Here is a 229,991-nt window from a genome sequence, read left to right on the forward strand (position 1 = left end):
GGGTGAAGAGGTCGGCGATGTCGGCGACCAGGCCGGACTCGACCAGTTGGACGGCGCGGGTGCCGCCGAGGCCCTCGATGTCGAGCTGGTCGCGGCCGGCCGCGTAGATGACGGATGCTACGGCCTGGCAGTTCCGGCCCCGGACGCAGCGCCAGCGCTGCTCGGAGCTGTCGATCTCGTCGCCGCAGCGCGGGCAGGCGGCGGGGAAGACGATCGGGGTCTCGGCGCCGGTGCGCTGGTCGACCAGCGGGGCCTCGACGCGCGGGATCACGTCACCGGCTCTGAAAACGTAGCAAAGATCGCCGATCATCAGGTCGCGGCGGGTGATGTCGGCCGGGTTGTGGAGGGTGGCGTAGGTGACGGTGACGCCGTCGATGACGACCGGTTCGAGGACGGCGCGCGGGGCGATGATGCCGGTGCGGCCGACGTTCCACTCCACCTCCAGCAGGCGGGTGACCTTGTGCTCGGCGGCGAGCTTGCGGGCCACCGCCCAGCGCGGGGCGCGGGAGCCGCTGCCCGCCTGGTGGCGGTCGGCGGCGGTGTCGGCCTTGACGACGACGCCGTCGATACCGAAGGGGAGGGCGCTGCGCAGGTCGGCGATCGCGTCGATCCGCTGCTGGGCGTCGTCCAGGGTCTCGCAGCGCAGCGGGGCCGCGGCGGTGTCGGCGGCCGTGTTCGCCCCCAGGGTGGCCAGCCGGGCCAGCAGGCCGCTGTGCGAGAGGTCGAGGTCCAGGCCGATGGCGTCGTAGGCGAAGAAGGTCAGCTCGATCCGGTACGGGCGGTCCTTGGCGCGCAGGGTGCCGGCCGCGCCGCTGCGCGGGTGGGCGAAGGGGGCGGCCTCGTGGGCGATCCGGATCCGGTTCGCCTCCTCGAACTGGGCGGTGGTCAGCAGCACCTCGCCGCGCAGTTCGACGTCGATCGGCTCGCTGAGCACGGCGGGCAGGCCGAGGATCGCGTCGGCGGCGTGGGTGATGTCCTCGCCGGCCAGGCCGTCGCCCCGGGTGAGCATCTGCACCAGCTTGCCGCCCCGGTAGCGGGCGGCCATCGCGAGGCCGTCGAGCTTGGGCTCCACGCACCAGCCGGCCACCGGGCGGCCGAGCCGGCGCTCCAGGCCGGCCGCCCAGTCGGTGAGCTCGGTGGCGTCGAAGACGTTGTCGAGGGAGAGCATCGGGACGGAGTGCGGCACGTCGCCCTGAACGGCGCCGCCGGCCACCTTGCCGGTCGGGGAGTCGGGCAGCACCTCACCGGGGTGGGCGTCCTCGTACGCGGTGATGGCGCGCAGCAGCGCGTCGTATTCGTCGTCGCCGAGCGGCGTGGAGCCGTCGGTGTAGTACGCGGCCGAGGCCGCGACGGCGGTGGCGACCGCGTCGGCGTAGGCGTCGGCGGAGAGCGGGGAGGAGCTGGTTTCCGTCATAAGAACATCATCCTGACCAGCACTGACAATCCGAACGACCGGTTCCGCATCGGCTGCTACGCGCCGGGGCGGCCGATGCGGCTTCCGGGTCGGGGGCCGACTCCTGACCAGTCCGGCTCGGCGCCGTCGAACTGTCACAACTCACCGTCTTCGACGTGGACTTGACGAGCAGGTGCACAGGCGGCCGACCCGCTGACAGCCGCCCCTTCCCGGTCGCCGTCACCGCCCCAGGACGCGGTCCGTGGCGAGCGAGGGGTCGACGAGGATCTTGGCGTGCTCCTCGGGGTCGGCCAGTGCCTCGAAGGCGGTCGCGACCCCTGGCAGCCCGACGCGTCCGGTGAGCAGGTGGGAGGCGTCCAGGGTGCCGTGTGCCAGTGCGTGGAGGGTGTCGCGGAACTCCAGGGGCGTGTACCCGACGGCGAACCGCAGGTCGAGCTCCTTGTTCACCGCGAGGGACGGGCGCAGGGTGTCGGGGCCCATGCAGACCCCGACGACGACCACGCGGGAGTGCAGGGGTGCGGCGGCCAGGATGCCGTCGAGCATGCCGGGTACGCCGACACATTCGAACACCACGGGCCGCTTGGGCCGGGTCGCGCCGATCCTCTGCAGGGCGCGCCAGGAGGTCCACCACGGCAGGGGGAGCCGGGCCAGGCCTTCCAGAGCGTCGATGCCCGCGTTGTACTCGTCGGGCATGGTGGTCATGAAGCCGTGCCGGGCCGCGAGTCCGTCCCAGGGCGATGCGACGGCGGGGTCGACCACGATGTCGGCTCCGCACTTCGCCGCCAGCGCCCGGCGGCCCGCCGAGTAGTCGCTCGCCACCACGGTCGCGGTTCCCCGGGCCTTGAGCACGGAGATCACCGCGAGACCCACCGGACCGCAGCCCAGGACGACCGCCACGTCCTTGCGCGTCACCTCACCGCGGTTGACCGCGTGCCAGGCCACGGCCATCGGTTCGGTGAGTGCCGCGAGGTCCGCCGGCAGGCCGTTCGGGACGGGCAGGGTCAGGGCCTCCTGGACGACGACGAGTTCGGCGAAGCCGCCCGGGGCGTGTGCGGACAGGCCGACACCATCGACCTGCCGGCCGCGCCGCACGAGGGGGACCGTGACGACCGGTGTGCCGGGCCGGATGGTGCCGGCGCACCACGGTCCCCGGTCGGCCACTTCGCCGAAGATCTCGTGTCCGAGCACGACCTGCTGGCCGGAGCGGGCGTAGCGCGGGTAGCCGCACAGATCGAGCGCGTCCGCCAGTTCGTCCGCGTGGAGTCGGCTGTGCAGGTCCGAGCCGCAGATCCCGCAGCGCTTGACCTCGACCAGCAACTGGCCCGCGCCGGGACGCGGGACGGGCAGGTCGACGACCTCCAACCGCCCCCGGGTCAGGCTCACGGCCCTCATGAGGCGTCCTTGGCGGGGCCCGTGGCGAGGTGATAGGCCCCGGGCTTCCACCGGACCGCCTGACGGCGGTACCGGAAGGTCCAGTCCGGATAGATGGTCGCGTTGCGTCCGTTGGCGTCCCGGTAGAAGCTCACGCAGCCGCCGAGCTCCCACACCGACTTCGCCAGCTTGCGGTCGAGGTCCGCGTTGTAGGCATCGTGGGTGCGCCGGTCCACCTCGATGGACGTCGAGCCGGAGACGTCGAGCGCGCGGACGGCGTTCTTCACGTGCTCCGCCTGGGCCTCGATCATGTAGACCATGGAGCTGTGGCCCAGGCCGGAGTTGGGCCCGAGGAACATGAAGAAGTTCGGGAAGCCGGGCACGGACACCCCCAGGTACGCGCGCGGAGAACCCGCCCAGGCCGCGCTCAGCAGCTCCCCGTCACGGCCGCGCACCTTCTCGGCGAAGGGGATGTCGGTGACGTGGAAGCCGGTGCCGAAAATGATGGTGTCCACCTCCCTCTCGGTCCCGTCCGCGTCGATGACGCTGTGCTCGCGGACCTCGCGCAGCGCCCGGGGAACGAGCTCTACGTTCTCCTTCTGCAGCGCCGGATACCAGGCGTTGGACGGTACGACGCGTTTGCAGCCCAGGGTGAAATCAGGCGTCAGGGACCGGCGCAGGGCCGGGTCCGCGACCTGGCTCGTCAGGTGCCGGCGTGCCAGGCGTTCGACGACGCGCATCAGCCGGGGGTGCTTGGCGAAGCCGAGCACCAGCAGCTCCTTGGCCACGTACGCCTTGGCGCGCTCGGCCCGCTGCAGGCGGGGCCGGGCCCGGAACCCCGCGCGCTCCGCCTCGGGGATCGGCCGGTTGTCGTGCGGGGTGATCCACGGGGCGCTGCGCTGGAACACGTACAGCCTGCCGACGCGGTCGGCTATCTCGGGGACGTACTGGATGGCGGAGGCGCCCGTGCCGATCGACGCCACGCGCTCCCCGGCCAGGTCGTGGGAGTGGTCCCACCGCGCCGAGTGCATGACCTTGCCGCGGAAGCGGTCGATGCCCGGGACGTCGGGGAGCCTGGGCTCGGTCAGCGGGCCCACCGCGCTCACCAGCACCCGGGCCGTCCACCGGCCCTCGCTGGTCTCCACGTGCCAGAGCTGGTCCGCCTCGTCCCACCGGGCCTCCAGGACCTCCACTCCGGTGCGCAGGTGCGGCCGCAGCCCGAACCGGTCGAGGCAGCGCCCCAGGTAGGCCTGGATCTCCGGCTGGGGGGAGTACGTCGCGGTCCAGTCCGGGTTGGGCGCGAAGGAGAACGAGTAGAGGTGGGAGGGGACGTCGCACCGGCAGCCGGGGTAGGTGTTGGAGTGCCAGACGCCCCCGGGCTCCGGCGCCCGTTCGAAGATGAGGAAATCGGAGAACCGTGAGGCGAGCAGGGCCCGCCCCAGCCCGATTCCGGAGAAGCCGCTGCCGACGATGAGGACCCGGACGTGCTGGATCACGTAGGTCGTCCCTTCTGCGTGTCTGCGTGAGGTGTTGGTGAGGTGCGGCTCAAGCGCGGGCCCAAGCGCGAGCCCGCGCTCGCGCTCGTTCCCGTGGCCGTGCCCGAGCAAATGACCGCGCGTCAGGGCGTGTTCGCCGCGGCGAGCATCGCTTCGCGGTCGCCCCGGACGGATCTCGACGCCAGGAGCATCCCGGCGGCCGCTACGCCGAAGGCGAGCGGAACGGTGAGCGTCAACGCCGTCCGCAGACCGTGGGCCGAGGCCTCGGACGCGGACTGCGCACCACCGGCCAGGGCGTCGGACAGCATGCCGACCAGTACGGGTCCGCCCGCTCCTCCGAGCAGGTAGCCGACGGCGAACAGCAGGCCCAGGGCGCCCGAGCGCTGCTCGGGCCGGATGACGTCGGAGACCACGGGGACGGCGGCGGCGAGGTAGACGACGCCGAGCAGGTAGCCCAGGCTCAGGAACGCCACGAGCTGCCACAACGCCCCCCGGCCCGCGAGGAGTCCGGCGAAGGAGAACACCGCGGCGCCGGCCAGGCTGAGGGCCGCCGCCCGGACCCGCGCCTCGGACGATCGCCGGGCGGCCCGGTCCAGGAGCCGGCCTCCGGCGAACAGGCCGATGAGGCCGGTCACCCCGACCACGACGCCGCCCACCAGGCCGGCGCCGACCAGGGAGAGGCCGTAGTAGCGCTGGAGAACGGGGGTGAGGAAGGTGCCGATCGCGTAGGCCGCGAAGTTGTACCCGGCGAACGCGAGGAGCATGCCGTACATCGAGCGCACCTTCAGCAGGGCGCGCAGGGTGCTGCCGCCGCGCCCGCCCGGCGCGGGATGCCGGGTGCCGACGGGACCATCGGCCGCCAACGGTTCGCGGGCCACCGGTACCTCGCCAACCGGTACGTTGCCCACCTGTACGTCGGCCACCTGTACGTCGCCCACCGGGTCGGCGGCGCCCCGCCCGGGCTCGCGGATCCGAAGCACCAGGAGGGCGACGACGAAGCCGGGCAACGCCGCGATGAGGAACGGCGCCCGCCAGCTGTCGAACGCGACGGCGAGCCCGCCGGCCGTGAGGAAGGCGAGCAGGGTGCCGACCGGGAATCCGAGCATGAACAGCGAGTGGGCCCGGGAGCGGCGCTCGCTCGGATAGAGGTCCGACAGCAGGGACCCGGTGGCGGGCGCGTAACTGGACTCGCCGACACCGACGCCGACCCGGGACGCGAAGAACCCCCAGAAGCTGGTGAGCAGTCCGCCCGCCGCGGTGAAGGCGCTCCACACGAACAGGCCCCAGCCCGCGACGGCCGCGCGCGGGACCCGGTCGGCCAAGCGCCCCAGCGGGACCCCGGCGAGCGCCGCGACGAGCACGAACGCCGAAGCCAGAATTCCGACTTGTGTGTCGTCGAGCCCGAACTCGTCCTTGATGGGCTCCAGTACGACCGACGGCAGGGCCCGGTCGTAGAAGTTGAGCAGGTTGCCCACGAACAGCAGACCCAGCACGTAGCCCGCCCGGGAAGGCGGTGCGGCCGGGCGGTCCGAGGACTCGGGCGGGGTGAGGGAGCGTGCCACAGGAGAGGTCCCTTCGACGGTGAAGAGCGCCCGATATGGCATCCGGAACAAGGTCGCCACGAGCTCCGCCACAGTGTCGCCGCGGTCCTGCGCGCGGGCTACGGAATCCGCACCAGCATGCGGGCGACAACTTTGTTCTCCGGAACAAGATCCGTGGATAGCCTGACACCATGGAACCCGAGACGCCCACGGCCTGGCCGGTACGCCGGCGGATGCCGGACCTCGCCGCACTCGACGGGCCGACGCGCGCGGCCGTGGCCGCCGCCGTCGCGCGCCTGAGCACGCTGCACGAGGTCTTCGCCGACCGGTTCCTGGTGTCGGTCCGCAGCCATGTCCCCGGCTACGCGGTCCTCTCGGACGAGGACATCCGGGCCTCCGCCCGACGGTTCATGGACATCCTCGTCTCGGAGCTGACCTCGCTCCGGGTTCCCGACGCCGCGCTGCGCGAGATGCTCGGGCGCTACGCCGTCGAGCGCGCCGCCCGGGGAGTTCCGCTCGACGTGCTCGCCCTCGGCTACCAGTTGGGGTCGCGGGAGATGCTCGTCCTCCTGGACGAGGTCGCGGCCGAGGTGGACCTGCCCGCCGACCTCTTGCTCGCGGTCCACGACAGCACCTGGGAGTTCTCCAACGAGGCGTCCGCCGTGTTCGCCCGGGTCCAGCACGACCTGGCCGTGGAACGGGCCCACTTCGACGCCGAACGCCGCTCGGCCTTCGCGGCCGGTGTGCTCGGCGGCAGCCTCCCGGCGGAGCGGATCAACCGGGACGCGCACCTCTACGGGCTCGTCCCGCAGGCCCCCCATCTGGCGCTCGCGGCGCGCGCGGTGTCCGCCGACGAGGCCGACGCGGTCCGCCGCGCCGTCGCCGTGGCGGTGCGCGTCCCGGCGGACCGCCTGCTGCTCGCGCAGATCGGCCCGGACCTCGGCTTCATCGTGCCGAGAGCGCCGGAATCCCTCGCCGGCCACCTGGTGGCGGTCGGTCCGCCCCTTCCCCTCGACCGGCTCGCCGCCGGCTTCGAGGAGGCGGCCCTGGCGCTGGACACCGCCCTGCGGTTCGCCATGTCGGGGGTGGTGCGCCTCGGCGACCTCGGACCGCGGCCGCTCGTGCTGTCCGGCGACCGCACCGCCGAGGGGCTCGCCGTACGCCACCTGTCGCCGCTCGACGCCGCGGGCCGGTCGAACGCCGATATCGAGGAGACCGCGCGGACGTACCTCGCCTGCGACCAGAACGTACGTGACGCCGCCCGGCTGCTGGCGGTGCACCCGAACACCGTCCGGTACCGGGTGAACCGCTTCCAGCAGCTCACCGAGCTGGACCTGCGGCGCACCGAGGACCTGGTGACCGCGTGGTGGCTGCTCAACCGGCGACGGGGCTGAGGTGGGGAAAGGCCGCCGGGAGTGACCTTCAGGGTCCGTTAAGGACGGTCTGCGCATGCTCGGTCCCCCTCCCCGACCGATCCAGGACCCCTCCTCATGATTCGCTCGTTCAACCGCCGCCCGCAGAACCCCTCCCACGCGCAGGACCCCTCCCGCCGGAAGGCGCTCCCTCACCGGCGGGCCTCCGCCGTGGCGGCCGCACTGATGCTGACCGCCCTCACCGCCTGCTCCTCACTCAACGGGGTCGTCTCACCGGCCACCGTCCGCACCGCGGCCGCCCGCGCCGCGGGCCCGCACTCCTCCGCCCCGGTGGACTGCACCGTCGCCAAGTGCGTGGCCCTCACCTTCGACGGAGGCCCGAGCGCACCGACCCCGCGCCTGCTGGACTTCCTGAAGCGGGAGAAGATCAGGGCCACGTTCTTCCTCCAGGGGAAGGGGCACACCGACACCTATCCCGACACCGTGCGCCGCATGGCCGCCGAAGGCCATGAGATCGCGAACCACACCTGGTCGCACGAGGACCTGACCGGGCTCGCGCCGGACGCGATACGTGCCGAAATCGAGCCGGTCCAGCGGGACATAGAGAAGGCGACGGGCCGCGCGCCCACCCTCATGCGCCCTCCGGGCGGCGCCACCGACGACAAGGTGTCGAAGGTGATGAAGGAGCTCGGCCTCGCCCAGGTCCTGTGGAGCGTCACCGCGAAGGACTACGCGACCACCGACACCGCGCTCATCGTCCGGCGCGTCCTCGACCGGACCGAGCGGGACGGGATCATCCTGCTCCACGAGCGGTACGCCGGCACCATTCCCGCCGTGCCCGCGATCGTCCGTGAACTCCACGACCGCGGCTACACCTTCGTGACCGTCTCCGAACTCCTCTCGCCGGCCTGCCCCGAACCCGGCAAGGTCTACCGGCCGTGACACTCCCTAACGGGGCAGCCGCAGGAGGAACGCCGCTCCCCGGTCGCCCGGGACGACGGCCAGCGTGCCCCGGTGGTGGCGGGCGAGGTCCCGGGCGATGGCGAGGCCGAGGCCGCTGCCGCCGGTGTCGCGGGTGCGTGCTTCGTCGAGACGGGTGAAGCGGTCGAAGACGCGTTCGCGGTCCGCTCCGGGGATCGGGGCCCCGTCGTTGTGGACGGTGCACTCCACCCATCCGGCCTCCGCGGCGAGGGTGACGGTGACCCGGGTCGCGGCGTGCCGGGCCGCGTTGTCGAGGAGGTTGCGCAGCAGGCGCCGCAGCCGGTCGCGGTAGCCGGGCAGGATCACGGGCTCCTCGGCGGCGTCGAGGACGAGCTCCGCGGTGGCTCCGGGCCGGGTGTGGGGCAGTTCGATGAGGAGTTCCCGGACGAGTTCGGTGAAGTCCACCGGCGCCCGGTCCTCCGGCACGGCCCCGGGTGCGCCGTCCAGCCGGGCGAGGGTCAGCAGGTCGTCGACGAGGTGCTGCAGTCTCGTCGTGGCCCGCAGGGCGTCGGCGAGGGCGGCGGGCCGCTGGGGGTGGGCGACGGCGACGTCGAGCACGGTGCGCAGGCCCGTGACCGGGCTGCGCAGTTCGTGGGCCGCGTCGGCGATGAAGCGGCGCTGGCGGCGGGCGTGGGCGTCGAGTACGTCGAGGGTGTGGTTGGTCGTGCGGGCGAGCCGGGTGATCTCGTCCTCGGCCACGGGTACGGGGACGCGGGTGCCGGAGCCCGGCTGGTCGACGGTGGCGAGGCGGGTACGGATGGCCTCGACCGGCCGCAGGGCACGGGTGGTCGCCACCCAGGCGGACAGCGCGACGAGCAGGGCCGCCAGCGGGACCGCACCGCTCAGGGCCGGGACGAGCGCGTCGGCGGCCCGGGCCGCCCCGGCCCGGACGACGGCGACGTAGACGGTGTAGCGCCCGGCCGCCGGCGCCGACGCAGTGGGGGCGCCGGCGGGGTGGACCTCGATGCTGGTGCCGGCCATGTCGACGGTCCGCCCCGCCAGCTCCGCCGCCTGCGAGAGGCAGCCGGGCACGGGCTGCCCGGTGGAGGTACGGGAAGGCTCCTGCCGGCAGGAGGGGGCCGGGTCCCCGAAGCGGACCGACCGGACGCTCGCCCATGCGGGGCGCGCCGACTCGGGCGCGGGCGGCACCTGTGCCACGACCGCCGGGAACGCCCGGGGGAGCCAGGACGGGAACGGACCGTCCGGCCCGATGATCAGTACCGGCGACGTGGCGAGGATGTCGCCGGTGGCCTCCCGGTCCCTGGCCCGGACCCCGGCGAACTCCAGGGCGATGGCGCGGGACTGCGCCAGGGCGGTGCCCCGCGCCGCCTCCATCTCCGTGGTGTACACGTCGTGGTGCAGCCACCAAGCCCCGGCGCCGGAGAGGATCAGGGCCGCCGTACCCGCGGCGAGGGCCGTACGGGCCCGCGTGGGCAGCCGCGGCCACCACGCCGACATCCGGTCCGGGTTGCTCCGGGGAGGGTTCCGGAGAGCGGGGTCACGGGGAGCGGCCTCAGGCATGCGAGTCGTCCAGCCGGTAGCCGTGTCCCCTGACGGTCACGATGCCGCGGGTGCCGTAGGGCTGGTCGATCTTGCGGCGCAGCAGGCTGACGTAGACCTCCACGATGCTCGCCGAGCCCCGGTAGGCGATGTCCCACGCCTCGCCCAGGATGCTCTCCTTCGACAGCACCCGGCCCGGCTCGCGCATCAGGCATTCCAGTACCGCGAACTCCTGTCCGGTGAGTTCGATGCGCTCGCTCCCGCGTCCGCACGTACGGGCTCGCGGGTCGAGCCACAGGTCGCCGGCCCGCAAGACGTCCGGGGCCCCGGAGCCCGCGGCCTCCCGGGCGCTGCGGCGGATCAGCGCGCGCAGGTGCGCCGTCAGGACGAGCAGGGAGAACGGCTTCGTCAGGTAGTCGTCCGCCCCGGTGTCCAGGCCGTGCGCCTCGTCGAGCTCCCCGTCCCTGGCGGTCAGCATCAGCACCGGGGTGTCGACACCCAGGGCCCTGAGCCGTCCGCACACGGCGAACCCGTTCAGCGAAGGCAGCATGACGTCCAGGACGATCGCCGCGAACTCGCCCGTGGCGCCGAGCTCCACCGCGGCGAGGCCGTCGGACACGAGGGTGACCGAGTACCCCTCGCCCCTCAGTCCCTCACTCACCGCCGCAGCGATCAGCGGATCGTCCTCCACCAGCAAAATGTCCACGATGTCAGCATGCCACCCAGGCGCCCCCGCCCCCTGCGACCAGGCCTTCAGGAACGGTTAAGCATGAACCGCGCACAGTGGGGAACGATCCTGCCTCCGCCACCGAAGGGCCCGGCGCCGCATGCGTATGTGCTTCCTGCTCCACAATGCCTACGGCATCGGAGGAACGATCCGGTCGACGTTCAACCTCGCGTCGGCGCTCGCGGAACACCACGACGTGGAGATCGTCTCGGTCCTGCGCCACCGGGACGCACCGACGATGGGCGCCCCTCCCCGGGTCAGCCTGACGCCGCTGGTCGATCTGCGCCCGGGCTCCCCGGACTACGACTCGTACGGGCCTTCGCGCGGGTCGTCGCCGACCACCCGGACTGGAAGCTGCGCATCTTCGGCAGCGGCGACGCCACCGGCAACGAGAAGGCGGGCCTGACCTCGCTGATCGGAGAACTCGGACTGAGCGGCAGCGCCCGGCTCATGGGCAATGCCGACCCGTTGGAGCCGGAGTGGGCCAAGGGGTCCATCGCCGCGTCCACCTCGGACCGGGAGTCGTTCGGCATGACCATCGTCGAGGCGATGCGCTGCGGCCTCCCCGTCGTCTCCACGGACTGCCCGGTGGGGCCGCGCGAGATCATCGCGGACGAGGTCGACGGACGCCTCGTCCGCCCCGGTGACACCGACGCCATCGCCGCCGCCCTGCTCGAACTCGTGGCCGACGAGGAGCTGCGCCGGCGCATGGGCGCCGCGGCGCTGAAGAATTCGGCCCGCTTCGACCCGGCGTACGTCGCCGAGCGGCATCTGGACCTCTACCGGGATCTGCTGCGGCGCGGCCCCGGCCGGCGCTCGCTCGGCCCCGTACGGGAAGCGGCGCACCGCGCGAGGGTCGCCGCGATCGACACGGCACACGCCCTGCGTTCCACCGCCGGGGGAGTCCTGAAGAGGTAGCGCGCGGCGGGGGCCACCGAGATGGACGCCGCGTCGTCGGGTGGGCGCGGGCTTCGACATTCCGGCGCTGCCCTGGATCCGGCGGACCGGGCATGATCCCTTGTCGAGGACCCTTCCCAACGACGAAAGTGCGCATCATGCCGACCACCATCACCGTCCGGGAAGTCCGTGAAGCGGACTTCCCGCAGTGGCGCGCCCTGTACCGCGGCTACGCCGACTTCTACCGTGTCGAGCAGACCGAGGAGGCCGCGACACGCGTGTGGGCGTGGGTGAACGACCCCGCCCACGAGGAGAGCGCCCTCGTCGCCGAGGACGCGGACGGCCGGCTCATCGGCCTGGCGCACTACCGGCCCTTCGCCCGGCCCCTGTCGGCCACCACCGGCGGGTACCTGGACGACCTGTTCGTCGACCCCGCCCACCGCGGCTCCGGCGCCGCCGACCGGCTGCTCGAGGCCTTGCGGGAGATCGCCGCCGAACGCGGCTGGAGCGTGGTCCGCTGGATCACGGCCGACGACAACCACCGCGCACGGGCCAAGTACGACCAAGTGGCCACCCGTACGATGTGGGTCACCTACGACATGGCGCCGGGAAACTGATCGAAGCCGGCGCTCCGCGACCGGTGCTCCGCGACCGGGGACCACGGTCGCGGAGCACCGGTCGCAGAGCACCCGGGCGTCAGCTTCCGGCGGAGACGTTGCCCGACAGGACCGGGATGTTGTCCAGGATGTGCGAGAGGGCCTCGTCGCCCTTGGCCTGGGTGGAGTTCTCGGTGCACTGCTGGTTCTGCGGGTTGGACAGGACGTTGACGTCCTGGACGCCCACGTTCGCGAGGACGGCGACGAGCGACTGCGCGTTGACCTTGACCGGCAGGCCGATGCAGGGCTTGTTGGCCGTGCCCTGGATCACGGAGAGCTGCGGGCTCTTCTCGCCGTGCGTCTTCTGGTTGCCGTAGGCCTGCACGGCACCGTTGCCGTTGACGGTGTTGATCCCGTTGTCGTTGCCGATGGCCATGGCCGGAGCGGCCATGGCGGCGCCGGCGCCGATGGCGGCGGCGGTGGTGACAGCGGTGACCATCATCTTCTTCAGCATGAGCTGGAAATCCTTCGCTGGAGCGGGTCGATACTCGTCGAGTGGTTCGCCCTGGCAACGCCCGAGCGGGGCACACGTGGCGGTAACTCACCCGTTTGCACGACTGATTCGCTCAGAACCGGCAGCTCGGAGCCGTGGGAGTGCCGAGGCGCCGGGCGTCCATCCAGGCGATGGCGTCGTCCAGCGGACCGTCGCCGATGGTGTGGCCCTGGTCGGGGTAGTAGGCGAACTCCAGGTTCACGCCCTTGTCGCACAGCTCGCGGGCGAGCGTCTGGTTGAGGTTGCCCAGCACGTCGTCGCCGCCCTGCGGCAGCAGCACCGGGACCGTGACGGTGACCTCGCCGGTGGCGCTCCTCTTGAGAGCGGCGTTGAGCGGCCCGAGGTCGGCGCCGGGCCGCAGGATGTCCGAGGCCGGCGGAAGCTCGGGGTCGGCCGCCATGCAGGGCTGCGTCCAGACGCGGTCCGCGGCGGCGAGACCGGCGGGGGTGAGGAGTTCGGCGGGCCGGACCGCCGGGTCGGCCGCCGCGGCCCCGTTGACGAGGAGCAGGAGGATCTCGGTGTAGGTGGTGGCCATCGCGTCCTGCTGGGCGAACAGGGCGGGCATCCACTCGAATCCGACGGCCGGCGCGTTGGCGACCACCCCCTTGAGGCCGACCTCGGGGGCGTACGCGGCGGCGTGGTGCGCGCTCCACAGCGCGGCGTGCCCGCCTTGTGATCCGCCGTAGAGGAGCGTGGCCGGGCCCGCCCCGGTGTCGATCGCGCGAGCGGCGCGGACGATGTCGAGGGTGGCGTACGCGGCCGACTCCCCGTCGAGGTACGGGTGTCTGACCCCGGTCACGCCCAGGCCGATGTAGTCGGGCTGTACGACGACGAACCCGCGCGCCAGCAGTTTGCCGACCGGACTGGAGTCCTGGAGACCGGCGAAGGCCGGGATGCGGGACGGGGCGCACGCCGACCCGATGCCCATGGTGCCGTGGTCCACGGCGGCGACGGGCCGCCCACCGGCGGGTGCCGGGCCGTCCGGAACGGTCACCAGCCCGCTCGCGGCCACCGGCTTGCCGTCGGTCCCGGTGCTCAGGTACATCACCAGGACGGTGTGCGAGGGCGGCGTCAGCGCCGCCTCCGGCGGCGCGTAGGGGCGTTGGCGGATCACGGTGCCGGGCTTGCCGGGGGGCAGCGGACGCGGCGGGTCGTAGAACGCGTCGCCCTCGGGTACCGGCGCGGACACCGTACGTCCCTCCGGGCTCCGGTCGCCGCCGCCGCGGGTGCAGCCCGACAGGGCCAGTGCCGCGGCGATCGCGCCGACGAGGGCCCGGCGAAGAGCCCGGCGAAGGGCCCGGCGGGGCAGCCCGCCGGGGAGGTGGTGGCTCGGTCCGTGCGTCAAGGAGGAACTCCTTCGCGTACGCGGCTGCGCGGCGGCCGTCCGGCGCCGAGCCGGGGGAGTGGAGTCAGGGAGTGCGGTCAGGCGGGTGGCGGGTCGTGCCCCTCCTCGGCCGGCGCCCCGGGAGTCGGGGTGACGTCCAAGACCAGGGCGACGATGGTGTCGATGACGCCCCCCATGTCCACGCCGGGGTCCAGCAGCCACTGGTGCTGGATCCCGTCGGCGGCGGCGAGGGCGAGCCGGGCGATGGCCTCGGGCTCGATGTCGGGGCGGATGCGGCCCGCGCGCTGCAGCGCGGTGAGGCCGTCGCACAGGGCGATGAGGATGTCGCCGTTGCGCACCTCGAAGAAGTCGCGCGCCGGGTGGCCGGGGAAGCCGGACGCGGCCGCCATGCTCACGTAGAGGCGCACCAGACCCGCGACCTCGCCGCTGCGGCGCAAGGTGGCGGCCATCGGCGAGATGGGGTCCGTGCGGGGTTCCCGGTCCGTCCGTTCCCTGTCGAGCCTGTCGCGCTCGGCCAGGGCCCAGATCAACAGACCCTCGCGCGAGCCGAAGTAGCGCAGGACCCCGGGCTGGGACATGCCGAGGCGGTCGGCGATCTCCTTGATCAGCGCACCCTTCTCGCCGATCATCGCGAAGACCTCCAGCGCCACCGCGAGGATCTCGTTGCGGCGCTGCACCCCTTTCGCGTAACGGCCGCGCGGCGTACGGATGTTGTCGAGCCGTGCGGCGCGCTCCGGGTCCATCCGCGAAACGCTAGTCGAGTTCACTTTTGACGTCTACGCTTCCCGCGGCTCGATCAGTTCCAGCGCGCGACGAACGGCTCGACGACGCGGCTCAGAAGGCGCTCCGCGCGAGGCTCTGACCCGCACCGCGCACGCACGCGCCCGGCCCTCCCCGGGGAGGGGGAGGGCCGGGCGCCGCCGTGCGCGGGGTGCGGGGTCAGGAGACGAAGCAGAGGGACTGGCCGGTACCGAAGCCGTAGCAGTCGATGCGGCGGGAAGTGCTGCCCGTCAGACCGGAGTTGTCGGTCACCGTCAGCTCAGCGGTGTAGCTGCGCTGCCCGGCCGGGTAGCGGTGGGCCACGGTGGCGCCGGTGCCCGTGGCCGCGTCGCCGAACTTCCACTTGTACGAGGCGATCGTGCCGTCGGAGTCCTTGGAGGCCGAGGCGTCGAAGGAGCAGTCCTGGTACCAGCAGGACACCGAGAACGCGGCGGTCGGCGGCGTACCCGCCGGCGGCTGCGTCGTCCCGGCGGTGACGGGCTTGGTGACGGTGGCGGTGCGGCCGGAGTCGTCGGTGACGGTCAGCTTGACCGAGTAGGTGCCGGCGGCGGCGTACTCGTGCGAGGGCTTGACGCCCTCACCCTTGGCGCTGTCGCCGAACTCCCAGGCGTACGAGGCGATCGTGCCGTCCGGGTCCTTGGACGCCGAGGCGTCGAAGGCGCAGGAAGCGGCCGACGTGGAGCACTGGGCGGTGAAGTCCGCGACCGGCTCACCGGGCTGGGTGGGAGCACCGAGCTTGGTCACGTTCAGGAACTTGTTGGGGGAGTTCGTGCCCGCCCCCGTCACCACGCCCGACTGGGCGTTGTTCACCAGCGCGTCGCGCACCTGCTGCGGAGTGGCGTCGGGGTGCGCCGAGAGATAGAGCGCCGCCGCTCCCGCCGTGTGCGGAGTGGCCATCGAGGTGCCGCTCATCGTCTGCGTGCCCCCACCCATCTTGGTGGAGACGATGGAGCCTCCGGGCGCGAACAGGTCCAGGCAGGAGCCGTAGTTGGAGAAGCTGGAGCGGGCGTCGTTGCTGTCCGTGGAGCCGAGGGTGATGGCCGCGGGCAGCCGTGCCGGGCTGGTGTTGCAGGCGTCCTTGCTGTCGTTGCCCGCCGCGACGGCCACCGGGATGCCCGCGTTGATGACCCCGGCGACGGCGTCGTCGAGCGCGCGGTCGGCGCTGCCGCCCAGGGACATGTTGACGACGGCCGGCTTCTTCGCGTTCCTCGCGATCCAGTCCATGCCGGCCGCGATCTGCTCCGTGGAACCGGAACCCTGGCAGTCGAGCACGCGCACCCCGACCAGCTTCACGTTCTTCGCGACGCCGTACGAGGCGCCGCCCACGGTCCCCGACACGTGCGTGCCGTGCCCGTGGCAGTCGGCGGAGTCCGCGTCGTTGTCGATGAAGTCGTAGCCCGAGGAGGCACGGGAGCCGAAGTCCGCGTGCTGCCGGTACAGGCCGGTGTCCGCGATGTAGGCGGTCACCCCGGTGCCGTCGTTCGGGTAGGCGTAGGAGCCGTCCTTGGCCCCGTCGACGCGGTCGATGCCCCAGGAGGGCGGGTTGGGCTGGGTCCCGGACACGTGGAAGACGGTGTCGGCCTGGACGTAGCGCACGCCCGGCGCGGCCGCGAGGTGGCGGGCCTGCGCCGGGGTCGCCTTCACAGAGAAGCCCTTGAGGGCGGCGGTGTAGAGCTGACGGACCGCCCCTCCGTGACGGTCCGTCAGCGCCTTCGCCTCCCCGGCGGTCTCGGCCGTGGCGGCGGCGCGCAGGGAGGGTGCCCCGTCGAGGACGACGAGGTACCGGCCGCTCACCGTGTCCGCCGCGCCCTCGCCGAGGACCCGGCCCTCCGCGGGTCCCGCATGGGCCTGGGTGACGGCGCCGAACAGGCCGAGGACGGTCGCGGTGGCGGCACCGAGACATATGGCCCCGAGCCGGGTGCTTCTTGCCGCACGCTGTGCACGCATCCAACTGCTCCTACTGATCGGGTTCCTGGATGCCCCGGCGTGGGGGCCGGGGCACGGGGATCACCCTCGTGACACCCGGGGGAGCACGGCAATCCGTATCCGGGTCCGTAGGAGTACCTATTCACCGCCGTCACGCCCGTCCCGGCCGCTACGGAGTACGTACCTCCGTGCGGCTGCTGACCTTCAGCTTGCGCAGCACCTTCGCCACGTGCTGCTCCACCGTGCGCGGCGAGAGGAACAGCAGCTCGGCGATCTCCCGGTTGGTCCGGCCCGAGGCCACCAGCCGGGCCACGTCCGCCTCCCGCGGCGACAGCCCCTCCCCGTACCCGCCCCGGCCGCGCCGGGCCGTGGTCACGTGCCCGCTCCCGCGCAGCGCCCGCCGACACCGGGCCGCCTCCCGCACGGCCCCGATGCGCTCGAACTCGGCTGCCAGTAGCGCCAGTTCACCGGCATCCGGTACGCATTCCAAGGCCGACTCCACGGCCTGCGCCGCGCTGTGCGGACGCCGCAGAGCGGCGAAGGCGTCCGCCGCCCGGCGGTAGTGCGCCGCGGCCTCCCGGGGCTCTCCGGCCGACCGGGCCACGGCCGCCCGGCACAGGGGCAGCGCCGCCAGCGCCAACGGGTGATCGCGTCCCGCGATGGCCTCGGCGTACTCCCCGGTCAGCCGCTCCGCGTCGGCGAACCGGCCCGCCCGGACGTACGCGTCCACCCCGGCCGCCGCCAGCTCGGCGGCCCACCCCCAGAGCCCCTTGTGCCGGACGCGCGCGAGCCCCCGGTCGGCCTCGGCGCAGGCCGCGGCGGCCCGGCCCCGCGCCAGGTGGATGCGTACCGCCGCGGCGCCCGCGGCGGCCAGGACGGGCGAGGCGGAGTTGTCCGGATCGCCCAGGGCGGCCGCCGCGAGGTGCTCCCCGGCCTCCTCCCACTCCCCGTGCGCGGCGCCGAGGAGCCCCAGCACCAGCCGCGCCTCGGACTCGATCCCGGAAGCACCCTGCGCCGCCTCCCACACCTGCCGGGCCCGCTCGCCGAGCCCCTCCCAGCGCCCCTGGCTCCACTCCAGGCGCAGCACGGTGGCGTCGATGATCCCGCGCAGGTACGGGGCCCCGCACGCGGCGGCCATGCGGTCGCCCTCCCGGCGGAACAGTTCGGCCTCCGGGTCCTTGCCCAGCCAGGCCGCGGCGTCCGCCAGGTTCCCGCACATCCGGGCCAGCTCCAGGCGCCCCGCCCGGTCCGCCGCGCCCGCGGCGAGCAGGGCCTCGGCCTCGCCGCGGACCGCCCCCTCGCCGAGGGTCATCCGCAGGACCAGGTGGTTGCCGCGCACCGCGAGCCGCAGCGCCTCGTCCCCGTGCGCGGCGGCGATCCGCTCGGCGCGGGTGATCCACTCCAGGTAGACCGGGTACGGTTCCCCGCCCCAGGTCGGCATGGCCAGCCCGGCCATGCCCCGGGCGGCGCGGGCCGGCCGCTCGTGCAGCTCGGCGACGGCCCGGGCGGTGTCCACCCGGCCCTGGCGGTGGTCGCCGGCCTGGTTGTTCAGCAGCAGCCCCAGATTCAGCCGGATGTCCCCGCGCACCGCGTCGGGCAGCGCCGCGCCGTCGTCGACCACCCGGCGCAGCAGGCGCGCGGTGCGGCGGTGGGTAAGCCCGATCGTGGCCGCGCGGCTGAGCCGCAGCGCGAGGCGGGCGCAGTCCTCGGGCGGCAGCCCGGGATCGTCGAGGAGGCCTTCGAGGAGTTCCACGGCGAGCGCCGTGTCCCCGATCTCCCGGGCGTGCTCGGCGGCGTCCTCCGCGTATCGCCGCCACTCCCGCACGGCCCCCGCCTGCCGGGCGTGGTAGGCCAGCCGTACGAGCGGAGGCGCGGGCAGCGCCGCCAGCGCGGTCACGGCACGCAGGTGCAGGCGTCGCCGCTCGGGGCCCAGCAGGGCCTCGTACACCGCCTGTTGGGCCAGCCCGTGCCGGAACCCGTACCGGTCCTCACCCCAGTCGTGGAGCACCCCGGCCCGCAGGGCGTCCCCCACCGCCCCGGCCCCGGCCTCCTCGTCGAGCCCGGCCACGGCGGCGACCAGTGCCTCCTGCGCCGGATCGCGCAGCACGGCGGCCGCGTGGACGACGGCCAGGGCCGGCCGGTCCAGGCCGGCGGTCCGGTCGGCCATCGCCTCCTGGAGCAGGGCGGGCACGGCGGTGGGGGCGCCCGGCCCGCGGACGAACTCCTCCAGCACGAAGGGAATTCCGGCGGTCCGCTCGTGCAACTCGGCTGCCAGCCGGGCGGATACGGGCCCGCCCGTGAGCGCGGCGGCCAGGGTGCGCACCTCGCCGGCGTCCAGCGCCTCCAGCCGCATCAGGAGCGACTCGTGGCCGGGCGCCCTCCGGTAGGCCCGCCCCAACGGCAGTCCGGTGGCGGGCAGATCCTCCCGACGGTAGGTCAGGACGACCGCGAGCCCCGGCGGCGGATCCTCGATGAGGAACCGGATCAGGTCGCGGGTGCCGTCGTCGGCCCAGTGCAGGTCCTCGACGACGAGTACGGCCGGACACACGGCGGCCAGCAGCGCCCCCACCGCGCGGAAGATCCGGTGCGTCGCGGCGGCCGGGTCGTGCAACGGCTCGCACGCCGGGGGAAGCCGCTCGGCGAGCTCGGGCAGGTACGGGCGCAGCGCCCCGCACACCGGACTGAGCCCGGCCGGGACGGCGTGCGCGAGGGTGCGCAGTACGTCGAACAGCGGCCCGTACGGGAACGGTTCGCGCAGTGGCGGACAACTCCCGGACAGCACCCGCGCGCCGCGGTCGGGCCGCCGCGCGAGGACCTCGCGCACCAGCCGCGTCTTGCCGATCCCGGCCTCGCCCTCGATCAGTACGACGGCGGGCGGCCGGGCCAGCGCGGAACGCATCGCCCGAATCTCCGCATCCCGTCCGACCAGCACCGATGCGCCCGTCCCCGCAGTCATGCGGGTGGAGTCTACGCAGCACCGGAGCCCCCCGGTAGGGGTCCGGGGCCCGCCCGGTCAGGCATCGGGCCGATGCCGCGCCCCGCGCGCCCCGACGCGTCATTGCTGCTGTGGTGGTTTGCCCTCCGCCGCGGAGACCTCTACGAACTCCACCTGTCCCTTGCCGTTCAGTCGCAGCACGGGGACGGCCTTGTTGCGCGGATTGCCGTTGTTCTGGAAGGAGATGAAACCACCGGCCCCGGCCACCTGCTGCGCGCCGTCCATCTGGTGGAACATCCGGCCCACGGCCTCGCCGACGACCTGGCCCTGCCAGTGGGCGGCCATCTGGATGCCGTGCGCGGCGGCCAGGACCGCGTCGTGGCCCATCAGGGCCCCGCCGTCCTCACGGGTGTCGTGCGGGAACCACTGTTCCATCAGCCCGCCCGGCTGGAAGTTCTTCGCGGAGGGCGCGGACACCGCCTGCGGCGCCGCGCGGTACATGTCGGGGTGGGCGAGGCCGGTGTAGAGCACCTCGATGCCCGTCTCCGCTGCGCGGGCGAGCTGTTCGGGGCTCAGGTTGGTGGTGTCGTCCCCGGTGAACACGGTGAACTTCTGCTCGGTGCAGCTGCGGTTGGCGAGCGCGTCCAGGAACCGGGTGAGGTGCAGGCCGCGGCCCGCGAAGTAGACGATCTGCGGGCGCTGCTGGCACAACTGCCCCGGCATGAAGTGCAGTTCGTTCTGCCAGGCGCTGCTGACGGAGGAGTCGTAGGTCATGTGCTCGGCGACGAGCTTGTGCGTGTCGTCCTTGAACGCCTTGGTGAAGGCGGTGCCGAGGGTGGAGGAGTAGAGGTCGCCCTCCGCCACGTCCTGGATGACGATGCCGGTGGTGACCCCGCGCCGTTTGAGGTACGCGGCCCCCGCGTACGCCTCGTCCTCGTTGGTGGGGGCGATCCGCACGAAGCCGTTGATGTCCTGGATGGCCGAGCCGGTCATGGTGGCGCCGACCATGGCGATCCCGTTCTCGGAGAAGCGCCGTATGGCTTCGAGGTTCGCCTTGGTGCTGGGTCCCAGGCCGGCCACCGCGACGAGCCGGTCCGGGGAATCCTTGCGGGCGATCAGTTCGTCGACGGTGTGCTTCCACTGCGTGGACTTGCTGCCCGGGTTGGCTATCAGCAGCCGGATCTTGGGGTTGCCGGCCAAATCGCCCTGGTTGTAACGGTACTGGGCGAGGTAGGCGCCCTGGAGTTCGTGCCGGACGCCCTCGGCGGAGTTGCTGTCGGAGGCGGTGGTGGTGAACGAGGTGAAGTAGGCGACGCTGACGTACGGCTCCTTGTCCGCGTTGGCGACGACCCGGCGGTTCTCCGCCTCGATCTTCGCGCTGACGGCGTCGAGGTGCGGCGCGAAGACGTAGGAGCCGTCGCTCACTCCCACGCACTCGTCGTCCGGCCCCCGTTCGACGACCCCGTCCGCGCACCTGGCCTGGCGTTCCTGGAGCCAGCCCACACCCAGCCAGAGCGCTCCGACGAGCGTGACGGCCGCCGCGGTGGCCAGCGCGACCCGGCGGACGACGTGCAGGGGCCATTCGAGTCTGGGCACGCGCTCAGCCCTCCCAGCCCGGAGTCTGGGGATCGATCCAATTGCGGTACCGCTCGGCCTCGTTGAACAGCGCCACGATGTCGCTCCTGCGGAGTTGGGACAGCTGGGTGTAGCCGTCGGCGATCAGGTTTCCCAGCCGCATGGCGGGGTCGGCGAGCGGATCGCTCCACACCCAGCGGGTGGTGACCAGGGTGTGGATCACGGACTCGGTGTCCACCACGCGCCCCGGCCGGCGCGGGACGAGCCCGGAGAGGAGCTCCAGCGGCCCGCTGCCGGAGGGGAGCCGGTTCGGTGCGGAGGTGATCGCGTCGAACTCGGAGATCCACTGCGCTGCCGGTACGGCGGTGAAGCGCCGGGTCAGATGGGCGGTGACCTCCTCGGTCCGCCCGAGGGCGAGCTGGTGGTACATCTCCTGCACCGGCTTGCCCTCCCCGCGGTAGTACTCCGCGAGCAGTTCGTGCGCGGCCTCCCACCCCTCGGGGCGCGCGGCCAGCCGCCACAGGAGCAGCCGGCGCAGCCACGGGTGGAGTACGGGGACCACGGCGACGGGCCCGGTCAGCAGCCAGCGGGACCGGATGTCGCCGAACAGGGAGTCGTCGGGGCTGAGCAGCCGCGTGCCCACGGAGAAGTCCCGGGCGGCGGCGCACTGCGCCAGGGCCGCGTGCTGGGTCCCGTCGAAGTCGCGCAGGAGGTGCCCGAGGGCGGTGTCGGCGAGCGTGGCGGAGCGCTCCCCGGTGCGCAGCGGCCGGTCGGGCAGGACGCGCAGCCAACGGTCCTGCTGGGGGCCGGAGTCCGGGAGGGGGCCGGCCTGGCGCAGCACGTCGAGCACCTGGTGGACGGCGCGCGGCAGCCCGCCGGTGAGCCGGTGCACGAAGGGGGTGAGGCGGGTCAGCGGGGCCAGGTCGCTGTTGGGGCCGAGCTGGAGCTCTATCCGGATCCGCACCTCGTCCAGATTGAGGTCGCGCAGGCGCAGCGGGTACCACCAGCTGTCCTCGCTGTCGCGGGGAGGCCGGTGGGCGTGCCAGTCGGCCAGGGAGGCCCGGTCGGGGCCGCGCAGCTGCCAGGGCCACGAGTCCCCGGTGGCCGGGCCCCAGCGGGGCAGCCAGCGGTTGGAGCTGGCGACGACGGTGAGCGGATCACTGGCGTGCCCGGCCACGACGGTCTGGTCGTGCCGGGAGCGCAGTAACAGGTCGAGGAAGTGGCGTCCGTACTCGGTGTGGGAGTTGTCCAGGAGCAGGAGGTAGGAGCGGGGCATGAAATTGCGGGCGGTATTGCGCCTGAGGTCTTCCAGGAAGGCCGAGAAGAGGACGAGGTCGAGCCGCTCCTGTTCGTCCTCGTCGCCCTCGTGGCGCCACAGGTTGAGCTCCACCAGGGCTTCCATGGGGTCCGCGCTGTGGGTCATGGGGTGGCGTCCGTACCAGTGGGCCCCGGTCGTCAGCCGGCTGCCCAGTCTGCCGGCGAGCAGGCCGGGCACGGTGCGGCGGCCGCGCCGCAGGGCGTCCTGGAAGAGGGCCAGTGCGGCGGTGGAGGCGCCCTCGGGCATGCCGACCGCGCCCATGCCCACTTCGAAGAAGGCCGCCAGGTAGTCGCCGTGGCGGGCCTCGTTCTCCTCCTGGAAGCGGTCCAGCTGGCGCTGTACCGCGCGCCGGCCCTCCGCGAGGTTGCGCATGCGCAGCTCCTGGTCGGAGGCGAGCAGGCCGAGGCTGAGCAGCGGGAAGTGGGAGCGGCCGTAGCGGGGCAGCTTGCGTTCGAGCTGGCGGGCCAGGAGCCCGAGGGCGTAGCGCGGCAGCAGGGACTGGGCTCCGCCGAAGTTGACGAAGGCGAAGGGGTAGTCGGGCCCGAAGCGCTCCATGAGCGCGCTGTGCGCCTCGCTGGCGCCGCTGCCGGCCGGACCGAGGAGCATGGTCAGCGGCCGCTCGGCCTCCGGGCCCTCCTTCAGGCACGAGTCGACCAGCGACAGGATGCCGCTGCGGCCCCGCAGGCCCATGCCCGTACCCGGCTCCCTCACGTGTGCCCCCCCAGGACGTGCGTCGAGGATGAGAAGCCTGCCATCCGGAGCCGGAGTCAGACAGGGGTTTCCCCTCCTTGGTTCGATCAGTGCGATTCCGTGACCTCGTCGGCTCCGGCCGGCGACTCCATCGCGGCGGCGCGCCGGCTGACGACGAGGGTCGCCGCGACCGCGCTGACGGCGAACGCCGCCACGATGACGGCGGGGCGGTCGAGCCGGTGCCGGCTGAAGTGGTCGAGGGAGATGCGCCCCGGCCCGGTGACACCCAGACCGGCCGCGACGGCACCGAGCAGGGCCGGGTACTCGAAGCCGCCTCCCTGGGCGAAGAAGCCGGCGGGAGCGTGCACCGAGACGGCCCCGGCCATGGCGCCCGCCGCGGCGGCGCCCGCCGCGGGAGTGGCGAGACCCAGGGCGAGCAGAGCGCCGCCACCCGCCTCGCCGAGCCCCGCGGCGATGGCGCTGCGCCGGCCCGGGGTGAAGCCCATGTGCTCCATCGCCCGGGCCGTGCCCTCGATGCCACCACCGCCGAACCATCCGAAGAGCTTCTGCGTGCCGTGCGCCATCAGGACGCCGCCTGCCGCCAGGCGCAGGGAGAGCAGTCCGAGGTCCTTGCGGAGGGTGAAGTGCATGGGGCGGCCTTTCGACGGTTGGACGGATGGAGGTATGGAGGTATGAACGTAGAGCCGTATAGAAGATTCGACGGTTCGAAGGTTCGACGGGAGGGAATCGGCGGAATATGTTCCACGCCGTCCGTGGCGCCACACCGCACGCGCGCCGATTCGCCGAATCGCCGACGAGGTGGGCACGCCGTGAGTATCAAGCGCAGGGGATCTGAGGAGCGGCACCGTGGCACCGGGCGCCCGGGCCTTGTTCACTGGGGCCATGACCGAGACCAACCCCGCGGGCGCGCCGGGCCCTTCGGCGCCGCGCACGAAGCCGTGCCAGTGGTGCGGCCGCCCCGTACCGCAGCGCCTCCCGGTGGTGCGCAAGCTCCACTGCAACCCCGGGCACTGGATGAGCGACGTACGCGCCAACTTCTGGCACCGCTTCTGGGACAACCTCTGACAGTCGTAGCCCACCACGTCGGTAGGGCCTCGGCTGCTAAAATGGAACCTTGCTCGCTATGTGACGCTTTTCGAGCGTGCCGCGTCCAGATTCTGCCTCGCCCTCGCCGCGGTACCCGACCGCCGAGCCCGAGCCCGAGGTGTGATCCGGTATGAGGACCTTCCACGCCGACGCGACGCCCGATCCAGCGACCGCGCAGCGCCCGGACCGTGTCCGCCGTGCCCGCCGCGCACGGGTCCGGTCCGCCGTGCTCGCTCCGGGAACGGCGGTGCTCATCGCGGTCTGCGGGATGCCCCTGGCGGCGTCCGGGGCGGCGGCTGCCGCACCTCCCGTGGCGGCCGGCGCGGCCGATCCCGTACCGGTGCCCTCCGGCCCGTCCGCTCTCACCGCCGGGCCGGCCCTCAAGCCCATCGATCCGGCCGCGCTGCGGTCAGCCGTGGACGCGGCGGCGAAGAAGCTGATGGTGCCGGGCGTGGTGGTCCTGCTCCGCACCCCGCAAGGCACCTTCCGCGCACTCACCGGCACGGCCGAACTCGGCAAGGGCCGGCCCCCCACCACCGCGGACCACTTCAGGATCGCCTCCAACACCAAGACCATGACCTCGGCGCTGATCCAACTCCTGGTCCAGGACGGCAAGGTCCGCCTCACCGACCCGGTCTCCGATTACGTACCGGGTGTGCCCGGCGGCGCGGGGATCACCATCGCCGAGCTCCTCGAAATGCGCAGCGGGCTGTACAACTACACCGACGCGCCCGAGTTCTCGGCCACCCTCGATGCCGACCCGGGCAAGGCGTGGACCCCGCGGGAGGTCCTCGGCATCGCCTTCCGCCACGCCCCGGACGCCGCCCCCGGCACGGAGTACGCGTACGACAACACCAACTACGCGCTGCTGGGCCTCGTCGCGGAGAAGGCCGGCGGCCGCCCTCTCGCCGAGCAGTTCAGGGACCGGCTGTTCACCCCGCTCGGCCTCGCCGGCACCTCGCTCCCGGGCATCCACGACACCTCCCTGCCCGCGCCGTACGCGCACGGCTACATGTACGGAGGTTCCGCGCACGCCATGACCGACGAGCCGTACCCCGCCGACGTACGAGCAGCGGCCCGCTCGGGGAAGCTGAAGCCGCTGGACTACACCCACCAGAACTCCTCCTACGCCACCGCCGCGGGCGGCGTGATCTCTACGGCCGACGACATGGCCACCTGGATCAAGGCGCTCGTTACGGGCAGGGTCCTCGACCCCGGCTCCCAGAAGCGCTGGCTGGACAGCCCGCGGCCCCAGAATCCGGCCGCTCCCGAAGCCCAGCAGTACGGCTACGGAATCGCCTACCAGCGCTTCACCCCGCAGGCCTCGATGTACTTCCACGGAGGCGAACTCCCGGGCTTCAACTCGTTCATCGGCCACGACCCGGACAACGACGTCACCCTGATCGTCTGGGCGAACCTGACCGTCTCGCTCGACGCGAAGGCGGCCGCCATGGCCCTGCTGCCCACGATCCTCAACCAGGTCTACGCAGGGGTCTCCTACCCCACCGTCACCGACCACGACGACCCCGGCCGACAGTCCCGCGCATCCCGCTAGGCCGCCTCCCGGGTCGTGTTCGTGCACGCATCGGAACGGGAGGGCGCCCGCGGTTGGGGCCGCGGCGAGCGAGCAGCCGTCCACCGAGGGGGCGGCGCAGGCCGAGCCGGCGGTGCTCTCCCACTGGGCTCCGATCCCACCGGCGCTCGACTTCCCCGGCGTCGCGGCGCTGCCGGCCGCCATCGAGACGGCCACGCGCGCACTCGACCAGCTCGGCGTCGAAAGCGGTACCCGCCGCCGAGGAGACACCGGCCGCGCGGTCCACGTGCTCGGCGAAATCGGCGCACTGATCGAGTCCGGGGGCCTCACCCTCCCGATCGCCCGGACCTTCCCCCTCACCGAAGTCGCGCAGCCGGCCGCTTCCGAATGGCTTCCCACCCTTCCAGCACCTGGATGTGGCTGGCGTCGTACGGGTTGGCGGCGTCACTCATGAAGTCCCCCCAATGGTGTCTTCAGCGGAGCCTCCAGCCTAGGGGGATCTAGGGAAAACACCAGGTCAGGCCCTATTCGTCGAGGGTGTGTACGGGCAGGTGGGCGCCTGCTCGGAGTTGGTCGGCCCAGGGGTCGCCCGCCGCTGCCGGAGAGCGGCAGTAGGCCTGCGGAGGCCGCGGCAGGCCCCATTCCCGGCGATCCGAAGGCCCCCAATTCCGATGCGGCCGCTGTTGCCGCCGGGCTCCGCGATCCCCTGGGCGCAGGAAAATCGCCGACCGGTCGACGCTCCACGGCGTGTTCGTGCGCCGTTACAGGGCGACCTCGGACGAATCGCTGGGCTGGGGCGGGGCTTCCCCGACGGGCAGGAGAGGCTGACTCCGGCCGAGAGAGCGCGTCGGCCGCTCGGGCCGCCGGTGTGGTCGGCATCCGGATCCTGGACGGGACGGGTCAGGCAGTGGTGCCGCACCAGGTCACGTCCGGCCTCGCCTACTCCTACTCCTGCTCCTCGATCCCGATGGCCTCCTCCAGCTCCCGGTGAGCCTTGCGGCGCGATCCCTCCTGGCCTTCCAGCAGGGCGTTGGCGATGGCGTCCAGCTTGCGCTGGATCGCGTGCTCGGCCCGCCGTTCGGAGTTCTTGAGGAGGGCGAGCAGCAACAAGGACACCGCGGCCATGGCGTCCCCGGCGAGGTGCTGCCATTCCACCGGCAGGTGGAGGAGGTGGACGGTGATGAAGCCTGCCACCAGGAGGACGCACAGGAAGGAGAAGAGCGCCGAACTGGTGAAATTGGACGCGAGCTCCGCCAGCTTCTCGAAGCGGCCGAGCCGCCCAGGTCTGCCCTTTTCAGCCGGATGGTCCAAGGTCATGCCCGGCGTCTGCCCGGCTACGCCGGGTCAAACCCTCGGCTGCGCCGGCCGGCCGGCGCAGCCGAGTACGGCATATGCGACGAGCGGAGGTTTCGCCTTCTCTCAGCGGGTAGCCGAGGGGCGAAGACCACTGGGAACCGCTCGATGGAGGCGGCACATGTCTACCAGCACACTCATAGCGATCATCGTCGCGGCCGTTGTCGTGGTCGTGGCGCTGACCCTGACCCTCACCATGCTGGCGCGCCGACGCCACCTGCGCGACCGCTTCGGGCCGGAGTACGAGCGGACCGTCGAGGAGAAGGGCGGCGCGCTGGCCGCGGAGCGCGAACTGCGCGCCCGCGAGCAGCGGCACGACCGGCTGGACATCAAGGAGCTCCCCGCCGAGCGGCGCCGCCAGTACGCGGACGAATGGACCACCGTCCAGGAGCACTTCGTGGACCGGCCGGACGGCTCCGTCGCCGAGGCGGACGAGCTGGTGTCCCGCTTGATGGGCGAGCGCGGATACCCGACCGACGAGTACGGCCGGCAACTGAGCCACCTGTCCGTCGAACACGCGGGCACCCTGGACCACTACCGCTCCGCCCATGACGTCAAGGTACGGAGCACTGACGGGCGGGCGACGACCGAGGAACTCCGGGGAGCGATGGTGCACTACCGCGCCCTCTTCACGGAGCTGCTCACGGACGAAAGGAACCGGTGACATGGAGAACCGTGCGGACACCGAGGGCCGGCCCACCGAAACCGGCCTGACCACGGAAGACCTGGCACACCCCGTGACGGACGACGAGGCCGTGGCCCCGGGGGCCCCGGTATACCCGGGAGAGGCCACTCGGGACCGAGCGGTCCGCGAGACCCCCGCGACCCGCGAGGACCCGCGAGTCTACGAAGAACGCGATGACTTGGAGAACCGCGAGGAGTTCGAGAATCGCGAGGACTTCGGAAACCACGAGATGCGCGACGAGGTCGCCCCGCCCCCTGAGGAGGACCGTACGGTCGCCCCCGCCGGTGCGGACACGCCGCCCGGCGGAGCCGTCGAGGGTGACTCCGAGCCGCTCCTCGGCGCCTCCGACACCCAGGAGTACCGGCAGTCGTGGACCGACATCCAGGGCCGCTTCGTCGACGACCCCCAGGACGCGGTCAGGTCCGCGGACACCCTGGTGGCCGAGGTCATGCAGACCCTGGCCGGGACCTTCGCCGCGCACAAGCAGGAGCTGGAGGCGCAGTGGGGCCGGGGCGAGGAAGTGGAGACGGAGGACCTGCGCCAGGCCTTGCAGCACTACCGCTCCTTCTTCAACCGTCTGCTGAAGACCTGAGCGCGGTGGACCCGCGGTGTCAGAACCCGCCGCGGAGCCGCATGCCGACGGGGCGGCCGTCGGGGTCCACCAGGGCGTGGTGCAGCGGGGTCGCGAGCAGGCGCCGGACGGTCGGCACCCGTGGCGCGACGTAGCGGCGCAGCCGCCCCGCGGGGCGCGGGCCACGGCGCCCGGCCGCGTGCCAGGCGTCCAGCGTGGCAGCGGCCTCGCGGAACCGGTCGAAGGCGGCCGACGGATCGCACAGCGCGTCCGCCGGCCGCGCACCGGCCGCGTCGAGGTGCTCGCGCATCAGCTCCAGGCGCAACTCCCGCGCGAACGGCCGGGCCCCGTCCCCGAGGCCGCCGGGGTCGCTCGGCGGCCTCGGATCGGCGGCGCGGTCGAGGACGGAGCAGCTCAGCTCGGAGTCGTGCGTCCAGGAACGCAGGTTGACGTTGTCGGAGCCCACGGCGGCCCAGACGTCGTCGATCACACACACCTTGGCGTGTACGTAGACAGGGGTCCCGGCATGGTTCTCCAGGCCGTACACCGCGACCCGGTCGCCTCCGGCGCGGCGCAGCTCCTCCAGGGCGTCGATCCGTCCGATCAGGTTCATGGGCCCGGTGAGCAGGCCGTCCTGTTCCGGCACGGACGGGATGACGGCGGCCAGCAGCAGCCGGGGACACGCGCGCAGGGCCTGAGCGAAGCAGTCCACGACGCGCGGGGACCACAGGTACTGGTCCTCCACGTAGATCAGCGTCCGGGCCCGCCGCAGCGCCTTGAGGTAGGCCCGGGCGATGCTCCGCTCGCCGTCGGGGGCGAAGGGATAGCCGCGCAGCAGCCGGTTCGGGTACGTGCGCAGAACCTGGACGGCGTGCGTGCCGCACGGCGGGGGATCGGGCTCCTGCGGCGGCAACGGGTCCGCACGGGTGTCCTCCCGGTCCAGCAGCTCGCGCAGGCGCATCAGCGGACTGCGGCTGAGCGGTGCGGGATCCTCCCAGCGCTCGCGGAACACGGCTTCGACATCGCCGACGACCGGCCCGCTCAGGGCGAGCTGGACATCGTGCCACGGGGGGTGCGGACCGTACCGGGGAGCCAGGGGCAGCGACTGGCGGTCGCCGCGGTGGTCGGCGTCGTCGTTGCGGTTGTGGCACAGGTCGATCCCGCCGACGTACGCGACATCGCGCTCCGGGCTGCCGGGGTGCCGCAGCACCACCATCTTCTGGTGGTGCGAGCCGCCGGGCCGCACGCGCAGGTCGAGCAGGCACTCACCGCCCGCCGCTTCGATGTCCTGGCTGAGGGACCGGTTCTCCTCCTCGCTGAACCGGAAGCCGTCCAGGTGGGAACGCCACAACAGCCCTTTGACGACGACACCGCGCCCGGCCGCCGCGCCCAGCACCGCCGCGATCTCCGTACCGGGTCCGCGCAGCCGCTCGTCGGGATCGCCGCGCCAGTCGGTGAACAGGAGCAGGTCGCCTGCGCGCATCGCCCGGACCCGTGCGAGGAGCTCGGCGAAGTACGTGGCGCCGTGGACGAGCGGACGGGCCTCGTTGCCCTCGGACCATGCCGACCCGCCCGCCCGGCGATGTTCCAGGCGGGTGGCCGTGTTGCCGCGTTCTCCGGGTGCCAGGAGCCAGTCCGAGGTGGGCATCGTGAGGCCTCCACTCGCGCGGGTACCCGCTTCCCACCCTGGCACTCGGAACGGGGATCCGCACGGCCCGGAAGGAGAGGGACGTCGTGACGGAGCGGCCGCCGCGCCGCGTCGGCCGGATCGAGACACGGGTCGCGGGGGCTACCACCTGGGCTTCCTCCTGGCGCCCACCGAGGTCTCCCCGCCCCTCGCGGACCTGCCCGAGCCGCTCCGGTACGGCGACGTGAGGGCGATCGATCCCGGAGACCCGGCATGAACCCCCGGCGGCCCGGGTGCCGGGGTGCCGCGGGGCCCCGCACGGTCCAGCCTGGAGGGAGTGCTCCCACCCAACCCAAGCGACGACCCGGAGGGATCACACAGTGAACCGACCTCTGCCCGGCGTGCGCGGATGGCTCGGGCGCGTGAGGAAGAGCGCCGCCGGACTCGGCGAGCGCCGGGCCCGGCTGCATGCCCAACGTGAGGCCGAGGCCGAGGCCGAGGCCGACGCCGCCGAAGCGTGGGAGGAAGGCGGTCCGGCGCGGACACCGCACGGGCCGGCCGGCACCGGAGCGCGGGATCCCGCGTCCGCCGTGCCCTGGGGGGTGCGGGTGGCCGCCGAGGCCGGCTGGCGGTTCCTGGTGCTCGCCGCCACCGTCTGGGTGCTGATGCGGGTCATCGGCGCGGTACGGCTGGTCGCCCTCGCCTTCGTGGTCGCGCTCTTGGTCACCGCACTGCTCCAGCCGACCGTCGCCCGGCTGCACCGGCGCGGACTGTCCCGGGGCGCGGCGACGGCGCTGACCGCGACCTGCGGGTTCGTGATGCTCGGGCTGGTCGGCTGGTTCGTTGTCTGGCAGGTGCTCGACAACCTCGACAACCTCTCGGACCGGGTTCAGGAGGGCATCGGCGAGCTCAAGCAGTGGCTGATCGACAGTCCGCTGCACGTCACGGAGCAACAGATCAACGACATCGCCGACAGCCTGACTGACACCATCGGCACCAGCACGAGCGAGATCACCTCCACCGGCCTCCAGGGCGTGACCGTCCTGGTGGAGGTGATCACCGGGCTGCTGCTGGCCATGTTCGCAACCCTCTTCCTCCTGTACGACGGCAAGCGCATCTGGAAGTGGACCCTGCGGCTCGTTCCCGCGGCGGCCCGTCCCGGGGTCGCCGGCGCCGGCCCGCCCGCCTGGCGGACCCTGACCGCCTACGTCCGCGGCACCATGATCGTCGCGATGATCGACGCGGTCTTCATCGGCGTGGGCATCTACTTCCTGGGCGTACCGCTCGCGGTTCCGATCGGCGTGGTGATCTTCCTGTCCTCCTTCGTGCCCCTCGTCGGCGCCGTCGTCTCCGGAGCGCTGGCGGTCGTGGTCGCCCTCGTCACCGACGGGGTCTTCACCGCCCTGATGGCGCTGATGGTCGTCCTCGTGGTGCAACAGATCGAAGGGCACGTGCTCCAGCCGTTCATCCTGGGCCGGGCCGTGCGGGTCCACCCGCTCGCCGTCGTCCTGGCCGTCGCCACGGGCGGCACCATCGCGGGGATCGGCGGGGCCGTCGTGGCGGTTCCGCTCGTCGCCGTGGCCAATACGGTGATCACCCACCTACGGGCCCACCCCGCCCGCGCCGTCCCGGGCGCGGAACCCCCGCCGCCCCCGCCGCCCCCGTCCTGATGAGACGGCAACACGAGGCGTCAACCGAGACCGCCGCACAGCGCCGGATCGGGCGGTTGTGGCCGTGCCTCGCGCGTGTGCGCGGGCAGGTGCGGCATGCCGCCTGCTACACAGCAGAACCCCGCAGACGAGGGGAGAGCGAAGCGGAGGCGCGGACGGATGGACCACCCGGCAGAGCAGCTCAGGACGCCCGTGGCGCCGACCGCGTCGACCGGGCCGCCACGACCGCAGGAGCTACGGGCCACCGCCGCCCGCGCCGCGGGGGTGCTGATGGCCCTCGTCCCCTGCACCGCGGCCAAGGCCCGCCGGATCCTGGCCGAGGTGGCGATGGACTCGGGGACGGACGTGCGGGAGTCCGCCGAAGCCGTTCTCGCCGCACAGGCCGGCCAGCCCCTCGCACCCGCCGTCGAGGACGCGCTGCGCGAGGTGCTCGCCCGGGCCCGCACCCTGCCCGGACCTCCCGCCGCGTCGTGGTCGCCGCCGGAGCCGGAGGTCCTGCGCCGGCACGTGAACCAGCTGCGTGCCGTCCGCCGCCGCGCGCTGGCGGACCCCGGCGACTTGAGCGTGCGCGGCGAGCTGGAGGAGGCCGCGTACACCCTCTGCGTCGTGATGGGCCAGCGCAGCGCCCACGGCGCGCTGCTCGCCGCGGAGGAGCTGATCGCCCTCAACCGGCTGAAGCCGGGGATGCCGGCGCGGAGCGGGTGATCAGCCGTCCTCGGTCACGCTCGGTCATGCTCGGCCACCGGGCCCTACGTGTGCAGGCGGCTGTTGCCCTCCTCGTGCCCGTCGGCGGCGGGCTCGTCGAACCAGTAGTCGCCGGCCGCGAGGTAGCGGAAGCTGTGGGTGGTCCTGGCGGGGAGGGCGACGGTCACGGCGCGCGTTCCGTCGGTCCGGGGTGCGAGGACGTGCGCGCCGGGATGCCAGTCGTTGAACGTACCGACGACGCTCACCGGCCCGGGCGGGAGGTCACTGGGAAGGACGAAGGTGACGTCGGTCGTGTGTTTGCGGCGCTTGCGCTCCAGCACGTACTGCTCCTTCTCGCAGGGCGGGCGCTACCCGCCGATCGGGGTCAGCCTGCCGCCCCCGGCCCGTCCCGGCCCACGACCCGCCGCACGCGCACCCGCGTCACCCGTCCGAGCGGACCCGGTCGCGTCAGGCGGCGCCGGCACCCTCGGTCCCGGCGTTGAATGAAACGCGCCGCTGTTCGCGGCCGGGGCACGCTCTTCGTCCTGCTGGCCCTGCGGGCCGACGACCAGGTGGCTGCGTCCCCGGCGCTGTGCGCGGTCCTGGCCGCGGTCTGCTTCCTGATGGCCGGTGTGGCGCTCCTCGACCTGGACGTGATCAAGCGTCGGAGTGAGGACCAGCATCGCCGGCACCACCCCACCTGAGCGGGCCGGCGTCGTTTCAGGCGGGCCAGGTTCCAGTCAGGCGCTTGGCGGCCACCGCGCCGCCACGGTCGATCGCGGCCTTGACCGCGGCGAACACGGCGCCTTGGAGGGCCGCGGCGATGAGGATCTCCCGCCACGTACGGTCCTCGTCGGTGGCGCTCGGCGCGTCGTCCTCGTGGCCGAGCCGTTTCCAGATCTGCTTGAAGGCCAACCCGGCCAGCAGACCCCCTGTGGCGCCGAGCGCCAGACCCACGGGCTTGTAGGCGATCTTCGAGGTCTCCACCGCTGCCTCCGCTTCGTTGCCGTTCCCCCGGCGCCTGCCCCGAGCCGCTCGCGGCTAGGCCGTCTCTTTCGGATCTTGCCGGGCCCGCGGCGTCTGGCACCGCGCCTGGCCGCACTGCCGAGGCGACCACGTACACCCAGCACGCGAGCGCCCCGACAGCACGCCCAGGCACGGCACCAGACGCCGCGGGCTCGGCCGACAAGATCCGAAAGAGACGGCCTAACGCGCGGAGCCGGGCGGGCAGGTTTACCGGGCGAGTATCAGGACAGACGCGCCACGTCAGATGATCGCCAACGATCGGAGTGAGAGCCGTGTCGGGTGAGCAGAAGATGAAGGCCAAGAAGGAACAGGCCAAGGGCAAGGCCAAGGAAGCGATGGGCCGCACCGTCGGCAACGAGCGCCTCACCGCCGAGGGGCGCGCGGAGCAGATGAAGGGCGATGCCCGCCAGGCCAAGGAGAAGGCCAAGGACGTCCTCAAGGACTAGCGCGGCAGGGCGACTTCACCATCGCCCGAAGCACGAGCGGCCACGGCCTCCTCGCCCGGGAACGGGTGACGGAGGCCGTGGCCGTACGCGTGCGCCGCGTCCCGCAGCCGACCGGGGTCCCGCCGGACGCGGACGCGTCCTGGGTCTCCTGACCCGGGCGGCGGAGCCGCGCAGCCGGTGCGGTACACCGCCGAGGTCACGGCCCGCTGCGGAACCGGTACACGGTGGAGCGCCCGCCGATGGACAGCGGCCGGGATTCCGATGGGTCGCGCGGCCATGCTCGGCGTGGGCCCTCCGCCTCCGGACGACCCGGGCCCGGAGCGTTCCGTACCACCTGGGCCGGAGCGTTCCGGGCGCGGCAGGGCACCCGCCCGACCGCGAACCCGATACCCGGAGCGTCATGTCCGTCCACGCCCTCCTCCGCCGCTCCGCCGAACTGCCCCGCCGGGGCCGGCTCGCTGCCTGCCGCGCCGGTGACGCGGCCGTCGCCGCCGCTCACCGCTCGGTGTCGGCGACGCCGCTGCCGTGGCCCCACGAGGGCCAGGCGAGCGTGGAGGTGGAGGGCATCGGCTGCCTCGGCACGGTCGGCGAGCAGCGGCCGGTGCCGATCGCCAGCCTCACCAAGGTGATGACCGCCTACGTCGTCCTGCGCGAGCACCCGCTCGGCCCGGGGGACCCGGGGCCCGTGGTCCGCGTGGACAAGGCCGCCGCCCACGAGTCCGGTTCCACGATCGAATCGGTGGTGCCCGTCGAGGAAGGGCAGGAGTTTCCCCTGCGGCAGCTGCTCGCGTACCTGCTGATCCCCTCGGGCAACAACATCGCCAGGCTCCTCGCCCGCTGGACTGCCGGCTGCGAAGCGGACTTCGTGCGCCGGATGAACGGGGCGGCCGCGGAACTCGGCATGACCCGTACGCGGTTCACCGGCTCCTGCGGCATGGACACCGGGAACACCAGCACGGCCGTCGACCTGCTCGTCCTGGCCCGCGCGGTCATGCGGGACGAGGTGTTCCGGACCATCGTCGCCACCCCCTCGGTCCGTCTCCCGGGAGACCGGGGCGAGGCGCGCACCACCAACCGGCTGCTCGGCCGGCACGGCGTCGCCGGGCTGAAGACGGGCACCAGCACCCCGGCCGGAGGCAACGTCCTGTGGGCCGCGTACAAGGACGTCGACGGCAGCCGCAGGCTGGTCCTCGGCGCCGTGCTCGCCCAGCGCAGCGGCTGCTCCCCGGTGCGCGCGCGGGCGGCCGTCTGGGCCCACAGCCGGCGCCTGGTCGAAGCCGTACAGCGCGCACCGCTCGACGAACTCGCGGAGCTCAGGCACTCCGCGCCCCCGTCGCCCGCGCCGCCGCTGTCTGGCCGTGGTCGGGCCGGGTAGGCGACCAGGGACCAGGTGAGACGGACACGATGGAGGAGGCGGCCATGAGCGGACACCGACGGGACGCGGCAGAGAGCGCGTCCGAACAGAGCCCATCCGAGCAGAGCCGATCCGCGAAGAGCGAATCCGTGGAGAGCGGCGCCGCGGGGAGCGGCCCCACGCGGAGCGACACCGGCGGGCACGCCGCGAAGCGCCAGCGGCCGGGGATAGGGCGCGAGGAGCAAGTACGCCCTCAGCGCGTTCAGGGCGGCCGACCCGAGGGTGACCGGCGCCCCGGGCTGCTGCCCGACGAGGGCGCCATGGTGGACGAGCACGGGCGCCCGCCCGGCGTCCCGTCGCGGACGGGCACCGGCTCCGGTTCGCCGCCCTCCGACCCGGAGCGCGTCGACCGGGCCGCCGCCGAAGCGGAGGACCCGGGTACCGCCGGCCGCCGGTGAGCGGTCCGCAGGGCCCCGGCCGGGCCCGTCACGGATGCCCGCTCGCGTTCGGCGGGTGTGCGGGCCGACCATCGAATCAGGTCGGATCGGGCTCCCGCCCCCGTGACCGTGCGGCGGGAACCGATCCCGGCGAGGCGCGGCGAGGCGAGGCGAGGTGAGGTGAGGTGAGGTGAGCGTCCTGGGGAACGCCTTCGGCCGTGCGACTGCCTCCCACGGCCCGCCCAACGTGGTGAACGCGCGTGGAGTGGGTACGCGCACCCATGTGGACACCATCCGTCCCCGGGCGGCTGTCACCGCCGATTCAGGCGGTCGGATCCGGGGAAGGGAGACCGGAGGCCGCGGGAGCGGGGATGACTCTCCATCTGAGACACCACAGCGATCTTGACGGGGCGACCGCGGCCGCCACGGCCCGCGACCGCACCCGGCACTTCTTCGACGACGCCTCGCGCGGCGGCCGCTCCGTGGCTCCCGAGGTCATGGACACGACGTTGTTGCTCGTCAGCGAGCTCGTCACCAACGCGATCCGCCACACGGCGGACGGCTGCGTGCTGGACCTCGAGCTGGAGCCCGACGAGATCGCCATCGACGTCACCGACCACAGCCAGGCGGAGCCGCTGCTGAGGGCGCCCGATCTGGAGGGCGGCGGCGGGTGGGGCTGGGCCCTGGTCCACCGGCTCGGCAGCGACGTACGGATCCGGCACCGGCCGGGCGGCAAGACCATCCACACCGGCGTCCGGCTGGTGCCGCCGCACTGATCTCCGCGGGGCCGGCCGGCCCGTGTGTGCGTACCGCCTCTCCGGGTAGGCGCCGGACGTGAGCGAGGGGGCCTACGTACGACCGCGGGCCGAGGGAGAGAACGGTGAAAGGGACGCATCAGGGGCAGAGGCGGCCGGGCCGCTCCGAGGACACGGCACGGAACTGCTGGGACGATTTCGAAGCGGTGCGCGGCCAGATGGACCGCTTGTTCGGGCAGCGGCCGGGCCGCGCCTCGCGGGCGGAGGCGACGAGCGCCGCGCCCCAGGACGACGGACGGCGGTGATGGGGATGAACATGCCGGTCGATACCGTGCGGTCGGATCCTGCGCGGGCCCTCGACCCGGTGTCCGGGGCGTGGCTGAAGACCCTCGCCGCCATCGAGCGGACCTCCGGCGCGGACCGGGCCGTCCGCTCGCTCCAGCAGGGGATCCGCACCCTCCCGCTGGGCGGCGTACGGGAGGTCCTGCGCGGCAGGCAGCTCGGGCATCCCCTGCATCCCGTACTGGTCCAACTCCCGGTCGGCTGCTGGCTGTCCGCCGCGGTACTGGACTCGGTGCCGGGAGGGCAGCCCGCGGCGGCGGTGCTCACGACCGTCGGCCTCGCGGGGGCCGGGCCGGCGGCCGTCGCCGGCTGGGTCGACTGGGCCGAACTGCCGCTGCCGCGAGCCAGGGTCGGACTGGCCCACGCCGTGGCCAACGCGGCCGTGATCGCCTGCTACACGGTGTCGCTCGCCGCGAGGATGCGCGGGCACACGCTCAAGGGCCGGGGGTGGTCCCTCGCCGGTCTGGCGGCCCTCGCGGTCAGCGGAGCGCTGGGCGGGCACGTGGCCCACGGACGGATCGGCGAACCGAGCGGGACATGACCGGGTGACCGGGGAACGGCGGTGGTGGTCATGGCGCGACCGGTGTGGGCGGGAGTACTGAGCTTCGGGCTGGTCAGCCTGCCGGTGGGCCTGTACACGGCGACCGACAGCCATACGATCCACTTCCACCAGCTGCAGCGCGGTACCTCCGACCGGGTCCGCAACAAGCGGGTGAACGAGCGGACCGGCGAGGAGGTGCCCTTCGAAGAGATCGTCAAGGGCTTCGACGACGGCGACGCGTACGTGCTCGTGGAGCCGGGGAACTGCGCATGGCCGAGCAACTGGTCGAGGCGCTCAGCATGGAATGGAAACCCGAGGAGTTCCACGACACGTTCCGGGAGAAGGTCGCCGCCCTGATCAAGGCGAAGCGGGCGGGCGAGAGCGTCGAGAAGGCGGAGCCCGCGGCCGAATCCACCAACGTGATCGACCTCGCCGAGGCACTGCGCGCCAGCGTCGAGCGGGCCGCGGCCGCGGGCGCGGGCGCGGGCGGCAAGGGGAAACGTGTGCGCGGGCCGGCCGGGACGAAGGATCCCGGGCGCATGACCAAGGCGGAGCTCTACGAGAAGGCCGCGGCGGCGGGGATCCCGGGGCGCTCCGGCATGACCCGCGATGAGCTCCGCGATGCGCTCACCGCCTCCGACAGCGCCTCGGACACCGGTTCCGGCCGCGGCTCCCGAGAGGCGGCCTGACCGGGCCCCGGCGGAACGCAGTCCGGTCCGGTATCCGGGATTGGGCCGGGCGTGAGCGGGCAGGCGCCGGGTGCACATCAGTGCGGCAGCGCACACCGTTCGCGAGGAGTCGAAGTCATGACGAACGCGACCGCATCACACACGCCGAGGCCGGTCCCGGCGCCCCTCCCCGACCCGGAGCCGATGCCCGAACCGCCGCCGGCGCCCCCGACGAGGTAGCCGGGCGGCCTTCCCGACGCCGTGTCGCTCCGCCCGGCGCCTGTTCGGTGGCGGCGGGGTCGAACATGATGTCCGGGCTTGGGGGCAGACGAGACCCGCGGGGACATCCAAGGGAGGCGGCCGATGGCGAGCGGGACGGATCAGCAGGGGCGCGACGAGTCGCCGGAGGAACGCGCCGACCGGCAGTGGCAGGAACTCGTCCAGGAGATCCGGGTCGCCCAGACGGGCGTCCAGATCCTGTTCGGGTTCCTGCTCACGGTGGCCTTCGCCCCCGTGTTCGCGGGGCTCGCGCAGACCGAGAAGACGATCTACGTGGTGACGGTGGTCCTGGGATCGCTGGCGACCGGCGCCCTGATCGGGCCCGTGGCCTTCCACCGCCTCGTCTCGGGGCGCAGGATCAAGCCCGAGGCCGTCGCGTGGGCCGCGCGCCTGACCTTCACCGGGCTGCTGCTGCTCCTGGCCACCTGCACCTCGGCCCTGCTCCTCGTCCTCAGGGTCGCCACCGACAACGCCCTCGCGACCTGGCTCGTCGGCGGGGTGTTCGCCTGGTACGTGCTGTGCTGGTTCGTGCTGCCCCTGTGGGCACGCGTCCGCTACACCGCCAAGCGCTGACCGGGACCGCCCCGTCGTCCTAGCCCGCGGCGGCGAGCTGTTCCTCCGCCGCCGCGATGGCTTCGAGGGCGGTCGCCCTGCCCATCAGGACGCACAGGGTGTACGCGGTGTCGTCCATGGCCCGGAGGGCACCAGGGTCGTGGGGGGAGGCGGCGAGGCGGGCCTGGCAGCCGCGCAGCCGGGTCAGGACCTCCTCGGTCCGGGCGGGATTCGGCGCGAGCCCGGCGCGGGAGGGAGCGCCCGCCGGTCCGCGGGTCCGGGCGGCTTCGACGGCGCGCCGCAGGGCGCGTTCGAGGCGGGAGGGCAGGGCGGTGCCGCACGAGGTGGCGGTCATCGCGGCCGCGAGGTCCTGGACGGCGACGTCGGCCAGGTCCGCGGCCGTGGCGAGGATGCGCAGCGCGTCGCGGGCCGAGCAGGGGGTGGTGGCCATGAGCATCCCGACGGCCCAGTTGCCCGTCGGCGCGGGCACCGGGTGCCCGGGCGTCCGGGCGGCGGGGGCCTGTCGGGTCGGTGGGGTGGTTTCGGGTGTCGGCACGGGGGTCCTCCAGTCCGGGTCGGTTGTGCGGTGCGGGGCGGTGTTCCGCTTAGGGACGCTATGCCCGCCGTCTGAGCACGGACGGCGCGGCGCGCTGGTTCAAGGACCGAACAACCGCCATGACCCGTGCGGCCGACCGCCCCGGCCCCGGGGCGTCCGTACGGGCCCGGGTGCGCGCCCGGCGGCTTCCCCGTCCCGTGCGCGTCCCGCGCGCCCCGATCAGCCGGGTCGGACGACAGGCCCTAGCCCTCGGCCACGGCCTCGACGAGGCTGTCCACGACCCGGCTGAGCCGTCCGTGGCGCCGGTGCGCGGCGCGTTGCCGGGCCGCCCCGGTGCCTTCGGTCCGGACCTCCTCCAGCAGGGCGTCGACGAGCCCGGAGTCGCCCGACGCCGCGAGGCCGGGGGCGGCCCGGTCCCGTAGCCGGGCGACCAGCGTCCACGCGGGCACCGGAGCGCCGTCGACCGGGTCCAGGCCGTCGCCGTGCAGGCCGTGGACGGCCGCGAGCAGATGCGCCTCGCGGAGCCTCGCCGAATGCGGCGCGGGGGCCGGAGCCCCCTCGGCGGCCTCGGCGCGCAGGGTCGCGGCCAGGCCCCGTACGAGAACGGCCAGGAGGACGACCGTACCGATCCGGGCGTTCACGTCGGCCACGCGGATCTCCAGCGTCGGCACGTGCTCGGACGGGCGGGCGTACCAGTAGATCATCCGCCGGTCCAGCACCGTGCCGCTGCGCACGAGCTCCTCGGCGCGGCGTTCGTACGCGGCTTCGTCGAGGACCGGGGCGGGCCCGACGGTCGGCCAGCGGGCGTGCTCCACCGCCCGCCAGCTCGCGTAGCCGGAGTCCCGGCCCCGGTCGAAGGGGGAGTTGCCCGCCAGGGCCTGGACGACGGGCAGCCAGGACCGCATCCGGTTGGCGAGGTCGAGGGCCTCCGCCCGGCTGTCGACGCCGATGTGGACGTGGCAGCCGCAGACCGCCTGGTCGTAGTCGCCGAGGATCCAGGGGAAGCGGGACGCCATCCGGCGGTAGCGCTCGTCGCGCGTGACGGTCAGCGGACGCTCGGGCGGTACGACGGGGGTTCCCGCGGCCAGCAGCAGGCACTGCTCGGTGGCCGCGGCGCGGATCACCTCGGCCCGGATCCCGGACAGCTCCGATCTGAGCGCGGCGGCGTCCGTGGTGGGGCTGGTGCAGATCTCCACCTGGGCGGTGAAGAACTCCGGCTGGACCAGCGGCCCGAGCGTGCGCCCGGCGGCTGCTATGACGCGCGGGCCGCGCCCCACCGGGGCCCGGCTGACGCGGTCGACCAGGAGGAACTCCTCCTCCACTCCCATCGTCAGGACCGGGACCCGCCCGGGGACGCCCGTGCGTCCCGCGTCCGCCACGGTCGCCCTGGATGCGGTCAGTGACATCGAATGCCCCCTCCGTGGATCGAGGCGGATCGTCCGGCCCGGGAGGGCGATCGAGCCCGTCGAGCCCATCGAGCCGATCGGGCCCCGGCCCCCGAGCCGGCTGGTCAAAGGCGTCTACCCCTCGGACCGCCGCTCACGCGGGGGTCCGAGGGATCCGGGAGGCCTGGGGGACGGCCGGATCCGGCGCGGCCGTCAGGCGGGCACGGGGAGGAAGGGCAGGTAGTCCTGGTCCCCGACGGACGGGATCACCGTGTAGCTGGCCTCGGGAAGCTCGTTCCACACGCCGGGCAGGTCCCCCAGCGGTTCGGAGACCACCAGGCGCGATGCGTCGGAGATGTCCTCGAGGAAGCGCACCTCGGGGTGGAGGTGGCGGACGGTATCGGCGCGGCTGCTGTAGAAGAGCGACCGGGAGGCGCCGACGCTCGAATAGCGGAACGCCCAGAGCCGCTCCCCGTCGCTGATGGCCAGGGTCATCTGAACCGGTTCGGGGACGCCGTGCTCCTTGCCGAGCCGCTCCACGAGCCCGGTCATCCTGGCCACGGCCCCCGGGACGTCCTGGTCCAGCCCGAAGGTCACCGCCAGGTAGAACATGACCTCGGAATCGGTGGACCCCTCGATGGCGGGGAAGAGCGCCGGATCGACGGCCAGGCAGAGGTCGCGCTGGAGCCGGGGGAAGTCCGCGATGGCCCCGTTGTGCATCCACAGCCACCGGCCGTGACGGAAGGGGTGGCAGTTGGTCTGCTGTACGGCCGAACCCGTCGAGGCGCGGATGTGCGCGAAGAACAGCGGGGAGCGGACGTGCGCGGCGAGCTCGCGCAGATTGCGGTTGTTCCAGGCCGGGGCGATGTCCCGGAAGACGGCCGGGGTGCCGTCCCCGTTGCCGCTGTACCAGCCGAGGCCGAAGCCGTCGCCGTTCGTCGTCTCCACGCCCATCCGGGCATGCAGGCTCTGGTTGATCAGCGAGTGTTCGGGCCGGTAGAGCACGGCGTCGAGCAGCATCGGCGAACCCGAGTAGGCGAGCCATCGGCACATGCGAACCTCCCTTTCGCGGCCTGCTCCGAGCCTAACCCCGTACGCGGCCGCGGTCCTGGCATCCGCCGCGGCGGGGTGCCGCGGCGGATCCGGGGCCGGACTCAGCAGATCCGCGGCAGCTGCTCCCCGAGCGGCAGGTCCATCACGCGGGTGCCGCCCAGTCCGGTGCGGGCCACGACCATGCCCGGGTGGGCCTCCACGGCCTCGCCGATCACGGTCGCGCCCCGCCCCAGCGGATGCGCCCGCATCGCGTCGAGCACGGCCTCGGCGTGCTCGCGCGGTACGAAGGCCACGAGCTTGCCCTCGTTGGCCACGTAGAACGGGTCCAGGCCGAGGATGGAGCAGGCGTTCGCGACGGCCGGGGGCACCGGCACACGGGACTCGTGGACCAGGACGCCGGTGCCGGAGGCCGTGGCGATCTCGTTGAGCGCGGCGGCCAGACCGCCCCGGGTGGGGTCGCGCAGGACGTGCAGGTCGGGGGTGACCGCGAGCATGCTCCGGACGAGGCCGCCCAGCGGAGCGCAGTCGCTCTCCACGTCCACCCCGAACTCCAGACCCTCGCGCACGCTCATGATGGCGATGCCGTGCAGCCCGATCTCACCGCTGACGATGACCACGTCGCCCGGCACGACCCGCTGCGGGCGCAGGTCCACCCCCGCGGGGATGACGCCGATGCCCGCGGTGTTGATGTAGACGCCGTCCCCGTGCCCGCTCTCCACGACCTTGGTGTCCCCGGTGACCACCTCCACGCCGGCGGCCCGCGCGGCCTCGCCCATCGCGCGGGCGACCCGGGAGACGACGGACATCTCGACGCCCTCCTCGAGGATGAACCCGCAGGAGAGATAGGCCGGTACGGCCCCTGACATGGCCAGGTCGTTGACCGTGCCGTTGACCGCGAGGTCGCCGATGCAGCCGCCCGGGAAGAACAGCGGGCGCACGACGTAGGAGTCCGTGGAGAAGGCCAGCCGGACACCGCCGAGGGTGAGCGCGGCGGAGTCCCCGAGCTGGGCGAGGGCCGCGCCGCCGAACTCCGGGAGGAAGAGGTGCTCGACCAGTTCGGCGGACAGCGCGCCGCCCCCGCCGTGGCCCATCACCACCCGGGGGTGGTCGCGCAGCGGGGCCGGGCAGGTCCAGCCCGTGATGTCCAGGGGTGCGGTCTCAGCCAACGGGGCTCGCCTCCAGCGGCGTCGTCGGGGCGGCCGGCGCGGCCGGGAGGTCGAGCCGGCGGTAGAGGTAGTACGCGGCGCAGGCGCCCTCGCTGGAGACCATCGTGGCGCCGAGCGGATTGCGCGGGGTGCACAGGGTGCCGAAGGCCTCGCACTCGTGCGGTTTGATGAGCCCCTGGAGCACCTCGCCGCTGCGGCACTCGGCGGGCTCCCGCGTGGTGATCCCGGTGACCGAGAAGCGGTGCTCGGCGTCGAACTCCCGGTAGCGCTCGGACAGCCGCCAGCCGCTGTCCGGGATGACCCCGATCCCGCGCCAGGCCCGGTCCGTGACCTCGAAGACGTCCTCCAGCATGGCGAGGGCGGCGGGGTTGCCCTCCGGGCGGACGGCGCGCTCGTAGGCGTTCTCCACGGTGTGCTCGCCCCGTTCGAGCTGGAGCACGGTGCGCCGTACGCCTTCGAGGATGTCCAGCGGCTCGAAGCCCGTCACCACGATCGGCACCCGGTGGCGCGCCGCGAGCTCCGGGTACTCCGCCATGCCCATCACGCTGCACACGTGCCCGGCGGCGAGGAAGCCCTGCACCCGGCAGCTGGGGGACCGCATGATGGCCTCGATGGCCGGGGGAACCCGTACGTGGGAGACCAGCAGGCTGAAGTTGGGGATGCCCAGCCGCTTCGCCTGGTGCACCGTCATCGCGTTCGGCGGGGCCGTGGTCTCGAAGCCGATCCCGAAGAACACCACCTCCCGGTCCGGGTTCTGCCGGGCGATGTTCAGGGCGTCGAGCGGGGAGTAGACCACCCGTACGTCGCCGCCCTCGCTGCGGACCCGGAACAGGTCGCGGCCGGTTCCGGGGACGCGGAGCATGTCGCCGAAGGAGCAGAAGATCACGCCCGGCCGGGAGGCGATCTCCAGGGCCTTGTCGATGACCTCCAGCGGGGTGACGCAGACGGGACAGCCCGGTCCGTGGATCAACTCCACTTGATCCGGCAGGAGTTGATCGATTCCGTGCCGGATGATGGTGTGCGTCTGACCGCCGCACACCTCCATCAGTGCCCAGGGGCGGGTCACCGTGGAGTGGATCTCGTCCAGGATCCGGCGCGCGAGGGCCGGGTCCTGGAACTCGTCGATGTACTTCACCGAGGCCCTCCCTCGCCACCGTCGGCGGCGTCCGCGGCCAGCTCCCACGGGTCGCCGAACTCCTCCTGGAGCATGCCGAGTTCCGCGAACAGTGCGAGGGTCTGCCGGGCCGACTCCTCGTCCAGACGCTGGAGGGCGAAGCCCACGTGGACGATGGCGTACTCGCCGACCTGGAGGTCGGGCAGGTACTCCAGGCACACCTCCTTCTGCACGCCGCCGAAATCGACCGTGGCCATGCGGGTGCCGTCCTTCTCCGCGATGTCAAGCACTCTGCCGGGTACCGCCAAGCACATGGACCTCTCCTCGCTGTGGGGGGTCGGTGGCGCCGCGGGCGGCCGCCACCATGAGCTGACCGAGTGCCAGCCCGCCGTCGTTCGGCGGGACCTGGCGGTGCCGCAGTACGGTGAAGCCGAGCCCGCTCAGCACGCGGGCGCAGGACGAGGACAGCAGGCCGTTGGCGAAGACCCCGCCGGTCAGCGCCACCACGTCCAGGGCGTGCCGTTCGCGTGCCAGGACGCACAGCTCCGCGACGAGTCCGGTGACGGCGGCGTGGAAGCGCGCCGCGATCACGGAGGTATCCGCCCCCGCCCGCAGGTCGGCCACCACCGAAGCCAGCAGCGGCGCCGGATCGGCGGTGACGGGGCCGTCGCGGCCTGGCGCCGGATGGTTCAGGGCGAAGGCGTAGGGGTGTCGGTCCGCGTGTCCCGTTGCCCGCAGCGCGGCGGATTCGAGCTCCATCGCGGCCTGGGCCTCGTACCCGGAGAGCTGGCAGATGCCCGCCAGGGAGGAGACGCTGTCGAAGAGCCGCCCCATGCTGGACGTGGCGGCGCAGTTCAGATCGCGCTCCAACTGCCGCGACAGCAAACGGAGTTCGTCCTCCGGGCAGCTGCTCGTGCACGGCAGGTCCGGATCCCAGGGGATGCCCGCCGCCCGCAGGTGCGACAGGGCCATGCGGTACGGCCGGCGCACCGCGGCGTCACCGCCCGGCAGCGGCACGTACGCGAGGTGGGCGAAGCGGGTGTACCCGGCGTAGTCGGCGAGGAGCACCTCGCCGCCCCACACCGCGCCGTCGTCACCGTAGCCGGTGCCGTCGAAGGCGACGCCGATCACCCGCTCGCCGCCGTCCAGGCCGTGTTCGGCCAGCGCGGACGCGATGTGCGCGTGATGGTGCTGGACGCGCACCAGGGGCCGGCCCCCCGCGTTGCGGACCGCCCAGCGGCCCGACCGGTACCCGGGATGCCGGTCGGTGGCCAGCAGTACGGGAGAGACCCCGGTGACGGACTCCAGCTGCCGTTCGGCCCGCTCGAAGGCGATCTGGGTGGACAGGTCGTCCATGTCGCCGATGTGCGCCGACAGCCAGGCCCGGCGGCCCTCACCGAGGCAGAGGGCGTTCTTCAGGTCGCCCCCCGTCGCCAGCGTGGCGGGGACGGGAAAGGGCAGCGGCAGCGGCAGCGGGGCGTAGCCGCGCGCACGCCGCACCAGCAGCTCGGCGCCGTCGCAGACCCGGACCACGGAGTCGTCGCACGGAACGTGGATGGGCCTGTCGTGCGTGAGCCAGCCGTCGGCGAGGCCGGCCAGCCGCTCCAGGGCCTCGTCCTCCCCGGTGACGATGGGCTCGCCCGCGAGGTTCCCGCTGGTCATGACGAGCAGCGCGGGCCCCGGAGGGTCACCGGGAAGCCCGAACAGCAGGTGATGGACCGGGGTGTACGGGAGCATGACGCCGAGGTCGGGGCTGCGCGGCGCGACCTCCTCGGCCGGTCCGGGGACGCCGGCGCGCCTGCGGAGCAGCACGATGGGCCGGACGCTCCCGGTGAGCAGGGCGCGTTCCTCGGGGCCGAGGTGCGCCAGCCGCTCCGCCTCCGCGAGGTCGCGCGCCATCACCGCGAACGGCTTGTCCCCGCGGGACTTGCGCCGGCGCAGCTCCGCCACGGCCTCGGGCCGGGTGGCGTCGCAGGCCAGGTGGTAGCCGCCGAGCCCCTTGACCGCCAGGATCGCGCCCCGGGCCAGCATCTCGCGTGCCCCGGCGACCGGATCCGTACCGGCGGGATCGTACGGGTCGCGGCCGGCGCCGGCGCCGGCGACCAGCAGCCGCAGCCGGGGACCGCAGGCCGGGCAGGCGACCGGCTGGGCGTGGAAGCGGCGGTCGGCCGGATCGGCGTACTCGCGGGCGCAGTCGGGGCACATCGGGAAGCCGGCCATGGTCGTGTGCACGCGGTCGTAGGGCAGTCCGGTGACGATCGTGAAGCGGGGGCCGCAGTGCGTGCACGTGATGAAGGGGTGCCGGTGGCGGCGGTCGGCCGGATCCGCCAGTTCCGCGAGGCACGCGGCGCACGTGGCCGTGTCCGGGGAGACCAGGGTCCGGGCCGGGCCGCCGCCCCGGGAGGCGATGATCGAGAATCCGGCGCCGCCGACCACCGGCACCTCGCAGTGGTCCACGGCGTCCACCACGGCCAGCGGGGGCGCGTCCGCCGCGAGGCGCTCGCAGAAGGCGGCGACGGCGGCCGCCGCTCCCTCGACCTCGGTCACCACTCCCTCCGGGGTGTTGGTGACGTGTCCGGCCAGACCGAGCCCGGTGGCGCGGGCGTAGACGTACGGCCGGAAACCGACGCCCTGCACCACGCCCTGGACGGTGACCCGGCGGCGCTGTAGGGACTCCATCAGCGGGCGTGCGCTTGCGCTGCTGCCGCTGGGGGACCGGCCGGCCTCGGTGTGTGGCCGTGGCCGGGCCCCTGCCCCTGGTCGGGCCCCTGGCTGTGGCCGTGGCCCTGGCCCTGGCCCTGGCCCTGGCCCTGGCCGTGCTCCGGGCCGGTCGCCTGCCTCCGTCCGGGCTGCGGGCCCTGGTCATGGCTGTGGCCGTGCGCCTCCCCCTGGCTGTGCCCGTGCCCGTGATCGTGCCCGTCCGCCGGGCCGTGTGTGTGGCCGTCGTGGCTGTGCGCGTGGCTCCCGTCCGCGCCGGCGCCGGCCATCACCGGGGTGTGGGCGGCGGCTCCCGCGCCGATCGCTTGTGCCCGGTCCAGCAGGAGACCGAGGCCCTCGCCGGTGCGGGCCGAGGTGAGCAGCACCTCCACCCCCGGGTTGACCTGCTGGACGTTCGCGCGGAAGGCCGCCTCGTCGAAGTCGACGGCCTGCGCGATGTCGGTCTTGGTGACGACGACGAGCTGGGCCAGCCCGAAGGCCGTCGGGTACTTCAGCGGCTTGTCCTCGCCCTCGGTCACCGACGCGAGGACCACGCGCAGCGATTCCCCGAGGTCGTAGGAGGCCGGGCAGACCAGATTGCCGACGTTCTCCACGAAGAGCAGACGGGTGTCCTCGGGCAGCCAGCCGTCCAGGTGGCGGCCCAGCATCACAGCCTCCAGATGGCAGAGCCCGTCGGTGAGCACCTGCTTGACCGGCGCCCCCGAACGGGCCAGCCGCACCGCGTCGTTCTCGGTGGCCAGGTCGGCGGTCAGGGCCGCGACGGCCACCCCGCGTTCCCCGGCGAGCAGCAGTTCCCGCTCCAGCAGCGCGGTCTTGCCGCTGCCCGGACTGGACAGCATGTTGACCACCGTCGTACCGCGGGCGGTCAGTTCGGCGCGCAGCGCCTGCGCGGCCCCGTCGTTCTTGGCGAGCACCGCCTGTTGCAGGTCGACCACTCGGCACATGGGTCAGGCCTCCTCGGAGATCGGGGCGCGGCGGGAAGTGACAGAGGCCTCGGCGGACCGCGCGTCCTCCCAGGTCACCGTGAGGATGCGCAGCTCGCGTCCGGAGAGGAGCTCCACCTCCGTGGCCCTTCCGCACGTGGGACAGCACAGTTCGGGAGGCATCCCGACGGCCCAGTCACCCGTGCAGGCGCCGCAGTGCGCACGGGCCGCGACGGACCGGACGACGAGCTCGGCCCCTTCCAGGACCGTTCCGGCGCAGGCCAGTTCGAAGCAGAAGCCGAGTGCGTCCGGGACCACCCCGGCCAACTGGCCGACCTGGAGCTCCACTCGGCTCACGACGCTGCCGGCCTCCGGGGCCGCTTCCTCCACCTGGCCGACGACGGCCAGGGCGATCGACATCTCGTGCATCGGATTCGGTCTCCGTCCTGCCGGGGCTCATTACACCGGCAGGACCCGGGCCCCGCGGCCGGGCACGCCGGGAGCCCGTACGCCCCGTACTCCATTCGGAGGGCGGGGCGTACGCGTTCACATGCGGCGGATGCGCAAGTAGCGCCTGATGTCGGGCAGGACCTGCTTGAGGACGGCGATGAGGGCCAGGGCGGCGGCCCCGCCGACGACTACCTTCTTCATGGGGTGCTCCTCAGTTCTCGGCGGTTCGGGTCGTCCGTCCCGGATGCGTACGGCTCCTCCTGCGCGAGCAGCTCCAGGAGGGCCCGCACGGCCCGCGGCACCGCGTCGGCCACCGGCCCGCTCAGCCCGATGCCCTCCTCGACGCAGGCGGGTTCGCAGCCGAGGACGAGCACGCGCCGGGGCGCCTCGGCGCCGGTCCCGGCGCACAGGGTGTCCAGCAGGGCGAGGACGGTGGAGGGTGACATGTCGTGCCCGTCTAGGGCGGCCCCGGTCGGCGGAGCGGCCCCGTCTGAGGGAGCGGCCCCGTCCGGCGGAGCGGCCGTGTCCTCGCCGACCTCGATCAGGTACAGGGTGCCGGGGGCCCCGCCGCGCGCGGTGGCGTCGACGAGGACGAGCGTGTCGTAGCCCTCCAGCACCTGGTAGGCGAGGTGGACCCCGCGGACCCCGAAGTCCACCGCCTCCACGCCCGGCGGCAGCGGGTGCGCGGACAGGGCCCGCAGGGTCTCCACGCCGAAGCCGTCGTCACCGAGGAAGACGTTGCCGATGCCCGCGACCAGGGTGCGGCCGTTCACGCCGGCTCCCCGGGCGCGACGGCGGCGGCGACGGTGACCTCGTCCGGCTGGAAGTACAGGAACCGGCCCTGCTCCCGGCGGATGTCGGCGCCCGGGTCGCCCTCCACGGTGACGGCGAGGTGCACTCCGCCGTCGACATCGTGCAGCACGGCCTCCACCAGGGCGGTGTGGCCCTGGAGGAACAGGTCCTGGGCGTCGGTCCGGCGCAGTCCCGGGCGCAGTACGACACGGCTCCCGGCGCCCACCCGGACACCGGCGACGGTCACGTGCTCGGGTACGGGCGCGGCGGAGTCCGCCCCGGCCGGGTCCCACCAGGGGGTGTCGGGCCGGAACAGCGTGTCCGGGTCCGGCGCGGCGGCCCCGCCCCCGGACCCGCCCCCGCCCGGGGGCTCGCCGGTGATCTCGCGCAGGCCCCGTACGGCCCCGTGCAGCCGCTCCAGTACCTCGGGCGGCATCGAATCGGCCAGCTCGATCACGGCGGCCGCGCGGGGATCGGTCCCGCGGGCCTCCCGCTTCTCCTGGTCGGTGAGGGCCGCGGTGCGCAGGGCCAGGATCTCGTCGATCTCGGTGGCGTCGTACATGGCGCCGGCGCTCTCGGGGGCGATGGCCGGATGGTCCTCCAAGATGATGGGGGAGGACAGGACCACGTCCGCGCGGCCCGGCTCGCCCGCCAGTACCGGCCAGGTGTGCCGGTTCTCGCAGGCCGCGACCGCCCCCTTGGCCCACTCGGGCGGGTCGGTCATGGCCAGGAAGGATCCTGAGCTCAGCGCCAGCAGGAGATGGGCGGCGACCAGTGAGCGGGGCAGCGCCTCCTCCCGGGTCGCGGACGGATCCTCCGGGGCCCACGGGCCGGTGTTCTCCACCACGGCGGTGAGCTTCGACACCCGGTAGGGGCCTTCGAGTTCGGCCGCGCTCAGCCGCAGGACCCCGTCGATCCGCTCCGTACGCCGCACCAGGCGGCCGACCGTGCGGCCTTCCGCGTCGAGGACCGGCTCGACCTCCTCGCGGGCGGGCCGGAAGAAGGGGAACACGGCCTCGGATTGAGCCAGTTCGGCCACAGGCACGGAAACCTCGACCCGTTCCTCGGTCCCCTCGTCCCAGGGGACCAGCACCCGGTCGGGCAGCTGGAGCTCGGCCACCTCCTCGAACGAGCCGTCGGCGCGGGCCCGTTGGACCGTGCGCCGCTGGGCGTGCAGGAAGCGCAGCTCCAGGAAGAGCGTCGCCGCGCCCCGGGGCTCCAGCAGGATCTCCGTCCGCTGGAAGGAGTGCTCCCCGTGGGCGGGGGCCCAGGCGGGCGGCACGAGCACGCCGAACTGCCAGCGCATCCGGTTCTTCGCCGCGGAAGCCCGGTACGGGTAGAGGACGTACCCCTCGAAGAGGACGGCGTCGGCCACCTGCCGGGCCGTCGCGAAGCGGCGGTCCGGCGCGTCGACAGGGCCGGCGGCGTCGACCGAGCGGGCGGCGCCCGCCGGGCCGGGGGCGGTCGTGGTCACGGCGCGGTCCTCTCGACGACGAGCGGCGCGGGCATCCCCAGCCGGACCGGGGCGGGCAACGGATCGGCCGCTCCGTCCAGGAGGGCGCGCACGGTGGCCTCCCAGGAGGGAAGCGCGTGCCGCGAACGGAAGGCGAGCAGATCGGCCATGGTGTCGGCGGGCAGCCGCAGCCAGCCGCAGCCGGGGAAGTGCTGCTCGACCATCTCCCGCCAGACGGCCACGGGCATCCGGTACGCGGCCTCGCGGTCCCAGGGCACCGGTTCGACGTGGAAGCCGCCCGCCCCGGTGAAGGCGGTGCCCGAGAACAGCATCAGCATCGGGACCTCACCGTCCTGGAGCGCCGCGAAGTACCGGGTCGCCGCGATGTCCATGTCGTAGCTGCACGGCACCACGAGGTCCACCTCGGTCTCCCCGGTGAAGCTCGGGACCATCACCGAGACCTGCGCGAACTGCACCGGCTGGAGGGTGGACCCCCAGCGGGAGGGGTCGCCGAACAGGTCGGCCAGCCCGTCCGCCTCGACGGGGCCGTAGCGCCGCTTGGCGGGCTCCACGCGGAGCTGGCAGCGCAGGGCGACGGCGTGCACGCGCACCCCGGGGGAGGCGGTCAGCCGCAGCCGGAACACCAGCGTGGGTCCGGCGGCGTACGGATCCGCGCGCACCCCGGTGCAGGCGAAGGCGAAGTCGGTCACGGCCGCCCCGCTTCCGTGGGGTCGGGGGCGAGTGCGCGGGCCCGCCGCTCCACCCGCTCGAAGAACACGCGCAGCGCCTCCCGGGCTTCGGCGCCCCCGTCGAAGCCCTGCCAGAGCATCCGCATCCGGCCCACCAGTTCGTAGCAGATGTCGATGGGGACCAGGTGGCAGGTGGTCTCCCCGGCCGCGCGGTGCAGCAGCAGCGCCTCCACGTCGGGCTCCAGCAGGCCCGCCAGGCGTCCGGCGCCGAGCACGCGCTGCCAGGTCTCCGGGTCGAGCTCGCTCTCGGTGGCTCCGGCGGGGCTCGGGTAGAGCGCGACCAGGCGGTCCAGGGCGGCGTTGCGGAAGAGGAAGGCCACCCCGACGGGGATCTGGAGGGCCTCCCAGGCGCCGTCGCCCAGCGGACGCTCCGGGTCGGTGAGGTAGCGGTCCGGCACGGCGCGGAACCGGCCGGTGGCCGCCCCGGGCCGGTCGAAGAGCAGGGCGCAGGCGGTGCAGGCGCAGACCAGGGCCCGCCGCTCCGTCTCCACCAGGTGGCGGTGCCGGTCCTCGGCGACCGCCACCCCGCACAGTTCGCAGGTCTCGGGGCGCGGCGGTCGGGCGCCGGCGAACCTGCGCAGGCCGCGCGCGGCCGGGGCGGGCGCGCTCACCGTACCCGTGCCGGGGTCTGCGGGCGGGCGCTGATCTGGAGGAGGGCCGGGGCGGGGGCCGCCTTCTCCACCTCTACGGAGGTCACTTCGGGCGCGAAGGCCGCCAGGGCGTCCGCCACGCCCTGCGGGGCCCCGGTGGAGCCGGCGTCCGATCCGCAGCCGCAGCCGCCGCCGGCGGGCACGCTCAGCCGCAGGACGCCGGAGGCCGGGTCGAAGCCGAGCAGTTCCGCGGGCTCCGGCGCGGACCGCAGCGCCCGCCCGATCCGGACGTCCACGTCCTCGGGGTTCAGGTCGTGCAGCGCCAGCAGGCTCGCCACGAGCTCGTCGTCCAGCAGTGGGGCCAGGCCGTGGTCGCCGAGCCGCTCCGTGATCCGGGCGAGCCCCGCCCCGTAGAACTCCATGAGTCCGCGGACCAGTTCCTCGGCGGCGGCGCAGGCCGCCCGGTCTCCCGTGGCGGCGAGCCGGTCGAGGACCGCGTCCACCCGGCGTCCCGCCTCCCGTGCGTCGATCGCGACGCCCGTGCGTGCGGCGCTCATCCGCCCAGTCCGCTCAGGCCGGTGGGCACGTGCATGGTCTTGACGGTCTTGCCGCCGCCCACGTACATGTGCACCCCGCACGGCAGACAGGGGTCGAAGCTGCGGACCGCCCGCATGATGTCGATGCCCTTGAAGTTCTCCGGGGTGTTCTCCTCGAAGATGGGCGTGTTCTGCACGGCGTCCTCGTACGGTCCCGGGGTGCCGAAGGTGTCGCGGGTGCTGGCGTTCCACGGGGTCGGCGGGTACGGGTGGTAGTTGGCGATCTTCCCGTCGCGGATGACCATGTGGTGCGACAGGACGCCCCGTACGGCCTCGGTGAAGCCGACGCCGACCGCCTGGTCCGGCACCTCGAACTTCTCCCAGGTCTGGGTGCGTCCGGCGCGTACCTCCGCCAGCCCCTTCTCGGCGCAGTGCAGCGCGATGGCGGCCGCGTACGCCTGGAAGTAGGTACGGGCCCGGTTGCGCTCCAGGGCGTTGCTCCACTTGGGGATCCGCCACTCGAAGGTCGTCTCGGGCTTGGTCATCGTCTTCGGCAGGTTGATGACCACGCTGTGCCCGGTGGCCTTGACGTAGCCCACGTCCACCAGCCCGGACAGCGCCGTGGACCACAGCCGGGCGAGGGGGCCGCCGCCGGTGTCGAGCGCCAGGTGGTCCTTGCCGTCGAACCAGCGCGGCGACATCACCCAGCTGTACTTGTCGTCGAAGTTCCGCTTCTGCGGGGCCGGGATGGTGTGCTGGTTCCACGGGTGGCGCGGATCCACCGGGTTGCCGAGCGGGTCGTGCGTGACGAACTGCTCCTGCCCCTGCCAGTCGTCGTAGTACGAGCTGCCCAGCAGGATGCGGATGCCGAGGTTGATCTCGGTGAGGTCGTTGGTGACCAGTTTGCCGTCCACCACCACGCCCGGGGTGACGAACATCTTCCGTCCCCAGTCGGTCATGTTGGCGTACGTGAAGTCGCAGTACTCGGGGTCGTTGAGGGCGCCCCAGCAGCCGAGCAGGACGCGCCGGCGGCCGACCTCCTCGTACCCGGGCAGGGCCTCGTAGAAGAAGTCGAACAGGTCGTCGTGCAGCGGCACCACCTTCTTCATGAACTCCACGTACCGCATCAGGCGGCTCATGTAGTCGGTGAAGAGCTGGACCGAGGCGATGGTGCCCACGCCGCCCGGGTAGAGGGTGGAGGGGTGCACGTGGCGCCCCTCCATCAGACAGAACATCTCCCGCGTGTAGCGGCTGACTTGGAGGGCCTCGCGGTAGAACTCGCCCTCGATGGGGTTGAGCGAGCGCATGATGTCGGCGATGGTGCGGTAGCCGTGCTCGCCCGCGTGCGGGGCCGGGGTCCGCTCGGCCAGCTCCAGGACCCCGGGATTGGTCTCGCGGACCATCTTCTCGCAGTAGTCGACCCCGACCAGGTTCTCCTGGAAGATGTTGTGGTCGAACATGTACTCCGCGGACTCGCCGAGGTTGATGATCCATTCGGCGAGGTGCGGGGGCTTCACCCCGTAGGCCATGTTCTGCGCGTAGACGGAACACGTGGCGTGGTTGTCGCCGCAGATCCCGCAGATGCGGCTGGTGATGAAGTGCGCGTCACGGGGGTCCTTGCCGCGCATGAAGACGCTGTAGCCACGGAAGACCGACGAGGTGCTGTAGCACTCGGCGACCCGCTTCTGCTTGAAGTCGATCTTCGTGTGGATGCCGAGGCTGCCCACGATCCGGGTGATCGGATCCCAGGCCATCTCGACCAGGCCGCTGCCGTCGCCGGCCGCCTTCGTCTTCGGTTCCATCGTGTCTGCCGTGACCCTTCATCAGCGCGGGTGGAGGAGGTGTGTGCGGAGTGAACCGGCTTTCTCCGGGCGGGAGTTCACCAGGGAGAGGGTTCATCGGGGCGGGGTTCACCAGGGCGGGCGGTAGCCCGTCGTCAGCTTCTCGCCGGTGTGGCGCCACTTGGGCTCCTGGTCGACGGTGTGCAGGGTGATCGCCCGGAGCCTGCGGATCACGGCGCCGTACGCGCCGCTGGCCTTGGTGGAGACCTTGGCGCCCGGCGGTTCGTCCATGAACGGCATGAACTTGTCCGGGAAGCCCGGCATCGTGCAGGCGATGCAGATGCCGCCCACGTTCGGGCAGCCGCCGATGCCGTTCATCCAGCCGCGCTTGGGCACGTTGCACTTGACCACCGGACCCCAACAGCCGATCTTCACGAGGCATTTGGGGGAGTCGTAGGTCTCCGCGAACTCGCCCTGCTCGTAGTAGCCGGCCCGGTCGCACCCCTCGTGCACCGTGCTGCCGAACAGCCACGTGGGCCGCAGCTTGTCGTCCAGCGGGATCATCGGGGCCGATCCCGCCGCCTGGTAGAGCAGGTAGGTGAGGGTCTCCGAGAAGTTGTCCGGCTGGATCGGGCAGCCCGGCACGCACACGATCGGGATCCCGGCGTGGGACTTCCAGTCCCAGCCCAGGTAGTCGGGCAGTCCCATCGCACCCGTCGGATTGCCCTCCATCGCGTGGATGCCGCCGTACGTGGCGCAGGTTCCGATGGCCACCACGGCCAGCGCCTTGGGCGCCAGCCGGTCGATCCACTCGCTGGTGGTGATGGGCTGGCCGGTCGCCGGATCGTCGCCGAACCCGGACCAGTAGCCCTCGGCCTTGATCTTCTCGTTGGGGATGGAGCCCTCGACCACCAGCACGAACGGATCGATCTCGCCCCGCTCGCCCTTGAAGAACCACTCGATGAACGTGTCCGCGCCCCCGACGGGGCCGCACTCGAAGTCGATCAGCGGCCAGTGCACGGCGATCCGGGGCAGCCCGGGCAGCGTCCCGGTCACGATCTCCTCGATGCTCGGCTGCATCGCGGCGGTCAGGGACACGGAGTCACCGTCACAGCTCAGGCCCGCGTTGATCCAGAGGATGTGGATCAACGGGTCGTCCGCTGCCGGGTCGTCCGTCACCGGGGCCGGCGTTGCTGCGTCCATGCGGAGACCTCCTTGGGGAGGGGGAGTGGGAGGAGCGGCGGCGGGGCCCGCAGGGGAGGCCGGTCACCGCGAGGGGCGCGACGGCCCCACCTTTCTTGCTAGCACCGACCGGGGTCGGGTGCCTCGTCGAATACACCCGGTCCGGTGACGGCGACCGGTCGCGCGGGCCGCGGCGTGCCGTGCAGGGCCGGTACGGCGCGCGCGAGGTGCGGCGGCGTCGCGTCCGGGCGCACCTTGCCCACGAAGGCCCGGCGCAGCGCGTGGTACGGGGCCTGCGGGTCGAAGAAGGTCTGCCGCATCCGCTCCAGCTCGGCCGCCCGGTAGGAGGCCAGCGGGCGCCGGGCCTCGTCCAGCTCGCGGCGCGCCTTCTTGGTGGCGATCCTCGAGGTGGTGGCGGCGTGTCCGGAGAGCCGCGCGGCGAGCGCCGCGGCCCGGGCCGGGAACTCCCCGGGCGGGCAGTCGAGCGTCCGGTCGACCAGGCCCAGCCGCCGGGCCGCCGCGGTGCTGAGCGGCAGGGCTGCCGCGGCGAGGCGCTCCGCGGCGGCCCGGCCGGTCCGGCGCGGCAGGGTGTACGTCCAGAACTCCGATCCGTACAGGCCCATCAGCCGGTAGTGCGGGCCCAGGACCACACCGGAACGGCACCACACCTCGTCGGCGGCGAGGGCGAGCACCGCTCCGCCGGCGGCCGCGTTGCCGCCCAGCGCGGAGATCACGAGCCGGTCGGTGGTGGTCAGGACGGCCTCCACCAGGTCGTCCATGGCGTTGATGTTGGCCCAGGACTCCTCGGCGGGATCGGCGGCGGCCTCGATGACGCCCAGGTGGATCCCGTTGGAGAAGAAGTCCCGTCCGCCGCCGAGCACGAGCACCGAGGTCGGCCGGGCGCAGGCCGTGCGGTAGGCGTCGAGCAGGCGCCGGCAGTGGGCGGTGCTCATCGCACCGCCCGGGAAGGAGAACGACAGGAACCCGGCCCCGCCCTCCTCGTGGTAACCGATGTCGGACCAGGTACGGGGCCCCGGGCCCGGGCCTGCTTCCGCCGGGGCGGGCAGCTCGGGCAGCCCGGGCAGCAGGTCCCCGAGCGCCAGGGTGGCGGGGAGCTTGGGGGCGGACGGCTGTCCCGGGGCGCGGTGGGCCCGCAGCTCCGGGATCCACACGGCTCCGTCGGCGGTGGCCCGGCAGACCGCCCCCGCCCGGGTCGCCAGCAGTTCGCCGGGGCGGCCGCGCAGCCGGTCCTCCGGGTGGCCGCCGTGCAGGTACCAGACGCCGCCGAGCAACTCGTCCCGTACGCCGGGCCGGGAGTCCGCGGCGCGCAGGGTGCGCAGCACCCGCTCGGTACCGTCCCGCGGCCAGTCGATCCGGCGGTGCTCCTGGCGCAGCAGCGGGCGGGCCAGGCCTCCGGTCTGCGGTTCGGGGACGTACGTCCCGGAGGCGAAGCGGTCCACGGCGAGCAGGACGGCCTCCAGGGCGGCGTCGGCGACCTCGCCCCGGTACCAGGCGCTCTTGGACTCGTCCGGGTCCGGACCGGGACACTCCACCGTGGCCCACACGTCGCCGGCGTCCATCTCCGCATTGGCCTGCAGGACGGTGACGCCCCACCGCGGTACCCCGTCCAGCAGGGCCCGGTCGAGCGAGGAGGGCCCCCGGTCCCCGACCGGACCGGGATGCACGATCAGGCAGGTGTGGGCGGACCAGACCTCTTCCGGCACGGCCGAGGTCAGCATCGGCGCGACGATCAGGTCGGGGCGGTGGCGGCCGACGGACGCCGCCAGGTCGGCCGCGGGGAGCGCCAGCTCCACGGCGACGCTGTGGCCGTGGTCGCGCAGTTCGGCGTGGACCCGCTGGGTGAGACTGTTGAAGGCGCTCGCGACGAGGAGGACGTGCACGGGGACTCCCTGCGACGGACCCGTGCCGCGGCAGGGGGATGCCCGGTCGGATCGGCGGTGCGGGGCCGGCGCGTGACCGGCCGCCAGAGATGTTTCGCCACCCCCGGCGACGGGCGTGCGCACCCCGCTGGCCGTGTCACCCGTACGCGCAGCCGCACAGGGCCGCTCGGCGGCAGGGGAGGAGGGCCGCGGTGGCTCCGGCCCCGGTTCCTGGTACCGCCGCGGCCCGGAGCGGCGCCGGCTCGGGGCCGCGGTTCAGGTCAGCGGCCCGGGTCGCCGCCCGCTCGGAGGCTCCCGCCCGGCGTCCGGCGCCCAACGTCCGCCGCGATGTGTCTACGGCCCGGCGACGCGGGTAGGCGCGCTACGTCGCGCCTGCCGCCGTGAGGCGGCGACCCGCGCGCCGCGGGCACCCGGACGGTGCCCGGCCGGACGGACCCGAGGGTCGGGCCGCCGGCCTCCGGACGAACGATCGGACGCACCGTGAGCAATCCGAAGAGCCGCACGCCCACCCGCCCCGGGTCGGCCCCGGGAGGGGCGGCGTCCATGGGGACGCCGCCCAACGACCCGGTGCCGCCCAACCCGACCCCTGCCCCGGGCCCCGGCCCCGGGCCGCAGCCCGGGCCGCTGCCGGGTCCCGTACCGGCCCCCGGGCCGGATCCCGTACCTCCGGCGCCTCCGCAGCCCCAGCCCGACCCGCCGCCGGTACCGCGGCCCGACCCGCATCCTCGCCCGGGCCCCCTCCCGGGACCGGTGCCGGCACCTGAGCCCGTGACCTGAGCCCGTGACCTGAGCCCGTGACCTGAGCCCGTGACCTGAGACCGGCCCCCGGGAAGTCCGTGCCGCTCCAGGGGGTGGGAGAGACGGACCAGCCTGGTTCCGTCGGTTTGAGCCTCCGGTGACCCGCCGCCCCGCAGGGCGCGGCGGGTCACGGCATGCGCGTCCCGCGCCGTCGCTGCTTCGAACGCCTCGACGACGGAGTGCGACCCCCGTCGCAGCCATGAGGCCGAGGCCGCACCCCGCAACGGGCGCCTACCCAGGCGGCCGCGGGCAACGCCCGGTTTGCGCGGCTCGGCGCGGGGCAGCCGCCCGTCGACCGAGGAGGACCGCCATGGACGAGCAGGGTGGAGCCGGAGGAGTGCCGCTGGAGGGCGGGGGCGAGCGGGAGCGTCGTCGCAAGGCGCACTCCGACCGTCGTGACGACACGGAGCGCGCCGGCCGCCGCGACGAGGGGACCACGCCCGCGGCCGACACCGACGAGGCCAGCCGGCTGGACCGTCCGCAGCGACCCGGGAAGCCGGGCAGGAAGCCGAGCCGGAAGGGCACGCGGTGGGTGGGCCCGCGCGATGAGTGACGCCGGGGTCGCACCCGGGCGGGTGGGAGGCGCGCGTGGGATGCTCAAGGGGTGAAGGGCGATGCCACACCCGTGGGTGAGGGCGCCGCACCCGAGGTGGTGGCGCTCGCCAGGGTCGTGGCCAGACTCCGGTCGGAAGTCGTCGACCTGGAGGGCGTCGCCGCGACCACGGCCGTCGTCGAGCGGGCCAAGGGCGTACTCATGGCCCAGACGGGGGTTGCCGCCGACGCGGCGTACGCGTTGCTCCTCGAACGGGCCGGCCGGAGCCGCCGTACCGTCCTGGAGGAGTGCTGGATCACGCTCGGGCAGGTCCACGAGCGGCGCCGGCCGCAGGGGACCGCCCGGATCTCACTGCCCACGGCCCCTTCCACCGCACGTTCCACGGCCACGGCCGTTTCCGCGGCCACGGGCCCGGAGGCCGAGCCGGTTGCCTCGGCCTTCAGCCGTCGCCGCTACCTCACCGGTCACCACGACCGGGCCGGCGAGCTGAACGGCCTGCTGGCGCGGGTCGCCGACGGCCTGGCCGCCGCTCGCGGCGGCGACGACATCGCTGGGCTGCTGGTGAGAGTGCTCGGCGCGGCCACCGACGTGGACGCGGTGATGATCTACACCGTGGCCGCCGCCGGGAGCCTGGACCTGACCGGAAGCGCCGGAATCGACGAGGAGCTGGCCGAGCAGTGGCGCCACATACCCCCGCTGAGCGGGGTCGCCGCCCTCGAAGCGATCGCCGCCCGCCGCGCCCTCTGGCTGGAGGACGTCGAACAGGACGCCCGGCGTTACCTGCTGATCGGAGACCCGCCGGAGCGGTGGCCGTCGCGCGCCTGGGTCCCCGTGCCCGGCGAGGGACCTCCCCGGGCGGCCATCGGCTTCCTGCGCACCCGGCCGGGCCCCTTCGCCGCCGACACCCGTGCGTTGCTGCGCCAGGCGACCCGGCTGTGCGCCGGGCCCCTGGGGGCGCCGGGACCTCGTGACCCGCAGGGCGCGGCAGCGGCCGTAGGGGACTACGCGGAGGCCGTCCAGCTCATCATGGACACGCTGGCCGGCTCCGCGACCCTGCTCACCCCCCTGCGCTCGGCGACGGGTGAGGTGGAGGACTACCGCATCGACGCGGCGGCGCCCGAGTCCGTGGACGTGGCCGGCCGGCGCGGCAAGGAGCTCGTGGGCCGCCGCATCCTGGAGACGTACCCCACCGTGGCGGGCACCGCCCTCTGGGAGGGGTACCTCAGGACGCTCACCACCGGAACCAGGTACGAGGGGGAACCCTTCACCTACGAGGAAGTGGTCGCGGGCGTCCCCCGGCAGTCGGTCTACTCGGTCCGGGCGTCGCGGCTCGCGGACCACCTGGTCGTGTCGTGGATCTGCCACGACACCAGCCAGCGCGAGACCCGCCGGCTGGCCGACATGCAGCGCCTCGGAAACTTGGGCTGGGCGGGCTGGAACCTGGTCACCGACACCGTCACCTGGTCGGAACAGGTCTATGCGATCTTCGACCGCGATCCGGCCCGGGGGCCGATGCCGCTGGAGGAACTCCCGGGCCACGTCGTCGCCGAGGACCTCCCGCAGCTGGGCGCGGCCGTCGAGCGGCTGCTGAGCGAGGGGCAGGCCGTCGACCAGCCGTTCCGGATCACCACCCGGCGCGGAGTGCGCCACCTGCGGATCGTCGCCGAGGCCCAGACGGACGCCGACGGCACACCCGTCGAGGTGCACGGCTTCTTCCAGGACCTGACCACGCAGCACACCATCGAGGTCGCGCTGCACGACAGCGAGCGGGCCGTCCTGCTCCAGCGGGGCATGCTCCATGCCGAACGCGCGCTCGCCGCGCGCCTCCAGGACACCCTGCTGCCGATCCCCGAGCAGTCGCTGGAACTGGCCGGTCTGTGCGTCGACGTGGCCTACGTCCCCGCCGACAGCGGGATCAACGTGGGCGGGGACTGGTACAGCGCCATCGAACTCCCCGACGAGAGCGCCCTGTTCGTCGTCGGGGACGTGGCCGGCCACGGGCTGGCCGCCGTCGGGACCATGGCCCAGCTCCGGTTCACGACCAAGGGCATGACCGTCACCGGATCTCCCCTGCCCGACGTCCTGCGCCGGCTCAACACCCTGCTGCTGCACACCGGTTCGGACCCGTCGGGCAGTGCCACCGCCACCATGGTCATGGCCCGCTACCGGCCCTGGGACGGGCGGCTGATCTGGGTGCGGGCGGGCCACCTGCCGCCCCTGCTGATCCGCGGCGACCGGGCGGAGTTCCTGGAACAGCCCCGGGGCGCCCTGCTCGGCGCGACCTTCGAAGCCTCCTACGAGCAGGCCTCCATCGACCTGCTGCCCGGCGACCACCTGCTCCTCTACACCGACGGGCTCGTGGAGGAACCGGGCGAGGACATCGAGAGCGGCCTCGGCCGCCTCGCGGAGACGGCGGTGCGGCTCCTCCGTGAGGGCCGCGGTGAAACCCTCGCGCGCACGCTCGTCACGCTGTGTACGGCCCAGCGTGACGACATCTGCGTCCTGCACATCCACGTCCCGGACGCGGAGGCACCGGAAGCGGAGGCATCGGAAGCGGATGTTCCGTAAAAAGAGGGTCAGCCTTCCCCCGTGCGGGTATATGTCCTCCTGAAGACCACGACGGTTCCCGCCGCCCGCTCAGGGCGGCCGGTGCCCACCAATCCGTCGGAGGAACCTCATGGCACCCGTTTCCAGCGAGACCACGGATCTGCTCCCCACCGACCCCCGCAGCGAGACGCCCGATGTTCCCGCGGACCCGCTCTCCGTCAGCACCGGCGAGGCGCGGACCCTGTCGGTCGCGCTCTTTCGACGGCTGAAGGAGCTGAGCGAAGGGACGCCGGAGTACTCGTACGTGCGCAATACCCTCGTCGAGCTCAACCTCAGCCTGGTGAAGTACGCGGCACGCCGCTTCCGCAACCGGTCCGAGCCGCTGGAGGACATCGTCCAGGTCGGCACGGTGGGCCTGATCAAGGCCATCAACCGGTACGACGTCGAGCGCGGGGTCGAGTTCACCACGTTCGCCATTCCCACCATCACCGGCGAGATGAAGCGGTTCTTCCGTGACACCAGCTGGTCCGTGAAGGTCCCGCGGCGCCTCCAGGAACTCCGCCTCGACATCGCCAAGACGCACGACGTGCTCGAACAGCGGCTGGGGCGGCACCCCACCGACCTGGAGCTGGCAGAGCGGCTCGGCATCACCACGGAGGAACTGGACGAGGGCCGCCGGGCGGCCAACGGCTACGTGGCGGGGTCCCTGGACGCTCCGGCGGGGACCGAGTCGGAGGCCGGTCCCCGGGGGCTGCCGCTGGGCGAGGAGGAGGCGGCGTACGACCGCATCGAATGCCTGGAGACGCTGAAGCCGCTGCTCGCCACGCTCAGTGACCGCGACCGGCTGATCCTCTCGCTGCGTTTCGGTCAGGAGCTGAACCAGTCCGAGATCGGCGACCGGCTCGGCCTCTCTCAGATGCACGTCTCACGACTGCTGAGCCGCATCATGGCCAGACTGCGGACGGGGATGCTGGAGGACGACCCCGAGAACGTGGCCGCGGGCGCGGGCCCGGCGGAATCGGGCTGACCCGGCCGACCGCACTCCTTGGACCGCACTCCTTGGACCGCACCCCTTGGACCGCACCCCTTCGACCGCACTTCGTTCGACCGGCCGCGGCGGGCTCACGCCGGGCGGGGAGACCTGCCCGGCGTCCGGGAGGGGGCCGCGCCGTTCTCCCGTAGGGCCGGTGGAGTGGCGACCTCCACCCAAACGCACTTGCCGCCGTCGAGCGGATCCGCCCCCCACGCGCTGGCCAGCCGCGTCACAATGAGCAGCCCGTGGCCGCCGGGCCGGGCCGGATCGGCCGGGAGCCGGTGGACGGGGACGACCGGACTGGGGTCCGTGACCTCGATGCGCAGCCGCTCCGCGGTGTAGCGCAGGAGCAGTGACTCAGGCCCGCCCGCGTGCATGCAGGCATTGGCCACCACTTCGGACACGAGCAGCAGCACGTCGTCCGCGGCCTCGGCCGTCTCGTTCGCGCCGGTGGCGTGCCCGTATGCGAGAACGCCGCCGCCGCTGTTGCCGCCGCTGTCGGCTGACGGCAGCCACTGCCACTCGGTCAGGGCCCGGCGGGTGAAGTCGCGGCACAGGCCGACGACGTCCGCGGTGCCGTGCAACAGCAGACGCCGGGTCCACTCCGATGACCGGCGTGCGCTCATCCGTGTTCCTCCGCTACGTGTGCCGCTGGCTCGCCAGAGCGGCCTCCACATCGGGGTGCTGCGGAAAGAGCCCGTCGGCGCCGGTGACGTGGAACATGCGTGCGACCGGCCTGTGCAGGCCGATCAGTTCGAGGCTGCCGCCCGTTTCCCGGGACGCGAGCCGGCTGTGCAACAAGACGTTGAGTCCCGTGGAATCGCAGAACGCCAGTCGGCTGAGATCGATCAGCAGGCGTCGCCCACCGCCCGCCCGGGCGGCTTCGAGAGCCGCGCGCAAGGGCTCCGCGGTGTCGTGGTCGAGCTCTCCGGCCAGGGTCAGGACGGTGGCACCGCCGAGGGGTCGCACGTCGACCGCGAAGCGGTCGTCGTCCGCCGAGGGCATCGCGTACCCCTTTCCCCCGGAGGTTCGGGTCTCGACAACGGGTATGTCCCGCGCCTACCCCGTCACGGGTCGCCAAACCCGGGCGGGGCGGTGTCGATGGGGAAGAGGGGGAGGGAGCCGGTGATCTCCAGCAGCCGCAGCATCTGGGCGTTCGGCGCCGCCAGGCGCAGCGTGCGGCCCGACTCCACGGCCTGCAGGCGGGCCCGGAGCAGCAGGTTCAGCCCGGCGGAATCGCAGAAGGTGAGTTCACTGAGGTCGACGACGATGTCGGTGGGACCGCCCGCGCGGGTGACCGCTTCGAGCAGTTGGGCGCGCACCTCGTCGACCCGACTGATGTCCATCTCGCCCGACACGCGCACCACGGCCGCCTCCGTGGAAGAGGGAGGCGGCCCGGCTGGATCGTGCTCACCGTGCCCGTGGGGCATCCTCAGCGCTGTCCCTTGGCCTTCTTCATCTTGTTCGCGGCGTCCGAGGCCATTTCCTCGGCCTTGCCGGCCATCCGCTCGGTGCTTCCCTCCGCCTGCATGCGCTTGTCGTCCATCGTGTCGCCGAGGGTCTCCTTGAGCTTCCCCTTGGCCTGCTTCGCCTTCGCCTTCGCCTTGCTCATGACGTGCTTTTCCTTCCTGAGGGGGTACTGCTGCCACCATGCGGCAGCGGACGGCGGCCTGCAATCCGTGGCGAATCGTCCGCTTTCCGGCTGCCTGGAGTGGTGGGGGCGGGAAGGGCGCCTCTCGGGCGGGCGGCGCCGCTCACATGCCGATGTCGTGCGTGCGGCACCAGCCGATGGCGAGCCGGATGAGCCGGATGAGGGTGAGCACCCAAACGACGGCGAAGGCCCAGATCAGCGGTGGTGAGGAGGTGGCGACCGCGGAGCCGAGCAGGATCGCGCAGGCGGCGCCGAGGAGCCAGGTGCACAGGACGGACCGGCGGCGGCCCCGGTTTCCGGTGGAGGTCCAGGGCCTGATGCCGCGGCGCAGCGTACGGAGTCTGCGGTCCAGGAGCCGGTCGGCGCACAGGTCCTGCTCCATGTCCTTGAGGATCGTCAGTTCCTGACGAGAGAGCTCGGGGCCGTCCATCGCGAAGCCCCTCTCCTGCCCGGTCCTTGGCCGCTGCCGCCGTCCTACGGATGTGGTGCGGCCGAAGCGAACCCGATGCATTCCACGTCGATCTGATCGGCGAGCTCGGTCAGTACGCCCGCCAAGTCCCGGACGGTCCGCTCGTCTCCGCGCATCTCGCCGGTGTGCTCCGATTCCAGCCAGTCGGCCGAGAGCCGGCGCAGGAGGTCGGTGACGTGATCGGCGGGGATCAGCAGGACGCCGTCATCCGCGGGGATCAGCGGTATGGATATCTGGATCATGGAACCGTCTCCAGGGGAACGTCCGCGCGTGTCCCCGCGCGCCGGGCGCGTCCGTGCGTGGCGGGCGCGCCCGGGCGGGTCCGCGCTACCAATAGTGCCGCCGCCCTCCGACGGCGTGCCCGACGGATCCGAGCACCCACAGGACGACCCCGATGACGACGAGGATGATCCCCAGCGTCCACAGGATCGAAATGCCGAGGAGCCAGCCGACGATCAACAGGACTATGCCAAGCGCGATCATGATGTTCTCCCATCTCGCATCTAGCAGGCTGCTTCTGCCCCGATCCGGTGCCGGAATGCGGTGGGAGGCGGACCAGTCCGGTGGAGAGGGCTCGGGCCTCGGCGGCGGTGGGCCCCGGGGCCGCCGCGTGGCCATAAGTATCTTGACGTCAAGATTGATCTAGGGCAGGCTTCCGCTGGTATCTCGATGTCGAGATACTTTCGCGGGGGTACGGAGGCCATGGGATGCGGCGGCGCGGTGCGGGGATCCGGAGAGTTCCGCAGGGGTGGCAGGGGTGGCAGGGGTGGCAGGGGTGGCAGGGACGGCAGGGACGGCAGGGGTGGCAGAGGCGGTCGGGGCCGCCGCGGAAGCCCCGACGGCCGGGCCTGGTGGCCCAGTTGCGGCGGCCTCCGGGGGGCCGGGACGCCCGGATCATGCTGCTCGCCCTGCTCCTCGACCGCGCCGGCACGGGCGTGTGGGCCGCCTCCTCCGTCCTCTACTTCACCTTCGTCCTCGGCCTGGACGCCGGCCGGATCGGCCTCCTGCTGGGCGCCGCGGCCGTGGCGGGCATCTGCGGATCGCCCCTGGCGGGGCACCTGGCCGGCCGGTTCCCGGTGCGCTCCCTGCTGATCGGCTGTCACCTGCTGCGCCTGGGCACCCTCGGCGCCCTGCTCGTGGCCACCCGCTTCGAGGTGCTCCTGACCCTGGTCGCCGTCACCTGTCTCGGGGACCGGGCGGCCAAGGCGCTCGAGATGCTGTTCGCCACGCGGGTGGCGGGTGAACGGCGCGGTACCTACCAGGCGCTGGCGCGCAGTTCGGCGAACGCCGGCTACGCGGTGGGCGCGGGCATCGCCGCGGCCGGCCTCGCGGTCGGGACCCCGGAGGCCTACCGGGCGCTGATCCTGGCCAACGCCCTGTCGTTCCTCGCGGCGGCCCTGCTGGTCTGGCGCACCAGGGAACCCCGGGCCGAGGGGCGGGTGGCCGCGGGCGCGGTCGACGCGGTCAACGCGGGAGGGGAGGCCGGGAGGGGGGAGGCCGGGACCGGTCCGGCCGGTGATGGCGCGCCCGGCCGGACGCGGGCCCCGAGCCCGTGGCGGGACCGCGGCTACCTGCGCTTCGTCCTGCTCGACATCGCGATGAACCTCGACGACTCGGTCCTGGCCGTCGGCCTGCCGCTGTGGCTGGTGGCCCACACCGACGCGCCGCACGCCCTGGTCCCGGCCTTCCTCGTCATCAACACCGTGCTGGTCGTCGTACTCCAACTCCGCGTCTCGGCGCGGTACGAGGGACCCCGTCAGGCCGCGGCGGCGCTCTCCGTGTACGGGCTGGCCATGTTCGCCTGCTGCGTCCTGCTGGCCCTGAGCGCCGGGACCGGGGCGCTGGCCGCGTCGGTGGTGCTGCTCGCCGCGGCGGGGCTGGTCACGGGCGCGGAACTGCTGCGGTCGGTGAGTTCCTGGGAACTGGCGGTCTCGCTCGCCCCCGAGCGGGCGCGGGCCTCGTACCTGGGAGTGGCGGGCATGGCCATGTCCGTCCAGAAGTCGGCCGGTCCACTGCTCCTGACCGGCGTGGTGATGACGGCCGGGCCGGCGGGCTGGCTGGCCCTCGGCGCGGGGATCGCGGTCCTGTCGGTGGTCCAGCGGCGCTCCGCGGTCCGCCGCCTGGACTCCGGGTTCGCGCCGCCCGCGCCGACCGCGCACAAGATCATCGCGCCCGCACCCGTCCCGCCCGCGGCGGACGCCGCTCCCGCGGGCTGAAACCGCGTACTCCGGCGCGGGCGGGCACCGGGGTGCGCGGGCGTACGGCTCAGGCCTGGACGGCCGGGCCGTCCATCGTCCAGGCGGAGTTGTGCGCGGTGAACCCGACGTGCGGGTAGTAGTCCACGGCCGCCGGGGCCGCGAGCAGGATCAGCTTGGCCTGCGGCGCGGCCTCCCGGGTCGCGCGGATGAGGTCCTTGCCCACGCCCTTGCCCTGGTACGCGGAGTCCACGGCGAGGTCGCTGAGGTAGGTGGAGTACGCGCCGTCGGTGATCGAGCGGGAGATCCCGATGAGCCGGCCGTCCCCGTCGCGGGCGACGATGACCAGGTTGGCGCCGGCGAGCATCCGGGTGAAGCGCTGGGTGTCCTCCACGGGGCGGCGTTCGGCGAGGGTGGACGCCCGGTACAGGGCGGCCGCCTCCTCCACGTCGAGGGCGCCGCCGATGACCTGTTCACACTTCCACATGCTGGTGCTGCTCCTTGCCGGGACGTTCGCTGAGTCGGTCGCTGAGTTCTTCGAGTCGGGACTTGAGGTGGTCCCGGTTGGCCAGGAACCGCCGGGGGTCGAGGAGGCCGGCGGGGACGGCGACCCCGCGGGCGGCCAGGGCGTCGGTCAGTGGAATCCCTGTACGCCGGGTTTCGTCGGCGGCCGCCTGGACGAGCCGGTACGCGTGCTCGCGTTCCGCGCCGTCGGCGACCAGGCCGAGGAACACCCCGGAGGAGTGGACGAGGCCGTGGGTCGCGTCGATGTTGGCGGCCATCCGCTCCGGAAAGACCTCCAGGCCCCGGATGACGGCCGCGGCCGAGACCAGCTGGTAGTGCGCGATCGTCAGGCTGTCCGGCAGGACGATCCGCTCCACCGAGGAGTGCGCCAAGTCCCTTTCGTGCCACAGGGCGACGTTCTCGTACGCGGCGCCCGCGTTGGCCCGCAGGACCCGGGCGAGGCCGCACAGACGCTCGCTTGTCGTCGGATTGCGCTTGTGCGGCATGGCGCTGGAGCCCTGGTAGGCGCTGGTGCGGGGCTCGTCGACCTCGCGCACCTCCGTGCGCTGGAGCATCCGCATCTCCAGCGCGAACTGCTCCACGACGGCGCCGGTCAGGGCGAGGGTGGACAGCAGCTGGGCGTGCCGGTCGCGGGCGACGACATGCGTCGGGATCGGTTCGAAGCCCAGCCCCAGCTCCCCGCACACGTACTCCTCCAACCGGGGCGAGATGTGGGAGTAGGTGCCGACGGGGCCCGAGACGGTACCCACCGCCACCGCCGTACGGGCATCCGCCAGCCGGGTCAGACAGCGGCTCATGGCCTGGGCGTGGACGGCCGGTTTCTGCCCGAAGGCGGTCGGCTCGGCGTGGATCCCGTGCGTCCGCGCGATGCACACGGTGTCCCAGTGCTCCAGGGCCCGGTCCGCCAGGATCCGGGTGAAGGAGCGGGCCGCCTCCAGGACGAGGTCCAGGGAGCGGGCGAGCAGGTACCCCTGAGCGGTGTCGACGAGGTCGTAACTGGTCATGCCGTGGTGGACCCAGCGCGCCGAGCCGGGCGGCATCGTCTCCGTGTAGGCGGCCAGGAACGCGAGGACCTCGTGGTCCCGCTCCGCCTCCAGCTCCCGGATCCGCTCGACGGCGGGCACCGGAGCCCGCCGGATGTCGGTCAGCGCCTCGTCCGGCACGACTCCGAGCCCGGCCTGCGCCGTGCTGGCGAGCACCTCGACCCGGACCCAGGTCTCGTACGTGGACTCGGCGGTCCACAACGCCGCCATCTCCGGCAGCGCGTAACGCTGGATCAAGGCGCACCTCTCCCGTCGCGCCAGGGCATGCCGAGCCGTCGGCCCGCTTCCTGGTCCCTGCTTCCCGCACTCCGTACGGTAATAGATGAGATGCTGTTTTGGCTATTACCTGTCACCGCGTCGAGGCTCCGGCGAGCGGGAGGAGGTGGCGCTCCAGGACCGCCGCCACGCCGTCCTCGTCGTTGCCGGTGGTGATCTCGTCGGCGACCGCCTTGACCCGACGAGAAGGAAGAACCACCCGTGAAGATCGTGATCGCACAGGACCACGCCGACCTCAGCCGCACGGCCGCCGACGTCGTGCTCGGGGAGATGCTGCACGACCGGCGCGTCAACATGGCCCTCACCGCCGGAGCGAGCCCCGCGGGCACGTACGAGATCGTCACCGACAGCCTGCGCCGGAACCCCGGGAGGCCGCGTCGAGGCTGGGCTGAACGCGGCGGGGTGCGGATCCCGGACGGTCCGGGATCCGTCCGCCCCCGGTCGTTTAGAACCAGGTGAGGGCGAGGGGGAAGGTGGTGGTGGCGGTGGTCGGGGTGGCGTCGGTGGCGGTGGCGGTGATCTGGAGGGTTCCGGTGGCCCAGGGTTTGCCGGTGATGCGGCCGGTGGTGGCGTCGAGGGTGAGGCCCCAGGGGAGTGCGGTGGCGGTGTAGCGGACGGGGGGTTTGCCACCTGTGGTGGTGAGCTGGATGGTGCAGTTCTGGTTGAACTTGCAGGCTTGCGGGCCGGGGTTGAGCAGCTTCAGGTCACCGGGGGTCGGCGTCGAGGTGGGCGTCGGCGTGGGCGTCGGCGTGGGAGTGGGAGTCGGGGTCGGCGTGGGCGTCGGCGTGGGGGTGGGCGTGGGTGTCGGTGTGCCGCCGCAGTTCGGAGTGGCTTCCGGGGGGAGCGGGACCCGCCAGATCTGGGTGTCGTTCTCCGAGCCGACGAGCAGGGTGGTGCAGTCGAGGTACGTCACCGTCTCGCCCTGGGACTGCGCGGGCAGGGCCACGTCCGCGAGTTTGGCGCCCGAGGTGTCGTACACCGAGGCGGTGTTGGCCCCCAGGGGGCCGCCGCTGCGCAGGGTGTACGAGGCCCCCGAGGGGGAGAACGCGCCGTCGGTGGCGAAGACCGGGCCTGGCCGGACGGCGGTCAGGGTGCCCAGTTGCCCGGGTACCGGCGGCAGGGGGGCCTGGTACAACTGGCCGGCCGCTCCGGCGAGTTTGCTCGCGATGTGGATCCGGCCGGTGACCGGGTCGGCCAGCAGGGACTCGGCGTCGTGCTTCCCGTCGGCGTAGGCGAAGCGGTAGGTCACCGGCGTCACCGAGGCGTTGGTGAGCAGGTCGGGTTCGGGGAAGGAGTGCACGGTGATCTCGGCGCGGCTGCCGAAGTTGTCCCCGATGTCGCCGACCAGGATCGCGGGACGGCCCGCGGAGTCCTTGCCGAGGGCCAGCCCCTCCCAGTCGGTGTTGCCGACCCCGGAGACCGTGTACGTGGCCTTGAGCAGGCCGGTGGCTCCGGTGCAGTCGATGGCGAACACCTGGTTGGTGTTCCCGCTGTCGTTGACGGCGTAGAAGACGCCGGTGTGTTTTCGGCTCATGGCGAGCCCGCTGATCTCGGTCATGCCTCCGGGGAGGGTGCACTGACGCTCGGGAGCGGCGGCGCCGCCGGCCAGGGGTGCGGACGCGGGCGGCGCGGTGGCCGCGTCGGCGGTCCCGGCGGCGGGGCCTGTCAGCCAGGCAGCGGCGGGCAGGGCCGCGGCGAGGACCGCGGTGGCGAGGGCGGCGGCGCGCGGGGGCGTGAGGTGTAGTCGGAACATGCCCACCATGTGAGGGGGAGCCGGTTCACGGCGCCAGGGTCAACCGGCCTCCGTTCGAGCATCGTTCAATGCCGGGAGGGCATGTCCCGGCCGCCGAGGGGCTCTCTCCGTTCGGCCCGTCCGGAACCCGCGCCGCGTGCGGCCCCCGCGGCCCCCGCGGCCCGTGCGGTCACCGATCACCGGGAGGGCTCGCGCACGGGGGCCTTGTGCCGGGCGTGGGCGATGAAGGCGCGGGCCGCGCGGCTGAGCGGCCGGCGGGCGTGCGCGATCCCCACCGGACGCAGGAGGGGCGGGGTGAAGGAACGTATCTCCGCCCTGCTGCCGAAGGCCCGCGCGACCACGTCGCGGTACCAGATGAGGGAGCCGCGGCCGTCGGTCACCCCCGTCACCCAGCCGAGTCGTTCGTCGACCTCCAGACAGGGCACGGGGCGCACGCCCAGACAGCTGAACATGGCCTCCATCTCGGTGCGCCGGCCGGTCCCGGGGGTGGGCAGCACCATGGGCAGTCCGTCGAGTGCGCGGAACGGTAAGGGGTCGGGCAGCGCCGAGCCCACGGGGGAGATGAGGACCACCTCGCGCTCCTGGATGTAGTGGGTGGTGAGGTCCTTGTCGAGGGGGAGATCCACGAGCGCCAACTCGGCCCTGCTCTGAGTGAGTTCCTCGACCACGGCCTCGCGGCTGTCGTACTGGTGGAGTCTGACGTCGAGGCCGGGGTGCCGTTCCGTGAAGGTGTGGACCAGCTCGGAGGCCAGATCGAGGGCCAGGGTGGGTGTGGTCACCATGGACAGGGCGGCCCTGGCGCCCAGTCCGTGAGGAGTGCCGATGTCGTCGATGGCCTCCACCGCGTCGAGCACGGTGCGGGCCAGCCGGACGACCCGGGCCCCTTCCGGTGTGAGGTCCACCCCCCTTCCCCGGCGTGCGAGGAGATCGACCCCGAGGTCGCGCTCCATGGCCTGGACGGCTCGGGACAGGGCGGACTGGGCGACGAAGACGGAGGCCGCCGCGCCGGTGATGGAACGGCAGTCGGCGACGGCGACGAGGTAGCGGAGCTGGGCGAGGGTGGGGGTCATGACCGGACGGTAACCGGGCGAGGGTGTACCTGTAAGAGCGCGACGGGTGAACAACCGACAGACTCCGCAAAGGTGTTCATGCCGGACCGGTGACAACCCATACCCATGCGGCATGAGCCCGGGCGGCGCGGATGCGCCGACCGGCAGGCCACCGACGGGACTTTCGGGTCGTCCGCGTGTCAAAGCCGCAGGTCACGGCGGAGCCGGGAGCGGGGCGACGCTGCGGCCGGGGACCCGCCCGGGCGGGTGGTGGTCGTCCCGAACGTGAAGTGAACGGCTCCGGATGGCCGTTGACAGTGATGGGCCGCCACCGCACGATGCATCCCGGCAACAGGGAATTTGACCAACGCTCAACCCTGTCCCCGCAGAATCGTCCGGCCGTTTCGCGCGTCGCCCACCTCGGAGGTCCAGGGGGAGGGCGCCTCGTCCGCCGTCCTTCCCGCACGACCTTCCCGCGCTTTCCCCGTCTTCCGTCCCGCACCCCGTCTGCGTCATGTCACACAGCACATAGCACTGGAAGAGGAGCGTCCGTGTCCCCCCAGCCCGAGCCGTCCCCCCAGCCTTCACGTGCCCTTCCACCCCAGCAGCCTCCGGCGGCCCCCCGCGCCGCGCGGATCCGGGACGCCGGCCGTGACCTCGTCGTCGCGGTCAGCCCGTTCACGGAGCCCAACCCGCGGATCGTGATCGCCGCCGAACGCGCCGGCTCCCTGGGCCTGCTCGACCTCGGCCGGGACGCCGGGTCCGCGCGGAGCGCCATGGCCGAGGTCGCACGCCGTCTCGGAGGGGCCCGCTACGGGGTACGGGTACCCGCGGGCTGCCCGATCGGGCCCGAGGACCTGCCGGCCGAGGTGGACACCGTGCTGCTCGCCGACCCCGCGGGCCACACCCCGGACGCGGTGGCCGGCTGGGCGGCCGCCGCCGGGCGGCCCCGGGTGTGGGCCGAGATCGCCGATCCGGCCGAGGCGGGGGCCGCGGCGGCGTCGCGGGTCGACGCGCTCGTCGCCAAAGGGCACGAGGGAGGCGGCCGGGTGGGCGGGACCACCACCTTCGTGCTCCTCCAACAGTTGCTCGCGGACCCGGGGTTGGGGCTGCCCGTACGGGCCTGCGGCGGGATCGGGCCGCACACCGCGGCCGCTGCCGTCGCGGGCGGAGCCGCCGGGGTGCTGGTCGACGTACAACTGGCCCTCACGCCCGAGGGGGAGGCCGGGCTGCCCGCCGAAGTGGCCGCGGCCGTACGGGCCATGGACGGTTCCGAGACCAAGCTGCTGGAGGGGCACCGGGTGTACGCGCGCCCCGACCTGACCCCGCCGCCGGGCCCGGTCAGCGCCCTGCTGGGGGCCCGGGACCTGCGCACGCGGCTGCTCCCGGTCGGGCAGGACGGGGCCTCGGCGGCCCGGCTCGCCGCCCGCCACCGGACGACCGGAGGCATCCTCCGGGGCATCCGGTCGGCCGTCGCGGGACACCTGGCGTCCGTCGTACGGGCCCGGCCGCTGGGGGGCGGCCACGGCCCGGGGCAACCGCTCCCGGTGGCGCAGGGGCCGATGACACGGGTCAGCGACCAGGCGGCCTTCGCCGAAGCGGTGGCGGCCGGGGGCGGAGTTCCCTATCTCGCGCTCGCGGTCATGGAGGGGCCACAGGTGCGCCGGCTCCTCGCCGAAACCGCCGAGCGGCTCGGGGAGCGGCCCTGGGGCGTGGGCATGCTCGGCTTCGCCCCGGCCGAACTCCGGGCCGGGCAGCTCGCGGCCGTCGCGGAGGTGCGCCCGCCGTACGCGATCATCGCGGGCGGCAGCCCTGGACAGGCGGCCCCGCTGGAGGCCGCCGGGACCCGGACCCATCTGCACGTGCCCTCGCCCGGCCTGCTGGAGCGGTATCTCGCCGAAGGCGCCCGGCGGTTCGTGTTCGAGGGGCTGGAATGCGGGGGCCACGTCGGGCCGCGAGCCTCGTTCCCGCTCTGGGAGGAGCAGATCGAGCTGCTGCTGTCCTGCCCCGAACCGGCCGCGCTGGACGTGCTGTTCGCGGGCGGGATCCACGACGCCCGCTCCGCGGCGATGGCCGCCGCCGCGGCAGCCCCGCTGGCCGAGCGGGGTGCGCGCATCGGGGTGCTCATGGGCACCGCCTACCTGTTCACCGAGGAGGCGGTGGCGGCCGGCGCGGTCCTTCCCGGCTTCCAGCGGGCGGCACTGGAGTGCGCGGACACCGTACTGCTTCACACCGCGCCCGGACACGCCACCCGCTGCGCGGTCACCCCGTACGCGGACACCTTCGAGGCCACCCGGCAACGGCTCGCGGAGGGCGGCGCCGACCCCCGCGAGGTGTGGGAGGAACTGGAACGGCTCAACCTCGGCAGGCTCCGGATCGCCAGCAAGGGGCTGCGACGCGCGGCCGACGGCTCCGCACTGGAGTCCGTGGGGGAAAAACAGCAGGACGCCGAAGGGCTGTTCATGCTCGGCCAGGCCGCCACCCTGCGCTCCGGCACCACCACGATCTCCGCCCTCCACGCCGAAGTCACCGAGGGCGCGACCGAGTTGCTCGCGCGGCGGGCCCGGGAACTCGCCGGCGAAACCCCCGGTGAAAGCGCGGCCGGCGCGGCGGAGGCGACGTCCGCCGCCGGCGCCCCGCGGCCCGATCTGCTGGACGTCGCCGTCGTCGGCATGGCCTGTGCCTACCCCGGCGCACCGGACCTCGCGGCCTACTGGGCGCGGATCCTGGACGGGAGCGACGCCGTGAGCGAGGTCCCGGCCGAACGCTGGGACCCGGCACTCCACTTCGACCCCGACCCGGCGCGGGCGGGCGAGCGCACCCCGTCCCGCTGGGGAGGCTTCCTCGGGCCGATGCCCTTCGACGCCCTCGCGCACGGCATCCCGCCGGCCTCGCTCGCCGGGATCGAGCCGGTGCAGCTCCTGGCCCTGGAGATCTCGGCACGGGCCCTGGCGGACGCCGGGTACGGCAAGGACCGGGAGTTCGACCGGTCGCGGACCTCCGTCGTCTTCGGCGCCGAGGCCGGCACCGAGCTGGCGGGCGCGTACGGGCTGCGCGCCCTGTACCCCGGATACCTGGGCGAGCTCCCCGCCGCACTGGACGAACAGCTCCCGCGGCTCACCGAGGACTCCTTCCCCGGGGTCCTCGCCAACGTCATCGCGGGCCGGGTCGCCAACCGCCTGGACCTCGGCGGCGCGAACTGCACGGTGGACGCCGCATGCGCCTCCTCGCTGGCCGCACTCGACCTCGCCTGCCGCCAACTGCGCGACGAGGACAGTGACATGGTGCTGTGCGGGGGCGCCGACCTCCACAACGGCATCAACGACTACCTGCTGTTCTCCTCCGTCCGCGCCCTGTCCCCCGGCGGCCGCTGCCGGCCCTTCGACGCGGCCGCCGACGGGATCGCCCTCGGGGAGGGGGTGGGGGCGCTCGTACTGAAGCGGCTCGCCGACGCGGAACGGGACGGCGACCGGGTGTACGCCGTGATCAAGGCGGTCGGAGCCGCCAGCGACGGACGCTCCCTCGGTCTCACCGCACCCCGGCCGGAGGGGCAGCGCAGGGCCCTCGACCGGGCCTACGCACGGGCCGGGATCAGCCCCGGCGAGGTCGGTCTGATCGAGGCGCACGGCACCGGCACCGTGGTCGGCGACACCACCGAACTGGGCGTACTGACCGCACTGTTCACCGAGTCGGGGGCGGAGCCCGGAAGCTGCGCTCTGGGCTCGGTGAAATCGCAGATCGGGCACACCAAGTGCGCGGCCGGCCTGGCCGGACTGATCAAGGCGGTCCGCGCGGTCCACACGGGCGTACGGCCGCCGACCCTGCACCTCGATACCCCGGTCCCCTCCTGGAACGCGCGGACCAGCCCCTTCTCCTTCGACACCGTGGCCCGGCCGTGGGCGGTCCCCGCCGAGCGGCGGATCGCCGGAGTGAGCGCCTTCGGCTTCGGCGGCACGAACTACCACGCGGTGCTGACCGGTTACGCCGGGGCCGAGGAGCCCCGGCACGGGCTGGAGGAATGGCCGGCGGAGCTGTTCTGCTTCCGCGGCGAGGACCGGCGCGCGGCGGGACGGGCCATGGCCCGGCTGGCGGCCCGGCTGGAGGAGAACGACGGGGCCGGCCGCCCGTGGGCGCTGCGGGACCTCGCCGCCGAAGCCGCGGCCGGCGCCGGCGCCGGCGCGGTACGGGTGGCGGTCGTGGCCGCCGACTTGGACGAGCTGGCGGCCCGGCTGGAACGGGCGCGGGACTTCACCCCGGGCGCGGGGGTCCACGTACGGGAGGAATCGGCGGAGCCCGGGCAGGTGGCCTTCCTTTTCCCCGGTCAGGGCAGTCAACGACCGCGAATGCTGGGGGAATTGTTCACGGCGTTCCCCCGGCTGAGGGAACTCCTCGACGAGGCGCCGAGCGCGGTGGTATCCGCCGCGTTCCCTCCCGCCGCCTTCACCGCGCAGGGGCGGGCCGCGCAGCGGGCCGCGGTCACCGACACCCGGATCGCCCAGCCGGCCCTCGGGCTGGCGGGCTCGGCGGCGCACCTGCTGCTGGGGGAGCTGGGCGTACGGCCGGACTGCGTCGCCGGGCACTCGTACGGAGAGCTCACGGCGCTGTGGGCGGCGGGGGTCTGGGACCGGGAGAGCCTGCTGCGGCTGAGCGCGCGCCGGGCCGAGGCCATCCTCGGGGCGGCCGGGACGGAGCCGGGGTCGATGGCGGCGGTGGCGGCCGCGCCGCAGGAGGTGCGGGAGATCGCGGAGCGGGCCGGGTGCGTGGTCGCGAACCACAACGCCCCTCGGCAGTGCGTGATTTCAGGGCCGACGGCCGCCGTGACGGAGGCGGTGGCCGCCCTGGGGGAGGCGGGCATGGCGGCGACGCCGCTCCCCGTCGCCTGCGCGTTCCACAGCGAGGTGGTCGCGGGGGCGGCCACGGCCCTGGCCGAGGAGCTCGCCCGGACGGACCTGTCCGCCGCCACCCTCCCGGTCTGGTCGAACACCACGGCCGGTCCCTACCCGGCGACGGCCGATGCGGTACGCGAACTGGTGGCCCGTCAGGTCGCCGAGCCGGTCCGGTTCGTGGAGCAGGTGGAGCACATGTACGCCGCCGGAGTACGGACCTTCGTGGAGGCCGGGCCGGGCCGGGTCCTCTCCGGCCTGGTCGGGCGCATCCTGCACGACCGGCCGCACACGGTCGTGCCGCTGGACGTGCCGGGTGAGCACGGGCTGCTCCGCCTGGTCACGGCCCTGGCCGAACTGGCCGCGGCGGGTGTGCCGGTGGCACCGGAGAACCTGTTCCGCGGCCGCGCCTCCCGGCTCCCCGAGCGCGCGCCGCGCCGCGCGGGCTGGCTGGTGGACGGCCACCTGGTCCGCACCCGGGACGGCAACCCCGTCCCCGGCGGCCTCCGCCCGGCCCGCCGGATCCACGTCGAGGTAACCGAAGGAAAGGGAGCCCACCAGATGACACACCCGACGAACGGCACCGCCCCGGAGGGGGGTTCAGCCCTCCTGGGTACCCGGGCGAAGGCCGGAGCCGGCCCTTCGGGGGCCGGGGTGGGAGTGGGCCTCGACCCCGCGGGGGCGCACGCGAACGGTGAGGCCGTCCCGTCCGGGGCGCATGCGTACGTGGGCCCCGGCGCCCTGCCGGGCCACGGGAACGGTTGGCCCGGGAGCCAACCGGCTGGGGCTGGGGCTGGGGCCGAGGGCGGGCCGCGGGCGGCGGCCGGTGGCCCTGGGGAGGCCGGCTCGGTCGGGAGCGCCGCCCGGGGGGAGGCGCCGCTGACGGCTGGGAGCGCGGGCGGTGGCTCCGCGAGCCACTGGCAGGGGGTCGCCCCCGGTGGAGGTGGGGACCGGCTGGCGGGTGGGCGACCTGGTGAGGGCGGTTCGGGCGGGCCCGGTCCGGCGGGGGGACCGCTGGGCGGGCCTGTGGATGCGCCCAACGGCCGGGCCGGGGTTCCGTGGGCCGAGAGGGCTTCGGTCCTCCCCGGGGTCGGGGTGCTGGTGGCCGGTTCGGCCGTCGGGGGTGGAGACGGCCGGTACCACGGCAGCGTGAACGGCCGCCCTGCCACGGGCCTCCCGATGGCCGCGGGCTCGCCCGCCGGGGTGGGCGTTCCCTCCGGCCACGTGGCTGCGTACGCCGCACTCGCTCCGGCCGACCGCCGTGAGGAGGCCGTCCTGGAGTATCTCCGCGGGTCGCGCGAACTCGTACAGGCGCAACGGGACGTCATGATCGGCTACTTGGCGTCGACGGCGACGGCACCGTCCTGGAGCGGCCCGGACCCGGCGCCGCCCGGGTACCTCGCCGCAACCGGCCCGGCCCGTGCGGTCCAGCCCTCTCACTTCCGTGGCTACAGGGGCCCACAGGGCGAATGGGTGACCTCGGACGGCGATGTCGGGCAGGGATTCGCGGGCCCGCAGGGTGTGGAGGGTACGCCGGGGACAAACCAGAGCGCAGCTCCGGCCACCCCCTGGGCCGAGCCCCGGCCGGATGGCCGAAGCCTGCCCGCGGGCGCCGATGGGGCCTGGTCCGGGGCCTTCGGCGGGGCCCCGGTGGCTGCGTATTCCGGTGCCGGTGCCGGTGCCGGGGGCTCCGGCCCGTGGCTCACGGACTTCGGCGCCGCGGCTCCGAACGGTGGGGCCGCCGCTTCCGGACCGTCCGGTGGCGGGCAGGCGGGTTCCGGGGTGTTCCCGGGCGCGGCCTCGCCCGCTCACTGGGCCGGGACGGGCCCGGACGGCCAAGGCCTGCCCGGAGGTACCGGTGGAGCCGGCTCCACCGGCCATGGCACGGACCCGGCAGCCCCGCTGTACGGCTTCGCGGACTCCGGCGCATGGTCGGCGGCCGCTCAGGCCGGGGCCTCGGCCGCTGGAGTGCCCGGCGGTCCGGGGACGGCGCCGGGGATGTTCGCGGACGCCGCCTCCGCCCAGGCCCGTGCCGGGTACCGGCCTGACGGCGCAGGCCTTCCGGGCGGCGCGGACGGGCCCTGGTCCGTCGGGAACGGGACCGCGACCCAGGGATCCGGCGGGCCCGGATCGTGGTCAACAGCCCTGGAGGGGAGGGTGGTTGACGGATTCGCCCCGGGTGTGGGGACGCCCGGCGGCCTGGCCGTAGGCGCCGGGATGCCGCACGGTGCGGACTTCGGGGGTGGTGTGGCCGCGGGTTCGGGAATGCCCGGTGGCGTGGACGCAGGTCTGGGGATGCCCGGTGGCGCGGGCCCGGGGGAGGGGGTGTCGGGCGGGCCCGCCTTCGGGGGCGGGGTGCTGGGCGGTGTGCCCGCGGGTGCCGGGATGCCGCACGGTGCGGCCTCGGAGGGCGGCATGTCCACTGATGTGGCCACAGGTTCCGGGATGCCGGCCGGTGCGGTCGCCGGTGCTGGGATGCCCGGCGGCGCGGCCGCAGGCCTCGGGATGCCCGGCGGTGCGGCCCCGGGCGAGGGGCCGGCCGGGGATGGTGGCCCGGGTTTCCGGGAGCCCGGTGGCGCGGCCTCCAGCGCAGGGGGCCCTGGCGGGGCGGCCCCGGGGGGCGGGGGCCTCGGAGGTGTCGCCCCTGGGGTCGGGTTGCCCGGGAGCGGCGGTCGTGCAGGCGCCGTAGGCGGTGGGGGCGTGGCCGGTGGGGGGCCGCGGTCCGCCGAGGAGGTGATGGACGTGATCGTGGAGATCGTCCACACCCGGACCGGGTACCCCCGCGACATGCTCGCTCCCGAACTGGACCTGGAGGCCGACCTCTCCATCGACTCCATCAAGCGGGTCGAGATCATCGGCGCTCTGGCCGACCGGATCGGCCTGCCGCAGGACGCGGCCGGCTCCGCCGAGGACGCGATCGAGGAACTGTCCCGGATCAAAACCCTGCGCGGCATCGTGGACTGGGTCTCCGGCCACACCGCCCGCCCCGAGCCCCCGGCCGCCGAAGCGCCGGCCACGGCCCCGCCCGCGCTCGGCCGCCTCCGGGTGGAACCGCAGGTGCTGCCGGCCGCGCCCGGGGACCCGGAGGTCCTGCGGGGTCTGCGGATCGGGGTCGTCGGGGTCGTCGGGGACGCCGGTGACTTCGGGGAAGCCGGGGACGGCCAGGGCATCGGGGCCGCGGTCACCGGTGCCCTCCGGGCCCAGGGGGTTGACGTGCGGCAACTGGGCCAGGGGGAAGCCGGGTTCGACGCCCTGATCGACCTCTCCGCCCTGCGGCCGGGCGCGCCGCCCGTCCTGCCCGAGGCCTTTCCCGGGCTGAGGCTGGCCCTGACCGGTGGTGTGCACCGGCTCCTCCTGGTCACCGCCCGCGGCGAGGCCGCCGGAGCGGGAGTGCACGGATTCGCCCGCAGCGCCTGCCTCGAATACCCCGGCCGGCTGATCCGTGCCGTGGAGGTCCACTCCAAGGAGGACCCCGAGCGCATCGCGGCGCAGCTGCTCGCCGAGCTGAGCTGCGCACCGGCCGCGGAGCCGACCGCCCCGTCCGCGGAGGCCACCGCACCCGCCTCCGTCGCCTACACCGCCGACGGCCTACGGGTCACCCCCCGGCCGGTGCCCGCACCGCTCGCCCCCGGCGACGGGACACCGCCCCTCGACGCGGACTCGGTGGTCCTGCTCACCGGCGGGGCCCGCGGGATCACCGCCCGGACCGCCCTGGCGCTGGCCCGGGCCACCGGATGCCACGTAGAGCTGATGGGGCGAACGCCTCAACCACCGCCCGAGGCGGATGAGTTCGGGCACGCGGCCGACCGGGTCGCCCTGCGCGCCGCGTTGATCGCCACCGGTCTGCGCACCCCCGCGGAGATCGAGGCCGCGGCCTCGCGGATCCTGGCCGAGCGGGAGGTACGGGCCACCCTGGCGGCCCTCGCGACGGTGGCCGCGTCCGTCGGCTACCACTGCGCGGACGTCACGGACGAGCAGGCGGTACGCGTCGTCGTGGCCGCCGTACGGGCCCGCCACGGCCGACTGGACGGGATCGTGCACGGAGCCGGGACCCTGAACGACGGGCTGCTCCGCGACAAGCAACCGGCCGCCTTCGCCGAGGTGTTCGCAACGAAGGTGACCGGCGCACGACACCTCGCCGCCGCGGCGGCCGAGCACGGCGCGGCTCCCGCGCCCCGCTTCCTCGCCCTGTTCGGCAGCGTCGCGGGCGTGTACGGAAACCGGGGACAGACCGACTACGCCGCCGCCAACGACGCCCTCGACGGCCTCGCGCACCTCTGGGCGGAGAGCTTCCCCGGCCGGGTGCTGTCCATCGACTGGGGCCCCTGGGCCGCCGAGTCGGGCGGGATGGTCAGCCCCGAACTGGCCCGTGCGTACGGCCGCCGCGGCATTCCGCTCATCGACCCGGACGCGGGCGGCGCCGCGTTCCTCGCCGAACTCGCGCACGGGACCGACGTACAGGTGGTCCTGATGGCGGCAGAGGGAGACGAGGGGGGTGAGCGGCGTGCCTGACCGTGACCGACAAGGCCGGGGATCCGGTCAGCGCCGCCACCACCGCGGTCCGCGGCCCACCGACGCGGCGATCGTCGGGATGGGCGCGGTGTTCCCGGGCGCCGCGGACCTCGCCGCCTACCGCCGCAACCTCCTGGCCGGCACCGACTGCATCGGCGACGTCCCGCCCGGGCGCTGGGACCCCGAGGTGTACTACGACCCGGACGGCGCCAACGGACCTGCCTCGGGCGACCGGTTCTACTGCCGGCGCGGGGGCTTCGTGGACGGGCTCGCCGCCTTCGACCCGACCCGGTTCGGCATCATGCCGGCCACCGTGGAAGGCGCCGAACCGGACCAGATGCTCGCCCTGCACGCCACGGCCGAGGCCATCGCCGACGCGGGCGGCGAGGGCCGCCTGCCGGCCGACCGCTCGCGGATCGGGATCGTGCTGGGGCGCGGCGGGTTCATGGGCGTGGCCACCGCCCGGCTCGATCAACGCGTCCGCACCGCGCACCAGTTGGCGCAGACCCTGCGTGAACTCGCGCCCGACCTCGGCGAGCGGCGGATCGCCGCGGTGCGGTCCGCCTTCCAGGAGGCCCTGGGCCCCGAACGCCCCGACGCGTCGATCGGCCTCGTACCGAGCTTCACAGCCGCCCGGACCGCCAACCGGCTCGACTTCCACGGACCGGCCTACACCCTGGACGCGGCCTGCGCCTCCTCCCTGCTGGCGGTGGACCAGGCGGTGGGGCTGCTGGCCGGCGGGCGCTGTGACGCGGTGGTCGCCGGGGCCGTGCACCACTGCCACATCGCCACCCTGTGGAGCGTGTTCACGCAGCTGCGCGCCCTGAGCCCCAGCGAGCGGATCAGGCCCTTCGACCGGCGCGCCGACGGAACCCTGCTGTCCGAGGGCACCGGAGTGGTGCTGCTGAAGCGGCTGGCCGACGCGGAGCGGGACGGCGACCGGATCTACGCGGTGATCCGCGGCACCGGAGTCGCCGGGGACGGCAGGGCGGCGAGCCTGATGAGCCCGCTGGTCGCGGGCCAGGTACGGGCGCTGGAACGGGCCTGGCGGGAGGCGGGTCTCGACCCCCGGGCGCCCGGTGCTCTGGGGCTGCTGGAGGCCCACGGCACCGGGACCCCGGTGGGGGACACGGCCGAACTGGACACCCTGGCCCGGGTGTTCGGACCGTACGCGGGCGGCGGCGACGACGGCGCCGGCGGGGACCGCCCCGCCGGTGACGAGTCCGGCGCCGCCAACGGCCTCGATGCCGGGAACGCCATCGGCTTCGGCTCCGTGAAGTCCATGCTCGGCCACACCATGCAGGCCTCCGGCATGGCCGGACTGATCAAGGCCGCGCTCGCGGTCTACGAGGGGGTGCTGCCGCCGACCCTGCACCTGGAGGAGCCGCACCCCGGCCTGGCCCGGACCCGGATGCGGCCGGTGACGGCGGCCCGGCCCTGGGAACGCGGGCCGGCCCCGCGCCGGGCCGGGGTCAACGCCTTCGGCTTCGGCGGCATCAACGCGCACGTGGTGCTGGAGGAGGCCCCGGACGCCGCGCGACGGACCGCACCCCCGGGCCGTACGACACCCGCGCGACCGGCCGCGCCCGTACGCCGGTTCCTGCCCCTGGGCGGACCGGCCGCACCCGTGGGGGCGCCCGCACGCGAGGAGGTGCTGCTCCTCGCGGCCTCGGACCCGGCCGAACTGTCGGCCCGCCTGTCGTCCGTCTCCGTCTCCGGCTCCTCGGTGTCCGTCTCCGACCCCGGCCACGGCTCCCCGGTGTCCGGCGGTGACGGGCCCTGCCGGCTCGCCGTCGTCGGCCCCACGCCCCAGCGGCTCGCGCTGGCCGCGAAGGCGGTGGCGCGGGGCCGCGCCTGGCGGGGGCGCGGGGAGGTCTGGTTCACGCCCGAACCGCTGGGCGGCCGGCTGGCGTTCCTGTTCCCGGGCCTGGAGCCGGATTTCGCCCCGGCGCTGGACGACGTCGCGGACCGGCTCGGCCTGGAGCGGCCCCGCCTGACCCGGGGCGAGGAGCTCACGGAGCGGGCGCTCGACGCCATCGCGACGGGCCGGTTCCTCGCCCGGGCGCTGCCCGAACTCGGCATCCGTGCCGAGGTGCTGGCGGGCCACAGCCTGGGGGAGTGGGCGGCGATGGTGACCGCCGGGATGTACCGGCAGGACGCGGCCGACACCTTCCTGGACTCGCTGCGACCCGGGTCGGTGAAGGTGCCGGACCTGGTCTACGCGGCGCTTGGATGCGGGACCCGCCGGGCGGAGGCCGCGCTGCACGGACTGGACGGGGTGGCGGTCAGCCACGACAACTGCCCCCACCAGTCGGTGATCTGCGGCGGTCCGGCCGAAGTGGCCACGGCACTGCGACGGTTGAAGACCGAGGGCGTCCTCGGCCAGGAACTCCCCTTCCGTTCCGGCTTCCACACCCCCATGTGGGAGCCCTACCTGGGCCAGGTCCGAGCGGCCTTCGCCCGACTGCCGCTCCAGCCCGGCACCTTGCCCCTCTGGTCGGCGACCACCTGCGCGCCGTTCCCCCCGGAGCCCGAAGCGGTGCGCGAGCTCGTCGTCCGCCATCTGCTGGAGCCGGTCCGCTTCCGCGAGCTGACCCTCCGGCTGTACGAGGACGCCGGCGTCCGCGGCTTCGTCACCCTCGGCCCGGGCAGCCTGCCGGGCTTCGTCGAGGACACCCTGCGCGATCGCCCCCACCTCTCGGTGGCGGCCTCCTCGCCCCGGCTCACCGGCCTCGCCGCCCTGCGGCGGACCTGCGCCGCCCTGTGGACCGAGGGGCACGCCCCGCGCTGGGACCGGCTGGCCCCCCACGGGACGGCAGACCCCGGCCCGGCAGCCGACGTACGGCCGGCGGCGCCCGCGGCCGGGCGCGGCGTGCTCCTGGACCTCGGCTCGCCGCTGGTCCGCCTCGGCGAGGCCGCACGCGCCACCCTCGCGGGACTCCTGCCACAGGCCACCACCCAGGCGACCGCTCCCGGCACCCCGGCCGCCCGCACCGTGCCAGACCCAGTGGCCGCGGAGCCCCGGCCGGTCCTGCTCTCTGCCCTGGACGCGGCCCCGGCCGGAGGAAACACCGACGCGCAGCCGACCGCCCCGCAGCCGACCGCCCCGCAACCAACCGCCCCACAGCCGACCGGCATCCAGCCCGGCCCCGGCACCCACACGCTGCGCCTCTCCCTCGCCACGCTGCCCTACGTGCGCGACCACTGCGTCTACCTGCAGCCCGAGGGGTGGCCGCAGGACTCCGACCGGTTCCCCGTCGTCCCCATGACGACCATGCTGGAGCTGGCGGCCGAAGCCGCCCTGCGGGACGCGCCGCCCGGCCTGGCCGTCATCGGCTACGACCGCGTACGGGCCCTGCGCTGGCTCCCCGTGGAACCGGCCCTCGACGTGGAGGTCACCGTACGGCCCGCCGGGCCGGGCCGCGTGCGCGTCACCCTCGGGGAGTACGCGGACGTGAGCGTGCTGCTCGGCGAGAGGTACGAGCCCCTGCCGGGCCCCGACCCCACCCCGCTGAGCGAGCCGCGGCCGGCCCCGGTCAGCGCCGAGGCCCTCTACCGGGACCGGTGGATGTTCCACGGCCCCCGCTTCGCCGGGGTGCACGAGGTGCGGGCCGTCGGCGCGGACGGCATCCGCGGGGTGCTGCGGGCACTGCCCGACCCGGGCGCGCTGCTCGACGCCGCCGGGCAGCTCTTCGGGCACTGGATGCAGCTGAGGCTCCCCGTGGACCGGCTGGTGTTCCCGGCCACCGTGGACGCCATCCGCTTCTCGGGGCCGCCGCCCTCCCCGTACGAGCTCGTCGGGGCGACGGCCAGGATCCGGGAGGTCCGCGATGTCACCGTGCGCGGTGATGTGGAGCTGCTGCGTGCCGACGGCCGGGTCTGGGCCCGGATCGACGGCTGGACGTACCGGCGTTTCGGCGCCGACGAGCGGGTCTGGCCGATGAAGTTCACCCCGGAGGTCTGCGGCATCGGCGAACCCCGCCCCGGGGGCTGGTGCCTGGCCCGCCGTCGCTGGACCGACCCCGCCTCGCAGGAGCTGGTCATGCGCCGCTACCTCGGCGCCGCCGAGCGCGCGGCCTACGAGCGGCTGGCGCCGCGCGCCCGGGCGCCCTGGCTGCTGGGCCGGATCGCGGCGAAGGACGCCCTGCGCCACCTGCTCTGGGACGGCGGAGCCGGGCCGGTCTTCCCGGCCGAGGTGCCCATCGGCAACGACCCGGCGGGGCGGCCCTTCGCCGGGGGAGAGCTGGCCGGCGGGTTCCACCTGACGATCGCCCACAAGGACCGGATCGCGGTCGCCCTGGCCCACCCCGGACTGCCGGTCGGCATCGACGTGGAACAGGTGACCACCGACCCGGACGCGCTCATCCGCATCGCCCTGGCGCCGGGCGAACTGGGCCTCGCCGAGCGGCTGGCGGCCCGGGAGGGCGCCGGCCTGCCGGCCGCGCTCACCGCACTCTGGTGCGCCAAGGAGGCGGCCGCCAAGGCCGCCGGAACCGGACTCGGAGGCCGCCCGCGCGACTGGCGGACCACCGGCGACCCGGGCTCCGGCGAACTGTGCGTGCTCTCCCCGGACGGGCACCCGTACCCCGTCCGCTTCACCCTTCTCGCGGACGCGCCACTCGACGACCCCGGCCACCTCGGCCAGCCAGGCCACCCCGGCCAGCCAAGCCACCTCGGCCGGCCGGGCACCCAGAGCCACCACCCCGTCCACGTCGTCGCCTGGACCGACCGTTCCGTGCCCCTCTCCCCGTCCCCCGTCCCCTCCCACCTCACGGAGACCAGTCATGGCAGCTGACATCCTCGCCGAGATCACCGGCATGCTCGTGGAGATCGTCGGTGACGAGCACCTCCTCGCGGACGAGGTCACGATGAAGACGACGTTCAACGAGGACCTCGCCCTGGAGAGCATCGAGTTCGTGGCCCTGGCCGAACTCCTGCACCACCGCTACGGCGCCGAAGTCGACCTGATGGGCTTCCTGTCCGAGAAGGACATGGACGGCATCCTGGCCATGTCCGTGGGCGAACTCGTCACGCACATCGGCCGGATCACGCACGCCTCCCTCGCGCACGCCTCCCACGCCTCCCCCGCGCACGCCTCCCCCGCGCACGCCTCCCTCGCCCACGCCTCCCTCGCCCACGCGCCCCTGGCCCGCGCCTCGGCGGGATCCGCCGCCGCACCCGGATCGGACGGCTGATCCCGCCATGGCCTTCGTTCCCGCGGGCGACGTCCGCTTCCACGTCCAACGGCTCCCGGCCACCGCGCCCGCGGCCGGCCCCGACGCGGCCGACCGCCCCGTGGTGGTGTTCCTGCACGGGCTGGTCGTCGACAACCTGTCCTCCTTCTACTGCCCCCTGGCCGTCCCGGTGGCCCGGGCCGGGCACGAGGTGGTCCTCTACGATCTGCGCGGCCACGGCCGTACCGAGCGCCCCGCCACCGGCTACGACAGCCGCACCGCCGTACGGGACCTCTTCGCCCTGCTCGGCGCGCTCGGCCTCGGGCGCCGCCCGGTGCACCTCGTCGGCAACAGCTACGGCGGCACCCTGGCGCTGCACGCGGCCCTCGCCCGGCCCGACCTGGTCGCCGGGCTCACCCTGCTCGAACCCCCGCTCAGCGGGGCCTGGGTGGACAACATGGTGGACACCCTGTCGGCGGCCGCACTCGGCTTGGAGGGCAGCGCCGTACCCGCCGAACTGCTCGCGCTGCGGCTGCGCAAGGCGGCCAACCTCACGGCGATCGCCGACGACCTGCTCAACCGCACGACCCTGATCGACGACGTCGCGGCGAGCCGCACCTTCACCCCGGCTGACTACGCGGGACTGCGCTGCCCCGTCCTGATCGTCTGCGGCGAGCACTCCGAACTGGTCCCGGGAGCAGTGGAACTGGCCCGCCACGCCCCGCACGTGACCGCGGTCGAGATCCTGCCGGGCCTCGGGCACGACGTGCTCAAGGAGAGCAGCGGAGCGCTGCGAGCGGCCGTACTCGCCCACCTCGAGGCGACGGCCACGGCGGGGGCGGGGGCGGGGGAGCACACGGCGACGACGGCGACGACGGCAGCGACGACGGCGGCGACGACGACGGCAGCGACGGCACCCGCACGGTCGCGGTCGCGGGCGGGGGCGCTGGTCCGATGAGGGTGCTCTTCACGGTGCCGCCGCTGGCGGGACACGTCAACCCGACCGTGGCGGTCGGCGGCGAACTGGCCGCCCGCGGCCACGAAGTCGCCTGGACCGGTCCGCCGGGGGCACTGTCACGGCTGCTGCCCGATCACGCCCGGATCCTCTCGTCGGGCGCCGAAGCGGGCGGCGACTACGCCCTGCTCCACGCCCGCTGGCGCGATCTGCGCGGGGTCGGGGCACTGCGGTTCCTCTGGGAGGAGGCGCTGGTCCCCCTGGCCAGGGGGATGCTCCCCGGCGTGGTCCGGGCCGTCGGCGCCTTCCGGCCGGACCTGATCGTCGCCGATCAGCAGGCCCTGGCAGGTCCGGTGGCCGCGCGGGCGCTCGGGGTTCCCTGGGTGACCTCCGCCAGCACCTCGGCCGAACTCACCCTCCCCTTCGCGGACTTCCCGAAGGTCGGCGAGTGGGTGGCCGCGCAGATCGCCGGGCTGCTGGCGGAGTGCGGGGCCGACCCCGAGCCGACGGGCAAGCCGTGGGACCCGCGGTTCTCGGAGCGGCTGGTCCTGGTCTTCTCCAGCCGCGAACTGGTCGGAGGAGAGCGGGAGTTCCCGCCGCACTACGCCTTCGTCGGGCCGGCCTTCGGGGCCCGCCCGCCCGCTCCCGGATTCCCCTGGCAGCAGCTGGATCCGGAGCGGCGACGGGTGCTCGTCTCGCTGGGAACCCTCAACCAGGAGGCCGGGGGCCGGTTCTACGGGGCGGTGCTCGGCGCCGCCGAACGACTCGACAAGGAAGTGCAGTTGATCCTGGCGGCCCCCGCCCCACTGGTCGGATCGGTCCCCGGCAACGTGCTGCTGCGCGACAGCGTCCCGCAGCTGGAGCTGCTCCCACACCTGGACGCGGTCGTCTGCCACGCCGGCCACAACACCGTCTGCGAGGCCCTCGCGCACGGCCTGCCCCTGGTGGTCGCCCCGATCCGCGACGACCAGCCGATCGTCGCCCGGCAAGTGGTGGAGGCCGGAGCCGGGGTCCGGGTGCGGTTCGGCAGGACCAGGGCCGAGGAACTGCGCGACGCGCTGACCGCCGTACTGGACGAACCCGGCCACCGCCGGGGCGCCCGGCGGATCCAGGCCTCATTCGCCGCGGCCGGCGGGGCCGCCGCCGCGGCCGACCGGTTGGAGGAACTCCTGTGACGCCCACCCCGCCCCCTGCCCCCGCCCGGATCCGCCGTGCCGCGCCCCTGCTCCCGCCCGGCGTCCGGTGGACGTCCGTCCTGTTGCTCGCCGCCCTCGGCGCGGGCACCGTGCGTGCCGCCCGCCGGCTGCGGGCCGTCCCGGTGCTGCCCATGGCCGCGTCCACGGAGGCCGGAGTACCGCGCGCCGCCGGGTGGCGGCTGCTCACCGCGGGCGGAGTGGAGCCCGACACGGCCACCTTTCTCGCGGCCCGCGCGCACGCCGACCGGGAGGGACTGCGGGTACTGGACCTGCTGCCCGGGGACCTGCCCACCGAGCGGCTGCTCGGCCTGCTGCGCCTGGTCGACCCGGCCGGCTACCGACAGGACCGGCTCGGCGAGGGGCGCGGGGCCGGCTTCGCCGTGCTCGTCGCCGAGGAGGTGCTCGCCCGGGCCGGGGTGGACCCGGCGGGCCCGGACACCACTCCGGCGGACCTCATGGCGCTGATCCGGTGCGTGAAGGAGTACGCCGCCGACGCCACCGGACTGGCCATCGCGCCCACCCTGAGCTGCGGACCGCTCGCCGCCGGGCGCGGTGCGGCGCGGGCGGCCGAACTGCGGGCCCAGGGACTGCCGCCCGGGGCGCTCGCCGCCGCGCAGCTCGCCGGGCTGGGCCTGCTGGCCGGGGTCGCCGCACGCCAGGGCCGGTGGGGGGCCGCCGCGGCCGGGCTGTACTGGATCCAGCCCTACCTGGCCCTCGGCCGGCCCGGCACACCCCTGCGCCCCGGCGACCTCGCCCGGGCCACGGCCGCCCGGCCGGTCCGGTCCCTCGGCGCGGCCCTGCGTACGGCCGCCGCGACGGCCCGTACCCCGCGCCCTGAGGCCGACCTGCCCGCGAACGGCCGGTCCGGCGCCGCGGAGACGGAGCAGGCCGCCGTCCGGGCCGAGGGGCTCCGCACCGAGTCCGCCCAGGCGTACCGGGCCGAACTGGCCGCCGGGACCGACCGGTTCCTCGAACCGCGCCGCCCGGACTGCCCCTGGTGCGGGTCCCCGAGGCTCACCGTCCGGGTCCGGGTGCCCGACCTGCTCCAGGGCAAGCCGGGCAGGTTCACCCTGGAACAGTGCGGAGCCTGCGGGCACGTCTTCCAGAACCCCCGACTGTCCCCGGAGGGGCTGGAGTTCTACTACCGGGACTTCTACGACGGCCGCGGCGGCGAGGGCGCGGCCACCGTCTTCGGCCGGCTCGGCGCCGCCTACCGCGGCCGGGCCGAGATGCTTCGCCCCCACACCGAGCCCGTGTCCTGGCTCGACGTCGGCACCGGCCACGGCCACTTCTGCAACGCGGCCCGGGCCGTCTGGCCCGACACCCGCTTCGACGGGCTGGACATGGGCGACGGGGTCCGCGAGGCCGAGCGGCGCGGCTGGGTGGAGACCGGATACCAGGGCCAGTTCCCGGAGTTCGCGGTGAAACTCGCCGGCCAGTACGAGGTGGTCAGCATGTACCACTACCTGGAGCACACCCGGGACCCGCTCGCGGAGCTGGACACGGCCGCGGCGGTCCTCGCCCCCGGCGGCTACCTCACCATCGAACTCCCCGACCCCGACTCCCGGATGGCCCGGCTGCTCGGACCGGCCTGGCTGCCCTGGTTCCAGCCGCAGCACCAGCACCTGATCCCCTCCGCGAACCTGCGCGAGGCACTGGCCGACCGGGGCTTCACCGTCCTCGCCGAAGAACACGGGGCCGCCCACCAGGGCAACGACTTCTTCGGCGCGGTGGCCCTGACCGCGACCCGGCTGGCCCCGGACCCGGACCGGCCCTGGGGGCCCCCGGCCACCACCGCCCGGCGCGCCCTCGCCGGAGCCGTACGGGTGGCCGCACTGCCCTGCTTCGCCGCCGCGGCGGTGCTCGACGGGCTGCGCACCGCCGCGGCCCGGCGCATGGACGGCGGCAACGCCTACCGGATGCTGGCCCGCAAGGACCAGCCGTGACGGGCCCCGGCGCGCGCACCGGCCCGGCCCCGGCCCGAGCCACCGGGCTTGCCGAAACCACCTCCGAAACCACCTCCGAATCCACCTCCGAATCCACCTCCGGGCCCGCCATCGGCACGGGTGAACCCGCCACCGGCCCCGAGGCCCCCACCGGAGGGGACCTCGCCCGCCGGGCCACCGCCGACCCGCTCTTCCGCCTGGTCGCCTACGCCCTGGAGGCCGCGCACGGCCGGCCCTCGGCCGCGGTCTGGAGCGCCCCGTACACCTTCCACCTGGGCTCCCCGGGCCTCGTCGCCGCGGCCGGCTGGCCGGTGGCGGCCGCGGCGGCCCCGCGCACGGACGGGCTCGTACGGCTGAGCTCCCTGGCCCACCCGGCGGACGGCTGCGACCTGCCGCTGACCCTCTCCGGGCCGCAGCCCGCCACCCCGGCCTGGGCCGCCGGCCCGTACGCCCTGCTGCGCGCGCTGGCCCGGGCCGGGTACGGCAGGGGCGGGACCGACCTGCACGTGCAGGGCTCCCTCACCGCGGCCGCCGGGCTGGCCACGGAGGAGGCCGCGGCCTGTGCGATCGCGCTCGCGGTGGCCGACGTCCACACACCGCCGGGCGAGGACCCGGACCGGGCGGGGCTCGCCCGGCTGCTGGCGCAGGCGCTGCCGGACGGCGACGACGCCCTGCGCCGGGGCGCCCTCTTCGCCCGCCCGGGCAGGGCCCTGCTGCTCGGCCACGGCACGCCCCGGCCGGAGCCCCGTCGGCGACGCCAGCGGTACGTGGTCTTCGACCCCGCCGCGTCGGGGGCCCGACTGGTGCTGCTGGCCCTGCGGCCGACCTCGGAGCTCGTGCTCGGCGACGGCACGCAGGACCGTACGGCCGAACTGGCCCGGGCCGTCGCGTGCGCCCGCCGGGCCGGGGCCCTGAGCGCCTGGCCGCCCGGGCAGCGACCGGGGCGCAGCGTCCTGGTTCTGCTGCCCGAGGCCCGGCTGGCCGCGGTGCGGGCGGCGGTCGCGGAGGACTTCCGCGACCGGGCCCTGCCCGTGCCCCGGTTCCTGAACATCACCGTCGCGGGCGCGGCCCGCCGCGAGGCGTGAGACCGCACCCCCGGGTCCCGACACCGGTCCCGACCCCGAGCCGCACCACTGATCACGAGGAGGAACCACCCATGCCCCTCCGTCCCCCGACCACAGCGAGCACGAGTCCGGGCACGAGCCCGGGTCCGACCGCACGCGCGAGACACCGGGCCCACCGGTCCGCCCTGGTCGCCGGCATCGGCACCCTCGGCGCCCTGGGCCTGCTGGGCGCCTTCACCATCGCCAACTCCCAGGCCGCCGAAAGCGGTTCCGCGTCCACAGCGGCCGCGGCCGCGCTGCCGGCGTACGACCACGTGGTCGTCGTCGTGTACGAGAACAAGCAGTACGGCGAGATCATGGGCAGCGCCAACGCCCCGTACATCAACCAGCTCGCGGGCGGCGGCGCGAGCCTGACCGGAATGAAGGCGCTGACCCACCCCAGCCAGCCGAACTACTTCAACCTCTTCTCCGGCGCCACCCAGGGGATCACCGGAGACGGCTGCTACACCCCGCAGTCGATGACCGCGCCCAACCTCGGCCAGGAGCTGATCGCGGCCGGCAAGACCTTCACGACGTACAACGAGGACCTGCCGAGCGAGGGTTCCACGGCGTGCACCAACGGCCAGTACGCCCAGAAGCACAACCCGTGGTTCGCCTTCAAGAACGTACCGCTCAACACCGGGAAGACCTGGGCACAGTTCCCGCAGAACAACTTCGCGGCCCTGCCGAACCTGTCCTTCGTCGTCCCCAACCAGTGCAACGACATGCACTCCTGCTCGGTCGGCACGGGGGACACCTGGACGAAGAACAACATCGACGCCTACGCGCAGTGGGCGAAGGCCAACAACAGCCTGCTGGTGCTGACGTGGGACGAGGACAACTACCTCGGCTCCAACCAGATCGCCACGGTCTTCTACGGCGCGAACGTCAAGACGGGCACCTACGCCACCGCCTTCAACCACCACCACCTGCTGCGCACCTTCGAGGACCTGTTCGGCACGGCGACGCACGCCGGGAACGCCGCCAACGTCCAGCCGATCAGCGAGGTGTTCGCCGCCACGAACCCCACTCCGACACCCACGCCCACGCCCACGCCCACGCCCACGCCGACGCCGACTCCGACGCCCAGTCCCACGCCGACTCCCACCTCGACGCCGACCCCTGGTGACCTGAAGCTGGTCAACCCCGGCCCGCAAGCCTGCAAGTTCAACCAGAACTGCACCATCCAGCTCACCACCACAGGTGGCAACCCCCCCGTCCGCTACACCGCCACCGCACTCCCCTGGGGCCTCACCCTCGACGCCACCACCGGCCGCATCACCGGCAAACCCTGGGCCACCGGAACCCTCCAGATCACCGCCACCGCCACCGACACCACCCCGACCACCGCCACCACCACCTTCCCCCTCACCCTCACCTGGTTCTAAAGGAGGCACCCGTGTACCTGTCGACCAGCCGTGCGGCGGACATCGCCGCGGACTTTCCCGCTCCGAAGGGACCCCTGCGGGCCGTCCCCGGCACGGTGCTCGCCCTCGGCATGGTCAGCCTGGTCACGGACGTCTCCGCCGAGATGGTCACCGCCGTCCTGCCGCTGTACCTGGTGGCCGGACTCGGGATGTCCCCGCTCGCCTTCGGCGCCCTGGACGGACTGAACCAGGGCGCCACCGCCCTGCTGCGCCTCCTGGGCGGACGGGTCTCGGACCGCACCCAGCGCCGCAAGCTCGTCGCGGGCACCGGCTACGCGATCTCCGCCGCCTGCAAGGCGGCCCTGCTCGCGGTCACCACGCCCTGGTCGGTGGCGGCGGTGCTCGCCGCCGACCGGACCGGCAAGGGCCTGCGCACCGCCCCGCGCGACGCGCTGATCTCGCTGTCCTGCCCGCCGGGGGAGCAGGGCCGCGCCTTCGGCGTGCACCGCGCGCTGGACACGGCCGGGGCCCTGCTGGGGCCGCTGGCCGCGTTCGGCGTGCTGTGGGTGGCGGTGGACGGGTACGAGGCCGTCTTCACCGTGAGCTGCTGCCTCGCGGTGCTGGGCGTGCTGCTCCTGGCGCTGTTCGTACGGGAGAGCCCCGCGCCCGCGCCGGCTGCCGGGCCGCCCTCGGCCCGGACCCTCCTGCGGATCCCGGGCCTGCGGCGGCTCTGCCTGACCGCCGCCGTGCTCGGCCTGTTCACCGTCGGGGACGCGTTCCTCTACCTCCTGCTCCAGCGGCGCCTGGAACTGCCGCCCGCCTGGTTCCCGCTGCTGCCGGTCGCCACCGCGGCCGTGTTCCTGCTCGCCGCCCTGCCCATCGGCCGGCTCGCCGACCGGCTGGGCCGCCGCCGGGTCTTCCTCGGCGGGCACCTGCTCCTGCTCGGCGCCTGCCTGCTGCTCCTGGCCCCGCTGCCGCCCGGGCCGGTGCTCGTGTGCGGGGTCCTCGGCCTGCTCGGCCTGTTCTACGCGGCCACCGACGGGGTGCTGATGGCAGCGGCCGGGCCGCTGCTGCCCCCGGAGCTGCGCACCACCGGGCTGGCGGTGCTCCAGACGGCGCAGGCCCTGGCGCGGTTCGCGGGCTCCCTGCTCTTCGGCGCGGCCTGGACCCTGTGGGGACCGGGTCCGGCGCTGGCCGCGACGGCCGGCGGACTGCTGCTGGCCCTCACCCTGACGACCGCCTTCGCGGGCCGCGGCCCGGCCCCGGGGGAGGAGTCCCCCGAGGGGTGAGGGGCGGGGTCAGGCCGGCGCCCCGCTCGGCTGCGGCTCCTCCTTCGCGGCCCGCCGCCGCAGGGCGTCCTCGTCCGTGTCCGCGTCGTAGGAGATCAGCTTCGGCAACACGGCGGCCAGCAGCGCCACCGAGGCCACGCAAGCCAGTCCGCCGCTCCAGAAGGCCGTGCGCGTGCCCGTCCAGCCGGCCATCGCACCCGCGCGGGCCTGGCCGAGCTGCGGGCCGACGGTGTACGAGAGCACCTCGATGCCCGCGAGGCGGCCCCGCAGCTCCTCCGGGATCGTCTGGTTCCAGATCGTGGCGCGCCCCAGCCCGCTCAGCATGTCGCCCGCGCCGGCCACCGCGAGGCACACCAGCACCAGCCAGATGTTCCCGGACCAGCCCGCGGCCGCGATGGCCAGCCCCCACACCGCCGCCCCGCAGACCACCAGCAGCCCGTGCCGGCGTACCCGCGAGGCCCAGCCGCTCGTCAGCCCCAGCACCAGCGAGCCCACCGCGCCCGCCGCGTACATCAGCCCCAGCGCCCACACCGCGTCGAGCTCGTCGGCGAGGAAGGGGAAGATGGCGTTCGGGAAGGCGAAGAGCATCGCCGCCATGTCCACGGCGTACGTCCCGAGCAGCACGGGCCGGCTCCACGCGTACCGGGCCCCCTCGGCGATCCCCCGCAGCGAGGGCCGCTCGGCGTCCCGGGCGGGCGGAGCCGGCCGCAGCCGCAGGCACAGCAGCACGGAGACGAGGAACCCGGCCACGGTGACCGCGTACGCGGACGCGTACCCGGCGTACGCGACGACCAGGCCGGCCACCGCGGGACCCGCGATGGCGCCGAACTGGTAGCGCAGCCCGTTCAGCGCGGCGGCGGCGGTCAGCTGGTCGTGCGGCACGATCCGCGCCATCAGCGAGTCCATGGCCGGCCGCTGCAGGCCGGTCAGCGCCGATACGCACGCCGCGACCACGTACAGCGGCCAGAGCATCGGGGTCGGCAGGGCCGAGTTCACCAGCAGGATCAGGGCGAGCACCCCGAGCCCGGCCTCGGTCAGCAGGATCATCCGCCGACGGTCCACGGCGTCGGCGAGGGCGCCGCCGTAGAGGCCGAAGACCACCAGCGGGAGCAGTTCCACCAGGCCCATCGCACCGACCGCGAACGGCGAGTCCGTCATGTGCTTGATCTGCAGCGGCAGCGCGATCATGGCCATGAACGAGCCGAAGTAGGTGACCGTGCCCTGGTAGAACAGCAGCCGGAAGTCGGGGCTGGACCGCAGGGGGGAGAGGTCGGGCAGTACGGAAGCGAAACGGGATCTGCTCAGGAGGGGCCATCGTCGGCGGCGGACGGTCCGCGGGCAACCGATTTACGGGCGATTCGCGGCGGTCCTGCGATCTCCCTTCGATCCTGCACAATCGGCGGATGAGCGATGAAGACCCCTACCTCTGGTTGGAAGATGTCACCGGCGAGGCCGCCCTCTCCTGGGTGCGGGAACGCAATGAAGAAACGGTGTCCGCGCTGACCTCGGATCCCGGGTTCAAGGTGCTGGAGTCGGGGATCCGCGAGGTCTTGGACGACGACGGCAGGATCCCGTACGCGCGCCGCCGGGGACGCCACCTCTACAACTTCCGGCAGGACGCCGATCACGTGCGCGGTCTGTGGCGGCGCACCACGCTGGAGGAGTACCGCGAGGAGCGGCCCGACTGGGAGCCGGTCCTGGACCTGGACGCGCTCGCCGAGGCGGAGGGGGAGAAGTGGGCCTGGGCGGGCGCCGCGGTCCTGGCTCCCGATCACCGCCACGCCCTGGTCATGCTGTCCAGGGACGGCGCGGACGCCTGTGTGGTGCGCGAGTTCGACCTGGAGGAGCGGGAGTTCGTCGCCGGCGGCTTCGAAGTCGCCGAGGCCAAGACCCGGATCGGCTGGATCGACCGGGACCGGGTCTGGATCGGCACGGACTTCGGTCCCGGTTCGATGTCCGCGTCCGGCTACCCCCTCCAGGTGCGCCGGTGGCGGCGGGGCACCCCCCTCGCGGAGGCGGAAACGGTCTACGAGGGCCGGTCCACCGACCTGTCCGCCTCCGGCTGGCACGACGACACACCCGGTTTCGAACGAGATTTCGTCCACCGCCAGATCGACTTCTGGAAGCAGGAACTGCTCCTCCTCCCCGGGGACGGAACCCCGGATCCGGCGGCCGGACCCCAGAAGATCGACGTCCCCGACGACGCCAGTGCCTCCGTCCACCGCGAGTGGCTGATCGTCTCGCCGAAGTCGCCGTGGCTCGGCCACGCCGCGGGCAGCCTGCTCGCCTTCGACTTCGAGGCCTTCCGGGCGGGGGAGCGCGAGGCGGCGGTGCTCTTCACCCCGGACGAGCACACCGCCCTCGCGGGGTGGAGCTGGACCCGCCACCACCTGATCCTCACCACCAGCGCCGACGTCTCCTCCCGGCTGGAGATCCTGACCCCCGGGCCGGGCCCCGACGGCTGGAGCCGCACCCCGCTGTCCGGCGTACCGCCGCTGTCCACGGCCTCCGTCACCGGCACCGACCCGGACGTGAGCGACGAGTTCTTCCTGAACGTCTCGGGATACCTCCAGCCGTCCACCCTGTACCGGGGTACGGCCCCGGCGGGCGCCGACGAGACCGTCAAGCAGGGCCCGGCCCTCTTCGACACCGCCGGTCTCACGGTGCGCCAGTACTTCGCCCGCTCCGCGGACGGCACGCGGGTCCCGTACTTCGTCGTCGGACCCGAGGACCGCTCCGGCCCCGGCCCCACCCTGCTCTACGGCTACGGCGGCTTCGAGGTCTCCATGGTCCCCGGCTACAGCGCCGTCACCGGCCGTGCCTGGCTCGCGCGCGGCGGAACCTACGTGGTGGCGGGCATCCGGGGCGGCCACGAGTACGGGCCGCGGTGGCACAAGGCCGCGCTCGGCGCGAACCGGGTCCGGGCCTACGAGGACTTCGCCGCCGTGGCCCGGGACCTCATCGCCCGGGACGTCACCACCCCCGCCCAGCTCGGCATCGAAGGCGGCAGCAACGGGGGACTGCTGATGGGCGCGATGCTCATCCGCGACCCCGAACTGTTCGGCGCGGTCGTCGCCCACGTACCGCTGCTGGACATGCTCCGCTTCCACAAGCTGCTCGCCGGAGCGAGCTGGATCGCCGAGTACGGGGACCCCGACAGTCCGGCGGACCGGCCCCACCTGGAGCGGATCTCCCCGTACCACCAGGTCCGGACGGACGGGCCCCCGTACCCCCCGCTGCTCCTGCTGACCTCCACCCGCGACGACCGCGTCCACCCCGGACACGCCCGCAAGATGGCAGCCCGGCTGCGGGAGTCGGGGCACCCCGTCCTCTTCCACGAACACCTCGGCGGCGGCCACGCGGGCGCCACCGACCACGGCCAGACCGCCTTCAACGAGGCCCTGGTCCACACCTTCCTGTGGGAGCGGCTGACCCCGCAGCGGTGACTCCTGAGCGGTGACCCCGCAGCGGTGACCCCACAGCGGTGACTCCGCAGTGGTGACCGCGCCGCGGTGACCGCGCGGAGCTCCGGCCCGGTGCGCGCGGTCACCTCGGCGGGATCAGATCTGGCAGGTGATCTCGGCCGCGACGCGCTCGCCGGAGGACACCGCCGCGTTCAGCGTGGAGTTCTCCACGTCGGTGTGTTCGCCCGCGAAGTGGATCCGGCCCTCCTGGAGCCCTTCGCACCCGGCGATCGAGGTGTACTGGCCGACCTTGTAGTAGTGGTACGCGCCCCGCTGCCAGGGGGCCCGGGACCAGTGGTCCTCGTACGCCCGGCCGGTGAACGCGGCTCGGGTGCCCGGGTGGACGTGCTCGATCTGGGAGAGGAACCAGTCGACGTCGGCGGCGGGCGCCGGGCCGTGCCCGGCCCCGGTGAGCACGTCGCGGGCGGTGTTCCCGCCGGGGAAGTTGACCAGCAGCGCGGGTGTTCCGTTGGGCGCGCCCGCGACCGAGCCGTCCCAGGCCGTCTGGTAGCCGACCGGGCCGGTGTTGCTGATGCCGTTGTAGCCGAGCTGCGGCCAGGTCTTGGCCGAGAGCTCGGTGACGATCTTCGCGTTCTGGCCCATCCCCTGCTGCCGGACGGCGGTCAGCTTGCGGGCGGAGAGCCCGGCCCCGGAGAGGTCTACCTCGCGCAGGGTGCTGAAGGGCAGGGCCAGCACCACGTGGTCGGCCGGCACCGAGACCGTGCTGCCGCCGTGGTCGAAGACGCAGGTGTACGAGCCGTCGCCGCCCCGGCGCAGGGCGATGAGCCGGTACCCCTGGCGGACCGTGCCCGCCGGGAGCTGGGCGGCCATCCCGCTGACGAGCTGGTCGTTGCCGCCGACGAGGTGGTACTTCTCGTCGAAGCCGCGCCCGCCGGCGAAGACCGACGAGGCCCCGAGGAAGCCGATCATCCCCAGCGCGGAGGCCTCGGCGGGCTCGCCGCCCGACTGGAGCTGGAGGGCCTGGATCAGCTGGCCGAGCCGGGAGCCGGGGGCGAGGCCGATCTCGTCGAGGTAGTCCAGGCAGGAGAGGTGGTCCAGCCGGTACGCCTCCGCGGTGTAGCCGTCGTAGCGGGCGGTACCGGCGGCCGCGTACGAGGCGCTGAACGCGTCGTACGCGGCGGCGGTCCAGTCGTCCTGCTGCTGGAGCCCGGGGTAGGAAGCCCCGTTGACCCAGCCCGCGTAGTCCCCGGCGTGCAGCTCGCCGCCGTTGGCGATCTCCCGCTGCAGTCCGAGGCTCCGGGCCAGTTCGAGGACCGCGGTGTCGGTGGAGCTGATGAAGGAGCCGCCGTGCTCGTGGACCGCGCCGCCGGCGAAGTAGCCGCGCAGGGACCAGCAGCGGCCGCCGATGCGGGTGGTGTCCGCCTCGTACACCGTGGTGGCGACCGGGTTGCCCTGGTTCCACAGCCGGTGCGCGCAGCGCAGTCCCGCGAGCCCCGCGCCGACGACCACGACGCGCGGGGCGGCGGGGCCGGTCGCGGCGGCGGCGCGGCGGGGGGTGAGCAGGCTGCCGGGGAGGGCGGCGGCGAGGGCCGCGGCGCCCGCGGCGCCGAGTATCCGGCGGCGGCCGGGCGTACGGGAGCCCGGGTCGGGCTGCTCTCCGGCGCGGCGGGCGCGTTCGCGGAGGGTGTCCTCGGCGCGTTCGCCGAGGACCTCGGCGACGGGCATGCCGCGGCGGCGGGCTTCGGCGTGGGCCGCGAACGCGGTGCGGAGCGGGTCGGGGATGCCGGCGCGGTGGGCCGGCTGGTGCGCGTGCTGCATGTGATCCCTCTTCTCGGAATCCTGCGGAGACGGCAAGAGTCGAACTGAGAGGGGAGTAGAGCGGTGGCGCAACGCAGTTGTCAACGGTGTTGCGCCACTTCGGGCAGGTGAATGTCCGCGGACGGCGCGTGCGCGGACGGGGCGGGCAGGAGCCGCCGGAGGGCGCCTGGAGCGGACGGGAAGGGCTCGGAGAGGGGGCGGCGGTTCCGGGTCAGGCTCCGCGCAGCGCCGCGACCCGGTTCTCGATCGCGGTGATCAGCGCTTCGACCCTGGCCTCGAAGATCTGCTCGTCCGTGACCTCGGCCAGCTGGGGGCCGAGCCGGGTGATGTGGGGGAAGCCCGCGGGGTCGACCAGGCGGTACTCGCGGTTCCAGGAGGACTCGTCGGCGGCCCGGACCTCCGGGTCGAACAGCAGGTAGGCGGCGCGCTGGCCGACGTAGGCCAGGAGGGAGTCGCCGACCATCCGGTAGTGGACGGCCGCCTCGGCTCCCTCGAGGCCGGCCTCCGTGACCGCGCCGAGGATCAGCTCCACGACGCGGAACTCGTTGGGCCTGCGGGTGGTCCGGCTGGCCATGGTCGAGCCGACCACCGGGTACCTGAGCGCCACTTCGAGGGAGCCGTCGGCGAGTGCCCGCAGCCGGTCCTTCCAGTCGAGCCCCGCGGGGATGCGGTCGAGCACCTCGCCGAGCGTGCGGTCGGCGACGGAGAGCAGCAGCTCGTCCTTGTCGCGGAAGTGCCGGTAGATCGCGGTCGGGTCGGCGCCGAGCTCCTCGCCGAGGCGCCGCACGGTGAAGGCGTCCTCGCTGCCGCGAGCCGCGATGCGCAGGCTCGCTTCGATGATCGCGTCGGGTGTGAGCTGGCTGCCGGCGCGCTTGGACCGGGCGGGTGTGTCGGATGACTTCGGCATGGTGGGGCCAGTGTAACGATGTGGAACAGAGCGAGCGCAACACCGTTGACAACAATGTTGCGCTCCCGTTCACTCCTCCTCAACGAACCAGCCGTGCGGGCCTCGCCCGCCGAGCCGAACGAGCCGAAGGATGCGTCGATGGGCAACACCAGGCAGCCGGTCAGGCCGCGTGCCGACATCGTCTTCGTAGGGGGCCGGGTCTTCACCGGAACCTCACCCACCCCGATCGAAGCCGCCGTCGCCGTCGCGGGCGACCGGATCGTCGCCGTGGCCGACGTCGCCACCGTGCGCTCGCTCGCGGACGCCGACACCGAGGTCGTCGACCTCGCCGGAGGACTGCTCGTCCCCGGATTCCAGGACGCCCACGTGCACCCCGCGGTGGCCGGAGTCCAGATGCTCGGCTGCGACCTGAGCGAGGAACGCACCGTCGAGGGCTACCTCGCGGTGGTCGCCGCCTTCGCCGCCGCCCACCCCGACGCGGTCTGGATCCGCGGCGGCGGCTGGTCGATGGACGTCTTCCCCGGCGGCACGCCGACCCGCGCCCTGCTCGACGCGGTGGTCCCGGACCGGCCCGTCCTGCTCACCAACCGCGACGGCCACGGTGCCTGGGTCAACACCAGGGCGCTGGAGGTCGCGGGCCTCGACCGCACCACCCCCGACCCTGCCGACGGGCGGATCGAGCGGGAGGAGGACGGCAGCCCGGCCGGCACCCTCCAGGAGGGCGCCGTGGAGCTGGTGGCACACCACGTGCCCATCGCCACCCCGGACGAGGCGCTCGCCGGCCTGCTCGCGGCGCAGCAGCACCTCTTCTCCCTCGGCGTCACCAGCTGGCAGGACGCCATGATCGGCTCCTTCCCCGGCAACCCCGACAACTACGGCGTCTACCTGCGCGCCGCCCGCGAGGGCTCCCTGCGCGCCCGTGTCGTCGGCGCCCTGTGGTGGGACCGCGAACGCGGCCTGGAGCAGATACCCGACATCGAGGAGCGCCGCCGCACCGGACAGGTCGGCCGCTTCAACGCCACCAGCGTGAAGATGATGCAGGACGGCATCGCGGAGAACTTCACCGCCGGCATGCTGGAGCCCTACCTCGACGGCTGCGGCTGCGCCACCAACAACTCCGGGCTCAGCTTCATCGATCCGAAGGTGCTGACCGAGGCCGTGGCCCGGCTCGACCGCTCCGGATTCCAGATCCACTTCCACGCGCTCGGCGACCGGGCCGTCCGCGAGGTGCTCGACGCCCTCGCCGAGGCCCGCGAGGCCAACGGCGCCAACGACAACCGCCACCACCTCGCGCACCTCCAGCTCGTCCACCCGGACGACATCGCCCGCTTCGCGAGCCTGGACGCGGCCGCCAACATCCAGGCCCTGTGGGCCGCGCACGAACCGCAGATGGACGAGCTCACGATCCCCTTCCTCGGACCGGAACGGGCCCGCCTCCAGTACCCGTTCGGCGACCTCCAGCGCGCCGGAGCCCGCCTGGTCGCCGGCAGCGACTGGTCGGTCAGCAGCCCCAACCCGCTGTGGGGCATCCACGTCGCCGTCAACCGCTCCGTACCCGACGAGGCCCCCAACGCCACCGGGACCTTCGAACCGGCGCCGCCCTTCTTCCCCGAGCAGGCGCTCACCCTCTCCCAGGCGCTCACCGCCTACACCGCCGGCAGCGCGTGGGTGAACCACCTCGACGAGGTCACCGGCACCGTCGAGGAGGGCAAGTACGCGGACCTCGTCGTCCTCGACCGGGATCCCTTCGCGCATCCCCCGATGGAGATCGCCGACACCCGCGTGCTGCGCACGTACATCGACGGCGAACTGGTCTTCGCCGCGACCGACTGAGTCGTCACCGACCGGCTCGTCACGGACCGATTCGTCACGGACCGAGTAGTCACGGACCGAGTAGTCACCGACCGGCTCGTCACCGAGCGATTCGTCACGGACCGAGTGGTCACCGACCGAGTCGTCACCGCACGCAACCCACCGGCCGGGCCGCCACCGGCCGAGCGTCACCCACCCCACCGAGCTCATCCCTCAGGGAGCCAGACGATGTCATCCACCCGATCGGGATCCCCGCTGTACCGCGGCCGCCGCACCCACACCCAGAGCCACACCCGCAGCCGCCTCCGCCACGCCGCGGCCGCGGCCCTCGTCTCGGCCGCCCTGCTCGTCACGAGCGCCTGCGGCGGCGCCGCCGCCGACAAGGACGCGGACCGGGCCGCCGCGTTCCAGATCACGGACAAGACCCCCGCCGCCACCGGGAACGTGGACTCCTTCACCTGGTCCGTCTACGCGGAGCCGACCACCATCGACTACGCGTACTCCTTCGACTTCCCGCCGAACCAGATCCTCTCCAACGTCTGCGAGAGCCTGCTCCGCTGGAACCCCGACCTGACGACCTCCCCGGGCCTCGCGGCCTCCTACACCAACCCCACGCCCACCACCTGGGTCTACCAGATCCGCCCCGGGGTGCACTTCCACGACGGGACGGCGCTCACCGCCGACGACGTCGTCGCCTCCCTGAGCCGCAACCTCGACCCGGAGACCGCCAGCGTCTGGGCGAACCAGTACAAGAACGTCAAGTCCATCGCCAAGACCGGCCCGATGGAAGTCACCGTCACCCTGACCAAGCCGGACTCCACCTTCAACAAGTACCTGGCCGCCGGCCCCGGCACCGTGGAATCCGCCGCCACCCTGGCCAAGTCGGGCAAGGACTACGGCAATCCGCAGACCGGCGTGAACTGCACCGGACCCTTCTCCTTCGGATCCTGGACCTCCGGCCAGTCCCTCACCCTCAAGCGGTTCGACGGGTACTGGAACCAGGAACTGAAGGCCAAGTCCGGCGAGGTGAAGTTCGTCTTCCTCGCCGACGCCACCACCCGGGTCAACGCCTTCCAGAGCGGTGAGGTCGACGGCGGCTGGATGGTCCCGCCGAACGCCTACGCCCAACTGGGCTCCACCCAGGCCGGAAAGCTCTACTTCGGCCGCAACACCACCGTCGCCGACGAGGTCGTCGCCAACCTCAAGGGCCCCCTTGGCAACCCCAAGGTCCGCCAGGCCCTCCTTATGGCCACCGACCGCAAGGGCATCGTCAAGGCCGGCGCCGGCGGGGTCGGCGAGGTCTCCGACTCGCTCGTCACCGACAACCTGTGGGCCGACGCGCCCCCCGCGACCCGCGAAGCGCTCCTGAAGGACCTGCCGAAGTACCCGTACGACCCGGCCAAGGCGAAGGCGCTCGCCGCCGAGGCCGGAGTGAACGGCCAGGAGATCGTGATCGCGACCAGCCCGCTGGACTCCCAGACCACGATCATCACCCAGGCCGTCGCCCAGGCCGCCACCGCCATCGGACTGAAGCCGCGGATCGACTCGCTCTCCGCGGAGAAGTACACGACCCTCTTCACCGACCCCGCGGCCCGCGAGGGCATCGACCTCTTCCTCACCTTCTGGTACACCTCCATCACCGACCCGCTGGACATGTTCGCCTCTCTGGAGACCGGAGCCTTCAGCAACTACGGCACCTGGTCCGACCCGGCCTTCGACGCCGCCGTCGAGAAGGCCGTCGGAGCGTACGACCCGGCCCAGCACGCGGCCGCCAACGCCGAGGCGCAGAAGATCGTTTCGCGCGAACTGCCCTGGCTGCCCCTCTACACGCTGCCCGTCAGCGTCTTCATGGGCAAGAAGATCACCGGCGTCCAGCCCTCCATCGCCTACCTCTACTACCCGTGGGCGGCCGAGATCGGAGCCAAGGGATGACGGCCGCGGCGACGGCCGCGACCGCCCGCGCCGTACGGGTGCTGCGCAAGCTCGCCGGCATGGCCGCGACCCTGCTCGTCACCTCCTTCCTCGTCTTCTCCTCTCTCTTCCTGGCCCCCGGCGACCCGGCGAGCTTCCTCATCAAGGGACGCAGCCCCAGCCCGGAGGACCTCGCCGCGCTGCGCGGCCAGTACGGCTTCGACGAACCCTTCCTGGTCCGGTACTGGAACTGGCTCGAAGGGGTGCTGCACGGCGACTTCGGCCGCTCCTACCTCTTCCACCAGGACGTCTCCTCCGTCATCTGGTCGCGCCTGCCCTCCTCCATGCTGCTGATCGCCGTATCCGGCCTGATGATCGCCGTGTTCGGCATCGGCTCCGGCATCGTCGGCGCCCTGCGCCGGGGTTCGCGCACCGACCGCTCCCTGATGCTGCTCGTCACGGTGGGCGCGGCGGCGCCCGCCTTCGTCGCCGCGCTGCTGCTCAGGTCGGTCTTCGGGGTACAGCTGGGCTGGTTCCCCACCATCGGCAACGGCGAGGGACTCATGGACCGGCTGCACCACGTGATCCTCCCGGCCGCCGCCCTGTCCGTGACCTTCACGGCCCTGGTGACCCGGGTGACTCGCTCGGCCATGCTCGACGAACTGTCCAGGGACCACGTGGAGGTGGCGCTGAGCCGCGGAGCGCCACGGCGCACCGTCATCCGGCGGCACGTCCTGCGCAACGCGCTCGGACCGATCGTCACCGTCTCCGCCCTCCTGGTCTCCGGCATGCTCGTCAGCACCGCGATCGTGGAGACCGCCTTCGGAATGTCCGGCGTGGGCTCCCTGCTGGTGCAGTCCGTCGACCAGCTCGACTTCCAGGTCGTCCAGGCCATCGTGCTGCTGGTGGTCGCCGCCTTCGTCGTCGTCAACGCCCTCGTGGACCTGGTCCAGCCACTGATCGATCCGCGCACGGCCGCGGCCGGGAGCGCCCGATGAGCCACCCGACGAGCACCCTTCCCGAAACGGGCGCCACGCCCCTCGCCCCCCGCACCCGCCGCGACCCGCTCGCCCGGCTGCGCCGCCTCGGCGGCGGCCGGCTCCAGCGGACCTGCCTCGCGCTCCTCGTCCTGTTCGTGCTCATCGCACTGCTCGGACCCTGGATCGCCCCGTACGACCCCACCTTCGGACAGCTCGGCGACACCCTCCTGGGGCCCAGCGCCCAGCACTGGCTGGGCACCGACCAGGGCGGCCACGACACCCTCTCGGCGCTGCTCGTCGGCACCCGGACCAGCCTGGCCGGACCGCTCGCGGTCGTCCTGTTCTCCACCGTCCTCGGCGTCGCCGTCGGCCTGTTCACCGCCTGGCGCGGGGGCTGGATCGACACCGCCGTCGGCCGGGTCCTCGACGTCCTGTTCGCCTTCCCCGCGCTGCTCCTCGCGATCCTCGCGGTGGCCCTGTTCGGCAAGGGGATGACGGCTCCGGTGATCGCCATGGCCATCGCCTACATGCCGTACACCGCACGCCTCGTACGAGGCCTGGCCGTCCGGGAGAAGTCCAGGCCCTACGTCGCCGCCTACCAGGTGCAGGGCCACTCGCCCCTGTACGTCACCGTCCGCAGGCTGCTGCCCAACATCTCCCCGACGCTGCTCGCCCAGTCGACGGTGAACTTCGGCTACGCCCTGCTCGACCTCGCGGCCCTCTCCTTCCTCGGGCTCGGCGTACAGCCGCCGACCCCCGACTGGGGAGCCATGATCAACCAGGGGCAGGCGGCCGTCCTGCAAGGGCAGCCGCTCTCCGCGATCGCGCCGGCCGTGGCGGTCGTCCTGGTCGTGGTCGCCTTCAACGTCGTCGGGGAAGACCTCGGCGACCGGCTCGCGGGGAGGGACTCCCGATGACACTGCTCGCCTACGAAGCCCTGCGCGTCGCCCTCCCCGCGATGGCCCGCCCCCTCCTCGACGGCGTCAGCCTCACCGTCGCGGCCGGCGAGGTCGTCGCCCTGGTCGGTGAATCCGGCTCCGGCAAGTCCGTCACCGCCCGAGCCGCCCTCGGCCTGTTCCCGGAGGGCGCCGAGATCGGCGGCCGGGTCCGGGTGGAGGGGACCGACCTGGTCGGCGCCACCCCCGCGAGCCTGCGCGAGGTGCGCACGAACAAGGCCGCGATGATCTACCAGGACCCCCGGGCCGCCATCAACCCGGTGCGCCGGGTCGGGGACTTCCTCACCGAACCGCTGCGCCTCGTACACGGCTGGTCCAAGGCCCGGGCGAACGTCAGGGCCGCCGAACTGCTCGACGCGGTCGGCCTGCCCGACCCCGTCCGCCACCTGAACCAGTTCCCGCACGAGCTCTCCGGAGGCATGCTCCAGCGGGTCGTGATCGCCGCGGCCCTCACAGCCGAGCCGAAGCTCCTGCTCTGCGACGAACCGACCACCGCGCTCGACGTCAGCACCCAGGCCGAGATCCTGGCCGTCCTCGGCCGGCTCCAGCGCGAACGCGGCCTCGGACTGCTCCTCATCACCCACGACATCGAGCTCGCCGCCTCCGTCAGCGACCGGATCTACGTCATGTACGCGGGCCGGATCGTCGAAACCGCGCCCGTGGCGGAACTCTTCTCCTCCCCACGGCACCCCTACACCGCGGGCCTGCTCGGCTCCTCCCCACCCCTCGAAGGCCCCCCGGGCCGCCTCACCCCCATCCCAGGGGCCCCGATGGGCCTGCTGGAGTCGGCGCCCGGCTGCGCCTTCGCGCCCCGCTGCCGGTTCGCCGAACCGGGCCGCTGCGACCAGTCCCCGCCGCGGCTCCTGCGGCACGGCCCGGCCGAGGTCGCCTGCCACCGCGCCGCCGAACTCGTACCCGAGCTCGCGCTCAAGGAGGCCCGATGAACACCGAGTCCGACAAGGACGCCGAGTCCGGCGGGAACACCGCCCCGGAGCTCCTGCGGGTGACCGGACTGCGCAAGACCTACCGGACCGGGGGCACGGAGGTCGTCGCCGTCGACGACCTGTCGTTCTCCGTACGGACCGGCGGAGCGCTCGGCATCGTGGGGGAATCCGGTTCGGGCAAGACCACCACCGCCCGGATGCTGATCGGCCTGGAACGCCCCGACGCGGGCGAGATCCTGGTGCAGGGCCGGCCGCTGGCGGCCTCCGTACGGGGGAGGCCGGCCCGGCTGGCCCGCGCCAAGGCGGTCCAGATCGTCTTCCAGGACCCCTACCTCTCCCTCGACGCGCGCCTGAGCATCGGCGAGACGGTCGACGGAGTCCTCAGGCTGCACGGAATGTCCGACCGGACGGCCCGGACCGCACGGGTACGGGAACTGCTGGCCCAGGTCGGCCTGGGCGACCGCGAGGCGGCCGCCCTGCCCCGCCGGCTCTCCGGTGGGCAGCGCCAGCGCGCCGCGATCGCCAGGGCGCTGGCGGTGCGACCAGCCGTCCTGGTGCTCGACGAGGCGGTGTCCGCCCTGGACGTGTCCGTCCAGGCGCAGGTGCTCAACCTGCTGTCCGACATCCGGCGCGACACCGGGATCGGCCTGGTGTTCGTCAGCCACGACCTGGCCGTCGTCCGCTACGTCTGCGACGAGGCGCTCGTCATGTACCGCGGCCGCACGATGGAGCACCGGCCGGTCGACGAGCTCCTCACCGACCCCCACCACCCCTACACCCGGCTGCTGCTGGCCTCCGTACCCCGTCCGGGCTGGGACCCCGACTCGATCAGCCGACGCCGGCGCGAGCTCACCCCCTGAGAGCGCCGACAGCGCCGACGGTGGCCACGAAGGGGGCATGACGACGGGGCGGGTCCGTACGGACCCGCCCCGTCGTGGGGGGTGGACGGACCGGCGTCTCCGGCGTTCGGGCGATCATGGCCGGATCCGCCCTGGCGTCCCCGGAACGCATGGCGGAAGATCCCTCAGCGGGCACTGCCCGTGGCTTACGATCGCCGCGGACGATCCCGTTCCGTGATCGCCGCTCGACCCGCACCCGTGGAGGTCAACCGTGTTCCGGACGGCCAGAGGAAACCGCAAGCACCCCGCAGGCCCCCGAATCCGCGTGGTCGCCGCGGCCGCGGCGGCGGGCGCGTTCCTCGTCGCGGGATGCTCCTCGGGCGACGACGGCCCGAGCGAGGCGGCCGGCGGGGTGCCCGTCGTGGAGAAGGGCAAGCTGACGACCTGCACCCACCTGCCCTATCCGCCGTTCCAGTTCGAGAAGGACGGCAAGGTCGTCGGTTTCGACGTGGCCCTGGTCGACCTGGTGGCGACCCGGCTCAAGGTGGAGCAGAAGATCCTCGACACGCCCTTCGAGAACTTCAAGACCGGCGCCTTCCTGAACTCCGGCGAGTGCGACCTCGCGGCCGCCGGCATGACGATCACCGACGAGCGCAAGAAGAACGTCGACTTCTCCGTCCCCTACTTCGACGCCACGCAGGCGCTGCTCGCCACCAAGAAGAGCGGCGTCACCTCGCTCGCCGACCTCAAGTCGAAGAAGAAGAAGCTGGGCGCCCAGGCCGAGACCACCGGCGAGAGCTACGCCAAGGCCCAGGGCTTCGACCCGGTCGCCTTCGAGAGCTCGGACGCGGTCATCAACGGGCTGCGCACCGGCCAGGTGGACGCGGTGGTCATCGACTACCCCGTGGTCCAGGGCTGGCTCAAGGACCCCAAGAACGCAGCCGAGTTCACCCTCGGACAGAACATCGAGACCGGCGAGCAGTACGGCTTCTCGGTGAAGAAGGGCAACACCGCCCTCGTGGCCGCGATCGACAAGGCGATCACCGACGCCAAGGCCGACGGCACCTACAAGAAGCTCTACGAGCAGTGGATCGGCCCGCTGCCCCAGACCACCCCGTGACCTCCCGGCTGACCCGGCGCCAGCGCCGCCGGGTCTCGCAGGGACTGCAGTACGCGCTCTTCGTCGCGGTCCTGGTGCTGATCGCCGTCTCTGCGGACTGGGGCAGGCTGCAGAACCAGTTCGCCCAGAAGGACCTGGCGCTGCGGCTGTTCCCGGACATCATCACCACGGCCCTGCGCAACACGGTGATCTACACGACGTCCGGGTTCCTCCTGGGCCTGGTCCTCGGCCTGGTCATCGCCATGATGAGGCTGTCCTCCGTGGCCCCCTACCGGTGGGTCGCGAGCGTCTACATCGAGCTGTTCCGGGGGCTGCCGGCCCTGCTGATCTTCATCTTCGTGGGCGTGGCGGTGCCCCTGGCGTTCCCCGGTACGGAGATCCCCGGCGGAACGTACGGCAAGGTCGCGATCGGCCTCGGACTCGTGGCCGCCGCCTATATGGCGGAAACGATCCGGGCCGGCATCCAGGCCGTACCCAAGGGGCAGATGGAGGCGGCCCGTTCGCTGGGCTTCTCGCACGCGCGCGCCATGGTCTCGATCGTCATCCCGCAGGCCTTCCGCATCGTCATCCCGCCCCTCACCAACGAACTCGTCCTGCTGTTCAAGGACTCCTCCCTCGTCCTGTTCCTCGGTGTGACGCTCTCGGAGCGCGAACTGACGAAATTCGGGCGGGATCTCGCCAGCCAGACCGCCAACTCCACCCCGATCCTGGTCGCGGGCCTGTGCTACCTCCTGGTGACCGTGCCACTGAGCTTCGTGGTGCGCCGCCTGGAGGCCCGCGCGGACAAGGCCGTGTGAGGTAGACATGCCACAGGAGGCTCCAGCGGTGGACAGCACGGCCACGGACGGCCCGGAGATCGAGATCCGGGGACTGCACAAGTCCTTCGGAGCCCACCACGTCCTGCGCGGCATCGACCTCGACATCGCCCGCGGCGAGGTGGTGTGCGTGATCGGGCCGTCCGGCTCGGGGAAGTCGACGCTGCTGCGCTGCGTGAACCTGCTCGAAGAGCCCAGCGAGGGCCGGGTCTTCGTCGGCGGCACTGAAGTCACCGACCCGGACGTCGACATCGACGCCGTACGCCGCCGCATCGGGATGGTCTTCCAGCAGTTCAACCTCTTCCCGCACCTGAGCGTGCGCGACAACCTCGCCCTGCCCCAGCGCCGCGTCCTGGGCCGGGGCAGGGCCGAGGCCGAGGCCCTGGCCGAGAAGAACCTCGCCCGTGTCGGCCTTTCCGACAAGTCCGGCGCGTACCCCGCCCAGTTGTCCGGCGGCCAGCAGCAGCGGGTGGCGATCGCCCGAGCCCTGTCGATGGGGCCGGAGGTGATGCTCTTCGACGAGCCGACCTCGGCGCTGGACCCCGAACTCGTCGGCGAGGTACTGGCGGTGATGCGGGTCCTGGCGGGCGAGGGCATGACGATGATGGTCGTCACCCACGAGATGAGCTTCGCCCGCGAGGTCGCGGACCGGGTCGTCTTCATGGACGGCGGAGTCGTCGTCGAGGACGGGCCGGCCGCCCGGATGGTGGGGGATCCCCGCGAGGAGCGGACCAGGGAGTTCCTCAACCGGATCCTGGACCCGGCGGCGACCGGAGCACCCGGAGCACCCCAGGAACCCGGAGCGCCCCAGGAACCCGGGGCACCGGAGGCCCCCGGAGCACCCGGGGCTCGCGGCGAAGGCGGGCAACGGGGCGGGGACGCCTGATCGCTCCGGGCACCTGACCACGTCGGGCACCCGCCGGGGCCCACCTGCGCCACCGAGTTGATCATGGGGCAGGATGGCACCCGTTCCGTACGCGCACGCGTGCGCGAACGCGGCCCCACGCACGACGAACTGACAGGTGACAAGGTGACAAGGTGACCCGGCCCACACCCACACCCCTCATCCGGCGGCCCGCAGGACCAGCCGCCGCCGCCCCGGTCCGGCGAGTGACGGAGGGCGTCCGTTGACCCGGGACCTCGTCCTGCACGACTGGCTGATCGCGGGCATAGCCCTGGCCGCGGGCGGACTCGCCGGACTGCTCCTGCGCGCCCTCGTGCGGTGGCTGGCCAAGCACGCCCTCAGGACCCGCTGGGGCGGCGACGACATCATCGTCGACGCGCTGCGCACCCTCGCACCCGCGGCGGCCGTCATCGCCGGCGCCGCCGTGGCCGCCTCGACGCTGCCCCTGGGCCCGCGGGTCTCAGGGTGGGTGAACCAGTCGCTGACCGCACTGCTGATCCTCGTGGCCACCGTCGGCGCGGCCCGCGTCGTGGCCGGCCTCGTCCAGTCCGTGGCCCAGGCGCGGACGGGAGTGGCCGGATCGGCCACCATATTCGTCAACATCACGCGCGTCCTGGTGCTCGCGATGGGTCTGCTCGTCGCCCTCGAAACCGTGGGCGTGTCCATCGCGCCCCTGCTCACCGCACTCGGCGTGGGTGGCCTCGCCGTCGCCCTGGCGCTGCAGGACACCCTCGCCAACCTCTTCGCGGGCGTCCACATCCTCGCCTCGAAGACGGTGCAGCCCGGTGACTACATCCGGCTGACGAGCGGCGAGGAGGGGTACGTCGTCGACATCAACTGGCGCAACACCGTGGTCCGCAACCTGTCGAACAACCTGGTGATCATCCCCAACGGGCGGCTCGCGCGCACCAACATGACCAACTTCACCCAGCCCGAGCAGCAGTTGTCGATCATGGTCCAGGTGGGAGTGGGCTACGAGAGCGACCTGGAGCACGTGGAGCGGGTGACCCTCGAGGTGGTCGACGGGGTGATGGCGGACATCAACGGCGCCGTTCCCGACCACGAGGGAGCCGTACGCTTCCACACCTTCGCGGACTCCCGGATCAACTTCACGGTGATCCTCGGCGTCGGCGAGTTCAGTGACCAGTACCGGATCAAGCACGAGTTCATCAAGCGGCTGCACAGCCGGTTCCGGGCGGAGGGCATCTCGATCCCCGCCCCCACGCGGACGGTCGCGCTCCACCAGGAGGGCCTGCGGTCCGAGCCGTTCGCAGGGGTCCCGCCGCTCTCTTCTGTGTCACCGGTCCCGCAGCAGCGCGAGGCGCCCGTCACGGCCCTGGCGGAGGGCGTGCGGTAGCGGGGGACACCGGCGGAGGGGGGCGGGGAGGCGGGTCATAAGCTGACGCCCCGGGGCCCGCGCCCCGCCGTCGCCCGCACAGCGCCGCCCATCGAAAGGACCTGTCATGAGTGAGAAGGCCCGCAAGCTCTTCGACGCGCTCGACCTGAACAGCGACGGGGTGCTGACCAGGGTCGAGGTGATCACGGCCCTGCGCAGCAAGGGCCCCACCCTCGCCGCCCAGGGCGATCTGCCCTTCTGGGCCGTGGGCGACGTCGATACCTCCTCGGCCCTCTTCGACCGGGCGAACGCGGACGGCGACGACGTGCTGACCTTCGAGGAGTTCGAGCGCGAGGTCGACCGTCGCTTCGGCTGGTAGCCGCGAGCGGGCCCCGGACCAGGGACGGTCCGGGGCCCGCCTCAGGTCCGCTCAGGGCCTGCTCGGCGCCGGTTCAGGCGCGGATCCCGTCGCAGGCGATCCGCAGGTGCCGGGGCCCGCGCAGCACCGCGTTCTGCCGGTAGGGCGGCGGATCCTCCAGCAGCCGGGGGTTCTCCAGCCGCCGGGCCAGCTCGGACAGCGCCAGCTGGGCCTCCAGCCGTGCCAGCGGGGCGCCGAAGCAGCTGTGGATGCCGCTGCCCAGGCCCAGGTGCTGGATGTCCTTGCGGTACGGGTCGAAGCGGTCCGGGTTCTCGAAGCGGTTCGGGTCCCGGTTGCCGGAGGCCAGGATCAGCCACATCGAGGAGCCCTTCGGAATGGTGATCCCGCCGACCTCGATGTCCACCAACGGCGTCCGCTGCGGCAGCAGTTGTACCGGCGGCTCGAACCGCAGCAGTTCCTCCACCAGCGGCACGGCGAGTCCGGGCTCCTGCCGCAGGTTCGCCAGCACGTCAGGGTTGCGCAGCAGGGTCAGCATCCCGTTGGTGATCAGGTTGACCGTGGTCTCGTGGCCGGCGATCAGCAGCAGGGCCGCCGTGCTGAGCAGCTCCATCGTGGACATGGACTCGTCCGGGCCGTGTCCCACGGCCAGTTGGGAGAGCATGTCCTCGCCGGGGTCCTTCCGGCGCTGCTCGATCAGCCCGGCCAGGTACATGCCCAACTCCATGCGGGAGTCGTGGGTCTTGCGCTGCCGCTCGGCCGGATCGGCGTCCGGATCGGGGTCCAGGCTGGCGGCCAGGGTGTCGGCCCAGACGTGGAACTTGGGCTCGTCCTCGCGCGGTACGCCGAGCAGCTGGCAGATCATCGTCACCGGGAACGGGTACGCGAACTGGTCGACCAGGTCGATGTCCTCCGTGTTCCCGAGGTTGTCGATGAGGCCGCTGACGATGTCCTTCAGCCCGCCGCGCATCCCGTCCACGCGGTGCGGGGAGTGCGGCGGCCCGAAGGGCCGGTTGGTCATCCGGCGCAGCCGGTCGTGCTCCGGCGGGTCCAGCTTCAGGAAGCTCGGCGGCAGGGCCGTCTCCTCCGCCTCCCCGCCCTCGGCCAGCGGGTCCCCGGCCGTCGCGGCCAGGTTGCGGGCGTCCGAGCTGAGCCGCGGATCGTGCAGCAGGCTCTGGATGTCGTAGTAGGTGCTGATGACGTAGGGGCCGGTCCCGTCGTGGAAGACCGGGGTCTTGCGCAGCTCCTCGTACAGCGGGTACGGGTTCGCGCGGCTGGAATAGTCCAGGATCTGGCTCAGGATGCCGTGGGCCATGGGGGTCCTCCGGGAACGTGCGGGTCAGTGCCCGGCGGGGGTGAAGGTGGCGATCCGGCGTTCGGCCGGCGAGTACCCGCTGAGGGTGATGGTCGGGCCGTGCGTGGGCACGGAGGGGTCGGGGAAGTCGGCCGGGATCGGCCGCTGCCCGTCGGGACGCCGGTCCACGGTGGTGAACGGGGGCGGGAACGGCGCCGTGCTCTCGATCTGCTTCTCGTAGAACTGCAGCCAGCGCCCGTTGTCGAAGGTGACGGCCCCGATGACCCGGCCCTGGTAGCCGTAGACCCCGGTGAACCGGCGCTCGGACCGGGACCCCTGGGTGATCATGATCTCGGTGCCCATGGAGGGAACGCCCACGGACTTGATGTTCACTCCGAACTGGGAGGACCAGAACGCCGGCACCCACAGGTGCGGCCGGCGGTCGGTGCTCTCGCTCATCATGTTGTGGGCGGCGGTCTCGGCCTGCGCCACGGCGTTGCCCCAGTGCTCCAGGGACAGGAACTGGTAGCCGAACAGCGCGTGCGGGGAGCGGGCCACGTCGCCCGCCACGTAGATGTCGTCGGTGACGATCCCGCGCAGGTCGAAGGCCCGGCAGCCCGCGTCGCAGGCGATGCCGCGCGGACCCGCGCCGAGTCCGGAGCCGGCCAGCCACTCGGTGTTGCGCTGGGCGCCGAGCCCGACGACCACCACGTCGCATTCCAGCGTGGTGCCGTCGGAGAGGTGCGCGGCGCGCACCCGTCCGGTGGAGTCGCCCTCCAGGGCGGTCACCGAGATCCCGGTCCGCAGGTCCACGCCGTTCTCCCGCTGGAGTTCGGCGGCCACGGCCCCGATCACCCCGCCCAGGGCGCCGACCAGGGGGCCGTTGCCGCGTTCGGCGACGGTCACCTCCAGCCCGCGTTCGCGGCACGCCGAGGCGATCTCGGAGCCGGTGAACCCGGCGCCGATGACCAGGACCCGGCGCGGCCCGGCGGCCAGGGCGCGGGCCAGGCCCGCCCCGTCCTCGCGGGTGCGCAGGGTGAAGACCCCGGCGAGCTCGGCCTCGACCTCGTTCGGCCAGGGCCGGGCCCGGACCCCGGTGGCGATCAGGAGGCGGTCGTACGGGACCTCCTCGCCGTCGGCGAGCTTCACCGTACGGGCCGCCATATCGAGCCCCGTGGCCGCGACGCCCAGGCGCCACGCCGCGTCGATGTCGCGCCGCCGGGGGAGCAGGGTGCGCTCGGCGTCGGCCTTGCCCAGCAGCACCTGCTTGGACAGGGGCGGCCGGTCGTACGGCTCGTGGGGCTCGTCGCCGATCAGGGTCAGCGAGCCGGCGAAGCCCTTCTCGCGCATGACCTCGGCCGCCCGCAGGCCGGCCAGGGAGGCACCGACGACCACGATCCGGCCGGAGCGCTTGAGCTGGTCCAGGGCGGTGTCAGCCATCGGAGGTCCCCCCTCCGGCGCCGGAGGGGGCAGTGGCTGAGGAGGTGGCGACCCGGTCCAGGTCGTCCACGAGGATCGCCTGCACGGGGCAGGCGGCCGCGGCCTGGGCCACGCGCTCGCGCTGGGCCTCCTCGGCCTGGGGATCGTAGAGCAGTCCCTCGTCCCCGTGCATCGCGAAGACGTCGGGGGCGAGGAAGGCGCACTGTGCGTATCCCTGGCACCGGTTGAGATCGACGACGAGCCTCAGCAAGGTGTGGTCCTTTCGGTGCCCCCCTGGGCTTTCCGGACCAGCGTGCGCGCGCGGCTGACGCCAGGCGCGTCCGGGGAGGCCATTGGAGTGAGGACCCGGTGCCCGTCAGGCGGCCGGGCCGGTGGACCGGCCGGGGCGGCCCCGGCCGGACCGCAGGATGTACAGGCTCACGAGCAGGGCCCAGGCCGGGAAGACCAGCTCGGACCAGGGCAGGGAGGACCCGGCCACCAGCAGCACCAGTCCGGCGAGGTAACCGGTCAGGGCCAGCGGGCGCGGGAAGGCACCGAGCCGGCGGCCGATCGTGGAGGTCGCGAACACGAACACGGCGGCCATCCGCATCCCGTAGGTGGTCAGCAGCGTGTAGGCGAAGTGCCGGCCGAACTCCTGGGGCTGATCGGCGTCCAGCACGGTCCCCGCGGCCGCGGCGGCGCCGAAGAGACAGGCGACGAAGATGATCCCGCTGCCCAGGAACACGCTGGCGACGAACCGGTCCTCCGCTTCGCCGGAATGCTCCCGCAGCGCGCCCATGAACCACAGGAAGGCGATGCCCGCGAAGGGGACGAGCTCCAGCGCGGTGGTCACCGCGTCCCGCTGCCCCGAGGTGACCTCGATCTCGGCCGCGCCGCCCCCCTCCGGCAGGGCGATCCGGGCCAGCACGATGGCCGCCGCCATGAGGGCGGCGAAGAGGATCCCCGCGAGCCCCGCCGCCCTGGGGGTGCTCAGGCTCTGTACCGGGGCCGTCCCCGGTGCTTCTGGTCTCATCCGTCCAGCAAGCCCGCCGCACGGCCGTGGTGCCAGCGGGGCCGCGCGCCCGGGTGACACGGGGCCCGGGTCGCGCCCATGAAGGCGGATGTAAGAAATTGTTGACACGAGGTATGGGTTCTTTTACCTTCGTGATGTCAAAGTTCTTTTACACGGGAGCGGGTGCGGTCGTGGCCTTCGAGGAGAAGCGCGCATGGATCATGGGGGTGGTCGCGATCGTCGGGTACGCGGTCTACCTGGCCATCGTCCTGGGCCGGTCGGGCGACGGGACCCCCCTCACGGAGGTCCCGTACGTCACTCCGCTGCTCTGGACGGTCGGCGGGGCCATCGCAGCCGCGATCCTCCTCAACATCGCGGTGGCGGTGACCAAGCCCGGCGAGGCCGACGTCAAGGACCAGCGGGACAAGGAGATCGGCCGCATCGGCGAGCACGCCGGGCAGTCCTTCCTCGCCATCGGCGCCGTGGCCGCGCTGATCCTCTCGATGGCCGGTGCGGACCGCTTCTGGATCTCGAACGCCCTCTACCTGGGCTTCGTCCTCTCGGCGGTGTTCGGCTCGGCCGTCAAGCTCGCCGCCTACCGCCGGGGGTTCCAGTCGTGGTGAAGCCGACCGGCATCACGAACCGGATCAGGATCCTGCGCTTCGAGGCCGGGGAAATGACACAGGCCGAGCTGGCGGAGCGCATCGGCGTGACCCGCCAGACCGTCATCGCCATCGAGAAGGGCCGCTACTCGCCCTCGCTGGAGACGGCCTTCAGGATCGCCCGCGTCTTCACGGTACCGCTCGAACAGGTATTCCTATACGGAGATCAGGAAGGGACGGCGCCGTGAAGGCGATCGTGCAGGACGCGTACGGCTCCAGCGAGGTGTTGGAGCTCAGGGACATCGAAACGCCGCTACCGGGCCAGGGGGAGGTGCTCATAGCGGTCCGGGCCGCCGGTCTGGACGCGGGGGTCTGGCACCTCATGAGCGGCAAGCCCTACCTGCTGCGGCTCCTCGGATACGGGCTGCGCGCGCCCAAGGTTCCCGTACGCGGCCGGGAGGTCTCCGGGCGGATCGAGGCGGTCGGCGAGGGGGTGAGCGCCTTCGGGGTCGGCGACGAGGTGTTCGGCATCTGCGAGGGATCCTTCGCGCAGTACGCGACCGCCCGGCAGGACAAACTGGCGCACGGGCCCTCGGGGCTGCTCCTGGCCGAGGCGGCGGCCCTCCCGATCTCCGGGCTCACCGCCCTCCAGGCACTGCGCGACGCCGGGCGCGTACGGCCGGGGCAGCGGGTCCTGATCATCGGCGCCGCGGGCGGGGTCGGCACCTTCGCGGTCCAGCTGGCCAAGGCGTACGGGGCGCACGTCACCGGAGTCTGCAGCACCACGAAGACGGAGCTGGTGCGGGGGCTCGGCGCGGACGAGGTCATCGACTACACCCGCGAGGAGTTCACGGACGGCGTGCGCCGCTACGACCTCATCCTGGACACCGCGGGCAACCGCCCCCTGTCCGCCCTCCGGCGGGCCCTGACCCCGCGCGGGACGCTCGTGATCATCGGCGGCGAGGGCGGCGGCCCCTGGCTGGGCGGCATGGGCCGGGTCCTGTGGGCCGCGCTGCTCAACCCCTTCGTCCGCCACGGACTCAAAGGGTTCATGTCCGCCGAACGTCAGGCCGACCTGGAGGTGCTGCGGGGGTACGTCGAGGACGGCACCCTGTCGCCGGCCGTCCACCTCACCTGCCCGCTCGCCGAGGCCCCCGAGGCCATCGACCGGCTCCACCGGGGCGAAGCGCGCGGCAAGATCCTGATCACGCCCTAGGCGTGGGCGCCGCTGCGGTGCCGGAGGGGGTGGGGGCGGTGGTCGCGCCGGGCGTGGTGGAGGTGCCCGGTGCCGAGGGTGCGGCCGGCGTCCCGGGCGCCGCGGACGGGGTCCCGGGGGAGTCCGACGGGCTCCCGCCCGGAGTGGCCGTGGGGGATTCCGGAGCGCAGACGATCTCGTCGCGCGGGGTGTAGTGCGTACGGAAGGTCTCGCGGCCGACCTCGTGGCCGCCCCGGACGAAGACGCGGTCCACGGAGACGTCGAACCCCTCCAGCGGGGTCTGCGGCTCGCAGGTGGGGCCGGTGACGGTGCGCTTCACCGGCGGCGTGATGTGGGTGCGGGGGCCCTTGGTCGCGCGTACGTCGTCGTACTGCTTCGTGCCGAGCAGGGTGACGGTCACCGAATCGGGAGTGGACGAGGCCCGGACGGTCACGGGGTGCCCCGAGTCGTTCTGCCAGCGCAGGTCGAGGGTGCCCCAGGCGACGGTGGCCTCGCGGCCTTCCGGGTACCGCTCGATGTAGAAGGAGTGCGCCCCGTGCTCCACCGGCTTCAGGCCCGCGAAGAACATGGCGTTGTACATGGTCGTCGCGACCGCGGAGACTCCGCCGCCGGGGGATTTCACGTAGCGGCCGTCGTTGATCATGATGCCGTCGACGAAGCCGTTCTCCTTGGTCCGCTCGCCCACCGCCTGGTTGAAGCTCCAGATGTCGCCCTGCTCGACGACGGCGCCGTTGATCAGCTCCACGGCGCGCGCGATGTTGTGGGTGCGGTAGGGCGCGGCGGGATAGGCGACGGTGAAGGTGGAGAGGACCTGCTGCCCGGCGGCTGTCGGGGCGGTCGCCGGGGAGGTTGCCGGGGCGGCCGCCGCGGGACCGGTGGTCCGGTCCGGGGCGGGCGTGCCCGTTGCTGCCGCGGAGCCGGCGGTGAGGCCGCCGAGGCCGAGCACGGCGGCCGTGCCGGCCGATATCAGGGCGATCCGCGTGGTGGCGGTACGGCCGTGGGGGCGTCGCATGTCTCTCCCTGTCGCTTCGGAAACCGAACCACCCAAGTTTGGTCTAAATCGGACCAAAAGGGTGAGAAATGTGCCGGGTCTCACGATACGGAGGGCTACTGGGGGCCGCGGAGGGCTACGGAACCGAGCGGATCCGCCTGACCAGCAGCGATCCCGCCAGCGCCAGTGCTCCCGCCAGTGCGTACAGGGCCGTGTACCCGCCGAGGTGGGTGACCACCGGGGCCGCGATCACCGGGGCCAGCACCTGCGGCAGCGCGTTGGCGATGTTGATGACGCCCAGGTCCTTGCCCCGGTCCTCGGCGGTCGGCAGCACGTCCGTGAGCAGGGCGAAGTCCACCGCCGTGTAGACGCCGAAGCCGAGGCCCAGGACGAGCGAGGCGACGACCGCGCCGGTCCAGGTCTGCCAGACGGCGAGCAGCAGCGTGGCCGCGGCGATGACGAGCCCCGACCGGATGACGTAGGACTTCCGGCGGCCGCTGCGGTCGGACCGGATGCCGCTGATCACCACGGTGGAGAGCAGGGTGAGGGCGTTGAGCGCCGTGAGGATCAGGACGCCGGTGTCCGCGTCGCCCCGGTAGTGCACGGCGTCGGTGAGGTAGTAGAGCAGGTACATGGTGCTGATCGAGTACGAGAGGTTCATCAGGAAGCGGGTCAGCCAGGCCCAGCCGAAGTCGGGATGGCGGCGCGGGTCGATCCAGAACCCGGCCAGGAAGCCGCGCCACCGGAAGACCGGCCGGGCGGCGGGGGCGAGCACCGAGTCCCGCCGCATCAGGACGTACGGCACGGCCGCGAGCACCGAGAAGGCCGCGCAGGCCAGGTAGCCGGCGGTGATCCCGCCCGCGACCGTGGCCAGCGCCGTGCCCACCAGGATGCCGATCACCTGGGAGACGCCGAGCCAGCCGCCCACCAGTCCGCGCTGCCGGGCCGGGACCTGGTCGGGGACCGCCGCGGTGAGGGCGGCGAAGGCGGCGTTGAGGGCGAGCTGCACCAGGCACCAGCCGGCGATCACCACGGCGAGGCTCTGCGCGAGCCCGAGGACCACCAGGCCGGCCGCCCCGCCCGTCACCCCGGCGACCACCCAGGGGATGCGGCGGCCCGCGCGCGCCGTCGTACGGTCGGACAGCGCTCCGAAGACGGGATTGGCGACCATCGAGACGGCCGCGCCCAGGCCCGTCACCAGAGCGAGGGTGGACGCCTTGTGGTCCGGGGTGAGTTGCTCGGCCTGACGGGCCAGCAGCAGCTGGAGCGGGCCGAACCAGCCCACCCACACCCCGAGGTTGGCGAGGGACAGCGCACTCACCCACCGGCCGCCGGGCGGCACGGCGGTCTCCTCCCGCGCCGAGGTCTTCGGCCCGGCGGTCATCTGCCGCTCTTGATCAGGTCGCGGTACCAGGCGTACGACTCCTTGGGGGTCCGGGCGAGGGTCTCGTAGTCGACGTGGACCAGGCCGAACCGCTGCCGGTAGCCCTCCGCCCATTCGAAGTTGTCGAGGATCGACCAGATGAAGTAGCCGCGCACGTCGGCCCCTTCGGCGATCGCCTCGTGCAGGGCGCGCACGTGGCCCTCGTGGTAGGCGATCCTGCGGGCGTCCTCGATCCGGCCCGTGCCCGGATCCGGCCCGTCCCCGTACGAGCAGCCGTTCTCGGTGATGTACAGCGGCGGCAGCCGGTCGCCGTAGCGCTCGCGCAGGGTGGCGAGCAGTTCGCGCAGGCCGTCCGGGACCACCGGCCAGTCGAAGTCGGTGCGCTCGTACCCCTCGATCTCCCGGAAGCCGAAGGGGAGGCCGGAGGGGATCTCGATCCCGCCGAAGGCGGAGGTCCCGGCCGGGGTGGGGGCGCCGACGAGCATCGGGTTGTAGTAGTTGACCCCGTACCAGTCCAGCGGCGCCGAGATCGCCTTGAGGTCCTCGGCCACCGGTCCGGGCAGAAGGGACTCCAGGCCGTCCGGATAGGCGCCGGTCAGGATCGGGTCCGCGAAGAGGCGGTTGGTCAGGGTGTCGTACAGCGCGGCGGCGGCCCGGTCCTCCTCGCTCTCGCCGGCGGCCCACACCGGGCTGTGCGAGGCGGCTATGCCGATGTGACGGGCGCCGGCCGCGCGCAGGGCCTGTACGCCCAGACCGTGGGCCAGGAGCTGGTGGTGGGCGGCGGGCAGGGCGTCGAAGACGAGCTGCTTGCCCGGGGCGTGTTCGCCGAGGCCGTAGCCGAGGAGGGTCACCTCCGCGGGCTCGTTGATGGTGATCCACATGGGCACGCGGTCGGCGAGCCGCTCCGCGACCACCGAGGCGTACGCCGCGAACCGTTCGGCGGTGTCGCGCTCCAGCCAGCCGCCCCGCTCCTCCAGGGCGAGCGGGGTGTCCCAGTGGAAGAGGGTGGGCACCGGATCGATCCCCGCGGCGCACAGCTCGTCGACGAGCCGGTCGTAGAAGTCCAGGCCGGCCCGGTTGACGGTCCCGTGTCCCTCGGGCAGGACCCGGGACCAGGAGACGGAGAACCGGTAGGCGTCCACGCCCAGACCGCCCATCAGGGCCACGTCCTCGCGGTAGCGGCGGTAGTGGTCGGTGGCCACCTCCGCGTGCGAGCCGTCCTTGACCCGGCCCTCCTCCCTGGTGAAGGCGTCCCAGGAGGAGGGCCCCCGGCCGTCGGCGGTCGGGGAGCCCTCGATCTGGAAGGCGGAGGCGGAGACCCCCCAGCGGAACCCGGCCGGGAAACGGGGCGCGGGCGGGAAACGGGGCGCGGGCGGTGCGGAAGGCGTGGGTGACGCGGGCGGTGCGGAGGGCGTGGGTGACGCGGGCGGTACGGGCGCGGGCATGCGGACTCGCTTCGATCGGGGACGTTCACGGCACTTTCGGGTCCCCGGACCCGCCCTGTCAATGGAAAGTGAACAATTCTCAACTTTTGCCGGAGCGTGCCGCGTCGAGCAGGGCGAGCTCCTCCGAGCCGCCCTTCTCCAGCTCCCCGGCGAGCTCCCGCGCCTCCCCGGCGCCGCCCGAGGCGCGCTCACCCCCGCAGAGCAGCACAGACTGGGTGAGGTGGGCGCGCAGCGCGGCGGCGAAGACCCGGTCGAATTCCTCCCCGGAGAGCGCTCCCGCCCCGCGCAGGGTGTCGGCGGACACCATGCCCGGCATGTCGTGCCCCTCGTGCGGACGGGCGTCGGGCGCCCCGGACCGGGCCAGGAGCTCGCGCAGCCGCCCCAGTTCGGCCTGCCGCCGGTCCGCCGCCCGCTGCGCGAACCGGGCCAGCGCCGGATCCCCGGCCCGTCCCGGCGCCAGGTCCGTGAGCAGGCGGGCCCGCTCGTCCATGGGGATCATGAGCTGTATCCAGGCGATGTCGGTGGAGTTGAAGGCCGCCGCCCGCGGCGTCCCGGCCACTGCCCGCGGCGTCCCGGCCACCGGCTGCGCGGTGCAGCCGGTGACCAGGAGCGCCGCGAGCAGGGCCCACGCGGGCCGCCGGGTCAGAACGTACCGGCGGAGTTGCACTTGGCGCTCTGCACGACGCAGTCCTTCACGCGCTGGCCCAGGGCCGCGTCCTCCCAGGCGTTGAAGAAGTCGCCGTGGATGGAGGAGGCCATGCCCGAGGACAGCGTGAGTCCGTCCGGGCTGCCACTGGTCGGGTAGCCGATCACGAAGGAGACCGAGGGGATGGCCACGGGATAGGCGCCGGAACACTTGCCGCCGACCGTGGTGAAGGAGACGTGCGACTTGTGGTCGGGGCTGTCGAGGTGCTTGCCGTCCCAGCAGTCCGGGAAGACGAGCTGGTACACGAGCTTCGCGGTCGGCGCGCAGACCGGCCAGTTGCCGTCGGCGCTGCGGCCGGTCACGCCGCCCTCGCCCGCGCACCAGAACTGGTTCACGGAGCCGGCCGGAGTGGGCACCTGGGACTTGGCGTTGCCCGCGATCATCCGGAATCCCTGGGGGAACGGCACCGTCGCCGTGGGGTCGGGCAGCCGGGAGCCGTAGTAGACGATCATGCCTTCGGGTTCCACGGCCCTGCCGTGGTCGTAGAGGGTCGGAATCCAGTAGCTGGAAAGGTCCTTGGCGGGGGTGCAGCTCGTCGCGGTGTGCGAGGCCAGGGACTCCGCCGTGCTGAAGGCGTCCGTGCTGCGGTTGCCGAAGAAGCTGTGCATGTGGGACGCCCCCGGCAGGCCCGGGGCCACGATCGGGTCGTCGGGCTTGGAATGGCTGTAGACGCAGGTGGCGTTGAACTCCGGTACCCGAACCGCGTTCGCGGGCACCGGCGCGGGCGTCATCGCCCGGAACCCGGCCAGTTGGGCGTCCCACTTCGCCTGGTCGACCTTCACCCAGCCCGGCGAGGAACCGGCCGCGAACGAGAACCAGTTGATGTTCACGAAGTCCCCGGCCCCGCTGCCGCGCAGGACCGCGAAGACCGTTTGCGGGCCCGCGGGATGGGTGGCCACGTCGGCGGTCCGGGTCGACCAGCTCTGCCAGCCGCCGGTGGCGGTGATCTCGAACTGCGCGAGCAGCGGGCCCGTCACGGACCCGGTGCGCAGCTCGACGGCGCCGGGTCCGCCGACCGCCGAGGCCACCCGGGCCGAGACGCTCAGCGGGCCGGAGGCGCCCAGGTCGATGTTGTCGAAGCGCATCCAGTCGCCGTTGGCCAGGTACGCGGCGTTCTGGCCGCCGCCGGTGTCGCCGGTCGTTTCGAGCTGTACGCCGGACTGGGCCGCGTACGACTCGGCCTGCACGAGCACGGTGTCCGCGGCCCGGGCGGGCGCGCTGGTCACCGTGGCGCCGAGGCTCGCGGCCAGGACGGTGGCCAGGGCGCCCGCCAGGAGGGCATGGAGTGTGAACCGGGGTTTTCGCATGACGATTCCTTGCCTGCCGGTGAGGTGGGGGGAGGAAAGAACGGAGGAGCGGAGGAGCGGAGGAGCGGAGGAAGGGGCAGGTGGCAGGGGGCTGCGCGGTGGAGGAGCGGGCGGACCGGGCAGCCCCGCTGCCGGTCACTGGTAGACGCGCACGTAGTCGACGAGCATCCGGGCGGGGAACGGCGTGGTGGCGTCCGTCGGACCGGGCCAGTCACCGCCCACCGCGAGGTTGAGGATCATGTACGAGGGGTGGTCGAAGACCCACGGCCCGCGGGAGCGCTCCACCTGCTCCTTGTCGAGGGTGAAGACGGTCCGCCCGTCCAGGCTGTAGACGATGCCCTTGCTGTTCCAGTCGGCGGCCCAGACGTGGTAGTCGTCGGAGAAGTCCGCGTCCCCAGGCAGCTTGTACGGGCCGCCGATCCCGCCGCCGCCGTTGTAGGCGGGGGCGTGGACGGTGGAGTACGAGGTCTTCACGTCCTTGCCGAGGACCTCCATGATGTCGACCTCGCCGTTGTACGGCCACGGCCGCCCGGTCAGGAAGTCGCCGCCCATCATCCAGAACGCCGGCCACAGCCCGTTGCCCTTGGGCACCTTGATCCGGGCCTCGACGCGCCCGTAGGTGAACTGGAACGTGGCCCCGGTGTTCATCCGCGCCGAGGTGTACTGGCAGGTGGTGCTGCCGGTCAGCGGGTCGGGCGGGCAGCCCTTGCCGGGAGTGGCCTGCTTGCGGGCCTCCATGACGAGGTGGCCGGCGCCGTCCGTCGCGGCGTTCTGGTGGTCGGTGTAGTACTGCAGCTCGCCGTTCTGCCCGGTGCCCGGATCCGCCCGCCACTTGGCCGGGTCGGGCTTGCCGGCCGCGGCGCCGTCGAACTCGTCGCTCCACACCAGCCTCGGCGGGTTCGCGGGGTCCGGCGGGAGCGGCGGGGGAGTCACCGGCGCGCCGCCGGTGCCGTACACCTGGAACTCCCACAGGGAGTATCCGTACGGGGTCGCGCGCTCGGTGCCGTACATCCGCACGTACCGCCCGGATCCCGAGACGGTCAGGGTCTGCTTGAAGCCCGTGCCCGCCGTGGTGGAGTAGACGGGGGTCCAGGTGTTCCCGTCCGGGGAGACCTGGATCTGGAAGGACTTCGCGTAGGCCGGGTCCCACTGGAGGACCACCTTGCTGATCTGCGCGGGGGCGCCGAGGTCCACGGATATCCAGCCGGGATCCGTCCAGCCTGTGGTGGGGCTGGTCGCCCAACGGGAGGCGGGGTCGCGGTCGAAGGCCCTGGCTGGGGTGCACTCCCAGCAGTTCCCGTCGGCCTGCGAGGAGGAGGCCGCGCCCGTCCTGCCGTACGAGAGGAGGGCGTCGCCGCCGCCACCGGTGCCGGGGGCGCCGTAGACCTGGAACTCCCAGAGGGAGTAGCCGTATCCGGTGGCGCGCTGGGTCCCGTACATCCGGACGTAGCGGCCGGTTCCGGCGACGGTCAGGTTCTGGGTGCCGCCGGCGCCGGCGGTCGTCCCGTAGAGCGTGGTCCAGTTCGCGGCGTCGTCCGACACCTGGATCTGGAAGGCCTTGGCGTACGCGGCCTCCCAGACGAGGGAGACCCGGCTGATCGTGGCCGAGGACCCCAGGTCCACCTGGATCCACTGCGGGTCCGCGAAGGCGCTGGACCAGCGGGTGCCGCCGTTCCCGTCGACGGCGCTCGCGGGGCTGTAGCCGGGCTCGCTGCCGGAGACGGTGACGGACCGGCCCTGCGACAGCAGGGATTCGGCGGCGCGGGCGGGGGAGGCGGGGACGGTGCTGAAGGTGAGCAGGGTGAACGCGACGGCGAAGAGTAAGCCGAGGCGGCGTAGCGACGGAGGCACGGCGGCTCCTGGAAGCGAGGGACCACGAGGGACCACGAGGGGGGAGGGAGTGGAGCGGAAGGGCGAGGGAGCGAGGGAGCGAGGGAGCGCTCCCTGAGGGGTGAGGATGGGGCGGCCCCCCAGGACTGTCAAGGTGTCCCGTCATGGGGTGGATACACGGACGACATCGGTTCGTCCACTGATGGAGCGCTCTCTCCGTGCTTGCCCACCCCGAGGTGATCCGTGCTGACCAGGGAGGATCCCGGGCGGGTGATCGCCTGTCTCCCGACGCGGGTAATCCACAGAGAAACAGGGACGGTTGACAGTCGATCAGGCTCCGGGCCACCATCGCCGGAGAACGCTCCCCGCGGACCGTCCGTCCGACCCGGCGGCGCGCCCGCCGAACGGAACGGGCCGCAATGAGAAGACCCACGCTGGAAGTGGTCGCCGCCCGGGCAGGCGTGTCCCGGTCGAGCGTCTCCCGTGTAGTCAACGGGGAGGCCACGGTCGCGCCCGAGATCCGTGAAGTAGTCATGCGGGCCGTGCGCGAACTGGGCTACGTTCCCAACGCCGCCGCCCGCAACCTGGTCACCCGCCGGACCGACGCGGTGGCCGTGGTCGTCTCCGATCCGCCCCAGGGCGTCGTCTCCGACGACCCCCTCTTCTCCACCGTGGTCCGCGCCGTCAGCCGGGAACTGGAGGCCGCCGGAAAACAGGGCGTGCTCATGCTCGCCGAATCCGACCGGAGCCGGGCGCGGGTCGAGGAGTACGTGGCCGGCGGACACGTGGACGGCGTCATGCTCGTCGCCCTGCACGGTACGGACCCCCTGCCCGCCGCCCTGGCCAGGACGGGCCTGCCGGTCGCCTCGTTCAACCGCACCTGCGCCCCGGACGTGCCGTACGTGGAACTGGACAACGCCGCCGGCGCCGCGCTCGCCGTACGCCACCTCCTGGAACGGGGCCGGCGCCGGATCGCCACCATCACCGGACCGCTGGACCTCTTCGAGGCCCGCGAGCGCCTCGACGGATACCGCGCCGCCCTGCGCGGCACCGACCGCCGGTCCATCGTGGCGCTGGGCGATTTCACCCGGGCCTCCGGAGCCGAGGCGATGCGGCAGCTGCTGGAGGACGACCCGGAACTGGACGCGGTGTTCGCGGCCAACGACCTGATGGCCATCGGCGCCCTGCGCACCCTGCGGCAGGTGGGCCTGCGGGTCCCCGAGGACGTGGCCGTCGTCGGCTTCGACGACATAGAGGCGGCCTCCTACACCGTCCCCGCCCTCACCTCGGTGCGCAGTCCCATGGCCGACCAGGCCAGGGCCACGGTGCGGCTGCTCCTGGGCCTGATCGAGGGCGGCTCCCGGGAGCGGGTGGTCATGCCGAACGACCTGGTGGTCCGGGAATCCTCCTGAGGGAGCGCTCCCTCAGGCTCCACCTCGCCGCCATGCGGCCCCGGCTTCCTCCTCGGCCTCGGCCACGTCGAACCGGTTGATGTTGACGGCCGCGAGTCGTCGGGGCCGCCCCACCACGCGCCGCGCGCGACGACTTTCCGTCCGCCCGATTGGGGAGAGGGTTCCGGGGCACACGACGGAGCGTCACAGTGGGCCACACCGGGAGGGTTTGATGTCCGGACTATTCGCAAAGATCAAGCAGTTCAGCCGTACCCCGCAGGGGCAGCGGACGATCGCCTCGGTGCGGCGTGCGGCGTCCGACCCGCGGAAGCGGGATCAGGCCCGCGGAATACTCATGCGCCTTCGAGGCAAGCGCTGACCAGCCCTCCGGAGCATCGGTCCGGCCTGATCGGCAAGACACCCCCTAGGCTTTCCCGCCGCCCTTCGGCCCCGTCACGTCCTGTACGTGCCGCAGGCCCGGCCCCGCCAGGATCTCGTGGAGCTGCTGGAAGACCTGCCGGGCACCCACGGCGTTCCAGTCCGCGGGGAGCAGCTCGGCGGGCAGGCCCGGATCGAGATAGGGCAGCCGGCGCCACTCGGTGAGCATCGGCACGTAGTGGCGGAAGGCCTCGGCGGCGTCGATGCCGTCCTGCCGGGCGAGCTTCGCCGCGACCGGCGCGTACGACCCGGTGAAGGTGGCGTACTGGGCCTGGATCGCGGGGAAGTCCCACCAGGAGCTCACCGCCTCCGGCAGGTCGCTGAACGCGGCGTAGTCGGCGGCGGCGAACAGGTGGACGTACTCGCTGAGCCCGAGCCGGACGAGCATGTCGCGCGCGTCCTCCAGGAGCCGGCCCGGCGCCAGCCACACGCCGGGGGCGATGTTGCCGAAGCCGAGCCAGGTCAGCCTGGTGCGCAGCTGGTAGCGGTGGGAGCGTTCGGACTCCGGGACGGAGAAGACCGCCATGGCCCAGCCGTCCGCCAGGTCCGCCGGTTCGAGGCTGGCGAAGATGCGCCGGTCACCGGCGTCGAAGACGGGGTGGACGGCCGGGCTGAGCCGGTACCCGGTGGCGCCGCGGCGCTCCGGTTCGAGAACGCCCTTCTTCTTGAGCCGGGAGATGGCCGAGCGCACGGCCTGGCTCTCCACGCCGAGCTCCGACATGAGCGTGATCAGGTCGGCGACGGAGATCCAGCCGCCGCTCCCGCGCACGAAGGCCCCGTAGACCGTACTGATCAGCGAGCTGGGCCTGAGGGGGCTGTCCGGCATGATCACCTTCCCGTGGTGTGGGTGGTGATCCTATCGAGGGGCGGCGGCCGGGCCGCCTCCGGTCACCCCTCGGCCCCCGTCCGCGGGTGCAGGGGAGCCTCCGCGTACGCGCCGGAGAGGAGGTGGCCGGCGCCGGGGGACACGGCCGGCAGGCCGAGGGAGCGCAACATCTGGTGCGCGGTGCAGACGGCCGCGGAGACCACCGGCTTGCCCAGCAGCTGCTCGGCCTCCTCGATGGCGCCGAGCGAGGGCATCTGCACGCAGGCCGAAAGGACGACCGCGTCCGCGTCGGCGTAGTCCAGGGCGCGCGCCAGGCCGGGGAGCCTGGCCGGGTCGTGGGCGGCCACGTCGAGGTTGTTCGGGATCTCCAGGGCCTGGTGGTCGATGACCTCGATGCCCTCGTGGGTGAGGTAGTCGACGACGGTCTGCGTGAGCGGGCGCATGTACGGGGCCAGCAGGGCCACCTTCCTGGCGCCCATCGTGTGCAGCCCGTGGACCAGGGCGCCCGCGCTGGTGACCACGGGGGCCGGGGCCCCGTTCTCCACGGTGAGCGTGTGCAGGCGTTCCTCGGAGGCACGGTGGTAGCCGAGGCCCATGCTCATGATGGCGACCAGACAGGCGTATCCGAGTACGTCGACCCGGGCGTCCGAGAGTTCCACGGCGCAGCGGTCGGAATCGGCGTCCATGGCCTTGAGCTGCTCCGGCGTCACGTGCGTCATGCGCATGCGGCTGGAGTGGAAGGTGAAGCGCTCGTCGGGAGCGATCTCCCCGCGGGCCCGCAGGATCGCGGGCACTTCGGTCTCCATGGTGACGTTGGAACTCGGGACGATCTGGCCGATGCGGTAGGTACGGGGCGGCACGGGGGCTCCTCGGTTCTGTGACGGAGTGTCGGGGGGTGCTGGGGCCGGATCAGCGGGCGTCGACGACGGGGTTGGCGAGGGTTCCGATGATCTGGACGGTGGCCTCCACGGTGTCGCCCGGCACGAGGAACTCGGGCGGGACCATGCCGGCCCCGACACCGGAGGGGGAGCCGGTCGCGATGACGTCACCGGGCTCCAGGGTCACGCCCGAGCTGATGTCGGCGATGAGCCGCGCGATGGGGAACAGCATGTGGCGGGTGTTGGACTTCTGCTTGGTGACCCCGTTCACCCGCAGTTCGAGGTCGAGGTCCATCGGGTCCGGTACCTCGTCCGCGGTGACCACGGCCGGGCCGAAGGGGGCGTAGGAGTCCTGGCCCTTGGAGAAGAACCACTGCCCCGAGCGGCGCTGGTCGCGGGCGCTGATGTCGTTGACGACGCTGTAGCCGAAGATGTGGCCGTACGCCTCCTCCTCGGTCACCCGGAAGGCGGTCCTGCCGATGACCACAGCGAGCTCGCACTCCCAGTCGAGCTGCGTCGTGAGGTCCGCGTTGTGCAGGATCGGCGCCCCCGGGCCGGTGACGGCGGTGGCGGGCTTGCTGAACAGCACCGGACGCGGGGGCAGGTCCTTGTCGGTGTCCAGGCTCCGGCTGGACTCCTCCACGTGCTCCACGTAGTTCAGCCCGACCCCGATGATCTTGCCGGGGCGCAGCGGGGCGCGCAGGGTGACGTCCTCCAGCCGGTGGACGGCCCCGGCGGGCCGGTCCACGGGGTCGCCGGCCAGCAGGCGGGCGGCCGCCTCGAGGGCGGGGGCGCCGGCCCGGACGAAGGAGAGCAGGTCGGCGGGGAGTTCGACGCCCGCGTGCCGGGCGAGCGCCGCGAGGTCGTACACCAGGCCGTCGGCCTGGGCTCCCAGACGGTCGGCGGTGCCGGTCATCGGCGCGGTCGTGTAGGTCACCAGTCGCATCGGTGGCTCCTAGAAGAGAAGGGGGTTGCGGGGTGCGGCGGGGTGCGCCGCCGCACCGGGACCGGTGTCAGGGCCGGCGGTCCGGTGCGGCGACGCGGCTCAGGAGGCGGGCTGGTGCCCGCCGTTGTCGGGGTACGCCTCTTCGCGGTGGAAGCCGAGGGAGCGCATCACGGGGAAATCGTTGAAGGAGAACAGGCAGGCGTCCTCGGACGGATCGAGGTTGCGGTGCTCGTGCCAGGCCCAGGACGGGACGCAGAACACGTCGCCCCGCTTCCACTCGAAGCGCTGCCCGGCGATCACCGACACCCCGTGCCCCTTGGCCGCCGTGTAGATCACCGACCCGGTGTGGCGGTGGGCCTGGGTGGCCTCGTCCGGGCGCAGCAACTGCATGTGCGCGCTCATCGTGGGCATCACCGAGCCGCCGGTCACCGGGTTGGTGTACTCCGCGATGACACCGTCGTACGGGGAGCCGCCGGTCGCCGAGGCCAGGCCGCGCAGGGCCTCGTAGGTCTGCTCCCACGGGTAGGCCAGCAGCGGGGAGTAGGGGCGGGTCCACTTCTGCGAGCCGTACGGGAGCAGGTTCGCGGCGTAGGTCAGGACCGAGGAGTTCACCACCTTCCCCGGCCGCTGGTACAGCTCGGGGTGGACCTCGTAGAACCCGGCGTCCAGGGCGTTGACCAGCGGGATGTCGAGGCCGTCCTGCCAGATCACCGGGGCGTCGGCGGAGTCGTTGCCGTGTTCGTGCCAGGTGCCGTTCGGGGTGATGGCGAAGTCGCGCGGGCCGACCTTCAGCTTCTGGCCGTCCACGATGGTCCATGCCCCGGTGCCCTCGTGCACGAAGCGCAGCGCCGCCGCCTGGTGGCGGTGGGCGGTCATGGCCTCGCCGGGACCCATGATCTGCAGGCCGGTGTAGAGCAGCCCGGCGGCGGCGCTGACGTCCCGGCGGCCGGGGTTGACCAGCATCACGACGCGGCGGCCCGCGTCGTCGGCCCGGACCAGGCCGAGCGCCTTGTGGACCAGCGGCCGCAGCTCCTCGTAACGCCACAGCACGGGAACGGACTTGGGCTGCGGGTACCAGGGCTCGATGTCGTTGGCCACCGTCCACAGCGCACCCGCGTCCAGGGCTTCGAGCTCGCCGTAGTAGGCGGTGAGTTCAGGGGTGTCGGACACCCGGGCGCGGCCGAGCGCGGTGTCGTCCTGGTCGGTGGTCATGCGTCCTCCTCGGGGGTGGCGGCGGGGCCGGGAACGGGGGTGGCGGTGTGCGGGACCGTGAAGGTGACCGGCTGCCGCGGCCGGTTGTCCACTTCGAGGCGGAAGACGTCGAAGCGGTTGTAGTGCCCGGTGATGTCGTGCATCTGCTTCGGCTGGATGCACCGGTTCAGGTCGATCTCGGCGTAGACGATGCCCTCGACGTCGACGAGCGGCTCCGTGACCGGGCGGCCGTCGGGGCCGAAGATGCCCGACAGGGCGCTGCGCGGCCGGGCGAACAGGGCCCGGACCGCCTCGTCCTCACCGGCGACCGCGTCGACGATCTCGGGGGAGACGGTGGAGCAGGCGACGACGGAGAAGACCTTGCCCTCGAAGCTGTGGGCCGCGGTGCGGACGGCGATGGCCTCGGCCATGTCGTAGTCGGTGGGCGCCACGGGAAGGGCGATGTAGCAGGCGGCGTGCACCAGTTCGCCCTGCGCCAGGAGCGTGAAACGGGCCAGGGTGTTGGTGTTCTCCCCGCACGCGAGGGCGCCGACCGGGCCGACGGGCGTCTGGTGGACGCGCAGGGAACTGCCGTCGCCGCCGGTCCAGGTGAGCTTCTCCGCCCAGGTGGGCACCAGCTTGCGGTGCACGCCGAGCAGTTCGCCGTCGGGACCGATCGTCAGCAGCGTGTTGTAGAGCACGCCCAGGCTGTGCGGGGCGCGTTCGTTGACGCCGATGACCAGGACGACCCCGTACTGACGGGCCGCCGCGCGCAGGGTGTCCACGTGCGGGCCGGGGACGTCGATGGAGGCGCGCTGCAGCCGCTCGAACCAGGGCGAGCCCTGGACCGGGTTCATCGTCCAGTTCCAGTACGGGTATCCGGGGACGAACGCCTCGGGGAAGACGACGAGTTCGGCGCCCTTCCCGGCCGCCTCCGCGATCAGGGCGACGGCCTTGTCGACGGTGGCGGCCGGATCGAGGTAGACGGGGGCGGCCTGTACGGCGGCCGCGGTGAAACGGGGCAAGTCGTTCGGGGGGCGGGTGTTACGGGTCTCGCGCGTATGCATGAGCTTCGGCCGTTCCGTTCAGAGGGCCCGCGCGGCGACGCGCGGCAGCCATCGCTGGTGCACCGGTGCGGCGGGCCGCCGCAGCAGTTCGAGGCGGGGCGGCACCCGGTCGGTGCGCGCCGCCGGCGGCCGGGCGCTGCCGGCCCGCCAGGACCGGGCCCACGGCGCGGCCGGTCCGCGGTACCCCTGGGCCGCGGCCGCGTGCAGGGTCCACAGGGGGTCGTGGAGCTGGGCGCGGCCCACGGCGCACAGGTCGGCGCGGCCCGCGAGGATCACCGAGTTGACGTCGTCGTAGGTGGAGATCGCACCGACGGCGATGGTCGCCACCCCGGTGGTGTTGCGGATCAGGTCCGCGTACGGGGTCTGGTAGCTGCGGCCGAAGGCCGGCCGCTCGTGGGAGACGACCTCGCCGGTCGAGACGTCGAGGGCGTCGGCGCCCGCCGCGGCCAGGGCGCGCGCGATGTGCACGGCGTCCGCCTCGTTGAGGCCGCCCTCGGCCCAGTCGGCGGCCGAGATCCGGACCAGGAGAGCCTTCCCGGCCGGCCACATCGTCCGTACCGCGCCCAGCACTTCGAGCGGGAAGCGCAGCCGGTTCGTGACCGGACCGCCGTACTCGTCGGTCCGCCGATTGGTCAGCGGTGAGAGGAATCCGGAGATCAAATGGCCGTGCCCGTACTGGAGTTCCAGGACCTCGAAGCCGGCCCGGTCGGCGCGCTCGGCCGCGCGAACGAAGTCCCGTACGACCAGGTCCATATCGGCGCGGTTCGCCTCTCGGGGCACCTGGCCGCCCTCGGCCCAGGGCAGCGGGGAGGCGGCGAGCAGTGCCCCGCCGGCGGCCCGGCGGCCGGCGTGGGTGAGCTGGATGCCGAGGCAGGTGTCGGACTGGCCGTGCGCGAAGGCGGTGATCCGCCGCCAGGCGGCCTCCTGCTCGTCGGTCCACAGGCCGGGGCAGCCCGCGTCGGTCCGGCCGTCGGCGCTGACCGCCGTCATTCCGGCGAGGACGAGAGCCGCGCCGCCGAGCGACTGGGTGCCCAGGTGGACGAGGTCGAAGTCGCCCGGGACTCCGTCGACGGCCGTGGAGAGGGCCATGGGGGGTACGACGATCCGGTTGCGCAGGCGCAGGCCGCCGAGCCGGAAGGGCCGGAACATGGGCGGCACCGGCGCCGAGGCGTTGACGGCGGTGGTGAACTCCTCGTCTCGTACCCGCAGGTTGTCGTAGGTGACGCGGCGGCTGCGGGTCAGCAGGTTGAAGGCGAACTGGTGCGGATCCTGGCCGGTGTACCGGTCGATGTTCTCGAACCACTCCAGGCTGGCCTGCGCCGCCCGCTGGGTGGACTCCACCACGGGTCTGCGCTCGTCCTCGTAGGCGGCCAGCGCGCCCTCCACACCGGGGTGCTCGTGCAGGCAGGCGGCCAGCGCGAGGGCGTCCTCCATGGCGAGCTTGGTGCCGGAACCGATGGAGAAGTGGGCGGTGTGCGCGGCATCCCCGAGCAGCACGGTGTTGCCGTGGCGCCAGGTGCGGTTGCGCACGGTGGTGAAGCGCAGCCACTTGGAGTTGTTGGGGATGAGCCGGTGGCCGTCCAGGTGCTCGGCGAGGATCTCCTCGCAGCGGCGGATCCCCTCCTCGTCACTGGCGCCGGGCGCCAGGTCCGGGCCGGCCGCCCCGGCCGCCCCGGCGAAACCGCCGCGCTGCCAGGTCTCCTCGTCCATCTCGACGATGAAGGTCGAGCGGGTGTCGTCGTACGGGTACGCGTGCACCTGGAGGGTGCCGAAGTCCCGCTCCTCGACGATGAAGGTGAAGGCCTCGAAGACCTTGTCGGTGCCCAGCCACATGTAGCGGCCCGGGCGCTCGTCGAGATCGGCGGCGAAGGTGTCGGCGTAGGCGGCCCGGGTGGCCGAGCGCACGCCGTCGCAGGCGACCACCAGGTCGTACTCGGCGGCCAGTTGCCGCGGCGAGGGGGACTGCGTGCGGTAGCGGACGTCCACCTCCAGGGCGGCGCAGCGGTCCTGGAGGATCTGCAGCAGCCGGCGCCGGCCCAGCGCGGCGAAACCGTGCCCGCCGGAGGTCAGGGTCCGGCCGCGGTGGCGGACGTCGATGTCGCTCCAGCGGGCGAACTCCGCCGACATCGCGGCGTGTACGACGGGGTCGGCCTGGGCGATGCCGTCGAGGGTCTCGTCGGAGAAGACCACCCCGAAGCCGAAGGTGTCGTCGGGAGCGTTGCGCTCCCAGACGGTCACCTCCCAGTGCGGGGAGATCTGCTTGGCCAGGGCGGCGAAGTACAGGCCGCCCGGCCCGCCTCCGATGACTGCTATGCGCACGGGGCGCCTCCTCGGTTGTTCTCGATCAGTTCGGGGGCCTGCCGGCCGGCCTTCGTGAGCACCTCGCGGACCTCGGCGGGCCAGGGAGCGCTCCCCGTCGCACGGGCGGCGGAGTGGGCGATGACCATGCGGCCGGTGGCCGCCTCCGGGCCTTCGGGTCCCTCCGCGCCTTCGGGTCCCTTCGGGCCCGGTTCACCGCGGACGGTGAAGGCGTAGTGGAGGGAACTCGCGCCGACCTTGGTGACGCGCAGCTCCGTCCGCACGGCCTCGCCGAACCAGAGCCGGGCCCGGTAGTCGGCCTCGAAGTGGACGCGGGGCGTGCTGCCGAAGAGGTGCGACAGGCCCAGGCGGCGCAGCAGCACGGCCTCGGCCGCCTCGACCCAGCGGATCACGGTGGAGTGGTGGTAGTGGCCCGCGGCGTCGGTGTCGGCCCACTCGACCCGGCGCTCGACGACGACGCTGGGCAGGTCCGGCACCCGCGCCTCGGGACACCCGGCGGAGCACCCGCCGTCGTCCGGTGCCGGCACCGGTGCGGGTGCCGGTGCGGCCGCTGCGGCAGCGGCGGGGGCGGCCTCGGCCGGTTCCCGGCCCCGGGTGCGGAGTTCCCCGCGCCGGAGCTTGCCGGTCTCCGTACGGGGGAGCTCGGTGACGAACTCCACCGCACGCGGGTACTTGAACGGGGCGATCGTCGCCTTGACGTGCTCCTGGAGCTCGCGGACCGTCTCCGGGACGGCCGGGACGCCCGCGCGCAGCACCACGTACGCCTTGACGAGCATGCCGCGGCGTTCGTCGGGGACCCCGACCACACCGCAGTCCGCCACGTGGGGATGGTCGGCCAGCGCCTTCTCGACCTCGGGACCGGCGATGTTGTAGCCCGAGGAGACGATCATGTCGTCGCTGCGGGCCACGTACCAGAAGTAGCCCTCGGCGTCGCGGACGTAGGTGTCGCCCGTGATGTTCCAGCCGCCCCGGACGTACGTGGACTGGCGCGGGTCGTCCAGGTAGCGGCAGCCGGTGGGTCCGGTGACGGCCAGGAGACCGGGCCGGCCGTCGGGAACGGGTACCCCGTCCGCGTCCACCACGGCGGCGCGGTAGCCCGGTACCGGCCGGCCCGTGGAGCCGGGCCGGATGTCCTCGTCGGCCGCCGAGATGAACACGTGGAGCATCTCGGTGGCGCCGATGCCGTCGATGATGCGCAGCCCGGTGGCGGCGTGGAACTCCTCCCACACGGCGGCGGGCAGGGGCTCGCCCGCGGATACGCAGCGGCGCAGCCCGGCGAGCCGGCCCGCCGCACCCGCGGCCAGGATCGCGCGGTAGGCGGTGGGCGCCGTGAACAGGACGGTCACCCCGTGTGCGGCGACCAGGTCGGCCAACTGCTGCGGCGTCGCGGACTCGACGAGCAGGGTGGCGGCCCCGACGCGCAAGGGGAAGACCACCAGCCCGCCGAGCCCGAAGGTGAACGCGAGCGGCGGGGTGCCGGTGAACACGTCGTCGGGCCGCGGGCGCAGGACGTGCCGGGAGAAGGTGTCGGCGTTGGCGAGCACGTCCCGGTGGAAGTGCAGGGTCGCCTTGGGGCGCCCGGTGGTGCCGGAGGTGAAGGCGATCAGGGCCACGTCGTCCGCGGCGGTGTCCACGGTGGTGAAGACACCGGCCTTGGACGAGCAGCGGACGGTGAGGTCGTCCTCGCCGGAGCCGCCGTACGCGAGCACCCGCGGGGCGGTGTACTCGGCGGCGTCCGGTTCGGCATCGGTGGCGAAGCCGACCGCCGCCTCGATCTCCTCGAGGTAGCGGTGGTCGCACAGGGCGACGGCGGGGCGGCTGATCCGGCACAGCGCGGCGATCTCGGTGGCGCGGAGCAGCGGCACCGTGGTGACGGCCACGCCGCCGGCCTTGAGCACGCCGAACCAGGCGGCGACGAGCCAGGGGGTGTTCGGGCCGCGCAGCAGTACGCGGTTGCCGGGGACGATGCCGAGGTCCTCGGTGAGCACCTGGGCGACCTGGTCGGCACGCTGACGCAGTTCGCCGTAGGTCCAGCGTTCCTCGGCGGTCAGCAGACAGGGGCGGTCGGGGCCCCAGCGCTCGACGGCGTCGTCGAGGAGGCTGCGGGCGCAATTGAGCCGGTCCGGATAGTCCAACTCCGGCAGGTCGAAGTGGAGTTCGGGCCAGAGGTCGAACGGCGGGAGCCGGTCGCGGCAGAAGGTATCGGCGTGCGCCGAAGGGGAGAGCTCCATGGGGCGGCACCTCGTTCAGGGAGCAGCGGGGGAGATGGGGCAAGTATCTCGATAAATTGGCGGCCGTCAATTCCTCGCCATATCTATGTGAGGCAATCGTCCCCCTCGACCGGTCTTCTCGGCCCCCTCGACCCCCCTCGGTTCCCCTTGATCCCGTCAGGCGGCCGGTACGCGCACGCGCACGGATTTGCCGAACTCATCGGCCTGGACGCTGAGTCGGCCGCCGACCTCGGTGGCCATCAGGTGCACGATCAGCAGGCCGCGCCCGTCCTCGGAGTCCTGGTCCACCTCGCCCCGCGGGTGCGGCAGCCGGGGCAGTGAGGGGGATCCGTCGGTGACCTCCAGCAGGAGCCAGCCCCCGCGCAGGGAGACCTCGACGCGCAGACGGCCCGCGCCGCCGGCGTGCAGGACGACGTTCCCGACCAGCTCGCTCGCGGCCAGCAGCAGGACGTCCGCGATCTCGGCGGAGACCTCCCAGCCCTCGAGCACCGAGCGCACGCGGGAGCGGATCAGGGGAACGGTCGCCGCGGTGGGCTCCGCGGCCCAGCGGCCGAAGCCGCGGGCCCGGGGGGTGGGGGCGGGGGCGGTGGCGAGGGCGGCGGCGTCCGGGCCCGTAGTGGACCGGATGGCGGGGGGTGTGGAGGTGAGCATGGCGTGCTCCCGGAGGGGAAGGCGACGACATTTGCGCAGTGGCTCGTGTAACTGCCGGGGAACTGAGACGGCCCGTGCTCTTGTGGTCTGCGGAAACGCGTCGCTAGAGTCGTGATTACACGTGTAACACGCTAGGCCTCCTCCCCGGCTCGCGCAAGCATTTCGGACATACGTTACGAAGCCTTGTCCGCACCGTTCGCGAGGCCGGGGCCGGATCCGCCGACCCGCACCTGGACCCGTCGGCCCCCTGGGCCGAGCAGATTGGAAGGGCCGCAATGACCCAATCGCCCCCCGCCGCGATCGACACGGCGGACATGACCTGGCCGCCGCCGCCGTTCCGGACCCCCGTGTCCCCCGTCGTGGACGCGGACGGAGTCCGCCGCTTCGAGGGGATCACCTACGCGACCTCGCCCGGCTACCGTCCCCGGCTGCTCGACGTCCACGTACCCGCGGGTGAGGGCCGCTTCCCGGTGGTGGTGTGGATCCACGGCGGCGGCTGGCTGGACGGCGACCGGCGCTACCCGCCGCCGACCGTGCCCGTCGAGCTGCTGCACGGGTCGGTGCTGGGGGCGGGGCTGGCCCTCGTCTCGATCGACTACCGGCACAGCCTGGAGGCCCCCTTCCCGGCCCAGCTGCACGACGTGAAGGCCGCTATCCGCTACGTCCGGCAGTTCGCCACCGAGCTGGGCCTCGACCCGGACCGGATCGGTGTCTGGGGCGAGTCCGCCGGTGGCCACCTGGCGGCCCTCGCCGGGGTCGTCGGCGCGGACACCCCGGACGCCGCGGCGCTGGAGGGCGCGCACGGAGTGGGCGCCGGCGACACCGCCGTACGGGCCGTCGTCGACTGGTACGGGGTCTCCGACCTGGTCACCCTCTCCGAGCACCCCATGCCGGCGTTCCCGCCGCTGCCCGGCGGAGCCGAGTTCCCCGACCCGTACGAAGCCCTGCTGGGCGCGTCCGTCGCGGAGAGCCCGGACCTGGCGCGGGCCGCGAGCCCGGTCACGTACGCCGTCGAGGGCTCCGACCCGCCGCCGTTCCTCCTGGTCCACGGAACCCTCGACGGCCTGGTCCCGTACAGCCAGAGCGAGGAACTCGCCGCGGCCCTCACGAAGGCCGGGGGCGAGGTGCTCCTGACCCCGGTGGAAGGCGCGGACCACATCTTCCTAGGCTCGCCCGACATCGGCCGCATCGTCGCCGACAGCGTGGCCTTCCTCGCCCGCCACCTGGGCGCCTGAGGCTCGTAGGGGGAGAAGCGACGGCCCCGGCGGCGGCACCTGCCGCGGCCGGGGCCGTCGTCGCCGGAGCGTCGTCGCCGGAGCGTCGTCAGCCGGTGCAGCCGGGGACGGCCCCGGCCGGGCCGCAGTTGTTCGGCCGATTGGCGCGGACGTCGTCACCCTTCAGCGTGAGGACCCCGGAGGCCTTGAAGATGCCGCCGCCGTCACCCGCCCGGTTGTGCGTGAGAGCGTTCTCCTCCAGCGTCGTGCCGCCCAGACCCTCGGGTCCGCCGGCGGTGTAGAGGCCGCCGCCCTGCGCGGTGCCGCCCTTCGCGACGGCCGTGTTGCGCAGGACCTCGTTGCGCTTGGCCGTCAGGCTGCCGCCGTCAGGATTGTCGAGGCCGCCGCCCTGAGCCGTGCCGCCCGGTGCGTCGGCGGTATTGCCGGTGATCCGGCTGTCGGCCAGGTCGAGTGTCCCGAAGGGGCCCACGCGGACGCCGCCGCCGCGAGCGGTCCCGTTCTCCGCGACGGCCCGGTTGCCGCTGATCTTCACGCCGCTCACGGTCATCAGGGCGTTGTTGGCGATGCCGCCGCCCTGGGCCGTGCCGTGCGGGCTGTCGGAGGTGTTGTCCGTGATGCCGCCGCCGGTGATGGTCATCCGGCCCGGCTCCGGGATGCCGTTGGAGACGGCGCCGCGCGCGAACCCGCCCCGCGCGAAGGCACGGTTCTTGCTGACGACCGTGTCCCGAACGGTCGTCTCCGCGAAGCTGATGATGCCGGCCCCGAACGCGAAGCTCTGGGTGTTCTCGGTGACGGTGGCCGTGTTCCCGGTCAGCCGGGAATCGGTGACCGTGAGCGGACCGTCGTTGGCGATGCCGCCTCCCGCGGCGCCGCTGCCGAGGTCGGAGCCGCTGTAGATGACGTGGTTTCCGCTCACCTCGGTCCCGCTCACGCTGCCGGTGCCGGGGCTGTCGATGCCGCCGCCCTGGGCGAACACGTCCGAGCGGGACGTGTTCCCGGTGATTCTGCTGCGGGTCACGCTCATCTTTCCGGCGTTGGAGATGCCGCCGCCGCAGGCCAGGCCCGGCGGGTCGGGGAAAGCGGGGCAGTCCGTGGCGAAGCCGCCGCTGATCGTGGTGCGGTCGAGCGTGAGGTTCCCCGCCGGGCCTACGAAGAGGATCCGGAACTGCGGCACCTTGCGCCCTCGCTCGTCCCGCTTGATCGTGGCCCCGCGCCCGTCGATGGTGATCTCGCTGGTGATCACCGGCAGCCCGTTGCCGGGATTCACCGGGTCCGGAGCCGTCAGCCCGTAGGTGCACGTGTGCGCCAGCTGGAGGGTGTCCGGTCCTGGTGAGCCGTTCGCGGTGGTGATCGCGGCGATCAGATCGGGAACCGAGCAGGGAACCCGCACCGTGGCGGCGTGGGCGGCCGGGGCGGGGACCGCCACCAACGCGCCCGCCACGAGGCCGAGGACGGCCGGAACATGCCGACGAGACATCGGGGGACTCCTCCTTCTGCGCTTCCGGACCGGCCGTCAGGGCGCCGCGGCCGACCGAGCCCAGCCGACCACGGGCGCCCGCGCTCGGCTCCCCGGCTTGATCCATACAGGCGGGCGGACGCCTCGGACGGAGCAGGAGGGCGTACGGACATGGTTCGACGAGAAGACCGGATGCGGAGTGCCGAATCGTGGAGCGTCATGGCAGCATCGGCGGATGATCAACGCTGAGGACCTGGTCGGGAGGCACCTGCTGAAGGTGACGACGTCCTGGCACCACTACCAGGAGACCGAGCCCTCCCTCCTGCACATGTGGCTCCACATGGAGGGCCTTGGCCCCGTCCGGTTCCACACACCGGGCGACGGGCTGTCCCTGGAGATCGACCGGCCTCACGGCCCTTACGGCATGGACGAATACGGCCGCACCACGGTCGAGGAGGACCTACCCGACTTCCCCATGACGCGGTTCGTCGGCCGGCGGATCCTCGCCGTCCGGGAGATCCGCTACCGGCACGACACCTACGACTTCGCCGTCGGTGTCACCGTCCGGTTTCCCGGCGGCACCATCCGCATCCTCAACCTCGCGGACGAGATCGTCCTGGCCCACGACCAGCACCTGGGTCCGGTTGAGGCGCATCTCCACGAGACGGCGACGCCCACGATCCCGGACGCCTCGCCGTGAGTCGACACGCGCTCGGGGGCCGATTCCCGGCCCCGTCGGTGGGCGGTGCTCAGGTGGTTTCGCGTTGGACCAGGATCGCCTCTATGTCCGGTACGGGCGCCGTGGTGCCCGTTTCGATCAGGTCGTGCACGGCGTCGGCGACCATGGCCGGGGAGGCCAGTTGGAGGCGGATCGAGGTCAGCGGGGGTTCCTGGAGGGCGGAGAGGAGCAGGTCGTCGGAACCCATGACCGCCACGTCCTGCGGTACGGAGATCCCCTCGGCCCGTAGCGCGTGGAGGAGCAGGGCGGCGTACTCGTCGTTGTACGCGAAGACGGAGTCCAGCCCGAGGCTCCGCCAGCGCCGGGCCAGCGCGGTCGCGGACTCCCGGGTGTAGGCGAGTTCCACCGGAGTCACCGTGGCCATGTGGCGGGCGGCCACCGATTCGGCGCCGATGAGCCTCGGCTCGGCGAACAGGCCGAGGCCGCGTTCCTGGGGCATGACCACGCCGATACGGGTCCGGCCGCGCGCGATCAGGTGCTCGGCGGCGGTGCTCCCGATGAGGGCGTGGTCGAAGCCGATGGTGTGCACGCCGGGCACGGGGCGGGCGGCGAAGGCGATCAGCCCCCGTACCCCGGCGCGCCGGAGCAGATCGGCGGCCTGCTCGGTGAGGCGGTCGCCGTCGAGGGCGATGACGGCCGCCGGACGCAGTTCGGCCCAGGCGCGGGCGGCGTCGAGGGAATTGTCGAAACGTCCGGCGTGCAGGACCGCGGTGTAGCCGTGCCGCTCCAGCTCGCTGTGCAGGTCGTCGACCCAGTCGCTGACGAGGCGGCCGACCGCTGAGATCGACGAGGGCATCAGGACGAGATTGCTGCGACCGGCCCGCAGGGACCGGGCCGCGGCGTGCGGTACGTAGCCCAGCTGCCGGGCGGCGTCGAGGACGCGCGCGCGGGCGGCTTCGCCGACGCGGTGGCCCTGGGTGTCGTTGAGGACGAATGAGACCGTGGCGCGGGACACCCCGGCGAGGCGGGCCACGTCGGCGCTGGTCGGGGACGCCGGAACAGGAGTGTCTTTTGCCATGACGTCGATCGACGCTCCTCTTGATCGGCTCGATCCTTCCCTTCGAAGGTTACACGAGTTAGATCAAGGGAGCGCGGGCCCGCCCGGATGGGCGGGCGGGCCTATTCGGGTCGCGAGAGCGCTCCCTCGTGCAGGCGCAGGGAATCCCCGGCGAGGTCGTCGAGCGCGCCGACCACGGTGTCGAAGCGCATGGTGGTGCGGGTGTCCTGCTCGTACGGGTTCCAGTTCGGCATGTCCGGATGGTTCGGGTCGCCGGTGCGGACGAAGGCGATCCAGGCTTCGTGCATGGTGTGCGCGAGCCCGTCCCGGACGGCGGGATCGAGCCCGGCCGTCAGGGGAGCGTGGGCCCACTGGTCGAAGTTGGCGAAGGCGAAGGGAAGTTCGAGACAGTGGGCGGCCCCGAGCCGGCCGTCGTAGGCGGCTGCCGGGAGGTCGAACTGATAGGCCCACACCGGACGCCCCGACGCGGCCCGCGCTTCGGCCAGCCGGAGGGCGGGCACGCGGAAGAGCTCATCGGTGATGAGGTCCATCAGGACGCCGGCGGGCCCGCCCCCCGGGCGGGCGCGCTCGTACGCCGCGTACGCGCCGGGGGCGGCTTCGGGGCCGAAGGTGTCCGCGATCCGGGCGGTCACCTGCTCCCGGCCGGCCGCGGCGTAGGCCTCGTTCAGGGCGAATCCGAAGTTGGCCTCCTCCCGCGTCCAGCCGATCATCACCTCGATGTCCGCGGCGGCGCCGTTCAGCAGGGCCAGGGCCGGGTGGCGGGGCAGGGTGACGCCGTCGATCACGGGCAGGAACGGCGTGGGCCAGTACCCCCACCGCGTCGTCAGGGCGAAGAGCCCGCCCATGGCGGCGATCAGCTCGGGCCACGGCAGGGTGCGCAGTTCGGCGAGGGTCTTGACCCCGGCGAGCTCCAGGTACGCGGTGGTGTGCTCCCGGTAGGCGTCAGGGGTGGGGAGGTCCAGCCCGAACGGCGGGCTCATCAGGATCACCCGGCGGATCAGTCCGCGGGCCTCGGGCAGTCCCGCGAGGGCGGCCGTGGACACCGCGCCGCCCGACTGGCCCGCGACGGTGATCGATTCGGGGTCGCCGCCGAAGGCGGAGATGTTCTCCCGTACCCAGCGCAGGGCGGCGAGCTGGTCGCTCAGCCAGTGGTTGGCGCCGGAGCCGTCGGGCTCGTCCTCGGTGCCGGTGAGGAGGTAACCGAGCGGGCCGATGCGGTAGTTGATGCTGACGACGACCAAGTCCCCGTCGCGGGAGAAGGTCGCGCCGGAGTAGTTCGGCAGTGACCCGGAGCCCGATACGAAGCCGCCGCCGTGGATCCAGACCAGCACCGGTCGGCGGGCGTCGTCGACCGCGGGGGTCCAGATGTCGAGGGTCAGGCAGTCCTCGTCGAAGGGCGGCGAGCCGTGTCCGCCGAGGACGGGGTCACCGCCCTCCATGTACATCTGCGGGGCGCTGGGCCCGTCGGCGGTCGCGTCCCGGGTGCCGCTCCAGCCCGGATGCGGCCGCGCGGGCCGCCACCGCAGCTCGCCGACCGGGGGCGCGGCGTAGGGCACGGCCCGGAAGACGGTCAGCCCGTCCTCGACCGCGCCGAGGAGCGCGCCCGCGGGCGGATGCGCCATGGGGTGACCGGGGCCTGGGGTGGGTGCCATGAGTCGATCCTTCCTGGTCCGCGCGCCGAACGCGTGCCGACCCGGCGAGGATATGGCGGAAATTCGGCGACCGTCAATGTTTCGCGATAATCGGGTTGGCTGGTCTGGTCCCGCGCACCGGTGAGGGTGGCCGGCCGAGCGCCTGTGGCGTCCAGCCGCAGCGCCCGTGGCGAAGTGGGCGGGGAATCCCCTCCCTTGCGGGAGGGGAGGGCGTCACATCCAGAGGGTGTCGGACGCCATGCGTTCCGCCTCCGTCTCCAGCAGGGGCGCGAACGCCCGCCACAGGAGCAGGCAGGCACCCACGGCCGCCAGGGCGCCCGCGAAGGTGTCGCTCAGCCACTGGGCGTGCTGCCAGGTGCGGCTCCACATCATGGCGCCGGTGTAGGCCCCGCCGAACAGCCACCACCAGCGCCGGCCGCCCGGCGGGAACAGCACCACCGCGGCGGCGATCACCAGGGCCACCGCGCTGAAGACCTGGCCGGACGGGTACGAGCCGTCGTTGACCAGGGTCCAGGTGTGCGGGGGTCGCGGCCGGTCGGCCAGCTGTTTGAGCGGCAGCACCACGAGCATGTTGGCCACGACGGTCGTGGCGAAGACGAAGAGTGCCGACCGCCAGCGCCCGTACATGCACAGGCAGCCCATCAGCAGCAGCGGAACGACCGTGCCCAGCGGCCCGCCCAGGCGGTCGAGCACGGTGGCGAACCCGCTGGCGGTGTCGGCGGGCGAGCCCTTCAGCGAAGCGGCCCACGTGTCGTCGAGCCCTTGGAAGAAGGGTCGTTCGTCCAGGCGCAGGAGCAGTCCCGTCAGTGCGGACAGCAGAGTCAGCGCCACACCCCAGGTGAGGGCGTGGCGGGGCGGAGCCGCGGGGACGGGGCGCCGGGGCGGTCGGGCGGGGAACGGTGCCTGGGTGACGGTGTGGCCGGGGAAACCGGACATGGCGGAACCTTTCGCGGCCGCCTCCCGGGGTGATGGGCCACCTGGGAAGGCGCCGGACGGGCGCGAGGCGCGGGGACGGAGGGGAGCGGGCGCGGAGAAGCCGGCACACGCGGAGCGGGGACGGTGGGGAGGGGGTGCGGCGAAGCCGACGCGGGGAGGGGAGAGCGGGGCGGTGGGGGCGGGAGGGGCGTGGCGAAGCCGACGCGGGGAGCGGAGAGCGGGGCGGTGGGGAGGGGAGGGGCGTGGCAAGCCGACATGCGGGGAGCGGGGGGCAGGGGCAGCGAAGAGGGGCGTGCCGAGGTCGACACGCGCGGAGCGGGGGTGCACAGGGGCCGGGCGTGCTGGAGCCGGCGTGTCGAGCGGGGGTGTGCGGAGGATCCGGGTAGCCCGGTCCTCAGGACCGTGACGGCCTGGCCGTCTGGGCCACGCGAGCCGCCCGGTGTGTCCGAGTGCCCGGTGGTGTCCGTACGGCCCAGTCCCTCAGCACCCTGAGCGGACTGGCCGGCTGCGGCGCGCGAGTCGCGACCGCGGTGTGGCCGAGCGCCTCGGGGTGCCCGTAGGGCCGGTGCGGCCCGAGCTGCTCCGGGTGGCCCGCCGCCCGGCGCGCCGCCCTGGGTGGGTCGGCCGGGTGGTGGCCGAGCCGGAGGGGTGGGTGGGCTCCGGCCGTGGGTGGTGGCTGGGCCGGTGCGGAGTATTGCGGAAGCGTGACCGCCGCCACAAGGGCAAGAGGGTTCTCGGCCGGGTCGGACCCGTCCGGAGGCTGCATGTGGATGGTTACACGTGATCCACCTGGACTTCGTCCATGGGTCACGATCTGAACGGAGGGCTGCGCCAACCCTTGGCGAGACCGGGGAACGGGTGCTACACAGTGTCCAAGCACCTGAAGTGACACGTGTAACAACACCTCACATCGTGTCGGCCACCCGGCGCCCCACAGCACGGCACCGCACCCACCGCACTGCCTCCCCGCCGCACCGCCTCTCCGCCCCGCCGCACTGCATCCCCCACCGCAGCGCATCCCCGCCCCGCCCCGCAGGCACCGCACGCACCGCGCCGAGCAATCGCACCGCGTCAGCCGCCTCGCGCTCGGCGTGGCACCTTCCGGCGACGCCCTCCGGGGCGACAGCCCCCCACGTCGCCGCCCTCCCCGCGCACCGCACCGGCGGTCCCCCCGCGCCACCTCCCCGCTCCGTCCCCCGAGGAGTCGTCATGGCTACGAACGAGATCATCGACCCGCCCGTCCCGGCGGTTCCCGAACCCGAACCCTCCCGCGGACGCGGGCTCCTGCTCCTCCTCCTGGTCGCGAACTCCGCGATGATGGCCGTCTACATGGGCGTCGGCTCCGTCCTCCTGCCCACCCAGATCGAGGCGATCGCCGGTGACGACAAGGTGGCCGTGCTGGGCCTGATCGGCGGCATCAGCGCGATCTTCGCCACCGCGTTCAACCCGATCGCGGGCGCGCTCTCCGACCGCAGCGGCCGACGCAACCCCTGGGTCCTGGGCGGCGCGCTCGGCTCGCTCGTGGGCCTCGCCGTTCTCGGGAGCGTGAGCACCGCGCTGCTCGTGGGGATCGGATGGTGCCTGGTCCAGGCGACCATGAACATCTATCAGGCGGCCGTCACCGCGATCGTGCCCGACCGGGTGCCCGCCGCCCGCCGCGGTACCGCGTCCGCGCTGGTGGGACTGGGCCTGCCCATCGGCGGCACGGTCGGCGTGCTGATCGCCTCCCAGACCTCGGAGCACCTGCGCACCGGCTACCTCGTCTTCGGCGGGGTCATCGCCGGCGCCGCGCTCCTGCTCACCAGCTTCTGCCGGGACCTACCGAGATCCGAGCCCGATCAGGCGGCGCCCGCCGCCCCCAAGGGCGCCCAGCTCAAGGCCTTCCTCTCCGCGCTCGCCAACCACGACTTCCGGTGGGCCTTCATCGGGCGCGCCCTGATGGTCCTCGGGTACTTCTCGGTGGTCGGCTACCAGCTCTACATCCTGGGCGACCACATCGCGCTCCCCGCCGGGCTCACCCCGCCCGCCGCGATGGCGATCCTCACCCCCGTGTCCATGGTCGCCATGGCCGTCTCCACTGTGGTCGGCGGACTGCTGTCCGACCGCTGGAACCGCCGCAAGGTGTTCGTCGGGGTCTCGGCGGCCCTCGCCGGGCTGGTCATGGTGGTCCCCGTCGTCAGCCCGACGTGGACGGGCATGCTCGTCTTCAGCGCGCTCAACGGCCTGGCCTTCGGATGCTTCATGGCCGTCGACACCGCGCTCGTCACCCTGGTGCTGCCGCGGGCCGAGGACGCCGCCCGCGACATGGGCGTACTGAACATCGCGAACGCCGGGCCCCAGATCATCGCCCCGTTCGTGGCCTCCGCCGTGGTCACCACCCTGGGCGGCTACACCCCGCTGTTCCTGGTCGGGGGAGCGCTCTCGCTGATCGGCGCACTGGCGATCCTCCCCATCCGCAGCGTGCGCTGACCCAGCCGGCCCCGTCGCGGCCAGGCCCGTCCTCTCCGGGCCCCGTACCCGCAACCTCCGGGCCGCGCCTTCCGGGCGGCGGCCCGGCCCGCACTCCGGCGGGCTCGCGCCGAGGGTCGCGAGCCCGCCGGGCACCACCTTTGCCGACCCTCACCCCGTCCGGCGTCATCTTCTTCTCCTCCTCCTCCCTCTCCAAAGGAGCGTTCCGTGCAACGCAAGCGAGTTCTGCCGTTGGCCGCCCTGCTGCTCTGCGCGCCGGCCCTCGCCGGTACGGTGCCCGCCGCCGCGGCCGAGCCGCAGGCCGGACCGGCGCCCGCACCGGTGCCCACGGCCCCGCTGCGGATCCTGCTCACCAACGACGACGGCTACAACGCGCCCGGCATCCGCCTGGCCTTCGCCCGGCTGACCGCCGCCGGGCACGACGTCACCATGGTGGTCCCGCTGACCAACCAGAGCGGCGCCGGCACGAAGACGTCCAGTGCCCCGTCCATCGCCGTCCGCCACCCCGAGCCGAAGGTGTGGGCGGTCGACGGATCCCCCGGCGACTCGGTGAACTTCGGTCTCTCCGAGGTGTTCGAGGGGCGGGCGCCCGATCTCGTCGTGTCGGGCACCAACTTCGGCCCGAACGTGGCGGCGCTCGCCAGCCACTCCGGCACCGTCGGCGGCGCCGTCGCCGCTCTGGACGCCGGCGTGCCCGCCATCGCCCTGAGCACCGGCGGAGTCTCCGCTCCCGACCCCGTGACCACGGTCAACGCGATGGGCCCGACGCTCGACTTCGCGGTCAAGCTGATCGACCGGCTCCGCTCGCGGGCCCGCTTCGGCGGGCCCCTGCTGCCCCAGGGTGTCGGCCTCAACGTCAACCACCCGGTCGTCGGCGCCGACGGCAGGGGAACCCCGGCCGGGGTTGCCACCACCTTCCAGGACGCGCAGGCGCTCTTGAAGGCCGACTACACCGACGCCGGCGACGGCACGTGGAAGGTCGGCGTGAAGGTGGACCTCAAGACGCCGGCCCGGGGCAGCGACGTGGAAGCCGTGAGCGCCGGGAAGATCGCCGTCAGCCCGATGAACGCCGACTGGAACACCGGACCGGTCGACTTCGCCGTCACCGCGGCCCTGCTCACCGGGCTCCGCCCGTAGGTCTCCCCGCACCAGCCGGCCTTCCGGAGGCGGGGCGGAAGGCGCACCGCGCACCGTCCCGCCTCCGGATCACCCCGAACCCAGGAGTACGGATGCCACGGCCCTCACCCCGCATCGCCCGGCTTTCCACGTCAAGGCCCTTATGGCACGGGGTGATCGCCCTCCCCGCGCGGACGGCCGCGGTCATCACCGCACTGATCAGCGCACTGATCACCGCGCTGATCGCCACCGCACTCCCGGCGGCCGCCGCTCCCGGCAGGTCCGTCGCCGGAGTTCCGGACACCTCGCCCCGCCCGGTCGTCTCCGTCGCGCAGGGAGCGCTCCGCGGCCGCGCCCACGACGGGGCGCAGGAGTTCCTCGGCGTCCCCTACGCCGCCGCGCCGGTCGGGGAGCACCGGCTGCGGGCCCCGCAGCCGCCCCGGCGCTGGCACGGAGTGCGCGAAGCCGCCGAACAGGCCCCCGCCTGCCTGCAGTTCTCGCCGTTCGGGCTGAGCGACCCCTCGGCCGTCAGCGAGGACTGCCTGTACCTGGACGTGTACCGGCCCGGCCGGGTCCGGGCCGGAGCCCGGCTGCCGGTGATTCTCTGGATCCACGGGGGCGCGTACAGCCAGGGCACCGGGACGCAGTTCGGCGGACGCACGATGGCGGAGCTGACCGGCTCCCTCGTGATCAGCATCAACTACCGCCTCGGTCAGCTGGGTTACCTGTCCCTGCCCGAACTGGGGCGGGAGAACGCGCTGGGTTCCGGCTCCTTCGGGCTGATGGACCAGATCCAGGCGCTGCGCTGGACGAGGGAGAACAGCGCGGCCTTCGGCGGGGACCCGGGCAAGGTCACGGTTTCCGGGCAGTCCGCGGGCAGCGGTTCGGTGTGCGGACTGCTCGCCGCCCCGTCCGCGGCCGGGCTGTTCCACCGGGCCGTGCTGCAGAGCGGGCCGTGCACGCTGCTGCGCACCCCCGACGGCGCGCGGTCCGAGTCCGAGGCGCGCGAGTTCGCCGCGAGCGCGGGCTGCCCCGACGCGTCCGGGCTCGCGGCCTGCCTGCGTGCCGCCTCCGGGCGGTCGCTGGTGGACGCGGCCGGTACGCGGGCCACGTCGGGCCCCGCGTCGGGCGACGGGCTGCTCCCGCGCGATCCGGCCACGGCGATCGCGGCCGGATCCTGGAACAAGGTCCCGGTCCTGATCGGCGGCACCCGCTCCGAGGCGCGCTTCTTCGTCGCGCTGACCCAGCCCGCGCTGACGGCCGAGCAGTACGCCCAGCAGGTCCTCGCAGGCTACGGCGCGGCCGGCCCGGAGATCCTCGCCCGCTACCCGGTGGCCGCGTACGGCTCCCCGTACCTGGCGCTGTCGGCGGTCATGACCGATGGGACCTTCGCCTGCGAAACCGCCCGGACGGCGCAGACGTTCGCTCGTCAAGTACCGACGTTCGCCTACGAGTTCGACGACCCCGATTCGCCGACCCTGACGGGCGCCCAGGTCCCGGGCCTGGACGAGTCGAACGCGCACAGCGCCGAGCTGGCCTACCTGCACGATTTCACCATGGGGGAGCGGTCCCTGACCCCCGTCCAAGTCGCCCTGGCGACCCGGATGAAGCGCTACTGGGGCGCCTTCGCCCGCCACGGTGTCCCCGCGGTCCCGGGCCAGACCCCCTGGCCGGCGACCGGACCGGGCGGCACGGTACTGACGCTGGCGCCCACGGGCGACAGGATCGACCGGACGTTCGAGGCCGAGCACCAATGCGGCTTCTGGCGTGACCAGCCCTCCCGGCCGCTCTGACGGGAGACGAGACCCGGTGGTCCGTACGGGGGATGATCCGCGCCCGCGTCAACGCGTGAGCGCGGAGCTCATCCTTTGGTGATCACCGAATGGGCGGCGGCCCGGGGGGTGCCGCCAAGCCGCCGGATGCCCGAGGGCCACGGCCCTCGCGGGCATCCGGCGGTCCACCACGTCCACGGCACGGGTGCGGGCCGTACGGCGACGGGGGATCGCCGCGCGGAACGGACCGCGCACGGTGCCAGCATGCCCGTTCGGGCAACGGAACCAGGCGAAGCCGTTGCGCAGGCACGGGAGGTGGGAACGTGACCGCACCAGCGGTGGACACGGCAGCTCGCTCGACACCCGCGGGGCACGGGCCCGCGAGCGCGGAGGCAGGGCGCGAGCCGGGCCTCGAGGCAGAGCGCGAAGCGGCGCCCGAGGTCGGCCGGGCGACGGCGGGCGAGGCCGAGCAGGCGACAGGGCGCCAGTCGGGGCAGCCGGCCGTGCCGGCGAAGGCCGCGGGCGCGGCGAAGACGGCGGGGGCCGCCACACCCGTACGGGCCCCGGAGCCCGCGCACACCCCCGAGCCCGTACGGGGCCCAGGGCCCGAGGGGGCCTCCGCCCCCGCGGAAGCCGGCCGGCCGGCCCCGTGCCGCACGGATCCGGAACTGCTGCTCGCGGCGTCGGTCCTGCTCGCGGACGCCGCCCTCACGGCGAAGCAGGCCGCCGCCGAGCTGACGGGCGCGCTCAGCAGCCGGCAGCTGGGGCTGGAGGCGCTGCGCCGCCCCGCCTGGGCGCTCGGGGCGGTGGTGTCCTGCGCCCGGGCGCTGACCAGCCCGACGGGGCTCGGATTCGGGGCCAACGGCGGACTGGCCGGGGAACTGGCGCGGATCGCGGGGAACATGACGTACCGCCGTCCGGCCGCCGTGGCGATGGCCGTGGACGCCTTCGCCCTGCGGATCAGGGCGATCGCCTCCGACCACCCCAATCTGGACTCGCCGCTCGCCAGGCGGCTGACCGACGCCATGGTCGAGGGCAGCCGGCTGGAGGCGCTGCGCGCCCTCTACGCGCTCGTCGAGCGGCTCGGGGTCACCCGGGCCCTGACCACCCTCAGCCCCGTGATCATGGAGCTGTCGGCCCTGCTGGGCCTGCTCGACGAGAACCCCGTCAACGACGGCTTCTCCTGGGTGACGCTCGCCGGCGGAGTCCCGTCGACCGATCCCTTCCTCGGGCTGCCGAGCAGCCTGCTGAAGTACCTCAACCCCGGCCCCGGCCGCGCCGAGCGTGCGGACGCGGACTCCATCCTGGCGAAGGTGCTGGCCACGTCCGGCAACGACATCGTCAGCTACGTCAACGACATCGGCGCCCTGGGCAACCACGGACTGGTGCTGTTGCGCCGTGTCGAATGCGCCGACGGCGCCGTGCGCTACGTCCTGCTGCTGCCCGGTACGAGCTTCGCCCTCCTGAGCAACAGCACCCCCCAGGACCTGGTGGGAGCGTTCGACGGACTGCTGCACACCGACACCACGTACACCCGGGCCGCCCGCAAGCTGTTGCTGCGGGCCGGGGTGCCGGCCGGGGCGGAGGTCATGTTCGTCGGGCACAGCCTCGGCGGGATGACCGCGATGAACCTCGCCTCGGACGTGGAGGTGTCCTCCCGCTACCGGATCACCCACGTGATCGCGGTGGGCTCGCCCATCGACGGCAAGCGCCCCGCCGACCACACCACGCAGGTGATCAGCCTGGTCAACAACCACGACGTGATCCCGATGATCGACGGACGCGGCCCCGCTTCGCCCAACGACATCCCCGACAGCTGGGTGGAGCTGGCCTGGCTGGACGAGTCGTACGACTACCCGCTCTCGCACGCCCCACAGGCCTACTCGGACACCCTGCGCGGCCCGATGGCGCACCACCGGGAGAAGGTCAACGCGCTGATCGGCGCCTATGACGGCCGGATCGTCGGCAACCAGCCCTACATGCTGCGCGACAAGTGAGCACGGGAGACCCTGAGATGACCTCCGAACACGGCGACGGCGGCGAACACGGCGTGGCCTCCACGAAGACCGCGCCGCGACCCCCCGAGAGCGTCTGGGCCCTGGAGAACGCCGTGTTCAGCGCGGCCATGTTCGCCCAGCGACTGCCCTGGACCGACACCGCGGCCCGCGCGCTGGGCCTGGACGCGCTGACCCGTGAAGGGGTGCGGCGCTCCCTGCTGGACCACCTGCGGCGCACCCGCTCCGGACGACCGGTCCGGCTGCGCACCCCCTTCGGGAACTTCCTCGTACCCCTGGCCCCCGCCGCGTCCGAGGCCCTGTTGCTCCGGGCTGAGGAGGAAGGGGCGTTGGAGCCCGTCGCGGGGCTCACGGACGCCGGGGACCGCTACGGGCTGTCGCCGCACACGGAGCTGACCTGGGAGGTCATCGCGCCGGGCGACGAGCTGACCGCCCTCGTGGCCCGGGACGTGGACGAGGCCGTGGCCGGGCGGCGCGGGGACGGCACCCTGGAGCGGCGGGCCTGGGACGAGGCGATGGCACGACTGGGCCGGCGCCTGGTGGTGGGCGAACCGGCCGCCGAGGACACCCTGCTGAGCGAGATCGTCGCCCGGACGCCGGCAGCGCGGGGCCGGGGCGCCCGAGCGGAGCTGACGGCCGCCCTGCGGCGCAGGACGGCCGGCTACCTGGAGAGCCCCGATCCGGCCTCCCTGGTCGGACGGCTCGTCGGGGCGGGAGCGAGCGCCGACACCGTGGTCGCGGCGGTGGCCCACGTACTGGCCCTGGTCGCCGAGGCCGCCACCGGCACGACCCTGCAGGCGCTGGCCCTGCACGCGGTGGAGGCGGCGGACACTCCGGAGGAGGCCGTGGACCGGGCGCTGCGCCACTACCCGCCGGTGGCCGCGGCCGTGCACCGGGTGAAGGCGCCGTTCGTCTGGGAGGGCCTGGCGATCGGCGCCGGTACGGAGATCCTGTGCGCGCCGGGCTGGCTGTCGCAGGCCAAGGACGGCGCGGGCCCCGGCGTCTGGCCCTCCGCGCTGTGCGGTGGACCCGGCGCGTGTGCGGCGACGCGGTTCGCGGTGCTCGTCGCCGCGGAGCTCGTACGGGCCGTCACCGCGGTCTCCAGGCCGTTCGTGGTCCACCCGAAGCTGACCGCGGGGCGGCTCCCGGCGACGCTCGACGCGCGCTCGCTGCTCGTGTCCCTGGGGGAACTTCCCGGCGGTCGGGGCGACCGGCGGGTGACGGTCGGCAGGCCGGCGGCGCTGCCGACCGCGGTCCGCGGCTGCACGCCCGCGTCCTACGGGGCCCTGGCGCAGGCCAGCGCCGAGCGGCTGGCGGCGCACGCGGAGAGCCTGGCGGTCTGCGCCGGAGCGGACGGCTGGGACCGGGACGAGGCGGGGGAGCGCTTCCGCATGGTCCTGCTGGACCACGCCCAGCGGTGCGCACGGGCGGCCGACGGCGTACGGAAGGCGGCGAACCGGCTGGCGGACTGACGGCCGTGCCGGGATGACGGCCGGCCGTCATCCCGGTCGCCGAAAGGGCGCCACTGCTACCAGAAGGGCGTCTCGCGCCTGCCGCGCTCCCTGTCCACCAGGGACTGCACGGCTTCCTGTGCCTCGGCGCAGAGCAGACCGGCCGCGGTCCTGCGGGCGGAGTACGACTGCGGCCGGGGCGGTGCGGGGATCGGTTTGCCCACGGTGATGAGCCACTTCGAGGGCAGCGGGAGCAGCGTGGTCAGCGGGAAGTAGGGGAGGTCGAACAGGCGGGCCAGAGCTGGGATCTCACCGAACTTGGGATACGCCTCCTCGGCGCCGATCACGGACACGGGGACCACGGGCGCTCCGGCCTGGACGGCGGTCGCCGCGAATCCGGGGCTGAACGGTCGCAGCCGGTAGCGGTTCCGGAAAGGCTTTTCGAGCCCGGAGATTCCCTCGGGAAACACTCCCACGAGTTCACCTGCGGTCAGGTGTTCCAGTCCGAGCGTCGGATCGAGGGGAAAGGCGCCCAATTTCCGGGCGTACGAGCCGATCACCGGGAATCGAAAAGTAAGAGAGGCGGCCGGTACGTGCAAAGGCCGGTTCAGGACCTGTGTGAGTGATTTGATGAGAACGAAAGCGTCGAGCCCCCAAGCGCCCGAATGATTGGCCACGATCACGGCGGGCCCGCTCGTCGGAATGTTCTCCCAACCGGTCGTTTCGAGTCGGAAGTAGTCCTCCATCAGCCAGTCGAGCAGCCTGTCCCAGGCGCTTTCCCCGGCCTCGCCGAGCCGCTCCCTGGCGTAACGGAACTCGGCCGTCCCCGCCTCCATCACATCGATCACACTTTCCGACACGAGTATTCTCCCTTTTCCCACCGGTCTTCGGCGCCACCATGGCGCACGGACCGCCAGAGCGCAAACAGGAGTAGTCATGAGCACGTCCGCACCCGAATCCACGATCGGTCTGATCGCTGAAATCATCATCGCGATGGGAGAATCCCCCTCCGAGGACGTTCATGCCGGCGCCCGGATGCAGGACCTGCTGACCGATTCCCTCATGGTGGTGGAAATGGCCATCTCCCTGCACGACAGGCTGGCCGTCAAGGTCGACGAGGAGGAAGTCCGCGACCTCACCCTCGCCGAGTTCGCCGCGGTGCTCGACGCCCGGCTCCGGGACGCGCCCGCCCCTCGCTAGGCTGGCCCGATGACCGCAGAACTGCCCCCGGGCGGCGTGGAGATCACTCAGGCCGCGGCGGAAGCCAGGTGGGCGCACGCCTGGACCCCCGCCGAGGTGGCGGCCCGGCTCGCCGGGGTCCCGGCCCCCTGGTACGTCGCCGGGGGCTGGGCCGTCGACCTCTTCACGGGCGGGCCGCCCCGCCACCACGGCGACCTGGAGATCGCGGTCCCCGCGGCGAGCTTCCCCGAAATCCTGTCCAGGTTCCGGGAGTTCGCCTTCGACGTGGTGGCGCACGACCGCCTCTGGGAGCTCACGCCCGAGGTCTCGGGGCTCACCCACCAGACCTGGCTGCGCGATCCGGCGACCGGGAACTTCCTGGTGGACGTGTTCCGCGAGCCGCACGACGGCGAGACCTGGATCTACCGGCGCGACCCGTCCGTCCGGCTGCCGTACACCGCCGTCGTCCACCGGACACCGGACGGGATCCCCTACCTCGCGCCCGAGCTGGCCCTGCTGTTCAAGGCCAAGGCCGTCCGTCCCAAGGACCAGCAGGACTTCGCCCGCGCCCTGCCCCTGCTGGACGAGGCCCGGCGCGCGAGGCTGGCCGCGCTCGTCGAGCGGGAGCATCCGGGGCACGCCTGGCTCGCGGACCTCCGGCCGGGCGGTGCCCGACCGGCCGGAGGCCTTCCCGCCTGGTCAGACGGCTCGGACGATTCCGGTGGCTCCGGCGATTCCGCCGGGTCAGACGGCTCCGGCGGATCCGGCGGCTCCGGCGATTCCGCCGACTCTGCCCGTTCCGACGGTCCCCGCCGGTCCTAGCGGGCGCCCGCCGAAGCGTGGGCCGGCGCCGCGGTGGCCGTCGCCATCCCCGCCGACGGGGAGTGCACGGTGTCGAGCTGGGCCTCCATGTCGTCGAGCGCGCTGCGCACCGCCGCGATCCGCAGCAGGAGCTCGTCGGCCGCGTCCGGCGGCGACTGCGTCGCCAGCAGCGCCGCCCGCTTCTCCTCCTTCTCGGCCTCCTCCTCCATCTCCCGTGCTTCCTCAAGGGCGTTGAGGACCACGCCGATCAGCACGTTGACCAGCACGAAGGATCCGAAGAGCACGTAGGAGGCGTAGTAGAGGAGGCTCAGCGGGGAGATGGCCAGCCCCGCGTGGACGGCGTCCCCGAGCCCTTCGAGCGTCATCAGCAGGAACAGGGTCAGCGCCGCCCGGCCGATGGATCCGTAGTGCTGCGGGTCGTGGTGGGCGAAGCAGATCCAGCCGATCATCGCGTACACGTAGACGATCAGCGCGCCCACGAACAGGAAGCTGACGGTGCCCGGCAGGCTGCGGCCCACCGCGACCAGCAGGACCCGCAGCTGGGGCATGAACCGGGCGGTGCGCAGGACCCGCGCCAGCCGCAGCAGCCGCAGGAGCGTGGTGTTCTCCCGGAGGAACGGGATGAAGGCCGAGGAGACGACCAACAAGTCGAAGACGTTCCAGGGGTCTTGGAAGAAAGCTTTCGGCCGGTCGGCGTGCGCGCCCAGGCGGATCAGCATCTCCAGGGTGAAGGCGATCACGCAGAAACGCTCGGTCGCCGACAGGAGGCCGCTGTACTCGGCGGACAGGCCGCTGTACGTCTCGGCCCCCAGAAGCGCGGCGTTGAAGAGGATCACCGCGAAAACGGTGAGCGCGAACGCGGGCGCCTCGCACACGTCACGGCAGTGTGCGGCAAGCCTTCCACGCCAGGTGTCCACCGCGGTCGGGTCGGTCATCGTGCTCCCTCGTACGGGCCACCGGCCGCCCCCGGCCCGCACGCGCCGGCTGCGCCGCGACGGAAGACGAGGCAGCCGAGGCGATGTTCATGTTCCGCGTCGTGTAACGCCGTACGGGGAAAATCGAGACGCCCTGGAGCGCTACATCGCCCGATCGGGGACCCGGCCCGCCACACGAGGGACCCGGCCCCCGCCCGCCGCGGCCGCGGCGCGCCGGGCAGGATGGGCCCATGACGAGTCGAGACGGTGGGACCGGACAGGCATGGGCCGCCCTGGGCGGCCCCGGGGAGCTGGCGGGACGGGTCGGCTACCGGGGGCCCGACGGGCTGGGGGACGGGCCGCTGCCCGTACGCGAACTCGCGCGGGCCACGGTGGGCGTGTGCGCCCTGGCCGCCGCCGAGCTGGCCGCCGTACGGGCCGGCGGCGGCGCGGACGACGTGGCTCCGCTGCTGGTCGACGAAGGGGCCGTGGCCACGGCGTTCGTCAGCGAGCGCCACCTGCTGGTGGACGGCCGGCCACCCGTGACGTTCGCGCCGCTGTCGGGCTTCTGGCGCGCCGCCGACGGATGGGTGCGTACGCACGCCAACTACGCGCACCACGAAACCGCCTTGGTGCGGGTCCTGGCGGCCGGTACCCGGGACGGCGTGGCCCGGGCGATCGCCGGGCGGCGGGCCGTGGACGTCCAGGAGGAGGTCTACGCGGAGGGCGGGCTGGCGGTGGCGGTGACGCAGGAGTACGGCGCGCCGCAACCCCTCGTGGAACGCACCGCCTCGGGCGGGCGCGGGCGGCCCCTCGGCGCGCTCGCCGCGGGCACCGGACGGCCGCTGGAGGGGGTACGGGTGCTCGACCTGACCCGGGTCATCGCCGGGCCGGTGGCCACCAGGACCCTCGGGCTGCTCGGCGCGGACGTGCTGCGGATCGACTCCCCGCGCCTCCCGGAGTCGGACGACGCCTACGCGGACACGGGGTTCGGGAAGCGGTCCGTGCTCCTCGACCTCGGGGAGACGGGGGACCGGGCGGTCTTCGACGGCCTGCTGGCCGGGGCGGACGTGGTGGTGACCGGATACCGGCCGGGAGCACTGGAGCGGTACGGGCTGGACGCGGAGGAACTGCTGTCGCACCGGCCGGGGCTGGTGGTGGCCGAACTGTGCGCGTGGGGCCGGCGGGGTCCCTGGGCGGGGCGCCGGGGGTTCGACTCGCTGGTGCAGGCCGGGTACGGGATCTCCGCGGCCTGCGGGGACGGGCGCGCCCCCGGGGTGCTGCCGGCCCAGGCACTGGACCACGGGACGGGGTACCTGGTCGCCGCCGGAGTCCTACGGGCCCTCGCGGAGGGCGGTGGCCAGGCCCTGCGGTTCTCCCTGGCGGGAACGGCGTCGTGGCTGGTCCGCGAGGTCCGGGCGGCCGGCGCCGCCGTACCGGGGTACACCCCGGAGCCGTGGCTGCGGGAGACCGCGTCGGGGTACGGACCGCTGCGGTACGCGGCTTCGCCGCTCGGGGGCCTCGGATGGGACCGGGGGCCTTCCCGGTGGGGGACCGACCGGGCCGTCTGGCTCTGATCCGGACCCGGGGGCCGACACCGACAGCGGGGCCCACGCCAGTGCGGGGCCCCGGCCAGGGTGTCGGCCGGGGCCCCGCGGGTGGTGCCGACCGCCTCCGGGATGTGGAGGGGAGGGCATGGGTGGATCGAGTGGAGCGGATCGAACGGAGCGGATCGTGCGGAGTGCGTGAGGTCGCTGGTCAGGTCAACAGCTCACGCGCTCCGGAGCCGGCCTAGAAGTAGACGTTCCAGGTGACGTTGACCGAGGAGGACTTGCCCGCGGCGTCGGTCACGGTGAGGGTGCTGCCGCCGAAGCCCCAGGTGGTGGGGGAGCCGGTGATGACCCCCGTGGCGGCGTTGACGCTCAGGCCGGCGGGCAGGCCCGTGGCCTTGAAGGCGTAGGGGGCGGTGCCGCCGGTGGCCTTGAGGGCGAGGCTGACGGGCTTGCCGATGTAGACGGTCTGGTTGCCCGGGTTCGTCAGGACGGGGCTGGTGCCGGTGACGGTGCTGACGGTCCAGGAGAAGGTGGCGGACGCGGTCTTGCCGGCGTTGTCGGTGGCCGTGACGGTCACGTTGGAGGTTCCGGCCGTGGTGGCGGCACCGGTGATGGCTCCGGTCGTGGAGCCGATGCTCAGGCCGGCGGGCAGACCCGTCGCGGACCAGGCGTAGGGCGCGGTGCCACCGGCGGCCTTGACCGTCAGGTTGGCCGCGGCGCCGACGGCGGAGCTCTGGCTGCCGGGGTTGGTCACGGACAGGGCGGTGCCCGCCGTGGTGATGGTCCAGGAGAAGGAGGCGGAGCCGGTCTTGCCGGCGCTGTCGGTGGCGGTGACGGTCACGTTGGAGGTTCCGGCCGTGGTGGGGACGCCAGTGATGCCGCCGGTGTCGGAGGCGATGGCCAGGCCGGCGGGCAGGCCCGTGGCGGACCAGGTGTAGGGGGCCGTGCCACCCTCGGCGGTGTTCTTCAGCTCGGCTATCCGGGCGCCGATGACGCCGTTCTGGGCCGAGACCGCGGAGACGGTGACGTTGCCGGGCTGCGGGTTGGAGGTGGTCAGGGTCAGCTTGAACTTGGTCAGGGCCTCGATCACCGGCTGGAAGATGGTGAACTTCTCGCCGCTGCCCGAGGTACAGGTGGCACTGCCGCCGCCGGAGTGCAGGCCGACGGCCTTGCCGCCGGTCGCCGTGACGTACGAACCGCCGGAGTCGCCACCGGCCGAGCAGGCGCTGGAGTACGACAGGCCGTCGATGACGACGTTGCCGTAGTCGACTCTCTGGTTGACCTTGGTGACCTCACCGCACTGCATGTTGGTGGTCTGGCCGGAGCGGCAGATCGCGGTGCCGACGATGGCCTCGGCCGAGCCGGTGACCGTGACGTCCGGCTTCGCCGTGTAGCCCGACACCCTCGGGGCGAGGTTCCATCCCGCCTGGTCGACGTCGACCAGGCCGAAGTCGCCCTCGGAGCTGTTGATGCTGCTCTTGCCGTCCTTGTTGGACGTACCCATGCGGGTCCCGTCCTTGCCGTACACCGGCTGGTTGACGTCGTTGGTGCAGTGGCCGGCCGTCAGGAACGTCTTGCCGCTGTCCGCGGTCCGGCTGGCGGCGAACCCGATCGAGCAAGGGCTCTCGGAGCCCGGCACCCACTTCTCGCCGCCGACCACGTCACCGCCCTGCTGGCGCGGGCTGCCGGAGGTCTCGGTGACGTGGACGATGCCGCCCAGGGCGCCGAGGCGGGCGACGAAGGCGTCGGTGGACGCGTTGCGCGCCGTCCGGTCGACCGTGACGTCGATCCGGTTGTTCCGGACGTCAGGGCCCCAGGACACCACACCCGCGATCCCGGACCCGATGTCGCGGGTCACGGCCCGGGCGGTGGCGGCCAGTTCGGCCGGGCTGTAGCGGGCCGTCCGGGCCACGGCGCCCGCGTCCCGCACCACCGCGGCGTCCGCCGCGCCGGAGACGGCCGCGTTCAGCCGGCCCGTGGAGGAGTCGAACCACATGCCCGCCACCCGGTCGCCGATCCGGCCCCGGATGAGGGTGGCCGCCTTGCCGGCCGCGGTCTCGTCCGCGATCCGGTCCCGGACCTGCGCGGCGGAGAGGTGGAGGTCGCGCTGCATGGCCTCGAGGACCTGCGGGGACACGGACGGTCCGGGCCGCGCGGCCGGGGTGGCCTGAGCGGGCAGGGCGCCGAGGCCACCGAGCGCGACGACGGCCGTGACCGAGGCGGCCGCGACAGAGGCCCACTTGGGCCTGTTTGGCAGATTTCGCACGGAAATCCCTTCATGGGGGGCGGACCGGAGGGGTAGGCCGGTACGGATGGGCGTCCCGTGGGGGAGCACGGGACCCGTTCACGTCCCCGGAGCGCGGAGGTCGGGGAGCCGCTTCTGCGCACTCCGGGGTGGCCAACAGAGTGATCCCGGGCCGGTACCACGAGCATCGGAGGAATCCCTTGCTGCGATGTAGCAATGCCTCGGCGCCCGTTGCGCCGCACCCTGCCCCAACCCGCCCAGCCCCGGCCCGCGTTGTCCTCCCGGGTTGTCCTCACGCGGTGTCCTCACGCGTCGGCCGGGGCCGGGGCTCGCGCGCGCGGCGCGGGCGGCGGCCCGCGCGGCGCGCGCGACGGCGTCCCGGGCCCGTCGCGCCGGGCCCGGGACGCTGTACGGCGGGCCGCCCGGACCGCGCCCCCGCTCCTCCCGTGGAGGGTGCGGTGCCCCGGGTCTGCCACCCCGCACCCGGAGCTGGAACGGCCCGCCGTCGCACCACCATCGCCGGGAGCGGCACCCCTTGGCATCAGGGGAAACCCTTGATCCCCCGGCCCGGCGGCACCCGGCGTTGTCACGCGCACCGACGCCGCCTACGGTGCCTCCTCGTGACGCCAGACTCTGAATGGGACGACCCCGCGGACGACCCCGCGGACAGCCCCGCGGACAGCCCCGCGGACAGCCCCGCGGACAGCCCCGCGCCGGTCGCGGGGGGCCGGTACGCGGTCCCGGGCGCGGCCGGCCGTGCGGCCGCGCTGCTGGAGCGGGACGGGCGGGTGGCGCTCGCCGGCCCCTGGGGCGCGGGCAAGACCACCGTCCTGGAGGAGGTGCTGCGCACCCTGGCCCCGGCCTCGGGAACTGCCGGCGGCCCCAACTCCGGCTCCGGCTCCGGCTCCGGCTCCGCGCGTACGGTGCTGCGCGTCACCGCGGTCGAAGAGGACCGCGGCCACGTCTTCGGCGCGCTCGCCCAGATGCTGTCCCACTGCGGCCCGGCCCACCTCGCGGTGCTCTCCGGCCGGCAGAACGAGGTGGTCGACCGGATCCTGCACCGGGGCGCCGACGAACCGCTCGCCGGCTCCGAGCAGTTGCCCGCGCGCCTCGCGGTGACCGCGCTGCTGGCTTCGGGCCGCTGGATCCTGGCGGTGGACGGGGCTCAGTGGCTCGATCCGGCCAGCGCCGACGTCCTCGGCTACGCCCTGCGCACCCTCGCCGCACCCGGACTCACCGCGATCGTCACCGAACGCGTCCACGGCCGGGCGCAGGCCGCGGCCCGGCTGCTCGGCGGGCATCCCGCGCAGGTCGACGTGGACCCGCTCGACTCGGAGGAGACGGCCGCGCTGCTCGACGCGCACGGCCTGCCCACCCGCTGGGCCGGCCCCCTGCAGAGCCACTGCGGCGGACACCCCCTGCTGACCTCCGTGTCCTGTACGGCGCTCGCCCGGCTGCCCGCCTCGCAGCGGCACCGGCCCGCCATGGCCGGGCAGGCGGTCGACGCGGCCGGCGCCTGGCTGCGCTCCACACTGGGCGACGACGCCCGGCACACCCTGATGCTCGCCGCCCTGACGAGCCGGCCCTCCCTGCCGCTCCTCCTGCGGGCGGGCCGCTCCGACGCCGAGGAACACCTGGCCCAGGCCCAGGCCGCCGGGGTGCTGAGCGTGGACCCGGCGAGCGCAGTCCACTTCACGGCGGCCGCCCTCGCCCGGGCCGCCGCCCGCTCCGGGGCCCGGCCGCTGCGCGCGGCCCACCTGACGCTCGCGCGGGCCGTCGGAGACCCCGTGCACGAGGTGCGCCACCGGGCCCTCGCCGCGGACCTGCCCGACCAGGGACTCGCCGAGGACACCGAGACCGCCGCGACCACCGCCCGCGAGGCGGGAGAACGCTCCCTGGCCGCCGAGCTGTTCCTCCTGGCCGCCGAACTCACCCCGCCGGCCCGCTCCGCCACGCGCATCCGAAGGCTCTCGTACGCCGCCCAGGAGGCGGCCTGCGCCGGCTCCGTCGACATCGCGCGACAAGCGGCCGACGCGCTGACCGCCAGCAGGGCCGAGCCCACCGACCAGGTCACCGCGCTGCTCGCCGTCGTCGACGCCCACGGCCAGGCCATCTCCGATCTGGAGCCGCTGCTCGCACGCTGCCGGGAACTCGCGGCGGGCCACCCCGACCTGCTCGCCGCCGTCGAGCTCCGTGCGGCCATCGCCGCCAACGTCGCCCACGCGGCCCCGGAGCGGGCCCTGCGCGCGGCCGGCCGGGCCGCCGAACTCGCCGCCGCCGGAGGCCACCGGCCCCTCCAGGCCGCCGCCTTGACCATGCGCGCCCGGATGGAACGCGTCCTCGGCACCGCCGACGCGCCGGGCACCCTCGCCGAGGCCCTCGCCCTCGGGATCCCGGCCCAGCACTCCGGCATCCGCAACAGCGCCCAGTACCTCGCCGCCCGGCACGCCGTCTTCGACGACCGGCTGGCCGAAGCGCGCGAACGGCTCGTGGAACTGCTCGCGCTCGCCGAGCACGAGGGCGACGCCGAGGACCTGGTCGACATCTGGCGCAGCCTCGCCGAGGTGGACACCCGCCTCGGTGCCTGCGCCCCGGCGCTCGCGTGGGCCGATCAGGCCGTACGGCTGTCCACGGAGGCCGGGCTGTCCATGGGCCCCGCCTGGTACACCGCGGCGCTGACGCAGAGCGCCGCCGGATCCTTCGCGGCGGCCCTGCGCACCGCCTCGTGCGGGGCCCGCGCCTCACAGGAGGAGGGCGACGGACTGTACGTGTCGCGCAACCTCTGGATCATGGGCGCGGTCCAGCTGCACACCGGGGACGTCGCCGACGCCGTGGCCTCCCTCACGGCCGTCGCCGAGGCCGAGCGGCACGTCCCGTCCGCCGATCCCGGCATGTTCCGCTGGCAGCCGGACGCCGTGGAGGCCTTCACCTGCGCGGGCCGCCTCGACCTGGCCCGCGAACTGCTGGAGCGCGCGCGGCCCGTCGCCGGCGCGGCCGGGGCCGACTCGGGACCGGGGGCGGCGCTGGACCGGGCCCACGGGATCCTGCTGGCCCGCGACGGCGCCGTGGAGGAGGCGAGCGGCCTGCTGCACCGCACGGCGGACGCCTTCGAACGGCTGGGACTGCCTCTGGAGCAGGCCCGTACGCTGCTCGCCCTGGGCCGGGTCGAGCGGGCCCGCCGGCGCCAGGCGGCGGCCCGTACGGCCTGGGAGGCGGCCCGGGCCGTCTTCGACGACACCGGCGCCCGCCCCTGGCAGGAGCTCACCCGGGAGCTCCTCGACCGGGCGGGCGGATCGGCTCCGGCACCGGGCCAGGCCGCGGGACCCGCGGCGGGCGGGAGCAGGCTGACCGAGTCCGAGTCGCGCCTGGCGGACCTCATCTGCCAGGGCGCCACCAACCAGCAGGCCGCCCAGCACATGTTCATCTCGGTGAAGACCGTCGAGGGCATGCTGAGCCGCGTCTACCGCAAGCTCGGCGTCCGCTCGCGCACCCAGCTCGCCGCGGCCCGCGCCGCCGCGCCCCCGGCCCCGGACGCGCGAACGCCCCCCGAATGACCTGGGGTCACTCGGGGGGCGTCCGGTGGAACCGGTCCTACGGGGCCTCGGGCGATCAGGCCGCCGGCGCCGGGTAGGTCGGGTACTCGACTCCGGAGACGTACTGGACGACCCGGACGACCTGGCAGGAGTAGCCGAACTCGTTGTCGTACCAGAGGTAGAGGATCGCGTTGTCCCCGTCGACCTTGGTGGCGCCCGCGTCGACGATCGAGGCGTGACGCGAGCCGATGAAGTCGCTGGAGACCGCGTCCGGCGCCGTGGTGAAGTCGATCTGGCGCTTCAGCGGGGAGGTCAGCGACACCTCGCGGAGGTAGTCGAGCACCTCCTCGCGGGTGGTCTCGCGGCCCAGGCGCAGGCTGAGGATCGCGATCGAGACGTCCGGGACGGGGACGCGGATCGAGCTGCCGCTGATCGGGGCCTTGAGGTCGGGCAGCGCCTTGGCGACGGCCGAGGCCGCGCCGGTCTCCGTCATCACCATGTTGAGCGGCGCGGAACGGCCGCGACGGTCGGCACTGTGGTAGTTGTCCAGCAGGTTCTGGTCGTTGGTGAACGAGTGGACGGTCTCCACGTGGCCGCGCAGAACGCCGTACTCGTCCGCCATCGCCTTCAGCGGCGGGACGATCGCGTTGGTGGTGCAGGAGGCGCAGGACAGGATCTGCTCGTCCGGCTTGATCGTGTCGTGGTTGACGCCGTGCACGATGTTCGGGACGTCGCCCTTGCCCGGGGCCGTCAGGACGACCTTGTCGATACCGGGGCGCAGGTGCTTCGACAGACCCTCGCGGTCGCGCCACTTTCCGGTGTTGTCGATCAGGATGGCGTCCTTGATGCCGTACGCCGTGTAGTCGACCTCGGACGGGTCGTTGGCGTAGATCACCTTGATCTCGTTGCCGTTGGCGATGATCGTGCTGGTCGCCTCGTCCACGGTGATCGTGCCCTGGAACTGGCCGTGGATCGAGTCGCGGCGCAGCAGCGAGGCGCGCTTGACGAGGTCCGCCTCACCGCCGCCGCGGACGACGATGGCGCGCAGGCGCAGGCCGTTGCCGGAACCGGTCTTCTCGATGAGCAGGCGGGCGACGAGGCGGCCGATGCGGCCGAAGCCGTACAGGACCACGTCGCGGCCCTCGCCGCGCTCGATCTTGTTGGCGCCGGTGGCACCGGAGACGGCGCCGGCGGTGAACTCCTCCACCGACAGACCGCGGTCGTCCGTCGCGTACGCCGCGGCGAGCATGCCGAGGTCGATCTGCGAGGGACCGAGGTCGAGGGTGGTGAGCGCCTGGAGGAAGGGGAGGGTCTCGGTGACCGAGAGTTCCTCGCCGTCGATCTGGCGCGCGAAACGGTGGGTCTTGAGAATGCTCACCACGGACTTGTTCACCAAGGAGCGGCTGTGCAGGAGGATCGTGACGTCCCGCTCCCGGTGCAGCTTGCCGATGATCGGGATCATCGACTCCGCGATCTTCTCGCGGTTCTTCCAGTTGGTGAACGAGTCGTCATTGACAGTCACAGAATTATCTTTCGAGCTAGGCGGCGCTCATATGCTAACCCGCGCGCGGATCGCTCCGTCAGGCACCCCCTGAACACCTCCTGCACACCTTCTGATCAGCCCCTCAGCCCTCAGCCCTCGGCGCGCTGGGTCACGGGAGCGGTGCTCTCGTCGCCCAGGAACTCGTACCAGCGGCGCTGGAGGCACAGGTAACGGGTGTCCGCCTCGGCGAGCGCGAGGAAGGAATCGACCGTGTCGGCCAGTCGTCCGCGCAGGCTCGGATCGGTCAGCTCGCCGTCCTCGCCGAAGGCCGAGTGCGCCATGGCGAGACTGAACATGTCGGGGTACACCCGGGCTCCGAGGTGTTCCAGCGGGACCCGCAGCGCCCAGAGCCCGCGGTTCCCGCCGATCATCGACGGGGAGGCGGACACCAGCAGGGTCTGCTTGTCCTTGAAGGGCTGCGGCCGGAACCGGGACACCCAGTCGACGGCGTTCTTCAGGACGCCGGGTACGGAGGCGTTGTACTCGGGCGAGGCGATCACCAGGGCCTGCGCCGCGAGCAGCCGCTCGCGCAGGGCCGCCGCCCCGGCGGGCTGGCCTTCCGCCTGCTCGGCGTCGCCGTCGTAGGTGGGCATCACGAAGTCCCCGATCCGGGCGAGGTCCGCGACCGCGCCCGACCGCTCGACCTGACCGGCGACGAGCGCGGCCAGCCGGGCGTTCACGGAGCCCTCGCGGGACGATCCCGCGAGGACGAGGACCCGTAGCGCCTCGGTTCCGGAGGTGACGCTCGGGGAATCCGGCGCGGCCGGGTCCGTCGGGAACTTCGGGCTCTGGGGCTGGTTCGCATCGCTCACGTGCGGGACCGTACGGGACCCGCCGGTGCTCCCCGCGGCGCGGCGCACGGGCTGTCACCCGGACGGGGTCAGGCGGATGGGGTCAGCCGGGCGGGGGCGGCTCACGGGGTCAGCCCGCGCTCCAGCCGCCGTCGAGCGGGAGCGAGGTGCCCGTCACGTAACCGGTGTGCGGACCGCACAGCCACAGGGCGGCCGCCGCGACCTCCTCGGGCTCGATGAGCCGCTTGATCGGCGACCGGGTCAGCAGCACCTCGGAGAGCACGTCCCCGGCGGCTATGCCGTGCGCGGCGGCCTGGTCCAGGATCTGCCCCTCGACCAGGGGGGTGCGGACGTAGCCGGGGCTGATGCAGTTGCTGGTGACCCCGTACGGGGCCCCCTCGATCGCCGTGACCTTGCTCAGCCCCTCCAGCCCGTGCTTGGCCGCCACGTAGGCCGATTTGTACGCGCTGGCGCGCAGCCCGTGCACGCTGGAGATGTTGACCACCCGGCCCCAGCGGGCGGCGTACATGTGCGGCAGCACGTGGCGCAGCAGCAGGAAGGGCGCGGTGACCATCACCTGCTGGATCAGGGTGAAGCGTTCGGGCGGGAACTCGGTGATCGGGGCGACGTGCTGGAGCCCGGCGCTGTTGACCAGGATGTCGACGGCGCCGGGCAGCTCCCCGATGGCGGCGGGATCGGCCAGGTCGACGGCGTGGGCGTACCCGCCGACGAGGCCGGCGACGGCCTTCGCCGCCTCGGCGTCGACATCGGCCACGTGCACGACGGCCCCGGCCTCGGCCAGGGCCACCGCGCACGCCCGGCCGATACCGCTGCCGCCGCCCGTCACCAGGGCCACGCGTCCCGGCAACCGGGTGGGGGAAGGAAGTTCGCTCGTCATGGCTGGAAGCGTAGGGAGGGCCCCGGGCGCCGCCCACGGTGCCGGGAACCACACTCGGCGGCGCCCTTATGGAGACGATCACCATGTGGGCCCGGCGCCGGCCGGCGGTACGGACCGCGACCGGTTCGGCCTCAGGCGTCGAGCGGGCATCCGGTCAACAGGGCCGCCGGGGTGGCCGCCGGATCCCGCCGGACGGTGTGGCCGAGCGGAGGCCGCACCCCGCGGCCGATCCAGTCCTCCAGCGCGGTGAAGGCGGCGCGGTGGCAGGGGGTGAGGGGGCGCAGCCGGTCGGGGAAGGCGTCGACGAGGGAGTCCACGTGGGTGCCGCCCTCGATGCGGTAGTAGCGCAGCAGCGCCCCGCGGCCGGCCCGGCGGACCATCTCGGCGTAGACGTCGGAGTCCCGGGAGATGGGCAGGAGGACGTCGAGGGTGCCGTGCAGGGTGATCAGCGGTTTGCCGATCCGGCCGGTGAGGGCCGTCTTCGCGACGGCGTCCCGGACCTGCGCGGGCCGGTCGGCGTAGGCGTAGTCGGCGTCACAGGACGGCGTGCCGGGCGTGCAGAAGGGGGTCCCGGCCTCGGTCGCACCGTCGAAGCCCGGATCGAACTCCTCGCGGTAGATCCGCTGGGTGAGGTCCCAGTAATAGCCGTGGTGGAAGGGCCACAGGAACTCCGACCCGGCCGGGAAACCGGCGGCGAGCATCGCCTCGTGCGCCTGCCCGGCCCGCGGGCCGCCCGCCGCGTAGACGGGGTAGGCGGCCAGCGCGGGAGGCAGGAACGTGAGGAGGTTCGGCCCGTCGGCCCGCCACAGGGTGCCCTCCCAGTCCACCCCGCCGTCGTACAGCTCCGGATGGTTCTCCAGCTGCCAGCGCACCAGGTAGCCCCCGTTGGACATGCCGGTGGCCAGGGTGCGGCTCGGCGCCCGGCGGTAGCGCTGCGCGACGACCGTACGGGCGGCCCGGGTCAGCTCGGTGACCCGGGTGTTCCACTCGGCGACGGCGTCCCCGGGGCTCTGCCCGTCGCGGTGGAAGGCGGCCCCGGTATTGCCCTTGTCGGTGGCGGCGAAGGCGTAGCCGCGGGCCAGCACCCAGTCGCCGATGGCCCGGTCGTTGGAGTACTGCTCGCGCACCCCCGGGGAGCCCGCGACGACCAGTCCGCCGTTCCAGCGGTCGGGCAGCCGGATGACGAACTGGGCGTCGTGGTTCCAGCCGTGATTGGTGTTGGGGACGGCGGCCGGGGCGGCGGTGTCGGGGAAGTAGCCGTCGATCTGGATGCCCGGCACGCCGGTCGGGACGGCCAGGTCCTTGGGGGTGAGTCCGGCCCAGTCGGCCGGATCGGTGTGCCCGGAGGCCACCGTGCCTGCGGTGGTCAACTCCGCTAGGCAGGACGTTTGTTGGCGCTCCGCTCCCGGGACGTGAAGGCGAGCTTGGCGGGCGCAGTGGGCTTCGGTCTCACCGGCGGCGGCCGGGGGAGCGAGGAGGGCCGGCAGGGCCGAGGCCAGGAAGACGACGGCCGCGGCGGCGGTGGCGGCGGAACGGGTGGGCGCTGGCACGGGGGGCCTCCAGGGGGTGGGGGACTGGCGAGGGGCTGGCGGGCCGGCGGGGCCGGCGGCTCAGGGGCAGCCGGTGTCGGCGATCACGAAGTAGCCGGTGGGCGACTCCTGCAAGGTGTGCGTGACGTAGAGGTTGTAGAGGCCGAGGTTCTGGCCCGAACCCCTGGCGTACGCGTAGCTCCCGTCGGTCGTGGCCCGGCCCGCCTGCACCTGCTGGTAGTTGTTCGCCTTCCAACAGGCCGCGGGTTCGCCGGGGTCGGGATCGGGATCGGGATCCGGGTCGGGGTCGGGGTCGGTCGTGGAGGCGTCCAGGCCGAAGAACTTCGCGATCCAGTGGGCGGAGCAGATCGAGGCGAGGAAGTACGCCGCCCCGGTGTGCCCGCACTGACCGGGACCGGAGCCGGGGTCGACCGGGGTGCCGTGCCCGATGCCCGGGACCCGGTCCACCTCCACGGACACCGTGCCGTCGGTGGCCGTGTACTCCTCCTGCCGGGTCGCGTCGGGCCCGATGACGGAGGTGCGGGCGGGGGTCTGCGGGAGGCCGTGCAACGCCGTCCACTGGTCGCGCAGTTCATCGGCGTTGCGGGGAACGACGGTGGTGTCCGCGTCGCCCTGCCAGATCGCGACCCGGGGCCACGGGCCGGTCCACGCCGGATACGCGTCGCGCACCAACTGGGCCCAGGCGGCGGGGGACTTGTCCACACCTGGATTCATGCACGTATAGGGACCGCTCCCCTTGGCGCAGTCGTAGGGCAGTCCGGCGATCACCGCACCGGCCGCGAACACGTCCGGGTAGGCGGCGAGCATCACCGAGGTCATCGCGCCGCCGGCCGACAGGCCGGTGACGAAGGTGCGGGCGGGGTCGGCGGCGTAGGCGGAGGCGGCGTGCGCGGCCATCTGCCGGATGGACGCGGCCTCGCCCTGGCCGCGCCGGTTGTCCGCGGGCTGGAACCAGTTGAAGCACTTGCTCGGGTTGTTCGCGGAGGTGGTCTCCGCGAGCACCAGCAGGAAGCCGTCACGGTCGGCGAGTTCGGGCAGACCGGAGTTGTCCGCGTAGGTCTGGGCGTTCTGCGTGCAGCCGTGCAGGGCAATCACCACGGGCGGCACTGCCGGGAGGGAGGCCGGCCGGTACACGTACATGCCCAGCTGCCCGGGATTGGCGCCGAACCCGGTGACCCGCTGGAGCGTGACGGCGGCGCGGGCGGGGGACACGGGCCCGGCCACCACCCCGCCCACGGCCAGCAGCGCCAGTGCGAGCAGCCGCACGAGAGCGCGGCGGGTGCGCTGTCGGCCGGTGGGCCGGGCGTCGGACGATCTGCTGCGCGAGGACATGGCGGCTCCCTGAGGTGGGGGTGGCGGGTTGCGGGCGGTCGCAGGTCGGTTGCGGGCGGGGCGGGGCCCCGTCGCCCGGGGCGGGCGGCCTGCGGTGCCCGCCACCGTAGGACCGGCTCCTGCCGCGACGGCATGGTGCGGAGCGCCATATGTGGCTCGCGCTTGCGGGGGCCACGAGGGTTGCGGGCGGCTCCGGTCCGCTGCTAACCGCCTGATCTACTGGGGCACATGAGCATCGGGGAACTCATCGCACGAGCACGGCGGCTGGCAGCGCACGAGGGGCGGTGGATGGCGAGCCTCGGCCTGTGGGCGACGCGGCGCGCGCACGGGGTCGGGGTCGGGGACACCGCCGTCGGGTACGCGCGGGCCCAGGCGTCGACGATGTACGGGATGGTCTTCTTCCTCTCGATCGAGACGGCCGGGGTGTCCTTCATGCTCGCCGCGCATCCGGTGGCCCACCTGGTGATGCTGGTCCTCGACCTCTACACGGTGGTCCTGGTCCTGGGGCTGCACGCCGCCGCCGTCACCCGCCCCCACGTGGTGGGGCAGGGCGAGTTGCGGGTGAGGCGCGGTGCACGGCTGGATCTGCGGATCCCCCTGGACCGGATCGAGTCCGTCCGCCACGACCTCCGCTTCCCGGACGCGAACAGGTCCGAGGACGGGGTGCTGGACGTGGCCGTCGCCTCACAGACCTCGATCACCGTCACGCTGACCGAACCGGTCACCGTCGTGTCCCTGTGGGGGCGACGCACGCGGGTCCGAACGGTCCACTGCCACGCCGACGACCCGCGGACCGCCGTCGCGGCGATCAGACAGCTGTTGCCGGTGGCCGGACAGCGGCGCCCGCCGCCTCGACCGGCCCTGTCGTCGCCCCCGTCTCCACCACTGCCCCCACCGGCCCTGTCGCCGTCCCTGGCTCCACCGCCAGCTCCGCGGCCGTCGCCGCGCGGACCTGGTCCAGCGAGACCCCGGGCGCCAGTTCGCGCAGGAGGAAGCCCGCCGGGGTGATGTCGAGGACCGCGAGGTCGGTGATCACCCGGTGGACGACGCCGCGACCCGTCAGCGGCAGCGTGCACCGTTCCACTAGCTTCGGCGTGCCGTCCTTGGCCGTGTGCTCCATGAGCACGATCACCCGGCGCGCACCGTGCACCAGGTCCATCGCACCGCCCATCCCCTTGACCATCTTCCCGGGGATCATCCAGTTGGCCAGGTCGCCCGAGGCCGATACCTGCATGGCACCCAGCACCGCGGCGTCCACGTGCCCGCCGCGGATCATGCCGAAGGACAGCGCGGAGTCGAAGAACGCGGCCCCCGGCCGGACCGTCACCGTCTCCTTGCCCGCGTTGATCAGGTCCGGGTCCACCTGGTCGGCCGGCGGGTACGGGCCCACGCCCAGGACGCCGTTCTCCGACTGGAGCACCACCTCGACGCCGGGCGGCAGGTGGTTGGGGACGAGGGTCGGCAGGCCGATCCCGAGGTTCACGTACGTACCGTCGGACAGTTCCCGGGCGGCGCGGGCCGCCATCTGTTCGCGCGTCAGAGCCATGTCACATTCCGCCTTGCTGTTCGGGAACGAGGGGCATCCGGACCGTGAGGCGCTCCACGCGCCGCTCGGCCGCCGGATCACCGGGATCCACCAGGACCACGCGCCGCACGAAGATGCCGGGCAGGTGCACGGCGTCCGGGTCGAGCTCGCCCGGCTCGACCAGGGCCTCCACCTCGGCGATGGTGATCCGCCCCGCCATCGCCGCGAGGGGATTGAAATTGCGGGCCGAGGAGTGGAAGACGAGGTTGCCGTGCCGGTCCCCGACGGCCGCCCGCACGAGGGCGAAGTCCGTGGTGATGCCCTCCTCCAGGAGGTACTCCCGGCCGCCCCAACTCCGCAGCTCCCTGGGCGGCGAGGCCAGTGCGACGCCCCCGTCGGCGCGGTAGCGCCAGGGCAGCCCGCCCTCGGCGACCTGCGTACCGGCCCCGGCCGGGGTGTAGAACGCCGGGATGCCCGCGCCACCGGCCCGCAGCCGCTCGGCGAGGGTGCCCTGCGCGACCAGCTCCACTTCCAGCTCGCCGCTCAGGTACTGCCGGGCGAACTCCTTGTTCTCGCCCACGTACGAGCTGGTCATCCGGGCGATCCTGCCCTCGCGGAGCAGCAGCCCCAGGCCCCGGTCGTCCACCCCGCAGTTGTTGGACACCACTTCCAGACCGCGTACCTCCGCACGCTCCAGCAGCGCGCCGATCAGCACGCCCGGCACCCCGCACAACCCGAAGCCGCCCACCGCGAGCGAGGCTCCGGCGGGGATGTCCGCCACCGCCCCGGCCGCGCTCGCGACCACCTTGTCCAGTCCCATCGCACACCCTCCTCCGCCCGGTTCCGGGCCGCCGCCACCCGAACGGGCCGACGCGCGGCCGGGCCGGCCCGACCGACCCTAGGAACCACCGGGCCGCCCCGGCCATGGCGCCCGCCCACACACCGGGGCACCCTGCTGTGTGGACCGGGCGCGCCGGGGAACCGGTGGAGCCCCGCGCACGTCAGAGCCGTGCCGACAGGGCAACGGACAAACGGACAACGGACAACGGACATCGAGGGAGAGCTGCTGATGCTGCGTCGAACCAACCGGAGACACCTGCGCGTGGTGAAGGCGCAGGGGAGGCCGGCGCTGAAGGCAAGCGCGGCCGCCGCCGTGGCCGTGGGCGTGGCCGCCGTGCTGCTCACCGGCTGCGGAAAGGGGCCGGCCGCCCCGGCCGTACCCGATCCGGTCGCTCCCGTCGCGGTGGCCCCCTCACCCCGCCCGGACCGGACCTGCCCCGTGATGGACCCCACCGCACCGCAGTCGCCGCCGGCCCTCGTCGAGGGCACGCCGGGCAACACCCCCGAGGGGCAGCGGCTCTCGCAGGCCATCGGGGACCAGGGCTACGGCGCCTTCGCCGACGTCTACTCCACCCAGATCGTCGACCACCCGGCGGGCCGGGTCGCCCTGTGCGTCACCGACCTGGCCCGCGGCCGACTCCTGGTGGAGGCCGCGCACGCGGCCGATCCCGGCGCGGACCCGGCCCGGGCCGACCTGTACCTGAGCAAGTACTCGCACCGCGTCCTCCAGGCCGCCGGTGAGAAGCTCATCGGGCTGAAGGCGGAGTTCCCGATCTACACCGTCTCCGGCAGCCACGGTGCGGCGGTGGAGGTCACCACCACTGCGGAGGGCGCCGCTTCGGCCGAGTTCAAGGCGCGGCTGGAAAAGGCCACCGGCGGCATACCCGTCGCCGTCACGAAGGGAGACCAGCCCACGCCGCTCCTCGACGGCCCGATGCCGGCCGCCCGCTGACGCCCGGCCCCCGCCGGGCCGGGCGCTCCGGCCCGCGCGGGCCGTGCCGGGCCTTGCCGTGCAGTGCCGGGCCCGGCAAGATCCGAAAGGGACGGCCTAGCCCTGCCGGTGCGCTCCCGGCGCCTGCCACGTGTGCGCCGGGAGGGACTCCGCCAGGGTCGAGAAGAACCGCTGGTCGCGCCATGCCTCCAGGTTGCCGATGACGAAGAGGCGGCGTTTGGCGCGGCTGACCGCGACGTTGAGGAGGTTCGGGGCGGACGCGGCCCAGGTGCGGGCGCCCGGGCGGCCCGGGTCGGTGCCCAGGATCAGGATGACGACGTCGGACTCCTTGCCCTGCGTCGTGTGGACCGTACCCACCCGGTCGGCCGGCATCAGGTCCCGGCACACCCCCTTCGCGCCCGCCACGACCTGCCGGAAGGGGCTGATCACGAACACGTCCCGGGCCAGGTCCACGCCGCCCTCGTCGCGCAGCCGTTCCAGCACGCGCCGCAGGGCCCGCCCCTCCTCCGGGATCCAGTGCCCGTCGGCCTCCGCGCCGGTCACGTTCACCCAGCTGCTCGTCGGCCGGTAGAGGTACGGATCGCGCTCCGCCGTCCCCTGGACCATCAGGCCGTCGTAGGCGACCGCGTTGCTGATGGAGAACATCGGGTCGTCGCACCGCCGGTGCACGCGCAGCGGCGAGCCGACCCACACCTCGTGGCTGCCGTCGGGCAGTTCGGCCGGCAGCAGGGTGCCGTAGCGGTTCGCGCGGTCGGCGAGCTGCTGCACCGAGGTGCGGCTTGGCGCCCATTCCTCGGCGGCGCCGAAGTCGTCGCGCAGGGCGCGCTGCGCCGTCCAGGGCAGGACCACGACCGGCTCCAGCTGGAGCGGGTCGCCGACCACGACGGTGCGCCGGGCCCGCCACATGCCCCCGACCGCCATCTGCGGTGTCGCCTGACCGGCCTCGTCGACGAACAGCCAGCCCAGCGCCTCCGGCCCGAGCCGCCCGAAGACCCGGTCGAGCGAGGCGAACGTGGTCGAGACGACCGGGACCACGAGGAACACGCTCTGCCACGCCGCCCGTAGGTGAGCCTCGGGCACCGTCTTGGGCACCGCTCCGGCCACGGCGTCCATGCCGGCCATCAGGTTGGCGTACATGGTGCGGGCCGTGCACCGCAGGAAGGCCTGGTGGAGGTGGAGGGCCGCGAGGAACAGCTCCGTGCGGGCGGCCGTGATCTCGGGGTCGGACCAGGGGGCGGCGAGCTCGCGCGCCGCGTCCTCATCGGTGAGCCACGCGTCCTGCGGTACGGACCGGCCCCAGCGCCCGCGGGCCGCCGCGACGGTCTCCTCCGCCCGGGTGACACGGCCGCGTTCCGCTTCCGCGGCCTCCTCACGGGCGCGCAGCCGGGCCGCCGCCGCGCCCACGGCGCCCCGTACGCCGTCCCGCTCGGCCTGCGCCGCATCGCGCGCCCGGCGTGCGTCGGCGACCAGGTCCGCCGCACCTGCCTCCTCCGCGTGCCAGGTGCGCGCCGCCCGGCCCAGGGTGAAGAGGCTGACCGTGAACCCCGGGCGCCGGGCCAGATGCGCCTGGTGTGCCCGCTCCGCCCGGGCCAGGGCCTGTTCGGCGCCGGCCAGCGCCTCCTCGGCGGGCGGCAGGGTCTCCCGTACGCGCTCCAGTTCCGCCGCGTGCCGCGGTACGGCCAGCTGCGCCCCGCGCAGGGCCTCGTACGCGGTGGTGAGTCCCTCGTACGCCTCGGCGGCGACGGCCCGCTCGGCGCGCAGCCGCTCCACCTCGGACAGCGCGGCCTCGAAGCGCTGCCTTCCCTCGCGCCACACGCCCGCCTGCGGGGTGTCGCGCCACTGGCGCAGGAGGTGGGAGAGGCCGCTGCCGCTGTCGATCCAGGCGTTGCGGGGCCGCCGGCCGCGGCCGTCCGGCTGCGGGGGGACGGGCGGCGGCGCGGTGGCGCCGGTGTCGGTCTGCCGGTACTTGCCGTGCCAGAAGCGGTTGACGAACTCCAGGCGGTTCTTCTTGCTGCCCAGCCGGGCCGCCACCGCGCCCCACGCCGGCTCGCCCTTGAGCAGCCGGGTAGCCTGCTCGGCGAAGTAATCGGCGCTGTCCCGCCACTGTTCGCCCAGCGCCTCACGGGCCGGGATCTCGGTGGAGATGTTCTCCACGGCCCCGTTGTTGGCGGAGGCGACGACCATCTCGAAGCCGGTGAACTCCGGGCGCAGCGGCGTGACCGTACGGGTGTAGTCGCCGCTCTTCCACACGTACGGGGCCTGCTCCGCGAAGGCCTGCGACGGCAGGCGCAGCGCGGCGAGGCGGCGGGCCCGCTCGACGACGGCCGCGGCGAAGCAGTCGCGCAGCATGGTGGTCTTGCCGGTGCCGGGCGGGCCGTTGACGGCGAAGATCCCGGCGCCCGGGGCCAGTTCGGCGTGGATGGCGTTGACGGCGAACTGCTGGCTCAGCGCGAGCGCGTGCGCGGGATCGGCCGGCCAGCGGCCGAGCGGGGTTCGGGCGGGGGCGACTCAGGCGAGCGCGACGCCCGGATCGCGGCGCAGGTCGACGCGGCGGGACCGGTCGAAGGCGGCGCCGGGGGTGAGGTACGCGGCGAGGCCGGGGCCGGGATCGCCCGCGGCGAGCTCGCGGGCCACGAGGTCGAGGTCGGCGGCGATGAAGCTGTTGAGGAGCGCGAACAGCGCGCTCTCGCCGTTCATCCGGCCGTCATGGTCCTCGCCGCTGCCCCCGAAGACGCCGAGCAGCGTGTCGCGCACGGCGGAGAGCGCGTAGGCACCGCCGTAGACGACGTGCTGCCAGCCGTATCCGGGCTCGACCGGGACGGACCGCAGCGGATGCCCGGCCTCCCAGGGCATGGGCCCGTCGGGCTCGGCCGCGTAGACCCGATCCCGGACGGACAGGGCGGGCACCTTCTGCGGGCTGAACAACTCCACCGCCCGCCAGTACCCGACGACCCCGCTCCGCCGCCGACGCTCGTCCCCCAGCCGCGTCACGCCCGCTCCCGTCGTCGGTGATCGCTACCGCGAACCTTACGGGGATCATGACGGCGGGTCAGGCGGTTGGGCGGTCCGGGACCGACAGCGCGGGCCCGCGCTGCGCCGGGGCGGAGCACTTGTCCACCAACGGCAACGCACACGTACGGTCGCCGCTGTCCGAAGTGGCAGGGACATCCCGACATCCCGATCCCATCGGATGGCGCACCCCAGGGCCCTCGATCCCGGCCTCGTCCAGGACGAGGTTCTGCCGGGTGGTCGACCGCCGGTCGGTCGAGACCCGCTCGTAGACCGGGTTCTCCACCGACGGCCCCGCACGCGATCTTGGTGCGACTGCTGCCGGATCAGCGGCCGCTGTTAACCTGCCGACCATGATCAAGGGCGGCCTGGCAGGCCGAATAGGCCGGATGGCGGGGGACAGCAGGCCGGAGCGCGTGCTGATCGCCGCCAGTTTCACCAACCGGGTCGGCAACGGTCTGTTCAACGCGGCGTCGGCGCTCTATTTCACCTTGGTCGTGGGGCTGCCCGCGGTGCAGGTCGGCGCCGCGCTCACCATCGCCGGAGTGATCGGCCTGGGCGCGGGGATACCAGGCGGGCAACTGGCCGACCGGCGTGGGGCGCGCACGATCATGATGCTGGCCCTCGCGGTCCAGGCGGTGTCGATGGCGGCGCTCGTTCTCGTCGAGAGCTGGGCCGCGCTCACGGTCATCGCGACGGTCGACCAGATCGCCGCGGCGGCCGGTGGGGCGGCGTGGGGCGCGCTGGTGGTCCGGGTCGGGGGTGAGCGCCCGGCCTTGTTCCGGGCCAAGCTGCGTACCTTCGTCAATCTGGGCGTCGTCCTGGGGACGGTGGGCGCCGGGCTGGCGCTGGCCGCCGACACCCGCGGCGCCTATGTCACGCTGATCCTCGGCAACGCGGCGAGCTTCGCCCTGTGCGCGGTGCTTCTGCTCCTGCTGCCCCGCTATCCGGTACTGGCAGCGCCGTCCCGGCAGCGGCGCTGGCCCGTCTTCGCGGATCGTCCCTTCTTGGCGTTCACCGCCCTCTACGGGGCCATGGGACTGCAGTACCCGGTGGTCTCCCTGCTCCTGCCGATCTGGATCTCGGAGCACACCGAAGCGCCGCGCTGGACGGTGGCCGCGCTGTTCGCCGTCAACTCCCTCTTCTGCGTGCTGACGCAGACCAGGATCGGCTCGCGGATCGAGACTCCGTACGACGGCGGCCGGGCGTTTCGCACGGCGGGGCTGCTCTTCCTCCTCAGCTGCCCGATGATGGCGCTGGCGGCGTACACCCCGGTCTGGGCCGCGGCGGGACTGGTCCTGGCCGCGATCTTCGTCCACAGCCTGGGAGAGGTCTGGGAGTCCTCGGCGGGCTTCGCCCTGGGCTTCGGTCTTGCCCCCGATCACGCCCAGGGCCAGTACCAGGGTGTCCTCGGTCTCGGCTTCAGCACGGGCCAGGCTCTCGCCCCCGCGATCCTCACCACGGTGGTGCTCGGCCTCGGCACGACGGGCTGGCTGCTGCTGGCGGTGTTCTTCGCGGCACTGGGCGCTGTCGGCCCGTCCCTCGCCCGCTGGGGCACGCGGACCCGCCCGCGGCGGGGCGTCGCCGCGGAAGTGACGGGATGACCGGCGAGCAGGTGCCGGAAGCCTTGGTATTCGGCGGAGTCCCGGATCTCCCACGCGTGCTCGTACGCCGTCTTCGGCCGCTCGGTGTACTCGCCCTCGTCGACGAGGCGGAGCTGCCGCGCTTCGTCCAGCGCCGCTTCACCATCGGCTACTGACCCCCACGAACGGACCAAGGCGGCACCGAGTTGCGTAGCCAACGGCGAGCGGGATGGCTGCGAGGAACACCACGCCACCTGCCAGCACCTTGACCGTGCGGGGGATCCGGATCACGGCTGGACCGCCCCCGGCACCGGTTCGGGGCCGGCTGCCGCCAGGGCCTCGGTCAGGGTCGCCGCGTAGGGATGGGGACGGCGCCGGCGGGGTGTGAGGACGCCGATGTGCCGTGCGGGGGAGGGGGGTTCGACGGGCACGACGGTTGCGCCGCGGGCCGCCCGATCGCCATCCGCGTTCCCGGCTCCGTGCGCGGCTCCGTGCCCATGCGCGTGCCGCTCCTGGTCTCCGGCCCCATCCCCGGCCGCGGTCCCGTCCGTGTCCTGCGGAGGCAGGGCGATCCGGGGGATCAGGGCCACGCCGACGCCTGCCGCGACGAGGGAGCGGGCGAAGAAGTAGTCCGTGGTGGAGGCCGCCACCCGGAGCTCGAAGCCGGCCCTTTCCGCGTACCGGCGGAGGTAGGCCTCCGTCTTCAGGCAGCCCAGTACCCAGCGGTCGGTGGCGAGTTCGGCCGGGGCGACCGACGCGCGTCCCGTGAACCGGTGCCCCGGCGGCAGGACCAGCGCCAGCGGGTCCTGGCTCAGCGGCAGCCAGTCGAGCGCGGCCCCCGGCCGGAGCGGCAGCGGTCCGTCGAAGTGGTACGTCAGCGCCAGGTCGGCGGCGCCCGAGGCCACCATGGGGACCGCGTCCTCCGGTTCCGCCTCCAGGACCGTCAGCTCCACCTCCGGATGGGCGGCCACGAAGCGGGCCAGCGCGCCCGGCAGCAGCCTCCGGCCGCCGCTCACGAAGGTGGCGACCGTCAGCCGGGGCCGCTCGGCGGTGACCCGGTCGATCTCGTGGCGCACCCGGTCGAGCTCGGCCGAGACCGCCTCCGCCGCCTCCACCAGCAGCCGCCCCGGCTCGGTGAGCGTGATCCCGCGGGTACTGCGCACGGCGACGGGATGGCCGAGGCCGCGCTCCAGCGCCGCGATGTGCTGGGAGACGGCCGAGGGCGTCAGGAGCAGCGCCCCGGCGGCCTTGTTGAAACTGCCGTGCTCGGCCACGGCGCGCAGGATGCGCAGCCGCTGCACATCGATCATCAGTTTCCCTTACGACGTGAACAGCATTCCGGTAGTTCCACTGGGGACCGTACAGCGGCAGAGTCCCGGACATGAACAAGATTCTCGTCATCGGCGGAAGCCGGTACTTCGGAAAGCACCTGGTCACCCTGGAGCGGGACGCCGGCAACGAGGTGACGGTCCTCAACCGGGGATCCGCCGCCCCGCCCCGGGGAGTCGGCCACCTGATCGCCGACCGGGAGGACGAAGCGGGACTCCGCGCGGCGCTGGGGGAGCGCTCCTTCGACGTGGTCTTCGACCAGGTCTGCTACACGCCCCGGCAGGCGGAGATCGCCCGCCGGGTCTTCGCCGGCCGCACCGGGCGGTACGTGATGACCTCGACGATGGAGGTCCACGACCCCGCGCCGCCCACGCCCGAAGCGCGTGCCTACGCCGAGGGCAAGCGGCGGGCCGAGGAGGTCCTGGGGGCGGAGCCCGGCTTCGGCCACGTCGCCGTGCGCACCGCGCACGTACTCGGCGGCGGCCGGGCGGAGTTCACCGGCCGCCTCGCGCACTACGTGGAGCGGATCGGCGCCGGGATCCCGGTGGCGGTGCACAAGGCCCCGTACCCCACCTCCTTCATCCACCACCACGAGATCGCCCGGTTCCTCCACTGGGCGGGGCAGCTGGACTTCACCGGGCCGGTGAACGCCGCCTCGCACGGGGAGCTGGACGTGCTCGGGCTGTCCGAGGCCGTCGCCGAGCGGGTCGGCCGGGCGCCAGTCCTGCGGACCGTCCCGGCCGGGGCCGAGGCCTCGCCGTTCTCCTTCGACCGTGCCTACGCGATGGACAACGGCCGGGCCGCCGCGCTGGGCTTCCGCTTCGGGCGGCTCGCGGACTGGCTCCCCGAAGCCGTCGCCGAGAGCGCTGCCGAGAGCGTCGCCGCGTCGCTCTCACACTCCCTGCAGCCCCTACACCCCTAGCGGTCCCCGGCCCGGCGCTCCAAGGGCGTTGCTACTGCCGAGTTGTTCACACTGAAGGTGACGCTGCCCGCCCGGTATCGGTCGTCGGACCACTCGATGGGGCGGCCCGTACGGGTCGCGGAGACGTGTCGCTGGCGCAAAAGAGGGCTCCCGCGACGGATTTCCAGCAGCCGGGCGTCCTCGCTGCCGGCGGGAAGGGCGTCGATGAGGTGCTCGCCGTAGTGGGCGACGATGCCGGAGTCGTTCGCCAGCCCGTCCATCACCGAGCGGCAGTCCTCGGGCATCCGCTCGACCGCCGCCGCCACCCAGTCGGCGTAGGCGGTCCGTTCGACCATCGTCGGCTCCCCGTCGAGCAGCCGGAGCCGCAGGACGGCGAGGATCTCCGTGCCGGGCGGCAGGGCCAGCCGGTCCGCCTCCTCGGCGGTCGCCGGGCGGCGGGTGCGCGACAGGAAGCGGCTCGCGGCCTGGTGGCCGACCCCCTCGGCCCATTGGGCGAAGCTGTTGAGCTCGCCGAAGCTGTGCTTGCGTTCGTGGCGCAGGACGATCCTGCGGGCCCCCTGCCGCGAGCCGATCAGTCCCTCGGCGGCGAGCGTCGCCACGGCCTGGCGGACGGTGCCGCGGGAGGCCGACCAGCGCGCCGCCAGATCGCTCTCCGAGGGCAGTTGGGCGCCCACCGGGTACTGGCCGGACAGGATCGACCGGCGCAGGGCCTCGGCGATCTCCAGATACCGCACCGCAGCCATGCTGTCCCCTTCCCCCTCGTGTGGATGTGCCCCGGACGGGCGCGCCGTCCGTCGGCCGCCCGCTTCCCAGCCTAGGCCGCACCGGCCGTGAAGATCATCATGAGGGTCGTACGTCCCGTTCGGATCCGGCCATTCCCGGTCTTCGTCGAGTCGTGCACCGCGCGACAGCCGCCGTTCACCGGCCGTACAGGGACCCAGGGCGAACTGGAGTCAACTTGTTCAGACAAGTGAACCCCTGCCTTGGACCCAGTCTCCGGGAGAGACCGTGCTCAGTTCCACCGCCCGTCGCGGTACGGCCGCCGTCCTGCTCAGCGCCGCCGTCCTCACCGTGCTCAGCGCGTGCGGCGCCGCACCCGACAAGACCGCCGCCGGCGCAGACGGCAAGAACAAGACCCAGCCCGGCGCCGCCACCTCGGTCGCCGACTTCGGCGGCCTGGAAGGTCTCGTCGCGGCCGCCGAGAAGGAGGGCGAGCTGAACGTCATCGCGCTGCCCGCCGACTGGGCGAACTACGGCGAGATCCAGAAGGCGTTCGCGGCGAAGTACCCCAAGGTCAAGATCAAGGCCGAGAACCCGGACGCCTCCAGCGCCGACGAGATCGCCGCGGTCAAGTCCCGCAAGGGCCAGACCCGCGCCCCCGACGTCCTGGACCTCGGCATCGCCTTCGCCCGCAGCGGCGCCGCCGAGAACCTCTTCGCCCCGTACAAGGTCACCGCCTGGGACCAGATCCCCGCCGCCCAGAAGGACGCGGACGCCCGCTGGTACAACGACTACGGCGGCTACGTCTCCATCGGCTGCGACGCCGCCCGCATCCCGAACTGCCCGCAGTCCTTCGCCGACCTGGCCAAGCCCGAGTACAAGGGCAAGGTCGCCCTCAACGGCAACCCGACCAAGTCCGGCTCCGCCTTCGGCGGCGTCTACGCGGCGGCCCTCGCCAACAAGGGCTCCTTCGCGGACATCCAGCCCGGCATCGACTTCTTCGGCCGGCTGAAGAAGAGCGGCAACTTCATCCCCGTCGAGTCCACCCCGGCCACCGTCGAGAAGGGCGAGACCCCCATCTCGATCGACTGGGACTACCTGAACGCCGGCTACGCCGAGCAGTTTAAGGGCAAGGGCGTCGACTGGAAGGTGGCCATCCCCACCGACGGCGTCTACGCCCAGTACTACTCGCAGGCCATCAACAAGGACGCCCCCCACCCGGCGGCCTCCCGCCTGTGGATGGAGTTCCTGTACAGCACCGAGGGCCAGAACCTCTGGCTGAAGGGCTTCGCCCGCCCCGTGCTGCTGCCCGCCATGACCCAGGCCGGCACCGTCGACAAGGAAGCCGTCACCAAGCTCCCGCAGGTCCAGGGCACCCCGGCCTTCCCGGCCTCCACGGAGCTGGACAAGGCCAAGGCCACCCTCGCCGAGAAGTGGGACAAGGCCCTCAGCTGATGTCCGCCTCCACCACCATCCCCCCCACGACGGGGACCGCCGGCGGCAGCACCACCCGCCGCCGGCGGCGCGGCCCGCGCACCTGGCTCGCCGCCCTCCCGCTCCTCGTCTTCACCGGACTGTGCTTCGGCGTCCCGCTGGGCGCCATCGCCTTCGGCGCGGTCACCCGTACGGACCCGGTCAGCGGCGCCACCGAAGCGACCGGCGAGCACCTGGCCCGCTCCCTCCAGGGGCCCTACCTCGGCTCGCTCATCGGCAGCGTCCAGCTCTCCGGCCTCACCGCACTCGTGGCCGGCGTGCTCGGCGTCCTCATCGCGCAGGCCGTCGTCACCTCCCCCTCCCGCGCCCTGCGCGGAGCGACGCTGACCGCCTCGGGCGTCCTCGCCAACTTCGGCGGCGTCCCGCTCGCCTTCGCGTTCATCGCCACGGTCGGGATCTCCGGTGTCGTCACCCAGCTCGCCGACCTGACCGGCCTCGGCTGGAACCTGTACTCCTTCACCGGCCTCACCGTGGTCTACCTCTACTTCCTGACCCCGCTCATGGTGCTGGTGACCGTCCCCGCGCTGGACGGACTGCGCCCGCAGTGGCGCGAGGCCGCCCAGAACAACGGGGCGAGCGGATGGCAGTTCTGGCGCCACGTCGGCCTGCCCGTCCTCGCACCCTCCCTGCTCGGCGGGTTCGTGCTGCTCTTCGGCACGGCCTTCGCCGCGCACGCCACGGCCGCCGCCCTCGTCGGCGGCTCCGTCCCGCTGGTCACGCTCAAGATCGCGGACGCCCTGTCCGGGAACGTGCTGACCGGCCAGGAGAACGTGGCCCTGGCCCTCGGCCTCGACATGATCGTGATCGCCGGCCTGGTCATGGCGGTCTACCTGCCCCTCCAGCGACGGAGCGCCCGATGGCTGCGATGACCCCGACGCCCGCCCCGAACGACGGGGCGGCCCCGACCGCCGCTCCGGGCGCCGCTCCGGCCCCCGCGGACCGGGACGGGCAGCGGGACCGGCAGGAGACCGGGGTGCCGGCCCCGGCCCGTGCACCGCGCCGGTTCCGCTCCGGCTCCCGGCCCCGGGTGTGGCGCGGAGCCGTGCTCGCGCTCGCGGGCGCGTACTTCCTGCTCCCGCTCCTGGCCTCCTTCGTGTTCACCGTGCACGTCCCCGGCCAGGGCGTCAGCTTCGAGGCGTACACCCAACTGCTCGGCGCCGAAGGGTTCACCCGGAGCCTGCTGCTCTCCCTGGGCCTCGCCGCCGCGACCATCACCGCCTCGCTGCTCCTCGCCGTGCCGGCCCTGGTGGCCGTACGCATCGGCTCGCCGCGGCTGCGCCCGGTCGTGGAGGTGATGTGCATGATGCCGCTGGTCGTACCGCCGATCGCCCTGGTCACCGGTATCACCACGGTGCTGCGCTGGGGTCCCGAGCACCTCTCCCGGACCCCGCTCTACCAGACCTTCCTCGCCGTGCAGAACCCGGACTTCCCCCTCGTCCTCGTCCTCGCGTACACGGTGCTCGCACTGCCCTTCGTCTACCGCTCCCTCGACGCGGGCCTGCGGGCCGTCGACGTACCGACCCTGGTCGAGGCGGCCCGCAGCTGTGGCGCGAGCTGGCCCTACGTGGTCCTGCGCGTGATCCTGCCGAACCTGCGGACCGCCCTCGCCGGAGCCGCCTTCCTCACGCTGGCCCTGGTCCTCGGCGAGTTCACGATCGCCTCGCTGCTCGGCTTCCAGCCCTTCGCCGTGTGGATCGTGTCCATCTCCGGAGCGCACGCCCGGATGTCGGTGGCCGTCTCCGTCCTCAGCCTCCTCATCACCTGGTTGCTGCTGCTCCTCCTCTCCCGGGCGGGGACCGCCCCGGCTACCGTGTCTCCCGGGACCACGCGTCACTCCCGTACCTCCCGCACCTCCGGCAAGGAGTCCTGACCCGCATGTCCCTCACCCTTCCCGAGGCCAGGAAGTCCGCGGATAGCGAAGCGGCACCCGGCGGAGCGCGCGTCGAATTCCGCGGCCTGCGCCGGGCGTTCGGCTCCACCGTCGCCCTCGACGGACTCGACCTCACCATCGAGCCCGGCGAACTCGTCGCCCTGCTCGGCCCGTCGGGCTGCGGAAAGACCACCGCGCTGCGCGTCGTCGCCGGCTTCGAACAGCCCGACTCCGGCGAAGTCCTCCTCGACGGGCAGGACATCACGCGGATCCCGGCCAACCGCCGTGACGCCGGCATGGTGTTCCAGTCGTACAGCCTCTTCCCGAACCTCAGCGCCCGCGACAACGTGGCCTTCGGCCTGCGCGTCCGCAAGGTCGGCGCGGCCGCCCGCCGCGAGCGTGCGGCCGAACTGCTCGACCTGGTCGGCCTGCCCGACCACGGCGACCGCTACCCGCACCAGATGTCCGGCGGGCAGCAGCAGCGCGTGGCGCTCGCCCGCGCCCTCGCCCTGCGCCCCCGCGTCCTGCTGCTGGACGAGCCGCTCTCCGCGCTCGACGCGAAGGTACGGGCCGGTCTGCGCGAGGAGATCCGCCGGCTCCAGCTCTCCCTGGGCATCACCACCGTGTTCGTCACGCACGACCAGGAGGAGGCGCTGTCCATGGCCGACCGGGTCGCCGTGCTCAACGCGGGCCGCCTGGAGCAGTGCGCCGCCCCGGCCGAGCTGTACGAGCGGCCGGCGACCCCGTTCGTCGCCGAGTTCGTCGGTACCATGAACCGGCTGCCCGGACGGCTGGCCGGCTCCGGGACCGTGGAGGTGGCCGGCTCCCGGCTGCCGGTGGACGGCCCGGTGCCCTCCACCTCGGACGTCGAGGTCCTCGTACGCCCCGAGAACGTCACGGTGACGGCGGACGCGCGGGGCACGGCAACCGTCGTGTCGGCCTCCTTCTTCGGATCGGTGACCCGGCTCCACCTGGACCTGCCCGACGGCATCCGGGTCAAGGCCGACCTGCCCTCGCGCGAGGCCGGAGCACTGGTACCGGGCGCACGGGCGACCGTGGGACTGGCCGAACGTCCCGTCCTCGTCGTCGCCACGACGACCGCCGCCGCGGCTGTCGTGAACGCCTCAGCTTCGACCTCGACTTCGACCTCGACCGCAAGGGATGCCTCATGACCGGACTCGCCGCCGTCCTCTTCGACATGGACGGAACCCTCGTCGACACCGAGGTCCTGTGGTGGCAGACCACCGTGGAGATCGCCGCGGACCTGGGTCACGTACTGACCGACGCCGACGCGCCCGAGGTGGTCGGGCGGGCGGTGGAGGACACCGCCGCGCATCTCGTACGGGTCGCGGGCGCCGGGGACGTGCGGGAGGTGGCGCGGGTCCTGACCGAGAACTTCTTCGGCCGGGTCGAGGAGGGTGCCCCGATGCGGCCGGGCGCGCAGCTGCTGCTCACCGCCCTGGAAGCGGAAGGCATACCGTTCGCGCTGGTCAGCGCCTCGCCGCGGGTGGTCGTGGACTCGGTGGTGGGCGGCTCACTGGCCCACGTGCCCTTCGCCCTCACCCTGTCCGCGGACGACACGTCCCTGACGAAGCCGCACCCGGACCCCTACCGGGCCGCCGCCGCACGCCTCGGCGCGGAGCCGTGGCAGTGCGTGGCGGTCGAGGACTCCCCGGACGGCGCGGCCTCGGCGGAGGCGGCCGGCTGCGGAGTGCTGGTGGTCCCCTCCCTGCTGGAGGTCCCCGCGTCACCGGTACGCGTCTTCGCGCCCTCCCTCACGGAGGTCACCCCGGCCACCCTGAGGGCGTGCCTGGTCGCGCCGCTCGGGGTCTGACGGAGAGCCGGCAGGGCGCACGAGGCGCACACGCACAGGGCTACCCGGCCACCCGGAGGGTCGGCGGACGGCGCGTGGGAGAAGACCCCGCGGGCCGTCCGAGCCGACGCCGTGAGCGTCGACTCGACGGCTACGCCTCTTCCGGGCCACTACAGGGCGTTCTGCAGACCCGCGACCGAAGAGCTGACCAGCCCGTGCCGCTGATCCCGCGGGACCTAGGTCGTCTCTTTCGGATCTTGTCGGCCGAGTCCGCGGCGTCTGGTGCCGTGCCTGGGCGTGCTGTCGGGGCGCTCGCGTGCTGGGTGTACGTGGTCGCCTCGGCAGTGCGGCCAGGCGCGGTGCCAGGCGTCGCGGGCCCGGCAAGATCCGAAAGAGACGGCCTAGACCGCCAGGTCGAGCAGGCTCAGGATGCCCTCCGCGTAGGCGGCCGATTCGGAGCCCGGGCGCCGGGTCGCCGTATCGCGCAGCCCGGGCGCGCCGGCGCGGATGTGCGCGGCGCACTGGCCGTACAGCCCGGCCTCGTACGAGGAACCGTCGTCCTCGGCGCCGAGGAGGCGCAGCAGTGCCCACAGCAGGGCCTCGCGGGTCGACTGGCGGGGCGGGCCGGCGGCCCAGACGGCCATCAGGACCCCGCACACCGCCGGGGCGGGCGGTCGCAGCACGCCGGTGTGGAAGGCGTGGCCCTCCAGGGCGCGGAACGCGGCCGGGTGTCCCTCGGCCGCGTCCCACAACGTGTCCGGGAGGTGACCGAGATGACCGGCCGGGCGGCCGCAGCCGCAGTCGATGGAGCTCCAGTCGTGCCGGGCGATCTCCCGGGCCACCGCGTCGGGCACCAGCGGACTGGTGCGGGGCTGCTTATCCGTCGTTCTCACGCGAGAAGTATGGGATCAGGCCGGTGGCCAGTAAAGAGCGGCCCGCCCGAAGCGGACCGGCGCGTCAGCCGCCGTGCCCCTGGCAGCCGCAGCCCTTCGCCGCGGCGCGCGGCAGGCCCCGCGTGAACTCGCTCTGTGAGAACACCGCCAGGACCGTCGCCGGCTCCGTGCCGTGGTTGACCAGGGTGATCTCCTTGCCCGCCGGCAGCATCGCGAAGCTGCCCGGGGACACCGTCTCGGCGCCGCACCCGCACGAGGCCTCCACCGTCCCGAAGACGCCCGTGAGCAGCAGTTCGGACGCCCCGTGCGCGTGGGCCGGGATCGTCCCGCCGGCCGGCACCTGGATCCGGACGGCCGCGAGCTCGCGGAACGGACCGCCCTCGGGGTCGAGGCGCACCACGGGGCCGACGGACGTCGTGTCGGGGGTGGTGTCGATGATCATGCCGAACATGGGTGGTTCCTCTGCGCGTTGGTGCGCGGCTCCCGCCGCGCGGGCCGGTGCACGGCCACCGGTCCTTCCGGTCACGCCTCGAATTTAGATGACAGGCATCATTTCAATACCGGGTGGCACGTCCTGACCTCCCGGGCCTTTCGCCCCGTCCGGGCCATGGCAGGCTGGCCCCGTGAACGAGGCACCGCGCGACCCGGCACCCAGGACACCGCTCTATCTGAAGGTCGCCGGGGACCTGCGGACCGCCATCGCCGCGGGCGAGTACGGATCCGGCGCGCGGCTGCCCGCCGAGGACGAGCTCGCCCGCCGCTACGGAGTCTCCAGGGGTACGGTGCGCCAGGCCCTCGCCGCCCTGCGGACCGACGGGCTGATCACCTCGCGCCGGGGCACCCGCCGGGTCGTCCTCGGCGGCGGCGCGGGGGAGGCCGGGGGAGTCGCGGAGCTCCGAAGCTTCACCCGCTGGGCCCGCTCGCTCGGCGAGGAACCCGGAGGGCGGACCGTGGCCGTGGACCGCGGCGAGGCCGACGCCGAGGAGGCGGAGCACCTGCGGATCGCGGCGGGCGCCCCCGTGTACCGGGTCCTGCGGCTGCGCACCCTGTCCGGCGCCCCGGTGATGGTGGAGCGCACGACGTACCCGGAGCCGGTCGGCGCACTGGTCGCGGACATGCCGCCGGACACGGTCTCGTACTCCGAGCGGCTCGCCCGGCACGGAGTCCTCTTCGCCGACGCCCACCACACCATCGACATCGCGGTGGCCGACGCCGACGACGCCCGGCTGCTGGGTTGCCCGGCGGGCGAGGCCCTGTTGCGCGAGCGGCGCCGGTCCACCGACCCGGCCGGCGTCCCGGTGGAGTGGTCGCAGGACCGCTATCTGCCGGGGACGGTGGCCTTCACCGTGCACACCACCGCCGCCAGCGCGCTGGGCCGCCTGCTCGGACCGCTGAGCCCCTGATCGGGCGTTTGAGCAGGTTTTCGATCGGGTTCCGCTGATCAAGCGTTCTTGATCAGCAGGGCCTCCAGCAGCGGCCGGAAGTGGTCGAAGTCCGGGGTGGCCAGCTCGGGGTCCTTGGCCTGCTCGTCCCAGCGCCGCACGGCCACCGCGTCGGCCGCCCCGGGGAGCCCCTCGAACGCGCGCGCCTGCTCGGCGGTCATCGGGCCGCCCTGGACGCGCAGGGTGTGTACGGAGGCTTCGGAGAGCAGGTCGAAGTAGCCCGGCTCGGCCGTGCACAGGTAGCGCTTGGCGGCCACGTGCAGCCGGACCGGCTCGGTGACCTCCGGCCCGAACCAGCGGGCCAGCCAGTCGGCCCCGGTGTGGCTGTGCCGGTTGTCCTGCCCGCCCTCCATCAGATCGCGGCCGGTCACGGTGCCGTGGAAGTGCCCGATGTCGTGCAGCAGCGCGGCCGCCACCAGGTGGGCGGGGGCCCCGGCGGCCTCGGCGAGGGCCCCGGCCTGGAGCATGTGCCCGGCCTGGGTGACGGCCTCGCCGAAGTACTCGGCGCTGCCCTCGCCCTCGAAGAGCCGGGCGAGGGCCTCGACGGCGCCGGAGGCGGAGGGGCCGGTGTCGACGCCGCCCGTGGTGTCGTGGGCGTTCACGCGGCGGCTCCTTCGCGGCGCAGGACGGCAAGGGTGGAGAGCAGCCCGTCGAGATCGGCGTACGTGCCCTGGAGGTGGCGTCCCCCCGATTCGGAGAAGGCGGTACGGGCGTGCAGCAGACGGGTGTTGTCGAAGACCACGCAGTCGCCGGGCGCGAGCCGGAAGTCGAGCCGCAGCTCCGGCCGTTCCAGCAGCCCGCCGAAGAGCCGGTAGGCCGCGTAGAACTCCTCCAGCACGCCGGCGGGCTGGTGCAGCGTGGAGATGGAGCGGTTGTTGAAGCGGACCTCGCGGATCCGCCCGAGCGGGTCCACATCGATCAGCGGCCGGTGGGCCCGCAGTTCGCAGTGCGCGTCGGCGAAGGCGAACTCCACCGGCACGCGGGTCAGCACCTCGAAGGCCTCCGGATCCCGCTCGCGCAGCAGCGCGGCGGCGTGGAAGCCGTCGACCAGCCCGGAGTCCCCGCCCGCCGCCTCGTTGCGCAGACAGTGCAGCAGTTGGAGGGTCGGTACGGGATCCCGGTAGGGGTTGTCGGTGTGCGGGGTGATCAACGCACCGGTGAAGGCCAGGTTGTTGGGGTCGGCTTCCACGCGGACCTCGAAGAGCTCCCCGTAGTTGGTCTCGCGGACGAAGCCGAAGGTGCGGGCCACGTCCAGGACCATCCGGTCCCGGCACGGAACGTCCCGCAGGAGGGCGAAGCCCAGCCGGGCCACGCTGTCGAGGACCTCTTCCCGGACCGCGCGGGAGCTGATGTACGCGTCCCATCCGGCCTGCGGGATCCGTCCGTCCAGGTCCGCCGCCGCCCACAGCTCCTTGTCCGCCTCGGTCCGCCCGTCCCCGGCCGCGCGGTACGCCGCTCCGTCCGGGCCGTGGGCCTCGAGCCACCCGGCCGGGTACACGGAGCGGTGGCCGTCCGGCCGCCACGTCACCTCCCAGCCGGGCCCGCCGTCGGGGGCCGGCGCTTCGCGCACCGCGCCGACGGCCAGGCCCGCGGGCAATTCGGTGATCTGGAACAGCTTCTGGCCGGTGCGCGGGTCGCGGCACTCGGCGCAGGGGCAGTTGTCGCGCAGCCAGGGCGCGGGCGGGCGGGTGATCGCCGGTACGGACATCGTGGCTCCTGCCATGCTCGGAAAAGTTGTATGTACAACTCTGGGGTGCCCGCAGCGTGGCAGGAGGAGGTGACCGGCAGATGGCGGGCAGGTGACCGGAACCGGATCGCGGCGCCGGCCGTCTGAGACCGGGGCGGACGGGTCCGCATGCCTCGTACGGGGCGGTCCCGTGGGCGGCTGTGGCTGTGGCTGTGACTGTGACAGCGGCTGTGGATGTGACTGGGCGAGGAGCGTGGGGGAGACGGTGCGGACGGCAAGGGTGCGGGCGGCAAGGGTGCGGGCGCTGACGGTGCGGACGGCCGCGTGGATCAGGCGGAGGGCCGGGCTCCTGCTCTTCGCCCTGCTCGCGACCCAGTTGGGGTCCCTCGTCAGCCCGGCCTACGCCTGCGGCTGCGGGGCGATGGTCCCCGACGGCACCTCGCGGATTGGAGTCTCACGGGAGGCCTCCGTGGTCCGCTGGGACGGCAGGACCGAGCAGGTGGCCATGCGGTTCACGGTCGGCGGCGATGCCAAGCGGGCCGCCTGGATCATGCCGGTGCCCGGTCGGGCCACGGTGCGCCTCGGCGACGCCATGCTGTTCTCGCGGCTGGTGGACCTGACCGGGCCCGAGTACCGCACCCGCGGCCACTTCTGGCCCCGGCGCGGGGACTGGCCCCTCGACGGCGGCCGGGGTGACGCGGCCGGAGCGGCTCCTCCCCGCAGCGGTGAGCCACAGGTCGGCGTCATCGGCCGCGAGCGGCTCGGCGACTTCGACGTGGCCCGCCTGACCGCGACCGACCCCGGGGCGCTGGGCGACTGGCTGAAGGCCAACGGCTTCGAACTCCCCGACCGGCTCTCCGCCGAGCTGAAGCCGTACGTGGACCAGCGGTGGGAGTACGTCGCCGTGCGCCTCGCCCCCCGGGAGCCCGGCGCCACCCTGAGCGGCACCCTGGACCCGCTGCTGATCCGCTTCGACAGCGACCGGCTCGTCTACCCGATGCGGCTGTCCCGGCTGGCCTCCACCGCCCAGTCCCTGGGCCTGTACGTCCTGGCGGAGCACCGGATGGAACCCGTCTCCGCGATCGGCGGCAACGCGCCCGAGGTGACCTTCGCCGGACGGATCACCCCGACAGGGCCCGTCGCCGCGTTCGCGGGCGCGGAGCCGGTGTTCCTGACGGCGATCGACCAGAGCTTCCCCGTCCCGTCCCGGATCGACGGCGACCACGAACTGCGCGCCGCCGCCGGGGACGCCCCGTACCGCAGGGTCGAGTACACCGGCGAACTGCTCACGGCCGGAGGCGTCCCGGTCTGGATCCTCACGCTCGGGGGCGTGCTGGTGATCGCCGGCGCGGCGGCCGTGCTGACCGTGCTGCGGCTGCGCCGAGGCCGGACGACAGCCGTGCGGGCCACCGGCGCGGAGGCCGCCTAGCGGACCCCGCGCTCCGCGTGCCGTTCGGCCTCCCGGGCCAGCGCGGGGGCGCAGAGCCACCAGGCGACCAGGCCGGCGCCGACGCCGGCCACCGCCCCGGCGGCGGTGTCGCTGAGCCAGTGGGCGTGCAGCCAGGTGCGGCTCCACATCATGGCCGCGATGAACACCGCGCCGCCGATCCACCACGCCCGGCGCCGGGCGGCGGGAACGAGGATCGCGCCGACGATGACGACCAGGAGCGCCGCACCCGCCGCGTGGCCGGAGGGGAAGGAGCCGTGGTCGACCCGGACCAGCGGGTTCTCCGGTCGAGGCCGGTCCACCAGGTGCTTGAGGCCCTGTACGACGAGCATGTTTCCGGCCATGTAGACGACGAAGAGGAATCCCGCCGACACCCAGCGCCGCCGGACGAGCAGGAAGAGCAGCAGGGCCAGCGGGACGACGGCGCCCGCCGGGCCCCCGAACCAGTTCAGCAGTGCGGCGACCACGGAGGGGATCCCGTCGTGCGGTCCGCCCATCCAGGACAGCCAGCGGTCGTCGAGCCCCTGGAAGGGCGGCCGCTTCACGTCCCCGCGTACGACGAGCGCGAGCGCGGCGGCGGATCCGAGCAGCGCGACGCCGAAGACGAGGGTGCCGGTGCGCCTGCCGCCCCGGTCGGGAGCGGTCGCGGTCGCGGGTGCCGGTGCCGGTGCGACGGCCTCGAGGGGTGGGCCGACGGGGATCGTGGACATGGCTGTGCTGCCTCTCGCGGCGGGTGGAGAAGGAGGGGGAGGTGAGGGGAACGAGCGGAGAATGTGGCCGGTTCAGGCTGGCCACATCTCGTGCTTACACGTGTAATCAAGGAATGTAGCCATGCCCTCTCCGCACCACAAGCCCCTCACGGCCAGCGGCTCGGCCGTCCTGCGGGCGGGCAGCTCGGTGTTCCGGCTCAGCTCCGCGCGTCGGCCCCCGGCCGGATGATCGTGATTCCGCGTCCCGGCGCCGTCCCCATCGCCGCCAGCGCGGCCGGCGCCCCGTCCAGGGGGATGGTGGAGGTGACCAGCAGGTCCGGCCGCAGCGCCCCGGAGCGGACCAGTTCCATCATCGGCGGGTACGCGTGGGCGGCCATCCCGTGGCTGCCGAGGATCTCCAGCTCCCAGCCGATGACCCGTTCCATCGGGAGCGCCGCGGCCCCCTGCGCCGCCGGAAGCAGCCCGACCTGTACGTGCCGTCCGCGCCGGCGCAGCCCGGCCACCGACGCCGCCGTCGTGGCCGGGGAACCCAGCGCGTCGAGCGACAGGTGCGCACCGCCGCGCGTCACCTCCCGTACCGCCTCGGCCGCGTCGACCCGCCCCGGATCCACACAGTGCGCGGCTCCGAAGGACCGAGCCAGCTCCAGCGCCGCCGGCGCGGTGTCCACGGCCACCACCCGGGCTCCCGCCGCCACCGCGATCATCACGGCCGACAGCCCCACCCCGCCGCAGCCGTGTACGGCGACCCACTCGCCCGGCGCCACCCGCCCCTGCGCGACGACGGCCCGGAAGGCCGTCGCGAACCGGCAGCCCAGCCCGGCCGCGGTGTCGTACGAGAGCTCCTCGGGCACCGCCACCAGGTTGACGTCGGCATGCTCCAGGGCCACGTACTCGGCGAAGGACCCCCAGTGCGTGAAACCCGGCTGCGTCTGCCGGGCGCACACCTGTTGCTGCCCCGCGGCGCACTCGGCGCAGCTGCCGCAGGCGCAGACGAACGGCACCGTCACCCGGTCCCCGGTGCGCCAGTTGGCGACTCCCGGGCCCACCGCCACGACCACCCCGGCCAGTTCGTGGCCGGGCACGTGCGGGAGCGTGATGTCGGGGTCGTGCCCCATCCACCCGTGCCAGTCGCTGCGGCACAGCCCCGTCGCCTCGACCCGTACGACCACGCCACCGGCGGCCGGCACCGGATCGGCCACGTCCCGCACCTCGCCGGGCTCCCCGTACCGCTCGAACACCACCGCGCGCATGCCGACCGCCTCCACTCGCCTGATCCGTTCGACCCGGGCTCACTTGTCGGCCCCGGGCACGGATGCGAAGCTGCCGGGACGACCACCACAGACCATCAGGGGGACATCATGAACCGCAAGACGACCGGCAGGACGGCCCACAGGCGCGCCGCGGCCGCCGCCGTATCCGTGCTGCTCGCCCTCACCGTCACGGCCATCGGCGCGAGCGCGTCGGCGTACGCGGCCGCGGGCGACAAGAAGGTCGAGGTCATCAAGTAGCTCGTGGCCGGTCCGTACACTGGCGGGCATGGTAAGCCGCATCAGTGAGCTGGTCATCGACTGCGTCGACCCCGAGCGCCTCGCCGGGTTCTGGAGCGAGGTGCTGGGCTACGTGGAGCTCTCCCGGGAGGACGACGGGAGCATCGAGATCGGGCCGCCCGGTCCCGGCTTCGGAGGTCCGCAGCCCACCCTCGTGCTCAGCCCGAGCAGCGATCCGCGCAGGGGCAAGCTCCGCCTGCACATCGACGTGAGTCCGGTCGACCGGGACCAGGACGCCGAGCTGGAGCGCCTGCTCGCGCTCGGCGCCCGTCCGGCGGACGTCGGCCAGACGGGCGCCGAGAGCTGGCACACCCTGGCCGACCCGGAGGGCAACGAGTTCTGCCTGCTGCGCACCCGCCTGAAGCCCCTGACCTAGGACGGCTTGGCGGAGGACCAGGCGGTGACGGTCACCTTGTCGTCGCAGAAGGCGAACACGCCGTCGTCCATGGCGATCTGGTGCTTCCCGGCGCCGAGTACGCCGATGACCACCGTCGGGTAGGAGCCCGGGGTCGCGCCGGACGCGCAGTAGCCGTCGGCCTCGCCCTGGACCTGGACGAAGGTGAGCTTCGTCCAGGCGCGGGCGCCCGGGGCCAGCATCACGTTGGTGGCGGCGGGGCCGGTGTGGGTGGTGGCCAGCGGCTTGTTCTTCTCCGGCGAGCCGTTGCCGGCCGCCGCGACCGTCGGGTACCCGTACACCTTGCAGGGGGCGCTGGACGTGTTGGTGACGGAGACGACGGCGGCCCCCGTTCCCGTGCCGGACGGGCGGACGTCTGTCTGGTGCCCCTCGGAGACCTTGACGTCGTCGACCGAACAGGGCTTCTGCGGCCCGCCGGTCCCACCACTCCCGCCGGTCCCACCACTCCCTCCGGTCCCACCACTCCCGCCGGAGGTGGAGCCGCCCGCGGACGCCGCACCTCCCGTGGAACCGGCGCTCCCGGCCCCGCTCGTGGTCCCGCCCTTGTCGCCGCCGCTGGGCGTGGCCCCGGCCGGCTGCGAGGCCGCGCCCGGCGCCGACGGGGCGGCGGCACCGCCGCCGTCGCCGGTCGGCGTGCAGCCCGCCATCAGAGCGGCGGCCGCCAGGACCGTCGCCAGGGCCGCCGCGGTCCGGCTGATGCCTGCTGTGTGCTGCATTGGGTGCTCCCCGAGGTTCACGACCGGTACCACACCGGCACTCACGTGCACGTACACGGGCCACTGCCCCGAGCAGGTTCCCGCCGCACACCGCTGTGGCGCTTCCGTGACGCGCCCATGACGAAGCCGGATCACCCCACCGCCGTACAGGCCGGACCAGGCAGCCTTGGATCCGTCGGCCGACGCCTTCTGTCAGTCCTCCGCGGCATGATGACCGCGGTGAATACCACGATGCTCATAGACGTCTGGATGCGGCTTCTCTCCGACCCTCGCAAGTCCTGGGTCCTGTTCGAACAGGGCACTTGTGTCGTGCTGACCGATCCGGATGGAGAGCTTGCCGGGCAGGCCACCGAAATCCTGAAGGAGTTCGGCCCGGCGCATGCCGGATCTTCGGCAGGGGACTTCGGGGTGATCGACCTCCAGGACGCAGATGGTTGGGTCGTCACCGGGCACCACAACGACGTCCTCACCTATGTTGGCCCTGATGAGCCGCAAGATCACTCGGAGATCTCTGTCGGGCTCCTCGGTCGTTCCAAGCGCCATCGGGACGGCACCGAACTCCACGTCGTCCACGTCGAGGACAAGCGAAGGCCGGCTGACCCGGCTTGAGCGGCCACTGGGACGTACTCCCAGGCGTAACGAGGTGCGTCGATCCGGGGGTGGGGTGAGACCACGAGCGTGGTGGTGCCGGCGGCTCGCCGAGAACACACCAGCTTAGGCCCGACGGGTGTGCGCTCGTGCTCCGTTAGTGGATTCACCGATCCGCACCAGGCCTTCCGACTACCGTCGGAGGGGTCGTTCCGGGGGTCGTCGAAGGAGGGGCTGATGCCGGTGATCGCGGTGGGGTTCCGCCTGGGCCGTGCCGTCGTTGGGCGGCAGGTGACGGTTCTCCTCACGGAGTCCGGTGTGCTGCACCGCTCCCACGGCGTGTACGGGCAGCCGCCAGAGCTCGATCCGCCGAAGCCGCCGCCGCGTCAGCCGCGCCCCGACCCGTCGTGGAGCACGGGCCAGCACATCCTGGCGGGACCGATCAGCGCTCTGCGGGAGCACCACGCGACAGCCACCGAGCGGGGCTACACCGAGGTGCTCATCGCACCCGCGTGCGTGCGCGTCGACGTGGAGGAGCATCCGCCGCCTCCGACCGGCAAGCGCCGCGGGCGGCCGCACCCGGAGCTGACCAACGCCTTCATCGGGACCGCGCCCGGAACTCCAGGGACCCTCGACGCCGCCGTCGACGAGTTCCGTACGCTTCTCGGCCTGCCCGTCCGGCCGGGGACCGTCACCGGGCAGCTCCGCCGGACCCCCGTCCCGCCCCGGAGCGACGCCATGCTGCGCACCCTCGCCCACGGCACGGCGATCACCTCGCCCGAGCGCTTCCCCGTGGGCTGGATCGTCACGCCTCAGGGAGTCACCCTGCGCGCCGGCCGGACGGCCGAATCCCTCGACCGTCCGGCCGTACTCGAACTACAGGCCGCGCTCACGGCCTGGCTGCGCCTCACCCAGCCGCCCACAGGGCCGTCCGTACGGGGCTCAGGGCTCCGGCCGTGACCGAAGGGGACCAGGGCTGAGCCGCTGGTAGGGCGACGCGCGGTGTCCTGCCCGGTGGCAGCCTGTCCGGGGCCCCGAGCGGGAGACTGCCGCCCATGGACCTGGACTCGGTGATGGTGGAGCTGACCGCGGTACGCCCGGCGGATTTCACCGTGGCACGGAACGCGCACGCGGCTCAGGCCCGGGAGGCCGGTAAGCGGGAGCTAGGCCGTCTCTTTCGGATCTTGCCTGGCCCGCGCCGCCCGGCACCGCACCTCGCCGCGCTGCCGGGGCACCCGAGTACGTCCAGTACGCGGGAGCCCCGGCAGCGCGCCGAGGCACGGCACCGGACGACGCGGGCCTGACCGGCAAGATCCGAAAGAGACGGCCTAGCCGCCGCGATCTCCGGACTGCGCAAGCCGACCGTCGCGGTGTGGACCGCCGGACTGCCGGCCCGCCTCCGGCCCGAGGAGACCCGCCAGTTCCTCCAGCTCGGCGAGGCACTGCGCGGTGCGCACCGGACGCTGGACGGCGCACAGCTGCGGAAGCTGTCGCACGATCAGCATGCGGTGATCGGCGGCCTCGCGGCCATGGCGCGCTCACTGGCCGCCGAGGCCGGCCAGACCGTGAGCAAGCCCGTGCTCCACGAGGTCGAGCAGATCCTCCACGCGGTCCTCGCCGACGGTGACGTCGCCGCGCGATGGGCGGCGGGCCGGCTGACGAAGGCTCCGGACGGCGTGGTCGGCTTCACCGGCCTGGAACCGCTCCCCGGTGCTGCTCCGCCCCGGCCGGAGGCGGCGGCGGCCCGACCGGCCGGCCCGGAGTCACGACGGACCCGGACAGCGGGTGCGGGCGGGCGGGAGGGGCAGGCCCGGCGTGAGCGTGCGGAGGCAGCCCGGGCGTCCGCCCGGGCCTCCGCACGGGCGGAGTTCGCCGAAGCCCGGACCGAGGCGGACCGCCTGCGTGCCGCACAGGACGCGGCACAGGAGCTGTCGGACGGTGCGGCGGCCGAGGTGTCCGCGATCGAGGAGGAGATGAGGACCGTCCGCGAGCGGCTGGAGGCGGCGACCAGGGCGCGTGCGGATGCCGCCGCCGGCTTGCGCGAGGCCGGGCGGGCGGCCGCGAAGGCGCGGCGGCGGGCGGAGAGCGCCGCACGGAAGGCCGAGAAGCTCGGCGGTGCCAAGGAGTGAGTCGAAGGGGTGGGTCGCCGGACCGGCGATCGGCCTCGGCCGCCCGGATCGCATCAGGCCGAACGAGAGGTGGTGGCGATGGCCAGTCGCGTGCGCGCGGCGGCCCTGACCTCCGTGGTCTCCATCGGGTCGTCGCGCAGCGTCGCGATCCGCTCCCGGGTCTCGGGGCGGTCCGGTGCGTGGGCGATGCCCAGCAGCCGGGTCCGTTCCTCGCAGTCCCAGAGGGACTCGGTATGGGTGGTGTCGAGGTCGCAGGGGTCGATGACGGCGAGCGCCCGCAGGTAGTCGGCCCGCTCGTAGGAGTGTGGGGTGTGCAGCCAGAGCCGGCGCAGCACGGGGGCGGCTTCGGCCGCGGCGGCGCCGAAGAGGGCGAGCCGGTTCGCCGTCACGTCGGGGCCGCACCAATCCCCGTTCCGCCACTGCTCGGAGAGTTCGGCCAGGAGTCCCGGCAGTGCTTCGGGGCCGGGATGATCGGCCAGGACGTCCTTCCCCATCCGAGACAACCACTCGCGTCCGTCCGATGCCCACTCCCGGGCGGCCGGCACCGCACGGGGTCCGAGGCGGTTGACGGCCCGCCGCAGGCGGGGCAGCGGCCTGCGGCCGTCCGCGGTGCCGAGTGAGGGAACGAGAGGGATCAGGGCCTCGGTTGGCTCCCGGACGTTAAGCGCCCGCAGCGCGTCGATCTTCGTGTAGCCGTCGGTGTCGTCGGTGCCGTCGGCGGCCAGCAGGGCGAGCAGTTCCTCTTCGCGCAGAGCCTCCAGTGACGGCCGCGGAGCGAACGGGGAATCCCGCGCCTCGATCCCGAACCGGGTCCACACCTCGGAAGCCGACGGAAGGTCTCCCTCCCCACCGATCCGGCCCCGCGCGACATCGCCCAGATCGTCCCACCACTCGGCCGGCCACTCCGTCGAAACCGACTCCAGTACGCGGACCCAGTGCTCGCCCTCCCGGACGTAGGCCCGAAGCCCCTCACGGGCTTCCTCCGAGCCCGCCAGGGCCAGCAGCTCGAGCACCGAGGAGGCGCGCGACCACTCCTCCTCGTTCCCCGCGAGCTGATCGACGACCGGCGTCGGCGACAGGTCCAAGTCCCGGAGCAGCCGGGCCAGGTAGAGGGCGCGGGAGTCCGACTGATCCCACTTCCAGTCCCGCCGGATCCCGTCGTACACGAACGGTGCGGCGGCCGCCGGGTTCTGCGCGGCGCGCACCGCGCCCAGGCCGCGGCCGCGCTGCAGCAGCCCTTCGAGGCAGTCGGGGGCTGCATGGGGCGGTGTGCGGGTCTCGTCGTCACGGCTCATCACCGCGCACCCTGCCCGACCAGGGGTGCGCCCGTCCAAGCGATATCGCCGTTCCGTTTCACGGCATCACCTAGGCCGTCTCTTTCGGATCTTGTCGGCCGAGCTCGTGGCGTCTGGTGCCGTGCCTGGGCGTGCTGTCGGGGCGCTCGCGTACTGGGCGTACGTGGTCGCCTCGGCAGTGCGGCCAGGCGCGGTGCCAGGCGTCGCGGGCCCGGCAAGATCCGAAAGAGACGGCCTAGCCCTTGGCGCGGTTCAGGGTCAGGGCAGCCAGGGCCTCGGGGGCGCCCGGCTGGTCGCGGATGCCGGGGAAGGCGTTGACGTCCACGATGAGGGGGGAGCCGTCGGCGGTGGCGATGATGTCGACGCCGTAGACGTCCAGGGAGTAGACCTCGCCGACCCGGCGGGTCAGATCCGACCATCCCTCCGGGAGGCGGGGCAGGGGGAGGGTCGGGCCGCGGCCTTCCGGGGAGAGTTCGGAGCGGCGCAGGGCCGCGAAGACGCGGTCTCCGATCGCCCAGAGTTTGTGGTCCCAGCCGCTGTTCGGGGCGAAGGCCTGTATCACCACGGGCTCGTCGGGCCAGGACCCGGCCAACTCCCCGAGGCGGACCGTGTCGTCGACCCGGGCCACGAGGTCCCCGCGGCGGCTGTGGCGGCTCTTGACGACAACGGGGGAGCCCGGTGAGGCGTCGGCCGCCCACCGTGCGAGGGGGCCGACGGTACGGGTCCGCGCGAACGGCAGCCCGGACCGGACGGCCAGCTCCGCCATCAGGGTGCGGTCCTGGCAGAGCGTGGTGGCCGCGGCGGAGTTCACCACCGGCGCCCCGAGCCGTTCCAGGCGCCGGGCCAGTTCCAGGCCGGACGGGGTGTGCGCCTTGAGGAGGTACGCGTCCGCCGGGGCTCCGAGGGCCGCGTCCGGTGCGCCGGGATCCAGCAGCTCCACTCCGTGCCCGGCGGCCCGGAGGAGGCCGGCCGTCGCCGAGAGCAGCGGATGCCCGGGGTTGTCCGTGATCAGGCCGATCCTCATACGGGCTCTCCCGTGGGGGCCGCCGGACCAACGGCCGCCGGAGCAACGGCCACCGGAGCAACGGCCACCGGGGCAACGGCCGCCGGGGTGCCGGCCGTTGGCGTGACAGCCCCCGGAGCAGCGGTCGTTGTGGCCGCCGTGGCCTGGACGGGGATCGACACGGTCCGGCCGGGCCACTGCGCGAGGGCGGACCCGGCTTCGGGGCAGGGCCGTGAACCGGCGCCCCGCGCGAGGCCCAGTACCGCGCGGGCCACCCGGGCCGCCGCGTCCGGGACCTGACGGAAGCTCGGGAAGTCGTTCACGTCCACGACCACCGGCCCGTCGGGCCCCAGCAGCACGTCCACCCCGTACAGGTCGAGGCCGTAGACCTCCCCGACCCGCGCGCCGATCTCCGCGATCTCCGCGGACAGCGGGACGAGGCGCTCCGGGACGGAGCTGTCCGGATGCAGGGGAGAGCGGCGCTCCGTGGCGAAGAGCTCGCCGCCGACCGCGTACACCTTGAGGTCGGTGCCCGAGTTCGGGACGTACGGCTGGGCGACGAGCATGCCCTCGCCGGCGAGTTCGGGGAGCAGCAAGGCCAGCCGCTGCGGCGAGGAGACCAGGTGGACGGCGCGCCCGGAGCTGCCGTCGGAGGGTTTGACGACCAGCGGGTACTCCGACGCCGGGATCTGCGCCAGCAGCTCCGGCCGGGCCACCGCGTAGGTCGGCGGCAGCGGCAGTCCCCGGCCGCGCCCGATGGCGGCGGCCAGCGCCTTGTCCCGTACGCCCCGGATGGCGCGGGCGTCGTTGACGGTGGTCGCGCCGGCCGCGGCGGCGGCTTCGAGCAGGGTCAGTCCGGGCCCGCCGGACACCGTCTTGAGGACCCAGGCGTCATGGGCTCCGGCATCCACGGCCTCGCTCATCCGCAGCAGCGAGCCCCCGGGCCGCAGCACGTCCACCCGGTGGCCCCAGGCCTTCAGTTGCCGGACCACCTCGTTCGGCATGCCGTCGTGTCGATAGTGCTCCTCCACCAGGAAGCAGAGCCTCATGGACCTTCCCCATATTCCCCGGACGTCCGCCGATCCCGTCCGGCGAGTTGTGACGTCACAGGATGTCATGGGCCGCAATGTGATGATCGGTCCGTGTCCGCGGCAACCCGCGAGGTCGGCGCGGGGGCGGGTTTCGCCTCAGCCGGTCGCCCTCCCGTCGCCCGTCGGTGGTCTGCCCGTCGCCCTCCCGTCGTCCGTCGGTCGCCCTCCCGTCGTCCGGTATCCGGCCGGATTCCGCCCGGTCGCCGTCCGGCCACCGAGACGCGGGTGGGCCGGGTGGCGTGAGCTCGCGATTTCCCTTCCGGCCAAAGGGCGACAGAAGGACCCTTACCGGTCGCGGTTGAGCGGAAAACTTGTCAGAGGCTGCCCAAATCGATCAACAACTCTCCTATAGTGATGCCTCGTTGCCAGGAACCTTCTCCTCCATTTACGCCCGGTATGAGGCTTTGATTGATGACGGCGTCGCCCTCCCCCCTTCGCCCCTCCGCGCTGGCCCTGCTGATCACCGCAGTCGCCGGCGGCGCGCTCACCACGGCGGCGGTGGCCGCGGCCCCGTCGTCCATCGCCACCGCCCTCGGCTGGTTCGCCGGCGCGGGCGTCCTCTTGCTAGCGGTATCGGCCTTCGCCGTGACCTGGTGCCTGCGCACCTCCCGGGTCCAGCGCGGCCGGATCACCGCACTGGGCGCCGAACTGGCCGCCCGTGACGGGCACATCGCCCGGCTGATCGCCGACGCGACCCGTGACGCGGCCGCGCACACCGCCGAACGCTCCCGCCTCACCGGCGAACACGCCGCGGTACTGGACCGGCTGACCGCCGACCACGCCGCCGCGCTGGAGCACCTGACGGGCGCGCACTCCGCCGAACTCGACGGACTGGCCGCCGCCCAGAACACCTCCCGCGAACGGCTCGGCGCGGAGCTGCGCCGAGCCGAGTCGGGCCGGGCCGCCGCCATGGCCGCGGCCGCCAACGCCGCCGGACGCATGCAGGCGCTGGCCACCGGCATGCTCGCCGACCTGCGCGACATGGAGCACCGGCACGCCGACGAGGACGTCCTCGGCGACCTGCTCCACCTCGACCACCGCACCGCCCAGGCCGGCCGCCTCGCCGACTCCATCGCCGTGCTCACCGGGGCCCGTTCGGGCCGCCGCTGGGCCAAGCCCATCGTCATGGAGTCGATCCTGCGCGGCGCGATGGGCCGCATCGGCGGCTACCAGCGGGTCAGGCTCCACTCCACCAGCGACGCCGCCGTCGCCGGGCACGCGGCCGAGGGCGTCATGCACGCACTCGCCGAACTCCTCGACAACGCCGCCAACTTCTCCCCGCCGACCGCCGAGGTCCACGTCTACGTGGAGGAGGTGCCGTCCGGGATCGTCATCACCGTCGAGGACAGCGGCCTCGTCATGAGCGAGGTCCAGCTGCGCCGCGCCGAGCAGGCCGTGACCGCCGCCTCCCTGGACCTGGCCGGACTGTCCGGCACCCGGCTCGGCCTCGCCGTCGTCGGCCGGCTCGCCCGCAAGCACGGGCTGACCGTCTCCTTCCGGCCCTCCGCCCGCGGCGGTACGGGCGCCCTGATGATGCTCCCGCAGGAGCTGATCAGCCGCACGCCCGCCGAAACCCCCGCCGCGCCGCTCGCCGTCCCGGCGCAGCGGTCGGCCCCGGTCGCGCCGCAGGCCCCCGCCGGGTCCGCGGCTCCCGCCGGGGCCGGGCCCGAGCCCGAGGCCGTGCACGACACCGCCGCCGGTCAGGAAGACACCGTCCGCGCGCAGGACCGTACGGCGGTGGACGGCGGGACCGCGGTCCCCGGCGCAGCCGGCACCGGCACCGGCACCGGGGAAGGCGCCGACTCCGAATCCACCGGCGAGCACCCGCACTTCGGGGACAGCGGCCTGCCCCAGCGCCGTCGCGGCCGGACCCTGGCCGCCGCCCACCCCGAGGGCGCCGACGGCGCGGGCACCGATCCCCGTACGGCCCCGGCCACCGGCTCCGCCCCCGGCGGCGCGTCCCGGTCGGCCGCACGGTTCGGCAGCTTCCGCCAGGCCGTACGAGGCACCGCGACACCGGGCGCGGCAGACGCCGGAGCCCCGGGCGGCCCCGGCGAAGAGCAGCAGCCCGCGCACACCACAGACCCGGAAGGCAACACGCGATCATGACCGGCTTCACCACCGACGAGACGCTCAACTGGCTCCTGGAAGGCCTCCTGGAGCGCACACCGGGCGCCCGCCACGCCCTCGTGCTCTCCCGCGACGGCCTCAAGCTGTGCCGCACGCCCGAGCTCTCCGTCGACCAGGCCGACCAGCTCGCCGCGATCGCCGCCGGCATCCAGAGCCTGTCCCACGGGGCGTCCATCGAGTTCGGCGACGGCACCGGCGGAGTCCGCTCTGCGATGGCCGAGTTCTACGGCGGGATCCTGTTCATCGTCGAGGCCGGCGAGGGGGCGCACCTGGCACTCGTCGCGGGCGAGGACGCCGACGCCGGGCTGGTCGGTCACAACATGTCCGAACTGGTCGAGCAGCTCGGCGAACACCTCATCGCCAGGCCCCGGGGATGAGCCGGACCCGGCCGGGCCGGGACGATTCGCCGGACCGGCTGTACACCCTCACCGGTGGCCGCAGCCGCTCCGGATCCGATGTCTTCGACCTGGTCACCCTGGTCGTCGCCGAAAGCGATCCGGTGCCCGGCATGCAGTCCGAGCACGCCGCGATCCTGCGCATGTGCCAGTTCCCGACGGCCGTCGTGGAGATCGCGGCCGAGCTGGCACTGCCGGTGTCGATCGTACGGATCCTGCTGGCCGACCTGCTCGCCACCGGACGGATCCGCGCCCGGCACCCGCGTACGGCGAACTCGGCGTACAGCTTTACCGACCCCGACATCCTGGAGCAGGTGCTCGTTGGACTCCGCAATCTCTGACGCGACGATCCCCGAAGCCGCGTCGCCGACCCCGGCCGCCGAGTACCGGGCCACCGAGTACCCGGCCGGCGAGTACCGGGCCACCGAACCGGCTCGGCCCCGCCAGGCACTGCGCAGTACGGCCGACAACGGGCTGAAGATCGTCATCGTGGGCGGTTTCGGCGTCGGCAAGACCACGATGGTCCGCTCGGTCAGCGAGATCCGCCCGCTGAACACCGAAGAGACCATGACCAAGGCCGGCGAGGCCGTGGACGACACCCACGGGATCGCCGGGAAGAGCGCCACCACGGTGGCCTTCGACTTCGGGCGCATCACCCTCGACGCCCGCAACGTGCTCTACCTGTTCGGCGCCCCCGGCCAGGAGCGCTTCTGGTTCCTGTGGGACCGGCTGTTCTCCGGCACCCTCGGCGCGGTCGTCCTCGTCGACACCCGGCGCCTGGCGGACTCCTGGTACGCCATCGACCGGCTCGAACACCACGGCACGCCCTTCGTCGTGGCCTGCAACGACTTCGGCGGCCCCGAGCACACCCGGGAGCAGATCCGCGCCGCCCTGGACCTGCCCGACGCCATCCCGCTGGTGTTCTGCGACGCCCGCTCCCGGGAGTCCAGCAAGCAGGTCCTGATCTCCCTCGTCCAGCACCTCCAGACGGCCGCGCTGTCGAGCGACCGGCCGAGTCTTCAGCAGAGCCCCCTGTCCCAGACCCCGGAGCCCACCCCGTGACCTGCCCCGCCGCCCCCGAGCACCAGCCCGTCTATCTCGGCGGCCCCCGGTTCCAGACCGACCCCGCCGAGCTGTACCGCGAGATGCGGCGCGACCACGGCGCCGTCGCCCCGGTCGTCCTCGACGGGGACGTACCGGCCTGGCTGGTCCTCGGCTACCGCGAACTGCACCAGGTCACCAGTGACCCCGTGCTCTTCTCCCGGGACTCCGAGCTGTGGAACCAGTGGGAGCGCATCCCCGCCGACTGGCCGCTGCTCCCGATGATCGGCCGGCGCCAGCCGTCGATCCTCTACACGGTCGGCGAACGCCACCGCGAGCGGGCCGCCGTCATCTCCGAGGCCCTCGAAGCCGTCGACCCCTTCGAACTCAAGGGACACGCCGAGCGGTTCGCCGACGAGCTGATCGACGAACTGTGCGGCAAGGGTTCCTGCGACATCGTGGGGGAGTACGCGATGCTGCTCCCGCTGCGCGTCCTCGCCCGCCTCTACGGGTTCTCCGACGCACAGGGTCCCGGACTCGTGCGCGCCATGAACGACATGATCAACGGGCGGGCGGGCGCCCTGGAGGGCCAACAGCACCTCGCCGAGTCGATGTTCGCGCTGCTCTCCGCCAAACTCGCCGAGCCCGGACCCGACGTGGTCTCGCGGATGCTCGCCAACCGCTCCGGCTTCACCGTGGAGGAGGTCGCGCAGGACCTCATGGTCATGATGGCCGCGGGCCACCAGCCCACCGCCGACTGGATCGGCAACTCCCTGCGCCTCATGCTCACCGACGACCGCTTCGCCGCCTCCCTCGCGGGCGGCCGGCACAGTGTCGGCGAGGCCATGAACGAGGTGCTGTGGGAGGACACCCCCACCCAGAACGTGGCCGGCCGCTGGACCTCGCGCGACACCCACCTGGGCGGACAGCGCATCGCCGGCGGGGACCTCGTCCTGCTCGGCATCGGCGCCGCCAACACGGACCCGCACGTGCGCACCGACGCCGGCGAGCTGACCGGCGGCAACAACGCCTTCTTCTCCTTCGGGCACGGCGAACACCGCTGCCCCTTCCCCGCGCAGGAGGTCGCCGAGGTCATCGCGCGCACCGGCATCGAGGTGCTCCTCGACCGGCTGCCCGACGTGGACCTCGCCGTACCCGCCGGGGACCTGGCCCGCCGCCCCTCGCCCTGGCTCCGCGGCCTCACCACCCTTCCCGTGACCTACACCCCGACCCCCGCCCTTGGAGCGACCCGATGACGTGCCCGATCGACCACTCCGGCCCCGCGGCCATCGTCCTGGACCCCTTCGTCGCCGACCTGGAAGCCGAGAGTGCCGCGCTGCGCGCCGCGGGTCCCCTGGTCCAGGTGGTCCTCCCCGGAGACGTGTCGGTGTACGCCGTCACGCACCACGCCGAGGCTCGCAAGCTGCTCACCGATCCCCGGATCGTCAAGGACATCGACGTGTGGGGCGCCTGGCAGCGCGGCGAGATCCCGATGGACTGGCCGCTGATCGGCCTCGCCAACCCCGGCCGCTCGATGCTCACCGTGGACGGCGAGGACCACCGCCGGCTGCGCACCCTGGTCGCGCAGGCCCTGACCGTGCGCCGGGTCGAGAAGCTGCGCGCCGGCATCGAGGCGCTCACCACCGGGATGCTGGACAAGCTGGCCGCACTCCCGGCCGGTGAGACCGTCGACCTCAAGGCGCAGTTCGCGTACCCGCTGCCGATGAACGTCATCAGCGACCTGATGGGCGTCGACGCCGAGGAACACCCGCGTCTGAAGGCGCTGTTCGAGAAGTTCTTCTCGACGCAGACGCTGCCCGAGGAGGTGCCGCAGATGATGGCGGACCTCGGCGCGCTCTTCTCCCGCATCGTCGAGGCCAAGCGCGAGAACCCGGGCGACGACCTCACCAGCGCCCTCATCGAGGCCTCGGAGGACGGTGACCACCTCACCACCGAGGAGATCACCAACACCCTCCAGCTGATCGTCGCCGCCGGTCACGAGACCACCATCAGCCTGATCGTCAACGCGGTCGTCGCCCTGGAGACCCACCCGGAACAGCGCGACCTGGTCCTCAAGGGCGAGGTCTCCTGGGAGAACGTCATCGAGGAGACCCTGCGCTGGTCCAGCCCCACCTCGCACGTCCTGATCCGCTTCGCCACCGAGGACGTGGAGGTCGGTGACCGGATCCTGCCCAAGGGCGAGGGCCTGATCGTCTCCTTCGGCGCGCTCGGCCGCGACGAGGCCCAGTTCGGCGAGACGGCGGGGGAGTTCGACGCCGCCCGCACCCCGAACCGGCACATCTCCTTCGGCCACGGCCCCCACGTGTGCCCCGGCGCGGCCCTGTCCCGCCTGGAGGCCCTGGTGGCACTCCCGGCGCTCTACGCCCGCTTCCCGGACCTCACCCTGGCCGTCCCGCCGACGGAGCTCCGCAACAAGCCGATCCTCACCCAGAACGACCTCTTCCACCTCCCGGTCCGCCTGGCCTGACCGCCGGTGCCCCGCCCTCCCGGTGCAGGAGGGGGCGGGGCACCGGTTCCGACCGCGGGACTGCGGGACCAGGACCAGGACCAGGACCGCAGGACCGTGGGCGGGGGGAGCCCGGGAGCCGTACGCGCTCCCGGGCTCCGTCGCGTTCGGGCGCGTTCGGCGGCCCGCGCGCGCTCCGTTACGCGGGCATCGGTACCGAGACGAACGGCGTGCCCGACTCGTTCTCCACCAGGACGGCCCGGACGTCCGCCGGGTCCACCGCCGCCGAGCCGTCCAGCGCCGCGCCCTTGCCCTCGCCGTGCTCCGCGGTGCCCACCACCCAGCCGCCCGCGGTGGTGCGCGTACCGTCCCGGGAGACCACGACGATGCGGCAGCGCTCGCCCGCCCGGATCCCCGTCACCGCGGCGTGGACCCTCACCCACTTGGCCGCGGGCGTCACCTGTACGGTCATCCGCGCGCCCGTGCCCGCATCGGTCGCGGAGGCCACCTTGGTCCCCGCCGCGGGCGGCGGGGGCGTGGCCGAGACCGTCGGCAGCGGCCGGGCCTCGACCGTGACGTTGTCCCCGCCCAGCTGCGTGCCGGCCCAGAACACGGCGGTCAGCGAGGCCGCCACGGCCAGCCCCGTGAGGGTGGTCCGGCGCCGGCGCGCTCCGTCGACCTCCTGGCGCATCTGGCGCAGGGTGCGCTGCAGCAGCAGGTCACCGCCCTGCGGCGGACCGTCGAGGAACGCCTCGGGGGGTACCTCGCCCAGCGCCGTCTCCATCTCGCGCAAAGCCGTCACCTCCTGACGGCACTGAACGCAGCCGTCCACGTGTTCCTCGACCCGGCGGACCTCCGCGTCGTCCAGGACGCCGAGTACGTACGGGCCGAGCAGTTCCTCCTCGTGCCGCTGCCCGTTCATGCCACCACCTCCTGCAGTCCGCCGGGCCGCGGAGACGGGCCGCCCGTGCGTGTGCTGTCCCTGAAGACTTCTCTGAGCGCCTTGAGCGCGTAGTGCGAGCGCGATTTCACCGTGCCGGCCGGGATGCCGAGGGTGTCCGCGGCCTCGGCGACGCTCTGCTGGCGGTAGTACAACTCCGTCAGCACGTCGCGGTGTTCCGGCGACAGCCGGTCCAGGGCGCCCAGGACGGTCATCGTGTCCACGACCGCGTCGGCGTGGTCCGCCTCCACCGGCGCATCGGCCGGCGATCCCGACACCTCCGGCGGCCGGGCCGCCTTGGCCCGGTACCGGTCGGTGATGATGTTGCGGGCCACTGTGAGCAGCCAGCCGCGTACGGAACCCTTCCCGTTCACCAGGACCTCGGAGTGGCGCCAGGCCCTGATGAGGGTCTCCTGTACGACGTCCTCGGCCGTGGCACGGTCCCCGGTCAGCCGGGTCGCGTACGCGAGCAGGGCGTGACCGTGCTCCTCGTACACGGACTTGATCAATGCCTCGTCGGTCGAGCCCCGCCGAGTGCGGGGCCACAGTGGTCCGGCCATCTCACCCTCTCCGTCTTCCTCGCTTACGTGGTGCGGTCACAACACGCCACGCACGGCCGCCGGGTTCACGTGACCTGCGTCACCCGGGAGCCGATCGGGCACGGACCGCTCAGGTGCGGCAGGTGCGGCCCTGGTTGAGGCAGTCCACGACCTCCTCCATCCGTGGGCCTGTCATCACGTTCACGAACATCCCGTGGTCGGTCTTGGGGCTGTGCCGCTGCTCGGGGAAGGAGTCCAGGGCGAGGGGCGCCCCCGCGGGCACCTCGTAGGCGAGGGAGATCCGCAGGCGCGGCACGGGGAAGGTGTCCCGGGGACAGACCCCGTTCGCCGCCGGGAAGCGCAGGTGCGAACGGTGCCCGGGGGCGGTGGTGTCCAGGCCGTTCCAGCAGCTCGGGAAGGTGAGCGTACGGGTGAGGCGCTCGCCCCGAGGGCAGCGGGGATAGCGGGTGGTGGAGCGGTCGGGGGCGCCCGAACAGCCCCAGCTCGCCCGTACGTCCTCGTCGGAGTCCGCGGTGAGGGCCACCGCGTCACCGGTCATCGCTCGCAGGAACCGGGGCATCGCCACCACCTTGCTCACCGGGCTGCCGAGGAACTCCACGGACACCGCGGCCTCCGGCAGGATCGTGCCCGTGTTGCCGTGCCCCGCGGTTCCCTCGTGCGGCCGGTCGCCCGGCCGGTCCGTGCGGCGCAACACCGGCCAGTAGTACGTGGAACGGTCCCCGCCCGCGCAGCTGGTGGCGGCCGCGTCCAGGGAGGCCTCGGTGGAGAAGGCGTCCGTGGACAGGTTCCCGACGTAGCCGTGCGTGTGATGGGCGCCGGAGCGCAGTCCCGGGGAGACGACGAGGTTGTCCTCGTTGTAGTGGGCTTCCGCGTTGCGGCCGCAATCCACCGAAACCCGGCCCGCGGAGGCCTGTGGACCGGCGGCGGGGGGCTCGGCGGGCCCGGGCGGGACCTCCCGGAAGTCCACGAAGTCGGCGGGCACGGGACCGGCCCCGGCCGCCGGCGGGCGCGGACCGCCCGCGCGCGCGGCGCCCAGCACGGCGGCGGTCAGCCCGCCGCCCAGGACCAGGCAGATCAGCAGCGTGAGCAGTCGGCGTTCGTTCCCCATGCGGGTCACGGTTGCCGCCGAGCCCCGCCCGCGTCAACCGGGCGTCCGCAGGGCGGTCGGCCGCCGCCGCCCGGCCGGAGCGCCGGGATCCGTCGAAGGTGTCGCGCGCGCGGGGCCCGCTGCTCGGGGACCGCAACCTTTGCCCCCGTTTGGCCGTTCCTACGGCAAAGCAGCCTTCTCGCGCGACCCGCATCGCAAGGAGGGAACACCGCCGTGCCCGCTGCCAACCACCTCCTGCACCGCCTGATCAGGGAAACCGGCTGGACCTACGAAGCCCTGGCCCGGCGGCTCAACACGCGCGCGCGGGCGACCGGCCTCACCACCGGGTACGACCGGACCTCGGTCGCCCACTGGCTGCGCGGCAGCACCCCGCGCGATCCCGTGCCCGGCCTCCTCTGCGAGATCCTCGCCGCCCGGCTGGACCGGCCCGTGGGCCCGGCCGACATCGGCATGCACCGGGCGGGTCTGCACCGCACCATCACGAGCAGCACGGGCACGAGCCCGACCGGCACGCACCCGACCGGCACGCACCGCACCGGCGCGGACCATCCGGGCTCCGACCCGTCCGGTGGCGATCCGGCTCCCGGACCGCACGCCCTGGCGGCTGAACTCCTCGCCACCGTGCCCGGTCTGCACCCGCACCGCAGGCCCCGCGGGGGCGTCGGCGAGGCGCCCCGGGTCCCCGGACAGCGCGAGCGCGCCGGAGCCGCTGCCGGAGCCCCGTCCGGGGCCGCCCGCGCCGGCGGGGCGGCCGAGGGCGGCGACACCGGAGGCGGCGACGCAGACCCGGGCCCAGGCCCGGACCCGGCCCCGGGCCCGGCCCCCGGCCCCGGGCCCGACGCCGGCCAGGTCCCGGCCCTGTCCCACACCGAACTGCGCCTGGCCGCCGAGAGCTTCTTCACCGGCCAGGTCGACGCCCTCGGCGGGGACGCCACCGCGCCCGTACTCCTCGCGTACCTCCAGAGCACCTTCCGTACGGCCCTGACCGCCCCCGGGGACGAAGGCTCCCTGTCCGCCCTGGAGATCGGCCACGCGGCGCGCACGGTGCTCCTCCTGGCCCGCAGCTACGCCGACCAGTGCTCCTTCACCGAGGCGCGGCGGACCCTGAGCCGGGCCGCCTCCCTCGCCGAGCTGGCGGGGGAGCCCTCCACCCAGGCCATCGCCCTGCGCATGCTCAGCCAGGACGCCCTCGACCAGAACCAGCCGGCCGTCGCGCTCTCCTACGTACGCCAGGCACTGGAGATCGCCCCGCGCGCCCCCGACGCCGTACGGGCCTTCGTCGCCGCCCAGGCGGCCCAGGTGCACGCGGCCCTGGGGGACCGGGCGCAGGCCCTCGCCTGGCTCGACGCCGCCGACCTGGCGCAGGGAGCGGCGGTGGGCGGGCCGGACCCCTTCCACACCTACCGGCCGGCCGCCCTGGAGTTCAAGCGCGCGGTCGTCCTCGGCCTGCTCGGGGACCACCCCGCGGCCCATGCCGCCCTGGACGCCTCGCTGGCCTCCCGCCCCGCCCAGCAGGAACGCGCGATCATGCTCACCCATGTGGAACGGGCCCGGCTGTACCGGCTCGGCGGCCGGGAGCGCGAGGCCGCGGCCGAACTGCGGTACGCCGAAGCCCTCAACCGGGGCGTCCACTCCCCGCGCGCCGCCCGCGAGATCCAGCTCCTCGGCCCGGGCACACACCCACGCTGAGACCGGGGCGCGCACGGGACGAAACCTTCCGGCGGGGCACCGGCCCGGGGCGGCGGGGCCGCGGGGCGGCGGGGCCGCGGTACAGCCCGGCAGGGCCCCCGTTCAGGCCTACAGCGCCGCGTCGAGCTCGATCACCTCCGCGGGTCCCGCGCGGAACGCGGGGCTCGCCGCGTCCGCCGCGATCATGTGCGGGGTGGCGTCGTGCGCGGCGAGGGCCGCCCGTGAGGACCACTCCTCGATGAGCGTGAACCGGTCCGGATCGCCGCTCACCGGATGCATGTCGTAGCGGAGGCAGCCCTCCTCGGCGCGGACGACCGGCGCGAGGCGCTCGTAGGCCTCCCGCTGCTCCCGGCCGCGGCCCGGGAGGGTGGTGATGAGGATCAGGAGGCGAAGTGTCGAAGGCATGGGCCGAAGACTAGATCGTCCGGACCGGGCGGCGGAAAGGCATTTCCGCCGGCCTGGCCACCGCCGGACGGCCGCGCGGCCACCCAGGCCAGCGCGAGGCCACCCCGGACGGCCGCGAGGTCACCCCGGACGGCCGCCGGGCCGCCCCAGGTCCCCGCATGGCCGGTCCCGTTCTTGCCCGGTCCGGGCCGACCGCGCAGAGTTGTCCGGTATGACACCCGAACAGCTCCTGTCGGCCCTCGCCCGTACCCGCGCCTCCCTCGACGGAGCCGAGGTCACCCTCTGGTGGACCGGCGACGTCCACGCCTGGGCTCCCGGCGAGCCCTACCGGCGCCTCTTCGGGTTCGAAGGCCTCAACGTGGCCCGGCTGGTGGAGGACGAGACGCCGGGGACCTACCAGCTCCTGACCCGGGAGGCCGCGTTCTACCTGGATCCGCTGACCCGCGAGATCCTGGAGACCTGGGAGGACAAGCCGGTGGTCCACGTCTGGAACGACCCCGCGAACCAGAAGTGGCGTCCCTTCCCGGTCCCCATGACCGACCTCGGCGACCAGGTCTGCTTCAGCCTGGAGATCCCGCTCGCGTACCCCTCCCCGCTGCCCGTGGCCCAGTACCCGGCGAACTCGGCCGACGACACCTACCGGGCCCTGGAGCTCTTCCAGTTCTTCGCCCCCGCCTCGGTCCTGGCCACCGACGAGCCCAGCGTCCCGTCCACCATGTCCTGGACCCGGATGTCCCCCTGGCTGCCCTGGATGGAACAGGGACCGCGCCCCGGCGGGCTCACCTTCCACTGCCGCGGCCGCAAGCTCGCCTCCTACGCGGAGGTCCCGGAGCGGACCCGCGCGTACATCGCGGCCCGCCACCCGGAGTTCGCCCACGCCCCCGAGAAGTGGACGGAGCCGAACGAGACCAGCTGGACGTACTTCCGGCGGCTCAACCCGCCGGCGGACCGGCCGGACGCCTGACCCGCCCGGCCCCGGGGGCGCGTCTCAGCCGCCGGCCGCGAGCCGGTCGCCGGCCGCGAGCCGGTCGGGGTCCGCGAACCGGTCGAGGGCGCCGAGCACATGGTCCAGGGTGGTCGATCCACCCGTGTGTCCAGCCTCCTCCACCACGGTCAACTCCGCGCCGGGCCAGGCACGGAACAGTTCCCAGGCCGTGCCGAGGGGGCCGGCCATGTCGAGCCGGCCGTGGATCAAGACGCCTGGGATCCCGGCCAGCCGGTGGGCACCGCGCAGCAGTTCGCCCTCCTCCAGCCACGCACCGTGCGCGAAGTAGTGCGAGCAGATGCGGACGAGGGCGATCCGGGCCGCGGGCGGCCGGCCGGTGTACGGCTGGGAGGCGCCCTTCGTCTCGCCGGACAGCACCGCGTCCTCCCAGGCGCACCAGTCCGCCGTGGCCTTCGCCCGCACCTCCTCGTCGGGATCGGCGGCCAGGCGCGCGTAGGCCCCGACGAGGTCGCCGCCCCGCGCGACGCCGGATCCGGCGACGAAGCGCTCCCACTGCTCGGGGAAGAACCGGCCGGCGCCGCGGTAGAGCCAGTCGATCTCCGAGCGCCGGGTGGTGGTGACGGCCGCGATGACGATCTCGGAGACCCGCTCCGGGTGCCGCTCGGCGTACGCCAGGATCAGGGTGGAGCCCCACGAGCCGCCGTACAGCAGCCAGCGGTCGATGCCGAGGTGTTCGCGCAGCCGCTCCATGTCGGCGACCAGGTGGCCGGTGGTGTTGTGCCGCATGTCGGTCGCCGGATCGCTCGCGTGCGGGGTGCTGCGGCCGCAGCCCCGCTGGTCGAACAGGACCACCCGGTAGCGTGCCGGATCGAAGAGCCGACGGGCGTTCTCGGTGCACCCCGACCCCGGACCGCCGTGGACCACGAGCGCGGGCTTCCCGTCCGGATTGCCGCAGACCTCCCAGTAGACGGCGTTCCCGTCACCGACGTCGAGCATCCCCCGGTCGTAGGGCTCGAGCGGCGGGTAGAGCTCTGTCACGTTCCCGACCTCCTGTTCTCCCCGTCCCGGACGGCAGTTCGCCGGCGGCCCGCCGGGGGCTGTGGCCACCCTACGACGGCCCCCGCAGGGTGCGGACAAGGGTTTTCCCCGTATCGCGTTCATGGCCGGTTTGCCTACTGTCTGCCCACCGGCGATCCTCCCCGTTCCGAACAGTCCCCGCGCCCACCCCACATGGCGTGAAGCTGGAGGGTCGGTCCTTCGCCGGTGCCACGGTCGCCCGGCCCCGACGCCGCGGCCGGCGACGACGTGGTGTGCAGCAGCGGTGGCCGGGCGGGCCTGACCAGCCCGATCCGGCCCCGCCGCCGCCGGTCAACCTCCCACACTGCACCAACCGGCCGCCCCGGCGCGTTCTGTGGCGGCCCGCGAAAGGGAACACCGTGCACGCATCCAGACGACGCAGGCTCATATCCGTGGTGGCGATGTCCGTCACCCTGCTCGCCGGCACCGCCACCACCTCCCTGGCGCTGACCGCCGCGGACCCCGCCCCCGGCTCGCAGACCCTGCAGGCCGCCGGCGCCCCCACCGCCGCGGCCCCCGCCGAGAACCTCATCGTCGGGTACAAGACCACGGCCGCCGAGGCCGGTTCCAACTCCGCCGCCGCCGCCGACGTGGCGGCCAAGGGCAAGAAGGCCTCGAAGAAGGCGAAGTTCGAGCGCCGCCTCGGCACCGGAGCCGCCCTCGTCACCCTCGGTACCCCGGCCGACGCGGCCGCCGTCATGGCCCAGTTCCGCGCCGACCCCGACGTCGCCTACGTCGAGCCCGACTCCCGCGCCTACGCACTCGCCGTCACCCCCAACGACACCGAGTACGCCAAGCAGTGGGACCTCTTCGAGCCCACCGCGGGCATGAACGTTCCGGCGGCCTGGGACACGACCACCGGTTCCGGCGTCACGGTCGCCGTGATCGACACCGGCTACGTGGCCCACTCCGACGTGGCCCCGAACGTCGTGGCCGGCTACGACTTCATCTCCAGCTCCACCGCCGCCCGCGACGGGAACGGCCGTGACAACAACCCGGCCGACCAGGGCGACTGGAGCGCCGCCGGCGAATGCGGCACCGGCTCGACGGCCAGCAACTCCTCCTGGCACGGCACCCACGTGGCCGGCACCATCGCGGCCGCCACCGGCAACTCCAAGGGCGTCGCGGGCATCGCGTACGGCGCGAAGATCCAGCCCGTCCGCGTGCTCGGCAAGTGCGGCGGCGCCACCTCGGACATCGTCGACGCCATCACCTGGGCCTCCGGCGGCTCCGTCTCGGGCATCCCGGCGAACGCCACCCCCGCCAAGGTCATCAACATGTCGCTCGGCGGCTCGGGCGCCTGCACCGCGACCTACCAGAACGCGATCAACGCGGCCGTCGGCCGTGGCACCACCGTCGTGGTGGCCGCGGGCAACAGCAACGCGAACGCGTCCGGCTTCTCGCCCGCCAGCTGCAACAACGTGATCAACGTGGCCTCCACCAACCGCACCGGAGACCGCTCCTTCTACTCCAACTACGGCACGATCATCGACGTGTCCGCCCCGGGCGGTGAGACCCGCCGCGCCACCGACACGCCCGGCACCGTCACCACCCCGGAGAACGGCATCCTCTCCACCCTGAACGACGGCGCCACCACCCCCGGCGCCGAGATCTACAAGCCGTACCAGGGCACCAGCATGGCCGCCCCGCACATCGCGGGTCTCGCCGCGCTCGTCGTCGCCGCCAAGCCCTCGCTCACCCCGGCGCAGGTCGAGTCGGCCATCAAGACGAACGCCCGTCCGCTGGCCGGCACCTGCACCGGCGGCTGCGGCACCGGTCTCGCCGACGCCGCCGCGACCGTGGCGGCCGTGACCTCCACGCCCACCACCCCGTTCTTCGAGAACACCGCGGACTTCGCCATCGCCGACAACGCCACGGTGGACAGCCCCCTCACCGTCAGCGGGGTCACCGGCAACGCCCCGGCCACCCTGAAGGTCGGCGTGAACATCGTCCACACCTACATCGGTGACCTCAAGGTCGATCTGGTCGCCCCCGACGGCACCGTGTACACGCTCCACAACCGCGCCGGCGGCAGCGCCGACAACATCAACCAGACCTACACCGTCAACGCCTCCTCCGAGGTCGCGAACGGCACCTGGAAGCTGCGCGTGAACGACAACGCCGGTGGCGACACCGGCAAGATCGACTCCTGGAGCCTCGGCTTCTGAGCCCGGTCCCGGCCGCACCCGAAACACCCCTGACGGTGCGATAGTACGGACCAAACGAGCCCGCCGGACCGGCCGATACCCCACGTATCGGCAGGTCCGGCGGGTTTTCCTGTCACGTGACTGGAATCTGCGTCACAATCCGGGCCCGCCGGGCATCCGACCTCGTATTGTCGCGTCTCACAGGAAGGCCACAGGAGCGGGCGAGCGAGAGGCTGGTGGCTGTGCGTGGGGGTGGCGACGGGGCACGCTGACACGACGGGCGGACACCCGCCCGTCGGACACGGCGAACTGATCAAGGCGGTCGACCGCGCGCTGACCACGCACGGACGCGTCCTGCTCACCGGACCCGCGGGCTCCGGCAAGACCGAGGTGCTGCGCGCCCTCACCGCAGCCGCCGCCCTGCGTCACGAGACCGTGCTGGGCCTCGCTCCCGGAGCGACCGACCGGTGGATCCCCGAAGCCTCCGCCGCCGCCCTCCTCGCCTCCGTGCCCGCCGCCGCGCTGGACAGCCTCTCCGGACCGCAGCGCACCGCCATCGCCCTCCTGCGCCGCGAAGCCGACGCGCCACGGGCCGGGCGGGACCACGTCGCCCTGCGCCTCGCCGTCGTCGAGGTGCTGCGCACCCTCGCCGCCCGCGGACCCGTCCTGCTCGCCCTCGACAACGCCCAGTGGCTCGACGCGGAGAGCACCGACCTGCTCCGCTTCGCCCTGCGCCTGACCCCGCCCCGGGTCCGGGTCCTCGCCGCCGAGTGCGTCCAGGGCGGAGCCCCGCTCTGCGAGCCCCTCTGCGGACCGGACACCCCGCAGATACGGGTCCCCCCGCTCGGCACCGACGAGGTCGCCGAACTGCTGGTGCGCCGCGGGCTCCCGGCCCGCCTCGCCGGCCGGATCCACCAGGCCAGCGGAGGCAACCCGCGCCTCGCCCTGGCCCTGGGCCACTCCCTCGCCGAAGCCGCCGGCTCCCGCGAGGGCGGCGCCCACCACGCCGATCCGCTGCCCGTCTCCGGCCAGGCCCGCGAGGTGGCCCGCCGTCTGCTCGGCGTCGTCCCCGCCCAGGCCCGGCGCACCCTGCTGTTCGCCGCCCTCGCCGCCCGACCCACCACCGCGCTGCTGCGCCGGGCGGGCCGGCCCGACGCGGAGGCCGAGCTCGCCGTGGCCGAACGGGCCGCGCTGCTCACCGTGGAGGAGGACGGCACCATCCGGTTCATCGCCGGGGCCCTGCCGACGGCGCTGGCCGCCGACGCGGGCTGGCCCGAACGCGCCGCCGGACACGCCGCGCTGGCCGCCGCCGTCGACGATCCGGTCCAGGCCGTACGCCACCGCGCGCTGGCCGTGGACGCCCCCGACGAGGTGCTCGCCGCCGAGATCACCGAGGCCGCCGCTTCCTGCAGACGCCGGGGCCAGCGGGCCCAGGCCGCCGAGCTCGGGCTGCTCGCCGCAGACCGGACCCCGGGCCACCTGCCCGCCGAGGAACTCGCCCGGCTCGTCGGCGCCGCCGAGGACGCGGGCTGGGCCGGCCGCGCCGACCTGGCCCGCCGCGCCACCCGCGCCGTGCTCGCCCGCGACGCCTCGCCCGCGGACCGGGTGCGGGCGCGCCTCGCCGTCATCGACGCGGAGGGGCAGGCCCTGGGCTCCCTCGACGAGACCTTCGCGCACGCCGTGGCCGACGCCGAGGGAGACCCCGCCCTGCAGGCCGCCATCCGGCTGAGGCTCGCCTGGAAGCACAACCTCAGCGACGGGGACCCCGTCCTGTCCCGGGACGCCGCGGCGCAGGCCGGCGTACTGGCCCGCAGTGGGGGCGACCAGGTCGCGGAGGCCATGGCGCTGACCGTGCGGGCCCGGATGGGCCGCATCCTCGGCGATCCGGACGCCGAGGAGATCCTCGCCGAGGCCCTCGCCCTGCCCGCTCCCGACGTGCCGCTCGGCATGCGCAACGCCCCGCAGTACCTCGCCGTCCGCCACGCGCTCTTCGACGACCGGCTCGCCGACGCCGGACGCCAGCTCCTCGTCCTGCTGCCCGCGGTGCGGCGCACCGGCTCCGCCGAGGACGTCTTCGAAGTCCTGCGCAGCCTCACCGAAGTGGAGCTGCGCCGGGGCAGGTGCGCGGCCGCCACGGCGCACGCCCGCGACGCCCTGCGGCTGACCGTGGAGGCGGGGCTCTCGCCCGGCCCCGCCTGGTACGTCGCCGCGATGGCCGAGGCCATGGGCGGCGGCTTCCCGCGCGCCGCCGGATACGCCCGGCGCGGGATCCAGGCCTCCGAGGAGGAGCACGACCAGATCTTCCTGTCCCGCGGCCTGTACGTGCTCGGCCTGGTCGAGCTGGCCACGGGCGAGGCCGCGAAGGCCGTCGCCACCCTGCGCCGGGTGGCCGAACTGGAGGCGGCCCAGCAGGTGGTCGACCCCTCGATCCTGCGCTGGCACGGAGAACTGGCCGAAGCCCTGGTCGCCGCCGACGCGCCCGACGAAGCCGCCGAGCTGCAGGCCCGGGTCCGTACGACGGCCCTCGGGCTCGGCCGCACCAGCGTGATCGCCGCCCTCGACCGGGCCCGGGGGCTGTGCCTGTCCGCGCACGGCGAGGCCGAGGCGGCCGTCGCCCTGCTGGAGGACACCGCCGAGCGCTTCGCCGGCCTCGAACTGCCCCTGGAGCGGGCCCGTACGCTGCTCGCCCTCGCCCGGGTGGAGCGCCGCCGCCGCCGGCGCGCGCCGGCCCGCGCCGCCCTGGCGGCGGCCGCCGAGGCCTTCGCCCGGGCCGGCGCCACCCCGTGGGCGGAGCTCGCCCGGGAGCCTTCCCCGTCCGGGGGCGAGAGCGGTGGCGGCGGGGCCCGGCCGCTCGCCGCCCTCACGGAGGCGGAGACCCGCCTCGCGGTGCTGGTGGCCCAGGGCGCCAGCAACCAGGAGGCGGCCGCGAAGCTCTTCGTCAGCGTGAAGACCGTGGAGGCCAGGCTGACCCGGATCTACCAGAAGCTCGACGTCCGCTCCCGGGCGCAGCTGGCCACCACGCTGCGCGTGCGCTGACCGGCGCCGACTAGCAGCTCAGGTTGTTCCCCGGGGTCACGCCGAGGATCTGGACGAAGCCCTGGTAGGAGTTGATCCGGCTCTGCACCTGCGCCGGGTTGCCGCCGTTGCACTCCAGGGCGCCGTTGATGGAGCGGATGGTCTCGCCGAAGCCCGCGCCGTTGACCATGGCGGCGTGGGCGGTCATGGTGCCCGGGCCGTTCTGCGTGTTCCAGTACCAGAGGGCCGTCTTCATCGCGACGGCCGGGTCCTGCTCCACGAGGTACGGGTTGGCCAGGAGGTTGATGCCCAGGGCGTCGCCCGCCGCCTTGTAGTTGTAGTTCCAGCTCAGCTGGATGGGCCCGCGGCCGTAGTACGCGGCCTGCCCGGCGGGACAGCCGTAGGGCTGGTTCGCGTCGCAGTAGTGCGGATAGTTGGCGGTGTTCTGCTCGACGATGTGGACCAGCCCGCCGGTCTCGTGCGAGACGTTGGCCAGGAAGGCGGCCGCTTCGCGCCGCTTGACGGTGTCGTCGCCGGTGGTGGCGAAGGCGGGGTAGGCCGACAGGGCCGCGACCAGTCCGTTGTAGGTGTAGAACGGGTTCCGGTTCGGGAACATCTGGTTGAACTGGGCCTCGCTGACCACGAATCCGGACGGGTTGGGGGTGGTCGGGTCCGGGTTCGGGGTTCCACCCCCGCCGCAGACGCCCTGGTCCGACCAGACGCCCCACTGGCCGGTGGTGCCGGGGGTCTCGCCCTGGGTCCACCACTTGGCCAGCCAGTTGTGGCCGCCGTACGAGGCGGTCGCGCCGCCGGTGTAGACGGCGGAGGTCGCCCACGCGCCGGCGCAGGCGGGAGCCGCGGCGGCGGGGGAGGAGGGGAGGGCGATCGCGATGCCGAGGGTGACGGTGGCGGTGGCGGCCAGCGACAGTGCGCGGCGGCGCAGGGTGCGGATCACGGAAGTTCTCCTTCGGTGGGGGGAGTCGCCGTGTCGCCGTGGGGGGGCAACGGACAACTGCGCCCACTGAAGCGAGGATGGTCTGGACCTGTCAAGGTCTAGACCAAAACGAAGCGCCGGTGCGCCGCCCCGAAGGGCAGTGCACCGGCGCTCCGTTGAGGATCAGCTACCGGCGGAGAGGTTGCCGGAGAGGACCGGGATGTTGTCCAGGATGTGCGAGGCGGTCTCGTCACCCTTGGCCTGGGTGGAGTTCTCGGCGCACTGCTGGTTCTGCGGGTTGGACGCGATCGGGATGTCCTGGACGCCGACGTTGATCAGCGCCAGGATCGACTGGGCGTTGACCTTCGCGGGCAGGCCGACGCAGAGCTTGTTCACGGAGCCCTGGATGGCGGACAGCTGCGGGCTCATGGCGCCGTCGGTCTCCTGGTTTCCGAAGACCTGCGAGGAGCCGTTGCCGTTGACCGTGTTGACGCCGTTGTCGTTGCCGATCGCCATCGCCGGGGAGGCTACGGCGGCACCGGCACCCAGAACGGCGGCGGTGGCGGCTGCGGTGGCCATGAACTTCTTGAGCATGTGGGAGATCCTTCTTCTGTCGCACTGTCGCATGAGATAGCTGCCCTCGGCGGGACGAGCTGCTCAACTGCCGTGGACACCGGGGGTTATCACCCATCACCCGAGTGGCTCAACCTTGCACCCCACAGGTGCGGTCCGGCGTCGGCTGATTGACCCAACGCCGACGGGAGCGACCGGCGGGCGGATCCCCTGCCCCGGGTGCGGCCGTGCGCGTGCGCCCCGGGTTCGCGCCCTGTGCGCCGGTGGGGTGCCTGTGGGGATGTTTGTGGAGGTGCCGCCCCGACCGGATCCGGACCGTGTGCGGGTCCCGGACCCCGTCGGGTACGGCGGGGCGGCGGCGCGGCAACGCGACGCCGCGGCGGTCAGCCGGTCTTGCGACGGACCTTCTTGTTCTTGCCCCCGGGGTTTCCGCCGGCGCCCTGGATCTTCGCCCGGCTCTGGTGTGCCTGCTGCGACTGGGCATTGGCGGCGTTCCGCTCCAGGGCCTCCTTGAACTTGCGCTTGGCCTCCTCGGCCGGCGATTCGTTCTGCGGGGTGTCTGATTCTTCTGACATGCGTCCTCCTGGATTGTTCTGAAGCCGTTGCAGTCTGTCAGGTGGTGTTTCCCCTGGCCAACGCGTTCGCGCGAGGCGGCTCCGGACCGGCCTCAGGCGTCCTTCTCCAGGGTCGGGCGCAGCCGCTCGAGCAGGGCGTGGAGCGTCGCGCGCTCGGTGTCGTCCAGGATGTCGAGGGCGCCGTGCGTGGCCTGCATCTCCTCGCGCACCCGGCGGATCACCTCGCGGCCCGCGTCCGTGGCCACGACGTTCTTGACGCGCCGGTCCGCGGGGTCGGGCTCGCGGCGCACCAGCTCGCGGGCCTCCAGCCGGTCCACGATGCCGGTCACGTTCGAGGCGTCGCAGACCAGCAGGGTGGCGAGGCCGCGCATCGGCAGCGGGCCGTTCAGCTGGGCGAGGACCTTCGCCTGGGTGGAGGTGAGGCCGTGGTGTGCGGCGGCCGCCGCGAAGTCCCGCCACTGGGCGGTGCCGATCGCCGCGAGCAGCTCCAGCAGCTCCAGCTTGGTCGGGATGGCGTGGGGGGTGGTGGCGCTCATGCTCGGAGCGTACTCAAAGTGCTTTACATGGGCAACCTTTTACTTGACCACCTTAACTATTGAGGTCTACCGTCTACTGGAGTCGAAGTACTTGATGACGTCAAACATCTGCGATCTGAAGCACTGAGAAGGTCTTCCCTGCCATGAGCACCACTCCCTCCGCCACCACCCAGGCCGGCGGCCACCGGAACGAGACGGTCATCGTCTTCGCCCTGAGCCTGGCCGCCATGGTCGTGTCGATGATGCAGACGCTGCCGGTCCCGATCCTCGGGCTGATCCGCAGCGATCTCGGCACCACCACCGCCAACGTCAGCTGGGTGACCACCGCCACCCTGCTGTCCGCCGCCGTCTTCACCCCGCTGCTCGGCCGCTTCGGCGACCAGCACGGCAAGAAGCCGACGCTGGTGGCCGTACTCGGCGTCATGGTCGCGGGCTCCGTCATCGCGGCGCTGGCGTCCTCGCTCCCGCTGCTCCTCCTCGGCCGCGTCCTGCAGGGCGCCGCCACCGCGATCTTCCCGCTCGCCCTCTCCGTACTGCGCGAAGAGGTCCGCCCGCAGAAGCTCCCCGGTGCGATGGCCCTGGTCAGCGGCACCCTCGCGTTCGGCAGCGGCCTCGCGCTCGTCGCCACCGGCCTGCTGACCTCCGGCGCCGACGCCGACTACCGCAACGCCTTCTGGATGGCCACCGGCTTCGCCGTGATCGCCCTGCTCGCCGTCGTGTTCCTGGTCCCGGCGACCAAGCACAAGACCGGCGGACGTACGGACTTCCTCGGCGCGCTCACCCTGGGCATCGCCCTGCTGCTCCTCCTGCTGCCGATCTCGCAGGGTCACGAGTGGGGCTGGGCCTCCGGCCGCACGCTGGGCAGCTTCGCCGGCGCCGTCGTCATGACCGCCGTCTGGGTGTTCACCGAGCTCAAGGTCCGCGAGCCCCTCGTCGACATGAAGATGTTCGTCCACCGTCCGGTCCTGATGGCCAACCTGGCCGGCATCCTCGTCGGCTTCGGCATGTTCGCGAACTTCCTGGGCGTCTCCTACCTCGTCCAGATGCCCGAGGCCCTGACCGGCTACGGCTTCGACGCCTCCATCCTGCGCGCCTCCGTGGAGTTCCTGCTGCCCGGCGCGATCGTCTCGCTCCTCGCCTCGCCGATCGGCGGGCAGCTGGTCCGCCACCGCGGGCCGCGCGCCGCACTGGCCGTGGCCTCGGCCCTCGGCGCCGCAGGCTTCGGCTGGCTCGCCCTGGACCACGGACACACCGCCTCCGTGATCGGCGCCGGCCTCGTCGTCGGCGCGGCGGTCAGCTTCGGCTACGCGGCCATGCCGGCCGTGATCATGGCGAGCGTGCCGCACCACCAGAGCGGCATCGCCAACGGCATCAACTCGATCTCCCGCTCCACGGGCAGCGCGATCGGCAGTGCCATCGTGACCACCATCCTGGCCTCGAAGACGATCGAACACCTCCCGGCGGGAGTTCCCCCGCTGCCGGCCGAATCCGGCTTCACCCTCACCTTCGCCATCGGCGCCGTGGCCTTCGGCCTGGTCGCGGTGATCAGCGGAATCGGCCTGCGCGGGGCGCACGGCCCGCGCGCGGCCGCCACGGACGCCGCCGCGCCGGTGGCCGCGGGAGGCGGGGCGGCGCAGACCGACCCCGAGCCCGCCGCGAAGGCGACCCTGCCGTCGGCCGAGAAGGCCGACGCCTGATCCGTCCGCGGCGCGCCGCATCGCACCGCACCGCACCGCCGGTGAGGTTCCACCACCGAGCCGCCCCCGGGGCCCGCCGCACACGCGGCAGGACCCGGGGGCGGCTTTACCCGTTCATGAGACCGCACCCTTGACCGGTGGTTGGTCCAGACCAATCATGAGGCGTCCGTCCTTCGCTTTCGCCCCACCGGGAGCCCAGTTGAGACGTCCCAGGCACCTCCATGCCCTTTTCGCGGCCTTCACCACGGCCGTGGCCTCCGCCGGCCTCGTCGTCGGGTCCGGCGCCGCCGCCCACGCCGCCACCCCGTTACCCGCACACGTCTTCGCGCCCTACTTCGAGGCCTACTCCTCCGACAGCCCGGCCGAACTGGCCCAGGCCTCCGGAGCCACGTACCTGACCATGGCCTTCGTGCAGACCGAGGCCAAGGGGTCCTGCACCCCGTACTGGAACGGCTCCACGGCCCAGCCGGTCGACGCCTCCGTCTTCGGCGCCGACTTCACCACCATCCGCTCGCGCGGCGGGGACGTCATCCCCTCCTTCGGCGGCTACGCGGCCGACCACGGCGGCACCGAGATCGCCGACAGCTGCACCAGCGTGGACGCGATCGCCGCCGCCTACCAGAAGGTGGTCACGACCTACGACGTCAGCCGCCTCGACATGGACATCGAGGACAAGTCCCTGACGAACAAGGCGGCCGTCGACCGCCGCAACCAGGCCATCAAGAAGCTCCAGGACTGGGCCGCCGCGACCGGCCGCCCGCTGCAGATCTCGTACACCCTGCCCACCACCACGAGCGGTCTCGCGAGCAGCGGACTCAATGTCCTCAAGAGCGCGAAGACGGCGGGGGCCCGCGTCGACGTCGTCAACCTGATGACCTTCGACTACTACGACAACGCCGCCCACGACATGGCCGCCGACACCCAGACCGCGGCGACGGGGCTCTACAACCAGCTCGCCACGCTCTACCCCGCCAAGACCCCCGCCCAGCTCTGGGGCATGATCGGCGTCACCGAGATGCCGGGCATCGACGACTTCGGCCCCGCCGAGACCTTCACCACGGCCGACGCCACCACCGTCTACAACTGGGCCACGGCCAAGGGCATCAACACCCTCTCCTTCTGGGCCCTGCAGCGCGACAACGGCGGCTGCCCCGGCACCGGCGGCTCCGACACCTGCTCGGGCATCGCGCAGGACCCCTGGCACTTCACCCACACCTTCGCCCCCTTCACCGGCGGCGGACCGGTCGCCGACGACTTCTCCCTCTCCGTCGCCCCCGGCTCGGCCGTACTGGTCCCCGGCACCTCCACCACCGCCACCATCAGCACGGCGGTCACCTCGGGCAGCGCCCAGGCCGTCGCCCTCACCGTGACCGGCGCCCCCGCCGGAGTGAGCGCCACGGTCAGCCCCGGCTCGGTCACCGCGGGCGGCTCCGCGCAGCTCACGGTCACCGCCGCCGCCTCGGCCGGGCCCGGAACCTACCCGTTCACCGTCACCGGAGCCGCCGGCGCGCTGAGCCGCTCCGCGACCTTCACCGTCACCGTCCCCGGCCCCGGCGGGTCCGGCCTGGCCAACGGCGGTCTGGAGAGCGGCACGCTCGGGCCGTGGACCTGCGAGAGCGGTGCCTCGGTGGTCTCCACCCCGGTGCACGGGGGCTCGTACGCCCTGAAGACCTCGCCCACCTCCGGGCAGACCGGTGAATGCACCCAGACCGTCACCCTCGCCCCGAACGCCAAGTACACGCTGAGCGGCTGGGTCCAGGGCAGTTACGCCTACCTCGGCGTCCGCGGCGGCGCGAGCGGCAGCGCCTGGACCAGCTCCACCGGCTGGACCAAGCTCACGGTCCCGTTCACCACCGGCCCCTCCGGCACGGCCACCGTCTATCTCCACGGCTGGTACGGCCAGGGCCCGGTCTACGGCGACGACCTCGCGGTGGGCTGACCGCCTGCCGGCCCGGCCTCCCGTCTCCTGCGGCAGACTTGACCGCATGCCGACGCAGACACCACCCACCCCCGAGCCGCGACACCAGACCGACCGTCTCGGTGACACCGTCGAGGAGCGGTGGCGGCGGCTGCGCGCGCGGCTCGCGGTGCGGGACGCGTCCGGGATCGGGGAGTTGGTCGAAGCCGCCTTCGCCGAACCCCGGCTGCGCGTGTTGTCGCCGGGAACCAGCCTGTGCTGGCTCCGCTTCGGAGGCCGGGCCACTGCGCCGATCGGCTTCGACCTGCCGCTGGTCCGGGCGCTGCGCAACGGCCGCTACGAGGTGCGGACGCCCGACGGCCGGCTGTGGGAGGCCACGGGTACGGCCGAGGCCGTGGCCATGGTGGTCGCCGCGCTGCCGACGGACCTCCCCGCACCGTCGTAGCCCCGAGGCGCCCCGATACGCTCGACCGGGCCCGGGAAGGATCTCCCCGGGCCCGGAAGGGTGCCATGACCAGCGAACCAGTGATCCGGATCCTGCGGGCGGCCGGGCGGCCGGCCGCCCGGTGGAAGAACGGCGGGGGAGTGACCCGCGAGATCGCCGCCGGACCCGAGGGGTCCGGGATGGACGATTTCGGCTGGCGGGTCAGCCTCGCCGAGGTCACCGCCGACGGCGCCTTCTCCGTGTTCCCCGGCGTGGACCGCACGCTCACCCTCGCGGAGGGCGCCGGCATGGACCTCGCGATCGGCGGGGTACGACGCCTCGTGGACCGGCGGTACGCGCCCCAGCGGTTCCCCGGGGACGAGCCGACCGACTGCCGTCTGCTGGCCGGCCCGGTGGTGAACTTCAACGTGATGTACCGCCGGGACGCGGTGAGCGCCGACACCGCCGTCGTACGGGGCGACCTCGCGCTCGCCGTCCGGCCCGGCGAGAGCCTGCTGGTCGTCGCCCTGGAGGGGACGGCCGAGGTCGCGGGCTCCGCCGAACTGGGCCCGTACGACGCCGTCTTGGTGGCCGGCGCGCGTGAGGTCGTGCTACGGAGCTCCGGGCGCGCGGCGGTGGTCCGCCTGGCGCCGGCTCCGGCTCGGGCGCAGCCCGGCCGGGATCAGGCGGTGTAGGAGAGCATCCGCTCCACCAGGGTCTTCGGCGCCCCGGCTCCGAAGCACAGGTCGAGGTTGTCCGCGGACTCGGCCGCGGCCGCTTCGGAGCGCGGGAACAGGGCCTCTTCGTACGCCGCGAGAGCGCTCTCCGGGTCCCCGGGACGGGCCATCAGGGCCGCGGCCAGTTCGGCGCCGTCGAGCATGGCCAGGTTGGCGCCCTCCCCGGCGAAGGGGGACATCAGGTGCGCCGCGTCACCGAGCAGGGTCACCCGGGGGGTGCGGGCCCAGCGGTGGCCGACGGGCAGGGCGTGAATCGGCCGGCTCACGAGCGGGACGTCGCCGGCGGCGACGAGCGCGCGCAGCCGCGGGTCCCATCCGGCGAACCGCTCCAGGACGGTTTCCGTGGCGGGGGCGGATCCGGCGGCCCAGTCCTCGTCGGTCCGCAGGGCGGCGTAGACGTGCACGGTGCCTCCCGGCTCCCGGTGGGCGAGCAGCCCCAGGCCCTCGTCGAGCGCGAACATCATCCCGCCGCCGACCAGGGCCGCGCTCGCGGGATGGCGTACGTCCGCGTCGTACAGGTGGGCCTCGGCGAAGGACAGGCCGCAGTACCGGGGGAGCGCGTCCGAGACCAGCGGGCGGACCTTCGACCAAGCGCCGTCCGCGCCGATGAGCAGGCCGGTGGTGAAGACGGACCCGTCGGCCAGGGTCACCTCGTGCACGCCGTCACCGAGGGCCCGTACGCCGGTGGCCTTGGCGCCCCAGCGGACCGTTCCCGCGGGGAGCGAGTCGAGGAGCAGGTCGCGCAGCGCGGAACGGTGCACCTCGGGACGGCCGCGGTCCTCGCCGTCCTGCTCGTCGGCGTGTTCGAGGTGGACGGCCGCGCCGCTGTCGAGGATCCGCATGGCCTGGCCGCCGGGGAGCACGAGGGCGCGGAACGCCTCGTGGAGTCCGGCCGCGCGCAGGGCGGCCTGGCCGGATTCCACGTGCAGATCGAGCATGCCGCCCTGGTCGCGGGCGGTCCGTGAGGCGTCGAGGTCGAAGACGGCCGCCTCGATCCCGTGCAGGTGCAGGACGCGGGCCAGGGTGAGGCCGCCGAGTCCGGCGCCGATGATCGCGAGGGGGTGGTGGGTGGTCATGGTGGTGCTCCTCGGCTGTGGGGCGGTGGGGCGGTGGGTGGTGAGGGTGGTGAGGTGTGGGGTCAGCCGCCGTGGCCGGCGGCTTCGGCCCGCGCGGCGCGCGGCAGCAGCCGCAGGGCCGGGAGGCAGGCGGCGGTGACGGCCAGGACGGTGACGAGGCTGACGGCCATGGCGTGGGCCGGTGCCCCGGAGTGGAAGTAGACGGTGGTGACGACCGCGGAGCCGATGCCGTTGGCGATCTGCTGGACGGCGGTGAGGGAGCCGCCCGCGCTGCCGGCCTCCTCGGCGGACACGTCGCCGAGGGTGATGTCGAAGATCGTGCCGAAGCAGGCGCCCATGCCGAGACCGGTGACGAAGACGGCCGGGGCCATCGCCCACAGGGTGAGGTCCGTACCGCGGGAGAGGACCAGCGCGAGGAGCCAGCCGGCGCCGGCGAGGGTGAGCAGCATGCCGGCCAGGATGAGCGTGCGCCCGAGCTCGCGGGTGAGGCCGGCCATGCCGGCGACGGCCGAGGCGATGATGCCGAGGGTCAGGGGCAGCAGGCCGAGGGCGGTGTCGCCCGGGGTGGAGTGCAGGGCCTGCTGCATGAAGAGGGAGGTCACGTAGAGCAGGCCGCTGGTGACCGCGAAGTACAGCATTCCGACGAACAGGCCCGAGGTGAAGCCCTTGTTGCGGAAGAGGGAGGGCTTGATGAGGGGTTCGGCGGCGGTGCGCTGACGGCGCGCGTACAGGACGAGGAAGACGAGCCCGGCGGCCAGTGAACCGAGGGCCGTCGCGCCCCAGCCGTGGCTGGAACCCTCGATCAGGCCGTACATCAGGGCGAACATCGTGAGGCCGAGCAGCGCCGCGCCCACGCCGTCCACGCTCAGGGAGCGCTCCCCGGGGTCGCGGGGGAGCAGGCGGGCGGCGGCGAAGGTGCCGAAGACGCCGAGGACCAGGTTGATCAGGAACACCGGGCGCCAGGACAGGCCGGCCAGGTCGGCGTCGATGAGGAAGCCCGCGAGGATCGGGCCGCCGACGGTGGCCGCGCCGAGCAGCGGGCCGAAGAGGTTGAAGGCCTTGCCCAGCTGCTCGCGGGAGAACGACCGTGTCATGATCGCCATGCCCTGCGGGATGAGCAGGGCGCCGAAGGCGCCCTGGAGCACGCGGGCGGCGATGAGGAGGGCGGGGTCGGGGGAGAGCCCGCAGACGGCGGAGGCCGCGGTGAAGCCGGCCATGCCGATCAGGAACAGCCTGCGCTGCCCGAACTTGTCGCCCAGGCGGCCGCCCACGACCAGGAGCGCGCCCATGGCCAGGGTGTAGGAGGAGCCGAGCCATTTGACGAGGCTCTCGCCGCCGCCTATCTCCCGGACGATCGTCGGCGCGGCGATGTTGGTGACCGTGGAGTCGATCATGTCGAGGGCGTCGGCGAGCAGGACCAGCCCGAGGATCAGCCAGAAGGCCGTGGTGGAGAGGGAGGCCGCCTTTGTGGGGGGCCGGACTTCGGCTACGGAGGACATGGCGGCTCCTGGATCGGGAGGAGAGGGGGCGAGGGGAGGGGGTGAGGCGCGGCGGCTTCCCTTTCAGAAGAACACAATGACTCCGAAAGTGCAATCGCTACACTTTCACAGTGGCTAGGGGTCGGCTCTATGCTGGGTCCATGACACGCATCGACAAGGCAGAGGCAGAACCGGACGGACCCGGGCGACGCGAACGCAAAAAGGCCGCAACCCGGCAGGCCCTCGCCGACGCCGCCCTGCGGCTCTTCCTTGAGAAGGGCTTCGACCAGGTCAAGGTGGCCGAGGTCGCCGAGGCGGCCGACACGGCACTGACGACCTTGTTCGCACATTTCCCCGGCGGGAAGGAGGCGCTGATCCTGGAGGACGGCGCCGAGCGGGAGGAGTCCCTGGCCCTCGCGGTGCGCGGCCGGGCCGACGGGGTGACGGTCCTGGCGGCCCTGCGCGCGTTCTTCGCCGGCCGCGGCCCCTTCGACCCGGACCCGGCGCCCGAGTTCCTCCAGAAGACGCGGCTCGTTGTCGCCACGCCCGCACTGCGCGCCTACGCCCGCCGGATGTGGACGGGGTGTGAGGAGGCCCTGGCCGAGGTGATCGCCGAGGAGTGCGGACGCCCGGCCGGGGACGATTCGCTGCGGATCCTGGCCCGGTACGTCCTGGAGATTCCCGACCTGGCGGGCATGCGGCCGGATCCGCGCCGGGCCCTGGACCTCGCCTTCGACCACCTGGAACGGGGCTGGCCCGGGGTGTGATCCGACCCGGCCTCCAGGGCCGCCTCCGAACTCCCCTCTGTGCGCAAAGCGTTGACAAAGTCGTCATCTGCTAGAAACCTGTGGCGCCATGGCCGCATAACTGCGATCAGATCACTCAAAAAATTAATAATGCTACGCAAGTTTGCGGCAGGCGCGGCTGCGTCGGGCCGGGGTCCCCTCATGGAACAGAGGACAGCATGAGATGGAAGCAAAGCGGCCGGCTGATGGTGGCCGGCTCGGTGGTCGCGGGACTGGTGTCGGTCGGACTCCTGCCCGTCACCTTCGCGGCCGCCGCCGGCGGACCCAACCTCGCGCTGGGCAAGTCGGCCAGCGCGAGCGGATCCCTCGGCGGGTACGGAGCCGCCGGAGTCACCGACGGCAACCAGGGCTCGTACTGGGAGGGGCCCGGCAGCACCTTCCCGACCTGGGTGCAGGTGGACCTGGGCAGCAGCGTCGCCGTTGACCAGGTGGCGCTGAAGCTGCCCGCCGGCTGGGAGACGCGCACCGAGACGCTGACCGTGCAGGGCAGCACGGACGGGAACGCCTTCACCACCCTGTCCGCTTCGGCGGGGCGGGTGTTCAACCCCGCCCAGTCCAACACGGTGACCATCGGGTTCACCGCGGCGACGGTCCGCTACGTGCGGGTCAGCGTCACCGCCAACACGGGCTGGCAGGCCGCGCAGATATCCGAGCTGGAGGTGTACTCCGCCGACGGCAGCGGTGACCCCGGTGATCCGGGGGACCCGGGTACGCCCCCCGTCGGTGTGAACCTCGCCAAGGGCAAGCCCATCGAGGCCTCCTCGACCACCCAGTCGTTCGTCGCGGCCAACGCCAACGACGACAGCGTCGCCAGCTACTGGGAGGCCGGCGGCCAGCAGTCCACGCTGACCGTGAAGCTCGGCTCCAACGCCGACGTCACCGGGGTGGTCCTCAAGCTCAACCCCGACGCCGCCTGGGGCAACCGCACCCAGAGCTTCGAGGTCCTCGGCCGGGAGCAGTCGGCGAGCGCGTTCACCACCCTCAAGGCCCGCGCCGACTACGCCTTCAGCCCGGCCGGCAACCAGAACACCGTGACCGTGCCCGTCACCGGCCGGCTCGCCGACGTCCAGCTGAAGTTCTCCGGCAACACCGGGGCCGGCGGCGGCCAAGCCGCCGAGTTCCAGGTCATCGGGGCCGCCGCCCCGAATCCCGACCTGACCGTCACGGACCTCGCCTGGTCCCCTGCGGCCCCCTCCGAGAGCGACGCCGTCACGGTCAACGCGACCGTCCGCAACGCCGGTACGGTCGCCTCCCCGGCCACCACCGTCAGCGTCAGCCTCGAAGGAGCGGTCGCGGGCAGCGCCCCGGTCGGCGCCCTCGCGGCCGGAGCCTCGGCCACGGTCCCGGTCGCCGTCGGCAAGCGCCCGATGGGCAGCTACACCGTCTCCGCCGTCGTCGACCCGGCCGGGACCGTCCCCGAGCAGAACGACACCAACAACAGCCGCACGGCCACCGCGAAGCTCGTCGTCGGCCAGG

At 73.5% G+C, this 229,991-nt stretch carries 198 protein-coding genes and 5 pseudogenes (2 of these 203 running past the window's edge); 93 read left to right on the forward strand and 110 right to left on the reverse strand.

The window, feature by feature from the left end; all coding sequences use genetic code 11:
* From ligA to OG730_RS38215, 4 genes are all read right to left on the reverse strand, one after another.
* Positions 1-1,414, reverse strand: the 5' portion of a protein-coding gene (gene ligA / locus OG730_RS38200; RefSeq protein WP_327308585.1) for an NAD-dependent DNA ligase LigA. Its footprint begins 644 nt before the window's first position; the window shows 1,414 of its 2,058 coding nt (coding positions 1-1,414); its start codon is at positions 1,412-1,414; its stop codon lies beyond the left edge, outside the window.
* Between the two features lie 219 nt (positions 1,415-1,633).
* Positions 1,634-2,806: a zinc-binding dehydrogenase gene (locus OG730_RS38205; protein ID WP_327308586.1), complete on the reverse strand. Its 1,173-nt coding sequence runs from the start codon at positions 2,804-2,806 to the stop codon at positions 1,634-1,636.
* On the reverse strand, positions 2,803-4,281 hold the full coding sequence (locus OG730_RS38210; protein WP_327308587.1) for a flavin-containing monooxygenase: 1,479 nt from the start codon (positions 4,279-4,281) through the stop codon (positions 2,803-2,805). The genes OG730_RS38205 and OG730_RS38210 overlap by 4 nt, the downstream gene beginning before the upstream one ends.
* 122 nt (positions 4,282-4,403) lie before the next feature.
* On the reverse strand, positions 4,404-5,843 hold the full coding sequence (locus OG730_RS38215) for a spinster family MFS transporter (RefSeq protein WP_327308588.1): 1,440 nt from the start codon (positions 5,841-5,843) through the stop codon (positions 4,404-4,406).
* 170 nt (positions 5,844-6,013) lie between these two features.
* Here OG730_RS38215 and OG730_RS38220 point away from each other — a divergent pair, with 170 nt between their 5' ends.
* Together OG730_RS38220 and OG730_RS38225 are read left to right on the forward strand one after the other, a co-directional pair.
* Complete coding sequence (locus OG730_RS38220) at positions 6,014-7,216, forward strand: PucR family transcriptional regulator (RefSeq protein ID WP_327308589.1); 1,203 nt, start codon at positions 6,014-6,016, stop codon at positions 7,214-7,216.
* A 96-nt stretch (positions 7,217-7,312) separates the two neighbouring features.
* Complete coding sequence (locus OG730_RS38225) at positions 7,313-8,137, forward strand: polysaccharide deacetylase family protein (protein ID WP_327308590.1); 825 nt, start codon at positions 7,313-7,315, stop codon at positions 8,135-8,137.
* Positions 8,138-8,143: 6 nt separating this feature from the next.
* Here OG730_RS38225 and OG730_RS38230 read toward each other — a convergent pair whose 3' ends face one another.
* A complete protein-coding gene (locus tag OG730_RS38230; protein WP_327308591.1) occupies positions 8,144-9,634 on the reverse strand; it encodes a sensor histidine kinase in 1,491 nt (496 codons plus the stop codon).
* A gap of 55 nt (positions 9,635-9,689) precedes the next feature.
* Positions 9,690-10,382 (reverse strand): response regulator transcription factor, encoded by a 693-nt coding sequence (locus OG730_RS38235; protein WP_327308592.1) that lies wholly within the window; start codon positions 10,380-10,382, stop codon positions 9,690-9,692.
* 121 nt (positions 10,383-10,503) lie between these two features.
* Between OG730_RS38235 and OG730_RS38240 the strand changes: the two are divergent.
* Positions 10,504-11,321: pseudogene (locus OG730_RS38240) on the forward strand (glycosyltransferase).
* A gap of 137 nt (positions 11,322-11,458) precedes the next feature.
* Positions 11,459-11,917: a GNAT family N-acetyltransferase gene (locus OG730_RS38245; protein WP_327308593.1), complete on the forward strand. Its 459-nt coding sequence runs from the start codon at positions 11,459-11,461 to the stop codon at positions 11,915-11,917.
* A 79-nt stretch (positions 11,918-11,996) separates the two neighbouring features.
* Here OG730_RS38245 and OG730_RS38250 read toward each other — a convergent pair whose 3' ends face one another.
* From OG730_RS38250 to OG730_RS38285, 8 genes are all read right to left on the reverse strand, one after another.
* On the reverse strand, positions 11,997-12,410 hold the full coding sequence (locus tag OG730_RS38250; protein WP_327308595.1) for a rodlin: 414 nt from the start codon (positions 12,408-12,410) through the stop codon (positions 11,997-11,999).
* Positions 12,411-12,522: 112 nt separating this feature from the next.
* Entirely contained in the window at positions 12,523-13,794 is a 1,272-nt protein-coding gene (locus tag OG730_RS38255; protein ID WP_327308596.1) for a lipase family protein, read from the reverse strand.
* A gap of 77 nt (positions 13,795-13,871) precedes the next feature.
* Positions 13,872-14,537 (reverse strand): TetR/AcrR family transcriptional regulator, encoded by a 666-nt coding sequence (locus tag OG730_RS38260; RefSeq protein WP_327308597.1) that lies wholly within the window; start codon positions 14,535-14,537, stop codon positions 13,872-13,874.
* A 196-nt stretch (positions 14,538-14,733) separates the two neighbouring features.
* The gene (locus OG730_RS38265; RefSeq protein ID WP_327308598.1) at positions 14,734-16,521 is read right to left on the reverse strand and encodes a S8 family serine peptidase; all 1,788 of its coding nucleotides are present in this window, start codon (positions 16,519-16,521) and stop codon (positions 14,734-14,736) included.
* A gap of 148 nt (positions 16,522-16,669) precedes the next feature.
* The gene (locus OG730_RS38270; RefSeq protein ID WP_327308599.1) at positions 16,670-19,456 is read right to left on the reverse strand and encodes an ATP-binding protein; all 2,787 of its coding nucleotides are present in this window, start codon (positions 19,454-19,456) and stop codon (positions 16,670-16,672) included.
* Positions 19,457-19,555: 99 nt separating this feature from the next.
* The gene (locus OG730_RS38275) at positions 19,556-21,031 is read right to left on the reverse strand and encodes an ABC transporter substrate-binding protein (RefSeq protein ID WP_327308600.1); all 1,476 of its coding nucleotides are present in this window, start codon (positions 21,029-21,031) and stop codon (positions 19,556-19,558) included.
* 4 nt (positions 21,032-21,035) lie between these two features.
* Entirely contained in the window at positions 21,036-23,039 is a 2,004-nt protein-coding gene (locus OG730_RS38280; RefSeq protein WP_327308601.1) for a hypothetical protein, read from the reverse strand.
* 86 nt (positions 23,040-23,125) lie between these two features.
* Positions 23,126-23,668, reverse strand: a complete 543-nt coding sequence (locus OG730_RS38285; protein ID WP_327308602.1) for a DoxX family protein — start codon at positions 23,666-23,668, stop codon at positions 23,126-23,128.
* Positions 23,669-23,921: 253 nt separating this feature from the next.
* Between OG730_RS38285 and OG730_RS38290 the strand changes: the two genes are divergently transcribed.
* The 3 genes and pseudogenes from OG730_RS38290 to OG730_RS44390 all read left to right on the forward strand — a co-directional run.
* On the forward strand, positions 23,922-24,104 hold the full coding sequence (locus OG730_RS38290; RefSeq protein ID WP_327308603.1) for a hypothetical protein: 183 nt from the start codon (positions 23,922-23,924) through the stop codon (positions 24,102-24,104).
* Positions 24,105-24,255: 151 nt separating this feature from the next.
* The gene (locus OG730_RS38295) at positions 24,256-25,680 is read left to right on the forward strand and encodes a serine hydrolase domain-containing protein (RefSeq protein WP_327308604.1); all 1,425 of its coding nucleotides are present in this window, start codon (positions 24,256-24,258) and stop codon (positions 25,678-25,680) included.
* Positions 25,681-25,765: 85 nt separating this feature from the next.
* Positions 25,766-25,909 (forward strand): annotated as a pseudogene (locus OG730_RS44390) (NADP-dependent oxidoreductase); the annotation flags it as partial.
* Between the two features lie 695 nt (positions 25,910-26,604).
* On the opposite strand, the gene OG730_RS38300 reads toward OG730_RS44390, so the two are convergent.
* Complete coding sequence (locus OG730_RS38300) at positions 26,605-26,976, reverse strand: hypothetical protein (RefSeq protein ID WP_327308605.1); 372 nt, start codon at positions 26,974-26,976, stop codon at positions 26,605-26,607.
* Positions 26,977-27,133: 157 nt separating this feature from the next.
* On the opposite strand from OG730_RS38300, the gene OG730_RS38305 reads away from it, so the two are divergent.
* A complete protein-coding gene (locus OG730_RS38305; protein WP_327308606.1) occupies positions 27,134-27,676 on the forward strand; it encodes a hypothetical protein in 543 nt (180 codons plus the stop codon).
* A 1-nt stretch (position 27,677) separates the two neighbouring features.
* On the forward strand, positions 27,678-28,289 hold the full coding sequence (locus OG730_RS38310; RefSeq protein ID WP_327308607.1) for a hypothetical protein: 612 nt from the start codon (positions 27,678-27,680) through the stop codon (positions 28,287-28,289).
* Between the two features lie 19 nt (positions 28,290-28,308).
* On the opposite strand, the gene OG730_RS38315 is transcribed toward OG730_RS38310, so the two are convergent.
* The gene (locus tag OG730_RS38315) at positions 28,309-29,916 is read right to left on the reverse strand and encodes a phospholipase D family protein (RefSeq protein ID WP_327308608.1); all 1,608 of its coding nucleotides are present in this window, start codon (positions 29,914-29,916) and stop codon (positions 28,309-28,311) included.
* 371 nt (positions 29,917-30,287) lie between these two features.
* Between OG730_RS38315 and OG730_RS38320 the strand changes: the two genes are divergently transcribed.
* Both OG730_RS38320 and OG730_RS38325 read left to right on the forward strand, forming a co-directional pair.
* The gene (locus OG730_RS38320) at positions 30,288-31,565 is read left to right on the forward strand and encodes an AI-2E family transporter (protein WP_327309582.1); all 1,278 of its coding nucleotides are present in this window, start codon (positions 30,288-30,290) and stop codon (positions 31,563-31,565) included.
* A 159-nt stretch (positions 31,566-31,724) separates the two neighbouring features.
* Positions 31,725-32,270, forward strand: coding sequence for a DUF5133 domain-containing protein (locus OG730_RS38325; protein WP_327308609.1), 546 nt, complete (start codon positions 31,725-31,727; stop codon positions 32,268-32,270).
* A 44-nt stretch (positions 32,271-32,314) separates the two neighbouring features.
* On the opposite strand, the gene OG730_RS38330 is transcribed toward OG730_RS38325, so the two are convergent.
* Positions 32,315-32,590 carry an isoamylase early set domain-containing protein gene (locus OG730_RS38330; protein WP_327308610.1) on the reverse strand — a complete coding sequence of 92 codons (276 nt, stop codon included), beginning with the start codon at positions 32,588-32,590 and terminating at the stop codon, positions 32,315-32,317.
* Positions 32,591-32,752: 162 nt separating this feature from the next.
* On the opposite strand from OG730_RS38330, the gene OG730_RS38335 reads away from it, so the two are divergent.
* Positions 32,753-32,953: a hypothetical protein gene (locus OG730_RS38335; RefSeq protein WP_327308611.1), complete on the forward strand. Its 201-nt coding sequence runs from the start codon at positions 32,753-32,755 to the stop codon at positions 32,951-32,953.
* 16 nt (positions 32,954-32,969) lie between these two features.
* On the opposite strand, the gene OG730_RS38340 is transcribed toward OG730_RS38335, so the two are convergent.
* Positions 32,970-33,236 carry a DUF4235 domain-containing protein gene (locus OG730_RS38340; RefSeq protein ID WP_327257336.1) on the reverse strand — a complete coding sequence of 89 codons (267 nt, stop codon included), beginning with the start codon at positions 33,234-33,236 and terminating at the stop codon, positions 32,970-32,972.
* A gap of 329 nt (positions 33,237-33,565) precedes the next feature.
* Between OG730_RS38340 and OG730_RS38345 the strand changes: the two genes are divergently transcribed.
* The 8 genes from OG730_RS38345 to OG730_RS38380 all read left to right on the forward strand — a co-directional run bounded on the left by OG730_RS38345 (position 33,566) and on the right by OG730_RS38380 (position 38,670).
* Positions 33,566-33,721, forward strand: coding sequence for a CsbD family protein (locus tag OG730_RS38345; RefSeq protein WP_284716012.1), 156 nt, complete (start codon positions 33,566-33,568; stop codon positions 33,719-33,721).
* 400 nt (positions 33,722-34,121) lie between these two features.
* A complete protein-coding gene (locus OG730_RS38350) occupies positions 34,122-35,096 on the forward strand; it encodes a D-alanyl-D-alanine carboxypeptidase family protein (RefSeq protein WP_327308612.1) in 975 nt (324 codons plus the stop codon).
* A 44-nt stretch (positions 35,097-35,140) separates the two neighbouring features.
* Complete coding sequence (locus OG730_RS38355; RefSeq protein WP_327308614.1) at positions 35,141-35,533, forward strand: hypothetical protein; 393 nt, start codon at positions 35,141-35,143, stop codon at positions 35,531-35,533.
* 350 nt (positions 35,534-35,883) lie between these two features.
* Complete coding sequence (locus OG730_RS38360) at positions 35,884-36,288, forward strand: ATP-binding protein (protein WP_327308615.1); 405 nt, start codon at positions 35,884-35,886, stop codon at positions 36,286-36,288.
* Positions 36,289-36,583: 295 nt separating this feature from the next.
* Entirely contained in the window at positions 36,584-37,150 is a 567-nt protein-coding gene (locus OG730_RS38365; RefSeq protein ID WP_327308616.1) for a DUF2231 domain-containing protein, read from the forward strand.
* A 30-nt stretch (positions 37,151-37,180) separates the two neighbouring features.
* A complete protein-coding gene (locus tag OG730_RS38370; protein ID WP_327308617.1) occupies positions 37,181-37,507 on the forward strand; it encodes a Ku protein in 327 nt (108 codons plus the stop codon).
* Positions 37,420-37,839: a Ku family protein gene (locus tag OG730_RS38375; protein WP_327308618.1), complete on the forward strand. Its 420-nt coding sequence runs from the start codon at positions 37,420-37,422 to the stop codon at positions 37,837-37,839. Before OG730_RS38370 ends, OG730_RS38375 begins: the two co-directional genes overlap by 88 nt.
* Before the next feature lie 342 nt (positions 37,840-38,181).
* The gene (locus tag OG730_RS38380; RefSeq protein WP_327308619.1) at positions 38,182-38,670 is read left to right on the forward strand and encodes a DUF6328 family protein; all 489 of its coding nucleotides are present in this window, start codon (positions 38,182-38,184) and stop codon (positions 38,668-38,670) included.
* 19 nt (positions 38,671-38,689) lie between these two features.
* Here the strand turns inward: OG730_RS38380 and OG730_RS38385 are convergent, their stop codons facing one another.
* The 18 genes and pseudogenes from OG730_RS38385 to OG730_RS38465 all read right to left on the reverse strand — a co-directional run bounded on the left by OG730_RS38385 (position 38,690) and on the right by OG730_RS38465 (position 56,998).
* Positions 38,690-39,205 carry a DUF5133 domain-containing protein gene (locus OG730_RS38385; protein WP_327308620.1) on the reverse strand — a complete coding sequence of 172 codons (516 nt, stop codon included), beginning with the start codon at positions 39,203-39,205 and terminating at the stop codon, positions 38,690-38,692.
* A gap of 242 nt (positions 39,206-39,447) precedes the next feature.
* Positions 39,448-40,611 (reverse strand): carboxylate-amine ligase, encoded by a 1,164-nt coding sequence (locus OG730_RS38390; RefSeq protein ID WP_327308621.1) that lies wholly within the window; start codon positions 40,609-40,611, stop codon positions 39,448-39,450.
* Between the two features lie 192 nt (positions 40,612-40,803).
* Complete coding sequence (locus OG730_RS38395) at positions 40,804-41,643, reverse strand: class II glutamine amidotransferase (protein ID WP_327308622.1); 840 nt, start codon at positions 41,641-41,643, stop codon at positions 40,804-40,806.
* A 101-nt stretch (positions 41,644-41,744) separates the two neighbouring features.
* A complete protein-coding gene (gene hypE, locus OG730_RS38400; protein ID WP_327308623.1) occupies positions 41,745-42,809 on the reverse strand; it encodes a hydrogenase expression/formation protein HypE in 1,065 nt (354 codons plus the stop codon).
* Positions 42,802-43,944 carry a hydrogenase formation protein HypD gene (gene hypD, locus OG730_RS38405; RefSeq protein ID WP_327308624.1) on the reverse strand — a complete coding sequence of 381 codons (1,143 nt, stop codon included), beginning with the start codon at positions 43,942-43,944 and terminating at the stop codon, positions 42,802-42,804. Before hypD ends, hypE begins: the two co-directional genes overlap by 8 nt.
* Entirely contained in the window at positions 43,941-44,237 is a 297-nt protein-coding gene (locus OG730_RS38410) for a HypC/HybG/HupF family hydrogenase formation chaperone (protein WP_327308625.1), read from the reverse strand. The genes hypD and OG730_RS38410 overlap by 4 nt, the downstream gene beginning before the upstream one ends.
* Positions 44,206-46,602 (reverse strand): carbamoyltransferase HypF, encoded by a 2,397-nt coding sequence (gene hypF, locus OG730_RS38415; RefSeq protein ID WP_327308626.1) that lies wholly within the window; start codon positions 46,600-46,602, stop codon positions 44,206-44,208. Before hypF ends, OG730_RS38410 begins: the two co-directional genes overlap by 32 nt.
* Before the next feature lie 185 nt (positions 46,603-46,787).
* Positions 46,788-47,585 (reverse strand): annotated as a pseudogene (gene hypB, locus OG730_RS38420) (hydrogenase nickel incorporation protein HypB); the annotation flags it as partial.
* A 3-nt stretch (positions 47,586-47,588) separates the two neighbouring features.
* Entirely contained in the window at positions 47,589-47,993 is a 405-nt protein-coding gene (locus OG730_RS38425; protein ID WP_327308627.1) for a hydrogenase maturation nickel metallochaperone HypA/HybF, read from the reverse strand.
* Between the two features lie 117 nt (positions 47,994-48,110).
* Entirely contained in the window at positions 48,111-48,215 is a 105-nt protein-coding gene (locus OG730_RS44395; protein WP_442815146.1) for a DUF6893 family small protein, read from the reverse strand.
* A complete protein-coding gene (locus tag OG730_RS38430) occupies positions 48,212-48,787 on the reverse strand; it encodes a hydrogenase maturation protease (protein ID WP_327308628.1) in 576 nt (191 codons plus the stop codon). Before OG730_RS38430 ends, OG730_RS44395 begins: the two co-directional genes overlap by 4 nt.
* Positions 48,784-50,181 carry a hypothetical protein gene (locus tag OG730_RS38435; RefSeq protein ID WP_327309583.1) on the reverse strand — a complete coding sequence of 466 codons (1,398 nt, stop codon included), beginning with the start codon at positions 50,179-50,181 and terminating at the stop codon, positions 48,784-48,786. Before OG730_RS38435 ends, OG730_RS38430 begins: the two co-directional genes overlap by 4 nt.
* 95 nt (positions 50,182-50,276) lie before the next feature.
* Positions 50,277-50,969 carry a DUF6084 family protein gene (locus tag OG730_RS38440; protein ID WP_327308629.1) on the reverse strand — a complete coding sequence of 231 codons (693 nt, stop codon included), beginning with the start codon at positions 50,967-50,969 and terminating at the stop codon, positions 50,277-50,279.
* Positions 50,966-51,619 (reverse strand): DUF5947 family protein, encoded by a 654-nt coding sequence (locus tag OG730_RS38445; RefSeq protein ID WP_327308630.1) that lies wholly within the window; start codon positions 51,617-51,619, stop codon positions 50,966-50,968. The genes OG730_RS38440 and OG730_RS38445 overlap by 4 nt, the downstream gene beginning before the upstream one ends.
* Positions 51,616-52,155: a NifU-related iron-sulfur-binding protein gene (locus OG730_RS38450; protein ID WP_327308631.1), complete on the reverse strand. Its 540-nt coding sequence runs from the start codon at positions 52,153-52,155 to the stop codon at positions 51,616-51,618. Before OG730_RS38450 ends, OG730_RS38445 begins: the two co-directional genes overlap by 4 nt.
* Positions 52,152-53,936: a nickel-dependent hydrogenase large subunit gene (locus OG730_RS38455; protein ID WP_327308632.1), complete on the reverse strand. Its 1,785-nt coding sequence runs from the start codon at positions 53,934-53,936 to the stop codon at positions 52,152-52,154. Before OG730_RS38455 ends, OG730_RS38450 begins: the two co-directional genes overlap by 4 nt.
* A gap of 108 nt (positions 53,937-54,044) precedes the next feature.
* Entirely contained in the window at positions 54,045-55,118 is a 1,074-nt protein-coding gene (locus OG730_RS38460) for an NADH-quinone oxidoreductase subunit B family protein (RefSeq protein WP_327308633.1), read from the reverse strand.
* A gap of 98 nt (positions 55,119-55,216) precedes the next feature.
* Entirely contained in the window at positions 55,217-56,998 is a 1,782-nt protein-coding gene (locus OG730_RS38465) for an enoyl-CoA hydratase-related protein (RefSeq protein WP_327308635.1), read from the reverse strand.
* A 1,108-nt stretch (positions 56,999-58,106) separates the two neighbouring features.
* On the opposite strand from OG730_RS38465, the gene OG730_RS38470 reads away from it, so the two are divergent.
* The 3 genes from OG730_RS38470 (at position 58,107) to OG730_RS38480 (ending at position 61,923) form a co-directional block, all read left to right on the forward strand.
* Positions 58,107-58,349, forward strand: a complete 243-nt coding sequence (locus tag OG730_RS38470) for a hypothetical protein (RefSeq protein WP_327308636.1) — start codon at positions 58,107-58,109, stop codon at positions 58,347-58,349.
* 51 nt (positions 58,350-58,400) lie between these two features.
* Entirely contained in the window at positions 58,401-60,917 is a 2,517-nt protein-coding gene (locus OG730_RS38475; protein WP_327308637.1) for a SpoIIE family protein phosphatase, read from the forward strand.
* 109 nt (positions 60,918-61,026) lie between these two features.
* Positions 61,027-61,923 (forward strand): SigB/SigF/SigG family RNA polymerase sigma factor, encoded by an 897-nt coding sequence (locus OG730_RS38480; protein WP_327308638.1) that lies wholly within the window; start codon positions 61,027-61,029, stop codon positions 61,921-61,923.
* Positions 61,924-62,018: 95 nt separating this feature from the next.
* Here the strand turns inward: OG730_RS38480 and OG730_RS38485 are convergent, their stop codons facing one another.
* The 7 genes from OG730_RS38485 to OG730_RS38515 all read right to left on the reverse strand — a co-directional run bounded on the left by OG730_RS38485 (position 62,019) and on the right by OG730_RS38515 (position 64,532).
* Entirely contained in the window at positions 62,019-62,555 is a 537-nt protein-coding gene (locus OG730_RS38485; RefSeq protein ID WP_327308639.1) for an ATP-binding protein, read from the reverse strand.
* Positions 62,556-62,568: 13 nt separating this feature from the next.
* On the reverse strand, positions 62,569-62,934 hold the full coding sequence (locus OG730_RS38490; RefSeq protein ID WP_327308640.1) for an STAS domain-containing protein: 366 nt from the start codon (positions 62,932-62,934) through the stop codon (positions 62,569-62,571).
* Between the two features lie 62 nt (positions 62,935-62,996).
* Positions 62,997-63,296: an STAS domain-containing protein gene (locus OG730_RS38495; protein ID WP_327308641.1), complete on the reverse strand. Its 300-nt coding sequence runs from the start codon at positions 63,294-63,296 to the stop codon at positions 62,997-62,999.
* A 65-nt stretch (positions 63,297-63,361) separates the two neighbouring features.
* Positions 63,362-63,541, reverse strand: coding sequence for a CsbD family protein (locus OG730_RS38500; RefSeq protein WP_266875263.1), 180 nt, complete (start codon positions 63,539-63,541; stop codon positions 63,362-63,364).
* Between the two features lie 142 nt (positions 63,542-63,683).
* A complete protein-coding gene (locus tag OG730_RS38505) occupies positions 63,684-64,010 on the reverse strand; it encodes a DUF3040 domain-containing protein (protein ID WP_327308642.1) in 327 nt (108 codons plus the stop codon).
* A 44-nt stretch (positions 64,011-64,054) separates the two neighbouring features.
* Positions 64,055-64,291, reverse strand: a complete 237-nt coding sequence (locus tag OG730_RS38510; protein WP_327308643.1) for a DUF6213 family protein — start codon at positions 64,289-64,291, stop codon at positions 64,055-64,057.
* Between the two features lie 85 nt (positions 64,292-64,376).
* Positions 64,377-64,532, reverse strand: a complete 156-nt coding sequence (locus OG730_RS38515) for a DUF6131 family protein (RefSeq protein ID WP_266875260.1) — start codon at positions 64,530-64,532, stop codon at positions 64,377-64,379.
* 413 nt (positions 64,533-64,945) lie between these two features.
* Here OG730_RS38515 and OG730_RS38520 point away from each other — a divergent pair, with 413 nt between their 5' ends.
* Entirely contained in the window at positions 64,946-66,265 is a 1,320-nt protein-coding gene (locus OG730_RS38520; protein WP_327308644.1) for an MFS transporter, read from the forward strand.
* 49 nt (positions 66,266-66,314) lie between these two features.
* Here OG730_RS38520 and OG730_RS38525 read toward each other — a convergent pair whose 3' ends face one another.
* The 3 genes from OG730_RS38525 to OG730_RS38535 all read right to left on the reverse strand — a co-directional run bounded on the left by OG730_RS38525 (position 66,315) and on the right by OG730_RS38535 (position 68,287).
* Positions 66,315-66,731, reverse strand: a complete 417-nt coding sequence (locus OG730_RS38525) for a GNAT family N-acetyltransferase (protein WP_327308645.1) — start codon at positions 66,729-66,731, stop codon at positions 66,315-66,317.
* The gene (gene purB, locus OG730_RS38530; RefSeq protein ID WP_327308646.1) at positions 66,718-68,049 is read right to left on the reverse strand and encodes an adenylosuccinate lyase; all 1,332 of its coding nucleotides are present in this window, start codon (positions 68,047-68,049) and stop codon (positions 66,718-66,720) included. The genes OG730_RS38525 and purB overlap by 14 nt, the downstream gene beginning before the upstream one ends.
* 112 nt (positions 68,050-68,161) lie before the next feature.
* Positions 68,162-68,287 carry a hypothetical protein gene (locus OG730_RS38535; RefSeq protein ID WP_327308647.1) on the reverse strand — a complete coding sequence of 42 codons (126 nt, stop codon included), beginning with the start codon at positions 68,285-68,287 and terminating at the stop codon, positions 68,162-68,164.
* A gap of 2 nt (positions 68,288-68,289) precedes the next feature.
* On the opposite strand from OG730_RS38535, the gene OG730_RS38540 reads away from it, so the two are divergent.
* On the forward strand, positions 68,290-68,547 hold the full coding sequence (locus OG730_RS38540) for a sugar phosphate isomerase family (protein WP_327308648.1): 258 nt from the start codon (positions 68,290-68,292) through the stop codon (positions 68,545-68,547).
* Here OG730_RS38540 and OG730_RS38545 read toward each other — a convergent pair.
* On the reverse strand, positions 68,534-69,841 hold the full coding sequence (locus tag OG730_RS38545; RefSeq protein WP_327308649.1) for a putative Ig domain-containing protein: 1,308 nt from the start codon (positions 69,839-69,841) through the stop codon (positions 68,534-68,536). The two genes, OG730_RS38540 and OG730_RS38545, sit on opposite strands and share 14 nt — an antisense overlap.
* A gap of 176 nt (positions 69,842-70,017) precedes the next feature.
* Complete coding sequence (locus OG730_RS38550) at positions 70,018-70,911, reverse strand: LysR family transcriptional regulator (RefSeq protein WP_327308650.1); 894 nt, start codon at positions 70,909-70,911, stop codon at positions 70,018-70,020.
* 530 nt (positions 70,912-71,441) lie between these two features.
* On the opposite strand from OG730_RS38550, the gene OG730_RS38555 reads away from it, so the two are divergent.
* The 9 genes from OG730_RS38555 (at position 71,442) to OG730_RS38595 (ending at position 93,315) form a co-directional block, all read left to right on the forward strand.
* The gene (locus tag OG730_RS38555; protein WP_327308651.1) at positions 71,442-80,285 is read left to right on the forward strand and encodes an SDR family NAD(P)-dependent oxidoreductase; all 8,844 of its coding nucleotides are present in this window, start codon (positions 71,442-71,444) and stop codon (positions 80,283-80,285) included.
* On the forward strand, positions 80,278-85,080 hold the full coding sequence (locus OG730_RS38560) for a polyketide synthase (protein ID WP_327308652.1): 4,803 nt from the start codon (positions 80,278-80,280) through the stop codon (positions 85,078-85,080). Before OG730_RS38555 ends, OG730_RS38560 begins: the two co-directional genes overlap by 8 nt.
* A complete protein-coding gene (locus tag OG730_RS38565; protein WP_327308653.1) occupies positions 85,070-85,480 on the forward strand; it encodes an acyl carrier protein in 411 nt (136 codons plus the stop codon). The genes OG730_RS38560 and OG730_RS38565 overlap by 11 nt, the downstream gene beginning before the upstream one ends.
* A 7-nt stretch (positions 85,481-85,487) precedes the next feature.
* Positions 85,488-86,417, forward strand: a complete 930-nt coding sequence (locus OG730_RS38570) for an alpha/beta fold hydrolase (RefSeq protein WP_327308654.1) — start codon at positions 85,488-85,490, stop codon at positions 86,415-86,417.
* Positions 86,414-87,589 carry a glycosyltransferase gene (locus OG730_RS38575; RefSeq protein ID WP_327308655.1) on the forward strand — a complete coding sequence of 392 codons (1,176 nt, stop codon included), beginning with the start codon at positions 86,414-86,416 and terminating at the stop codon, positions 87,587-87,589. The genes OG730_RS38570 and OG730_RS38575 overlap by 4 nt, the downstream gene beginning before the upstream one ends.
* On the forward strand, positions 87,586-89,556 hold the full coding sequence (locus tag OG730_RS38580) for a class I SAM-dependent methyltransferase (RefSeq protein WP_327308656.1): 1,971 nt from the start codon (positions 87,586-87,588) through the stop codon (positions 89,554-89,556). The genes OG730_RS38575 and OG730_RS38580 overlap by 4 nt, the downstream gene beginning before the upstream one ends.
* Positions 89,553-90,641: a galactokinase gene (locus OG730_RS38585; RefSeq protein WP_327308657.1), complete on the forward strand. Its 1,089-nt coding sequence runs from the start codon at positions 89,553-89,555 to the stop codon at positions 90,639-90,641. The genes OG730_RS38580 and OG730_RS38585 overlap by 4 nt, the downstream gene beginning before the upstream one ends.
* Positions 90,642-90,712: 71 nt before the next feature.
* A complete protein-coding gene (locus OG730_RS38590; RefSeq protein ID WP_327308658.1) occupies positions 90,713-92,047 on the forward strand; it encodes an alkaline phosphatase family protein in 1,335 nt (444 codons plus the stop codon).
* Between the two features lie 11 nt (positions 92,048-92,058).
* Entirely contained in the window at positions 92,059-93,315 is a 1,257-nt protein-coding gene (locus tag OG730_RS38595; protein ID WP_327308659.1) for an MFS transporter, read from the forward strand.
* 9 nt (positions 93,316-93,324) lie between these two features.
* On the opposite strand, the gene OG730_RS38600 is transcribed toward OG730_RS38595, so the two are convergent.
* Positions 93,325-94,620 (reverse strand): MFS transporter, encoded by a 1,296-nt coding sequence (locus tag OG730_RS38600; protein WP_327309584.1) that lies wholly within the window; start codon positions 94,618-94,620, stop codon positions 93,325-93,327.
* Between the two features lie 98 nt (positions 94,621-94,718).
* Between OG730_RS38600 and OG730_RS38605 the strand changes: the two genes are divergently transcribed.
* Positions 94,719-96,761, forward strand: a complete 2,043-nt coding sequence (locus OG730_RS38605; protein WP_327308660.1) for a prolyl oligopeptidase family serine peptidase — start codon at positions 94,719-94,721, stop codon at positions 96,759-96,761.
* 114 nt (positions 96,762-96,875) lie between these two features.
* Here the strand turns inward: OG730_RS38605 and OG730_RS38610 are convergent, their stop codons facing one another.
* Both OG730_RS38610 and OG730_RS38615 read right to left on the reverse strand, forming a co-directional pair.
* The gene (locus OG730_RS38610; RefSeq protein WP_327308661.1) at positions 96,876-98,558 is read right to left on the reverse strand and encodes a flavin monoamine oxidase family protein; all 1,683 of its coding nucleotides are present in this window, start codon (positions 98,556-98,558) and stop codon (positions 96,876-96,878) included.
* A gap of 211 nt (positions 98,559-98,769) precedes the next feature.
* Positions 98,770-99,465, reverse strand: coding sequence for a TetR/AcrR family transcriptional regulator (locus tag OG730_RS38615; RefSeq protein ID WP_327308662.1), 696 nt, complete (start codon positions 99,463-99,465; stop codon positions 98,770-98,772).
* A gap of 138 nt (positions 99,466-99,603) precedes the next feature.
* Between OG730_RS38615 and OG730_RS38620 the strand changes: the two genes are divergently transcribed.
* From OG730_RS38620 to OG730_RS38670, 11 genes are all read left to right on the forward strand, one after another.
* On the forward strand, positions 99,604-101,298 hold the full coding sequence (locus OG730_RS38620) for an amidohydrolase (RefSeq protein ID WP_327308663.1): 1,695 nt from the start codon (positions 99,604-99,606) through the stop codon (positions 101,296-101,298).
* A 207-nt stretch (positions 101,299-101,505) separates the two neighbouring features.
* Positions 101,506-103,209 carry an ABC transporter substrate-binding protein gene (locus OG730_RS38625; protein ID WP_327308664.1) on the forward strand — a complete coding sequence of 568 codons (1,704 nt, stop codon included), beginning with the start codon at positions 101,506-101,508 and terminating at the stop codon, positions 103,207-103,209.
* Positions 103,206-104,186, forward strand: a complete 981-nt coding sequence (locus OG730_RS38630) for an ABC transporter permease (protein WP_327308665.1) — start codon at positions 103,206-103,208, stop codon at positions 104,184-104,186. Before OG730_RS38625 ends, OG730_RS38630 begins: the two co-directional genes overlap by 4 nt.
* On the forward strand, positions 104,183-105,085 hold the full coding sequence (locus OG730_RS38635; protein WP_327308666.1) for an ABC transporter permease: 903 nt from the start codon (positions 104,183-104,185) through the stop codon (positions 105,083-105,085). Before OG730_RS38630 ends, OG730_RS38635 begins: the two co-directional genes overlap by 4 nt.
* Positions 105,082-106,068 carry an ABC transporter ATP-binding protein gene (locus OG730_RS38640; protein ID WP_327308667.1) on the forward strand — a complete coding sequence of 329 codons (987 nt, stop codon included), beginning with the start codon at positions 105,082-105,084 and terminating at the stop codon, positions 106,066-106,068. Before OG730_RS38635 ends, OG730_RS38640 begins: the two co-directional genes overlap by 4 nt.
* The gene (locus tag OG730_RS38645) at positions 106,065-106,928 is read left to right on the forward strand and encodes an ABC transporter ATP-binding protein (RefSeq protein WP_327308668.1); all 864 of its coding nucleotides are present in this window, start codon (positions 106,065-106,067) and stop codon (positions 106,926-106,928) included. The genes OG730_RS38640 and OG730_RS38645 overlap by 4 nt, the downstream gene beginning before the upstream one ends.
* Before the next feature lie 250 nt (positions 106,929-107,178).
* Positions 107,179-108,027 carry an ABC transporter substrate-binding protein gene (locus tag OG730_RS38650; protein WP_389436470.1) on the forward strand — a complete coding sequence of 283 codons (849 nt, stop codon included), beginning with the start codon at positions 107,179-107,181 and terminating at the stop codon, positions 108,025-108,027.
* Positions 108,024-108,824 (forward strand): amino acid ABC transporter permease, encoded by an 801-nt coding sequence (locus OG730_RS38655; RefSeq protein WP_327308669.1) that lies wholly within the window; start codon positions 108,024-108,026, stop codon positions 108,822-108,824. Before OG730_RS38650 ends, OG730_RS38655 begins: the two co-directional genes overlap by 4 nt.
* A gap of 7 nt (positions 108,825-108,831) precedes the next feature.
* Positions 108,832-109,728 carry an ATP-binding cassette domain-containing protein gene (locus tag OG730_RS38660; protein WP_442815147.1) on the forward strand — a complete coding sequence of 299 codons (897 nt, stop codon included), beginning with the start codon at positions 108,832-108,834 and terminating at the stop codon, positions 109,726-109,728.
* Positions 109,729-109,969: 241 nt separating this feature from the next.
* A complete protein-coding gene (locus OG730_RS38665) occupies positions 109,970-111,103 on the forward strand; it encodes a mechanosensitive ion channel family protein (RefSeq protein ID WP_327308671.1) in 1,134 nt (377 codons plus the stop codon).
* A 106-nt stretch (positions 111,104-111,209) separates the two neighbouring features.
* Complete coding sequence (locus OG730_RS38670; RefSeq protein ID WP_266875230.1) at positions 111,210-111,461, forward strand: EF-hand domain-containing protein; 252 nt, start codon at positions 111,210-111,212, stop codon at positions 111,459-111,461.
* A 73-nt stretch (positions 111,462-111,534) separates the two neighbouring features.
* On the opposite strand, the gene OG730_RS38675 is transcribed toward OG730_RS38670, so the two are convergent.
* The 4 genes from OG730_RS38675 to OG730_RS38690 all read right to left on the reverse strand — a co-directional run bounded on the left by OG730_RS38675 (position 111,535) and on the right by OG730_RS38690 (position 115,204).
* Positions 111,535-112,773, reverse strand: a complete 1,239-nt coding sequence (locus OG730_RS38675) for a cytochrome P450 (RefSeq protein WP_327308672.1) — start codon at positions 112,771-112,773, stop codon at positions 111,535-111,537.
* Positions 112,774-112,797: 24 nt separating this feature from the next.
* Positions 112,798-114,192, reverse strand: a complete 1,395-nt coding sequence (locus tag OG730_RS38680) for an NAD(P)/FAD-dependent oxidoreductase (protein ID WP_327308673.1) — start codon at positions 114,190-114,192, stop codon at positions 112,798-112,800.
* Positions 114,185-114,439 carry a ferredoxin gene (locus OG730_RS38685; RefSeq protein WP_327309586.1) on the reverse strand — a complete coding sequence of 85 codons (255 nt, stop codon included), beginning with the start codon at positions 114,437-114,439 and terminating at the stop codon, positions 114,185-114,187. The genes OG730_RS38680 and OG730_RS38685 overlap by 8 nt, the downstream gene beginning before the upstream one ends.
* Positions 114,440-114,547: 108 nt before the next feature.
* A complete protein-coding gene (locus OG730_RS38690; protein WP_327308675.1) occupies positions 114,548-115,204 on the reverse strand; it encodes a hypothetical protein in 657 nt (218 codons plus the stop codon).
* A 134-nt stretch (positions 115,205-115,338) separates the two neighbouring features.
* Between OG730_RS38690 and OG730_RS38695 the strand changes: the two genes are divergently transcribed.
* Genes OG730_RS38695 through OG730_RS38705 form a run of 3 tightly spaced genes read left to right on the forward strand, consistent with a single transcriptional unit; the run spans position 115,339 to position 117,001 of the window.
* Positions 115,339-115,806, forward strand: coding sequence for a hypothetical protein (locus OG730_RS38695; protein ID WP_327308676.1), 468 nt, complete (start codon positions 115,339-115,341; stop codon positions 115,804-115,806).
* Positions 115,800-116,033: a helix-turn-helix transcriptional regulator gene (locus OG730_RS38700; protein ID WP_327308677.1), complete on the forward strand. Its 234-nt coding sequence runs from the start codon at positions 115,800-115,802 to the stop codon at positions 116,031-116,033. Before OG730_RS38695 ends, OG730_RS38700 begins: the two co-directional genes overlap by 7 nt.
* Positions 116,030-117,001, forward strand: coding sequence for an NAD(P)-dependent alcohol dehydrogenase (locus OG730_RS38705; RefSeq protein WP_327308678.1), 972 nt, complete (start codon positions 116,030-116,032; stop codon positions 116,999-117,001). The genes OG730_RS38700 and OG730_RS38705 overlap by 4 nt, the downstream gene beginning before the upstream one ends.
* On the opposite strand, the gene OG730_RS38710 is transcribed toward OG730_RS38705, so the two are convergent.
* The 6 genes from OG730_RS38710 to OG730_RS38735 form a co-directional block, all read right to left on the reverse strand.
* Positions 116,991-118,013, reverse strand: a complete 1,023-nt coding sequence (locus OG730_RS38710) for a VanW family protein (protein WP_442815148.1) — start codon at positions 118,011-118,013, stop codon at positions 116,991-116,993. The genes OG730_RS38705 and OG730_RS38710 overlap by 11 nt on opposite strands.
* 115 nt (positions 118,014-118,128) lie before the next feature.
* The gene (locus OG730_RS38715) at positions 118,129-119,376 is read right to left on the reverse strand and encodes an MFS transporter (protein WP_327308679.1); all 1,248 of its coding nucleotides are present in this window, start codon (positions 119,374-119,376) and stop codon (positions 118,129-118,131) included.
* Entirely contained in the window at positions 119,373-120,821 is a 1,449-nt protein-coding gene (locus OG730_RS38720; protein ID WP_327308680.1) for a GH1 family beta-glucosidase, read from the reverse strand. Before OG730_RS38720 ends, OG730_RS38715 begins: the two co-directional genes overlap by 4 nt.
* Before the next feature lie 79 nt (positions 120,822-120,900).
* Entirely contained in the window at positions 120,901-121,488 is a 588-nt protein-coding gene (locus tag OG730_RS38725) for a DUF305 domain-containing protein (protein WP_327308681.1), read from the reverse strand.
* Complete coding sequence (locus OG730_RS38730; protein WP_327308682.1) at positions 121,464-122,834, reverse strand: DUF1996 domain-containing protein; 1,371 nt, start codon at positions 122,832-122,834, stop codon at positions 121,464-121,466. The genes OG730_RS38725 and OG730_RS38730 overlap by 25 nt, the downstream gene beginning before the upstream one ends.
* Positions 122,835-122,969: 135 nt before the next feature.
* Positions 122,970-124,685: a discoidin domain-containing protein gene (locus OG730_RS38735; protein WP_442815149.1), complete on the reverse strand. Its 1,716-nt coding sequence runs from the start codon at positions 124,683-124,685 to the stop codon at positions 122,970-122,972.
* Between the two features lie 398 nt (positions 124,686-125,083).
* On the opposite strand from OG730_RS38735, the gene OG730_RS38740 reads away from it, so the two are divergent.
* The gene (locus OG730_RS38740; RefSeq protein WP_327308683.1) at positions 125,084-126,076 is read left to right on the forward strand and encodes a LacI family DNA-binding transcriptional regulator; all 993 of its coding nucleotides are present in this window, start codon (positions 125,084-125,086) and stop codon (positions 126,074-126,076) included.
* A gap of 36 nt (positions 126,077-126,112) precedes the next feature.
* Here the strand turns inward: OG730_RS38740 and OG730_RS44400 are convergent.
* From OG730_RS44400 to OG730_RS38785, 10 genes and pseudogenes are all read right to left on the reverse strand, one after another.
* A pseudogene (locus tag OG730_RS44400) lies at positions 126,113-126,213 on the reverse strand (GNAT family N-acetyltransferase); the annotation flags it as partial.
* Between the two features lie 266 nt (positions 126,214-126,479).
* The gene (locus OG730_RS38745) at positions 126,480-127,319 is read right to left on the reverse strand and encodes a PaaX family transcriptional regulator (RefSeq protein ID WP_327308684.1); all 840 of its coding nucleotides are present in this window, start codon (positions 127,317-127,319) and stop codon (positions 126,480-126,482) included.
* 62 nt (positions 127,320-127,381) lie between these two features.
* Positions 127,382-128,125: a maleate cis-trans isomerase family protein gene (locus OG730_RS38750; RefSeq protein WP_327309588.1), complete on the reverse strand. Its 744-nt coding sequence runs from the start codon at positions 128,123-128,125 to the stop codon at positions 127,382-127,384.
* 103 nt (positions 128,126-128,228) lie between these two features.
* Entirely contained in the window at positions 128,229-129,143 is a 915-nt protein-coding gene (locus tag OG730_RS38755) for a fumarylacetoacetate hydrolase family protein (RefSeq protein ID WP_327308685.1), read from the reverse strand.
* 99 nt (positions 129,144-129,242) lie between these two features.
* The gene (locus OG730_RS38760) at positions 129,243-130,355 is read right to left on the reverse strand and encodes a cupin domain-containing protein (RefSeq protein ID WP_327308686.1); all 1,113 of its coding nucleotides are present in this window, start codon (positions 130,353-130,355) and stop codon (positions 129,243-129,245) included.
* On the reverse strand, positions 130,352-131,401 hold the full coding sequence (locus OG730_RS38765; RefSeq protein ID WP_327308687.1) for a carbon-nitrogen hydrolase family protein: 1,050 nt from the start codon (positions 131,399-131,401) through the stop codon (positions 130,352-130,354). The genes OG730_RS38760 and OG730_RS38765 overlap by 4 nt, the downstream gene beginning before the upstream one ends.
* Positions 131,402-131,419: 18 nt before the next feature.
* A complete protein-coding gene (locus OG730_RS38770) occupies positions 131,420-133,720 on the reverse strand; it encodes an oxidoreductase (RefSeq protein ID WP_327308688.1) in 2,301 nt (766 codons plus the stop codon).
* Positions 133,711-134,247 (reverse strand): acyl-CoA thioesterase, encoded by a 537-nt coding sequence (locus OG730_RS38775; RefSeq protein ID WP_327309589.1) that lies wholly within the window; start codon positions 134,245-134,247, stop codon positions 133,711-133,713. Before OG730_RS38775 ends, OG730_RS38770 begins: the two co-directional genes overlap by 10 nt.
* Before the next feature lie 51 nt (positions 134,248-134,298).
* Positions 134,299-135,951 (reverse strand): annotated as a pseudogene (locus OG730_RS38780) (AMP-binding protein); the annotation flags it as partial.
* 156 nt (positions 135,952-136,107) lie between these two features.
* On the reverse strand, positions 136,108-136,602 hold the full coding sequence (locus OG730_RS38785; protein WP_327308689.1) for an ATP-binding protein: 495 nt from the start codon (positions 136,600-136,602) through the stop codon (positions 136,108-136,110).
* A gap of 275 nt (positions 136,603-136,877) precedes the next feature.
* Here OG730_RS38785 and OG730_RS38790 point away from each other — a divergent pair, with 275 nt between their 5' ends.
* Positions 136,878-137,837 carry an alpha/beta hydrolase fold domain-containing protein gene (locus tag OG730_RS38790; RefSeq protein WP_327308690.1) on the forward strand — a complete coding sequence of 320 codons (960 nt, stop codon included), beginning with the start codon at positions 136,878-136,880 and terminating at the stop codon, positions 137,835-137,837.
* A gap of 88 nt (positions 137,838-137,925) precedes the next feature.
* Here the strand turns inward: OG730_RS38790 and OG730_RS38795 are convergent, their stop codons facing one another.
* Complete coding sequence (locus tag OG730_RS38795; RefSeq protein ID WP_327308691.1) at positions 137,926-139,314, reverse strand: hypothetical protein; 1,389 nt, start codon at positions 139,312-139,314, stop codon at positions 137,926-137,928.
* A gap of 214 nt (positions 139,315-139,528) precedes the next feature.
* Between OG730_RS38795 and OG730_RS38800 the strand changes: the two genes are divergently transcribed.
* Complete coding sequence (locus OG730_RS38800; RefSeq protein WP_327308692.1) at positions 139,529-139,993, forward strand: hypothetical protein; 465 nt, start codon at positions 139,529-139,531, stop codon at positions 139,991-139,993.
* A gap of 49 nt (positions 139,994-140,042) precedes the next feature.
* Here the strand turns inward: OG730_RS38800 and OG730_RS38805 are convergent, their stop codons facing one another.
* The 3 genes from OG730_RS38805 to OG730_RS38815 all read right to left on the reverse strand — a co-directional run bounded on the left by OG730_RS38805 (position 140,043) and on the right by OG730_RS38815 (position 143,638).
* Positions 140,043-141,050, reverse strand: coding sequence for a LacI family DNA-binding transcriptional regulator (locus OG730_RS38805; protein WP_327308693.1), 1,008 nt, complete (start codon positions 141,048-141,050; stop codon positions 140,043-140,045).
* A 101-nt stretch (positions 141,051-141,151) separates the two neighbouring features.
* Positions 141,152-142,702, reverse strand: a complete 1,551-nt coding sequence (locus OG730_RS38810; RefSeq protein WP_327308694.1) for a carboxylesterase/lipase family protein — start codon at positions 142,700-142,702, stop codon at positions 141,152-141,154.
* 213 nt (positions 142,703-142,915) lie between these two features.
* Positions 142,916-143,638 carry a phosphatase PAP2 family protein gene (locus OG730_RS38815; protein ID WP_327308695.1) on the reverse strand — a complete coding sequence of 241 codons (723 nt, stop codon included), beginning with the start codon at positions 143,636-143,638 and terminating at the stop codon, positions 142,916-142,918.
* A gap of 1,209 nt (positions 143,639-144,847) precedes the next feature.
* On the opposite strand from OG730_RS38815, the gene OG730_RS38820 reads away from it, so the two are divergent.
* The 5 genes from OG730_RS38820 (at position 144,848) to OG730_RS38840 (ending at position 152,482) form a co-directional block, all read left to right on the forward strand.
* Positions 144,848-146,107 (forward strand): MFS transporter, encoded by a 1,260-nt coding sequence (locus tag OG730_RS38820; RefSeq protein ID WP_327308696.1) that lies wholly within the window; start codon positions 144,848-144,850, stop codon positions 146,105-146,107.
* A 207-nt stretch (positions 146,108-146,314) separates the two neighbouring features.
* On the forward strand, positions 146,315-147,244 hold the full coding sequence (gene surE / locus OG730_RS38825) for a 5'/3'-nucleotidase SurE (RefSeq protein ID WP_327308697.1): 930 nt from the start codon (positions 146,315-146,317) through the stop codon (positions 147,242-147,244).
* 152 nt (positions 147,245-147,396) lie between these two features.
* Positions 147,397-149,016, forward strand: a complete 1,620-nt coding sequence (locus OG730_RS38830; RefSeq protein ID WP_327308698.1) for a carboxylesterase/lipase family protein — start codon at positions 147,397-147,399, stop codon at positions 149,014-149,016.
* Between the two features lie 302 nt (positions 149,017-149,318).
* A complete protein-coding gene (locus OG730_RS38835) occupies positions 149,319-150,992 on the forward strand; it encodes a lipase family protein (protein WP_327308699.1) in 1,674 nt (557 codons plus the stop codon).
* A 17-nt stretch (positions 150,993-151,009) separates the two neighbouring features.
* Positions 151,010-152,482: a cytochrome P450 family protein gene (locus tag OG730_RS38840; RefSeq protein WP_327308700.1), complete on the forward strand. Its 1,473-nt coding sequence runs from the start codon at positions 151,010-151,012 to the stop codon at positions 152,480-152,482.
* A 56-nt stretch (positions 152,483-152,538) separates the two neighbouring features.
* Here OG730_RS38840 and OG730_RS38845 read toward each other — a convergent pair whose 3' ends face one another.
* Positions 152,539-153,321, reverse strand: coding sequence for a lysophospholipid acyltransferase family protein (locus tag OG730_RS38845; protein ID WP_327308701.1), 783 nt, complete (start codon positions 153,319-153,321; stop codon positions 152,539-152,541).
* Positions 153,322-153,397: 76 nt separating this feature from the next.
* On the opposite strand from OG730_RS38845, the gene OG730_RS38850 reads away from it, so the two are divergent.
* Together OG730_RS38850 and OG730_RS38855 are read left to right on the forward strand one after the other, a co-directional pair.
* Positions 153,398-153,661 carry a phosphopantetheine-binding protein gene (locus tag OG730_RS38850; protein WP_327308702.1) on the forward strand — a complete coding sequence of 88 codons (264 nt, stop codon included), beginning with the start codon at positions 153,398-153,400 and terminating at the stop codon, positions 153,659-153,661.
* Between the two features lie 9 nt (positions 153,662-153,670).
* On the forward strand, positions 153,671-154,462 hold the full coding sequence (locus tag OG730_RS38855) for a nucleotidyltransferase domain-containing protein (RefSeq protein ID WP_327308703.1): 792 nt from the start codon (positions 153,671-153,673) through the stop codon (positions 154,460-154,462).
* Here the strand turns inward: OG730_RS38855 and OG730_RS38860 are convergent.
* Positions 154,459-155,397 (reverse strand): ion transporter, encoded by a 939-nt coding sequence (locus OG730_RS38860; protein WP_327308704.1) that lies wholly within the window; start codon positions 155,395-155,397, stop codon positions 154,459-154,461. The two genes, OG730_RS38855 and OG730_RS38860, sit on opposite strands and share 4 nt — an antisense overlap.
* Before the next feature lie 230 nt (positions 155,398-155,627).
* Here OG730_RS38860 and OG730_RS38865 point away from each other — a divergent pair, with 230 nt between their 5' ends.
* The gene (locus OG730_RS38865; RefSeq protein ID WP_327308705.1) at positions 155,628-156,953 is read left to right on the forward strand and encodes a CoA transferase; all 1,326 of its coding nucleotides are present in this window, start codon (positions 155,628-155,630) and stop codon (positions 156,951-156,953) included.
* Between the two features lie 214 nt (positions 156,954-157,167).
* On the opposite strand, the gene OG730_RS38870 is transcribed toward OG730_RS38865, so the two are convergent.
* Positions 157,168-159,195, reverse strand: coding sequence for a putative Ig domain-containing protein (locus tag OG730_RS38870; protein WP_327308706.1), 2,028 nt, complete (start codon positions 159,193-159,195; stop codon positions 157,168-157,170).
* Positions 159,196-159,794: 599 nt separating this feature from the next.
* Here OG730_RS38870 and OG730_RS38875 point away from each other — a divergent pair.
* Entirely contained in the window at positions 159,795-162,728 is a 2,934-nt protein-coding gene (locus OG730_RS38875; protein ID WP_327308707.1) for a helix-turn-helix transcriptional regulator, read from the forward strand.
* Between the two features lie 55 nt (positions 162,729-162,783).
* On the opposite strand, the gene OG730_RS38880 is transcribed toward OG730_RS38875, so the two are convergent.
* From OG730_RS38880 to OG730_RS38910, 7 genes are all read right to left on the reverse strand, one after another.
* The gene (locus OG730_RS38880) at positions 162,784-164,229 is read right to left on the reverse strand and encodes a glyceraldehyde-3-phosphate dehydrogenase (protein WP_327308708.1); all 1,446 of its coding nucleotides are present in this window, start codon (positions 164,227-164,229) and stop codon (positions 162,784-162,786) included.
* A gap of 110 nt (positions 164,230-164,339) precedes the next feature.
* Positions 164,340-165,062: an NADPH-dependent FMN reductase gene (locus OG730_RS38885; protein ID WP_327308709.1), complete on the reverse strand. Its 723-nt coding sequence runs from the start codon at positions 165,060-165,062 to the stop codon at positions 164,340-164,342.
* Positions 165,063-165,171: 109 nt separating this feature from the next.
* Positions 165,172-165,939: a 3-hydroxybutyrate dehydrogenase gene (locus OG730_RS38890; RefSeq protein ID WP_327308710.1), complete on the reverse strand. Its 768-nt coding sequence runs from the start codon at positions 165,937-165,939 to the stop codon at positions 165,172-165,174.
* A gap of 131 nt (positions 165,940-166,070) precedes the next feature.
* Positions 166,071-167,489 (reverse strand): 3-hydroxybutyrate oligomer hydrolase family protein, encoded by a 1,419-nt coding sequence (locus OG730_RS38895; RefSeq protein WP_327308711.1) that lies wholly within the window; start codon positions 167,487-167,489, stop codon positions 166,071-166,073.
* A gap of 60 nt (positions 167,490-167,549) precedes the next feature.
* Positions 167,550-168,821: an extracellular catalytic domain type 1 short-chain-length polyhydroxyalkanoate depolymerase gene (locus OG730_RS38900; protein ID WP_327308712.1), complete on the reverse strand. Its 1,272-nt coding sequence runs from the start codon at positions 168,819-168,821 to the stop codon at positions 167,550-167,552.
* Positions 168,822-169,629: 808 nt separating this feature from the next.
* Entirely contained in the window at positions 169,630-170,367 is a 738-nt protein-coding gene (locus tag OG730_RS38905) for a CoA transferase subunit B (RefSeq protein WP_327308713.1), read from the reverse strand.
* Between the two features lies 1 nt (position 170,368).
* A complete protein-coding gene (locus OG730_RS38910; protein WP_327308714.1) occupies positions 170,369-171,166 on the reverse strand; it encodes a CoA transferase subunit A in 798 nt (265 codons plus the stop codon).
* A gap of 249 nt (positions 171,167-171,415) precedes the next feature.
* Here OG730_RS38910 and OG730_RS38915 point away from each other — a divergent pair, with 249 nt between their 5' ends.
* Complete coding sequence (locus tag OG730_RS38915) at positions 171,416-172,138, forward strand: hypothetical protein (protein ID WP_327308715.1); 723 nt, start codon at positions 171,416-171,418, stop codon at positions 172,136-172,138.
* Between the two features lie 96 nt (positions 172,139-172,234).
* On the opposite strand, the gene OG730_RS38920 is transcribed toward OG730_RS38915, so the two are convergent.
* A complete protein-coding gene (locus OG730_RS38920; protein WP_327308716.1) occupies positions 172,235-174,487 on the reverse strand; it encodes a DEAD/DEAH box helicase in 2,253 nt (750 codons plus the stop codon).
* Positions 174,488-174,646: 159 nt separating this feature from the next.
* On the reverse strand, positions 174,647-175,129 hold the full coding sequence (locus OG730_RS38925) for a hypothetical protein (RefSeq protein ID WP_327308717.1): 483 nt from the start codon (positions 175,127-175,129) through the stop codon (positions 174,647-174,649).
* 371 nt (positions 175,130-175,500) lie between these two features.
* On the opposite strand from OG730_RS38925, the gene OG730_RS38930 reads away from it, so the two are divergent.
* Both OG730_RS38930 and OG730_RS38935 read left to right on the forward strand, forming a co-directional pair.
* Complete coding sequence (locus OG730_RS38930; RefSeq protein WP_327308718.1) at positions 175,501-176,751, forward strand: MFS transporter; 1,251 nt, start codon at positions 175,501-175,503, stop codon at positions 176,749-176,751.
* Positions 176,748-176,906: a hypothetical protein gene (locus OG730_RS38935; RefSeq protein WP_327308719.1), complete on the forward strand. Its 159-nt coding sequence runs from the start codon at positions 176,748-176,750 to the stop codon at positions 176,904-176,906. The genes OG730_RS38930 and OG730_RS38935 overlap by 4 nt, the downstream gene beginning before the upstream one ends.
* A 111-nt stretch (positions 176,907-177,017) precedes the next feature.
* On the opposite strand, the gene OG730_RS38940 is transcribed toward OG730_RS38935, so the two are convergent.
* Positions 177,018-178,040, reverse strand: a complete 1,023-nt coding sequence (locus OG730_RS38940) for a LysR family transcriptional regulator (RefSeq protein ID WP_327308720.1) — start codon at positions 178,038-178,040, stop codon at positions 177,018-177,020.
* Positions 178,041-178,111: 71 nt separating this feature from the next.
* Here OG730_RS38940 and OG730_RS38945 point away from each other — a divergent pair, with 71 nt between their 5' ends.
* Positions 178,112-178,981, forward strand: a complete 870-nt coding sequence (locus OG730_RS38945; RefSeq protein WP_327308721.1) for a Rossmann-fold NAD(P)-binding domain-containing protein — start codon at positions 178,112-178,114, stop codon at positions 178,979-178,981.
* On the opposite strand, the gene OG730_RS38950 is transcribed toward OG730_RS38945, so the two are convergent.
* Positions 178,978-179,724: a GntR family transcriptional regulator gene (locus OG730_RS38950; RefSeq protein ID WP_327308722.1), complete on the reverse strand. Its 747-nt coding sequence runs from the start codon at positions 179,722-179,724 to the stop codon at positions 178,978-178,980. The two genes, OG730_RS38945 and OG730_RS38950, sit on opposite strands and share 4 nt — an antisense overlap.
* 265 nt (positions 179,725-179,989) lie before the next feature.
* Here OG730_RS38950 and OG730_RS38955 point away from each other — a divergent pair, with 265 nt between their 5' ends.
* Genes OG730_RS38955 through OG730_RS38975 form a run of 5 tightly spaced genes read left to right on the forward strand, consistent with a single transcriptional unit; the run spans position 179,990 to position 184,899 of the window.
* Positions 179,990-181,156 carry an ABC transporter substrate-binding protein gene (locus OG730_RS38955; RefSeq protein WP_442815150.1) on the forward strand — a complete coding sequence of 389 codons (1,167 nt, stop codon included), beginning with the start codon at positions 179,990-179,992 and terminating at the stop codon, positions 181,154-181,156.
* Positions 181,156-182,064: an ABC transporter permease gene (locus OG730_RS38960; protein ID WP_266875171.1), complete on the forward strand. Its 909-nt coding sequence runs from the start codon at positions 181,156-181,158 to the stop codon at positions 182,062-182,064. The genes OG730_RS38955 and OG730_RS38960 overlap by 1 nt, the downstream gene beginning before the upstream one ends.
* A complete protein-coding gene (locus OG730_RS38965; protein WP_327308723.1) occupies positions 182,052-183,065 on the forward strand; it encodes an ABC transporter permease in 1,014 nt (337 codons plus the stop codon). The genes OG730_RS38960 and OG730_RS38965 overlap by 13 nt, the downstream gene beginning before the upstream one ends.
* Before the next feature lie 5 nt (positions 183,066-183,070).
* The gene (locus OG730_RS38970; protein ID WP_327308724.1) at positions 183,071-184,237 is read left to right on the forward strand and encodes an ABC transporter ATP-binding protein; all 1,167 of its coding nucleotides are present in this window, start codon (positions 183,071-183,073) and stop codon (positions 184,235-184,237) included.
* The gene (locus tag OG730_RS38975; RefSeq protein WP_327308725.1) at positions 184,234-184,899 is read left to right on the forward strand and encodes an HAD family hydrolase; all 666 of its coding nucleotides are present in this window, start codon (positions 184,234-184,236) and stop codon (positions 184,897-184,899) included. The genes OG730_RS38970 and OG730_RS38975 overlap by 4 nt, the downstream gene beginning before the upstream one ends.
* 380 nt (positions 184,900-185,279) lie before the next feature.
* On the opposite strand, the gene OG730_RS38980 is transcribed toward OG730_RS38975, so the two are convergent.
* A complete protein-coding gene (locus OG730_RS38980) occupies positions 185,280-185,771 on the reverse strand; it encodes a hypothetical protein (RefSeq protein WP_327308726.1) in 492 nt (163 codons plus the stop codon).
* A 64-nt stretch (positions 185,772-185,835) separates the two neighbouring features.
* Positions 185,836-186,222: a cupin domain-containing protein gene (locus OG730_RS38985; RefSeq protein ID WP_327308727.1), complete on the reverse strand. Its 387-nt coding sequence runs from the start codon at positions 186,220-186,222 to the stop codon at positions 185,836-185,838.
* Positions 186,223-186,394: 172 nt separating this feature from the next.
* On the opposite strand from OG730_RS38985, the gene OG730_RS38990 reads away from it, so the two are divergent.
* Complete coding sequence (locus OG730_RS38990) at positions 186,395-187,174, forward strand: GntR family transcriptional regulator (RefSeq protein ID WP_327308728.1); 780 nt, start codon at positions 186,395-186,397, stop codon at positions 187,172-187,174.
* Positions 187,175-187,212: 38 nt separating this feature from the next.
* Here the strand turns inward: OG730_RS38990 and OG730_RS38995 are convergent, their stop codons facing one another.
* Positions 187,213-187,815 (reverse strand): phosphonate degradation HD-domain oxygenase, encoded by a 603-nt coding sequence (locus OG730_RS38995; protein ID WP_327308729.1) that lies wholly within the window; start codon positions 187,813-187,815, stop codon positions 187,213-187,215.
* Positions 187,812-188,936 carry a 2-trimethylaminoethylphosphonate dioxygenase gene (tmpA, locus tag OG730_RS39000; RefSeq protein ID WP_327308730.1) on the reverse strand — a complete coding sequence of 375 codons (1,125 nt, stop codon included), beginning with the start codon at positions 188,934-188,936 and terminating at the stop codon, positions 187,812-187,814. Before tmpA ends, OG730_RS38995 begins: the two co-directional genes overlap by 4 nt.
* 229 nt (positions 188,937-189,165) lie before the next feature.
* Here tmpA and OG730_RS39005 point away from each other — a divergent pair, with 229 nt between their 5' ends.
* The gene (locus OG730_RS39005; protein WP_327308731.1) at positions 189,166-190,329 is read left to right on the forward strand and encodes a DUF2330 domain-containing protein; all 1,164 of its coding nucleotides are present in this window, start codon (positions 189,166-189,168) and stop codon (positions 190,327-190,329) included.
* On the opposite strand, the gene OG730_RS39010 is transcribed toward OG730_RS39005, so the two are convergent.
* Both OG730_RS39010 and OG730_RS39015 read right to left on the reverse strand, forming a co-directional pair.
* Positions 190,326-191,057 carry a phosphatase PAP2 family protein gene (locus OG730_RS39010; RefSeq protein WP_327308732.1) on the reverse strand — a complete coding sequence of 244 codons (732 nt, stop codon included), beginning with the start codon at positions 191,055-191,057 and terminating at the stop codon, positions 190,326-190,328. The genes OG730_RS39005 and OG730_RS39010 overlap by 4 nt on opposite strands.
* Before the next feature lie 197 nt (positions 191,058-191,254).
* Positions 191,255-192,307, reverse strand: coding sequence for a zinc-dependent alcohol dehydrogenase family protein (locus OG730_RS39015; RefSeq protein WP_327308733.1), 1,053 nt, complete (start codon positions 192,305-192,307; stop codon positions 191,255-191,257).
* Positions 192,308-192,415: 108 nt separating this feature from the next.
* Here OG730_RS39015 and OG730_RS39020 point away from each other — a divergent pair, with 108 nt between their 5' ends.
* Both OG730_RS39020 and OG730_RS39025 read left to right on the forward strand, forming a co-directional pair.
* The gene (locus OG730_RS39020) at positions 192,416-192,565 is read left to right on the forward strand and encodes a hypothetical protein (protein WP_327308734.1); all 150 of its coding nucleotides are present in this window, start codon (positions 192,416-192,418) and stop codon (positions 192,563-192,565) included.
* A 28-nt stretch (positions 192,566-192,593) separates the two neighbouring features.
* On the forward strand, positions 192,594-192,980 hold the full coding sequence (locus OG730_RS39025) for a VOC family protein (RefSeq protein WP_327308735.1): 387 nt from the start codon (positions 192,594-192,596) through the stop codon (positions 192,978-192,980).
* On the opposite strand, the gene OG730_RS39030 is transcribed toward OG730_RS39025, so the two are convergent.
* Positions 192,977-193,735 carry a DUF4232 domain-containing protein gene (locus tag OG730_RS39030; RefSeq protein WP_327308736.1) on the reverse strand — a complete coding sequence of 253 codons (759 nt, stop codon included), beginning with the start codon at positions 193,733-193,735 and terminating at the stop codon, positions 192,977-192,979. The genes OG730_RS39025 and OG730_RS39030 overlap by 4 nt on opposite strands.
* A gap of 207 nt (positions 193,736-193,942) precedes the next feature.
* Here OG730_RS39030 and OG730_RS39035 point away from each other — a divergent pair, with 207 nt between their 5' ends.
* From OG730_RS39035 to OG730_RS39045, 3 genes are all read left to right on the forward strand, one after another.
* Positions 193,943-194,344: a hypothetical protein gene (locus OG730_RS39035; RefSeq protein WP_327309591.1), complete on the forward strand. Its 402-nt coding sequence runs from the start codon at positions 193,943-193,945 to the stop codon at positions 194,342-194,344.
* A 216-nt stretch (positions 194,345-194,560) separates the two neighbouring features.
* Positions 194,561-195,283 (forward strand): hypothetical protein, encoded by a 723-nt coding sequence (locus OG730_RS39040; protein ID WP_327308737.1) that lies wholly within the window; start codon positions 194,561-194,563, stop codon positions 195,281-195,283.
* 410 nt (positions 195,284-195,693) lie between these two features.
* On the forward strand, positions 195,694-196,452 hold the full coding sequence (locus OG730_RS39045) for a hypothetical protein (RefSeq protein ID WP_327308738.1): 759 nt from the start codon (positions 195,694-195,696) through the stop codon (positions 196,450-196,452).
* A 53-nt stretch (positions 196,453-196,505) separates the two neighbouring features.
* On the opposite strand, the gene OG730_RS39050 is transcribed toward OG730_RS39045, so the two are convergent.
* The 3 genes from OG730_RS39050 to OG730_RS39060 form a co-directional block, all read right to left on the reverse strand.
* Positions 196,506-197,747 carry a hypothetical protein gene (locus OG730_RS39050; RefSeq protein WP_327308739.1) on the reverse strand — a complete coding sequence of 414 codons (1,242 nt, stop codon included), beginning with the start codon at positions 197,745-197,747 and terminating at the stop codon, positions 196,506-196,508.
* A 235-nt stretch (positions 197,748-197,982) separates the two neighbouring features.
* Entirely contained in the window at positions 197,983-198,771 is a 789-nt protein-coding gene (locus OG730_RS39055; protein ID WP_327308740.1) for an ATP-grasp domain-containing protein, read from the reverse strand.
* Positions 198,768-199,799 carry an ATP-grasp domain-containing protein gene (locus OG730_RS39060; protein WP_327308741.1) on the reverse strand — a complete coding sequence of 344 codons (1,032 nt, stop codon included), beginning with the start codon at positions 199,797-199,799 and terminating at the stop codon, positions 198,768-198,770. Before OG730_RS39060 ends, OG730_RS39055 begins: the two co-directional genes overlap by 4 nt.
* A gap of 453 nt (positions 199,800-200,252) precedes the next feature.
* Here OG730_RS39060 and OG730_RS39065 point away from each other — a divergent pair, with 453 nt between their 5' ends.
* The 6 genes from OG730_RS39065 to OG730_RS39090 all read left to right on the forward strand — a co-directional run bounded on the left by OG730_RS39065 (position 200,253) and on the right by OG730_RS39090 (position 205,895).
* Complete coding sequence (locus OG730_RS39065) at positions 200,253-201,950, forward strand: sensor histidine kinase (RefSeq protein WP_327308742.1); 1,698 nt, start codon at positions 200,253-200,255, stop codon at positions 201,948-201,950.
* A complete protein-coding gene (locus OG730_RS39070; RefSeq protein ID WP_327250714.1) occupies positions 201,947-202,348 on the forward strand; it encodes a roadblock/LC7 domain-containing protein in 402 nt (133 codons plus the stop codon). Before OG730_RS39065 ends, OG730_RS39070 begins: the two co-directional genes overlap by 4 nt.
* The gene (locus OG730_RS39075) at positions 202,345-202,707 is read left to right on the forward strand and encodes a DUF742 domain-containing protein (RefSeq protein WP_327308743.1); all 363 of its coding nucleotides are present in this window, start codon (positions 202,345-202,347) and stop codon (positions 202,705-202,707) included. The genes OG730_RS39070 and OG730_RS39075 overlap by 4 nt, the downstream gene beginning before the upstream one ends.
* 109 nt (positions 202,708-202,816) lie before the next feature.
* On the forward strand, positions 202,817-203,428 hold the full coding sequence (locus tag OG730_RS39080; RefSeq protein ID WP_327309592.1) for a GTP-binding protein: 612 nt from the start codon (positions 202,817-202,819) through the stop codon (positions 203,426-203,428).
* Positions 203,425-204,663 carry a cytochrome P450 gene (locus tag OG730_RS39085; protein ID WP_327308744.1) on the forward strand — a complete coding sequence of 413 codons (1,239 nt, stop codon included), beginning with the start codon at positions 203,425-203,427 and terminating at the stop codon, positions 204,661-204,663. The genes OG730_RS39080 and OG730_RS39085 overlap by 4 nt, the downstream gene beginning before the upstream one ends.
* Positions 204,660-205,895 (forward strand): cytochrome P450 family protein, encoded by a 1,236-nt coding sequence (locus OG730_RS39090; RefSeq protein ID WP_327308745.1) that lies wholly within the window; start codon positions 204,660-204,662, stop codon positions 205,893-205,895. Before OG730_RS39085 ends, OG730_RS39090 begins: the two co-directional genes overlap by 4 nt.
* A gap of 178 nt (positions 205,896-206,073) precedes the next feature.
* Here the strand turns inward: OG730_RS39090 and OG730_RS39095 are convergent, their stop codons facing one another.
* The 3 genes from OG730_RS39095 to OG730_RS39105 form a co-directional block, all read right to left on the reverse strand.
* Positions 206,074-206,796, reverse strand: coding sequence for a zf-HC2 domain-containing protein (locus OG730_RS39095; protein ID WP_327308746.1), 723 nt, complete (start codon positions 206,794-206,796; stop codon positions 206,074-206,076).
* Positions 206,793-207,374 (reverse strand): sigma-70 family RNA polymerase sigma factor, encoded by a 582-nt coding sequence (locus OG730_RS39100; RefSeq protein WP_327308747.1) that lies wholly within the window; start codon positions 207,372-207,374, stop codon positions 206,793-206,795. Before OG730_RS39100 ends, OG730_RS39095 begins: the two co-directional genes overlap by 4 nt.
* 109 nt (positions 207,375-207,483) lie before the next feature.
* Positions 207,484-208,482, reverse strand: coding sequence for a DUF1996 domain-containing protein (locus OG730_RS39105; RefSeq protein WP_327308748.1), 999 nt, complete (start codon positions 208,480-208,482; stop codon positions 207,484-207,486).
* 213 nt (positions 208,483-208,695) lie between these two features.
* Here OG730_RS39105 and OG730_RS39110 point away from each other — a divergent pair, with 213 nt between their 5' ends.
* A complete protein-coding gene (locus OG730_RS39110; RefSeq protein ID WP_327308749.1) occupies positions 208,696-210,171 on the forward strand; it encodes a tetratricopeptide repeat protein in 1,476 nt (491 codons plus the stop codon).
* Between the two features lie 108 nt (positions 210,172-210,279).
* On the opposite strand, the gene OG730_RS39115 is transcribed toward OG730_RS39110, so the two are convergent.
* Positions 210,280-210,576 carry a putative quinol monooxygenase gene (locus tag OG730_RS39115; RefSeq protein WP_327308750.1) on the reverse strand — a complete coding sequence of 99 codons (297 nt, stop codon included), beginning with the start codon at positions 210,574-210,576 and terminating at the stop codon, positions 210,280-210,282.
* 211 nt (positions 210,577-210,787) lie between these two features.
* Between OG730_RS39115 and OG730_RS39120 the strand changes: the two genes are divergently transcribed.
* The gene (locus tag OG730_RS39120) at positions 210,788-211,540 is read left to right on the forward strand and encodes a DUF1838 family protein (protein ID WP_327308751.1); all 753 of its coding nucleotides are present in this window, start codon (positions 210,788-210,790) and stop codon (positions 211,538-211,540) included.
* Between the two features lie 24 nt (positions 211,541-211,564).
* Here the strand turns inward: OG730_RS39120 and pip are convergent, their stop codons facing one another.
* Complete coding sequence (gene pip, locus OG730_RS39125; RefSeq protein WP_327308752.1) at positions 211,565-212,560, reverse strand: prolyl aminopeptidase; 996 nt, start codon at positions 212,558-212,560, stop codon at positions 211,565-211,567.
* A gap of 440 nt (positions 212,561-213,000) precedes the next feature.
* On the opposite strand from pip, the gene OG730_RS39130 reads away from it, so the two are divergent.
* Both OG730_RS39130 and OG730_RS39135 read left to right on the forward strand, forming a co-directional pair.
* Positions 213,001-214,767 carry a S8 family peptidase gene (locus OG730_RS39130; RefSeq protein WP_327309593.1) on the forward strand — a complete coding sequence of 589 codons (1,767 nt, stop codon included), beginning with the start codon at positions 213,001-213,003 and terminating at the stop codon, positions 214,765-214,767.
* 225 nt (positions 214,768-214,992) lie between these two features.
* Entirely contained in the window at positions 214,993-217,782 is a 2,790-nt protein-coding gene (locus OG730_RS39135) for a helix-turn-helix transcriptional regulator (RefSeq protein ID WP_327308753.1), read from the forward strand.
* 10 nt (positions 217,783-217,792) lie between these two features.
* Here OG730_RS39135 and OG730_RS39140 read toward each other — a convergent pair whose 3' ends face one another.
* The 4 genes from OG730_RS39140 to OG730_RS39155 form a co-directional block, all read right to left on the reverse strand.
* On the reverse strand, positions 217,793-218,704 hold the full coding sequence (locus OG730_RS39140) for a glycoside hydrolase family 19 protein (RefSeq protein ID WP_327309594.1): 912 nt from the start codon (positions 218,702-218,704) through the stop codon (positions 217,793-217,795).
* Between the two features lie 174 nt (positions 218,705-218,878).
* Positions 218,879-219,289 carry a rodlin gene (locus OG730_RS39145; protein ID WP_327308754.1) on the reverse strand — a complete coding sequence of 137 codons (411 nt, stop codon included), beginning with the start codon at positions 219,287-219,289 and terminating at the stop codon, positions 218,879-218,881.
* A gap of 362 nt (positions 219,290-219,651) precedes the next feature.
* Positions 219,652-219,843: a DUF5302 domain-containing protein gene (locus OG730_RS39150; RefSeq protein ID WP_243333056.1), complete on the reverse strand. Its 192-nt coding sequence runs from the start codon at positions 219,841-219,843 to the stop codon at positions 219,652-219,654.
* 92 nt (positions 219,844-219,935) lie between these two features.
* On the reverse strand, positions 219,936-220,379 hold the full coding sequence (locus OG730_RS39155) for a MarR family winged helix-turn-helix transcriptional regulator (protein ID WP_327308755.1): 444 nt from the start codon (positions 220,377-220,379) through the stop codon (positions 219,936-219,938).
* A 143-nt stretch (positions 220,380-220,522) separates the two neighbouring features.
* Between OG730_RS39155 and OG730_RS39160 the strand changes: the two genes are divergently transcribed.
* From OG730_RS39160 to OG730_RS39175, 4 genes are all read left to right on the forward strand, one after another.
* Positions 220,523-222,076, forward strand: a complete 1,554-nt coding sequence (locus tag OG730_RS39160; RefSeq protein ID WP_327308756.1) for an MFS transporter — start codon at positions 220,523-220,525, stop codon at positions 222,074-222,076.
* Positions 222,077-222,275: 199 nt separating this feature from the next.
* The gene (locus tag OG730_RS39165) at positions 222,276-224,015 is read left to right on the forward strand and encodes a glycosyl hydrolase family 18 protein (RefSeq protein ID WP_327308757.1); all 1,740 of its coding nucleotides are present in this window, start codon (positions 222,276-222,278) and stop codon (positions 224,013-224,015) included.
* Between the two features lie 46 nt (positions 224,016-224,061).
* Entirely contained in the window at positions 224,062-224,439 is a 378-nt protein-coding gene (locus tag OG730_RS39170; protein ID WP_327308758.1) for a DUF6193 family natural product biosynthesis protein, read from the forward strand.
* Between the two features lie 65 nt (positions 224,440-224,504).
* Complete coding sequence (locus tag OG730_RS39175; protein WP_327308759.1) at positions 224,505-225,113, forward strand: HutD/Ves family protein; 609 nt, start codon at positions 224,505-224,507, stop codon at positions 225,111-225,113.
* Here the strand turns inward: OG730_RS39175 and OG730_RS39180 are convergent.
* The gene (locus OG730_RS39180; RefSeq protein WP_327308760.1) at positions 225,101-226,231 is read right to left on the reverse strand and encodes an FAD-dependent oxidoreductase; all 1,131 of its coding nucleotides are present in this window, start codon (positions 226,229-226,231) and stop codon (positions 225,101-225,103) included. The genes OG730_RS39175 and OG730_RS39180 overlap by 13 nt on opposite strands.
* Positions 226,232-226,293: 62 nt before the next feature.
* The gene (locus OG730_RS39185) at positions 226,294-227,730 is read right to left on the reverse strand and encodes an MFS transporter (protein ID WP_327308761.1); all 1,437 of its coding nucleotides are present in this window, start codon (positions 227,728-227,730) and stop codon (positions 226,294-226,296) included.
* 140 nt (positions 227,731-227,870) lie between these two features.
* Between OG730_RS39185 and OG730_RS39190 the strand changes: the two genes are divergently transcribed.
* The gene (locus OG730_RS39190; RefSeq protein ID WP_327308762.1) at positions 227,871-228,476 is read left to right on the forward strand and encodes a TetR/AcrR family transcriptional regulator; all 606 of its coding nucleotides are present in this window, start codon (positions 227,871-227,873) and stop codon (positions 228,474-228,476) included.
* 197 nt (positions 228,477-228,673) lie between these two features.
* On the forward strand, positions 228,674-229,991 hold the 5' portion of the coding sequence (locus OG730_RS39195) for a CARDB domain-containing protein (protein ID WP_327308763.1). 2,075 nt of this gene lie beyond the right edge of the window; the window shows 1,318 of its 3,393 coding nt (coding positions 1-1,318); the start codon lies at positions 228,674-228,676; the stop codon falls past the right edge of the window.

It is taken from the genome of Streptomyces sp. NBC_01298, from assembly GCF_035978755.1.
Classification (GTDB): domain Bacteria; phylum Actinomycetota; class Actinomycetes; order Streptomycetales; family Streptomycetaceae; genus Streptomyces.

Bases quoted from the DNA above. Each gene is read 5' to 3' on its own strand.
- OG730_RS38205 (WP_327308586.1), bottom strand. From the start codon at position 2,806: ATGAGGGCCGTGAGCCTGACCCGGGGGCGGTTGGAGGTCGTCGACCTG.
- OG730_RS38220 (WP_327308589.1), top strand. From the start codon at position 6,014: ATGGAACCCGAGACGCCCACGGCCTGGCCGGTACGCCGGCGGATGCCG.
- OG730_RS38225 (WP_327308590.1), top strand. From the start codon at position 7,313: ATGATTCGCTCGTTCAACCGCCGCCCGCAGAACCCCTCCCACGCGCAG.
- OG730_RS38230 (WP_327308591.1), bottom strand. From the start codon at position 9,634: ATGTCGGCGTGGTGGCCGCGGCTGCCCACGCGGGCCCGTACGGCCCTC.
- OG730_RS38245 (WP_327308593.1), top strand. From the start codon at position 11,459: ATGCCGACCACCATCACCGTCCGGGAAGTCCGTGAAGCGGACTTCCCG.
- OG730_RS38250 (WP_327308595.1), bottom strand. From the start codon at position 12,410: ATGCTGAAGAAGATGATGGTCACCGCTGTCACCACCGCCGCCGCCATC.
- OG730_RS38260 (WP_327308597.1), bottom strand. From the start codon at position 14,537: ATGGACCCGGAGCGCGCCGCACGGCTCGACAACATCCGTACGCCGCGC.
- OG730_RS38265 (WP_327308598.1), bottom strand. From the start codon at position 16,521: ATGCGTGCACAGCGTGCGGCAAGAAGCACCCGGCTCGGGGCCATATGT.
- OG730_RS38270 (WP_327308599.1), bottom strand. From the start codon at position 19,456: ATGACTGCGGGGACGGGCGCATCGGTGCTGGTCGGACGGGATGCGGAG.
- OG730_RS38285 (WP_327308602.1), bottom strand. From the start codon at position 23,668: ATGCACTTCACCCTCCGCAAGGACCTCGGACTGCTCTCCCTGCGCCTG.
- OG730_RS38290 (WP_327308603.1), top strand. From the start codon at position 23,922: ATGACCGAGACCAACCCCGCGGGCGCGCCGGGCCCTTCGGCGCCGCGC.
- OG730_RS38295 (WP_327308604.1), top strand. From the start codon at position 24,256: ATGAGGACCTTCCACGCCGACGCGACGCCCGATCCAGCGACCGCGCAG.
- OG730_RS38300 (WP_327308605.1), bottom strand. From the start codon at position 26,976: ATGACCTTGGACCATCCGGCTGAAAAGGGCAGACCTGGGCGGCTCGGC.
- OG730_RS38305 (WP_327308606.1), top strand. From the start codon at position 27,134: ATGTCTACCAGCACACTCATAGCGATCATCGTCGCGGCCGTTGTCGTG.
- OG730_RS38310 (WP_327308607.1), top strand. From the start codon at position 27,678: ATGGAGAACCGTGCGGACACCGAGGGCCGGCCCACCGAAACCGGCCTG.
- OG730_RS38315 (WP_327308608.1), bottom strand. From the start codon at position 29,916: ATGCCCACCTCGGACTGGCTCCTGGCACCCGGAGAACGCGGCAACACG.
- OG730_RS38325 (WP_327308609.1), top strand. From the start codon at position 31,725: ATGGACCACCCGGCAGAGCAGCTCAGGACGCCCGTGGCGCCGACCGCG.
- OG730_RS38335 (WP_327308611.1), top strand. From the start codon at position 32,753: ATGAAACGCGCCGCTGTTCGCGGCCGGGGCACGCTCTTCGTCCTGCTG.
- OG730_RS38345 (WP_284716012.1), top strand. From the start codon at position 33,566: ATGAAGGCCAAGAAGGAACAGGCCAAGGGCAAGGCCAAGGAAGCGATG.
- OG730_RS38350 (WP_327308612.1), top strand. From the start codon at position 34,122: ATGTCCGTCCACGCCCTCCTCCGCCGCTCCGCCGAACTGCCCCGCCGG.
- OG730_RS38355 (WP_327308614.1), top strand. From the start codon at position 35,141: ATGAGCGGACACCGACGGGACGCGGCAGAGAGCGCGTCCGAACAGAGC.
- OG730_RS38360 (WP_327308615.1), top strand. From the start codon at position 35,884: ATGACTCTCCATCTGAGACACCACAGCGATCTTGACGGGGCGACCGCG.
- OG730_RS38365 (WP_327308616.1), top strand. From the start codon at position 36,584: ATGCCGGTCGATACCGTGCGGTCGGATCCTGCGCGGGCCCTCGACCCG.
- OG730_RS38370 (WP_327308617.1), top strand. From the start codon at position 37,181: ATGGCGCGACCGGTGTGGGCGGGAGTACTGAGCTTCGGGCTGGTCAGC.
- OG730_RS38375 (WP_327308618.1), top strand. From the start codon at position 37,420: ATGGCCGAGCAACTGGTCGAGGCGCTCAGCATGGAATGGAAACCCGAG.
- OG730_RS38380 (WP_327308619.1), top strand. From the start codon at position 38,182: ATGGCGAGCGGGACGGATCAGCAGGGGCGCGACGAGTCGCCGGAGGAA.
- OG730_RS38390 (WP_327308621.1), bottom strand. From the start codon at position 40,611: ATGTCACTGACCGCATCCAGGGCGACCGTGGCGGACGCGGGACGCACG.
- OG730_RS38395 (WP_327308622.1), bottom strand. From the start codon at position 41,643: ATGTGCCGATGGCTCGCCTACTCGGGTTCGCCGATGCTGCTCGACGCC.
- OG730_RS38410 (WP_327308625.1), bottom strand. From the start codon at position 44,237: ATGTGCTTGGCGGTACCCGGCAGAGTGCTTGACATCGCGGAGAAGGAC.
- hypF (WP_327308626.1), bottom strand. From the start codon at position 46,602: ATGGAGTCCCTACAGCGCCGCCGGGTCACCGTCCAGGGCGTGGTGCAG.
- OG730_RS38425 (WP_327308627.1), bottom strand. From the start codon at position 47,993: ATGCACGAGATGTCGATCGCCCTGGCCGTCGTCGGCCAGGTGGAGGAA.
- OG730_RS44395 (WP_442815146.1), bottom strand. From the start codon at position 48,215: ATGAAGAAGGTAGTCGTCGGCGGGGCCGCCGCCCTGGCCCTCATCGCC.
- OG730_RS38450 (WP_327308631.1), bottom strand. From the start codon at position 52,155: ATGAGCGCCGCACGCACGGGCGTCGCGATCGACGCACGGGAGGCGGGA.
- OG730_RS38455 (WP_327308632.1), bottom strand. From the start codon at position 53,936: ATGGAACCGAAGACGAAGGCGGCCGGCGACGGCAGCGGCCTGGTCGAG.
- OG730_RS38460 (WP_327308633.1), bottom strand. From the start codon at position 55,118: ATGGACGCAGCAACGCCGGCCCCGGTGACGGACGACCCGGCAGCGGAC.
- OG730_RS38470 (WP_327308636.1), top strand. From the start codon at position 58,107: ATGGACGAGCAGGGTGGAGCCGGAGGAGTGCCGCTGGAGGGCGGGGGC.
- OG730_RS38480 (WP_327308638.1), top strand. From the start codon at position 61,027: ATGGCACCCGTTTCCAGCGAGACCACGGATCTGCTCCCCACCGACCCC.
- OG730_RS38485 (WP_327308639.1), bottom strand. From the start codon at position 62,555: ATGAGCGCACGCCGGTCATCGGAGTGGACCCGGCGTCTGCTGTTGCAC.
- OG730_RS38490 (WP_327308640.1), bottom strand. From the start codon at position 62,934: ATGCCCTCGGCGGACGACGACCGCTTCGCGGTCGACGTGCGACCCCTC.
- OG730_RS38500 (WP_266875263.1), bottom strand. From the start codon at position 63,541: ATGAGCAAGGCGAAGGCGAAGGCGAAGCAGGCCAAGGGGAAGCTCAAG.
- OG730_RS38505 (WP_327308642.1), bottom strand. From the start codon at position 64,010: ATGGACGGCCCCGAGCTCTCTCGTCAGGAACTGACGATCCTCAAGGAC.
- OG730_RS38510 (WP_327308643.1), bottom strand. From the start codon at position 64,291: ATGATCCAGATATCCATACCGCTGATCCCCGCGGATGACGGCGTCCTG.
- OG730_RS38515 (WP_266875260.1), bottom strand. From the start codon at position 64,532: ATGATCGCGCTTGGCATAGTCCTGTTGATCGTCGGCTGGCTCCTCGGC.
- OG730_RS38520 (WP_327308644.1), top strand. From the start codon at position 64,946: ATGCTGCTCGCCCTGCTCCTCGACCGCGCCGGCACGGGCGTGTGGGCC.
- OG730_RS38525 (WP_327308645.1), bottom strand. From the start codon at position 66,731: ATGTGGAAGTGTGAACAGGTCATCGGCGGCGCCCTCGACGTGGAGGAG.
- OG730_RS38545 (WP_327308649.1), bottom strand. From the start codon at position 69,841: ATGTTCCGACTACACCTCACGCCCCCGCGCGCCGCCGCCCTCGCCACC.
- OG730_RS38550 (WP_327308650.1), bottom strand. From the start codon at position 70,911: ATGACCCCCACCCTCGCCCAGCTCCGCTACCTCGTCGCCGTCGCCGAC.
- OG730_RS38565 (WP_327308653.1), top strand. From the start codon at position 85,070: ATGGCAGCTGACATCCTCGCCGAGATCACCGGCATGCTCGTGGAGATC.
- OG730_RS38570 (WP_327308654.1), top strand. From the start codon at position 85,488: ATGGCCTTCGTTCCCGCGGGCGACGTCCGCTTCCACGTCCAACGGCTC.
- OG730_RS38575 (WP_327308655.1), top strand. From the start codon at position 86,414: ATGAGGGTGCTCTTCACGGTGCCGCCGCTGGCGGGACACGTCAACCCG.
- OG730_RS38590 (WP_327308658.1), top strand. From the start codon at position 90,713: ATGCCCCTCCGTCCCCCGACCACAGCGAGCACGAGTCCGGGCACGAGC.
- OG730_RS38605 (WP_327308660.1), top strand. From the start codon at position 94,719: ATGAGCGATGAAGACCCCTACCTCTGGTTGGAAGATGTCACCGGCGAG.
- OG730_RS38610 (WP_327308661.1), bottom strand. From the start codon at position 98,558: ATGCAGCACGCGCACCAGCCGGCCCACCGCGCCGGCATCCCCGACCCG.
- OG730_RS38615 (WP_327308662.1), bottom strand. From the start codon at position 99,465: ATGCCGAAGTCATCCGACACACCCGCCCGGTCCAAGCGCGCCGGCAGC.
- OG730_RS38620 (WP_327308663.1), top strand. From the start codon at position 99,604: ATGGGCAACACCAGGCAGCCGGTCAGGCCGCGTGCCGACATCGTCTTC.
- OG730_RS38625 (WP_327308664.1), top strand. From the start codon at position 101,506: ATGTCATCCACCCGATCGGGATCCCCGCTGTACCGCGGCCGCCGCACC.
- OG730_RS38630 (WP_327308665.1), top strand. From the start codon at position 103,206: ATGACGGCCGCGGCGACGGCCGCGACCGCCCGCGCCGTACGGGTGCTG.
- OG730_RS38635 (WP_327308666.1), top strand. From the start codon at position 104,183: ATGAGCCACCCGACGAGCACCCTTCCCGAAACGGGCGCCACGCCCCTC.
- OG730_RS38640 (WP_327308667.1), top strand. From the start codon at position 105,082: ATGACACTGCTCGCCTACGAAGCCCTGCGCGTCGCCCTCCCCGCGATG.
- OG730_RS38645 (WP_327308668.1), top strand. From the start codon at position 106,065: ATGAACACCGAGTCCGACAAGGACGCCGAGTCCGGCGGGAACACCGCC.
- OG730_RS38660 (WP_442815147.1), top strand. From the start codon at position 108,832: ATGCCACAGGAGGCTCCAGCGGTGGACAGCACGGCCACGGACGGCCCG.
- OG730_RS38670 (WP_266875230.1), top strand. From the start codon at position 111,210: ATGAGTGAGAAGGCCCGCAAGCTCTTCGACGCGCTCGACCTGAACAGC.
- OG730_RS38675 (WP_327308672.1), bottom strand. From the start codon at position 112,773: ATGGCCCACGGCATCCTGAGCCAGATCCTGGACTATTCCAGCCGCGCG.
- OG730_RS38680 (WP_327308673.1), bottom strand. From the start codon at position 114,192: ATGGCTGACACCGCCCTGGACCAGCTCAAGCGCTCCGGCCGGATCGTG.
- OG730_RS38690 (WP_327308675.1), bottom strand. From the start codon at position 115,204: ATGAGACCAGAAGCACCGGGGACGGCCCCGGTACAGAGCCTGAGCACC.
- OG730_RS38695 (WP_327308676.1), top strand. From the start codon at position 115,339: ATGTCAAAGTTCTTTTACACGGGAGCGGGTGCGGTCGTGGCCTTCGAG.
- OG730_RS38710 (WP_442815148.1), bottom strand. From the start codon at position 118,013: ATGCGACGCCCCCACGGCCGTACCGCCACCACGCGGATCGCCCTGATA.
- OG730_RS38715 (WP_327308679.1), bottom strand. From the start codon at position 119,376: ATGACCGCCGGGCCGAAGACCTCGGCGCGGGAGGAGACCGCCGTGCCG.
- OG730_RS38720 (WP_327308680.1), bottom strand. From the start codon at position 120,821: ATGCCCGCGCCCGTACCGCCCGCGTCACCCACGCCCTCCGCACCGCCC.
- OG730_RS38730 (WP_327308682.1), bottom strand. From the start codon at position 122,834: ATGCGAAAACCCCGGTTCACACTCCATGCCCTCCTGGCGGGCGCCCTG.
- OG730_RS38740 (WP_327308683.1), top strand. From the start codon at position 125,084: ATGAGAAGACCCACGCTGGAAGTGGTCGCCGCCCGGGCAGGCGTGTCC.
- OG730_RS38745 (WP_327308684.1), bottom strand. From the start codon at position 127,319: ATGCCGGACAGCCCCCTCAGGCCCAGCTCGCTGATCAGTACGGTCTAC.
- OG730_RS38750 (WP_327309588.1), bottom strand. From the start codon at position 128,125: ATGGAGACCGAAGTGCCCGCGATCCTGCGGGCCCGCGGGGAGATCGCT.
- OG730_RS38755 (WP_327308685.1), bottom strand. From the start codon at position 129,143: ATGCGACTGGTGACCTACACGACCGCGCCGATGACCGGCACCGCCGAC.
- OG730_RS38760 (WP_327308686.1), bottom strand. From the start codon at position 130,355: ATGACCACCGACCAGGACGACACCGCGCTCGGCCGCGCCCGGGTGTCC.
- OG730_RS38765 (WP_327308687.1), bottom strand. From the start codon at position 131,401: ATGCATACGCGCGAGACCCGTAACACCCGCCCCCCGAACGACTTGCCC.
- OG730_RS38785 (WP_327308689.1), bottom strand. From the start codon at position 136,602: ATGCTCACCTCCACACCCCCCGCCATCCGGTCCACTACGGGCCCGGAC.
- OG730_RS38790 (WP_327308690.1), top strand. From the start codon at position 136,878: ATGACCCAATCGCCCCCCGCCGCGATCGACACGGCGGACATGACCTGG.
- OG730_RS38795 (WP_327308691.1), bottom strand. From the start codon at position 139,314: ATGTCTCGTCGGCATGTTCCGGCCGTCCTCGGCCTCGTGGCGGGCGCG.
- OG730_RS38800 (WP_327308692.1), top strand. From the start codon at position 139,529: ATGATCAACGCTGAGGACCTGGTCGGGAGGCACCTGCTGAAGGTGACG.
- OG730_RS38805 (WP_327308693.1), bottom strand. From the start codon at position 141,050: ATGGCAAAAGACACTCCTGTTCCGGCGTCCCCGACCAGCGCCGACGTG.
- OG730_RS38810 (WP_327308694.1), bottom strand. From the start codon at position 142,702: ATGGCACCCACCCCAGGCCCCGGTCACCCCATGGCGCATCCGCCCGCG.
- OG730_RS38815 (WP_327308695.1), bottom strand. From the start codon at position 143,638: ATGTCCGGTTTCCCCGGCCACACCGTCACCCAGGCACCGTTCCCCGCC.
- OG730_RS38820 (WP_327308696.1), top strand. From the start codon at position 144,848: ATGGCTACGAACGAGATCATCGACCCGCCCGTCCCGGCGGTTCCCGAA.
- OG730_RS38840 (WP_327308700.1), top strand. From the start codon at position 151,010: ATGACCTCCGAACACGGCGACGGCGGCGAACACGGCGTGGCCTCCACG.
- OG730_RS38850 (WP_327308702.1), top strand. From the start codon at position 153,398: ATGAGCACGTCCGCACCCGAATCCACGATCGGTCTGATCGCTGAAATC.
- OG730_RS38855 (WP_327308703.1), top strand. From the start codon at position 153,671: ATGACCGCAGAACTGCCCCCGGGCGGCGTGGAGATCACTCAGGCCGCG.
- OG730_RS38860 (WP_327308704.1), bottom strand. From the start codon at position 155,397: ATGACCGACCCGACCGCGGTGGACACCTGGCGTGGAAGGCTTGCCGCA.
- OG730_RS38865 (WP_327308705.1), top strand. From the start codon at position 155,628: ATGACGAGTCGAGACGGTGGGACCGGACAGGCATGGGCCGCCCTGGGC.
- OG730_RS38890 (WP_327308710.1), bottom strand. From the start codon at position 165,939: ATGACGAGCGAACTTCCTTCCCCCACCCGGTTGCCGGGACGCGTGGCC.
- OG730_RS38900 (WP_327308712.1), bottom strand. From the start codon at position 168,821: ATGTCCTCGCGCAGCAGATCGTCCGACGCCCGGCCCACCGGCCGACAG.
- OG730_RS38905 (WP_327308713.1), bottom strand. From the start codon at position 170,367: ATGGCTCTGACGCGCGAACAGATGGCGGCCCGCGCCGCCCGGGAACTG.
- OG730_RS38910 (WP_327308714.1), bottom strand. From the start codon at position 171,166: ATGGGACTGGACAAGGTGGTCGCGAGCGCGGCCGGGGCGGTGGCGGAC.
- OG730_RS38915 (WP_327308715.1), top strand. From the start codon at position 171,416: ATGCTGCGTCGAACCAACCGGAGACACCTGCGCGTGGTGAAGGCGCAG.
- OG730_RS38920 (WP_327308716.1), bottom strand. From the start codon at position 174,487: ATGCTGCGCGACTGCTTCGCCGCGGCCGTCGTCGAGCGGGCCCGCCGC.
- OG730_RS38930 (WP_327308718.1), top strand. From the start codon at position 175,501: ATGATCAAGGGCGGCCTGGCAGGCCGAATAGGCCGGATGGCGGGGGAC.
- OG730_RS38935 (WP_327308719.1), top strand. From the start codon at position 176,748: ATGACCGGCGAGCAGGTGCCGGAAGCCTTGGTATTCGGCGGAGTCCCG.
- OG730_RS38940 (WP_327308720.1), bottom strand. From the start codon at position 178,040: ATGATCGATGTGCAGCGGCTGCGCATCCTGCGCGCCGTGGCCGAGCAC.
- OG730_RS38945 (WP_327308721.1), top strand. From the start codon at position 178,112: ATGAACAAGATTCTCGTCATCGGCGGAAGCCGGTACTTCGGAAAGCAC.
- OG730_RS38950 (WP_327308722.1), bottom strand. From the start codon at position 179,724: ATGGCTGCGGTGCGGTATCTGGAGATCGCCGAGGCCCTGCGCCGGTCG.
- OG730_RS38960 (WP_266875171.1), top strand. From the start codon at position 181,156: ATGTCCGCCTCCACCACCATCCCCCCCACGACGGGGACCGCCGGCGGC.
- OG730_RS38965 (WP_327308723.1), top strand. From the start codon at position 182,052: ATGGCTGCGATGACCCCGACGCCCGCCCCGAACGACGGGGCGGCCCCG.
- OG730_RS38970 (WP_327308724.1), top strand. From the start codon at position 183,071: ATGTCCCTCACCCTTCCCGAGGCCAGGAAGTCCGCGGATAGCGAAGCG.
- OG730_RS38975 (WP_327308725.1), top strand. From the start codon at position 184,234: ATGACCGGACTCGCCGCCGTCCTCTTCGACATGGACGGAACCCTCGTC.
- OG730_RS38985 (WP_327308727.1), bottom strand. From the start codon at position 186,222: ATGTTCGGCATGATCATCGACACCACCCCCGACACGACGTCCGTCGGC.
- tmpA (WP_327308730.1), bottom strand. From the start codon at position 188,936: ATGGCAGGAGCCACGATGTCCGTACCGGCGATCACCCGCCCGCCCGCG.
- OG730_RS39010 (WP_327308732.1), bottom strand. From the start codon at position 191,057: ATGTCCACGATCCCCGTCGGCCCACCCCTCGAGGCCGTCGCACCGGCA.
- OG730_RS39015 (WP_327308733.1), bottom strand. From the start codon at position 192,307: ATGCGCGCGGTGGTGTTCGAGCGGTACGGGGAGCCCGGCGAGGTGCGG.
- OG730_RS39020 (WP_327308734.1), top strand. From the start codon at position 192,416: ATGAACCGCAAGACGACCGGCAGGACGGCCCACAGGCGCGCCGCGGCC.
- OG730_RS39025 (WP_327308735.1), top strand. From the start codon at position 192,594: ATGGTAAGCCGCATCAGTGAGCTGGTCATCGACTGCGTCGACCCCGAG.
- OG730_RS39030 (WP_327308736.1), bottom strand. From the start codon at position 193,735: ATGCAGCACACAGCAGGCATCAGCCGGACCGCGGCGGCCCTGGCGACG.
- OG730_RS39035 (WP_327309591.1), top strand. From the start codon at position 193,943: ATGATGACCGCGGTGAATACCACGATGCTCATAGACGTCTGGATGCGG.
- OG730_RS39040 (WP_327308737.1), top strand. From the start codon at position 194,561: ATGCCGGTGATCGCGGTGGGGTTCCGCCTGGGCCGTGCCGTCGTTGGG.
- OG730_RS39050 (WP_327308739.1), bottom strand. From the start codon at position 197,747: ATGAGCCGTGACGACGAGACCCGCACACCGCCCCATGCAGCCCCCGAC.
- OG730_RS39055 (WP_327308740.1), bottom strand. From the start codon at position 198,771: ATGAGGATCGGCCTGATCACGGACAACCCCGGGCATCCGCTGCTCTCG.
- OG730_RS39060 (WP_327308741.1), bottom strand. From the start codon at position 199,799: ATGAGGCTCTGCTTCCTGGTGGAGGAGCACTATCGACACGACGGCATG.
- OG730_RS39065 (WP_327308742.1), top strand. From the start codon at position 200,253: ATGACGGCGTCGCCCTCCCCCCTTCGCCCCTCCGCGCTGGCCCTGCTG.
- OG730_RS39070 (WP_327250714.1), top strand. From the start codon at position 201,947: ATGACCGGCTTCACCACCGACGAGACGCTCAACTGGCTCCTGGAAGGC.
- OG730_RS39075 (WP_327308743.1), top strand. From the start codon at position 202,345: ATGAGCCGGACCCGGCCGGGCCGGGACGATTCGCCGGACCGGCTGTAC.
- OG730_RS39090 (WP_327308745.1), top strand. From the start codon at position 204,660: ATGACGTGCCCGATCGACCACTCCGGCCCCGCGGCCATCGTCCTGGAC.
- OG730_RS39095 (WP_327308746.1), bottom strand. From the start codon at position 206,796: ATGAACGGGCAGCGGCACGAGGAGGAACTGCTCGGCCCGTACGTACTC.
- OG730_RS39100 (WP_327308747.1), bottom strand. From the start codon at position 207,374: ATGGCCGGACCACTGTGGCCCCGCACTCGGCGGGGCTCGACCGACGAG.
- OG730_RS39105 (WP_327308748.1), bottom strand. From the start codon at position 208,482: ATGGGGAACGAACGCCGACTGCTCACGCTGCTGATCTGCCTGGTCCTG.
- OG730_RS39115 (WP_327308750.1), bottom strand. From the start codon at position 210,576: ATGCCTTCGACACTTCGCCTCCTGATCCTCATCACCACCCTCCCGGGC.
- OG730_RS39120 (WP_327308751.1), top strand. From the start codon at position 210,788: ATGACACCCGAACAGCTCCTGTCGGCCCTCGCCCGTACCCGCGCCTCC.
- OG730_RS39130 (WP_327309593.1), top strand. From the start codon at position 213,001: ATGTCCGTCACCCTGCTCGCCGGCACCGCCACCACCTCCCTGGCGCTG.
- OG730_RS39145 (WP_327308754.1), bottom strand. From the start codon at position 219,289: ATGCTCAAGAAGTTCATGGCCACCGCAGCCGCCACCGCCGCCGTTCTG.
- OG730_RS39150 (WP_243333056.1), bottom strand. From the start codon at position 219,843: ATGTCAGAAGAATCAGACACCCCGCAGAACGAATCGCCGGCCGAGGAG.
- OG730_RS39155 (WP_327308755.1), bottom strand. From the start codon at position 220,379: ATGAGCGCCACCACCCCCCACGCCATCCCGACCAAGCTGGAGCTGCTG.
- OG730_RS39160 (WP_327308756.1), top strand. From the start codon at position 220,523: ATGAGCACCACTCCCTCCGCCACCACCCAGGCCGGCGGCCACCGGAAC.
- OG730_RS39170 (WP_327308758.1), top strand. From the start codon at position 224,062: ATGCCGACGCAGACACCACCCACCCCCGAGCCGCGACACCAGACCGAC.
- OG730_RS39175 (WP_327308759.1), top strand. From the start codon at position 224,505: ATGACCAGCGAACCAGTGATCCGGATCCTGCGGGCGGCCGGGCGGCCG.
- OG730_RS39180 (WP_327308760.1), bottom strand. From the start codon at position 226,231: ATGACCACCCACCACCCCCTCGCGATCATCGGCGCCGGACTCGGCGGC.
- OG730_RS39185 (WP_327308761.1), bottom strand. From the start codon at position 227,730: ATGTCCTCCGTAGCCGAAGTCCGGCCCCCCACAAAGGCGGCCTCCCTC.
- OG730_RS39190 (WP_327308762.1), top strand. From the start codon at position 227,871: ATGACACGCATCGACAAGGCAGAGGCAGAACCGGACGGACCCGGGCGA.